Here is a 188,030-nt window from a genome sequence, read left to right as displayed (position 1 = left end):
AACCAGTATCAGGACTATTTTATTCACCTGTATAGCTATTTTAGGACTAGACAGATTGCGGGTTGTATGCATGATGTCCGGTACATGTCCGGTATATGTCCCGTAGTTGAGGGGTAGATGTCCGGTACCTTATAAGATACCAGACATCTACCCCTCAACTACCCGGCAACTACAGGAAAACCTCCGGTCAACTACGGGTATCCATAAAGAAAGAGCCCGTTCGCCAATCAGCAAACGGGCTCTGTTCAATATTGTTTATCTTGCTTTATGCTTCTTCCCTGATACTTACCTGCTCCATACGCGGTGCAAAGAAATGCATAATTGTCCAGGCCAGGAGGTAGGCAAAACCGCAGATAACAAACAGGATGTTATAGCCGGTATTGATATTGCCCAGCAGTTTATAGTGATCCAGCAGGGAGCCTACAAACAAAGGGAACAACATGCCACCCAGGGATCCCGCCATACCGCCAATTCCTACAACGGAGCTTACCGCGTATTTCGGGAACATATCAGAAACAGTGGTAAATATATTTGCAGACCAGGCCTGGTGAGCGGCGCCTGCCAGACCTACCAGCGCTACAGCCACCCACATGTTGCCTGAATACGGGGCCACTATCACGGGCACTACGCAAAGCGCAAAACCAAGCATGGATGTTTTACGTGCCCTGAACACCGGCCACCCTTTCTTGATCAGGTAGGAGGAGATCCATCCGCCTCCTATACTACCAAAGCTGATCATGGTGTAAATGATAATGATCGGCAAACCATTGTTGGCTTTCATGTCTACATTAAAGGCAGAAGACAGGTAGGAAGGCAGCCAGAAAAGGAAGAACCACCAGATCGGGTCTGTAAGCAGTTTGCCAAATACAAAGGCCCAGGTCTGGCGGATACCAAATAATTTGAACCAGCTGATCTTATGCGTCTCTGCTGCCGGTTCTACCGTATCGCTGTGAATATAGTCATACTCCGGTTGTTTAACCCGTTTGCTTTTGGAAGGTACTTCATAAAAAATGAACCAGAAGATCAGCCATATAAAACCAATGGCGCCGGTCCAGATAAAGGCGCTCTGCCAGCCATGTGTTTTTGCCAGCCAGTATACAATAATGGGCGCCACTACAGGTCCCAGGTTGGCGCCTGCATTAAAGATCCCGGTTGCCAAGGCCCTTTCCTTTTTAGGGAACCATTCAGCTACCGCTTTAATGGCGGCGGGAAAGTTACCTGACTCACCCAGGCCCAATGCCGCACGGGCTACCCCAAAGCCAAATGTGGACTTCGCCATGGCGTGCGCCATTGCCGCCACACTCCACACCACAAGAGAGATGGTATAACCCAATTTGGTGCCTATTTTATCTACAAAACGGCCAAAGGCTAACAGGCCAATAGCATATGCAGCAGAAAAGGCCGCCACTATATAACCGTAATCCTTCTCTGTCCAGCTGAACTGCAGCTGCAGGTCGTCTTTCAACAAGCCAATTACCTGCCTGTCAATATAGTTAATGGTAGTGGCGAAGAAAAGCAGCGCACAGATGGTCCAACGATAATTTCCGGTTTTTGTGGAATTCATTCTGATTATTTTGGAATTTATAAAAGCAAAGGGTTTTAGTTCTGCCTTAAATTTAATGCAATGCTTTCACTAAAGCAAACGTTTGCACAATCTTATCTTTCAACGCGTTCCAATCTTTGCTTTCAATCACTTTTTTAGACAGTAAATTAGACCCCATGCCTACACAGATCACACCTGCGTCAAACCATGACCGGATGCTTTCCTGGGTGGGCTCCACCCCTCCGGTGGGCATAAATTTCATGCCGGGAAACAGCGGCCTGACGGCGTTAACAAAGCCGGGGCCCAGCACATTACCCGGGAACAGCTTTACAAGCTGCGCCTCAAGTTTTTCCGCTACAGCGATCTCGCTGGGCGACATACAACCCGGGATCCAGAGAATATTGGCAGCCTGGCAGTATGCTCCCGTGGAAGTTTCTGTAATAGGGCTCACAATGAAATCAGCGCCCATACCGGTGAAAGTCTCGGCATCTGCAGCATTTTTGATAGTACCTATACCCAGATACATATCCGGCATAGACACCAGTTTCTTATCGCGCATGGCGGCAAAATTTCGCCGCGCATGCTCTCCCCGGTTGGTAAACTCAAATACCCGGATGCCGGCGTCATAGCAGGCCTGCATTACCTGTATACACACTTCTTCGTCATCATGATAGAAGACCGGTATGATGCCGCTGCGTTCAAAGGCAGCTATAATGGTTGCTGGTTGTGGAGGCATAATTGTTTGCAATGGTTACGTTTTCAATGTAAGTTTTCAGGCTGATCTGCTCAGATCAGCTTTTCAATATCCGCTTTATCCGTTTGATTGAAATCGCCTTTTATGAACAGTTTGGAATAAGCGGCGGCGGCGGCAAAAGAGATCGTTCGCTGAGCGTCAAAACCTTCTGCCAGGGAATGGATCAGCCCTGCCATAAAACTATCGCCACTGCCTACACGGTCTATCACTTCATTGGTCTCATACTGACGCGAAACCGTTTGCTGCCCCTGGTGATAGTAAGTGGCATAATACAGGTTGTGTGTAGGCCCATCAGAGAAACGGAACGTGAAGGCCACATGTTTACAACGTGGATAACGCTCCGTTATTTCATGCGCTACCTTAATGGCCTGTTCCAGGTAGATCTCTTTTTGCTGCTTTTCAAGCGCAACGGTATCCAGCGCGGTATCCAGCATCTGATGTGCGGCCCATATATTGCCCATGATCACATCGCAGTACTGCACCAGCTCCGGCATTACCTGGAAAGGTTTGGCGTATTGCCACAGTTTGCTCCGGTAATTAAGATCGGTGGAGATGGTGAGACCTTTACGACGGGCGGCTTCCAGCACTTCCTTACAGACGGTGGCTGCCTGCTGGCTCAGCGCAGGTGTGATAGCGCTCCAGTGGAACCAATCTGCTCCTTCCAGCAGTGCATCCCAGTCTGTTGTGCCGGGCTGTATCTCGCTGAAAGAAGAATACTTGCGGTCATACACTACTTCTGCATGCTTCAGATCACTGCCCTGGGCCAGGTAATAGGTACCTATACGGTCACCGCCCCACAGCATACGGTCTGTAACAATACCGGCTTTTTCAAGTTGCTGTAATACCTGCCTGGAAAGGCCGTTATCAGGCACTTTGCTGATATAGGATACAGGTGTGCCCCATCGCGCCAGGGAGGCCGCCATATTGGCCTCTGCCCCGCCTATATAAAGCGCTGATGTATGCTGATCGAATACCGGCGAAAAACGAAACAGGATCTCCCCGTAAGAAATAACTTTTACTGGCTTCATCAGAAATTAAAATAAGCTTTAGCGTTATTGTAGCAAATGTCCTGCACCATTTTACCGAGCCAGTTAACATCGCCCGGCAGTTCACCATTTTCAACATCATTACCCAGGAGGTTACACAAAATACGCCGGAAATACTCATGACGTGAGTAGGAAAGGAAACTCCTTGAATCGGTCAGCATGCCTACAAAACGGCTGAGCAGTCCCATATTGCTGAGCGTGTTCATCTGTTTTTCCATACCGTCCTTCTGATCCAGGAACCACCAGCCCGAGCCAAACTGCATTTTGCCGGGGATAGTGCCATCCTGGAAATTACCCACCATCGTAGCAAACACTTCGTTATAGGCAGGGTTGAGATTATAGACGATGGTGCGGGCCAGTTTATCTTTTTTATCCAGCGCATCAAAAAAGGCAGACATGTTCTCTGCCACCTGCCAGTCGCCAATGGAATCCACGCCTGCATCCGCGCCTACGCGGCGCAGCAGCCGGCTGCTGTTATTACGGATAGCCCCCACATGAAATTGCTGCGCCCAGCCTTTTTCATGGTTCCATTCGCAGATAGTGTGCAGGGTGGCTGCTTTAAACTGCAGCGCTTCTTCCGGTGTAACGGCATGGCCTGTACGCAGCTGGCTGAAAATACGCTGCACGCCTGCTTCCGTATAGTTTGCAGCATAAAAGGTATTGATACCATGATCTGAAAGACGGCCGCCCGCTGCATGGAAGTAGTCATGCCGGCTGCGCAGGGCATCCATCAGGGCCTGATAGCTGTTGATAGTAATGCCTGCCGCTGCCCCCAGCTTATCAATATAGGCGTTGAAAGCAGGTACATCTTCCACGATCATGGCTTTATCCGGACGGAAAGTAGGCAGCACCCTGATGCCGAAACCTTTTTGCTGCAGCGTCTTATGGTGCTGCAGATCATCTGCAGGATCGTCTGTAGTGCAAAGGGCTTCTACCCTGAAATGCTGCAGCAGCGCGGGAGCAGTCCACTGCGGGAGCTGGTCATTACAATGCTGGTAGATCTCTTCTGCAGTATCTGCATTCAGCAGCTGCTTCACACCGAAAGGGTTCAGCAATTCCATGTGCGTCCAGTGGTAGAGTGGATTACGCATGGTATAGGGCACCGTAGCCGCCCAGTGTCTGAACTTGGTGAGATGATCTGCGTTGCCGGTGATGTACTCTTCTGCCACCCCGTTTGCACGCATGGCGCGCCACTTGTAATGGTCGCCCTGCAGCCACATGGCGCTGAGATGCTCAAACTGCCGGTTGCCCGCAATATCCTCCGGTGGAAGGTGATTGTGATAATCGATCACCGGCATTCCCTTGGCATACTCATGATATAAACGCTTAGCCGTTTCTGTCTGCAGTAAAAAGTCTTCTGTTAAAAATTGCTTCATATCTGTTGCTTCATAAACGTGAAAGTACCATACTATCTAACTGCCTTTTGCAGGCCGGTTGCATAGGCAAGCGCACCTTCCTGCAGCATGCCGGTGAGGTGCCCCGCTACCACTGCTGTAAAGCCTGGCAGCTGGTTAAGATCTGCTTCCCATAGCTTACTGTCGGCACACACCTGCTGCACAAATTCCGTTATCGTTGTAGTGTTCGCCGTATCCACTGCTTTCCAGTAGCCGGCAAATACAGCTGCATTGTCATCGGTAATAAGATAATGCTCCGCACCCCTGGCGCCGTAATATCTGCCTCCCTCCTCCTTAACCGGCCGCAGGAACAGCAGCATGGCTGCGAAACCCAGGCACATAGCTTGTGGCAGGGCTTTATACCGTTCGTAATAGCGCAGGAATGTGCGCAGGTTACGGGCGTTCATCTTGGCGCTTTCCTGGAATGTTATGCTGATCAGCTTGTGTGCAATATAGGGATTGGCAAAGCGATCCAGCACATCCCGGGCAAAGATATCTGCCTGCGGACAAATATCCTGTATCGTTGGTAATATCTCTTCCAGCACTACTGCCCGGAAAAAAGAACGCATATATGTGTGTTCCATACATTCATACACAGTGTTGAGCCCTCCAAGGAAACCCAGCGGTACCGATATGGTATGACTGCCGTTCAGTATGCGCAGTTTCTGTTCACGATAAGGCGTGATGCTGGGCGCGATCAGCATACGGTCATCTGCCTGGTGGAAAGACAGCACCTGCTGTATATAGGCGTCTCCTTCTATTGCCCATAACAGGAAAGGCTCCGCATCGATCCAGAGATTGTCTGTATATCCTGCCTGCTGCTGAAGCGTTTCCAGCTCACGGGGTTTACCCGGTACAATACGGTCTACCAGTGAATTGCAGAAACGGTTCTCTGTCTTCACCCATTGCACAAAAGCTTCCGGCAGCTGGTTAAAGGCGGCGAGCCTTAGCGTGATCTCCTGCAACAGGTGGCCATTATCCACCACCAGCTCTGTAGGCACGATCACGAAACCAGTGCCCGTGCTGCCTTTAAAATGCTGGTACCGCTCCCACAACACCGCCAGCAGTTTGCCCGGATAGGAAGCCGGCACACTATTGTCGATTTTTTCTTCCACATACTGGATGCCCACCTCGGTTGTATTGGATATAATCACCTGCAAACCAGGTTGATGGACAGCCGCTAATACCTCCGCCCAATCTGCATTCGATTGCAAAACACGGCTAATAGAAGCGTTCACCAGGGTTTGATTAACCAGCTCTCCCTGGGCCACTCCCTTGATATGCGTAGTGTAGAGATGATCCTGGCTGGAGAATTCAGTCACCGGCCCGTCTGTAGATTTTACCACTATCACCCTGCCCTTAAAGATGCCCTGTTTGTTGGCTTTGTCTACCAGGTAATCTACCAGGCCTCTTAACAACACGCCCGTACCAAACTGAAGTATCTTCTCGGGATAGCTGAAATATTCGCTGGAAACTGCCAGATCCGGATGCCTGGCCACATAGGCTTTGTCTAGTACAGGTAACATGGAACTAATTTATAATATTTAATGCTTTACCCAATAAATATAAGCTTACCTTTTAAGATTTTATAGTAAATGCAGTAAAAAAAGCGGTTCCTTTTTCTATAGCCCTTCTCTATACCGCTATCAGCAGTATCAATATCCCACCGCAGCCAATGGCAGGATTTTCACTAACTTTGCAGCCTTAATGTATTTAATATGAGCAGACACGGTAAAGTGCTGGTAGCAATGAGCGGTGGCATAGACAGTACGGTAACCGCCCTGATGTTACACGAACAGGGGTATGAAGTGGTGGGGATTACCATGAAGACCTGGGATTATGCTTCCTCCGGCTCCAGCAAAAAAGAGACTGGCTGCTGCAACCTCGATTCTTTCAACGATGCGCGTGCAGCTGCCGTGCATCACGGTTTCCCTCACTTTGTGCTGGACATCCGGGATGAGTTCGGGGATTTTGTGATCAATAATTTTGTAGATGAATACCTGGCCGGCCGCACTCCCAACCCCTGCGTGCTGTGCAATACCCATATAAAATGGAGGGCGCTGCTGAAAAGGGCAGACGCGATGGACTGTGCCTTTATTGCCACCGGGCACTACGGCCAGGTGCGCGAACATAATGGCCGTTATGTAATCAGCAAAGGCATTGACGAGCTGAAAGACCAGAGCTATGTGCTGTGGGGCCTTCAGCAGGACGTGCTGGCGCGTACCCTGCTCCCGCTGGGCCAGTACCGCAAAACGGAAATCCGCCAGATGGCGTTCGACTTCGGTTACCCCGAACTGGCTAAAAAGGCGGAAAGCTACGAGATCTGCTTTGTGCCTGATAACGACTACCGTGGTTTCCTGAAACGCCGGGTCAGCGGCCTGGAAGAAAGCGTGAACGGCGGCAATTTTGTGCTGAAAGACGGCACTATTGTTGGCCAGCATAAAGGTTATCCCTTTTATACCGTAGGGCAGCGTAAAGGGCTGGATATTGCCCTGGGCCGCCCCATCTATGTAACAGGCATCATCCCCGAAACCAATACCGTGGTACTGGGCGAAGAAGAAGACCTGCAGAAGAGTGAAATGACGGTATCCGGCATTAACTACATCAAATACGATCATATTCCGGAAGGCCTGGAAGCCACTACCAAGATCCGTTACAAGGACAAAGGCGCGCTGAGCAACCTGTATAATGAGAACGGGCAGGTAAAAGTGCGTTTTTACGAACAGGTAAAGGGCATTGCCCCCGGTCAGTCTGCCGTATTCTATGAAGGAGACGACGTAATAGGCGGCGGCATTATCCAGCGGATGTGATCATATACATATCAGATTTTTCCTTATTTTTTCCGTAATTGCTCATAGGGGGTGGTACTAAATTTAATTTTGTACGACTACTAGCGTCCTGAAAAGGAAGCATAACCATTATAAATTAAAACCGAAAACCCTCTATGAAGAACCGCGTCACAATGTATGCGCGACATCAGCGATGTCGTGTCAGCAATCTTTTCCCTTTTGCTTTATTGTTCATGCTGCTGGCATTATGCCTGGTCAATACCGCCAGCGCCCAGCTTAGCCGCCTTCGGGCAGACGGTCCGCGTATTGTAAATGCCAGCAACCAGGAGGTGATCCTGAAAGGCGTAGGCCTTGGCGGCTGGCTGCTGCAGGAAGGGTATATGATCAAGCCCTCCTTCAGCGGCGGCGGTACACAGTGGTCTATCAAAAAAAGACTGTATGACCAGGGACAGTCTGACGCTGCGGTAGAAGCCTTTTACCAAAGCTGGAGAGATCATTTCATTACCAGGGCAGATATAGACTACCTGGCCTCCCTGGGCTTCAACTGTGTACGTCTGCCCATGCACTATGAACTGTTCCTCACAGCCAGCCAGCGTGCCGTACGCAACAGCGTTGCCCGCAACTCCGGCAATTACAACAACTATGTGAACTCGCTGACCACCTGGTACAACAACAACCAGCTGTTCAACGATCCCAGCCTCGAAGGTTTCCGCACCATTGACAGCCTGCTGAAATGGACGGCCGCCAACAACATGTACGTCATTCTTGACCTGCACGCCGCCCCCGGTTCACAGGGCACAGACGCCAACATCTCTGATGCACTGGTAGGTAATGACCTGTGGAACAGGAGCATCTACAAAGACATTACCGTCCGCCTGTGGCAACGCCTCTCTGCCCGCTATATCAACAACGACGGTATTGCCTTCTATGACCTGATCAATGAGCCGAACAATGTACCGGACAACCGCTGGATACACGACCTGTTTGAGCGGCTGATCAACGCCATCCGTGCACAGGGAGACAACCACCTGCTGATGATAGAAGGCAACGGGTTTGGCAACAACTACAATTACATGGAACCCTTTACTTTCACCAACCGGTCTAACCTGGTTTATAACGCACACCGCTACTGGCTTACTAATTCTACTACTGAAACAGATGCCGACCCTAACCAGGTCAGCAAGATCGCCAACCTCGTGAATTTCCGCGCCCGGCACAATGTACCTGTATGGGTAGGCGAAACCGGCGAGAATAACAACGCCTGGCTGAGTGAGAACATCCGCGCGCTTAACAGCAAAGGCATCGGCTGGTGCCACTGGACCTACAAACGTACCGACGCACAGGAGAACGCAGCCCTGCTGCGCATCAATCCTCCTTACCTGATGGATGGCGCAGCCAATATGGCCGCTGTACTGAATAACATCAAATTTGTGAACAACGTGAAGAATAACGGTACCATCGCTGCTGTTGCACCGGGCATTACGCCTCCCCCTTCACAGGGCCCTATAGGCCGCACTATCTGGCTGCAGGGATTCAACGGTCAGTTTGTTTCTTCTGAGAACGGCACACAGCCTATGAATTGCAACCGGCCAGCCGTCCAGGGATGGGAACAATTCCTGGTAGTAGACGCAGGCAACGGTAAGATCGCACTGCAGGGCAGTAATGGTATGTACGTTTCCTCAGAGAACGGCGAACAGCCTATGAATTGTAACAGGCCCACAATACAGGACTGGGAAAGATTTGACTGGATGGTAAATGCAGATGGCAAGATCTCCCTGAGAGGCAACAACGGTATGTACGTTTCTTCTGAAAACGGAGAACAACCGATGAACTGCAACAGGCCTTCTATCCAGGGATGGGAAGCTTTCAACTACGGCTTTGCGGACGCTGCGGCCAGGACCACCAGCACTGCGTCTGTCAAAAAAACGGACAACAGTGCAAACGTTTCCATCTCCCTGTACCCGAACCCGGTAGTGAAAGATGGCAGCTTCACCGTTAAGGTGGATCAGTACGACGCCGGCTCACCGGTACAGGTGGTACTCATTGATGTGAACAAGAAAGTAGTGGCTTATCATAAAGCACAAGCAGGTACCATTACGGTGCCCACGCATAATATTGCCAGCGGCTTTTATGTAGTGAGCGTCACGAACGGCCCGCGTACCTGCAACAGGAAAATTATCATCCAATAACTGTCAATCAGCTGCGCAGCCGCACTGCCACGCGGCTGCGCACTCTCTTCCATATCCTATTTCATCATCAAACCATCGTCATCATGAAAAAAACTCTATTGAACAAAGCACTGATGCTGCTTATCCTGGTCCTGGCATCCTGCCAGGCTTTTGCCCAGTTTAAAGTAGTGGGCTATCTGCCTTCGTGGGCTGGTAACGTAAGTGATGTGCAGTACAGCAAACTGACACACATCAATTATGCGTTCCTGTTACCTACTACTACCGGCGGACTGCAGGGTACACCTAACCCTTCCAAGCTGCAAAGCCTGGTGAGCACTGCCCATGCCAGAGGCGTGAAAGTGATGATCTCTGTAGGCGGCTGGAACAACGCCGACGACAGCGGCTTTGAAAGCCTGGCTGCCAACAGCACCTACCGTAACAATTTTGTAAATAACATGGTCAATTTTGTAAACCAGTACAATCTTGACGGTGTGGATATTGACTGGGAATATCCTAATGACGGCGCTTCTGCCAACAACTATGTAGCGCTGATGTCTGCGCTGTCTACCCAGATGCACAACCGCGGCAAACTGCTCACCGCTGCCGTGGTAGCGCATGGCGGCTCCAGTATCCTGAGCAGCGTGTTTCCTTTGGTGGATTTCCTGACCATCATGGCATATGATGGCGATGTAAACGGATCTCATCACTCTACCTATGACTATGCAGTGCAATCCCTCAACTACTGGAGGGGCCGCGGACTGCCCAAAGAGAAGGCTATCCTGGGTGTTCCCTTCTACGGAAAACCCAGCTGGGAATCCTACGCACAGCTTTTGGCCAGAGGCGCCAGCCCGAATGCAGACTGGATCGGCAATGTTGGCTACAATGGCATACCCACCATCAAACGCAAGACCAACCTGGCGTTTGACAATGGCGGCGGTATCATGATATGGGAACTGTCCCAGGACGTAGCTGGCGCCAACTCCCTTTTAACAGCCATTAACCAGGTAGTAGTGGAAAGAGGCGGCACCGGTAACCCGCCCAATCCTCCGGGCCCTGCTCCTGTTGGACAAACCATCTGGCTGAGAGGCAGCAACGGCCTGTATGTTTCTTCTGAAAACGGCGTAGAACCCATGAACTGCGACAGACCTGCCGTACAGGGCTGGGAACAGTTTACCGTAGTAGACGCCGGTAACGGAAAGATCGCCCTGAGAGGCAATAATGGCCAGTACGTTTCCTGCGAAGACGGCCTGGCGCCCATCAATTGTAACCGGCCTACCATCCAGGCATGGGAACAGTTTGACTGGATCAACAATGCAGACGGCACTATTTCGCTGCGCGCATACAATGGCCTGTATGTTTCTTCAGAGAACGGTACCCAACCCATGACCGCCAACAGGCCAACGGCCCAGGGCTGGGAAACCTTCAACTACGGTGTGGTGGGCGCTGCTGCCAGAACAGCTGCCAGCACTACATCCGCTAAAGTAAAAGATCCTGAAAACGCTGCTGCCGGAGCGGCTATCGTCTATCCCAACCCGCTAATAAAAGGAAGTCCCTTTACCGTGAAAGTGGATAAATATGACGCCAGCGCCCCGTTGCAGGTAATGATCCTGGACGTAAATAAGAAAGTGGTAGGTTACCATAAGGCGAACGCCGGTACCCTCACCGTGCCCACCAGCAATATTGCGAGTGGATTCTATGTGGTTACCATTACCAACGGCAGCCACACTTACACCAAAAAGATCATTATCCAATAAAAAACCAATGCAGGTACCAAACGCACTGCCGGCAATACACCGGCAGTGCACCTGCGATGTGCTTTCGAGAGGCCAGTGTTTAAAGGAAGTTATCAATACCGGAAGAGAGTGATACAAATAAAAACAACCGAAAAAGAACAGGGCTGGATCTATATCCGGCCCTTTTTAGTTATATTTAAAACACAAAAGATGGAAATAGTGTGAAAATATCTCTACTGCCCGGATACCTTATTCTTACCTCCCTGTTGCTTTACAGCGGTTTACAGTTATCAGCCCAGGCACCCCGCTACCTGATCTCTTTTACAGATAAACATAACAGCCCTTACCGCCTGGATGCACCCGCTGCTTACCTCTCTGAACGTGCGCTGCAACGCCGCACCAGGCAGCACATTGCCATAGACAGTACAGACCTGCCGGTAAACCCCGCCTATATAGACAGCCTGCTAAAGGCAGGCCATGTGCAGGTATTGTATACTTTGCGCTGGACCAACCAGGCGGTGATACGCAGCAGTGATGATGAAGCCCTCCAAAAGATACAGGCCCTACCTTTTGTGAAGGAGGTGAACAGGAATGCCGCCCGTATATCCGGTGAGGACCTGGAACGATTGCAACCCATTATAAAAGCGCCGGCCCGGCAAACCGGTACCAAAGAGATGGACTACGGCAGTGCTTATACGCAGATCCACCTGCATGAAGGTGAATACCTCCATCACCGCAGCATGAAAGGTGATGGTATGATGATCGCCGTGTTTGACGCAGGCTTTCTTTCTGTCAACAACAGCAGCGCCTTTACCCCCTTGCGCAACCGGCAGCAGATCATTGCCACCCGGAACTTTACTGATAACACGGCGGATGTTTACGCCTATGATGATCATGGCACTCACTGCCTTTCCATACTGGCGGCTAACCTGCCGGGAGAAATGACGGGCACCGCACCGGAAGCGGCCTACGTGCTGCTGCGTACGGAAGAAGAGGGCGGCGAACAACCCATTGAAGAAGTGAACTGGGCCGCCGGCGCTGAATTTGCAGACAGCCTGGGCGTTGATGTGATATCTTCTTCACTGGGTTATAACACTTTTGATGATCCCGGCTTTAACCATAGCTATGCGCAAATGGATGGCCACAGCCTGGCCATTTCCCGGGCGGCAGATATGGCAGCGGCAAAAGGTATGATCGTGGTAAATGCTGCCGGTAATGAAGGCAATATCAGCTGGAGATACCTGTTAGCCCCGGCAGATGGCGATAGTGTTCTCACCGTAGGCGCTGTAAACAGTCAGCGGCAGCCTGCTTCCTTCTCCAGCTATGGACCTGCGGCAGACGGACGTGTAAAACCGGACGTAGCGGGATTAGGCGTAGGCACTTCCTTCATCACCAGCGATGGCAGTGTGGGCACGGGTAATGGCACTTCTTATGCCTGTCCGGTGGTAGCCGGACTGGTAGCCTGTTTATGGCAGGCTTTTCCACGCCGCAGCAACATGGAAATACTGCAGGCAGTAAAAGCATCGTCCAGCCGCTATACCACTCCGGATAACCGTATAGGTTATGGCATTCCCAATTTCCGGGTAGCGTATGATTCCCTGCTGCGACAGGAAATGGCAGATTCTGCCTACATCCGCGAACAGCTGGCAGGTCAGCTGATCAAGGTTTTTCCCAATCCTTTTACTACGCGGCTGAACATTTACTATCAATCTGCTGCTGCTGAACCAGTGCACCTACAGCTGATAGACGGCATGGGCCGTGTAAGCAGGAACCGCACCGCCGCCAGCTACGGCAGCTATGGCTATTTTACCTGGGAAACCGGGCTGGAACAATTGCCCACCGGTATCTATTACCTGCGGATGGTACAGGGTAATAGCACGCAGGTAGTGAAACTGATGAAATGGTAGATGAACTAAGGCTTTATTAATCTTACTGCAAACATGGTATCGGCGCCATGGGTATATCCTGTGATGATGCCTCCCTCCTCCTGCCGCAGGCCTGCTGATGTACAGAGGTGCTGTACTACAGCTTCGTTCTCCTGCTTAAACACAGAACAGGTAATATAGATCAACGCACCGCCTGGTTTCAACAGGGGGATCACATTGGCGGCAATGCTTTTTTGTAATGCATGAAAGCGGCTGATCTTCCCGCGGTCAAAGAAACAGAGCTGCTCCGGTGTTCGGCTCCAGGTACCGGATCCGCTGCAGGGAGCATCCAGGATGATGCCGTCAAACTCGCCATGGGCAAAGGTAGACGGGGAAACAGGATGGGTAAGGTCCAGCATCCTGCTTTCATAATTGCGGATGCCCGCCGTTTCAAAACGTTCGTGCAGGTTATGCAGGATGGATGAACGTATATCACTGACCGTTAGCTTCACACCAGGCTCCTGGTCTACCAGGAGTAGCGACTTACCACCGCTGGCGGCGCAGCTGTCCCACCAGTACTCTCCTGCCTTTGGGCGGAACAGGCGGCCGGTCTGTTGCGAAGATGCATCCTGTATCTCATACCAGTCCCGCTGCGGGATGATGGCTTCTGTTTTAGTACTGTTGGGCAGTGCTACCAGTTCATCTGACAACCACTCATAGGCTACGCCTGCTTTGTCAAACAGCAGGCTGAGCTCCCGTTGTTTTTGCTTACGTGCACGCAGAAACAGGCGGGGCTGCACCAGGAAAGACTGTGCAAAGGCGGCCGGGTCTATACCATCTGACAACTCATCTGCAAAGGGAAAGATAGCGGCAGCAGCAGGCTGATGCCCGTTAAAGGTAACGAGCGCCAGTTTTTCCCTGGTGGGAAGCGTAACCTGCTCATTCCATTCGGGACGAAAGGCGGCCAGCATTTCAGAGGCTTGTGTTTCGCACAGGAAAAGGCCCAGAAGTATCCGGTCTTTTACAGGCATTTCCGATTTCCAGAGGTGCCCCAGTCGGTAGAACGCGTAGCTCAGCTGGGAGATCCATCGCCTGTCGCGGCTGCCCATCTGTGGATGTTGTTTGAAAAATGCTTTCAGGAAATGATGTAACGGCAGGGTACCGTCATAGCCGTTAATAATGCGCTCTGCAGATGATAAGTAATTTTCCCAGCGGGTCATGAGGCAAAGATAAGGCCTGCAAACAAAAAAGGTGGAAAGGCCTGTAATACCTTTCCACCTTTATCTATGAACGTTATACGGTTACAATTTCAGCAATGCTTTCACCGGATCCCTTCCAAACAGCAGCTGCTCTGGGTTTTCCAGCATTTCCTTTACTCTTACCAGGAAGCTTACGGATTCGCGGCCATCGATGATGCGGTGATCATAGCTAAGCGCCAGGTACATCATGGGGCGGATTACTACCTGGCCGTTCACTGCCATAGGACGCTCCTGTATCTTGTGCATACCCAGGATAGCAGACTGCGGTATGTTGATGATCGGCGTACTCATAAGCGAACCGAACACACCACCGTTGGTGATAGTGAAGGTACCGCCGGTCATCTCTTCCATGGAGAGTTTATTGTCACGGGCTTTGGTAGCCAGTTCCACTACTTTCTTTTCAATATCGGCCATGCCCAGGCTTTCTGCGTTGCGGATCACGGGCACAACCAGGCCTTTGGGCGCTGATACGGCGATAGAGATATCGCAGTAATCGTGGTAAACCAGTTCTTCGCCATCAATATAGGCATTCACAGCCGGGAACTCCTGCAGCGCAAAACATACGGCTTTGGTGAAGAAGCTCATAAAGCCCAGGTTCACCTCGTACTGCTTCTTAAACACTTCTTTATACTGCGCGCGGATCTCCATGATACGGGTCATATCTACCTCGTTGAAGGTAGTGAGCATGGCCGTTGTATTCTTGGCTTCTACCAGGCGGCGGGATACTGTTTTACGCAGGTTGCTCATTTTCTCCCTGCGCTCGTTACGGCTGAACAGCTCTTTGCCGATGGCTACGCCCGGGTTCTGCAGGGCTGCGTACACATCGTCTTTCAGTATTTTGCCATGTGCGCCGCTGCCTTTGATGGAAGCGGGATCCACATGTTTGTCTGCAATTACGGCGGCAGCTACGGGAGATGCTTTGATATTATTCGGGATGCTGGTTACCGGGGCCTGCTGCGGCTGCGGGGCAGCCTGCGGAGCGGCGGCTTTAGCCGGCTGTGCGGCCGGTGCAGCCTGGCCTGCGGGGCGTGCAGCATTGGTATCTATCTTGCAGGCAACGTCGCCTATTTTCAGCACATCACCTTCTTTTGCTACGGTCTGTAATATACCTGCTTCTTCGGCGTTCAGCTCAAAGGTGGCCTTTTCAGACTCCATCTCGCAGATCATCTCATCACGCTCTACGTAGTCGCCATCTTTTTTGATCCATTTCACGAGCGTTACTTCGCTGATAGACTCGCCTACGGTAGGTACTTTTACATCAATAGTTCCTTTGTTGGCCGGAGGAGGAGCGGCAGCAGCGGCGGGTGCGGCAGGCGCTGCAGCGGCGGCTGGTTTAGCTTCGGCAGCCGGGGCTGCGGATGCGGGGGCTGCAGCATCTGTATCAATGGTGCAGGCAACAGCGCCGATGTTAAGGGTGGCGCCTTCGGGGGCAGCAATTTTCAATACCCCTGCTTTCTCTGCATTCAATTCAAAGGTGGCCTTTTCAGATTCCATTTCGCATAACACTTCATCCTGCTGCACATAGTCTCCGTCTTTCTTCAACCACTTTGCAATTGTTACCTCGCTTATAGATTCTCCTACCGTAGGAACTTTGATTTCGACAACCATTATTTCAGTTTTCTGTTTGCAATATTACGGGTGAAAGGTGAAAATTTAAATATTGAAAGCCGTCTCGATGATCTCCTGCTGCTCGCGGGTATGCACTTTGGCGTAACCGGTGGCGGTAGCGGCGCTGGGGTTACGGCTGATAACACCGTAGTTCAGCGTTTTCAGGTTCATCTGCAGGTAAGAAGCAGCGCCCATGTTCAGCGGCTCTTCCTGTACCCAGAACCAGGTAGCGCCTTTGTACTTCTGGTTGATGGCTTCCAGCTGTGCTACCGGTAAGGGGTACAGCTGTTCCAGGCGTACAATGGCAACGTCCTTGCGGCCTTCTTTTATTTGTTTTTCACTCAGGTCAAAATAGATCTTACCGGTGCAGAACAATACCTTCTTTACTTTGGTAATATCGTCAATGAACGGATCATCCAGCACTTCCTTAAAGCCGCCTGTGGTAAACTCGTCCTGGGTGGAGTAAGAGCCTGCATGGCGCAGGTTGGCTTTGGGTGAGAAGTTGATCAGCGGTTTACGGAACGGCCATGTGAGCTGACGGCGCAGCGCATGGAAGAAGTTAGCCGCTGTAGTGATGTTGGTCACTACGATATTGTATTCAGCACAAGCCTGTAAGAAGCGCTCGGGGCGGGCGTTGGAGTGATCCGGGCCACCGCCTTCGTAGCCATGGGGCAGTAACAGCACCAGGCCGTTCATGCTGGTCCACTTTTGTTCTGCGCTGGTAATGTACTGGTCAATCACTGTCTGGGCGCCGTTCACAAAGTCGCCATACTGTGCTTCCCACAGTACCAGTGCGTTGGGGTTGGCCATGGCATAACCATATTCAAAGCCCATTACGGCAAATTCGCTCAGCAGTGAGTTATAGATACGGAACTTGCCCTGCTTTTCCTGCAGGTGTGCAAGCCTGTTGTAAGTAGCGTTGGTGTTCTCGTCAGAGAGGATGGCGTGACGGTGGGAGAAGGTACCGCGTTGTACGTCTTCACCGCTCATGCGCACATCTTTCCCTTCTATCAGCAGGCTGGCGTAAGCCAGCAGTTCGCCGGTGGCCCAGTCTACCTTACCTTCGGTTTCAAACAGCCTGATCTTGTCTTTCAGCAGCTTGTCCACTTTACGTAAAGGCACAAAATCCGCAGGCCATTGCATCAGGCTTTTGAACAGGCGGGTAAAATCTTCTGCCTTGATAGCGGTAACCGGCGATGCTTCAAAGTCCTGCGGGGTAGCCTTACGCAGGGCGGCCCACCATTCTTCGGGTTTCTGGCGGCTGTAGGGCAGCGGGTGCTGTTTTACTTCGTCCAGTCTTTCCTGCAGGTCGGCCCAGAAATGCTGCTGCATATCTTTAGCCAGTGTTTGCGCATCTGTTTCACCGTTCTTGAGCAGGAACTGGGTATATACTTCACGCGGATCTGGGTGTTTATCGATCAGCGCATAGAGGCTGGGCTGGGTAAATTTAGGTTCATCACCTTCGTTGTGGCCGTGCCTGCGGTAGCAGAGCAGGTCAATGAAGATGTCGGAGTTAAACTCCTGGCGGTAGCGTACGGCTATTTCGGATACTTTTACCACGGCTTCGGCATCGTCTCCATTTACATGGAACACAGGCGCCTGTACGATGGATGCCACGCTGGTACAGTAATCTGATGAGCGTGCATCATCATAATCAGTGGTGAAGCCGATCTGGTTATTGATCACAAAGTGCATGGTACCACCGGTGTAGTAGCCTTTCAGCTTACTCATCTGCACCAGTTCGTATACCACGCCCTGGCCTGCTACGGCGGCGTCTCCGTGTATGAGTACGGGTAAGATGCGGTCGTAATCGCTGTTATAGATCACATCGGCTTTACTGCGGGCAAAGCCGGTTACCAGCGGGTCTACCACTTCCAGGTGGGAAGGGTTGGGCAACAGCTGGAGGTTTACCTGGTGACCGGAGGGGGTGGTTACCATTGAGCGGAAACCCAGGTGATATTTTACATCACCGCTGCCCATGGTGATATCCGGGGTGGCCAGGCCTTCGAACTCTGTGAAGATCTGTTCGTAGGTTTTACCCAGGATATTGGCCAGTACGTTGAGGCGTCCGCGGTGGGCCATACCGATCACGGTTTCCTGTACACCCAGTCCGGCGGCGGTATTGATCATAGCATCCAGCGCGGGGATGGTATTTTCGCCACCTTCAAGGGAGAAACGTTTCTGCCCGATGTATTTGGTGTGCAGGAATTTTTCAAAGATCACGCCCTGGTTCAGTTTCTCCAGGATGCGTTTTCTTTTTTCCAGGGGAAGCGGTTGCTGGAAAGTGGTTTCCATTTCACGCTGCAGCCATTCCACCTGTTTGGAATCATTAATATAGGTGAATTCCAGCCCTACAGATGATGCGTACACCTGTTTAAGCCTGTTCACGATATTTTCAAGGGAAGTTTTGCCCAGGCCCAATACCTGTCCGGCAAAAAATTCGGTCTTCAGATCAGCTTCGCTAAAGCCATAGAAAGAGATGTCCAGGTTGGCCTGGCGGTCTTTTCTTTCGCGGATGGGATTGGTTTTGGAGATCAGATGTCCTTTTTTGCGATAGGCCTGGATGAGCCTGTATACGGCCAGTTCTTTATTAAGCTGGTCGCTGGATAAAGGTAAAGCACTACTTCCTGCTGTCGCTGCCGCTGCCGTACCTGCTTTGCCATTTACATTGGACACCGCGAAATCAAAACCTTCAAAAAACTTGGCCCAGTCTGGATCTACGGAGTTCGGATCTTTGCGGTAATCCTGGTATAAAGATTCAATGTAAGCAGGATGCGAGTTAGTGACAAATGAGAAGTCCTTCATTTACAACGAGTTTTGCTTGGTCTTCGATTCAAATTACTTTTCACCTGAAATTATTCCTTTCTATTGGCCAGGTGGAACTCCCGGACGCTTTCACCACACTTTAGCAACAGGTAGGATGCTAACATGGTCTTAGCATGGTCGTTTCTGTTGAAATTTGATATCCATTATAATATTGGATTGCAAATATCGCTTGTTTTTTGTTAAAGCGGTAGTAAAATAATGAATAAGTTTGAGGGGGAACGTTTGAGATCTGAAGTTTGAGGTTGGAGGTTCGTTGGAAGTGGCAGGCCAGGTATAAGTTCATTGAAAAACAATTAGTTATCTGTTTTACAGTGCCTCCGTGCCCAACTTTCAACCTCCAACGAACCTCCAACCTCAAACTTCAAACCTGAAACTTGCCTCCCGATTCGGTTTATTTGCATATTTTTTGTTTTGTAAAAAACTAATCTGTACCTTTGCCCTCCTGAAACTGAAAAAAGAAAAATGGCAAACCATAAAGCAACGAAAAAAGACGTACGTCAGAGCAGAAAGCGTAATGAGCGTAACCGTTACTACGGTAAAACCACCCGTAATGCCATCCGTGATTTGAAGGCACTGACTGACAAAGCAGCTGCTCAGAAGGATCTTTCAGAGGTAGTAGCAATGATCGACAAACTGGCTAAACGGAATGTGATCCATAAGAACAAGGCTTCTAACCTGAAGAGCAAACTCACCAAACAGGTGAACGCGCTGGCTTAATTACTACGCCACTACATTACTCAAAGATACATCAGCTCTTCCTGATAAAACGGGAAGGGCTTTTTATTTTGGGCATTTGAGCGTTTAAAATGTCTGAAAGTTTGAAGTGTTTGAGGGCTTAAACGTTTGAAGGTTTGAAGGCCCGCTAAAGTTAGCGGTTGAGGGTAAACGCCTGACAAACAGGAAGGTAACTTTTAGTCAAATGACTTGTGCAAAACCTGTAATTTTCTGACAAACTTACAAACGAAAAACGTTCAAACCTTTAAAGTCTGAAAACACGGATGAGAACACTAATCATTGCTGCCACACTATGCCTGGGACTACAACTGCCAGCTTCCGCACAGGAATTAAGTACCCGTTTTGAACGCAGCCAGGGCAGGGAAACTGCCACCTACACAGAAGTCATCTCCTACTACCAGCTGCTGGACAAACGCTTTCCGCAGATCAAACTGCAGGAAATGGGCCTCACAGACGCCGGCTACCCATTACACCTGGCCATCTACTCTCCCGGCGGCGACTTTGATTTTGCCAGCCTCCGGAAAAAGAATAAACGCATTATACTGATCAATAACGGGATACATCCCGGCGAGCCGGACGGCATAGACGCCAGCATGCAACTGCTGCGCAACCTGGCCCAGGGTAAGCAAAAACTACCAGACAATATTGTGCTGGCGGTGATCCCCGTCTACAACATCGGCGGCGCACTGAACCGCAGCCCCTATTACCGTCCGGATCAGAACGGCCCCGATGCCTTCGGATCCAGGGGCAATGGCCAGAACCTGGACCTGAACCGGGATTTTATCAAGGCAGATTCAAAGAACGCCCGCTCCTTTCAGCAAATCTTCCAGCTCACCGACCCGGATGTACTCATCGACAACCACGTGAGTAACGGGGCTGACTACCAGCATGTTATGACCTTACTAAGCACCCAGTACGGTAAACTGGGCGGCGTAATGGGCGATTACCTGAAAAAGGAATTTGAGCCAGGTATCTATCAGCTGATGAAAGAGCGCGGCTACGATCTTGTTCCCTATGTGAACCACTTCGGCGAAACGCCAGACAGCGGTTGGACGCAGTACAGCGACGGTCCGCGGTATTCCAGCGGCTATGCCGCCCTGTTCCACAGCTTTGGCTTTGTACCGGAAACCCACATGCTGAAGCCCTATCCACAACGGGTAAAGGCCACCTATGCGCTCATGGAAAGTTTTATACAGTTTGTAAGCCAGCACAGTGAGCAGATCAGGCAGTTACGGCAGCAAACCAAACAAACGGTACTCACCCAGTCCTCCTTCCCCCTGGAGTGGAAGCCCGATATGAGCAGGCATAGCACCATTACCTTCAAAGGATATGCCGCCGGCCATAAACCCAGCGACGTGTCCGGTTTACCCAGGCTGTATTACGACCGCAACAAGCCCTATGAGCGGCAGGTACCCTTTTACGACTTCGTTACCCCCGGCAAATTTGTACAGAAGCCCCAGGCTTATATTATCCCGCAAGGCTGGTGGGCCGTGATCGACCTGCTGAAAAACAACCAGGTGATCATGCAGCGGCTGAATAAAGATACCATCATAAGCGTAGAGGTATACCAGATAAAGGATTATAAGACCGCCCAGCGGCCCTATGAAAAACACTACCTGCACAGCCAGGTAAAAACAGAAACCCGCAAAATGGAGCTGGCCTTCCGGAAAGGGGACTACTACATTCCCCTGAACCAGAACGCCAACCGCTTCCTGGTGGAGACCCTGGAGCCCGGCGGTGGGGATTCTTTCTTTGCCTGGAACTTCTTTGATGCCATTTTACAGCCCAAAGAGCATTATTCCAGCTATGTTTTTGAGGATACCGCGGCAGAATACCTGCGGCAGCATCCTGAACTGAAGAAAGAACTGGAAGAACGGAAGGCAAAGGACAGCGCCTTTGCCAACAACGCGGAAGACCAGCTGGAATTTGTTTATGAGCATTCGGAATATGCTGAGCCGGGGTATATGCGCTACCCGGTGTACAGGGTCATGGCACAGCAGGAGGACTAAGCACTTACAGCACTATCACTAAGCTTTCACAGCAATGGTATTAAATTAACCCCAAAGGCATTCGGCGGGTAAACGGCAAGTAAATCCTTTGTAGAACAGAGGATGGGGTGGATGTAAGGTGGACATGAGGTGGACTTGATGAGGGTTTAAATTGTATTGGTTTTGCAGGTCCGCCAGGGAAGTCCGGGGGGTACGGTGGAAGGAAGTCCCGCCTGCCGGTGGGAGTTTACATGGTTGCGCGGCGCGTCTGCCTCCGGTGACAAGGCTGGGGGCTACCGCTCCAGCAATACAAACGTATGCTGTTCTCCAAAGAAATGATTATAGATCAGTATACGCTGGAAACCTGCTGCAGGAAAGTCTGCCTGCATCGGGAACCACTGCTGCGGCAGCTGCTGCGCCTTCATGATATGTGCCGCCAGCCATACGGCAAAAGCGCCGGAAGTTTCATACTCACCACAAAGATGTTTAAATGGTAGCTGGGGGACAGTCCCCAGCACCTTATCCAGCTCTGTATAAAAATGCTCGAAATTACTATCGCCATTACGCCCGGTGATCACCAGGCTGATGTCTTCAACAGCTAACTGCTGCTCCTGCAGAAAGGCGGATAATCCCGCAGAAATTCCCGCAACAGCAGGCTTGTATAGCAGTTTAAGTCCCGTTATATGGGCATAGGTATGCGCTGTTGGCGTTGCAGACAGTGAAAAGAACACGGCCCCCTCTCCTGCTATTGTCCCGGGCGACAGCGTATTGTATAACTGCACATTATCCACCGGCTCCTTTTTCCAGTACCCGATACGTGACTTTATATAGAAATGCTCTTCCGACATTTCATCTAGCGCACCGGTGAGCGTATGGGGAGCGCCTTCCTGTAACTGCAGGATACTATCCAGCAGGGCATGCTCAAATGAAAAGCCGCGGTGCACAAACGTATTGTTATAGGTGGTACACTGCTGTGCCACGGCAATCATCCCGTTCACCGCATTGTAGGTGGATTGGATAAAAGGCGTTGGGTTCAGGGCCTTCTCACCGTACTGGCGGATATCTTTCAGGAAACGTTCTGTGTCCTGCAGGCTGCCTTTACCCGTACCTGTAATGATGGCGCCCGGAACACCCAGGCTACTGTCCCGCAAACACTGCTGTGCAGCGGTAAGGCCCATTTTCAGCAGACGGCTCATGCGGCGCAGGCTGTTAGGCGGAATAAAGGCCTTATAATCCGGCTCAGTTACCTGGAGCAGGTTGCCGGTATTACTGCGCAGCGGCTGTGCAAAAAGGTCTCCCTCAAATGAATGCTGGGGAGTGATAGCCGCCATACCTTGTATGTAACAATTAGCCTTCATATTTGCTGATCACCAGGGAGGCGTTGTTGCCGCCAAAGCCAAAAGAGTTAGAGATAACCGTTGTGACGGCCTGTTCTTCCAGCAGCCGTGTTTCCGGCACAATTGACAGCTCTTCCATCTTCTCGGCAAAATTAAGATTCGGGAATATGAGCCGGTGCTGAATAGCCAGAACGGAATAAATAGCTTCAATAGCCCCTGCTGCGGCCAGGGCATGGCCCGTAAAAGGTTTGGTAGAACTGAAGGGCGGTACCTCGCTGCCAAAGAGGCGTTCCAGTGCGCGGCCTTCCGAAAGATCATTGGGCCAGGTGGCCGTACCATGTACGTTTACATACTGTACCTGGTCTATGCTGCGGCCGCTCATGGCCAGGGCCTCTTTCATAGCGGTGTAGGCGCCATCGCCTTCCGGCGACGGAGCGGTAGGATGGAATGCCTCATTGCTGTTGCAGTATCCGCTCAGCTCTGCCAGTACCCGGCTGCCGTGCTGCTTTACCAGGCTTTCGCTTTCCAGCACCAGGTAAGCAGCCCCTTCGCCCAGGTTCAAACCGTTACGGTTGTGGTCAAAGGGCCGGCAGGCTTGTTTGTCAATATTCTTCAGGGAGTTGAACCCGTTGATGGTAAAACTGGTAAGGGCTTCTGTTCCCCCGCAGATCACGCGCCGGGCCAGGCCCTGTTTAATGAGGCGGGCGCCATACATCAATGCATTGGCGGATGAGGAGCAGGCTGTACTGATGGTGGTGACAAAGCCGTTGATCCCTGTTCTGTCTGCAATGCGCTGGGTGCAGTCGGCACAATCCAGGGTATCAATATAGCGGAGGAAGTCGCCTTCCTTCTCCGGGTCTATAATATCAAAGTAGACTTTTTCCGTATCGCACATGCCTCCTACGGTAGAGGCGTTGATAAAGCCGGTGGGCTCCTGCTGCATATCCCGGATACCGGCCTGTTGCAGGGCTTCCTGTATGGCGATGAGCCCCAGCAGGGAGGTGCGGGTATATCCGGGTTGGCCTGGTACACCGGCCATTCGGGCCAGTTCCTCGTTGCTGTATTTTACTTCGGCCACGGGCAGCACCTCTTTATAGATGGTATCAATGAACCGTGTAAAACCCAGGCCGCTGTGTTGATGGGTAAGACTGTGAAGGTTGGCAGTTACTGTTTCACCAATGGCAGTGATCATTCCCATTCCCGTTATTAGCACGCGTTCCGCCATGATCTGCCCTTATCTTATGCAGGTTGTTTAGATTGTATGAACTCCGCCATGGATTGTACAGACTGTAATATCTTTCTTCCTTCACGGGGGTCTTCCACCTTGATCTGGTAATGTCTTTCCAGCAGCACCATCAGTTCCAGGGAATCGATGCTGTCCAATCCCAGCCCTTCACCAAATAAAGGAGCTTTGTCGTCTATATCTTCCGGTTTGGTATCCTGGAGATTTAATGCTTCTATGATTTGTTGTTTGAGCGTTTGTTTTAATGCTTCCATAATTAGGTGGGGGTAAAAATACAGTTTTACAATTGATTAGAAAATATTTGAATTGGTTACCGCCTGCGGTTACCCCATCCGTTTTTTCTCTACCCGCGCTGCTACCAGCAGCATGGCGGCGCAAAGCAGCAGCAGTTTAAGCGCATTGTCCCATATATGTGCGATGCCCGCATTCCGCAGGTAGATGTTATTAATGGCTTCCAGTCCCCAGTTCAGCGGTGATAAATGACCAACGAACTGCATGTGCGGCGGCATTACTTCCAGTGGAACCCATATACCGCCAATGGCAGAAAGGATCACAATGGAGATGGCGCCAAAATTCAACGCCTGGTTGGGCGTTTTAAAAACAGTGCCAATAAGTATGCCATAGGATGTGGCTGCCAGTCCAATGGCCACGGCAATAACAAAGGCGGAAATTTGACTGGGCCCCAGCACCAGGCGGGGCAGATCCAGCAAAGGCATCAGGTAAATGCCTACCAGTGTCATCAGGTAGAACTGCAGCACGCACACGGCCACAAAGAACAGCATCTTTCCCGCCAGTACGGCCAGGTAAGAGCCGGGTATAAGCTTCATGCGCTCCAGGCTGCCATCGCCTCTTTCACGGATCATGTTACCGGCAATGGGAATCACGATGAAGAACATGGCGAAGATAGTCCAGGCGGGAACATTGTGCTGTACGGAGCTGTAAATGCCTTTGAACTCCTTGGTAGGGCCGCTGGCCTTTTCTTCCAGTCCAACTGCCTTCAGCTGTATGGGCAATGAATCTGCCGCAGCTGTGGAATCTTTGCTACGAAGCTGCCGTTGTACCCGCTCCATCAGCATACCGGCTTCCACCTGGGTCAGGAAATTATCCAGGGCCTGGTGTATGCCGCTTTTGAAGGCTTTCTTTACAGCAGGGTCAAAATAGATCACCACATTCACCGTATCATCCCGCTGTTTCACCGGCAGCGTGGCAGGCATGCCTACGCGGCTGGAAATTTCATTCACCACCTTGTTGGCATTGCTTACAATGGCCGCGGTGGCACCCTTCGGGATGAGGATACATATTTTATAGTCGCCATCATTCACCAGGCGCTGCGCCTGTTCCAGCGTTACCGGCTTGCCATCCAGCGAATCAACAATGTTGAACTGCCCCGTGCGTTCCAGTCCTTCTTTCACATAACGGGCAAGACGGCCCTGGTCATTATCCACCGTCAGCACATCAAATTTCAGTTCCTGGAAATCACGGAAGGGCGCGTCTTCTACCAGCGCCATCACGGTGATCAATACCAGGGGCATAAAAAATAAGAGCGCCAGCCCGGTTCTGTCCCTTTTGAGCAACAGCCATTCTTTCTTTATGGTAGCCAGTAGTCGTAACATAATGTAATTAATCTCTCACCGCATGACCTGTGTAATGCAGGAATACATCTTCCAGGTTGCGGCAATCCGGATGCTGTTGTATCAATGCGCCTGGTTGTCCCTGTAACACCAGTTTCCCTTCGTCTATCACGGCCACTACCGAGCAGAGGCTTTGCGCTTCCTCCAGCAGGTGGGAGGTATAAAGGATACTTACCCCCTGGCTGTTATAATCGCGCAGAAAGTCCAGGATCATGCTGCGGGACTGAACGTCCACACCGGCGGTGGGCTCGTCCAGTATCAGCAGTTTCGGGTCATGCAGCAGGGCGGCAATGATATTGGTACGCCTTTTCATGCCGCCTGAAAATTTATGGATCTCTTTATTGCCGTTCTTCTCCAGGCCGAATCGTTCCAGGTATCGTTCTATTTTATCCCGCAGGGGCTTTCCTTTCAGGCCATAGAGATTGCCGAAGTATACCAAGTTCTCACGGGCGGTAAGCTGTGGAAAGAGAGCGATCTGCTGCGGCACGATACCGATCATTCTTTTGATGGTTTCGCGATGGGCGGCGTCCTGCGGCAGGTTGAACACTTTTACCAGTCCGCCGTCAGCCTTCACCAGGCCGCAGATAACAGAAATGGTAGTGGTTTTACCCGCGCCATTCGGGCCCAGCAAGCCTGCAATACTGCCTTCCGGAAAACTGAATGACAGTCCGCTGAGCGATGGTTCCCAGGCGCCTTTAAAGGTTTTATGCAGGTCTTGTACGGCGATCATGTTGCGTTTAGTCCTCTTATATTTTAACTCTTGACAATTCCTTAAAAAATATCTCTTCTGCAGCGGCACATTGCATCAGCATTTCGCTCAGTTCGTGGTAGGATACATTATTCACTGCACGGTTCTTGCACACCCGGCCTGCGTTGAAGGCAAAGTTGCGCCAGAGATCACCAATGCGGGTGAGTTCCTGCGAAAGCCTGGCCAGCTCACGGTTGTTGAGCAGTTCTGCCGCCTCCTGCAGGAAGGCCGCGTAGATAAAACGGAAACCTGCGCCGCCGGTACCTATCTCCTCCTGCATCCGGATGATGTTGCCCAGGTAGAGCACCGATCTTCTCTCTCCTACTTTCTCAGGGTAGTGCGCCAGGCGTTTGGCCAGGAAGCGGATGCCCTTTACGCCGAAGGGTGAGAACGGGATCTTGAGCATATAATGACAGGCCTGATCTATGCCCTGGCGGATGGGCTTTTCCCATGACACCGATTGGGGCACCTGCAGGGGATAGTACATTTTCCCTTTCGGCTCCGGGAAGCCTTTTGCAAAACGTGCTGCTGCCAGGCTTACCGGGTCTATTTCGGTAACGGTATCCATTACGGGATCGCTGACAAGATAGTTGCCTTCGTGCTTGCCATAGATCACCAGGTTATGTGCATTAAAATGAAAACGGTAGGACGGTGGAAAATAAGGCAGGTAGTACACGCTGGACAATACCCCAACGGGGATGCCGCGGCCAATCACGTTATCCAGCTCCTGCATGGCTTTTTCAGGACTGGAAAACCGCTGCCACTGCATGCTGGCGCCCAGGCGTTTGCATACGCGCTGAAAAATGGCGCCGGGCCATATGCGGTAGGTGGTACCGGGCACGCCGTGCACCTTCAGAAAAGGCAGGTGCCCGAAGAAAATGCCTGCGCCGATGCCAAAAGCCATCGGTTCACTTATAGAAAGACCATAATGCCGGAACAGGTTGGATATAACGCCACTCTCACAATGTGCTGTCTGGACATGGTTAAATTGTATCTCGCTCATTACAACAATTACTTTACTTGCTTCAGCTCCTGCACTGATATTTTGAAGGCGGCTGCATAACGGTGCAGCATCCTTTCACTTAAGCGGTTAAACACCGCGGGTTTCATGTGGCGTTTCACCTGCCACTGGAACTTGCCTACATAGCGGGCCAGCAGCGAAACGTTCATGAGCTGTTTTTCCATATAATAGGCTATGGGACTGGTTTCACCGGCCAATACCCGCTGGCGGGCCTTTTCCACTTTCTCATTCACATCCTCCCAGGCCTGGGCCATGGCAATATTCTCGGGCTCCCAGCCAACGCTGGGCACCTGGGTGTATTTACCACTATCGTCTACCGCGTAGAAGAGTTGTTTTACAACCCCGTTATGCATGTTATTGCCATCCTGCGGCACTTCATCTTTCTTCATCCGGATGTTTTATAATATGCAAGTTAAAGAAATCATACTACGGTCAGATGGGCATAGGCGTACGAGAAGCGGGCGCTTTCGGGCACCATCATCATGATCTGCTGGCCCTTTTTCAGCCTGCCGGTATTCATCAGCTCTTCCAGCATGAGGTAGGGAGAAGCGGTGCCCACATTGCCTACCCAGGTAAGATTGGTGAACCATTTTTCCTGCGGGATAGGCACTCCCAGCCGTGCAATCTCCTCATCTATCCTGGGCCGGAAGAATTCTGAGGACAGATGCGGCAGAAAATAATCCAGCTCATCAATATTGAGCTGGTAGCGCTCTACCAGTTGTTTCCACATCCTGGCGCCGGAAGGCACAATATTTTTCGCCAGTATGCGGGTATCCTGCTTCAGGGCAAAAACGCTCTGCTGTATCCACTCTTCCGGCAGCATATCCCACCAGCCTTTGGTATCTCCATGCTCGTCTTTCACGGCGCCGGCATACATGCAGGTTTCCAGCTCATGTGCAAAGGAGGCGATCTCCACCCAGTTCACCCGCAGGGAAAGACCGTTCTCATTGGGCTTGTCCTGCAGCAGGGCCGCACAGGCGCCGTCTGAGAGCATCCAGCGGAGAAAGTCCTTTTCAAAAGCCAGTATCGGGTTCTCGCTCAGACTTTTCAGGTTCTCTGTTTCGGGCTCAAATTTGGTGGCCAGCATGGCGCCGGAGATCCTTTCAGACCCTGAGCAGACCGCATTGCTGGTATTGCCGCATTTGATAGACATGTAAGCGTACTTGAGCGCCTGCATACCTGCGGCGCAGGCGCCGGAGGTAGAGACCAGCTCTACCGGCTGACACTTCAGCAAACCGTGTACCATGGCAGCGTGGTTGGGCAGCAGCTGGTCGGGAGAACTAGTGCCGCAAGCCAGCAGCTGCAGCTGGCTGATGGGAAAGGTATCGTTGAACAGCCCTTTGATGGCTGCAGCAGTCAGTTGAGCATTTGTATGGGTGGGGTTACCGTTCTTATCCAGTGCATAATAGCGGGTCTTGATCTTGTTACTACCCAAGACCATGTGCCTTGCACGGGATGGCTTTCCATTGACCATACCCAGTATACCTTCAATTTCGTCGTTTCCAACCGGTTCGTTGGGCAGGAATTTAGATAGCCTTGTGATGTAAACTTCGTTCATCTGTAATCAATAATACACTTTATGTTGTGGCGCGACCCAGCGCTCGGCATGATCATGTCCCTCGACCATGCCAGGTCCAGCGCGTAAATATATAATTATTAAAGGATACCCTCCCTCTCAACGCAGGCTTACACCTTTAAAGTATGCCACTTCCTCCTGCAGTTTATTCCGCTTCAGCCTTAATGTGATCATGGAGCTGATCGCGGTAAGGGGGGATAGTGCGATAATCCCCAGCAGCAGAAGGGTACGGTACATGAACAATCGAGGCTGACGTTCCGGGGCGCCGGGGCCTCCTTTAGCGCTGATATATGCTGACCAGAAGCGGAAGGCTTTCATGCCCCTGTTCTCCAGCAGCACCAGGTTAGGCTTCAGTGTAACGGCATCCAGTGCTAACAGCTGTTGGTGCACCTGCTGATAGTTGCCGCGCTGCAATGCTTCCCTGATGGGTACTGCAAAGCGGGCTGCGGCCTGTATATCTTTTTCCTGTACGCCGGCCGGCGGCAAGAACCTGGTGGCTTCCTTCTTTCCTTTGAACTGCCAGCGTACAATAGTGATCACTGACACAAGATTGGGAGCGGTATCTACCAGTGCAATGTTTCCTACCAGGCAGGCGCCCAGTTGGTACAGGTATTTCTTTACGGTTTCCAGTGCGTTGAGCCACATGTTACGTGCGCCTATGAGCGTGATTACGTTCCGGCCTTTCAGCAGGCGGGCGGCTTCCTGGCTTTGCAGAAAAGCGGCAACGGGCTGTGAGGGAGACAGGAACCAGGGCTGGAAGGCCAGTATCACCAGGTCGAACGGCGTATCCGGATCCACTTTAAGGGGCTGGATACCGCGAGGCCTGCCCAGCACCGTTTCAGGCATGGTATCAAAAAATTCCTGCTTATTCCAGGGAAAGGGGAAAGGCTGTACAGGGATGATCTCTTCGTACACAATATTTGCCTGCTGCTGCAAGGGCCCTGTTATCACATCTGCAATCCGTTTTAACTGCCCTGTCTGGGAATAGTAAATTACCAGGATCTTTTGTCTAGTCATACAAGAAACCGGAGCTCAACAATCGGAACTGTAAACATACAAATTATTTTTAGATATATGTTAGTCCATGGCCGATAGTCTATAGTCCATGGTATGGCCGGAAACGGAAATGATATGCTTAAAGTAACCTGAAGTAACGTAATGGGATGAGGGGGTAGAAGAAAGATTGGTGGATTATTATCCCGGGGCATTTACTATGGACCATGGACCATCGGCCATGGACTCTCTTGTGCCTCAGCCGAGTACTGAAGTAACACGTGATCGTTTACAACAGTACCCAGGCTAAAGGACTTTAAAAAGTTGAAGCTTAATTAAAGCGTTTGCAATAATTAAAGCGCTAAAGTCAGCAAAATATGATAAACGAAATGTTAAATAAAACTTAAGAAACAATGAGTTAACACCATTCGTTTGTTCCAGGCTGTTAGCGTTAGTCTTTTTTCACGGAACCGGAACCCGCTATCTTGGAGTTTACCTGGGGACTGCCCTTGTAGTGCACATCACCGCTGCCGGCTATTTTGGCCTCAAGGTTTACGCTGGCGTGTACACTGGCATCACCGCTACCGGCGATGGTTACTTCGGCTTTTTCGGAAAGCAGCTGCTGTCCTCTGAAATTGCCGCTGCCTGCAATATCAACTTCCAGATCGCGGCTCTCGCCTTCTACCGTGATATTTCCTGAACCGGCAATATTGGCGTCTACCTCAGGTGAGTTAATGGCGCCGCTCAGATTACCACTGCCGGAAACATTCAGTTTCATGTGGGTATTGTTGGAGAATTTGTTTTCCAGCTTAATGTTACCGGATCCGGCCAGTCCGATGCTCTCCAGTTCGGGCGTGGTAAGATAGATCTTAATGGCACGGGTGGCCCTGATGTTGGTGTTCCTTCTTTCACGTATGATCAGCTTATCACCATCGCGATCAAATTCAATATACGGGATAAGATTGTCTTCCGCCTCAATAACGGCGGCCTTGGATGGTCCCTGGGTTAAGTATACATCCATACTACCCCTTACAGACAACTCGCTGAACGCGTCAACGCTGCGCTCTTCTTTTGTTACATTCCCGCTGCCTTTTACGCGGTTCTGGCCGGTAACATTACAGCTGGTAAGGGAAATAGCAGAAATAGTGATCAGGGATGCTAGCAGGCAGATTGTTTTCATGTGAGGAATATTTAATAATGAAGGTAAAAGATTTTGATTGTAAAATGCCCCTTGTACCGGTGGTCTGCAATACTATGATCGAATTTTCCTAATTGTTCATTAGAAATTGGCCTTTATCTTTGCACCACCATGACTGAAAAGATTCTTATTCTCGATTTCGGCTCCCAATATACGCAACTAATTGCACGAAGCATCAGGGAGCTGAATATTTACTGTGAGATCAAGCCTTGCTTACAGCCCATCGCCTGGGACCCTTCCATCAAAGGTATTATCCTCTCCGGCAGCCCGTTCTCTGTGAATGAAGCCAACGCCCCCAACGTTGACATTGCCGCCATGGCCGATAAGGTACCTGTACTGGGCATCTGCTACGGGGCCCAGCTGATGGCCAGGAACTTTGGCGGGGAAGTGGCCAAAAGCAACATCCGCGAGTACGGCAGGGCTTTTATGGAGCACAGTAACCGGGAAGAGTCCTTATTATATGACATATCTGCCAAAAGCCAGGTATGGATGAGCCATTCTGATACCATTGTACGCATGCCCGAGGGTTTTGAGATCATCGCACGTACAGAAAATATACCGGTGGCAGCTTTCAAGAGCCATTCCACCACCGCACGCCCCATCCTGGGACTGCAGTTCCACCCGGAAGTAACACACTCCCTGGAGGGCAAGCTGATACTGCGCAATTTCCTGGTGCACATCTGCGGATGTAAGCAGGACTGGACCCCGGCGGCCTTTGTACAGGAGACCGTGGCCCGTATCAGGGAACAGGTAGGCAACAAAAGGGTGGTAATGGCCCTGAGCGGCGGGGTAGACTCTACCGTGGCCGCAGAACTGATCCACAAAGCCATTGGCCAGCACCTGTTCTGCATATTTGTAGATAACGGCCTGCTGCGTAAGGATGAATTTGAGACCGTGCTGGAATCCTACAAGCACATGGGCCTTAATGTGAAGGGGGTGAACGCCAAACAATTGTTCTACAACGAATTAAACGGCGTCAGCGATCCTGAAAAGAAACGCAAGATCATTGGCCGCCTGTTCATAGAGGTATTCCAGCAGGAAGCCACTGAACTGACCGATATTTCTTTCCTCGGACAGGGCACCATCTACCCGGACGTGATCGAGTCTGTATCGGTGAACGGCCCTTCCGTCACCATCAAATCACACCATAATGTGGGCGGCCTGCCGGAGAAAATGAACATGCAGCTGGTAGAGCCCTTACGTTTCCTCTTTAAAGACGAAGTTCGCCGGGTAGGCCGCGAGATCGGGATCAGTGAGCTGTTCCTGGGACGCCACCCCTTCCCGGGACCCGGACTGGCCATCCGCATATTGGGCGCCATCACGCCCGAGAAAGTGGCCATGCTCCAGGAAGCAGATGCCATCTATATTGAAGGACTGCGTGAAGCAGGCCTCTATGACAAAGTATGGCAGGCAGGCACCATCCTGCTGCCCGTACAAAGCGTAGGGGTAATGGGAGATGAAAGGACCTATGAATTCACGGTAGCGCTCCGCGCCGTTACCTCCGTAGACGGGATGACGGCAGACTGGGCGCATTTGCCATACGACTTCCTGGCTAAAATGTCTAACGACATCATCAACAGGGTAAAAGGTATCAACCGCGTTGTGTACGATATCAGTTCCAAACCACCCGCAACTATTGAATGGGAATAACAGTCGTAAGCCGTTAATAATTAACTTATGACCGTCCACGCTTATCCGGGAATGATTTTTGTAATTCAAAGAACGCTATGAGCCGAAAAACCATCAACAAAAAACTATTAGCTGTTTCCGTAATGGCCACGTTCCTGAGTGCCTGTTCGCTGTTTAAAGGCAGTACCGGCACCACCACCAACGTACCGAAAACAGAAACAACCAAACCGAAGACCGAAGAAAAAAAGAAAGAAGAGGAAAAGAAAGCAGAAGCCAAACCGGCGCCCTTCAATGTGCCTGCATTTGCTAAGGAAGTAAAAAGATCCTCTTACAACATTGCTTTATTTGCTCCTTTATACCTTGATTCCGTATTTGCCAGCTCCATGGAGATCCCCGGACGTACCATGCCACGCTACGTGCTGCCGGGCCTGGACTTCTACGAAGGCGCACAACTGGCGCTGGACACCTTACGCCAGCAGGGCCTGAACCTGAACGTAATTGTGTACGACAGCAAATCCCGCCTGAACAGTGTGCCCAACCTGATCCGTAACCGCAACCTGGATGCTGTAGACCTGATCATCGCATCTGTATCCAACCCGGAACTGAGAGAACTGGGAGATTTTGCAAAAAGCAAGGAAGTGAACCTGATATCTGCCACCTACCCGCAGGACGGCGGCATCAGCAACAACCCCTTCCTGCTGATCACCAACAGCACCCTGAAAACACACTGCGAAGCATTACAGAATTATGTGCAGACCGGCTTTGCCACCAAGAACATTGTACTGCTGCGCCGCAATAACAATATTGAAGCCCGCATAGCCAGTGATATCAAGGCGGCATACGACAAGCTGCAGAGCAACCGCAAGGTACGTATCAAAGAAGTGATATGGAACGAAGGCACAACCGATATGGAACTGTCTCAAAACCTGCTGACCGACCGCCCCAACATCTGCATTGTTACCGCGCTGGACGAATCGGGCGCCAAAGCCATCCTGCAGAAGCTGAGCATACAAAGCGCCACCTATCCCCTGCATATCTTCGGTATGCCCACCTGGGATGTAATGAAGTTCAAAGAGCCGGAGCTGAAAGGCCTGCAGCTGTACTACTCCACTCCCTACTTCAACGACAAAATGGACGCTTACAGCCGCTATATCAGCGACTATTTCAAGCGCGTATACAGGGCACGCCCTTCAGATATGGCCTTCAAAGGGTTTGAATCTACCTACTACTTTATCAAACTGCTGAACGATAAAGGCGTATACTTTAATGCCGCTGTAAACGATCCTTCCAAGAAAGTGTTCACCAGCTATAACTATCAGCCGGTCTACCTGAATGAGAATGATACACAGCCCGATTATTTCGAGAACAAGAATATCTACATCATACAAAAAAGCGACAGCGCAGATGTGAGACTGAATAACTAGCTGTTGGCTGTTAGCTATTGGCTTTTAGCTATATTGCCGGAAGAGGAATCATCCTCTTCCGGCATTTTTTTTGACGACTACTATTAGCTTTTAGCCACGGCTAACCGGCAACAGTTAAAAGCCAACAGCTTTTCCATGTCTCTGCTTCAATTTACCGATAAGGGCATTTACTGTGCTGCGGGCGACTTCTACATTGATCCCTGGCGGCCGGTTCAACGTGCGGTCATCACGCATGCGCATTCAGATCATGCGCGCTGGGGGCATCAGCATTATCTCTGTCAGCAGGACAGTGTTCCGCTACTAAAACTACGGCTGGGCGATATCAGCGTACAAGGGGTGCAGTATGGGGAAACGATCGCTTATAACGGTGTGCGGGTATCCCTGCATCCCGCGGGGCATATTATTGGCAGCGCACAGGTACGTATACAGCAGGGCGGCGAAGTATGGGTAGTGAGCGGCGATTACAAGCTGGAGAACGATGGTCTCTCCGGGCAATTTGAGCCCCTGCCCTGCCAGGTGTTCATTACTGAATGCACCTTCGGACTGCCTATCTATAACTGGCAGCCGCAGGGCATTATCTTCAGCCAGATCAGGGACTGGATCAGCGAAAACCGGGAAGCAGGAAAAAGCAGCGTACTGCTGGCCTACAGCCTGGGCAAAGCACAACGGCTGATGTATAACCTGGCGGACAGTGTAGACCGCTTTATGGTGCATGGTGCCATCGATGTTGCCCACCAGGTATTGCTGGCCAACGGGCATGCATTACCACCGGCAACTCGCATCACACCAGACACGCCAAAGGCAGACCTCAAGGGCAGTGTGATCATTGCCCCTCCCTCCGCCGCGGGCAGTGTGTGGATGCGCAAATTCAACCCTTATGCGCTGGGCATCTGCAGCGGATGGATGCAGGTACGGGGCCATATGCGCCGCCGCAATGCCGACGCGGGCTTTGCCTTATCGGATCATGCAGACTGGACAGGATTGCTGCAGGCCGTAAAGGCCACCGGCGCAGAACAGGTGTTCACCACACACGGCTTCAGCAGCGCATTTGCAAGGTATTTGCAGGAGAACGGTATAGCAGCCGCAGAAGTAAAGACCGAGTTTGGAACAGAAGAGGAGGAAGAAGGAACCAGTGTTGAGGCGTGATGTGGCTTTCGTCGCCTCGCAATCCGCCGTCCAACAAAACCTGTCCATCAAACAACATGAAAACATTCACCCATTTAGTCCGCATCCTGAGCAACAGCACCAAAACCAATGAAAAACTGGATGCCTTACGCCGTTATTTCGCCACCGCGGATGACCGGGATAAACCATGGGTACTGGCCCTCTTCAGCGGCAGACGCCCCAAACGAACCGTGAACAGCACCCAGCTAAAAAACTGGTGTATACAGGCCGCAAGCCTGCCGGAATGGCTCTTTGAAGAATGTTATCACAGCGTAGGCGACCTCGCAGAAACCATCGCCTTACTGCTACCTGAAACAGACCAGCGGCTATCCACCCACCCGTTACACTACTGGCTGGAGCAGCTCATCGCCATAGAAAAAGCCCCCGAACCCCAAAAACAGCAATTCATCCTGCAGGCCTGGCAGGAGCTGGATACCAATGAACGCTTTGTGTTTAATAAACTGATCACGGGTGGTTTCCGCATTGGCGTATCACAACAGATGATGGTGAATGCCCTGGCGCAAACCTATGATATCCCTCCTGCTACACTCTCTCACATGATCAGTGGTAACTGGGACCCGCGGCAAACCAGTCTGGATGCATTACTGCACGAAAACCACAGCGCTGCCGATGCTTCCAAGCCCTACCCTTTCTACCTGGCCTATGCCCTGGAAGGCACGCCGGATACACTGGGCGCACCGGAAGAATGGATCGCAGAATGGAAATGGGATGGCATCCGCGGACAACTCATCAAACGCAACGATCAGCTCTTTGTATGGTCGCGCGGGGAAGAGCTGATCACGGAGAAGTTCCCCGAATATGCACCACTGCTGAATATACTCCCCGAAGGCACCGTGATTGACGGCGAAATACTTACCTACAGCAATAATTTTCCGCTTCCCTTCCAGTTCCTGCAAACACGTATCGGCCGCAAAAACGTGACCCGTAAACAACTGCAGGAAGCGCCCGTAGTGTTCCTCTCCTACGACCTGCTGGAATGGGAAGGCAAAGATATCCGCGATACTCCCCTGCAGGAAAGACGGCAGCTCCTGGAACAACTGGTAGAACAGGTAAACCATCCTGCCCTGCGACTGTCTCCCGTCATTACCTTCCACCATTGGGAACGGCTTACGGAACTGCGGCAGCAGGCCCGTGACCAGGGCAGTGAAGGACTGATGCTCAAGAGAAGCAATTCCAGCTACCAGGTAGGCCGTAAACGGGGCGACTGGTGGAAGTGGAAGATAGATCCCTTCACTATCGACGCCGTGATGATCTACGCCCAGAAAGGACACGGACGCCGGGCCGACCTTTACACCGATTACACTTTTGCCGTAAAGGATGGCGATCAGCTGGTGCCCTTCACCAAAGCGTATTCCGGCCTTACAGACAAAGAGATCGGCGAGGTGGACTATTGGGTCAAAAGGAACTCACTGGAGAAATTTGGCCCCGTAAGAACCGTAAAACCGGAGCTGGTGTTCGAGATCGCCTTTGAAGGCATTGCCGCCAGCAAACGTCATAAATCAGGCGTTGCCCTGCGTTTCCCCCGCATCCACCGCTGGAGAAAGGATAAATCACCCGCGGAGATCAATACCCTCGAAGATCTCCAACAGCTGCTTAAAGAATACAAGGGCTAATGTGAACACTGTACCATTGTGGATATTTAGTATATTGTACAGGTAATCTAAGCTTTAACCAGCACAATATTCTGATGGAATTGAATGATATAGTATTGGATGAAAAAGACATGGGCATCCTCAAGCTGCTGCAGGAAGATGCCAAGATGACCATACGGGATATTGCCTCCCGTATGAACCTGAGCGCCACCCCTGTTTATGAACGCATCCGCAAAATGGAACAGGCAGGAGTGATCCGCCAGTATGCGGCTATTGTAGACGCGGCCAAGATCAATAAGGGGCTCACCGTACTGTGCTACATCTCCCTGAAGGAACATGGTAAAAAAGCCGGCGGTAAATTCATCCGCGAAGTAACCGGGTTTTCTGAAGTAACAGAATGCCTGAACATCTCCGGGCAATTCGACTTTATGCTCAAAGTGCAGGTAAAGGATATGAACGCTTATTACGAATTCAATGTAAACAAGCTGGGCGAACTGGATAATATCGGGCACATGGAAAGCGTGTTCGTTATGTCTGTGATCAAGGCCACACACAAAATTGTGTAGGAATCCATTTACTTTTGCAGTATGCTACAGCGCTTTCCGCAAATGCTGACTACCGTAACCGATGATGTGCTGCAAACAGCCACCATGCCTGTTGCCAGGCACAAACTGACGGTATCCAGTTCCAGGCGCACCAACTTCATCACAACACATACATTGCTGTTTGTAATAGACGGACATAAACTCCTGCATTTCGGTGATCATACGCATGTAGCAGAAGCCGGACATGTGATGCTGATCAAACGCGGCGTCTACACCATGTCCGAATACATACCGGAAGGCCTGAATTATGAGGCCTTACTGCTGTTCTTCACAGACGAGTTCCTGAAAAAATTCCTGCACAGCTACCAGCTGTCTGCCACTGCCGCATCAACATCCGCCTCTTACCTGGTGATCCCCACCAATGAACTGCTGGATAATTTCAAGAACCAGTTCCTGGGCTACTTCGGAAAAAAAATAGACGGTCTTGACAACATCCTCCAGCTGAAACTGCAGGAACTGCTGCTGCTCTTACTGGCAGGCCCGCAGCAACAACAGGTGCTGGCTTTCCTGCAGGGCATTGCTTTTGGCGGCCCCCTGGATATAGACTACATTGTTCGTACCCACCTGTTCCAGCCGCTGTCGCTGGAAGAGCTGGCCAAACTCTCCGGTCGCAGCCTGGCCTCTTTTAAACGTGATTTCCAGCAAAAGTTCCGGTGCTCTCCCAAGAAATGGATCAACGAACAACGCCTGGCGCATGCACGAATGCTCCTGCAGCATACTGATAAACAGGTGTCTGAAATAGCGATAGAATGCGGCTTTGAGAACATTCCCCACTTTATCAGGATATTCAAACAGGAGTACGGTATCACCCCCAATACCGACAGAGCCAAAAGAGCAATTGTTTGAGCTTTTAGCGTTACCGCCAGGCCACTGTCCTGCAATACCTTTGTGTAAATATTTTTCCGGCAAGCATATCGTATTACTGCCTGCGGTCCTGACAGACTGCAACCACTGCAAACTGCTGCCTGGATGTAAAACAGCAAGGCCTGTTTATCCATGATGCCGGAAAGTAAAGTACGGATCCATTCACTGTAAAAAAATCAACGATGACCGAACAGGAAAAGAACAAAGCGGTGGTAACCCGCTTTAACAAAGACTTTATTGAGAAAGGCGATCTGCAGGCATTTGACGAGATCGTGGCAACTGATTTTGTGAACCGCAGCGCTTTTGCCATAGGCGCATCACCCGGAAGAGAAGGCGTAAGGGATTATATCACCGATGTGCTGCACAAAGCGCTTTCAGACATTAACGTAGAGATCTTTGAACAAATAGCAGAAGGTGATACAGTGGTTAGCCGTAAAGCCATTACCGGCGTACAGACCGGGGAATTCATGGGGCAGCCCGCCAGCGGTAAGAAGATAGCCATGCACATGATAGATATCGTGAAGCTGAAGAACGGCCAGTATACAGAACACTGGCGTTACGGGCAGGTGATCAGCAACGCTGAATAAGCGCCTGTTGAAAATTTATTGTTACATTAACCCTATGAACCGTAAGCATTTTCTTTCTGCATTGCTGGGCACGGGTATGAGTATACCGGTGCTCAGCACTTTCTCCCGCGCAGCCAGCCGCTCTCCTGCCGAAGCTTATCCTTTCATACCGCCCTATTTAAAACCGGGCGATACCATCGGTATCACCTGTCCCGCAGGTCATATCAGCGCAGAAGAGATACAGCCTGCCATACGCATCCTGGAGAGCTGGGGTTTTAAAATCCGTATTGGCAGCACCGTAGGCAAACGCGATTTCACCTTCGGCGGCAGCGATGCAGAACGGTTACAGGATCTGCAGGCGATGATGGACAGTACGGATATACAGGCCATCCTCTGCGGACGCGGCGGATACGGCTGCGCCAGGATAGTAGATCAGCTGGACTTCTCAAAGTTCCGTGCACAGCCCAAATGGGTCATTGGCTTCAGCGATATTACGGTGCTGCATTGCCACATTAACCGGCATTACGGTATTGCCACCCTGCATTCCAAAATGTGCAACAGCTTCCCTGATGATCTTCAAAGCGCTGATCCGGAAGTACAGCAAACCATCCTCTCCATCCGCCAGGCATTGACAGGTGTTCCAATGCAGTACACTGCTTTACCGGATACCCGTAACCGTTACGGTGAAGGCAGGGGACTGCTTATAGGCGGTAACCTCTCCATGATACAAAGCGTATCCGGCACTGATTCAGCAATTGACACCAACGGTAAAATACTTTTCCTGGAAGATGCAGGCGAATACCTGTACAGCCTGGACCGTATGCTGGGCAACCTGCAGCGCTCGCATAAACTGGATAACCTGACAGCACTGATCATCGGGGGCTTTAACCGTATTAAACCCGATGATCCCGGAGAAGATTTTGGACGCACGGTTTATGATATGGTACTGGAGCGGGTAAAAGATCTTCCCTATCCTGTTTGCTTCAATTTCCCTGTAGGACACCAACGTAATAACTACGCGCTGAAATGCGGCGTAATGCACCGCTTATACGTAGCAAATGATAAAGTAACATTAACAGAAGAGCGATAAGCATCAGGCCATTACCAATGCTATCACAAACAGGATCGCCAGTACATACATCACCGGGCTGATTACTTTATACTGCCCTGTTAACAGCTTCAGGAGTACATAAGACAGCATACCGAATACGATCCCCTCTGCAATGCTGTAACTGTAAGGCATCATCACAATGGCCAGGAAAGCGGGCAGGGCTTCTGTTACATCATTGAAATCTATCTTCATCACAGCCCCCATCATCAGCATGCCTACAATGATCAAAGCGGGCGCCGTAGCCGCCTGCGGGATCATCGCAAATACCGGTGCAAAGAACAGCGCCAGGAGGAACATACAGGCTACCGTAAGCGCCGTCAGCCCCGTGCGGCCACCGGCGGCAATACCGCTGGCGCTTTCCACATAGGCAGTAACCACGCTGGTGCCTAACAATCCGGCAGCCGTAGTGCCCACCGCATCTGCCAACAACGCCTGTTTTGCGCGGGGTATGCGCCCCCGGCTGTCTAAAAGACCCGCTTTATTGCAAAGGCCTATCAGTGTGCCCACGGTATCAAACAGGTTCACCATCAGCAGGGTAAAAAGTATCAGCACCATGTCCATACTGAAGATCCTGTCAAACTGCAGCTTAAAAGCGATGGGCGCCAGCGAAGGCGGAAGACTTAACAGCTGCCCGTTTGCAGGCAGGTGTGTCAGACCCGATGGAATACCCGCCACCGTAGCGGCCAGTATACCAATGAGCAGTGCGGCGTTCACCTTGCGGTACATCAGCACGGCGCTCACGATCAGTCCTGTTAATGCGATCAAAGGTCCTCCACTGGTGATGTCGCCTATCTTCAGCACTACACCTGCCAGGCGGTCATTCCCCACATGACGCATACCGGTTTCAATAATGCCCGCATTTGCCATGCCGATCAATGCTATCAACAACCCGATACCCGCTGAGATGGCATGCTTCAGGTTATCAGGGATGCTGTTGATAATGGCTTCGCGTATATGGAGCAGGGAGAGTGCAATGAAGATAATGCCTTCCAGGAAAACGGCCGTCAACGCAAATTGCCAGCTGTAGCCCATTCCCGCTACAATGGTGTAGGCAAAGAATGCGTTGAGCCCCATACCCGGCGCCACGCCAATAGGCAGCTTTGCATAGAACGCCATCACCAGGGTGCCAATGGCCGCTGAAAGGGCCGTAGCCGTGATCAGCGCATTGAAATCCATACCGGTGCTGGAGAGGATACCGGGGTTCACAGCCAATATATACGCCATGGTAGAGAAGGTAGTAAGGCCGGCGAGGATCTCTTTTTTTACCGTGGTTTGATGGGCTGATAACCGAAAGAATGTTGATAGCATGCACAAAAATAGATTTTATCCTAATTTCATAGTATGACCGAAGGATGGAAAGTGATCACAGATTGGCTGGCTGCAAAAGAGCTGCAGCCTTTTGCATTTCAGGAAGCGGCCTGGCGTGCCTACCAGGAGGGGAGATCAGGACTGGTGAACGCCCCTACAGGATACGGCAAAACCTTTTCACTGTTCCTGGGGGTTGTAATAGACTGGATAGACCGTCATCCCCGCGACTACCGCAGGCAAACAAAGAACGGCCTGCAGCTGTTATGGATCACCCCCTTACGCGCCCTGGCAAAAGATATTGGCCGGGCCATGGAAGAAGTGCTGCAGGAACTGGATATTCCCTGGAAAGTGGGCATCCGCAGCGGCGATACGCCAACGGCTGTACGGCAGCAGCAGAAAAAACAGATGCCGGAGATCATGATCATTACGCCGGAAAGCATCCATGTGCTGCTGGCGCAGAAAGATTATGCACGCGTGTTCAGCGGCCTGCACACCATTGTAGCAGATGAATGGCACGAACTCCTGGGCAGCAAACGCGGCGTGATGGTAGAGCTGGCCATGAGCCGCCTGAAAGGCCTGGCGCGTAAAGAAGGGCGCCCGCCCCTGAGGATCTGGGGCATCTCTGCCACCATCGGCAACCTGGATGAAGCCCTGGAAGTGCTGCTGGGACGCCCCAACCCCGAGGCGGTGATCATCCGTGCACAGCTTAAGAAACAGATTGCCCTGGAAAGCGTATTGCCAGACGAGATCGAGAAATATCCCTGGGCCGGGCACCTGGGTACCCGCATGCTGCCCAAAGCCCTGCCCATTATACTGGAAAGCCGTACCACCCTCATATTTACCAATACCCGCTCCCAGTCTGAAATATGGTACCAGGAAATACTCCGGCAGTGCCCCGATTTGGCGGGGGCCATCGCCCTGCACCACGGCTCTATTGATATGGAGCTGCGCACCTGGGTGGAAGAATCGCTGCACACCGGTGTGCTCAAAGCCGTGGTATGTACCGCCAGCCTGGACCTGGGCGTTGATTTCCGCCCGGTAGACACGGTAATACAGGTGGGCAGCCCAAAGGGTGTAGCCCGCTTCCTGCAAAGGGCCGGACGTAGCGGTCACCAGCCGGGGGCCATGAGCCGCATCTACTTTTTACCCACCCACTCCCTTGAACTGGTGGAAGCCGCCGCCCTCAAAGCCGCCCTCCACGAAGAGCTGGTAGAAAGCCGTATGCCGGTACTGCTGGCTTATGATGTGCTGCTGCAATACCTGATGACCCTGGGCGTTTCAGACGGCTTCTATGCCGATGAGGTCCTGGAAGAGATCAGCGGCACTTTCTGCTATGCCGATATTACGGCGGAAGACTGGCAATGGATCCTCTCCTTCCTCACCACAGGTGGCGAGGCGCTGCAAAGCTATGATGAGTTCCGCAAGCTGGAGCGGGAAGGCGATCTGTACATCTGCCGCAGCCGGATGATTGCCATGCGCCACCGCCTGCATATCGGCGTGATCGTAAGCGATGCCATGCTCAAGGTGAAGTTTATGTCCGGCGGCTACATCGGCATGATAGAAGAATGGTTCGTCGCCCGCCTGCAGCCCGGCGATACCTTCAACACTGGCGGTTACATCCTGGAGTTCGTGATGATAAAGGATATGACCGTACTGGTACGCCGGTCTAAAGCCAAGCGGGGCATTGTTCCCAGCTGGGGCGGCGGACGAATGCCCTTATCGGCCAACCTGGGAAAGATACTGCGGCACACTTTCAACGAAGCGCTCTCCGGTACCTCGCGGGAGCCCGAGCTCCTAATATTACGGCCATTGTTTGACCTGCAGAAAGAACTTTCGCACATACCCTCGGAAGATGAGCTGCTGATAGAGAAGATAGAAACGGAAGATGGCCATCATCTTTTTGTTTACCCCTTTGAAGGACGCCTGGTGCATGAAGTGATGGCCGCGCTGCTGGCCTATCGTATCAGTCAGCGAACACCCATCACCTTCTCCATTGCCATGACCGATTACGGCTTTGAGCTGCTGAGTGATCAGCCCATCCCGGTAGACCCTACCAATGTACAGGAACTGTTCACTACTGAAAACCTCACGGTAGAACTGCAGGCCAGCGTCAATTCAACCGAGATGGCCCGGCGCAAGTTCCGCGACATTGCGGTGATAGCCGGACTGGTATTCCAGGGCTATCCCGGTAAACACAAAACCAGCAGGCATCTGCAATCATCCGCTTCGCTGCTGTTCAATGTGTTCAAAGATTATGATGCGCATAACCTGCTGCTGCGACAGGCCTTCAACGAAGCTTTCTTTTACCAGATGGAAGAAGCCCGCTTACGCGAAGCCATGGAGCGCATTTACAACAGCAGGATCGTGATCACAGACCCTCACCGGCTTACCCCCTTCTGCTTCCCGATTAAGGTAGACAGCCTCCGGGAACAGCTGACCAGCGAGCGCCTGGAAGACCGGATCAAAAAAATGCTGAAGCACCAGTAAGCCAATCAGTTCCTGCGCACTATTGAAAATAATGCTGCCATGACTGATTTAATGGGCGGTGTTTCCTAATTTCGTAGCCTGTAATTTGTAATTGAACAATTTGTATGGACATCGTGGAGGAAGCGGTATTTAATTTTCAACAACAAACATGGCATTTATCGGCAGGCAAAGCGCTCTATTGGGCGGAAGAGAAAGCCCTGATACTGTCTGACCTGCACCTCGGTAAATCTGCCCATTTCCGCAAGGCAGGCATTGCCGTACCAACAGGCATTATTGAAGAAGACCTGTACCGTTTGCAGCAGCTGATCACCCGCTACCACCCGGAACAGATCATTGTGGTGGGCGACCTGTTTCACAGCAGCGCCAATAACGAGGTGCAGTACTTTCGCCTGTGGCGGCAGCAGTTTGCGCATATCCGTTTTATACTGGTAAAAGGTAACCATGATATACTGGATGCATCGCTGTATGACAGCCTGCAGATCAACGTACAGGACACGCTTATTCTCCGCAACATACATTTTATGCATGAGCCCTGCGAGGATAAGGAGAACGGGCACTATACCTTCTCCGGTCACCTGCACCCGGGCGTGATCATTGCAGGAGGCGGCAGACAACATCTACGCCTGCCCTGTTTTTATTTCGGAAAACATTGCGGCATACTGCCTGCATTCGGCCGATTTACGGGCCTCGCCATGCTGAAGCCGGATACAGGAGAACCGGTATTTGCCATTGCCAACAAAAGCATCTTCCAGGTGCAGTAATGCTTATGAAAATTGCTTACAACCACATCTATGTGCATCCCTTACCGGAAGGCCATCGCTTCCCGATGGAGAAGTATGAGCTCATTCCTTTGCAGCTGCTGCGGGAAGGGGTGATCACAGCGGCAAATATCTTCTCGCCCGCACCCCTGGAAGAGGAGATCATCCTGCTCACGCATGATAAAAACTACTGGCACAAGCTCAAACAACAGACACTCAGTGAACGCGAGCAGCGCAAAATAGGCTTTACACAATCCCCTGCATTGACACAACGCGAGATCACCATCTGCCGGGGTACCATCGATTGTGCGCTGCATGCACTGCATCATGGCATTGCGCTGAATGTAGCCGGCGGCACGCACCATGCTTATGCCGACCGCGGAGAAGGCTTTTGCCTGCTGAATGACTTTGCCGTAGCTGCCAACTACCTCCTGGATCAGCAACTGGTAAAACAGGCGCTGGTCATAGACCTGGATGTGCACCAGGGCAATGGCACCGCTGCCCTGTTTGCGGGTAATGAAAAGGTGTTCACCTTCAGCATGCATGGCGCCGGTAATTATCCCTTTCATAAAGAAACATCTGACTGGGATATTCCCTTAAAAGACGGTACCGATAATGGTACTTACCTGCAGCTGTTGGAACAGGCCCTGCCCACATTGATCGATCGTGTAAAACCGGATATGGTATTCTATCTTTCAGGTGTGGATATACTGGAAACAGATAAGTTCGGGAAGCTGAAAGTTACACAGGAAGGCTGCAGGGAGCGGGATGAAATGGTATTCTCGTATTTACATAAGCACCAGATACCATGTACAGTTGCTATGGGCGGCGGGTACTCTGCAAATATCAGGGACATTGTGAATGCACATTGCAACACGTTTAAAGCAGCGGCTGCGCTGTGGAATTAAGCGCTTAAACTATATTAACAGGCTGCTCAAAATAAAAAGCCGCTCCGTTTGATAACGGTGCGGCATCATTGATGGGCTTTAGAAAAGCGGGGATTAACAAAACTTATGTATTAATCAGCGTCTTTTTCCATCGACATAATTCTGTATGTCAATGCGTATATACGAGTTATAATTTTATTGTTCTCTGCTGCTGTTATCAGCGCTTAATCCTTGATCTTTTTCTTCAGTAAACTTACCTGGTCCTGCAAATGGCTCACCATATCCGCCAGGTGGTTTACGCTCAGGCGGCTCTGCTGCCCTGTTTTGCTGATCACTGCATCTGACTGCCAGAGTTCGATCACGTCTTCCATGGCAACGGAATAGGGCTCAAACTGCGGATTGTCTGAAACCATGGTGATCTTGCCTTTGGAGCGGTTGCTTTTCAGGAGGCGTTTGTAAACAATGCCTTCGCGGTTGGTTACCACCACATAGGTTTCATTGTTCCTGATCTCTTCCCAGCCGTCTACTTTGTGACATACGATCACAGAGCCGGATGGCGTAGGCAGCATGGAATCTCCGGCTATCTCAAAAGCACGGTAATTACCAGCGCCCAGCATGGGAAGGGTAAAGGTGTTCAGCTCTTCAATGAACTCATCGTCATTATAACCGGCCAGGTAACCTGCTGCCGCTTTCACCGGCACAAATTCTATGTGCTGGCGGCTGTTGCCCAGCTTCTGCTGACGCCTTTTTTCCAAAAAGTTCTCTTTCTGTGAACCAAGGTCCCGGCGCAACAGGTCGTCAATGGATACACGGAACATGTCGCTGACCAGCTCCAGTACTTCCGTACGCGGTTCAGCCCGTTCTTCTTCATAAGCTCCCAGCAGGGAACGTTTGATTCCTAATTTATCTGCAAACTCCTGCTGGGTCCAGCCTTTCTGCTTGCGCAGGAACTTGAGGTTTTGACACGCTATAGACATACCCTAATATATTTAGTACATTGCTAACAAATTTAGTAATTAATTTTTGTAATCACCAAATATATTTCCAGTTATTCTGACGGCTTCACTTATTTTTGCCCGGGAAATCGGAACTATAAAACCACACATATGCATAGCACTTTGGTTCACATTCACTCGATCTTGAGATGGGTAATTTTACTGACTGGTATCTGGGCTTTCGTACGGGCGTTACAAGGAGCTAATGGAAAAACACCCTTTGGTGCTGCTGATAACAAGGCCAGCCTGTTTTTCTCCATCAGCCTGGATATCCAGTTCCTGATAGGTCTGATACTGATGTTTATAAGTCCGTGGGTAACATTCAACATGAAGGAAGCCGCTACCCGCTTTTTTTCAGTAGAGCATCCCACCATGGCGCTGATTGCACTGGTACTGGTGCATATTGGCCGTTCCAAAGTAAAGAAATCGCCTACAGACGCCCTGAAACATAAGCGTTCGCTTATTTTCTACGGACTGGCGCTGCTGATCATACTGGCCATGATCCCCTGGCCCTTCAGAACTGCGTTGGGCAGAGGATGGATATAAATAATTAGCTTTTAGCAGTTAGCCGCTGGCAGTTAGCGTAGCGCGGCTGGCGGTTAGCTGCTGATTAGCCTTTGTCTTCATTAAATAAGCGGAAAGAATAGATGTAAGGCAGGGCGGCCAAAATGGCGCCGGCAAACATCAGGATAAATACCCCGGTGACCAGGGGCAGGAAAAAGCCCGCTATAATGGTCACAATACCTGTCCACAACCAGAGGTTCCCCGCCATGGTATGTGTTTTCTTCCAGATCTCATTGCTCTGCAAAGTCCAGGGCGTTCTTACTCCCACAAAATAGTTAGGCTGCAGCTTCTTCAGGTAACCGCCCAGCAAGGCGATCAGCAAGCCTACCCCTACAAAGGCCCAGCGCTCCATGAAAAAGGTTTTTCCCTGGCTCACCATAAAAATGATCAGCGAGGTAAATATGGCCAGGTAAATATGTATCATAAAACGGATACGGTAATACTCCCGTTGGTGCCCCTCCGTAGCCGGAAGCGTAACATCCTCCTCTCCTGCCGTTGGCAGGTACCTGAAAAGAAAATACAGCAGCAGGTTGGTCAGGAACAGAAAGATCATCACCAGCAGCACATCTGACTTGCTGCCGATGTGTTGCGGTGTGCCATATAGATTAAAATTGGTTGGGATCTCTGCAGGCAGGCTGTTCCAGATAATACCCAGGTAAGCCATCGGGATAAGCAGCAGCAACAGCAATAAGAGTTCTTTAGGAATGTCGGGCTTTTGCATGGGAAACCGATTTAATGGTGTTATAAATCTCTATTCCCTTCTCGTTCTTCCTTTGTCCTATAAATACTACAGCAATCAGGCCAAATATGTTTAGTGAACATCCTGCTAACAAAGTTAGCATTACTAAATTTGTTAGTATATTTGGGTAGAAAATGGCATCATCATGATCACTTTACAACAACGGTCTATTGCGCATTTTGACCTGGATTGCTTCTTCGTATCTGTAGAATGCCTGAAAGACAGCCGGCTGAAAGGTAAACCCCTGCTGGTGGGCGGCCATGGAGACCGGGCCGTTGTTGCCGCCTGCAGCTATGAAGCCAGGCGTTACGGCATCCACTCTGCCATGCCCATGAAAATGGCGCTTAAACTATGCCCCCATGCCATTGTTCGCAGCGGCGATATGGAAATGTACAGCGAACTGTCCAGACAGGTGACCGATATCATTGCCGGCAGCGCTCCCCTCTACGAGAAATCCTCTATTGACGAATTTTACCTGGATCTCACCGGGATGGATAAATACTTCGGCTCACTGAAATGGACCACCGAAATGCGGCAGAAGATCATGCATGAAACCGGGCTGCCCATCTCCCTCGGGCTGGCCTCCAATAAGATGATCTCCAAAGTAGCCACCAATGAGGCCAAACCCAACGGACAGATGGAAGTGCCCTTTGGCGGTGAAAAAACCTTCCTGGCCCCTATGCCGGTTGAAAAACTGCCCATGGTAGGAAAGGAAACCGCCGCCCAGCTGCGCCGTCGTGGTGTAGAGCACGTAAAGACCCTCAGCGAGATACCGGTTACCATGCTGGAAGCCTGGCTGGGCAAAAACGGCATCGCCCTCTGGAATAAGGCTAATGGTATCGACGAATCCCCGGTTGTGCCCTACCATGAACAGAAATCTATCTCCACTGAAAGTACTTTTTCTGCAGATACCATCGATATGCGTTTCCTGCATGCCGAACTGGTACGCATGACGGAAAAGATCGCTTTCGAGCTGCGGCAGGAAGACAAGCTTACCGGCTGCGTAACCGTAAAGATCCGTTATTCCGATTTTGAGACGGTCACCAAACAGATGACCATCCCCTACACCTGCTGCGATCATGTGCTGCTGGAAAAAGTGAAGGAACTGTTCCATAAACTGTACGACCGCCGCCTGCTGGTACGCCTGATCGGCGTGCGCTTCAGCCACCTGGTACAGGGCAATTACCAGATCAGCCTGTTTGATGATACCCGGGAGATGATCGCTTTATACCAGGCCATTGACCATATCAAAAACCGCTTTGGATGGCAATACCTGATGAAAGGTACCAACATAACGGCGCCGGGGCAGCCTGCCCGCAACAGGCGCTATAACATGGTTCCCTATCCCAAACGCTGAGCATGTACCTTAACTGCAAAACCTATTTCAGCCTTCGCTACGGCACTATCAGCACCAGGGACCTGGTAAAGACCGCCCGGCAGATGGGTATTACCAGCCTGGCCCTCACCAACATCAACATGACAGCCGATGTGTGGACCTTTGTAAAGGAATGCCATGAGCAGGATATCAAGCCGATTATCGGACTGGAATGCCGTAACGGCCATGAATTTAAGTATGTGCTGCTGGCCCGCAGCATGGAGGGCTGGTTCCACATCAACCGCTTTCTTTCCACCCACCTGCAGGATGAACTGCCTTTCCCCGACAGGGCGCCTTTGCTGCCAGGCACCTTTGCGATCTACGCCTGCGGCAGCGTGCCACTGCCGCAGCTGCAGACGCATGAGCTGGTGGGCGTTCGTCCCCGGGAAGTGAACAAATTGTTCCGTGTAGACACACTGGCCTATAAGGATAAACTGGTGATCCTCCATCCCGTTACTTTCCAGGATGCCGAACATTACCAGCTGCACCGCGTACTGCGGGCAGCAGACCAGAACATCCTCATCAGCCAGCTACCGCCCGCCACCACCGCCTGGCAGGATGAATGCTGGCTCTCCCCCGCAGACCTGCTGGAACACTACCTGCAGTACCCGCACATCGTGCAGCAAACCCTGCGTGTAATGGAAGCCTGCGAACTGCAGGTGGACCTGAAAGCCCACCGCAATAAGCAATATTTCCTGGGCAGCGCAGCAGCAGATCGTGAGCGGCTCCGGGAACTGGCCTACGAAGGCATGCTGTACCGCTATGGCCCTGACAATGAAGAAGCGAAATTCCGCATTGAAAAAGAGCTGAAGATCATCGAAGACCAGCATTTCAATTCCTACTTCCTGATCACGCATGATATTATTCACTATGCCCTGCATAAAGGATATTTCTATGTAGGACGCGGCAGCGGCGCCAACTCCATCATTGCCTACTGCCTGCGTATTACCGATGTTGATCCTATTGCGCTGAACCTCTACTTTGAACGCTTTTTGAATCCTTACCGCAGCTCGCCGCCAGACTTTGACATTGATTTCTCCTGGCGCGACCGTGATGATGTGATCCGCCACGTGTTCCATACCCATGGTAAGGAGTATACCGCCTTACTGGGCACAGTGGCCACTTTCCAGGACAATGCCATCATCCGCGAGCTGGGCAAGGTATACGGCCTGCCTAAAAAAGAAATAGACCGGGTACTGGAAAACCCTTTTGACCTGAAATTTGAGAAAGACAGCGTACACGCGCAGATCCTGCATTTTAACCGCTTAATGACGCAGGATGGCAAAGCTTTTCCCAACCACCTGAGCATACATGCAGGCGGTATCCTGATCAGCGAAGCGCCCATCCACCAGTACTGTGCCACCCACCTGCCGCCCAAAGGCTTTTATACCGCACAGCTGGACATGCACCAGGCGGAAAGCATCGGCCTCCATAAGTTCGATATCCTGAGCCAGCGCGGCCTGGGGCATATACGCGACTCGCTGGATATTATCAAAGCCAATAAAGGCGTGGATATTGACATCCATGCCATCAAAACCTTTACCACGGATCCGCAGATCAAACAACAGCTCAGAACCGTGAACACCATCGGCTGTTTTTATATTGAATCGCCTGCCATGCGGCAGCTGCTCAAAAAACTGGAATGCGATGATTACCTTACCCTGGTGGCCGCCAGCTCTATCATCCGCCCCGGTGTAGCCCAATCCGGGATGATGCGGCAGTATGTAGAAAATTTCCGGAACCCCGGTAAAGTAACTTACCTGCATCCCATCATTGAAAAAGTGCTGCACGAAACTTTCGGCATCATGGTGTACCAGGAAGACGTGATCAAGGTGATACACGAGTATGCAGACATGGACCTGGCTGATGCCGATATCCTGCGCCGCAGTATGGCGGGTAAATACCGCGGGCCCGGCGCATTTATGCAGCTGCAGGAGCAGTTCTTCAACAACTGCCGCCGGCTGGGCCGCCCCGAAGCCGTTAGCCAGGAGCTCTGGCGGCAGATCTCCAGCTTTACCAGTTTCTCCTTTTCAAAGGCCCACTCTGCCACCTACGCGGTAGAGAGCTACCAGAGCCTGTACCTGAAAACCTATTTTCCCGCAGAATTCATGGTGGCGGTGATCAACAACTTCGGCGGCTTTTACAATCGCGAACTGTATTTCCGCGAGCTGCAGAAAACCGGTGTTACCGTGCACCCTCCCTGCATTAATAACAGCCAGTATCCCACCAGCATAAAAGGAGACGAGGTGTACATGGGCTTCATTCATGTAGACGGACTGGAAGAAGCCTGGATCAAACGCATGCTGGAAGAACGGCAGCGTTACGGCCCTTACACCAGCCTGGAAGATTTTACGGAACGTATGCAGCCGCCTCCCGAACAGCTGGACATCCTGATCCGGACAGGCGCCTTTAACTTCACCGGCCGCACCAAAAAAGAGCTGTTATGGCAAAGCAGCCTGTTGCTGAAAAGCAAAAATCCCCATGCAGACCATGTGCTGCCCCTGTTCCGCGAACCTGCCCCGGATTGCCGCCTTCCCCAGCTGGCTTACCACGCCCATGAAGACGCCTTCGAGGAAATAGCCTTAATGGGATTCCCCGTGGCCTCCCCCTTCAGTGTGCTGGAACACGATCAAAGTCAGTATCTTACAGCGAGGGAGCTGGAGCAGCAGGTGGGCCGTACCGTTCGCTGCCTGGGTTACCTGGTTTGCACCAAGTACGTACGCACCTCCCAGGGCGCCCCCATGTGCTTTGGCACCTTCCTGGACCGCGAAGGCGCTTTCCTGGATACAGTGCATTTCCCGGAAAGCTTCCGCCAATTCCCGCTGCAAAAAGAGGGATTTTATATCCTGGAAGGGATGGTGTCTGAAGAATACGGCGTTATTACCTTGCAAATCAGCTACATGAGGAAGATCGGATATTTTGAGGATAAACATTTGAATACCTGACAAAATTCCGTATATTTGTGACAAATGTCGTTAATATGATTAAACCGCAAAAAGACAGGGGGTACCACGGGCAGGAGCAGGCCCTGATGGTAGTACAAGACAGTGGTGGAGTTTCTTATGTAAGCGGCAGGGGGTACTTTGAATTTATTCAGCTTTCCAGGGACGGTATCATTAAGAAAGCGCTCATGAACCTGAGCCAGCAGCTTTCCTTCTCTCTGACAGAAGTGGCGCGTATACTGCATATTTCAGAACGAACGCTGCAACGCTACGGAGACGATGAAAAGCTGTCTGCAGACACGTCTGAAAGAGCCATATTACTTTCACAGCTGTATCAGCACGGTACACAGGTATTTGGCGACCTGGAAAATTTCAAGGAATGGATGCGTACTCCATTACCCGCCTTTAACTATCAACCACCTATTTCTTTACTGGATACCACCTTTGGTTTCCAACTCATCCAAGATGAACTTGGCAAAATTGCCCACGGCATTTTTGCATAGACCCACCCTATTTGAATGGAAGTTTACCGTATCAGCAAATGCATGTACATTACTGATCTGAATGGTGTTGGCGCCCGTTTATACGGCGGACGCTGGAACAGCAAAGGGCATCCTGTTGTTTATACTGCCGGAAGCCGCGCCCTCTCTGCACTGGAAGTACTGGTGCATGTACCATTGAAGAACATTGTACAGGATTTTTGCATTGCTACTATCATGATCCCGGATTCCCTCCCGGTGAAAACCCTGCAGCGTAAAGAGCTGCCTTCGGGCTGGCAGTCACTGGCCCCTTTTCCTGAACTGCAGCAAGTAGGCGACGCCTGGCTGGAAGAAGGGAAATATTCTGTGTTAAAATTACCCTCCGTTGTAATTCCGGAGGAATTCAACTACCTGATCAATCCCCTGCACCCGGAGGCAGAAGGGATCACGGTACTTAGCCAGCACCCCTTTGTATTTGATCAAAGGCTGAAGGAATCGAAGAAATAACGGGTAGTAAATACAACAAAAAAGAGCATGCGTGATGCGCATGCTCTTTTCATTTATATCCCTGAGGGCATTATAAGTTGAACAGTCCCTTGTTCAGCAGCTGCAGGGTTTTCTCCTTGTACTGGCCGCTGACGAGGATGGATATATTATGCCGGCTGCCTCCGTAAGAGATCATGCGCAGCGGTACTTCATTAAGCGAATCAAACAGTTTCTTCAGGATGGAAGGCGTAGCCGCCACTTCATTCCCTACAATAGATACAATCGCCTGGTGATGGTCCAGCTCCACGGTGCCAAAGGGATGCAGCTCCTTCAGGATCTGGTCTATATGCTGCAGGTTATCGATTGTGAGCGATACTGCTACTTCAGAAGTAGTGATCATATCAATGGGTGTGCGATATTTTTCAAATACCTCGAATATCTTGCGCAGGAAACCGTAAGCCAGCAGCATGCGGCTGGATTTGATCTTGATAGCGATGATGCCGTCCTTGGCAGCGATGGCCTTCACACCGTCGCCGCTGGGCAGTTCGGTGATGATGGTGCCTTTTGCTTCGGGCTGCATGGTGTTCAGCAGCTTTACCGGAATATTGAAATGCTGGGCGGGCCAGATAGATGCCGGGTGCAGTATCTTGGCGCCAAAGTAGGCCAGCTCGGCTGCTTCGTCAAAAGACAGCTGCTCGATGGGGAAGGTTTTATCCACTACCCGGGGATCGTTGTTGTGCATGCCGTCGATGTCTGTCCAGATCTGTATTTCACTGGCCTGGATAGCGGCGCCGATGAGGGATGCAGAATAATCGCTGCCACCGCGTTTCAGGTTGTCTACCTCGCCTTTGGCGTTGCGGCAGATATAACCCTGGGTGATGAACACATGCTGACCTTTATGTTTATCAATCAGGTTACCCAGTTTGATCTTGATCTTGGGTATTTCAGGCTCTTCAAACTCGTCTATGCTCATGAAATCCAGCGCGGGCAGCAATACAGCGTTCACCCCGGCTTCTTCCAGGTAAACGGTGAACAGCTTGGTGCTCAGCAGTTCGCCCTGGGCCAGTATATCTTTATTCAGCGCTTCGTTGAATGATATTTTAAGGATGATGTTCAGGAATTCAAAATGTTCATCTACGATAGCTTTAGCTTTGGCGAGGGGGGCTTCCTGCTTGACGAGCTCTTCACAAAAGGTACGGTAATGCTTTTCCAGCTTGTCTATCTGCTGTTTAGCCTGATCCTTCTTACCTTCTGCCAGCGATTGCCCGATCTCCACCAGTGCATTGGTGGTTCCGGACAGCGCAGATAACACCACTATCTTTGGATCGTTGTCTGCCGTTATCAGCCTGGCTACGGCATGCATACGTTCCGGCTTTCCCACTGAGGTGCCGCCAAATTTTAAAACTTTCATATCAGTTGTTAGTTGTGAATCTTTTATATAGATGACTAAAAGCTTAATTTAAACTTGTTCGCTACTTCCTGCAGGTCTTTTACCACCGGCTCCAGTACGGGGATGCCCTGCTCTCTGCGCACTTTCTCCATTTCCCTTTCCGGATCTCCGGGTATCAGTACCTGTTCGCCGTCTACCGGGCTGGCTTCCCGGAAGCGGCTGATCCATTTGTCCATATTGGCCTTGAACTCATCCGCCGGTCTGAAAGCATCTACCCGCATGGCGCCGAAGAAATGGCCCAGGCCCTGTCCTACCGGGTCAGGGGGCAGCGGTAAAAAGCTTACAAATGGCGGCGCCCAGGGACCATAATTGGCGCCCGAAAGAACGGCCGAAAATATGTCAACAATTGCTCCTAAACAATACCCTTTATGGCTGCCATGCTCACGGTCGCCACCCAGGGGCAGCAAAGCGCCGCCGTTTCTCAGCTCGTGAGGGTCTATGCTGGGAGCGCCTGTTTTATCCTGTATCCAGCCATAAGGCGCCTGCATGTTTTTACGCTGCAATATTTCCAGCTTGCCATTGGCGGCGGTGGTAGTGGCAAAATCCGCCACAAACGCAGGCTGCTGGTTAGCGGGGATGGCCACCGCAATAGGATTGGTGCCCAGCATCCGCTCTTTAGCGAAAGTGGGCGCTACCAGGGGACTGGCGTTGGTCATGGCAATACCGATCATATCCCTTTCAAGGGCCATCATGGCATGATAGCCCGCTATCCCGAAGTGGTTGGAGTGCTTTACGCTTACCCATCCGCTGCCAACGGCCTCCGCTTTCTGCAAGGCTACTTCCATGGCAAAGGGCGCGACTACCAGTCCGAGACCGCCGTCGCCATCCACCACTGCCGTGCTGGGGGTTTCATGTACAATATGAATATCCGGCCTGGGATTGATGCGGCCTGCTTCCCACAAACGTACATAGCCGCTGAGACGGGCCACGCCGTGAGAGTCAACGCCCCGTAGGTCGGCAGACACGAGCACTTCACTGGCTTTATCTGCATGCTCCAGCGAACAGCCCATCCGGACAAATACCTCCTGTGTAAATTCCCTTAAATGCTGGTAGGAAAATTGATGACTCATGCGCTTGTATCAGTAAAATTTATCAGGCCTGTGCGGTGGGACCCCCAAAGTTCATGGGCAGTGATACGGGCTCCTGGTCCTGTATAGGGCCATGTACAGACTCGTACTTCTTGATATTATCTACCAGCGCCTTCATAAACCGCTTTGCGTGCTGGGGCGTTAATATGATACGTGATTTAACCCTTGCCTTCGGCAGACCGGGCATTACATTCACGAAATCCACCACAAATTCGGCGTTGGAATGCGTAATAATGGCCAGGTTGGCATATGTTCCTTCTGCTATCTCCTCACTCAGTTCTATGTTCAACTGGGTCTGCTCTTCGTGCTGATTATCCATGTTTTTCTGGTTTGAGGTACAAAAGTAAAAAAGAGACCTTGGATTCAAGGTCTCTTTTTTTAGTGGGGGGAGCCGTAAAAAAACCGGGTAGTCCTTTAAAACTACCCGGTTAGCTAATATGTCCAGAAAGCTTTTCTTAGAATCTATCCCAGAACATCTTTGTTGTTACCACATCGCCACCAATGTTGGATGCGGCTTTATCATAGTTGATCTTGTTCAGGTTCTGCTCACTTACAGGATAAGTGAAACGCAGCGGGATAGCAGATTGTGCGCGTGAAGCGGGCTGCAGTTGCGGATAATCCAGCCTTCTCCATTCTGTCCAGGCTTCAAAGCCACGGTTGTAGAGGGCCATCCATTTCTGCACACCGATCTTGCCTTTCCAGCCACCGGGACCAGCGTTGGTATAAGCTACCTCGGGCTGAGCCAGGTAAGTGTTTGCTGCATCTTCGCTACCACCCCATGATACGATAGAAGCAGTAACGGCATTGTTATAGTGCTGTGCAGCAGTTCCACCAACAGCATATCCTCTTTCTATTGCTTCCGCACGTAAGAATTCCACTTCTGCGTAGTCTATCCATACAGAGGAAAAGTCTTTTCTGCGCAGCAGTTCGCCGGCATTGGAAAATGAAGAGTAGCTATTGCTGGCGCCGGGTGTACCACCTTTGAAACCGCCACCGGGAGCCTCATTGAAGTAGAAAGGCCTCCTGGGATCGCTCAAAGCATTCATGGTATCAACAAGCGTTCTTGCGCCTACGAAGTCCAGGCGACCGCTCTGCACCAGGTCAACCCACAGGGGGTTGGTGTTCGGCGGAATGGTGGAATAAGAGTAGATGGCATCATCAGCAGCAGAGGTAAACGCGTTGGGTGATGCTTCTTCTACTGCCTGTTTTGCTCTCGCATTATTCGCATCGGCAATGATCATGGCCAACCTCATTTTCAGGGAGTTGGCAAATTTCTGCCAGGATGCAATGGTGCCGGGCGTTAAAGGACGGGCTTCGTACAGCCTTTCGCTGGCTGCAAAACCCTGGGCTGCCGGATCAAGATTGTCAATTGCAGCGTCCAGCCTGTCAAGCAGATCCAGGTAAACAGTTTCTGCTTCTGCATACTCGGGAGACAGGTCATCTATATTCAGTGCCTCTCCATAAGGAATATCTCCAAAAGTATTTACCAGTACTGCGTAAGTGTATACTGTTACGATCTCTATCTGGGCCAGCTGGTTTTTCTTTGTAGCAGCATCCAGTGTGGCATCTGCATTAACCAGTTTTTGCGCTTCCGCCAGATCGTTCAGCACATCGCGATACGCGGTATGCCACCAGTTTTGCGGAATATTACGGGTGCTCAGATCATAACGGCTCTCATCCGTATAAGTGGTTTGAGTCCACTGCTGGGTGATCAGGCGGAAGATATTCAGATTCACATTGGTGCTGGTAAGCAGGTCTGTAATGCCTAATTCAGCATTGGCAAACAAGTTAGCCGCATCCACCGCAAGTGGTTTCTTCGGATTGTTGTTCAGGTTTGTCAGGTCTTTGGTGCAGGACGCAGCCAGTAACACTGAGGAAAGTATGATAGATGATAACTTAAACTTCTTCATGATTGATAGATTTTTTAGAATCTCACTTTTACATTAAATCCAAAAGTCCTGGCAGTAGGATAGGCACCCGCCTGGTAACCTTGTACGTTACCGGAGCTCATACCTTCCTCAGGATCTGCATAGGGCAGATTTTTATGGATGATCCACAGGTTCCTTCCTATCAGGGAGAAGTCAACACCTTTGATCGGGTTGATCCTTGAAATCACGCTTCTTGGTAAAGAGTAGCTCAAAGACACTTCTCTCAGTTTTATGAAGCTGGCGTCGTATACAAAGGCAGCACCCGGGTTGTATACGTAACCAAACAGACCGTACTCAGACGGAACACGGATATCATTTGGTTTACCATCCGTTTTCACGCCGGGCAGTATAACACCACCACCCTGCTCAAGGCTGTTTCTTACCGGGTTGCCCAGGTCATTGTTACCTGCTGTTTCAGGCAGCACACCGGTAGCCAGACCATAGTACATATCCAGTGAGAATACATCGCCGCCTTTGCGCATATCTATCAGGAAGCTCAGGCTCAGATCTTTGTATTTCAGGGTATTTGTAATACCGCCGATCCAGTCGGGATTCACATTACCAATGATCTCGTTGGAAGTTGGTGAGATCAGGTAGTGACCGCTGTCAGAACCACTGTTGCTGATGAGCTTATTTCCATTCTGGTCAAACACGTAGTTGGAACCCCTGATGGTACCATAAGGCTCATTCAGTGCAGCGTTGATGGAAATACTACCCTGCATGGTGGAGGGGTTCAGCTGCAGGTTCTGAATACCTTCAGGCAGTGATTTTACTTTGTTCCTGTTCCTTGACCAGTTCAGGTTAACGGTCCAGGAGAAGTCAGGCGTTTTAACCGGTGTGGCAAAAACGGATACTTCCACACCCTTGTTCTGGATCTCGCCGGCGTTCACCACTTTATAGTCGTAACCGGTAGCCCTTGATACAGGCAGCGCTACGATCTGGTCCAGTGAGCGGGTGTTATAGTAAGTCAGGTCAAAGCCTACACGGTTGTCCAGGAAAGCTGCTTCCAGACCGGTCTCCCAGCTCTTGGTACGTTCCGGTTTCAGCTCAGGATTGTATTTTGTATTGTTGATAGATGCCAGGGGGGTACCATCGATACCGGTGGGCACATCATAATAGTCCAGGGTATACAGTACAGGAGCAGGGGCGCCTACCTCTGCATAGTTGGCCCTTACTTTACCATGAGATAACCAGGGCGCATCTTTCACCAGTTTGGAGAACAGGAAGCCCAGTGATACTGACGGATAGTAGTAAGAGTTGTTGCCTTTGGGCAGTGTGGAAGACTGGTCTCTTCTGGCAGTTACATCCAGGAAGAGGAAGTCTTTATAACCCAGGTTGGCGCTGGCAAAGATACCATCCACTTCTTCAATGGTAGAAACCTCTATAGGCGCTTCCATCGGGTTAGCGGTGTTGAGCAGCGCATACAGGCGCGGGATCAGCAGACCACCGTTGGTCTGGGAGCGGATAGACTGAATACGGGTCCTTCTTACGTTACCGCCGATGAGACCGTTCAGGTTAAAGTTTTCGCTGAGCTTCTTATGGAAGTTGAACATCAGGTCGTAGTTATACTCGCTGAAGCTGCGCTCAAACCTTTGATATTCGGAAGGATCGATACTGGTCATCGCAATCCTTTCTTCCTGCAGTTCATTGTAGGTATCCAGTGATACGCGGCCCATTACATCTACCCAATCAGCTATTTTGTAGTTCAGCATCACGTTACCGAAGTAACGGGTCCTTTTATCATTCTCGTAGTTTTCGTAGCGTGTCCAGTAGGGGTTATCCCAGTAGATAGGATTGGTAGCCCCGATACCGGATTGGTTCCAGGTAGCATTGGTCTTGTTCCTGAAATAAGCATCTTTCTGCTCTTTCACGTCGATGTTGGTTTGCCACCACTGCCTGAAGTTGGTCATCAGGTTCTTGGAGTCATAACCGGTACCATAACGGCCAAGACCACTCAGCAGGGTAGTATTGATTGAGCCGCTGGCAGTTAACCGGGGCGTGATGTTATAGGAAGCGCCAAAATTGATCTGGTCTTTTTTGATCTGGCTGTTGGGTAACAGGCCTTTATCAATGTTCTTGGTGTAACCCAGTTTGAAATATCCCTGGTCTCCGCCACCATCTACCATTACGCTGTTTACAGTAGAAACAGCGGTCTGGAAGAATTTGGAAGGATCATTTACAGCTGCAGTCCAGGGCCTGGCTTTACCGAAGTAAGGGTTACCCGGGTCAAAAGAATACCAGCCATAAACATTTAAGTTCGGATCGAAAGCGCCACCATAGGAAGCATCTTCAGTGGTGGGCACTACGCGGTCAGGAATACCGTCGCCGTTGATATCATCGTAGTTAAAGTAATCATCTTCGTTAGGGCCGTAGTAAGCGCCATAACCGCCGCCGTATCCTTTCTGGAATTTAGCGAAAGTGCTTTTGTCTACTTTACCGATGGTTACGCCGGAGTTCACAGTTACACCCAGGCCTCTTCTGCCTTTTTTGGTGGTGATCATGATCACACCGTTGGCAGCGCGGGAACCATACAATGCGGTAGCCGCAGCGCCTTTCAGCACGTTCAGTGATTCGATATCGTCCGGGTTGATATCCGCAGCGGCATTACCGTAGTCATACCCTAAACGGCCGGAACGTTGATCGTCACTGTTGGTATTGGAGTTATCGATGGGCACTCCATCTACAACGAAAAGCGCCTGGTTATTACCAGACAATGATTTGTTACCACGCAGTACCACGTTGGTAGAACCACCAATACTATTGTTACGGCGGATCTCCAGACCGGATACTTTACCGGAGAGTGAGTTGGATAGGTTGGATTCCCTAACTTTAACCAGGTCTTCTCCTACCACAGTCTGCGCAGAATAGGGTAGTTCGTTCTTCTTTCTCTGAACACCCAGCGCCGTTACCACCACTTCCTGCAGACTTTCGTTGCTGGCCTCCAGCACAATATCTGCAGTGCCGGAAGCGCCAACCGTAATATCTTTGGTAGTAAAGCCTACGCTTCTTACCGTTAAGACCGGGTTGTCTCCGGTTACATTTAGTTTGAAATTACCGTTTTGATCTGTTGTTGTACCAGTTGTAGTCCCCTTAACTTGTACAGTGGCAAATGGTATAGGAGCTCCATCTCCTCCTGTTACCTTACCCGTAACCTGGCGCTGTTGTGCGAAGGCCAGCGTTACAATCACCATGAGCATGGTGAAAAAGAGCAACGTCTTCTTCATTATTAACGATTTAGATTTTGGTTGACACGGGCCAATTTTTTGAGTTGGCACGGGCCACAATTTAGAGAAAATTTTCGCTTCGATCCAAGAAAAAATTAACATATCATTAAGGATATTTTATTTTGTAATTCATATGTTCTAAATCATCAGTCCGTTAACTAGAAAACTTGGGGATGTGTTATTTTAACACCTCTTGCGCTTCCCGGCCCCCTTTCTTGCTAAAGCAATAGTTGCACCTGCAACTGAAGATTTGATCGTCCGGGCCCATCTATAGCATCCCAGCCACTGCCAACAGTTGCTGCATCGCGGTATCGGATCCGGCTCCAGCGCAACCAGCACGACAAACGTTTCCTCATCTTCCATTTAATACCCACATTGTACTGCCAGCCTTCGCCATTAAACTGCTGTACACTATACCCCGCCCCTATCCCGCTTTCCATGGCATATACCGTACTACCGCTGCCACCTGTACCAAACCAGGTAATACGGGCAGATACACTTAGGGGATGATCTGCAAATTTGTATTGCAGCTCATGATAGCACAACCAGCCCTCCTGCTGCACTCCTGCTTTTGCTGTCCGTATTAATTCCAGCCTGCTGCGCAGCTTACATGGCTGACCCAGCGGCATGCTAAGCTGCCAGCGCCACCCGTGTTTAACTACATCAGCAAGCGGCGGTATATAGCTTCCCATGGCAGATGCATTCTCCACACCGTTGCTGTACCTGTAGCGAACAAAAACCTCCGTGTGCTTATCCGGCGTGTAGGTAAGCATCATCTGCAGATCCCTCCCTGCAGTTGGCGCATGTACCCTGTACTTCAGCCAGGGGAAACGGAACAGGTCTGCATAACCCTCCCAGCGTATATGCGGCGTTATACGCAGCGAAAGCGCCGTGTACCACCCGCTTTCATTCTGCGGGCGTGCATTGTTGCCAAATGCATTGCCATTCACAGCCTGGTACGCCCGGCTGTAATGCCGGTACAGCAGGGCTGCATCCACCCGCGGCGCTAAACTGGCCAGTATACCGTTCACCGTAGCGATGTTGCCCGCTGCGTCTGCCGCCGTTTCACCGAAACAATGCAGCTGTTTCCAGTTGCCGCTGTAATCCAGGCTAACGTTGAAGAAACGGTCTCCATCCAATGCAAACATCTGGTACGGTTTTACTCCTTTTCTGAAAGGTGCTGAATAAAGATGTTGTATAACATTCAAACCTATACACCAGTTGCCATTATCATATACTACATTGGCGCCGGCGGATCTTTGCTGCAAAACACCTTTCCTGGCTGCTTCTGCGGCAGTACGGTGATAACCGCCCGTTACCATTGCGCTTACATACTCCAGTGAATCTTCACCTGCGGTGCTGCCATCCAGCTGTCGTAAAGAGGCAAAGCCTGTCAGCTGCCAGCTGCCCTCCTGCAGCGTAATACCCGCCCCTCTGAAGAACAGGAATTCTCCTGCAGACACATAGGGCCGCAACACCTCTCCTTCCCGCTTGATCTGCATCACCATCGCGCTTTTACCAAAAGCAGGCGATTGCCAGTGGATCAGGCCCTGTCCCATGTTCACCGTAAAATCGCCCAGGACCAATGCCCTGATCTTTTTATAATCCCGCAGGAAAAAATGTGCACTGTAAAAATCAAAACCGGTCCGCTGCGCTCCTTTGAAAAACTGTTCTCCCGCATCTTTCTCCATGGTAAGGCCCCAGCTGACATAGCGCGGAAAGCTATAGCGGTAGCGCAGCAGCAACTGATCCGGTGTGCCTGCATAATGCGCTGCTGCAGTATCGCTGCGCTTATAACCACGGGCACGCTCCAGCTGGCGTTCATAACGTAACAACAGCGCATGCTCACCTGCATGCATGTAATCGCGCCAGGTATACGATGGTTGTATGGTACTGCCCGTAGTTACGTAAGGCAGCAGGCGGTATATCAGGGCCGTATCAAAACCAGGCACTGCCTGCAGTTCATAAATACTGGCCAGCGCCCCCAGCAAACGGCGATATGTCAGCAGGCTGTTGATCTGCAGGGGTGTCAACAATCCCAGTGAACGCAACGCTGCCGCATCAGCCGTATTCAGTGAAAGTTTTCTGCGCGAGTAAGTATGCAGCTCTTGCCAGTGCGTATCGTCCGTTGAGGCATGCAGGTTATGCTCCAGCTGTTCTTCGGCGGCTGCAGGCAAAAAGGACGGATCCTGCGCGCAGAGCGGCCTCCAGGCAGCCAGAAACAGGCCGCCTGTCAATATTATAAGGGGATGTTTCATGGCAATGTGGTCCCTTTTTTTAATTGCCAGATAACCGCTGTTGCCGGGGTGATCCCCAGCTGCGGATGATAGTTGCCATACAGGTGGATACGTAACCCCTCCCAGGAAAAGCTGACCCCTGCCCCATTCAATTGTGGATCTGTAGCAAGGCCCAGCTGCAATGACAGCTGGGATATCAGCCGGTATTCACTCATCACGCGGGTGGTAAATGCCTGACCTGTTTCCCTGATCACTTCCACACTTAACAGGAAAGCAGACGACGCTTCATATCCCAGGCCCGCGGTATAGACTACCGGAATTTCCTGCTGGCCTGATTTATCCAGCTGCCGTGCCGGCGGGTTAAATACGTGAAAGCCCGCATACAGCTGCTGGGTAATGTGCAGCAGGCAGCCTGCCTCAAAAGTAAACGTAGCGGCGCTGCCGTATTGCTGCATAGTAAGCGTGAGATAATCAGCCTGCAGGCCGATACTCACCTTATCGCCCAGTGAGCGGCCATATCCAAGTCCCAGCTGCTGCTGATAAAAAAGAGGAGCACCGAAACGTACAAACGTAAGCCCGAAAGCGCCTGGCGGCGCAGGTATCGCCAGCGCCAATGCATAGGTGCTGAGGGCTTTCATCATAAAACGGCGCTCCGTATAGGCGCCTGCCGTGAGAGCGGGTAACTGTGCCAGGGCGGCCTGGTTATGCATGCCTGTAAAAACATGCCTGAACTGCGAGCTGTAGGTACCGCCGGACGGCAGCGGACCTGTGGGTAACCAAACAGGCTGGGCATACAAACAGGATGCAATAGTGGCACAAACAAGGGTTGAAATGATCCTTATCATTATAATGGTTGGTTGGTAACAATATGTCTTTGAGGGAGAAAGCTTGCAGCAGAGAGAGGGGCTAAACTAAGTAAAAAAGTAAAAAGGGAAAAAATTAAAACAGGCCGTATAGCTGGGAATCGATCCTGGAAATGATCTCTCCCAGGTCTTCTTCGCTGTCGGGAAATTTGTTCTTGTCGATATCTACTACCAGCAGCGGCCCTTCCTGGTATTTCTCGATCCAGTTATTGTAATATTCGTTCAGCCTTTTGAGGTAGTCCAGCCGGATGTTCTCTTCATACTCCCTGCCGCGTTTCTGGATCTGGGCCACCAGGGTGGGCACGGAAGCGTGAAGGTAGATGAGCAGGTCTGGCGGCTTTACCATAGACTTCAGCGTTTCAAAGAAGTTGAAATAATTGTCGAAGTCCCTTTTGGTCATCAGGCCCATTTCATACAGGTTAGGCGCAAAAATGTGCGCATCCTCGTAGATGGTGCGGTCCTGGATAACAGTGTCTTTTCCGTTCTGGATCTCCAGCAGCTGTTTCAGACGGCCGTGGAGGAAGTATACCTGGAGGTTAAACGACCAGCGGGGCATATCTTCATAGAAATCATTCAGGTAGGGATTGTGTTCTACATCTTCAAACTGGGGTACCCATTTGTAATGCTTGGCCAATAATTCGGTCAGGGTGGTTTTACCCGCACCAATGTTCCCCGCAATCGCGATGTGCTTGATCTTGTTCTGTTTTGCCATGCTTTTATTGTGGTAAGTAAAAGTCCTATGCTTCAGTAAGTGCAATACAAAAGGATAATTTACGCAATAAATTGCGTTTTTAAGCCTATTTCTTCGCTTACGGCTGTGGTCACCCGTAATACTCGATCCCTATCAGCTTTCTTGCTGCTTGCAAAGTTTGTGCCGCACTTGCACGCGCCTTTTCAGCGCCGGTTTTCATGATACGGTTCAGGTAGGTCTGATCTTGCTGCAGCTCCTTTGCTTTTTCACGGATGGGGGCTATGAAGTTAACCATATCCTCTGCCAGCTGTTTTTTCATATCTCCGTAACGGATAGAACGGTCTTCATAGTCTTTTTTAAACTTATCGGTCACATCCGGTGAAGATACCTGTTGCATTAACAAAAACAGGTTGGCAATGGTTTCGGGCATGGGGGCGCCCTCTTCGGCAGGTCCGCTGTCGGTTTTGGCCTTCATGACCTTCTTACGGATCATATCATCGGTATCGGCCAGGTACAGGGTAGCCATTTCATTTTCACTCTTGCTCATTTTACCGTTTCCATCCAGGCTGGGTATCCTGATCAGGTTGTCGCCAAAGTTAAAGGCTACCGGTTCGGGGAAAAGCTCGCCATAACGGCCATTAAAGCGCTGGGCAAAGTTGCGCGCCATTTCCAGGTGCTGTTCCTGGTCCTTCCCTACCGGTACTTTTACCGCGCGGTGGATCAGGATATCGGCGCTCATCAGCACCGGGTAGGTCAGCAGCCCGGCGTTCACGTTCTGGGGTTGCAGGCGCACCTTATCTTTAAAAGTAGGTACTTTCTCCAGCTCTCCCTTGTAAGCCAGCATATTCAGCAACAGGTACAGCTCGGCAATCTCCGGCACATCGCTCTGGGCGTATAGAGCCACTTTTTCAGGATCCAGCCCCGAGGCGATATTTTCCGCCAATACACGGAACACATTGCCCCGCAGGTCTTTAGGATCAGGATGAGTGGTCAGCGAATGCCAGTCTGCCACAAAAAAGTAGCAGTTAAAATCTTCCTGCATCCGGATGTAATTGCGGATCGCGCCAAAGTAATTGCCTAAATGTAAAAATCCTGTAGAGCGTATACCGCTAACTACTATTTCTTTTCCTGTTGCCATAATGGGCTGCAAAAATAACCAAATTCCAAAGACCATGGGTCAAATTCCAAATACCAAATACCAAATAACAAAGGCTTAGGGCCAAAGCCAGATACCGAAGGGCAAATTCCAAATTCCAGACTATCTTCGTGTAAGCCCACACCTCCATTTGGAATTTGGATTTTGGGATTTGGATTTTGGGATTTGGATTTTTGATTCACTACATTTGAGGAAATATCATTTAATTTGATCATGGAAGTAAATGACGCATTGGTACAACAGCTGGCAGAACTCGCCAGGCTTGATTTCAGCGAAGCAGAAAAAGCCGGTATCCAGCAGGATCTGCAACGGATGATCACTTTTGTGGAGAAGCTGAATGAGCTGGATACTACCCATGTTAAACCCCTGCTGTTCCTTACGGAGAACTATAACGTATTCCGCGAGGATAAGGTCATCCCTTCCATAACCCGGGAAGAAGCGTTGAAGAACGCCCCTTCTGCCAGCGATCAGTATTTCAAAGTGCCGAAAGTTATCAAGAAATAATGCTGTACTATGCGCCCATCTTCTGTCATCCATCTGGAAAACATCCGTAAAAGCTACTTTATCGGCCGTAACGAACTGCCGGTACTGAAAGGCATTTCCCTCGACATCTTCAAAAATGAGTATGTGGCCCTGATGGGACCTTCCGGTTCCGGTAAGTCCACCCTCATGAATATGCTGGGCTGCCTGGATACTCCTACCAGCGGCAAATATGTGCTGAACGGACACGATGTCAGCCAGATGGAAGATAACCAGCTGGCGCATGTACGCAACAAAGAAATTGGCTTTGTATTCCAGCAGTTTAACCTGATGCCGCGCCTTACCGCCCTCGAAAATGTGGCCGTGCCCCTGATCTACGCCGGTATTTCCAAGAAAGACCGGGAAGAGAAAGCACTGGAAATGCTGAAAAAGGTAGGACTGGGAGAGCGCTACAAACATAAGCCCAACGAACTGTCGGGCGGTCAGTGTCAGCGTGTGGCCATTGCCCGCGCCCTGGTGAACGACCCGTCCATGATCCTGGCCGATGAGCCCACCGGTAACCTGGATACCAAAACATCCGTTGAGATCATGGAAATATTCGGTAACATCCATGCTTCCGGCAATACCGTTGTACTGGTTACCCACGAAGAAGACATTGCAGACCATGCACTGCGCATTGTTCGCCTGAGGGACGGCGTGATCGAAACCGACCGCGTAAATGAAAGGCACCTGAAGGCAGAGCAGAACTCCTAAAGCAGCAACCATGGCATTCAGGATCTACACCAGAACAGGCGACAAAGGCAAAACAGCCCTGATAGGCGGCACCCGGGTGCCCAAAAGTCATATTCGTATAGAGACCTACGGTACGGTCGATGAATTGAACTCCTACATTGGCCTGGTGAATGACCACATTACCGACGAAGCCACCAATTCCCTGCTGAAAGAGATACAGGACCGCCTCTTTACCATCGGCTCCTCCCTTGCCTGCGATCCGGATAAAGAGACGAAAATGAGCATCCCCGACCTGCATGCAGAAGATATAACACTCCTGGAAACCAGTATTGATAAGATGAACGGTGAACTGCCGGAAATGAAATCTTTTATCCTGCCGGGCGGACATGTGGCAGTGTCTACCTGTCATATTGCCCGCTGTGTATGCAGGCGCGCAGAACGTTTATGCGTGGGTATGCAGGAAGAAGGACTCCCCGTAGAAGCGCTGGTGTTACAATATTTAAACCGGCTGAGTGATTACCTGTTTGTACTGGCCCGCTGGATTGGCCACCAGCTGGGGGTGGCGGAGATTGCCTGGAAACCAAGGGTTTAAGAACCGCTGATGATCTTCCCATCCTTCATCACCAGCTGCCTGTCGCTCAATGGCGCCAGTTCTTCATTATGTGTCACAATGATAAAAGTCTGGTTCAGCTTATCCCGCAACTCCAGGAACAGCTGATGTAATTCCCGCGCATTCTTTGAATCCAGGTTTCCCGTTGGCTCATCTGCCATCACAATATCCGGGTTATTGATCAGGGCCCGGGCCACCGCCACTCTTTGCTGCTCTCCCCCTGATAGCTGGTTGGGCTTGTGCCCTGCACGGTCTTTCAATCCCAGGGTGTCCAGCAGCTCCTCTGCCCTTTTCTGCACCTTCCCATTGGAGGCGCCCGCAATATACCCGGGGATACAAACATTCTCAAGCGCGGTGAACTCAGGCAGCAGGTGGTGGAACTGGAAAATAAACCCGATATGACGGTTCCGGAAGTCTGCCAGCGCATTTCCCTTCAGGGCAGTCAGGTTGGTATCGCCCAGCCATACCTCGCCGGATGACGGGACGTCCAGGGTTCCCAGCAGGTGCAGCAGGGTGCTTTTCCCTGCCCCGGAAGAACCTACAATGGTTACGATTTCTCCCTTGCTGACAGATACATCCACCCCCTTCAGCACCTGTAAGTTGGAATAATTTTTGGTAAGATTGCGAGCAACTAACATACTCAAAGAAAAGTAATTAACCTTTAAAATAGTAATAGTTGTTTATTTCAAATTAAATAATACTTTTGCCAAAATTTAAAGAAAGTAAAAATTTTATTAACATGTACTGGACATTAGAATTAGCTTCATACCTGGAGGATGCTCCGTGGCCAGCTACGAAAGACGAGCTGATAGATTATGCCATCCGTTCCGGTGCACCCATAGAAGTGATCGAAAATTTACAGGAACTGGAAGATGAGGGAGAAATTTACGAAGGAATAGAGGACATCTGGTCCGACTACCCATCCCAGGATGACTTCTTCTTTAATGAGGATGAATACTAGATAGAGAACCACCCATCCGCCTTATTGCCTTCTCTGGCGTCCTCCTATCCAACAAAAAAATTAAGCCGCCCCGCTTGCTAAACGGGACGGCTCTTTATTTATAGTTGTCAGCTGACAACCTTTATTATTTCTCCATCTGTTCTACCACTGCAGCCGAAACCCCTGTAAAGGAGAAACCGCCGTCATGGAACAGGTTCTGCATCGTTACCATGCGGGTAAGGTCTGAGAACAGGGTCACACAGTAATCAGCGCACTGGTCTGCAGTAGCGTTACCCAGGGGGCTCATTTTCTCTGCATAGGAGATAAAGCCGTCAAACCCTTTCACACCGCTGCCGGCTGTAGTCCTGGTGGGCGACTGTGAAACCGTATTGATACGTACTTTCTTCTTCACGCCATAGTGGTAGCCAAAGCTGCGGGAAATAGATTCCAGCAGGGCTTTTGCATCCGCCATCTCGCTGTAGTCAGGGAATACCCGCTGTGCTGCGATGTAGGTCAGCGCTATTACAGAGCCCCATTCCGCAATGGCGTCCATCTGGTAGGCTGTTTGCAGCACCCGGTGTAATGATATGGCAGAGATATCGAAGGTCTTGTGGTTGAAATCGTAATCAAGATCGGTATAAGGCCTGCCCTTACGCACGTTCATGCCCATTGCTACGGAGTGGAACACGAAGTCTATTTGACCGCCAAAATGCTCCATGGATTTGGTGAACAGGTTCTTAATGTCATCCAGGTTAGTAACATCGGCTGGGATCACGGGCGCTTTGCAGGTTTCCGCCAGCTTCTTGATCTCCCCCATACGCAAAGCAATAGGTGCATTGGTAAGCACGATCTCGGCGCCCTCTTCCACACAGCGGATCGCTGTTTTCCATGCAAGAGACTGCTCGTCCAGCGCTCCGAATATGATACCTTTTTTTCCTTTTAATAAGTTATGAGCCATTGGGTCAAAAATTAATTTCGGCAAAAATAGTATAAATAGTTGTTAGTTGTTAGTCATTAGCCGTTAGTGCCTGAGGCAATTAATTTTCCCTAACAACTAATAACTACCTACCAACGTTCACCAGCAAACAGCTAACCGCCAACAGCTGGCAGCTAATCAATTCATCACCATCTCCCTTGCATTCTCCAGCGCAGCTGCCGTAGGCTTCTCACCGCTCAGCATCTGGGCAATGGCGTTGATGCGTTCTTCCTGTGAGAGCAAACGTACGCCGGTGGTCACTTTGCCACCTCGGCTTTCTTTATATACAAAGTAATGTGCGTTCGCTTTGCCGGCTATCTGCGGCTGGTGCGTAATGCAGATGATCTGGTGCGCACGCGCCAGGTCTTTCAGGATCACGCCTACCTGCCTGGCGGCCTCGCCAGAAATGCCAGTGTCTATCTCATCAAAGATCAGCGTGGGCAGTGCTACAGACTGCGCTACCAGCGATTTGATGCACAGCATCAAACGGCTTAATTCACCGCCCGATGCCACTTTTCGTATAGGCGCAAACTGGCCGCTCTTGTTGGCATCAAACAGGAACTCAATATTATCCTGCCCGTAAGCCTGCAGCTGACCGGCGCTGATATCTACTTTTAAACAGGCATTGGGCATCCCCACCTGCGCCAGCAGTGCGTTTACCTTCTTTTCAAAGGGCGCTGCCTGCTGCCTGCGTTGTGCAGTGATAGCATCTGCCACTTTCCGCAGCGATTGCAGCAGCGTGTCCAGTTCCTTTTCCTGCTGTGCGATCTGCTCATCTGTATTCAGCGCGCTTTCCACCCTCGTTGCAAGGTTCGCCTTTACTTCCAGCAGGTCTGCGGTGGTTTGCACCCCATGCTTCTTCATCAGGCGGTAGCCGGTGGCCAGCCTTTCATTCACCTGCTCTATCCGGGCGGCATCGTGTTGTACGCCGTCGTTGATACGTTCTATTTCATTTGCGATATCCTGTAATTCCAGGTAAGCAGATTGCAGTCTTTCTGCCAGGCCGGGCAGCTCTGCCTGGAAGCCGGACAGCCCCTGCAAAGATGATTGCAGCTGCCTTAGCTGCTGCAGCACCGGCTGTTCATCTTCCTTCAGCTGGAAAACCGCTTTGCTGAGGGTATTCTTGATCTCTTCGGCATGCGACAATGTTTTCAGTTCTGCATCCCGCAACTCGATCTCATTGTCTGTAAATGCTGCATCCTCCAGCTCATCCAGCAGGAATTTGTTATAGTCCAGCTCTTTATTGGCGTTATCGCGCTGCTCCTGCAGCTGTTTCAGGTTGCGCTGCACCTGGGTATAGCGCTGCCATTGCTGCTGGTACTGCTGCAGCTGCTCGGGTTTATTTACCAGAGCATCTATCACCCTGCGCTGGAAATCGCTCTTTTCCAGTTCCAGCGTATCAAACTGCTGGTGAAGGTCTACCAGGTATCCGCTCAGGTCTGCCAGCTGGGAGAGGTTTACCGGCGTATCATTTACAAATGCACGCGACTTACCGGCGGCGCTGATCTCCCGGCGTATGATCAGGCTGTCTTCTTCCTGGTCCAGTTCATGTTGCTGAAAAAATTCAGCCACCTGCGCCTTTTTGATCCTGAACAGCCCTTCTACCACACATTTGCCGGATTTGTCGAATAACACCCCCGGATCTGCCCTTTCCCCCAGTATCAGAGACAATGCCCCCATCAGGATAGATTTACCGGCGCCCGTTTCACCTGTGATGATGTTAAGGCTGCCGGAGAAATCGATCTCCAGGTGGTCAATGATCGCGTAATTCTTAACAGTCAGTTTCTGTAACATATAGGGAGTTTGCGTTACTGGTACGAATTAAAATTAAAAGCCCGAAATTTAAACAATAAGTTATGCACAATCCGCCACGCTGATTCCCCGAACATCACCTGCACAAAATAAATCCGGGGGAACGAAATGTATTTGCGCACCCCCGGATCTGTATGCCGCCGTCCGGCGGATCAGGTTGTCTGGTTATTTGCCGTTCACCCGTTGTATCCCGGCTTTGGCCCGCTGATCAAGCGAGTTCTTATAATCATGGCCCTGCATATCCAGGCAGCTTTGGAAGCATTGCCGGGCTTTAACTTTGTCGTTACGTTTCTCGTAAATATATCCCATCTGCAGGGCCGCCCTTGCCGCAAAATATTCGGGGCGGTTGGCCCCTGCCTTTACAGTGGCCTCATACATCTGGATGGCCTGATCATCCATGCCCATCTCATCATAGATACGGCCCAGGCGATAGGCATATTCCAGTCTTTCTTCTATCAGCGCAAAATCTGCCGCTTTCTTATGCTGCAATAGTTTCAGCGCTTCACTGAACATGCCGCCATCGCTCAGCAGGCGTGCTTTCAGCAGCACGGCATTGGGCCATTTACCGCTTTTCGCTTCCTTCAGTGCCTGCTTATCTTCATCAATATCAGTGCTGCCACGGGTAAGTATCATGGCCCGGTACTTATTGGCCGCATCCATATTGCCATGAATGTAATAGTACCAGCTGAGGCGTTGTAAGGCCTGTTTCAGGTAAAACCTGCCTTTGAAATTATTTACGAATTTCTCCAGGTATACATGGGCGTCATCCTCCATGCGCACCAGCTTCAACATACCCAGCAGATAGTTTTCATAAACTATATCTGCGTATTGCGCACTTTGGTTCCGTTCTGTCAGTATTTTAACGCCCATCTCCGCCTTCTGGTTGTTGAGGGCCAGGTTGGCCACCATGATGGCAAACAGGTAGTTGTTACGGGTATCGAGGTGACGGCTTTGGATGAACTGCCAGAGCTCATCCGGCTTATTCTCCATGGTGAGCTTGAGATAGCAGTAATAATAGCAGGCTTCCGGCCTGAAAAGCTGTGCCTGCGGCGCATTGCTGTCAATGAAATTCTGCAGGGCATGCATACCGTCTTTAATGCTGCCCTTCATGCCCAGCATATTGCTCACCCATTTATAACCATCGGGAATGGTGCCGAACACGGTTTGCATGGTGCCCAGCAGCATCGTATTGGGCAGGAACTGCGGAAACTTGCGCTGGTTGTCTTTCAGGGTCTGGTAAGCCTTGCGTATTTCCCATCCGGCATCCCACCGATCCCCGAATTTAATACGGATCAGTGCCCACTGGAATTTGATGGCCGCCTGTGTGTACAGGTAATAAGGCGAGCTTTCCGGGCCCTCTTCCATCTTTGAAAGGCGGGTGCTGCGTAACCCCTTCCGGGCGTTATACATGGCCGGATCCTCATTAAAATACAAGGGGAAAAAATCAGCGTAATTGTCAAGAAAGTAAGGGATCAGGTTATCAGGATGTTCCCTTTTTTCAGCTTCCAGCAGCGCCTTCCCATCATCAATGCGCAGTTGCATGATGGCCTCATAGGCTTGCTGGCAGCGTGTATTAAAATCATATGCCTTTTGACGGGCAGAAGCGGAGAAAAAGATACTCAACAACGTGAGCGTTAGGAAAATACGCATGGCCAAAGGTAGTCAAATTCCGTTCCAAACGTTTTAACAGGCGGCAGTGACCAGTGCTTACCCGCTGGTACAAAAAAAGCAGTTAACAACCAGGATACCTGACTGTCAACTGCTGATTATTTCTTTGAAAAACGAACTTAGATCGTTACCGTAGCTTCCAGGTCATTGTCTACCACGATACGACCGCAGTGCTCACATACAATGATCTTCTTACGCTGACGGATCTCTGCCTGACGCTGAGGGGGGATAGCGTTAAAACAGCCGCCGCAGGAATCACGCACGATAGATACCACAGCCAGACCGTTACGGTAGTTCTTGCGGATCTTTTCGTAGGCAGCCAGTAAGCGGGGCTCTACCTTGGTACGGGCTTCCTCGCTCTGTTTACGGATCTGCTTTTCTTCCTTGTCAGTTTCACCGATGATCTTTTCCAGCTCGCCTTTCTTGTGCTTCAGGTTCGCTTCTTTATCAACGATCGCCTTCTTGGCAGATTCCAGTAACCTGGTCTTGTCTTTTATTTCTTCGTTAGCGTCCTTGATATGCTTTTCCGCCAGTTTGATCTCCAGCGTCTGCATTTCAATTTCCTTTGTGATAGCTTCAAACTCGCGGTTGTTCTTTACGTTGTCCTGCTGCTTCTCATACTTCTTTACCAATGCCTCGGACTCTTTGATCGCTGCCTTTTTGTTGGCAATAAAGTCCTGGATGCCCCTCAGTTCATCTTCCACATGAGACAGGCGGGTATTCAGCCCTTCCACCTCATCTTCCAGGTCTTTTACTTCTATTGGCAACTCTCCTTTCAGTACCTGGATCTCGTCCAGCTTGGAATCTATCTTCTGCAGCTTGAGTACAGACACCAGTTTTTCCTCTACGGAGTATTCTTTTACAGTAGCCATATATTGTTTTATAAATAATTTACCGGATTTGTACGAATTGTAGATTTAAGAGGCGCGAAATTACGAAATTTTTCGGTCAAAATATTGTAAAATAATTCAACTGTGAACTGCTCGCTTTCAAAATGACCCACATCTGCTATAATAAGCTGGTTCTCAGCATCAAAGAACTCGTGGTACTTGAAGTCGGCAGAGATATAGGCATCCGCCCCGGCGGCAATGGCTTTCTTCAGCAGGAAACTGCCCGCTCCCCCGCAAAGGGCCACCTTTTTTACCGGTTGGCCCCTTAAAGGCGTATAGCGTACACAGCCTGTCTGGAACTGTTCTTTTACCAGCTGCAGAAAGGCGGTCTCCTCCATGGGCTGCGCCAGCGTGCCGATCAGGCCCGAGCCCACCTGCTGATATGCATTATCCAGCCGTACAATATCATAAGCCACCTCTTCATAAGGATGGCTGTTCAGCAGGGCCTGTATCACCCGTCCTTCGAGGTACAGGGGGAAGATCACTTCCAGCCTGGTTTCCGGCTCTGTATGCCGTTGTCCCTGCTGCCCCACAAAAGGATCCGTTCCCGCTCCCGCCTTAAAGGTGCCGCTGCCTTCGGCATTAAAGCTGCATTCGCTGTAGTTGCCGATATGGCCTGCTCCCGCGGCAAACAGGGCCGCCCTCACCTTTTCAGCCTCCGCATGGGGCACAAAGGTAAAGAGCTTCTTCAGTACGTCTTTTTTGGGCGCCAGCACCCGGCACTGCTCCAGGCCAAGGCGTTGCGCCATCATCCCGCATACCCCGTCCCGCACATTATCGAGATTGGTATGGGCGGCATATACCGCGATATCGTGCTTGATGGCTTTGATGGCCACCCGCTCCACGTAATTGCTGCCGGTGATCTTTTTAAGTCCGCCAAATACAATGGGATGGTGGGCCACCACCAGGTTACAGTTACGTGCAATCGCCTCGTCTATCACTGCTTCCGTAGCATCCAGGCTCAGTAATGCATTACTCAGCTCCCAGTCCGGATGGCCAAACAGCAGCCCTGCATTATCATAGCTTTCCTGGTACTGCAGGGGTGCGAATGATTCTATGGCGTTGATGATATCCTTTATCTTCATAGGCGAAAATTAATGGATTTTAAATTATTAATTTGCCGTCATGACGACCGTAACATCATCCAATGAACTTTATAGCCGCTACAAAGAGAAAATGCAGCAGATTGCAGACGTGCGCAATGCCATGGCGGTATTAGGCTGGGACCAGGAAACCTACCTGCCGGAGAAGGGAGCGGCCTTCCGCGGACAACAACTGACCACGCTGTCTACCATTGCCCATGAAATGTTCACCGCCAGTGAGCTGGGCGAGCTGTTAAAGGAGCTGCACCAGCGTACAGACCTGAGCGCTGTACAGCAAAAGAACGTGGCCCTCTCGCTCGAAGATTACGAGAAGAACAAAAAATACCCCTCCACCTTTGTGGCAGCATTGTCTCAGGCCACCAATGCCGCCTACCATGCCTGGATCAAAGCGCGTAAAGCCAACAGCTATGCGGAGTTTGAGCCCCTTTTGTCAAAAATGGCGGAGCTGAAAAAACAGGAAGCCGGCATACTGGGATACGAGGGCCATCCCTACAATGCACTTGTTAACGAATACGAGAAAGGCGCCACCACCGCCATGCTGGATACCATCTTTGACGATGTGAAGAAAGCCCTTACCCCGCTGCTGCGCCGTATAGAACAGCGCCCCCAGGTAAACAAGGACTTCCTGCACAAACACTATGACCGCAACCAGCAATGGCAGCTGGGCATTGCCCTGCTGAAAGATATGGGGTATGATATGGCCGCCGGCCGCCAGGATATTTCTGAACATCCCTTCACCACCAGCTTCAACCCGCAGGACGTAAGGGTTACTACCCGTATTGATGAAAATGATTTCGGCAATATGACCTGGAGCTGCATCCATGAAGGCGGCCACGCCCTATATGAGCAGGGACTTCCGGTAGATGAATACGGCCTTCCCTGCGGAGAGGCCGCCAGCCTGGGCATTCACGAATCACAGTCACGCCTCTGGGAAAACAACGTAGGCCGCAGCCTGGCCTTCTGGCAGCATTACTACCCGCAATTGCAGCAAAGCTTCCCGCAGCACCTGAAAGAGGTGCCGCTGACCGCCTTCTATAAAGGCATCAACCAGGTACAGCCCTCCCTGATACGCACGGAAGCCGATGAGCTGACCTACCACTTTCACGTGATGATCCGCTATGAAATTGAGAAGGGCTTACTGGAAGGCACTTACACCACCAAAGACCTGGACCAGGTATGGAACCGCTACTACCAGGAATACCTGCACGTTACACCCCCCGGCGATAACCAGGGCATCCTGCAGGACATTCACTGGTCGCATGGCAGCTTTGGATACTTCCCTACTTATTCGCTCGGCAGCTTCTACGCGGCACAGCTTTTTGCTGCGGCACAACAGCAACTGCCCGGACTTACAGAACAGGTATCAACAGGGCAGTTTAAGCCATTACTGGACTGGCTGCGTGCAAACGTACACGCCCACGGCCGCTTTTATACTTCAAACGAACTGTGTGAAAAGGTGACCGGCAAACCGCTGGATTTTCAGTATTTCCTGCAATATGCAGAAGAGAAGTTCGGGGAGATCTATAGCTGAAAGCAGTAAAAGTCTGCTCCCAGGATATAGTAGAGATATAGTAGCGATATAGTAGCGATGAAGTACCTCTTAAAGAGATACGACATCTATGCAACATCAATACGCTTCATCCGGATAATGTCCGGGGAATCTATACAGATCTACCCGGTAAACTGCGGGGTAAAGAGGGGGTATACCGGGAATGATACGGAACTGGTACCAACCATCACTGCAGCACGGCTTCCAGTTCCTTCTTTTCCACAATACCTTCTTTCCTCCATGCCTCTTTTCCCGCTTTATAGAAAACAAAGGTGGGTAATTTTTTGGCGCTGATTGCCTGCATCACCTCCTGGTCTTTTCCGCCGTCTACCTTTACCAGCTTCACATCCGGATGTTCTTTCAGGAAGGCCTGCAGCACCGGTTCCATTGCCCGGCAGGGCGGACACCATGCTGCGCCAACATCCACCAGCACCAGGCCATGCTGAACAGACTCCCTGAAATCATTCAGCGCCAGCTGCTTTTCTGCGGCCGCACCTTCCAGGGGTTTGCCGGCTTCCTTCCATGCTCGTATACCGCCATCCATTTCCACTACCTCTTTAAAACCATTTTCACGCATCCATTTAGCCGCTGCCGCACTACGGCCGCCGCTGAGGCAGTAAATGTAAACGGGCTTTTGTTTATCGAGATACTGTACCCGTTCTGCAAACTCCGCAGGATTGGTATAATCCGCCTGCAATGAACCGCTGATATGGCCGGAGCTGAACTCCTGCGCGGTTCTTACATCAAACAGCTGCACGTTCTCCGCGTGCATACCTTTGTCAAAAGTTTCCACATTTACGGTCTGGGCCACTGCATAGGATGTAAACAGCAAATAAGCCGCTACAGCAGGTAATACGTTCAGGCAAAATTTCATATCATTCTTTTTCCAATACAAAGATCATAAAAAACCGGTGACTATCACCTTATTGCTGTTTTCAGCAGTACAAGCTTACTAATATTAGCACATATTGCAATATAAAATGCTTACTTTTATTCCTGTTTTTATGCCTATACTTTATAGCTGACCGGCGGGGACGAAAATCAGAAAAAGTAGACAGGATATACCGATATACCTATTGCCATAACCATGAAATGCCAACTACACCTATGTCGTCATTGGTCTGCCCAATGGAAGCAACTTTTGCGACGCTCCACCTTCCTGGTATCCATCTTATTATGCCACATTTTACCAGCTGTTGCCCAAACCCATCACGTGGATTTTGATGCCGACCGGTGGAACGGCTGCGAACCACTGGCCGTACAATTCACCAACCTCTCTGATCCCGGTTACAGTACCGTGAACTGGAGCTTCAGCGTAGGCGCAGATGTATCTGACCCTAACCCCGGAAGGATCTTTAACAACGCCGGTGTTTACAAAATCACCTTAACCGTTACCTATCCCGATGGCGCGGTTGTAACAAGGGAAAAAGATGTTACCGTGTACCGGAAACCCATTCCCGCCTTCAGCACCTCCGTACCGGGAGGATGTACCCCCCTGGCAGTGACTTTTACCGACCAAAGCGCCCCGGGAGACGGCTCCATTACCAGCATTACCTGGGACTTTGGCGACGGCACTAACGGTACCGGGCCTACGGCTACTCATACCTATACCTTGAGCGGCAACCAGACCACCTCTGTGATCGTTGTTAACAGTCACGGTTGTACGAATGGCACCACCAGGCAGATCAACATCCAGGAACCGCCTGTTGTACGATTTGCTGCCGATGTTCGCAGCAGCTGTACCGCCCCGCTGACCGTCAACTTCTCCAACACCAGCACCTCGCCCAATGGCTCGGCCATGACCTACCTCTGGGATTTTGGGGACGGCGCCACCAGTACCGATGCAACGCCACAGCATACCTATACAACGGAAGGTCAGTTTACCGTACGCCTGACTGCCACCGCAGCAGGCGGATGCAGCCAGACACTGACTGAAACGAATTATATCCAGATCGTGCGGATGGTGCCCGATTTTGCCGCTGTCGGCAACGTTTGTGTAAACCAGCCGCTGACACTGGAGAACAGAACTACTCCTGCGCCACAAACGGCTCGCTGGGATTTCCCGGATGGCAGCACACAATACGGCGTTAACATCACACATACCTTTACGCAGCCCGGCGATTATCCCATCACCATGACGGCTACCGGAACCGGTGGCTGCCAGGAAACCATCACCAGGACCATTCGCGTAAACCCGCTGCCCACCGCTGATTTTACGGGCACTCCCGCCATATCCTGCCGGGTGCCCACCATCGTTAACTTCAACGCACAAACGACAGGCGCTACCACCTGGACCTGGAACTTTGGCGATGGCGCCACCGGCAGCGGGCAAACCGTGAGCCACAGTTATGCTGCCCAGGGTAATTATACCGTGAGCCTTCAGGCATCCAATGCTGCCGGTTGTAGCGTGAACATTACAAAACCGGATTATATACAGATACAGGAACCTACAGTTACCTTTTTTGTAGATACGCCCCGCGGGTGTGTTCCCTTCAGCTCCAATTTCATACCCACCGTTGTGAGCATAGACCCGGTGGTAGGTTATAACTGGAATTTCGGCGATGGCACTACTTCCAACCTGGAAAGACCCAGCCATACCTGGACTACCCAGGGAGACTTTACCGTAACGCTGGAGATCGTCACACAGAGCGGCTGTACTGCTACGGCTACCGCTGTAATAGAAGCCGGTTTCAGATCAGTTGTTGATTTCGAGGTGGATAAAACCAGGGGCTGTCAGCCGGACATCTTCCACTTCATCAACAGGTCTGTTCCGCCGGGCGATGAATGGCTATGGCAGTTCCCGCAGGACGGCTCTACTGAAACGGCAGAGAATCCTGCCCACCAGTTTAACCAGATAGGCCAGCATGATGTAATACTGACTGTGTTCAACAACGGCTGTCCGTCTACCCTGGTTAAACCCATGCTCATTGAAATATACCCGCCGGTGGCCAGGTTCACCGTGCTGCCCGACTGTGTGAACAAATACGACCGCCAGTTCAATGACCAGTCTGACTTTGGCGCCAGCGTATCCAGGAGCTGGCTGTGGGACTTCGGGGATGGCAACACCTCTACCCTGCAGTCGCCTTTACACACGTATGCAGCAGCAGGTACCTATACGGTAAGGCTTACGGTAGACAATGGCAGCTGTACCTCCACCACAACACAGCAGGTACTGATCATCGACGAAAAGGTGGCTATCGCCCCTACAGCGCCCGCCGTTTGCGCCGGCAATGCTATCGGCTTTACCATCACCAATGCAGACACCATCCACAACAACCTGATCCGGTTTTACCGCTGGGACTTCGGGGATGGTACCGTGCAAACCATTGACGCTGCCGATTTTGACCCGGATGCTGTATACAATCACACCTATAATACGCCCGGCAACTTTAACGTTGTAGTGACCATAGAAGACCTGAACGGCTGCCAGACGGTGTCCAACACCGTTGCCGTTACCATCAACGGCATTACGGCCAATTTTACCTTCACCGGTAATTGCAGGGAAACGCCTTTCACCTTTACAGATGCTTCCGTTCCCGCCTTTCCTACCACCGTCATCACTTCCTGGATATGGAACTTTGGCGATGGCAGCCAGCCGGATACACTTACCACGCAGCCGGTGGGTTACCCGCACACTTTCCCGAACATGACGGGTTACCCCGTAAGGCTGACGGTAACAGACCAGTTTGGCTGCACTTCAAGTGTTACCAGGAACGTGAATGTGAATGTGGTAAATGCATCGATCGTGGTACCACAGCAGGAAGCCTGCCTGCAGAAAGCTTTTGGTTTCTCCAACAACTCCATCGGCAACAACCTTACTTTTGACTGGAGCTTCGGCGATGGCGGCGTTAGCACCGAAGCCGCTCCGCAACATACTTACACGGCGCCCGGCGTTTATACCATCAAGCTGACGGTAACCGATAGTGACGGCTGTATGGCCAGCCAGGAGGCTTTGCATTTTATTACCGTACGCAACCCGCAGGCCGCGTTTACTGTGCCCGATGACATTGCGCCTTGTCCGCCCGTACTGGTGCCGTTTACCAACGGCTCTTCAGACTATGACGAAGTGGCCTGGCAATTTGGTGACGGCAGCACCTCTCCGCTGGAATCACCCAGCCATGCTTACAGTCGCCCGGGCACCTATACCGTAACCCTTACCGTTAGCACCGCCGGTGGATGCGCGGTAGATACCACCATGGACATCTTCATAGACGGCCCTGACGGCAGGCAGTCTGCCACTCCTACCAAAGGATGTATGCCCCTGCACATCAGCATGAGCGCTACGAGCACCAACGCCGTAAAATATATCTGGGACTTTGACGATGGTCACCTGGTAACCACCACTACACCGACTACCGATTATACCTATCCGAAAGAAGGCATCTACTACCCCAGGGTGATCCTGGAAGACGCCAAAGGCTGCCAGGTACCTGCGCTGGGTAATGACACCATCGTGGCAGATAAGGTAACGGCCCGCTTTACGATGGATAATGCGGCGGCCTGCGACAGTGGCTTTATCTACTTCATGGATAACAGCAGCAGCGTTACCCTGGATCAGCTGGGCGAAGCCATGACCTACCAGTGGGATTTTGGTGTACCGGGTAGAACAGACGATATTGCCACCGGCCGTAACCCACGCTTCTTTTATACGCAGACAGGGGTTTACCAGGTACACCTGCTGGTAACCAGCTCCCTGGGATGTACGGATACCATTACACTACCGGCTGTGGTGTCGCCCCAGCCAGAGGCGGAGATATTGCCACTGACACCGCTTTGCGCCGGTGGCGAGGTACAACTACAGGGACGTGAGCGTAAACAGCTGGCTGGTACCCAATGGCACTGGAGAGTGGGACAGGATCTGTACGATGTGACTACACCGCCTGCCCTTACTTTTGAAACGCCCGGTGATATTCCTGTGGTGCTGACCATCAGCAATGGCGATGGCACCTGTCCTGATACCGCCGGCAGCACCATCCAGGTACGTCCTTATCCGCTGCTGGACCCAACACCCAAACAGGCGGTTGTGTGCGAAGGGAGCCCGCTGCAACTGCAGGCTAACGTAGACGCAGGCACGCAGGTTACCTGGACCGACTACAATATTTCTGACCCGCGCAGCACCACACCCGAGATTACACCTGACCGGGACACCACCTATCACGTGATAGCGCAGAATGCCTTTGGCTGTATGCGTGAAGCAGATATATCCATCACCGTTAGCCGCCGTTTCGAAGTAAACACCACTGATGTATCTATCTGCCACGGCAACAAGGTACAGCTGAACGCGGGCGGCGCCGTGACCTACAGATGGATACCCGAAACAGGACTGAACCGTGCTGATATTAATAACCCGATTGCCGGTCCGGAAAACACGACCACCTACCAGGTAATAGGCTATGGCAATGATGCCTGCTTTACCGATACCGCCATTGCGGTTGTGACGGTACATCCATCTCCTGAGATCAATGTAGGCCCGGACCTGGTAGTAGCCACCGGGTCTGAAGTACGCCTGCAGCCGGTATTAAGCACAGATGTGACCAGCATACAGTGGAGGCCTGCCGAAGGGCTCAGCTGTATAGACTGTGAAACGCCGCTGGTTTTGCCAAGGTCCAACATCAATTATTTCGCCACCGTTACCAACCAGTACGGCTGTACAGCCACAGATGGTCTGAATATCAGGCTGGTATGCGAATCCAGCTCCATATTCCTGCCTAACACCTTTACGCCCAACGGAGACGGGCAGAACGACATCTTTTACATCCGTGGCCGCGGCGTGCGGAACGTTAAAGTGTTCAGGATATTCAACCGCTGGGGACAACTGGTATTCGAACGCAGCAACCTGAGCACCGATGACCCCACCAGCGGTTGGGACGGTAAGTTCCAGGGCATTCCTGTGAACCCCGATGTGTTCATTTACTATGCAGAGCTGGTGTGCGATTCGAATGAGACGTTTACGATGAAGGGAAATGTGACGGTGCTCAGATAGCAGATAAATAGCAGTTGGCAGTTAGCTGTTAGCCGTTAGTGATGGAGGCGAAAATGATCTTCGCTTTGTTTACTAACGGCTAACAATTAGCCGCCAACTGCTATTTATTAAATTTTCCGTTAATTTGTGGTATAATTATCAGGCCATAACTATACCTATGAAAAGCCGAGTGCCTATAAACCTACTGGCTATACCGCCAATACTGCTTTTATCCGTACTGTTCAGCGCTCCTGTCTGCGGCCAGCAGGCTAATTTCACGTATACCGCTACCCCCTCCAGCCTCTGTACCCCTGCTACCATTGCATTCCAGAACACCAGTACCGGATTCCCGATAGCCTATACCTGGGACCTGGGCAACGGAAGCGTGGCTTATACCGCCAATGCAGAAGCCAGTTATACACAACCGGGTACTTACCGGGTTACCCTGACGGTGCAGTATCCCACCGGTAGCAGTCAGTATTGGAGGGAGATCACCATCAACCCCTCCCCTGCAGTAGATTTTACGGTGGATGCCACCACCAGCTGCAAGCCTTTCAATGCTACCTTTACAGACCTTACAACCGGAGCAGCCGTACGGCAATGGGACTTTGGCGATGGCAGCAGCCTGACCACCAATAACGGCTCCGTACAACATATGTACACCAGGCCGGGTAACTATAGTGTAACACTGACCGTGACCAACGCTTTTGGCTGTACGCAAAGCTTAACAAAATCTTCGCTCATCAACATAGCCGTTCCCGCCATCGAGGTGAGCGGCACCAATATTACCGGTTGCGCGCCTGTCAACGCCTCGCTGACAGCAGCCGTCACCACGCCCAATAGTGACCCGGTGTCTCAGTACAGCTGGAACTTTGGTGATGGCCATACACAAACCACTGCAGCATCCGGCGTAACGCATCTTTATAACGCGCCAGGCGCTTACAACGTAACCGTTACCGTTACCACCCAGCAGGGATGTACGGCCTCCGTTACCGCGGGTCAGTTAGTGCGTGCGGGTACGCCTCCCGCCAATGTAAGCTTTACCGCTACCCCGGGCGCCGCCTGCGCAGGTACTCCCGTAAGGCTGCTGGCTACTGCCACCAATGCGGACAGCTACAGCTGGGATTTTGGGGATGGCACCACACAGGAAGGCCCCTCCAACGATATTACCCACGCCTTTCAAAGCAATGGCAACATCAGCGTACAAATGAGGGCCGGGCGGAATGGCTGCTATACTGCCGCCACACCGGTTAATGTGCAGATCACCGGGCCTGCGGCGCATTTCACTTATACCCGCAGCTGTGGCAACCGTCAGCAGTTCAGCTTTACCAATACATCTGCCACCGCTACAGGGGTAAGTTATGAATGGGACTTTGGCGATGGCAGCCCCCTGGTATATACCCGGGATGCCGTGCATAGCTTCACACAACCAGGTAACTATACCGTACGCCTGACGGTAAGAGAAACCAGTGGCGCCTGCCAGAGCAGCGACTTCCAGACGGTGTCTTACTTTAACCCGGATTTCAGCACCGGTATCAGCGCCATCTGCCGCGGCAGCAATATCGGTTACGGCGTACTGAATGTACCTTCACAACTGGTGCAGCATTACAGCTGGCGCTTTGGCGATGATTCCCGCCAGGATGTCACGGGTACTGATGTGGAGAAAGCCTATCACCAGACGGGCACGTTCACGGATACACTGATCATCTTCTATAAGGATCCCGCTGTTTATTGCAACGATACTGTAGTGAAACAAAATCACATTACCATACTGGCGCCACTGGCGGATTTCAATGTGGGGCATCCCTGCGCGGGACAAGCAGTAAGTTTTACTGACGCCTCTCAGCCCTGGCCCAATATACCGCTTACCAGCTGGCAGTGGTCTATGGGCAACGGCGGAACCGCCGCTGCTCAAACACCCCCGCCCACTACGTATGCAACAGCAGGCGTTTACAATGTAAAACTGGTAGTAACAGATGCACGTAATTGTAAAGATTCCATCAGCACCGCCATTACCGTAAACCCGGTTCCCTACCTGGCAGTGGCTAACCGCAGTTACCGCATCTGTGAAGGTGATGACGTTACCCTGCAAACGCAGACTGACGGCAATTTGCTCTGGACGCCCAATGTCAACCTCAGTTGTCTTACCTGCGCTTCGCCTGCTGCGTCGCCACTGGTGGATACCAAATACTTTGTAACGGCTACCAATGCCGCCGGCTGTGCTGTAAGTGATTCTGTCACAGTAAGGGTGGTACCCCAGGTACAACTGGCCATACAGCCGGATACCGCCATCTGCGCCGGAAGCCCGGTACAGCTGTGGGCCACAGGAGCTGCTAATTACAGCTGGAGCCCGGCCACCCATCTGAGCGCGGTGAACGTTGCCAACCCGGTGAGCACTACGCCACAGGACATTACCTATACTGTTACGGGCACGAATGATGCCAGCTGCCCCGCACAAACAGCGCAGGTGAACATCCGGGTGAAACTACTTCCTACCGTGGATGCAGGTCCGGATCAAACCGTGACCACCGGATCCGTGGTAACCCTGAATGCCACCGGCAGCGCCGATATTGAAAGCGTGTTATGGTCGCCGGCAGAATTTCTGGATTGCGCCACCTGCCCCTATACCCTGGCAACGGTGCGCAGGCCGATGAGCTACAGCGTTACCGCTACCAATACCGACGGCTGTAAGGCGAGCGATATAGTGAATATCAAGCTGGTATGCGACAAGGAAGCCGTGTTTATACCTAATACTTTCAGTCCTAACGGAGACGGGGCAAATGATATATTTTATGTGCGCGGAAAAGGCGTTAGTTTTATCAAATCATTCCGCATCTTTAACCGCTGGGGACAGGAAGTATTCAAACGTGAAAATATAGCGATTGACGACATCAGTTCGGGATGGAACGGCACCTATAAAAACCAGCCGCAGGCGGCAGACGTGTATGTTTATTTCATTGAAGCCTATTGCGACACCAACGAACGTTTCGAACTGAGGGGGAATGTGACATTATTAAGATAATTTAAACCCATACCTTATGAAAAGACTGTTATGCAGCATGCTGCTAATGGTTGTTGCAGGCGCCTGTACCCAACAGGTCCTTGCCCAGGATATACACCTGTCCCAGTTCTATGAAACGCCGATCTTACGGAATCCGGCGCTGATAGGCATTTTTAATGGCGATGTACGTGTGCAGGCGGTATACCGCAACCAGTGGAACAGTGTTACCGTGCCCTACCAGACAGGGGCGGTGAGCGGGGAAATGAAGTTTCCTGTAGGTATGAGCAACAACTTTATAACGGCAGGCCTGCAGCTCACCTACGACAGGGCAGGGACCTCCCGCCTCACATCTGTACAGGTGCTGCCGGCTGTTAATTTTCATAAATCGCTCAGCGCTGATAAAAGCAGCTTCCTTTCTCTTGGGGTAACGGGCGGCCTGGTGCAACGGCAGTTTAACCCTGCCAACCTCACCTTCAACAACCAGTATACCAACGGGCGGTTTGATCCTACCGCCCCCAGCGGGGAAGACCGGCTGGCGCTGCGGGGCTATACTTACCTGGATGCGGGTATCGGTCTTAGCTATAACAGTGTGATCGGCGAGAACGTTAACTACTTCCTGGGCGCTGCCGTATACCATTTCAACAGGCCCAAGGTTTCGTTCTATAAAGACGCGGGTGTGGAGCTGGATATGAAGTTCACCATCAACGCCGGTATTACGGTGCCGCTGTCAGAAAAGGTAAAGGTGATTGGCCAGTATAACGAGCTGCACCAGGGCACCTATTCGGAATTCATAGGCGGCGCACTCATAGGCTACGGTTTGCTGGAGCAGGGCCTGGAATCTGACCGGGGCATCTACGGGGGCATGTTCCTCCGCTGGAACGACGCCATTGTGCCCACCGTTAAGCTGGACATGGGCAGCTGGGAACTGGGCGCCAGCTATGATGCCAACATTTCCAAGCTGCGCACCGCCAGCCAGACCTTTGGCGGCTTTGAGATATCCCTGGTGTTCAAGGATTTTTTGAACAGCCGGAACAGTACACTGGAAATGACCAACTGTCCGAGCTTCTGATCAGCAGTTAGCTGTTAGCTATTTATTGCTGTCAGTATTGCCTGGGTTGCTATTGGGATTTAATAAGCAGATCAGGTATCTTTGGCCTCCGAACAACAGCAGCTGCTGATAGCCGGAAGATGGCTGCCGGCAGCTAATCATCACTCACCACTAACGACTAAATTTATGAGCGCAACAGTAGGCAATCAGGCACCGGCATTCTCATTGTACGATACCGAAAAGAATAAGGTGTCATTAGAAGACTTTAAAGGCCAGAACCTGGTGGTTCTGTTCTTTCCCATGGCTTTCACCAGTGTGTGCACCGCAGAGCTGTGCTCCGTAAGGGATAGCCTGAGCACTTATAACGGATTGAATACGGCCGTGGTAGGCATTTCTGTAGACTCTCCCTTTACACTGGGCAAGTTTAAGGAAGAGCAGGGCCTTAATTTCCCCCTGCTGTCTGACTTCAATAAGGAGGCTTGCCAGGCATTCGGCGCTTATTATGACACATTTGTGTTAGACCTGAAAGGGGTTTCCAAACGCGCGGCTTTTGTGATAGACAAAGAAGGCAAGGTACGTTATGCCGAAGTGCTGGAAAGCGCTAAAGACCTTCCTGATTTCAGTAAGATACAGCAAACTTTGGCTGGATTGCAATAAGCGTTAAAATTTTCAAAAAACAGCCGGCAGACCGCAATAATTGGCCTGCCGTTTGTTATTTTTACAAGGAGTATTGTTGGAAATAAAACGTGAAATATTTGAAAAAATCTTTATCTTTATATTGCTATGTGGAGAACCTCTACCCTACTATTTATCTTCTTACTGAGCCTTTGTAGCCTGAGCACCAGCGCTCAACAAAGTGCAAAGACGCTTCCCGCCACTACTGACAGCGACGGAGGTGTGAAAATCATTAAAGCCTATCCGAACCCAGCCAACAGCAGAATCTTTTTTGAAATTCAACAGCATAATAACGGTAGGGTGTATGATCTTATTGTATACAACTTCCTTGGAAAAAAAGTAGACCAGTTAAAGAACATCAGTGGCAGAACCACCGTTGACCTGGGCGCTTACTACAGTGGAGTATATATCTTCCAGCTGCGCGACCGCGACGGCAACCTGGTGGAATCTGGCAAGTTTAACGTAGTGAAATAATTTCCCGCTGAACGTTTTCAGTAAAGTATCCCTCAATACCGTGTAAGTATATACGCTTTTATCCCGGACCTTTACCTGCTCATCTTTTACCATCCATTTTTTTCGTGGCTTCAGGAAACCTCTACTATCAGGAACTTCAGATAGGTGGTGTTCTCGATGTTCCATAATATCGGGTGATCCTGCGCCTGTGTCTGGAAAGTTACCTGGCGCAGCTTCTTTTTGGCGTCTTTGGCCGCCATATCAATAATTTCCAGGAACAGGGAGGGCGGCACCAGGTTGGTGCACGATGCCGTTACCAGGAAACCGCCCGGTTTCAGCAGCTTCATGCCCCGCAGGTTGATCTCCTTATAACCGGTAATGGCTTTCTGAATATTCTCCCGGCTTTTTGTAAAGGCGGGCGGATCAAGGATCACCACATCAAACTGCCTGTTTTCCCTTGTCCACTGCTTCAGCGCATCAAAAGCATTGACTGCCTGGAACTGGCACACCTGCTCCAGCTTGTTGAGTTCCGCATTGCGGCGGGCGGTATTCACCGCATGTTCGGAAATATCCAGGCCCAGTACGCTTCTGGCCCCGTAGTGCCCTGCATGGCAGGAAAAAGTACCGGTGTAGCAGAAAGCTTCCAGTACATCCGCTCCTTTTACGATATGCTGAATGGCACGGCGGTTATCCTGCTGATCCAGGAAATAGCCCGTTTTCTGGCCGTTTTCAATATCCACATGGAACTGCAGGCCATTTTCCCTTAAAATGATATTGGTATCAAAAGGGGCGCTTAAAAAGCCTTTCTGCTGCTGCAGCCCTTCCAGTTCACGAACGGGTACGTCATTCCGTTCATAAATGCCTTTAGGCGCAAAGATCTTGTTCAGCGCATCCACAATGGCGCCTTTCCAGCGGTCCATGCCCAGGGCCAGGGTCTGGAGTACAAAATAGTCGTTGAATTTATCGATGATAAGGGCAGGCATTTCGTCTGCCTCCCCGAAGATCAGGCGGCAGTTTTCCACATAACCAAGTTTCTGCCTGTACTCCCAGGCTTTCTGCAGGCGACGGTGGAAGAAGGCATCGTTAATGACTTCGTCCTTATCCCTGGTAAGCAGGCGCACCAGTATCTGCGACTGCGGGTTGATATAACCTCTGCCTACAAAGAACCCCTGGTGGGTAAATACATCCACAATATCGCCCGGGTTAACGGGCCCGTCCATCTCGCCCACTTCGTTGCCAAACACCCAGGGATGGCCCTGTAATACGCGGTTCTGTATCTTTTTCTTTAAAAAAACCTTGGTCATAGTTTATATAAAAGCGGGGCAAAGGTAAATTAAATTAGCCTTTGGCTGTTAGCTTTTAGCCACCTGTTGCTAAATGCCAGCGGCTAACGCTCCGGGTGCATGCCAAATTGTCCGCCCATACTACGTTGGCAAAATAATTGTCCGTTGTAAATTTGCAGATTCAAGTCAAATATTAAAACCATTATGACAGATAAAGAAAAAGATTTACAGACAGAGCGTCAGGAAGCCAACGGTCAGAAAGCTCCGGAAGCGAATGCGGGCGAACAAACAGCGGCTGAACAACCAACGGCGGCTGAACAGCCCGTGGAGAATGAAGTAGAGAAAAAGCAGCAGGAGCTGAATGAAATACGTGACAAATACCTCCGTCTGGTTGCAGAATTCGATAACTTTAAAAAGCGCAATGCCAAAGAGCGGATAGAGCTCATGCAAACCGCCAATAAAGAAGTGATTTTGGCCCTGCTGGATGTGGTAGACGACGTGGACCGCGCCACCAAACAGCTGGAAACGGCTACGGATATCAATGTTATCAAAGACGGCGTAATGCTGGTGTTTAACAAACTGAAATCCACCCTGCAATCCAAAGGACTGAAGCCTATGGAAAGTCTGCACAAGGAATTTGATGCCGACCTGCATGAAGCCATTACAGAGATCCCTGCCCCATCAGACGATTTAAAAGGTAAGGTAATAGACGATTTACAGAAAGGATACTACCTGAATGACAAGCTGATCCGTCATGCAAGGGTGGTAGTGGGCAAATAAGATGACGATGTGACATACCTATACCGTACCACAACAAAAACATGCCGGGTAATGTCCGGCTTTAAGTGATAAAGCATGTCTACCAAGCGAGATTATTACGAAATACTGGGCGTTGCCAAATCTGCTTCCCAGGATGAGATAAAAAAAGCCTACCGTAAAGTGGCGATGCAGTTCCATCCTGACAGGAATCCAAATAACAAGGAAGCTGAAGAGAAATTTAAGGAGGCTGCAGAAGCCTATGAAGTGCTGAGTGACCCGGATAAGCGCGCTCAGTATGACCGTTTTGGCCATGCTGCAACAGGCGCAGGCCGCGGTTATGGTGGCGGCAATATGAATATGGAGGATATCTTCTCCAATTTCGGCGACATTTTCGGCGAAGACATCTTCGGCAGCTTCTTTGGCGGTAACCGCGGTGGCGGCGGCCGTCGCGGCCGGGGTACCCGGGGCTCGAACCTGCGGGTAAAGATTCGCCTCACCTATGAGGAGATCGCCAAGGGCGCCAACAAGAAGATCAAAGTGAAGAAGTATGTGCCCTGTCAGCATTGTAACGGACTGGGTGCTAAAGATAAGAACGCCTTCCAGACCTGTAACACCTGTGGAGGCTCCGGCCAGGTAAGAAAGGTGACACAAACCTTCCTGGGGCAAATGCAAACCGTTACTACCTGTCCTACCTGCCAGGGTGAAGGCCAGATCATCACCAGCAAATGCGGCCATTGTAAAGGCGAAGGCCGCGCTTATGGCGAAGAAATGGTGAGCATAGACATCCCCGCGGGTGTAGGTGAAGGCATGCAGCTGAGCATGAGTGGCAAAGGCAACGCCGGCGAAAGAGGCGGCGCCCCCGGCGACCTGCTGATACTGATAGAGGAAGAACCGCATGCAGAACTGCACCGCGATGGTCTGAATGTGGCTTTTGACCTGCACATCTCCTTCCCCGACGCCGTATTTGGCACCCAGGTGGAGGTACCTACCATTGACGGGAAAGCCAAGATCAAGATACCTGCCGGTACCCAAAGCGGCAAGATCTTCCGGCTCAAAGGCAAAGGCTTCCCCTCCGTGAATTCTTACGAAAAAGGCGACCAGCTCATACACGTGAACGTCTGGACGCCGCAGCATGTGACGGCAGATGAGAAAGCCATGCTGGAAAAAATGCAGCAGGCAGAGAACTTCCAGCCCAATCCCGAGAAATCTGAAAAAGGATTTTTCGAGAAAGTAAGGGATATATTCAGTTGAGGATATTGAGTCCATGGTCGATGGTCCATGGTCCATAGCGTGTTCCAGGCATATGGGTAACCAGCCTTAAACGAACGTACTATGGACTGTGGACCATCGGCCATGGACTTTTTACTAACTTGCGGCCCTATGACGGTTCCCACAAAACTTACGATGTTCGAGAACAGGCTGGTGAAGGTTTTTCGCCACCTGCGCAAAACTGCACGCAGGCAGGAGATCACCTGCTACCGTGTGTATGATGATGATATCCCCGAATTCCCTTTCAGCATCGAGATCTACGAACAATGCGTATATGTGGCCGAATACCAGCGCCGCCACGGTATGACGGAAGAAGAACATGAAGAATGGCTGGAAAGCTGTATCACGGTGATATCCCGCGTACTGGAGATCCCTTCAGAAAACATCTTCATCAAACAACGCCAGCGTAAACAAAACCGGCAGGCCCAGTACGAGAAGCTCTCTTTCGAAAAACATGAGATGACGGTGCATGAAGCCGGGCTCAATTTCAAAGTGAACCTCAGCGATTACCTGGATACCGGCCTTTTCCTGGACCACCGCATTACCCGGGGCCTTGTACGGGATGAAGCAAAAGATAAACAGGTGCTCAACCTGTTCTGCTATACCGGGTCGTTCTCAGTATATGCCGCAGCAGGGGGCGCACGCAGCGTTACTTCTGTAGACCTTTCAAAAACATACCTGGCCTGGGCCGAAGACAATATGCGGCTCAATAATTTTGATCTTCGTTCCCATCATTTTGTACATGCCGATGTACTGCAATACCTCGATACCCTCTCTCCCAACACTTTTGACCTGGTGATAGTAGACCCTCCTACCTTTTCCAACAGCAAGCGCATGAAGGACTTCCTGGATATACAAAGGGATCATGTCAGCATGCTGAACAAAGTGTTACACGCTACCAGGCCGGGCGGCGTGATCTATTTCAGCAATAACTACCGCCGTTTTGTGCTGGAGGAAGACCAGATAAAAGCCACCAGCATCAAGGATATTACGGCACAGACGCTGCCTTTTGATTTCCAGCAGAAGATGATCAGGAAGTGTTATAGGATGGTGAAATAAATTTGCGTGATGTTCACTACTTCACGTTATCCGTTTTCCGCAATTCTTTCACCAGTTTCAGGAACTCTTTACGATAGCCGCCTTTATCCGGCCCCAGGGATCTTTTTGCTATCGCGGTTACCATAGCGGCATTGCCCCGGCCTTTGTAATTGGATTTACGCAATAACATGCCCAGCAGCGCTACGGAACCGGCAAAACGGAAATCATCCGAAGCATCTTCAAAAGCAGTTACCTTACCCGGTATCTCATAATCCATTGTAAGCGTGATGCTGTCTGCAGGCTGGCGGTACCATAGCTTTACCTCGCCCAGTACACTGTCTTCTACGGCTGCTGAGCTATCACGCGGAATGATCTCATAGAGCGCTACGGAACAGTGACCCGCGCCGATGATGCCTCCTACTACTTTATCGCCGGAGGTATTGTCTTCTTTCAGCACCTTATTTTCATAACCGATCAGACGGTAGGCCTTTACTACAGAGGGGTTGAACCATACCTGCGCTTTTGTGTCCTGTACAATGGTAAAAAGCGTGCTGCCGAATTCGCGGGCAAAGATTTTATTGGCTTCTTCCAGGTTATCGATGTAGGCAAAATTGCCATTGCCTTTACTGGAAAGCGCTTCCAGCTTGGAGTCTTTATAATCGCCCATGCCGAAGCCAAGACAGGTAAGTAATACACCGCTTTCCTTCTTTTGCATGATCAGCTCTTCCATTTCATGATCGCTGGTCTGCCCTACGTTAAAGTCGCCGTCCGTAGCCAGGATCACGCGGTTATTGCCATTGGGGATGAAGTTCTCTACCGCTATCTGGTAGGCCATTTTAATGGCGGCTTCTCCTGCGGTGGCCCCTCCTGCGCTCAGGTAATCGATCGCGTTCAGGATCTTTTCCTTCTGATCACCTTTGGTAGCCGGCAGTACTATGCCCGGTGTACCCGCATAAGCTACGATAGCTACGCGGTCATTGGCGCGAAGATTATTTACCAGCACGCGGAAGGCAGCCTGCAGCAGGGGCAATTTATTCTGCGTGCCCATAGACCCGGATACATCTATCAGGAATACCAGGTTACTGGCGGGCAGGCTGTCTATATCTACCTGTTTGGCGCGTACGGCTATCTGCAGCAGGTTATGTTCAGGCTCCCATGGACAAACCGCATACTGGCTGTGGATGGCCAGCAGCTGGTTTTTACCGGGCGGAGGATAATTGTAATGAAAGTAATTTACCATCTCCTCGATGCGCACCGCGTCTGCAGGTACACGTTCTTTCAGGCGTACAAAGCGTCGGATATTACTATAGGCGGCGCGGTCTACATCCAATGCAAAGTTGGAGGTAGCGTTTTTCATTGTCTCTACAAACTTGTTTTCGTAAATGGTGCCATAGGTCTCGTCAAAGAAGGTGTTGATCCCCATGCCTGTATTGCCGTAATTGGGATTGGAGCTGTGCGCAAAACGGGCTTTGGCCTTTGCCTTGGCGATGGCGATCTCGCTGGCGGTCTTTTCCTTGTCTTTCGGCACCAGGGCCACCAGCATACGGCTAACGCGGTCTATGGCGATGGTACGGCTTTGATACCCGGGAAGTTCGAACAAAAGATGGGTGCTACCGGAGGGTATGACTATACGAAAAAGGCCATAGGAGTTACTCATTACCTTAACCGTATCATTCACAACGCTCACGGTTACCCCGGGCAAAGGATTATGGGTAATACTGTCTTCTACCGCTCCCGTTACCCATGTTGTTTGTGCGCCCGCTGGTACAGTGGATAATATGCAGAAAAGCAATGCTAGGAGCTTACGCATGACTAAAATTAATAATTAATAATGAATAATTAATAATGCGTGCACCAATACGGTACTACATTCTTATTTATTCATTATTAATTATTTATTCAATGAGCTGATAGATCTCGGGGAGGTTGCGTCCCAGGCCATCGTAATCGAGGCCATAGCCCAGGAGAAACTTATTGGGTACTGAAAAACCCAGGTAATCGATCTTTATGGGATGCTGCAGCGCTTCCGGCTTGGTGAGCAAAGCTGCGATCATCAGCTTTTTGGGCTGCTGATGCTCCAGCTGGGGCAGGAACTGGTAAAGGGTTTTGCCTGTATCAACAATATCCTCCAGGATCACTACGGTACGGCCATAGAGATCTTCATCCAGGCCAATGGAGGTGACCACGTTGCCGGTTGATTTAGTGCCTTTGTAAGATACCAGCTTAATGAAGGAGATCTCTGCCTCGATGGTAAGATACTTGAAAACATCGGCGGCAAACATGAATGAGCCGTTCAGGATGGCAATGAACAGGGGTTTTTCTCCCGCCAGGTCTTTACTGATCTGCTCTGCCATTTCCTTTATGCGAAGCTGTAATTCCTTTGCGCCGATATAAGGCTGGAACTGTTTATCGTGCACGGTTATGATCGACATACGGATAGCTTTTTAAACGTTGCTGATTATTTTCCTACCAGGAGGCGCTGACCAATCTTTATATCAGTGCCTGGCAGGTTATTCCATTGCAGCAGCTGCTCAATGGTGATATTATAGCGTTTGGCAATGCCATAGGCCGTTTCTTTTGGCTGTACATCGTGGTACTGCAGGATGCCACGCACAGGCGCCGGCTGTTGTGCAGCGGGCTTCACCGGTGCGGGCGCCGGGCTGGGTGCGGGCACGGAAGGCCCCTGGGCAGTGCTGCCAGCGGTTTTATTGCCTTCTCCAAGCTTTTTCAGGTCTTCTATCATACCCGCAGGTATGCCACTGTTACTGGATGCGGGAGCGGGAGGCGGCGGTGCAGGAGCTGCCCCCACTCCTTCTTCCGGTACATCCTTTATACCCTGGCCTTCCTTGCTGAGTGAGTAATTCTCTGCTTCTTCATCTTCCTTGGCTTTGGATCCTTTTGCCAGGCGGGGGGTGTTGCTGGCGTAACCGTCGAGGGCCAGCTTTTCACCTGCAGCGGGCTCCTCTCCTTCGCGTAGTTTATTACGCCTGCGCAGCCATTTCATCTGGATACCTTCTGCCTGGGCAACAGCATGCATAGTTTCCCCGGCCGCCACTACGTGGTAGTCATCTTTTCCTTTCTTTGCTTTCTTCTGCAGGAAGATGAGCATATTGGTGGTAAGCGGTGCATCGCTGGACAGATCGTTATACTTCAGCAGCCTGCTGAGGCGGATATGCTGCTCACTGGCCACCTGGATCAGCGACGTGCCGGCGGGCAGATATAGCACCTTACGGCCGTTGATCTCAAACAGGCCCCTGGGATACTGCTTTGCCGCGGCCTGTTTCGCAGGCGTTTGGGCAGCCGCCCCCGGCTTACTGGCAGCGGGACGCTCCTGTACTGCCGTACGGCTATTGCTGTTCTCAGCCGGCGTGCTTTTTGCCAGTCCTAATCCCTCCTGCGTGTACTGGTCCAGTTTATAGTCTTCAATTATTTTAATCAGCTGCTGCGGGTACGTTTTGCTGGTAGCATAACCTGCCTGTTTCAGGCCATAGGCCCAGGATTTATAATCTTCCAGGGCAAACTGGAACAGGAAAGCATAGCGGGGATTGTTCTTCAGAAAAGCAGAATGATCGCGGTAGGAATCTGCGGCGCTGCTGTATTTACGGAAACATTCCTGGCGGGCGTCATCATCATATTTAACAGTTTCTCCCACCCAGTTGTTCTTACACTTGATCCCGAAATGATTATTGGAATTGAGCACCAGCCATCCGTTTCCGCTCTGGGTTTCCAGGATACCCTGGGCCAGCTTGATAGAGGCCGGTATGCCCGAACGGCGCATCTCATCAATAGCAATATCCTTGTACCGGGCAATATATTGCTGGGTGGTGAGGGTTTGTGCTTTCAGCAAAGGCATGCAGCCAATAAGAAAACTAACCACTAAATAAAATTTTCTTAGTTGCATGATGAAAATTTAATGGGAAAGTAAATAGTATGCTGTTGAGTTAGTTGTTTTTTCTGATCACCAATAATCCGTCACGGATGGTGAGCAGCAATTGTGTGGCCCTGTTGTCTGCCTTCACTTTTTCACAGAACCGCACCATGGCTTTGGCATTGCTGCTTTGCTGCTGTTCTTCCTGCAGCACTTCGCCATGATACAGCACATTGTCTGCCAGTATAAAACCGCCCGGGCGCAGCTTATCCCACACCAGGTCGTAATAGCTGTCATAGCCTTGTTTGTCTGCATCGATGAACACCAGGTCAAAAGTTTCCTGTAGCTGAGGAATGATATCGGCGGCCTTGCCTATACGGAGTTGTATCTTTTGTTCAAGCCCGGCTTCCTTAAAATAACGTTTACACATTTCTTCGCGCTCTTCATTGATGTCAATGGTGTATAAAAGGCCGTCGGCTGTTAATCCCTGTGCCAGGCATATTGCAGAATACCCGGTGTAAGTGCCTATTTCCAGTATGCGGCGCGGCTGCAGCATCTGGCTGACCATTGTAAGGTACTGCCCCTGCAGGTGGCCGCTCAGCATGTGTGGCTGCTCCACCTTCAGGTATGTTTCACGGTTCAGGCGGTTCAGTACACTGCCTTCAGGGCTGCTGTACTTTTCCGCGTAGGCATCTACCGCTACAGGAATAACGTCCATATGCAACGAAAAATTTCTGCAAACCTACGGAAAAAAGCTAAAAAGGCTGAACGCAGAACACCTGAAGCAACATGCAATCTGCATGCTGCTTCAGGTGTTCTGCGTTCAGTAACTTATCAGAAGTTGGGTCTTAACTTGTTGGTGGTGTAGAATACGCGGAAGTATTCAACTACTTCATCTGCGGTATCGAACAGTTTGAGCAGACCAAGATCTTCCGGACTGATATTGCTTTCCTTTTCCATCATCACCGTGCGGATCCAGTCCAGCAGCCCGCTCCAGTACTCTTTACCTACGAGCACCATCGGGGTTTCCGTCATCTTCTTGGTTTGGATAAGGGTGGCTACTTCGAAGAATTCATCCATCGTACCAAAGCCGCCGGGCATCATCACAAAGCCCTGGGCATATTTGGTGAACATTACCTTGCGCACAAAAAAGTAGTCAAAGTGCAGGTTCTTGTCGTGATCCACAAAGGCATTGGGATACTGTTCATGCGGAAGGGTGATATTAACGCCCACTGACTTTCCCTTCCCCATCTGTGCGCCTTTATTGGCAGCCTCCATTACACCGGGGCCACCGCCGGATATAATACCAAACCCGTCCTCTGCCAGGCGGCGCGCTATTTCCACGGTAAGGTCGTAATATTTATTACCAGGCCTCGTCCGGGCAGAACCGAATACTGATATACAGGGGCCCATTTTGGCCAATGTTTCAAAGCCTTCTACAAATTCAGCCATGATCTTGAAGATCTGCCAGCTGGAGTGGGCTTTGGTTTCTGTCCAATCTCTCTCTTTCAGGTTTTTTAAAGTACCATTCATCTTTCATTATATTGATCTGTACAGCAATTTAGGTATTTAAGCGGTCTTATAAAAAAAGAGCAGGTAACTTGATAGAAACCTGCTGTACATTTAACACGTTATGAACGTGCAGTCGCTTATGTTCAATAAGCGCTGCATTATCTTTATCTAAAGTCAGCTGTTTATTTTTGCTATAGACGGAAGTCGTAAAACCGGTATATTATGCACATGCCTTCACGTACAGAAAGCTCTTTTTGGTGCGCTTAGAAAGAATTATAACGGGTTAGAAAGCGATGAAACACTGATCTGCCTGATGCATAATAACGTGGTTTTGACAAAAATTAATAATAATGTTCCTTATATCCTAATTTTTTATTAAAAAGTTTTGTTTTCCGTTTTTCAGGAGCCTGGTGCTGCCGTTCCATATAAAACTACCGCTGAGCCCATCGGGCAATGTGATCTCTGCAGACACACCGTCGCTGCCGATACGTTTAAGCTTGACCGTTATATCCCCTTTGGGATGAGGCATGGCGCCTGAAACCTCCTGTAAGGCCCCCATGGCGGGTTGTATCTTCACTGTTTCAAAGCCGGGCTTGTCAGGCATAATGCCACAGATGGTTGCCAGGAAATCATAGTTGGGACTGGCGCTCCATGCATGGCAGTCAGACCGCGTGGGCTCAGGATTCTCTGCAAAGGTGGTTAGTCCTATCTGCAGCATATCCCGCCAGGGCTTTAGCTGACCATAGTATAAAGATGCCATGCCTGCCTTTTTAAGGGCCTGGTTCAGGTAAAACCGGTAATAGAAAGTAGCCTGGCTGAGTGTGCTGTCTGCAAGCACCTGTTGTAAAACGCTCTTCTCTTTCTCCGCAGGTATGGCGCCTGCCAACACGGCAATAATACCGGCATGCTGGCTGAATGTTTTACGTTCAGGTGTATTGGCCATTTCATTGCGGCCCTGATCAAAACAGCTTGCATAAACAGCCTGGTTAATATCGGCCGCCAGCTGCTTATAGTGCTCCGCTTCGTGCGGATGACCATAGTATGCAAACAAGGCCGCGGCCTGCTGCAAGGTGTAGGTATACTGCAGGGAGATCACAGATGAGTTGCCATCCGTAGCGCCATCGGGCGTACCATTGGGGAAGGCCCTGTTCCAGTCAACAAAGTTCCACCAGCTCATTGGTCCCAGCATATGTTTGCTGCTGTCGATATGTTTTTCGTACCAGTCCAGCACACCGCGAACAGCCGTGAGGTATTGCAGTATAAAAGCATCGTCCTTACGGTGCATCCAGTAATCGTATACCATAGATACCCAGTAGAGGGAAAACGGCGGGATCACCTGCAGGCGGTTACTGGGATAGCGGCCTTGTGTAAGGCCTTCCGGTACACGGGAACAATAAAAATCGTGGATCGCCTTTCGCATGAGGCGGTCGTCTCCTGTTACATACAGTGATATGAGCGATTGAATGCGGGTATCTCCTTCATATTGCAGCTGCTCATAGTACGGGCAGTCAAAATAAGTTTCGCCGGCGCATAACCGCGCTGTACGCCATCCCACATCCCATATCGCTTTCAGGGTGGTATCGTTGCTGGAGAAACTGGCTTTCTGCACAAAAGGATAGCCGGTATACATGCCCTGCAGGTCTTCCAATACCAGGGGCTCATTACCGGTGGTAATATCCAGCTGCAGGTAGCGATAGGTGCGGAACCACAATGGGCGGAACAGGCGTTTATTGCCGCCATCCGGCTCAAATATATCGAAGTTACCCCTGATCTCACGGCCTGCTATTTCGTTGCGGTTACCCTTTCCCTGCGCATTGAACAGGGCTTCTGCATAGGTCATTTTAATACTGCTGCCTGCGCCTTTGCTGACGGTTAGTTCGGGATAAGCTACGGTGTTAAAGGTCTGATCCAGCAGGATGCTCACCTGTTTATTGGCAGGTATTGTCAGCGGCCTGGCACCCCGCAGGAAATCATCTTCCGCTGTAACACCGTCTGCCCTTCTCACTTTCAGCAGGCGCTGCGGGGTTTCTTCCATCAGCGGGATGCTGCGGGGCGTGAGGCACCAAAGGTTATCAGAGCCCTGGCCTACGGGTACCGGGGTACTGACACGGACTGCGTCCGGCCACTTTTCATCGTTATAATCCGGCTGCTCCCATCCCCAGGGATAGTTTGCTGCCTTTACCCGGTCGCCGGGTCCGATCACCATGTAACTGTGCAGCCGCGGCCCGTTGTCTATGGAGCAGGGCTGATAAGCTTTATTGATGTATACCTTCCAGCTCTTGTCTGTATTCACTGCTTTTTCATCGCCGGTGTCTCCCTGTACCACCAGGGCTGTCTGGTTGGACACCTGGGCCACCGGTGCGTATACGCCCATGTTCCAGACAAGAGCTGCCAAAACATTACGCCCGGGCCGCAGGTATGGCGCCAGGTCTACTGTTTCAAAATTCCAGTTATAGAGATCTCCGCGGGCAGGGCCGCTGCATACCGGCTTGCCATTTACCCAGAGACGGTAGCGGTTATCTGCGGAGATATGAATAATGTAGTGTTCCGGCTGGTTTACCAGCTCTATTGTTTTACGGAAATGATAAACGCCATAATCGCGTTGTGCGGCCTGCGGAGCAGCTATCCAGGAAGATTTCCAGGGACTTTTCAGTATTGCCGGGTTCACCGGCAGTTCCTGTGCAGACAGCCTGCAGGAGAATAGAATGAACAGACAGAGTACATGCAAGATAGATCGCTGCATACGTGGAATTTGTTCAGTAAGATAAGTAATAATGCAGGGAAATTGTCCCAGGGTGTCCTAGTGGTTTGCGGCTATTTCTTCCGCCAGTCCGAAGGATAAAGTCATTCCTGCGCCGCCAAGACCATTGATGATGGTGACATCTTTTTCGGGATGGAGTAGCAGGTGGGCGTGGCCATTGGTAAGTTTGGGGTAGATACCATGCCAGCGTTCCTGGATGGTAAAGTCCGGGGCCTGGAGAAAACGGTGCATGTATTGCAGGATGAGCTCATTAACGAATTCCCTGTCAAAGGGGACAAAATCGGATCCGTATTCATGAGAGTCGCCGATGGTCAGTTCACCGGCCCCGTTCTGCGATACGAGTACATGTACGCCCCATTGCAGGTGTTGGGGCATTTCATGTGCAATACGCTGCCGCAGCGCAGCTAAACTGCTGCAGGTATTAAAAGCCGCATAGTGCAGGAGTGTTAGCCCTGCGCAGAGCGCGGGACCCAGTTGCCATTTGCCCGGCTGGGGCACTGTACGCATCATCTGCAGCTTGCATTTGGTAAGGCTGGCGGTTGCAAATGCCTGGGGGTATAGTGTTTCGAAATCAGCGCCGCTGCAGAGGAATACCTTACCTGCTTTCCAGAATCCTTCACTGGTTTCGACGAAAGGCATGGAGATACCGTTAACCGGCGTATTGAAACACATGGTTACCTGCAGCTGCTCTTCGAGCCAGGCAGCAATACGTGCGCAGGCTTCCCGCGGGTTCACCGTCATTTCGGTTGGACTGTACATAGCGCCCAGCAGTCCGGCAGTTTTTACGGCGTTGCTGCGGGCGCTCACCTGATGTGGTGTTAATAATTCGCAACTGTACCCATTGCCTGGCGTTTTTTGCACAAACTCCTCCAGCACGGCCAGCTCATCTTTCTCATACGCCAGGTGCAGAGAGCCGGTTTCATTGCATTCCAGGCCAGTGGCATCCGCCAGTTCTTTCCAGATACGGCGGCTGGCCATCGCACGGGCGTAGTGTTCCCCCGCCTGCTGACCAACAGGCCATACCAGCCCGAAGTTACGGATGGAAGCGCCCAGGGCGCGGCTGTTGCGTTCAAATATCACCCCCGCTTTCCCTGCCTGGCAAATTGATAAGCTATCGCGAGACCTGCTATTCCGGCGCCAATGACGGCGACATCTGCTTGTTTCATTCGTACAAGTTAGCACGTTTGAAGGTTTGAGGGCTTGAAAGTTAAGTTTGAAGATGTCTAAATGTTTGTGACACCTTCAAACCTTCAAACTTTCAAACAACTATTCATTGTAGGATTACGTCCATAAAAAAGGGATAAGGCGGTATACTGCCCTATCCCTTTGCATATCTTTCAGGGTGATTATAAGCCTACGTTAAAGCCCGCCGTGATCTGCGGACGGTTCTGGTAGGGAGAACGTACATTCTGCAATACATCATACAGCACCATGATGTAGAAGGCCGAATAACCCGAGCCCAGGGGCTGGGAGTAACCACCGCCCAGCAGCAGGCTGGATACGCCGTAGCTGGTTTTGCTGGTTAACTTCGGATCTACTGTATAGTCGGTATACTTTTCACTTACATGGTTGTACTCAGGCTGTGCATGCAAAAACAGCATTTCCAAAGGATATATGCGGCCCCATACGCCACCGCCAAAAACGGTATACTGATAGCGGTATGCAGTTCGTCCGCCATACTCTTCTTTTTCAGATGCATACTGCGCATTCAGGTTAACGCCTGCGGCAAAGAGGTCAGAAAAACGGTAACCTATTAATGGCGATACATTGATGTTGGTATAATCACCGAATACAAGGCCCAGCGAGCCCCCTATCATCATCCGGGAGGGATCAAAGCCACTGCGGGATGAGGTATCCGTTTTATAATACTGTGCATGCGCCAACCGGATACCACCCAGCAATAACAGGCATAAAAGCAAACGTTTCATAGTTTTCTTGTGTTTATGTGGTATGTAACTATACTAGGGAGTGTGCGTGCACTTCAGAAAGAAGGGCACAAAGTAGCCCGGCGGGCTCCGTTGAAAGCACGGTTGGGATACAACCCGGTATACACAATCCCGATCTCGTAAGCGCCACGGCGGCCGTTGGAATTAGCCAGCTGCGAAGTGGTTACATCATAGCTGAACATCATTCTCACCCTGGATATTTCATAGCCTACCAGGAACACCGCCGCATCACTGAAACGCAGGTAAGCACCGCCAAACACCTGCTTGCTGCCATCGCCTGAAAGGTTATAGGCAACGTTACCACCTGCTACAATCTCCCTGGATCCTGCCTGGCGGGCATAATAAGCGCCGGGGTTAACGATCACGTTATCGCTCACTTTAAAGATACCGTTCAGGAAGCCGATATAACGGCGGTCTATCTGGTTATTGCCTTCATAGAAACTTTCGTGCGGCTTGTTCACGTGCTGTACTGAAAGGCCACCATTAACATAGATGTTATCTGTAGGGAAATAAGCATAGTTCATGCCCACCTGTACATCAAAGTAATTCACTTTTGACTGTGTGATTGGTTCTGCTGTGGGCAGCTGCGAATCAAAAAACTTACCATTCCACTGATCGCCGAAGGTGAGTTTGGCGATATCCACCCGTTTACTGGCGGAGCCCATGTTAAACCCAAGGGAAAGCAGGCTGCTCTGTCCCAGCAACTGGTGATAGGCTACTGATCCATACACTTTGGTAGAGGTAAGGTTACCACTACCTGCCACATCGCGCAGCACTACGCCGCCAACACCTACCCAGCCATATTCCAGCCGGTCGCGGAACAGCTGAAAATCAGCAAAGGCTGACATCGTTTTATACGGCACGGGTATACTGGCCCATTGGTTACGATAGTTCACACCTACCCGGTAATTACCGTCGGGAATAAACCCGGTATTAGCAGGGTTGGTGGTAAGCGGGGAATTGAAGAACTGCGAAAAGTGCAGATCCTGCGCGGTTACCTGTGTTGTTGTGAACAACAATACGATACCGGCTAAATAATATTTTACTTGCTGCTTCATGGCTCATCATCTTAACAAAGTGATATTTCCTGTCTTGTTGGCTGTTGTTCCGTCGCTGAACTCTACATTTACTACGAATGCGTATGCGTCCATGGGTTGCACTGTGCCTTTGAACCGGCCGTCCCAGCCTACGCCTGGATCATTCGATTCAAATACCAGCTGTCCCCAGCGGTTGAATATCTTGAAATTGAACTTCGCAATGCCGAAGCCGCGTACCATCAGCACATCGTTCATACCGTCTCCGTTCGGAGAGAAAGCATTGGGTACGTCAAACAGCGGTATTACAATGGCGGCCACCTGTTTACAGATGGTATCCGTACAGCCGGCGGCGTTAGTAGCCAGCAGGCAAACATCATAGGTACCTGTCTTGTTGTACTGGTGTACCGGGTTTGTTTCTGTAGATACCTCTCCATCGCCAAACTCCCACAGGTAGCTGATGGCGCCGATGGTCTGGTTGACAAAGGAAGTGGGCGTATTTTCCACCGGCTTCACCGGGGTAAAGGAAAATTCTGCAGAAGGCGGCCCAAACACCGTGATCGTAATAGACGTATCGTCTGTTATGTTACACGTGTTATTATCCACCACCTGCAGGCTTACGGTGTAAGTGCCCGGGTTCGGGTAAGTATGTACCGGGTAGGCCTCTGTAGAAGGCTGGCTGCCATCCCCAAAGTTCCAGGTAAAGCTTTCGCCGCCCTTGGTAGTATTGTCAAAGCTGATGGTAGAAGGTGCACAGGAACTATCCGGCGCTATGAAACTGGCAACCACGTTGGCGGCCACACGCAGTACCAGCGTATCTGTATGCGGCGCGTTACAATAGTTGGTGTCTATCAGTGTAAGCAGTACCCTGTAAATACCATCCTGCGCGTAACGGTGTGCATACGGGAAATCGTCCATACCCACGGTATCTACCGGTGTGCCGTCGCCCAGGTCGAGCAGGAAGGAATTACGCTGGAATGGCTTGCCTTGCGGCGCAACAGAATTGTTGGTGAACAGGTAGCGCAGCTCTTCACAGGGCGGCTGCCTGTCTGCAGTGATATCTACCGTTGCCTGGTCTGCACGGATGCGCACATCTGTGTATGCGGTATCGCAACCATTACAGCTGGCGGGATCGCATTTGATCAGGCGTACCTGGTAATCGCCGATCTGTGAATAGGTATGGGTAACGGTATCCTGTGTGCCGCTAACCTCCGGACTGCCGTCACCAAAGTTCCATGTCCAGGTTTGCGCGGGTATACCGGTCGTATCTACAAAGGTGATGGTAGCAGGTACGCAGTAGTTACGTTTCCTGTCCAGCGTTTTAACGCCTGCTTTCACACCGTCCAGGTTGAAGGCGATCTTTAACGCGCCCAGGTTACAGAAAGGCGGCGGCGCTGTAGCGTAAGCACCCGGCGTGGTGGGATAACGCGGTTTGGCCTGCGTATTGGCAGACACATTACACCAGGCGCAAAGCCCCTGGTAGATCACACCGTTACGGTCAAAACGGCTGGTACCGCCATCTACGTGCTCATACAAACCATTGCCGCCAAAGAAGCTGGCAAACAGCACATCCGTAGCATCACGCTGCAGCACAAAGAAGTAGAAGTCCTGATCGTCTGTGGTACGCTGTAAAGGATTCTTGGTGATCAGACCGCTGGTGCCTGAGTTAGGATAACGAAGTGATTTATTGATACCACCGCCCCAGCCAGACACATACACATTCTCACACCTGTCTACCAGGAAAGCTACAGGCGACAGGCTTGGATCTGCGGCCTGCTTACCAAAGGTGGTGGAATAAACAAAGTCTGAAAGGTTGGGCTGCAGTTTGGCGATGAACTGTTTGGAATTGTCGTTATAAAAAGTACCTGTACCCGGCGGTTGCCGGGTAGGCCAGGCGCCGTCTGTAGTGCCCATTACATATACAAAACCGCGTGCATCCAGTTGTATGCCGTAGATCTGGTCTGCCGCTACATTATTGGCGCCCAGGAAAGTGCTCTGCAGTATTGTGCCGCCATCGCTGGTGATGTGCGTGATAAATCCATCACAGATACCGCCGCGGTAGCCGCCATAGACCACCCCGCCGGTAGTACGAAAATCTGAACTGGCCGTGCCGCCTGCTACATACAGGCTGCTTCCGTTCAGTGCAAGCACATAGGCTGCGTCTTCTTTCGAACCGCCTATAAAACTGGCCCATACCAGGTTGGTACAATCAGGATTGATCCTCATCACTACCCCATCCTGTATGCCGCCGAAACCACCCTGGAAAACATTGCCCGTAGCGGGGAAGTCCGCAGAGCGGGTACAGCTGGCAACAAATACATTACCCGCGCCATCCAGCACTACTTCACTGCGGGCATCGTCTCCATAATTGCGTAGTAATACCCAGCTGCCTGCCTGGCGGTTCTCGCGCATATTCACACCATCATCACCGGTGCCCCCGATAATGATGGAACCGATGCGGGCAGTACCCGTGGCATTCAGCTTTACAATAGCAATATCCCATCCGCCGCGCGTGCCTACCACCGTGTTAACAGGAAAATTGCCGGAAGTGGTTCTTCCGCTGATCACCAGGTTGCCGGCCGCATCTGCAAAAAGGCTGTGCGGCTGTTCATCACCACTGCCGCCAATATAAGTGGCGTACACCAGGTTACGGCCATTCGGCGTAAACTTGCTGATACCGATATCAAACTGGCCGCCTGCAAAAGCGTTCTGTACAGCGCCGGTAGTTACAGGGTATCCCTGCGCCCACACAATACCACCGCCATAAAAGTATCCCTGGTTATCATACGTAGCGGTAAAGCCCCAGTTATCTGAACGGGAGCCGGATACGCTGGAAAACACATAGGTGGGATCTATCACAAGCGGGTATTGCGGATCATAAGACCCGGACACTTTAAAACCAACTTTGCTGCCGCTTAAACGGTAGCTAACTTTTACGGGCACACGCTGGTTGTTTACATACTGGTATGCATAAGGCATCAGTTCGGTCGTGGTGCCAACAGAGGTAGTGATTTCAAGTTGTTCTTTCTTTATTTCAAGCTTTGTGGCGCCGTTATACTGCAGCTGTATCCTGGATGGATCGGCTCCAGGTTGCACAATAAGATCATACTTCAGCTGGGACGCTTCTGAGTATACCTGCATGTCGATACCTGCGTACAGGTCTTTGTACATTACGCGCTGGTAAGACTTTACATTAGACTTCCAGCGGGAGGAATCGTTTCCAATGATATAGTTGCTGTACCCATCAACCGGTTTATCCGGTAATACCTGCGGGTTGACGGCTGCGTTCAGAAAAGTAACCTCATAAGCATGCCCCCTTACCACTGGTTTCTGCGGTTTTTCAACACCGGGCACTTCTTTGCCATTGCTCTTGGAGAGATCAGGGTTTGCTACGCCTGTAGCTTTTTTTGCGTCATAGTCCACGGTAGGAGTACTATTTGGCTCGGCATGGCCGTGCAGGTATTCTGTCAGCCGTACATAGTCATCCTTATTTAACAGATAAAAGGTGAAGCCATTTTTTTTCAGAAAGATGGTTCCGCCGCCCAGATCCGTTTTATATAAGAAGTCTCCCTCCCACTGGCCTTTGTTCTCAACAAACTGCAAAGGCGTGAAATTACTGTTCTCCTGTGCCTGAGCCGGGGCTAAGATGAGCCAAAGAGCAACACTCAAAAAACCGGCAAGGAAAGTAAATTTCAACGGAATAGATTTTACGTTTTTTTCCTTAACTAATATACTACAATTAACGGGGAAAGCGGTTGTTTTGTTACCAGATCCCAGGTTGGAATTTATACTCAACCAGTTAAGTTATACGAAAAAACGGATAAACAGGTTGCGTTTTTCATACACAAAAGATTAGGAGGTTTCCGGCTGGATAGCCAGGCAATAATACAACGTTTTCACCGTTGCAAAAATTGTTTATCCTCCCCTCTCTTTATTTTACCGCAACAAGGTGATACTGCCCGTTCTATTGGCTTTTGTGCCATCGCTGAACTCAACGTAGATGGAGTAAGCATACGCATCCATTGGCTGCAGGTTGCCTTTAAAGCGGCCATCCCAGCCTACGGAAGGATCATTAGACTCAAATACCAGCTGCCCCCAACGGTTAAAGATCTTCAGGTTAAGCCGTGCTACCCCGAAGCCTCTTACCAGCAGTACGTCATTCTTGCCGTCCTGGTTGGGAGAAAAGGCGCTGGGCACATCAAACAGCGGCGATACAATAGCGGCTACTTCCTGGCAAAGGGTGTCCGTACAGCCAAACTGGTTAGTGGCGTACAGGCATGCATTGTAGGTGCCGGTGGTATTGTACTGATGAACCGGGTTGGTCTCTGAAGACGTTTCGCCGTCCCCGAAATCCCAATGGTAACTGGTGGCGCCAACTGATTCATTTACAAACCTGACAGGTGTATTTTCCTCCGGCTTGGAAGGCGTAAAGGAAAAACCGGCTGATGGCGATCCGCTGATGACGATGGTCCGGGTAGTTTCATCCCGGATATTACAGGTATTGTTATCCACTGCCTGGAGGGTAACGGTGTAGGTACCCGGGTTCTGATACACGTGTGTGGGATAGATCTCGTCAGACAGCGGGCTGCCGTCGCCAAAGTTCCAGGTGAAGGTTTCCCCGCCGCTGGTAGTATTGTTGAACTGGATGGTAGCCGGTGCGCAACCGCTTGCAGGCGCTTCAAAGCTGGCTACTACGTTGGCGGCCACACGCAGGGTGATGCTGTCTGTCTGCGGGGCGTTACAGTAGTTGGTATCCACCAGGGTAAGCGTTGCCCGGTAGATCCCTTCTGCCGCGTAGGCGTGCGTCCAGGTGCCCAGGCCTACGGTAGCGGTGGGCGTACCATCGCCAAAATCCAGTATAAAGGACTGATTGGTAAAGGGCTTGCCGGCCGGCGGCTGAGAGTTATTAGTGAACCGGTAGTTCAGGTCCTGGCAGGGCTCCAAGCGGGTAGCTGTGAGGTCTACCGTAGCCTGGTCGTCCTGGATCCGGATATCTGCATAAGCAGTATCGCAGCCGTTACAGCTGGCGGGATCGCACTTGATCAGGCGTACCCGGTAATTGCCTACCTGTGTAAAAGTATGGGTAACGGTATCCAGGTTGCCGGTAACATCGCCGGAGCCATCGCCAAAGTTCCAGGTACGGCTTTGGGCAGCAATACCGGTTGTATCTACAAAAGTAATGGTAGCCGGTACACAGTATCTTGTTCTCCTGTCAAGCGTTTTAATACCTGCCTTCACACCATCCAGGTTAAAGGCGATCTTCAATGCCCCATAGTTACACATGGGCGGTGAAGATGCAGGAACCGTCAACGGGTAGCGGGGCTTCGGCGCCGGACCGTCATAACACCAGGCACAGATGCCCTGGTAAATGACGCCATTGCGGTCAAAACGGCTGGTACCGCCATCCACGTGCTCTGCCAGCTGCTGGCCGCCAAAATAACTGGCAAACAGTACGTTGGTAGCATCCCGCTGCAGCACGAAGAAATAAAAATCCGCACCATCCGTGCTGCCCTGCAGCGGGTTCCTGGTGGGCAGCCCCCTGGTGTCTGAGTTGGGATAACCCAGGCTCGGGTTGATACCGCCACCCCAGCCGGAAACATATACATTCTCGCATTTGTCTACCAGAAATGCAACCGGCGATATACTCGGAGTGGAAGCGTTTTTACCAAAGGTGGTGGAATAGACAAAGTTAGACAGGTTAGGCTGCAGCTTGGCGATGAACTGTTTGGAATTGTTATTGTAGAAGCTCCCTGTTCCCGCGGGCTGCCGGATGGGCCAGTTGCCCTCCGTAGTGCCCATGATATACACAAAGCCACTTGCATCCAGTTGCACACCGTATATCTGGTCTGCCGCTACATTATCCGCACCCATGAAAGTACTTTGCAGTATACTGGTCCCGTCTGCCGTAATATGGGTGAGGAAACCATCGCAGATACCGCCGCGATAGCCGGGATACACCACCCCGCCAGTAGTACGGAAATCCGGGCTGGCGGTGCCGCCCGCCACGTACACGGTATTGCCGTTAATGGCAAGTACATAGGCGGCATCTTCTTTTGAGCCGCCGATAAAACTGGCCCAATCCAGGCTGCGGCAATCGGGACTCAGCCGCATAACCACCCCATCCTGCACCCCGCCAAAACTGCGCTGAAAAGCGCCCGCTGTTACGGGGAAATTGGGAGAGCGGGTACAGCTGGCCACATAAATGTTATCCGCCGCATCCACCACTACCTCACTACGGGCGTCGTCGCCATAGTTACGGAGCAGGACAGAAGCCCCCAAACGGCGGTCTTCACGTATGTTCACACCATCGTCCTGCGAACCGGCCACACAAAGGGCGCCAATGATGGCTGAGCCGGTGGCATTCAGTTTCACAATGGCTATATCCCAGCCGCCGGGGTTACCTACCCGGTTGGTAAAGGGAAAATCTGAAGAATTGGTGGTACGGCCGCTAACGATCAGGTTACCCTTGGAATCCACGATCAGGCTATGCGGCTGCTCATCGCCATTACTGCCAAGATAGGTGCTGTAGATCTGTGTGCGGCCATTAGGCGAGAACTTGGTAATGGCCATGTCGAACTCACCGCCCTGGAAAGAACCCTGTGCAGCACCCGGTGTAATAGGGTAATTTCCCGGGTTGAAGGAAATGCTGCCGCCATAAAAATTGCCCTGCCCGTCATAGGTGGCGGTAAAACCCCAGTTATCCGCCCTGGCGCCTGAGATGGCAGAAAACACATAAGAAGGATCTATTACCAGCGGATACTGCGGATCATAGGAACCGGCCACCTTAAAGCCTACCTTGTTGCCATTCAGCCGGTAACTCACTTTTACGGGCACACGTTCATTATTCACATACTGGTAGGCAAAAGGCATCTGCTCGGTCACCGTGCCCACAGAGGTAGTTACCACCAGCTGTCCCTGCCTTATCTCCATCCTGTCGGTTCCTTCATATTGCAGCTGCACATCCGAAGGATTACCACCGGGATGTACGATGAGGTCATACTTCAGTTGGGACGCTTCCGAATATACCTGCATGTCAATGTTCTTATACAATGACCTGTAGGTGACCGACTGGTAAGACCGCACATTGGACTGCCACCTGGTGGAGTCACTGCCCAGGAAATAGTTGCTGTAGCCTTCAACCGGCTTATCAGGTACGATTTCCGGGTGCTGCACGGCGCCCAGGAAATTCACCATATAGGCGTGGGCTTTCACTTTGGGCCGCTGCCCCGGTTTATCATTACCCGGCTGCGTTGGCTTGCCAGCTGGAACTGCACCCGCTGTATTTCCGGCAGACCGCACATCGGGATTCACATAAGGCGGTTGCCCTTCTACACGGGCATGGCCATGCAGGTACTCATGCAGCTTATCCAGGTCGCCCGGGTCAAACAGTTGAAAAGTGAAGCCGTTCTTCCTGAGATAGATATAAGAGCTGCCAACATCTGTTTTATATAGAAAATCGCCCTTCCACTGGCCTTTGTTCTCTACGAACCGCAGGGGAGTAAAATTGGTGCTGGCTGAAGAAGACTGACCTTTCAGCTGCCCGCAATGGAGCACAACCAGCGAAATACTCAAAAGAAGGGCAAGGGAAATGATTCTCATAGCTTTAAATCCATAGTCCATAATCCATAGCAAGCGCTTGTTCAATGGGTGTAACGAAACAAGCTACAGAAATGTCACAGGTGAAAGAAATTTTAGTTGGCCAATGACCGATAGTCCATAGACCATCGACTCTATTAACGTATAACCGCTCAGGAAATTTTGCTCCACTGGGATTTGCCCCGTTGAGAAGCTAAAAATTCCCGCAGGGGATGATTGTCGGGTAGTGCCAGGTCGGGATCTTCCTGCAGCAGCTTCTCTGCGCAGCTGCGTGCTGCATCCAGGATGGGACGGTCTTCCAGGATGTCTGCCAGCTTGAAGTCCAGCACCCCGCTCTGCCGGGTGCCTTCCATATCGCCCGGACCGCGGAGTTCCATATCTTTCTCTGAGATGATAAAACCGTTGTTGGTCTGCACCATTACGTTGATCCTTTCCTTTGAATCCACGCCCAGCTTATAGCCGGTCATCAGTATACAATAGGATTGTTCCGCACCGCGCCCTACCCTGCCGCGCAGCTGGTGCAGCTGCGAAAGCCCGAAACGTTCGGTACTTTCTATTACCATCACCGAAGCATTGGGCACGTTCACGCCTACTTCAATTACGGTGGTGGCTACCATGATCTGCGTTTCATTACGCGCAAAGCGCTGCATGTTGGTTTCCCGCATTTCCACCGGCTGGCGCCCATGCACCATGCTGATATAATACTGTGGTTCGGGGAAAAAGGCTTTCACCTCTTCGTAGCCCTTCATCAGGTTCTCATAGTCCATCTTTTCAGAATCCTCTATCAGGGGGTATACGATGTAAGCCTGCCTTCCCTTCCTGATCTCTTCCTTGATGAAATCCATCACCTGCGGCCGCTGGTACTCGGTACGGTGCACGGTGGTAATGGGTTTACGCCCGGGAGGCATTTCATCTATAACAGACACGTCCAGGTCGCCGTAAATAGTCATGGCCAGTGTACGGGGAATGGGCGTGGCCGTCATCACCAATATATGCGGAGGAATGGTATTTTTTTGCCACAGGCGTGCCCGTTGGGCCACACCGAAACGGTGCTGCTCATCTACAATGGCCATGCCCAGGTTACGGAACACCACTTCATTTTCCAGCAGGGCATGGGTACCGATCAGGATGTGCAGGCTGCCTGCTGCAGCCGCCGCCAGTATCTCTTTGCGGGCCTTGCCTTTTACGCTGCCGGTGAGCAGCGCTACCTTTAAGTCCATTGCCTGCAGCAGTTCGGAAATGCCTTTAAAGTGCTGCTGCGCCAGTATTTCCGTGGGGGCCATCAGGCATGCCTGGAAGCCGTTATCTACCGCCAGCAGCATGGTGAGCAGGGCTACCATGGTTTTGCCGCTGCCTACATCGCCCTGCAGCAGGCGGTTCATCTGGCGGCCGTTCATGGTATCCAGCCTGATCTCCTTCAATACACGCTTCTGTGCGCCCGTAAGGGGAAAAGGCAGGTGATTGTTATAAAACTCGTTGAAATAATTACCTACCGCCTCAAACACGAAACCCTGCGACTGCTTATGCCGCCTGATCTTGATGCGGCAGATCCTTACCTGGGAAATGAACAGCTCCTCGAATTTAAGCCGGCGCCTGGCCTGCTGCGCCTCTTCTTCCGTAGCTGGCAGGTGGATCTTAAAAAAGGCCATGGCCCGCGGCATGAGGCGGTATTGCTGTATAACCGGCTCGGGCAGGTTCTCCGGTATCTCCAGGGGAGACAACTGCTCCAGCAGGTTGAAGGTCAGCTTTCCGATAGCCTTTGCCGTTAGCCCTTTGGCTTTCAGCTTTTCAGTGGTATAATATACCGGTTCGAGGAACTGTTTACCGGTGGCGATATGCTCTGTGAGCAGGTCCATTTCCGGATGCGCCATCTGCAGCACACCGTTGAAAACGGAGAGGCGGCCAAATACCAGGTAGGCCACCTGTTCACGCAGGGCTTTCTGCATCCATTGCCAACCCTGGAACCATACCAGCGCTATCTCCCCGGTTTCGTCCCGCAGGGTGGCCACCAGCCTTTTACCACGCTTTTCGCCCACAACCTCCAGCGAGGTAATGCGGCCACGTATCTGCACATAATCCAAACCGCCATGCAGCTGCGCTATTTTTTCCACCTTGGTACGGTCTACATAACGGAAGGGGAAATAATTGAGCAGGTCTCCAAAGGTGTGCAGGTTCAATTCTTTGCGCAGGAGCTCTCCCCGCTGCGGGCCAACACCCTTCAGGTATTCTATGGGATTGGATAATATGGCTACTTGTGTTGCGATGGGAATTGATTTTTAAATACATGGCCCATGGTTGATGGTCCATGGCGTATACAGCTATTCAGGCCGCAAAGTAAAAACTAAATAAAATAAAAAGTCCATGGAAGATGACCCCATGGACTTTTTTTCACAACAATATTTTAATCAGACGGTCCATTGGCCATGGATTATGGACCATGGACTTCCCGGATCAATCAGCTATTGCTTCCACTTTACCGGATACAAACAGTTTCATCCACTCGGTGGTCACAGATTTGGGACGCTCGATAGAGAGGCCCAGGGCCCTGTCCCAGCAAAGGGAAGCCAGTACGCCCAATGCACGGGAAACGCCGAACAGCACCGTGTAGAATTCATACTCTACCATGCCGTAGTGTACCAGCAGTGCGCCGGAGTGTGCATCCACATTGGGCCAGGGGTTCTTTACCTTACCCAGCTCCTGTAAAATGGGGGGCACGGTTTCATAAACCATCCATACAATGCGTACCAGCTCATCATCAGGCAGGTGATTTTTGGCAAATTCCATCTGTGCAGTGAAACGCGGATCGGTTTTACGCAGTACTGCGTGGCCGTAACCAGGCACTACCTTACCGTCTGCCAGCGTTTTGCGCACATACTGCTCGATCTGTTCTTTGGTAGGCATACCGCCCCCCAGCTCTTCGCGCATGCTCATGATCCAGCGGATCACTTCCTGGTTGGCCAGACCATGCAGGGGACCTGCCAGGCCGTTCATACCTGCGGCAAAAGACAGGTAGGCATCGCTCAGGGCAGAACCTACCAGGTGAGTCGTGTGGGCGCTTACGTTACCACCCTCATGATCAGAGTGGATGGTCATGTAAAGACGCATCAGCTCTTTAAAGCCTTCATCGTCATAACCCAGCATGTGGGCAAAGTTGGCCGCCCAATCCAGCATGCCATTAGGTTGTATATGATCGCCATTCTTGTACTTGCGGCGGTAAATGTAAGCAGCGATGCGGGGCAGGCGTGCAATGAGGTTCATGGTATCCTCATACATGTGGCTCCAGTAATCCTTTTTGCTCATGCCTTCTGCATAAGCTTTGGCAAAAGCAGATTCTGTCTGCAGTGCCATGATACCCACCGTGAACATAGTCATGGGGTGTGTGGTCAGCGGCAGCGCCTCAATAGCGGCAAACACGTAATTGGGTACATGCGAACGGCGGGCCCACATGCTGGACAGGTATTGCACATCTGCCTCAGTGGGTAATTCGCCTATCAGCATCAGATAAAACAAACCTTCAGGTAAAGGCTCCCTTCCACCCTGCGCTTTAGGCAGTTGCTCCTGCAGCTCAGGAATGGAATAACCTCTGAAACGGATCCCTTCGTTCGCATCCAGCAATGATGTTTCTGTTACCAGACCGGTTATACCACGCATACCCTGATACGCCTGCGCAATAGTAACATCATCAATCTTTTTTGTGCCATGGTTCTTTAACAGGTCCTTGACTTCTGCGCTAAGCTCATCAGCCTTTACCTTGAACTTTTCTTTTATATACCCCATTTTAATACGATAGTTTGGTAGTTAAAACAAAATCGATCAATTGTCAAAAGTAATGATTTGTTAACTAAGATACTACGTTTTTAGCAGCCGATAGTCGTTAGCCATTAGCGGATAGCTATTGTAAGCACTTACAATACAATCATTTACAATACACTTTGCAAGAAGAAATATAAATATTAAAGAAATGTGAATTTTTAGCTGACGGCTGACAGCTAATGACTAACGGCTTAATTATTTAGGCGCTCTCATGTACAGCCAGATAGCCAGGCCGCCGAAGATAAAGTTCGGGATCCACACCGCCAGCAGGGGGTCCAGGTTAGCCTTGGTAGAGAATACCGTAGAGAACTGCAGGAAGATTATATAGGATGCGCTGATCACGATGCCCAGGGCCAGGTGCAGACCACTGCCTCCCCTGATCTTACGGGAAGCAATGATAGCGCCTATCAGGCTCAGGATCACCACGGCCGCTGCCGACGAGGTACGGCGGTATTTTTCTACGTAATAGATGTTCAGGCCTTCTGCTCCGCGCAGCTCTTCACGGGCAATAAATCTATCCAGCTCTGGTGTGGTCATGGCTTCCTGGATATTGCGCTCTTCCACCAGTTCCTTGGGGGTAAGCGCCATCTTCAGCACGGTATCCTGCTTGTTCCACCAGGTTTCGTGCAGGTGATCGATCCGGCGCATGGAAACATAGTCCAGTTTCCAACTGCTGCTCACCGAATCCCAGAGGATACGGTCAGCCCGCAGCTTGAAGGTCATATCCAGCCCTTCTACCTTTTCCATTACAAAGCCGCTGCCGCTTTTGTAATTAGGGTCATAGGTGGCAAAGGTCACATAGGTAAAACTGTCTATCCGGGTAGTGCGGTCATACTGGGTTTGCCCTACCCCGCGCGACCTGATATAGGTATTTTCAAAGGCGGTACGGATGCGGTTGGCATTTGGTACCACCCAGCGGTTGCCCATCCAGAGGATGCCGCCAAAGAGCAAAGCCCCTATCACGTAAGGACGCATAAAACGCCGGAAGCTTACGCCGGCGGTCAGGATGGCGATGATCTCCGTACGGTACGCCATCTTGGAGGTGAAGAAAATAACGGATATAAAGATGAACAAAGGGAACAACAGCGCCGCAATATGGGGAATGAAGCCGAAATAGTAGTCTACCACGATGGTCCTCAGGGAGAGATTATTATTCATGAAGTCGTCCACCTTTTCCGTAATATCGATCACTACTGAGATGATCAGCAGCACCATGAGGGAATAAATGAAGGTACCTATGAACTTACGTAGTATATACCAGTCGATCTTTGTCATCAATATTTTTTTGCGCAGGCAATATAGTAATTAGTTGTCAGTTGTCAGATCCAGCGCTTATCCGTTAGCCATGGTCATGCATTAACGGCTGATCTACAATCTTGTCTGCAGCTGTTTTACCATGCCCGTTTTCCAGGCGGCAAAGGTGCCTGCCATGATATGCTCCCGGGCGGCTTTTACCAGCTGCAGGTAAAACGCAAGATTATGGATGCTGGCCAGCTGCATGCCCAGTATTTCGCCGGCGGCAAACAAGTGCCGCAGGTAGGCCCTGGTGTAATGGTTACTGGCAAAGCATTGGGTTTCTTCATCCACCGGGGAGAAATCGGTAGCCCATTTCTTATTCTTGATATTGATCACGCCCTGCCAGGTAAACAGCATGCCGTTACGCCCGTTACGGGTAGGCATTACGCAATCAAACATATCTACCCCGAGCGAGATATTTTCCAGGATGTTCCAGGGGGTGCCTACGCCCATAAGGTAGCGGGGCTTATCAGCAGGAAGAATGTCACAAACCAGTCCGCACATATCATACATCTCCTGTTCCGGCTCTCCTACGCTAAGTCCGCCGATGGCATTACCGGCGCATCCGCGGGCTGCTATCTCGGTAGCAGAAATGGTCCGGAGATCCTTATAGGTACTGCCCTGCACTATGGGGAACAGTGTCTGTTCATGACCGTAAGCCGGCTGCGTTTCCTGCATCCGTTGGATACAGCGGTCCAGCCAGCGATGGGTCAGCTCCATTGATTTACGGGCGTAGTGATATTCTGAGGGGTAAGGCGGGCATTCGTCAAAAGCCATAATGATATCAGCCCCGATGGTGCGCTGAATATCCATCACACTTTCTGGTGTGAACAAGTGACGGCTGCCATCAATATGCGACTGAAATACCACCCCTTCTTCCTTTATTTTACGGTTGGCGGCCAGTGAGAACACCTGGTAGCCGCCGCTGTCTGTCAATATCGGGCGGTTCCAGCCGTTAAAACGGTGCAATCCCCCCGCAGCCGACAATACTTCCAGGCCGGGGCGCAGGTACAGGTGATAAGTATTTCCCAGGATGATCTGCGCCTGTACATCGGCACGCAACTGCTCCTGTGTAACGGCTTTTACGCTGCCCACCGTGCCTACGGGCATAAAAATAGGCGTCTCTATAGCGCCATGGGCCGTGGTCAGCACCCCTGCACGGGCACGGCTGTTCGTATCTGTTGAAAGAAGGTCAAATTTCATGTTAAATGCCAAATACCAAATACCAAATCCCAGAATCCAAAATGGGAAATGAGCTGCAAAAGTAACGGAAATGATCTTATGTGCCCTTCACCCTTTGGAATTTGGGTTTTGGGATTTGATTCTGGGATTTGGGATTTCATATTTGGAATTTAGGAATTTGGGTTTTGGTATTTAAACATATATATTTGTCCTCATATGTCGGAAAGCCTGGGTTTAATAACCTTCTATGTTTTTGCTACTATTGCCGGTATACAGGTGCTGTACTACCTGGTATTCTTTTCCAGAGTAGCATTTTACCGCCGCAAGTTCGAGAGCGACGGTACACCGGAAAATCCCTTTTCCCTGATCATTTGCGCCAAGAATGAGGAACTGAACCTGCAGAAGAACCTGCCCACGGTGCTGCAGCAGCGTTATGGCTCCATTCAGCAGCCAGACTATGAAGTGATCGTGGTAAACGATAATTCTGAAGATGATACCAAGTATTACCTGCGTTCTATCGAAACAGGATACCCGCATTACCGTCATATTGAGCTGAAACAGGCGGCCAAGTTCATCCCGGGTAAAAAATACCCGCTGTCTATCGGCATCAAAGGCGCACAGCATGAGCATGTGCTGCTGACAGATGCAGACTGCCGCCCTGCCAGCGTTAACTGGTTGTCTATCATGAGCCAGGGTTTCCGCGACGGAAAGGAGATCGTACTGGGCTATGGCCCCTACCATAAAAAGCCCGGCTTCCTGAATAAGGTGATCCGGTATGAAACGGCTTTCAGCGCCCTGCAATACCTGTCTTTTGCGATGGCGGGTATTCCCTATATGGGTGTAGGCCGTAACCTGGCCTATAAAAAAGACCTGTTCTTCCGGAACAAGGGCTTCACCAATCACCAACACCTGGCGTCCGGAGATGACGACCTGTTTGTGAACAGCGCGGGTAACGCCCGCAATGTAGCCGTTGTGATAGACAAACAGGCCTTTACCTACTCTGAGCCAAAAACCAACTGGAGCAGGTGGTTCCGCCAGAAAACCCGGCACATGAGCACCGGCAAACATTATCGCTTTGGCCATAAAGTGCTGCTGGGCCTGTTCTCCCTCACGCATTTCCTTTTTTATCCTGCTTTTATTGTAAGCCTGTTCTACCAGCCGCTGATGCAATACGTGCTGGCAGTTTTCGGCGCCAAAATGCTCATCCAGTCCGTCATCTTCTTTTTTGCCCTGCGCAAGCTTGATGAGGCAGACCTCTTCAAGTTCTCCTGGCTGATGGACATCTTTATGTGCCTGTATTACATTATCTTCACGCCGGCTTTATTTTTCAAGACTAAAAACCATTGGTAGGAAGCAGCAGCTGTTAGCTACTGGCTGCCGGCTGTTAGCTCAGACCCTGGTTCAGAATATCATAGCTATTGGATCATTAGCGAAGTGCTAAAGGCCAATAGCTAACTGTTTTTACACCATGGACATCATTCTTAAATACTTCTCTGATTTTACGCCCGCGCAGCTGGACCAGCTGCAGGCGCTGGATGCTTTGTACCGCGAATGGAATGAAAAGATCAACGTCATCTCCCGCAAGGACATAGACAGCCTGTACGAAAAACATGTGCTGCATTCCCTGGCCATAGCCGCAGCCGTAGTGCTTCCAGACAACCTGCAGGTGTTAGACCTGGGTACGGGCGGGGGCTTCCCCGGCATTCCACTGGCCATATTGTTCCCGGAAGTGAAGTTTCACCTGGTAGATTCCATTGGTAAAAAGATCAAAGTGGTGCAGGCGGTAGCCGAAGGCCTGGGACTGCAAAACGTGACTACCGCACACAGCCGGGTGGAAGATATCAAAAACCGTAAGTTTGACCTGGTTGTTTCCAGGGCGGTGGCCCCACTGGGCGACCTCTGGAGATGGAGCAGGCCCTTGCTGAAGAAAGGGCCCGAAGGCCGCCCCGGCGGGTTGATATGCCTGAAGGGGGGAGATCTGACACAAGAGATCTCCGAGAGCGGATGCCGCCCTACTATGGTGGAGATCTATAAATTATTCCAGGAAGAATATTTTAAGGAGAAGTATGTGGTGGCGGTGAAATTATAGCAAACAATTCGCCGCTAATATACTGGTGTCTACCCCGCCGCCCAGCACAAACAAATACGTTTTCAGGGAATGATAACACTCCAGTGAACGGCGCACCGCCTTATAATTCTTTGAGTCAATCTCATACCCGCCGGCTACCTGCACAAAAGGATCAAAAATGTCAAAGTCTATGGGTACGTGGGGTACAATATCCGGCTTGTTGTAGATCCGGTAATTCTGCGGGACCGTCTTGTTGTACATCGCCGCAAAAGTACCATCGCCTACCTTGGGCGATGCATAGGTGTATACTGAAAGCCCTTGTCCATTCGGACCGGAATTAGCCATATACGCGGCATACATGGTAGCCAGGGCGGCGCCCAGGCTATGACCTGCCACTACCACGGGCACCTTGCCCGTATCGCCCCCGAATGTAAGCGATGGCTCAATGGCCGCGTCTACCAGGCGAAGATTGGCAGGACCCTGGTTGGGCACATTCAGTGTAAGCGACTGGAAAATGGTGTAAAAGCCGCTGGCAACATAACCGCCATTGGGGGCACGGTCAAAAGCAGTGCGGAAATCATCAAAATCATCATACCATTCTTCCCAGGTAAGGGTACCGCGAAGCGCTACTACGTAGTTGTAGGGCGCAGCCAGGCTTTTGGCAATAAAGCCGTAGTAGCTGGGCGTCTGGTTAAACCAGAAAAAGTCCGTCATCTGGATGTTGAATACCAGCTGGTAATTTTCCTGGAAAGATTTGGGATAGGCCGACAGCGGCGGGTTCAGATTGTTGCCGGTACTTTGGTAAACGTCATAGGCAGTTTCCACACAGTTACCATACTGGATAGCCTGCGTAACAGGTACCTGGATACTTGTAAGGGAGTCCATAAGAAAGGATTTTGAGGGTGATTGAATAAGGCCTTTTTGAAGAGACCAGCGTGAATGTACAACAAATCCTGACGCTGGTCTCTTCTTCGCGCATTATTATTTGTTTATTTTGACAGGCATCCGCATCCATCCGCATTCAGCATATCCTGGACCGGATTCAAACCGGCCATTTGCTCAGGCACATAGGAAGTAAAATCCCCCGTGTTTCCAAGCTACAATGGAATATTCTCTTCCTTCTCACCGCTGTCTGTTTCCAGGGTAATATGGTTGATACCCAGGTGCTCCAGCTCATGCCGCAGGGTTTTCTTGAGCCGGGATACCTCCTCTCTTTTCAGTTGTTCATTTACCAGTACCTGTGCTGTAAGGGCCGTTTCTGTAGTGCTCATAGCCCAGATATGAATGTGATAGATGTCTTTAATACCAGGTATCTGCAGGGCCAGTTCCCTGACGCGGTTAATGTCAATACCCGGCGGCACGGCATCCAGGGATAGCCGCAGGCTGTCACGCAGCAGGTTCCAGGTGCCTGCAATGATCACCACCATAATGAGCAGGCTTACCACCGGGTCTATCCAATACCAACCGGTACCTATTATCAGCAGGCCGGCTATCACTGTGCCCAGCGATACCAGCGCATCGGCCAGAAGGTGGAGATAGGCCCCTTTTACATTCAGGTCGCTCTCCTTATCCCGGAAAAACAGGAAGGCGGAGGCCGCATTAACTCCTATACCGACGGCGGCTACAATGGCCATGGTGCCACCGGGCACCGGCGCAGGGAGGGAAAAACGCCGTATGGCCTCATAACCAATGGCGCCAACCGCCACCAGCAGGATAAGGGCATTCAATAACGAGATCAAAATGGTACTTTTACGGTAGCCGTAGGTATAACGTGAATTAGGCCTGATGCGCGCCAGGCGGAAAGCCAGCAGCGAAAGCACCAGGCTGGCCACATCGCTGAGATTATGCCCTGCGTCTGAGATAAGTGCCAGGGAATCAGTGATAATTCCTATTACAAACTCTATGACCACAAAGCCCAGGTTCATCACAATTCCCCAGATAAAGGCCCTGTTCAGGTTAGCACTGCCGGAAGGCAGGCCGTGCGAATGATCATGTGACATACGTAAATTTAGGAAAGTTTAAAGGTTTGAAGGTTTGACCCTTTGAAGGACGTCCTACCTGTTTGGACACCTTCAAACACTTAAACGCTCGAACTTTCAAACTTTTTTTCTGTTCGATAAAATATCAGGCCAATTCCTTCGTCTTCCTAACTAAGATGAAAGAGTTGCTCCTTACAAAAACATCTATGGCCTTAGAACAAAACGAGCGCATACAGCAGACCGTTCAGAAGGAGCGCAAGCGTTTGTTACATTTTATCAGGCAACGGGTAAATAATGTAGCGGATGCGGAAGATATCTTACAGGATGTGTTCTACCAGTTCACCGAGTATTTAAGGTTGGGCAGCCAGATAGATTCCATTACCGGATGGCTGTTTGCCGTAACACGGAACAAGATCACCGACTGGTTCCGTAAAAAACGGGAAACTACCTTTTCTGACAACACCATGGAGTTTGAAGGAGAAGAAACGCTGTTCCTGTCGGAAATATTAGCCGATCCTTCCGCCAAAGCAGATTCGCCCATGCTGCGGAAAATGCTGTCTGAAACCATTATGGAGGCCATAGACGAACTACCGGCCGAACAAAGGGAAGTATTCCTGCAGCACGAAATAGCAGGCAAATCATTCAAGGAAATGTCTGCCGAAACCGGGCTGTCCATTAACACCCTGTTGTCACGTAAACGCTATGCCGTATTATACCTGCGGGAAAGGCTGGCGGAACTGTACCAGGAACTATTAAATAACTAACTAAAGTAAACTGTCGATATCATGAGACGTAAACCAGGATTAGGTGTGCTTAAATTCATTGTCTTAGGCATACTCTTCCTCACCCTGATTGGATTTGTTGTAATGAGCCTCTGGAATTGGCTGATACCCTGCCTGTTCCATGGCCCCTATATTAACTTCTGGCAGGCATTGGGCCTGTTACTGCTCGGCAAATTACTATTCGGCTGGCACGGCCACCACGGCGGATGGAAAAGAGACTGGAAAGAAAAGATGCGCCGCCGCATGGAGGCGATGACGCCTGAAGAGCGTGAAAGAATGAAAGAAATGAGAGAACGCTGCCGCCAGCGCTTTGGCGGCGGTTTCTGGGAAGACAGAAAAGAAACACCCGGTACAACAAGCGAAGAACAGTAAAAAACATATTACTATGCTACACGCCATTCTTAAACACACTGAACCTTTTGCTATGACAGGTATCTTCAAGACCAATATAGCTACCCGTGAGGACAGGCAGTACATGATCAATGTAATAAAGCATCATTTTGATGTAGACAGCTGCTATGTAGACCTGGAAGATTGCGATAAAGTGCTGCGCATCACCGGTATGACAGTAGACGAGTACACGATGATCTCGTTTGTACGGCAGCATGGATTTCTGTGTGAAATACTGGAATAACACACAGCCGCCCTATTCCACCCTCAAACTTTTTACAGGGTTCATCAGCGCCGCTTTCACGCTTTGATAGCTTACTGTCAGCATGGCAATGATAATCGCCAGTAACCCGGCCACCGCAAACATCCACCACTCCAGGCTGATCTTATAGGCAAACTGCTGCAGCCAGCGATCCGTTGCATACCAGGCCAGGGGAAATGCCAGGAACATGGCGATGGCAACGGGTTTCAGGAAACTGGCAGACAACAATGTGAAGATATTGCTTACAGTTGCGCCCATTACTTTACGCACACCAATCTCACGTGTACGTTGTTCTGCAGAGAAAGCGGCCAACCCAAACAATCCCAGGCATGAAATGAAAATAGCCAGAGCAGCAAAGATGTTAGACAATTTGCTGACCACCTGCTCGCTGTGATATAGCCTGGCATATTCCTCATCAGAGAACTGGTAGGTAAATGTAAATTTTGGGTTCAGCGTTTTGAAAAGCTTTTCAAGTCCGGCGAGCACCTCCCTGGTTTTACCTGCGCGGGTGCGCACCAGGATATTCCCCCAGGATTCCTGTTCACTCAGCCGGATAAGGAGCGGCTCTATTTCCTTGTACATGGAGTTGATGTGAAAATCTTTCAGCACGCCAATGATCTGACCGCGGCGATTGCCCCACAACATGGTTCTGCCGATGGGATCTGTGTAACCCGTCTTTGCCAGGGCGGTTTCGTTGATCAGGTAGTTGACGGAATCTGTACCATATGCCGGGGAGAAATCACGGCCCTCTTTCAGCTGCAGGCCCATCGTCTTCACAAAATCATAGCCCACTACCGCATCGGCAAAGAACACTGCCTGCGCGGGATCTTTCCCTTCCCATTCCGCATCTCCTATGTGGTGATTGATCTGCGTAGGAGATTCTTTCATTCTCGATATACTGAGCACACCACGCATATTAAGCGCCTCCTGTTTAAACAAGGCGTATTTATTGACCAGTTCTCCTTCCACCGGTATATAGATCAGGTTCTCGCGGTTGTAGCCAAGGTTGGCGGTCTGCGTGTAGTCTATCTGGCGGTAGATCACGATCATTCCTGTGATGAGGACAATGGAAAGCATAAACTGGAAAACCACCAGGCCTTTACGTAAGAAGGAAGCGCTCCAGCTGAACTTTAAACTGCCTTTCAACACACGTACCGGCTGCAGTGACGATAAGAACCATGCAGGATAGCTGCCGGCTATTAATCCCGTTAAGAGCAACAGGCCTGCCAGCAGGGCCCAGAACAAGGGCTGCGTTAGCGGCAGCGATAATTGTTTACCCGTGAGCTGGTTGAATGCCGGTAATAAAGCCGCTGCCATGATCACCGCCAGCACAACTGCAAATGCAGTGATCATTAATGCTTCGCCGGTAAACTGCAGGATCAGTGAAGAGCGGTACGCCCCGATCACCTTGCGCACACCTACTTCTTTGGCGCGCTTGGCAGAACGCGCGGTGGCCAGGTTCATGAAATTGATGCAGGCGATCAGCAGGATAATAAACGCTACTATGCTGAAAAGGCGCACGTATTCAATGCGTCCGCCTTCAATGTGACCATTCTTAAAATTGGAGTGCAGGTAGGTTTCAAGAAAAGGTTGCAGGGCCAGCTCATTGGTAACTGCCGGGTCTTTGCGCTGGTAGCGGTATACAAAATCCTTAATGACGGATTGTACTTTGGCGGGATTGGCATTGGCCCTTAGCTGTACCATGGTAGCCGGACTGGTATTGCTCCAGTTATATACCCAGCGGTTCTCTTTCACATAGTCTACCCATGTCCTTAAGAAATCAAACTGGTGAGATGAATTAGCAGGCAGGTTCTCAAATACAGCCGTTACCGTGAGGTCCTGCTTGTTTTCAAAACGGATGGGTTTACCAATGGCTTTCGCACTGCTGCCAAAGAAGAACTCCGCCATTCTGCGTGATATAGCGATACCGCCCGGTGCATTCAGCGCGGTTTCAGGTGTGCCCTGTAACAGCGGGTAGCTGAACATCTTAAAAAAGTCCTCACCGGCAGAACCGCCATTCATCTTACCGATAGTAGTGCCCGCCTGGAAAGTTTTGCCCCAGATGTGCTCCAGGCTGCTGGCGTGTTCCACTTCCGGTATCACTCTTTTCAGCTCGTCGGCCAGCAGGGCCTGTGTGGTGTAGTTGGCCTCCACTTTACCATCATACAGCCAGCGGCCATACACCTGGTACAATTGCTTACCGTGAACATGAAACCCATCCACGCTACGTTCATCCTGCACCCAGAGCATGATGATCAGGCTGCAGGCCAGACCGAGCGCCAGGCCCAGTATATTGATGGTGCTAAAAGCTTTATTGCGGACCAGGTTGCGCCATGCGATCCTGAAATAATTCTTTATCATAACCGGTGGTACTTGCTTCTTCAGTGGCCTAAAAATATGCCAATAAAAAAATACCGTGATTACCAGTTATTTAAAAGCGCAACGCACCTTAATATGTCCGTTAAAGGACAGTGAGCGTCCGGAATCATAGCATGCATGGTCTTTCACCGGAAAAGAAAAGCATGAGGGCCTGACAGGATGCACTTATCTGCCAGGCCCTCATGCCTGTTGATCTTAAAACTTATGCTTATTGTATCTTGATCATGTTGTTGTAACGGTCTATATCTGCCATACGCTGACTGGGATCGATCTCCAGGAGGCTTAGCTCCCGCAGGGGAACACCCAGTTCTACATCGTAGGTAGGATGCGTCCATGCCCACCATTCGTGTGTGATGCGTTTGGTATTACCTTCCTGCGGTTTTTCACCGAACATCAGTGACAATGGAATATAGTGCAGCACTTTTGATCCGTTTGTGGTGGTTACCATCAGATCAATGGGCATGGGCATATCGCCGATCCTGCGCAGGCGCACTACCGCTTTGCCATTTTTTTCGTACAGGGTATCAATACCGTAGTCAATATGCTTGAGTGTATTTACAAACAGCATACGGTACCAGTCCAGCTGCAGGCCGCTCTCCTTTTCCATTACCCGGATAAAGTCATTGGCGTTGGGATGTTTGAAGCGCCAGGTCCAGTAGTAACGCAACAAGCCTTTGTCGCGATTCTGCGTACCGATGATATACCCCAGCTGTTCCAGGAACACAGCGCCTTTGGCGTAAGCAGTGGTGCTGTAACCAAAATTGGTGTCAAAGAAATCGGAGTGTGTGCTCATGGGTTCTTCCAGCCCGCTTCTTACCAAAGCAAAGTAGCCATTATAAGATCCCGCCTGGGCATTTTCTGCCTGCAGGCTGTCAATGGTATTGTGGATCACATTGTCTTCTGCAAAGGAGGTAAAGCCTTCGTCCATCCAGGGGTAGAGGCTTTCGTTGGTGCCCAGCATCATCTGGTACCAGGTGTGCATCCATTCATGCATGGCCACCCCATAGAGGCCGCTCATTTTACCATTGCCCATAATGAGGGTAGCCATGGGATATTCCATGCCACCATCACCGCCCTGTATGAACGAATATTGTTTATAGGGATAAGGCCCGTAATGCGCTTTGATATATTCATAGGCTTTGGGCACCATTTTAGCGAGCTTCGGCCAGGTTTCTTTCGTCGTTTCATTTTCCAGGTAAAAGAAATGTGCTGTAAAGCTGTCTACCTGCTGGGTAATGTGTTTATAGTCCGGATCTGCGGCCCACACAAAATCGTGCACATTCGGCGCTTTAAAATGCCAGGTAAGGGTATTGCCCGGAGGACGGTTCACCACCGTACCCGGCGCTTCATAACCATGGCCTATCTGGTTGGGATTCTGCAAATACCCGGTACCGCCGATCACATATTTTTTATCGATGGTGATCTTTACATCATAATCACCCCATACACCGTAGAATTCGCGGGCCACATAGAAAGTGGGATGCCATCCTTCATAATCATATTCGCAAAGTTTGGGATACCATTGTGCCATGGAAAAGTCTACCCCTTCTGAGTTATAACGGCCGCTACGGCGTATCTGCACGGGCACCTGGGCTTCAAAGTCCATATCGAACACGGCTTTGGAGTGGGGCAGGATGGGTTTGTCCAGGTTCGCTTCCAGGATAGTCTCCACCACTTTAAACTGCTGGGGGCGGCCATCGCGTTTCAGTGACAGCACTTTCTGGTAGCCTATCTCATCCGGCTGCAGCTTGGAGATGCGGTCACGTACACGGGCATCCCAGTCCTGGCGGCCGTTGGGCAGCGCTTTCTTACCCAGCTCGCGGCTGCGTACATCCATCATGCTGTTAGGCTGAAATGCGTTCCAGTAGAGGTGATAGAATACCTTGTAGAGCGTATCCGGGGAGTTGTTGCTGTACTCCAGCCGTTGTTTACCGTTGAGGCGGTTGGTCTCTACATTCATCTTTACGTCCATGGTATAGTTTACCCGTTGCTGCCAACGGTCGGGCTGTGCATACAGCCCGCTGACTGCCAGTAATAATACAGGCAATGCTGCTCCTGCGATAGATAACTTCATCCAATGCTTGGTTTAATAATGCAAATTAAAAATTCCAGGTTCCAAATCCCAAATTCGAAATGATGGGCGCGCATATCTGCGTATTTCCGGGATGTGGCATACGGGACCGGGCATTTCAGGAACTACTTCCCCCTACTATTACCACGATCTCCCCTTTTACCCCCTTATCTTTGAAATGGGCGTGCACCTCTTCAAGGCTGCCACGTGCATGCTCTTCAAACATTTTGCTGAGCTCACGGCATACACAACAGGGCCGTGCAGCGCCAAAATACTGGATCAGGTCTTCCAGCGTTTTCACCAGGCGTTGTGGAGATTCGTAGAAAACGATGGTACGTTCATCCTGTGACAGTGCTGTTAACAAGGTATGCCTGCCTTTTTTAAGAGGCAGGAAACCTTCAAATGTAAACCGGTTCATGGGAATACCGCTCACCACCAGGGCGGGCACAAAAGCGGTAGCGCCGGGAAGGCATTCTACAGGCACGCCGGCGCGTATACATTCCCGTACAAGGAGAAAACCGGGATCAGAAACACCAGGTGTTCCCGCATCTGTTAGCAGGGCCATGGTTTTACCTGCCTGCAGCTGCTGCAAGAGGTGCTGCAGCACTTTATGTTCATTATGCTGATGATAGGGAGTAAGTGGCTTGTTGATATTATAGTGCTTCAGCAGTACGGCGGAGGTACGTGTATCTTCTGCCAGGATCAGTTCCGATTCTTCCAGCACTTTTACAGCGCGGTAAGTAATGTCGGCGAGGTTGCCGATGGGAGAAGGAACGATGAAGAGCTTGGACATCGGCTGTTAGCTTTTAGCTGCCAGCGGTTAGCGGTCAGCTTTTGTGCGTAGCTAAGAACTAACGGCTAAAAGCTAACAGCTAACAGCCAATAGCTTATTGAATATTTATTTCGAAAAATTCCATTACCTGGTTGGCCAGTAACTTCTGACAGGCGTTTTCAGCCAGCTGCTGGGCCTCTTCTTTGGAAGCGGCATCTATTTGCAGGGTAATGTGTTTGCCGATCCTTACATCGTGTACCTGTCCGAGACCAAGGTTCTTCAAACCGCTCATCACCGCTTTACCCTGTGGGTCGAGCAATTCTTTCAGTGGCATCACATTAATGTGCGCAGTAAATGTCATTGTGCTAAAAATTTTGAGTGCAAACCTAACTAAAATAGTTGAGAGTTGTCAAGTGCTTAGTTCCCTGCAGGAGCGCTGATCTTTCCGGGGGGCGCTACCAGCGAGAGTACCACATAGCAAATGAATGCAAAAGGTACGGCGGCATAATGCAGTACCGGGATGGCCGCCAGCACCAACAATGCCAGCAGCAGTCGCGGCCAGTTCTCTGCAGGGCGCAGGCTTTTGAACTTGAGGCTGATCATTGGTATTTCTGCCACCATCAGGTAACAGAGTACCACAATTGCCACGTACAATACCCAGATGTTCAGCAGCCAGGGCCCCAGGTTAAAGGAATTGTACAACAGGATCAGTGGAAAAGAGGCTACCAGCAGGCCTACCGCAGGTGTAGGTACTCCTATGAAAAAGTCTGATTGCCGCGTATCAAGATTGAACTTGGCCAGGCGGTACGCCGCAAAACAGGGCACCAGCAAGGCCGGGGCCAGGTTGAAATAAGATACATCGAACACATCTGGTTGCTGCATATAGGCGCTGCGCAGGAGGCGGAACAGGATCATGCCCGGTACGACGCCAAAGCTAACCACGTCTGCCAGTGAATCCAGTTCCTTGCCCATGGGCGATTGTATGCCCAGCCAGCGGGCCACGAGGCCGTCAAAAAAATCGAGCACGCCCGCCAGCACTACCAGGCCGGAAGCCCAGTATACCGGCTCCGGATTGGTCACCGTATATTCAATACCGTTAAACTCCGCGATATACTGCGGCGCATGTAATATGAAAATAATGGCGAGAGCGCCACAAAAGAGGTTTCCCAATGTAAGGACGTTAGAAAGCTGCTTCATTTTACAGTCATCGGCCCGCAGTTAAAACATTATTGCGGTGATTTTTACACATAGATAATAAATTATTTGAAACTATTACGGACAACCCTGCTATTTCTTCATCAGACTTTCAATCTCATCTGCGGTAATAGGTATGTTCTTCATCAGGTCTACATTGCCATTGGCGGTAATCCAGATGTTATTTTCTATGCGTATGCCCATTTTCTCCTCTTCTATGTAAATGCCCGGCTCTACCGTTAGCACGGCGCCTTCGGGAATAGATTGCTGGAAAGAGGGGGCCAGGTCATGTACATCCACTCCCAGGTGATGGGAAATACCGTGGTACAGGTACTTGCGATAGGCCGGACTTTCGGGGTCCTGGTTCCTGATGTCTGACTCTGTCAGCAGTCCCAGCCGCACAAATGCCTTCCCGGCTTCCACGCCCACCATTTCATGGTATTTCGCAATGGTGATGCCGGGTTTGAGAATAGATTTTGCGTAGTTGTGGAGATGCAGACAGGCATCATACACCTCGCGCTGGCGGGGAGTAAAGCGTCCGTTCACCGGCACGGTACGGGTAAGATCTGCATTGTAACCGCCATAGGCAGCGCCAAAGTCCATCAGGATCAGCTCTCCGTCCTTACACTCCTGGTTGTTGGCTATATAATGGAGTATACGTGCACGGTCGCCGCTGGCGATAATAGAATTATAGGCTTCCCCGGTAGCCCTGTTGCGAAGGAATTCATGGAAGATCTCTGCGTGGATCTCATACTCCCACACGCCCGGACGGATAAAGCCCAGCAGCCGGCGGAAGGTTTTCTCCGTAATATCGATGGCCTGCTGCATCACCTTTATTTCTTCCGGCGTTTTCACCACGCGGGTGGCCTTCAAGATCGGGGCTGCACGCAGGTAATGATGGAGGGGATACCGTGCCTTCAGCTCTTCGGCATAGCGGTAATCCCGCACAGGTACCAGGCTGGCCTTACGGTTATTTTCATTCGTATTAAGATAAATGTTTTCCGCCTCGTGGATCCACTGCTGCAGCAGGGGGTCCAGGCTGTCCAGCCATACGATGGTGGAGATACCGGAGATAGCTTCGGCCTCCCCTTTGCGCAGGCGGTGACCGTCCCATTTCTCCTTCATTTCATTGGGGCGCACCAGCACCAGTACCTCGCGGTACTTGGGATCAGGATTATCCGGGTAGAGTATCAGCATGGTATCCTCCTGAACAATACCGGTCAGCCAGTAGAGATCCGAATTCTGTTTAAAGGTATAGAGTGCGTCGCCGTTGGAAGGCAGTTCGTCATTCGAATTAAAAATGGCTATAGACTGCGGTTGCATTTTGGCAGTAAAGCGCTGACGGTTTTTCACAAAGAGCTGCGGGTCCAAAGGCAAATACTTCATAATTGTTTAATGTTTAGCGGGTTCAAAGCTACTTTTAAATTCCAAAATCCAAATCCGAGATTCCAAATCCCAGATTCCAAAACCCAAATTCCAAAAAAATGCGGAGATATTAGTGGCTGTTGCCAGGAATTTGTATTGGGGGCAGGAATCTGGTGTGGGAGTTTAGATTTTGGAATTTGTTATCCTGTAATCGAATCCATTTGATAATTTTCAATATAAAGCCTGTAAACACTTCATAATAACTAAATTTAGCCAAAACAGGGGCCGTAAATTTGAAAATATCAAAAATTCCCTAGTTTTGCTATTACACCAAAACAATCTTGCTGTATGCAAATGAGCAGCGTAAGAAATCCTGCAGCTGAACTGCGGGAGTTAGGAATAGCAGATACAGCCAACATTTATCATCAGCTTTCTCCCAGCCAATTGGTTGCACAAACAATAGCCCGCCGGCAAGGCATATTGGCAGATAACGGAGCGTTGGCTGTTAATACCGGAGCGTTTACCGGCAGATCCCCCAAAGACAAATTCATTGTGAAGGACGGGCATACCGCCGCCACTGTTAACTGGAACGAATTTAACCAACCCATTACCCCGGAGTTCTTTGATATGCTGTACCGGAGGATCACCCATTATTTTTCCGGGAAGGATGTATGGATGAGGGACTGCTACGCTTGCGCAGATTCCGAATACCGTACCAATATCCGTGTGATCACAGAAACACCCTGGGCTAATCTGTTTGCCTACAACATGTTCCTTCGCCCCACCGAAGAGGAAGTAGAATACCAGGATAATGACTGGACCATCATCCAGGCTCCGGGATGCCTGGCCGATCCAGCCACAGATGGTACCCGCCAGCACAACTTCTCTGTAGTGAACTTTACAAAGAAGATGATCCTGATCGGCGGCTCTGCCTACACAGGCGAGATCAAGAAAGGTATCTTCACCATTCTTAATTATGAACTGCCTCATTATAAAGGGGTATTGAGCATGCACTGCTCCGCCAACCAGGGCAAAGACGGCGATACCGCAATCTTCTTTGGCCTGAGCGGCACCGGTAAAACCACCCTGAGCGCAGATCCTGATCGTAAGCTGATAGGAGATGACGAACACGGATGGTCTGCAACCAACGTTTTCAATTTTGAAGGCGGCTGTTATGCCAAATGCATTGGCCTGACGGAAGAACATGAGCCGCAGATCTTCCATGCCATCCGCCAGGGAGCGCTGCTGGAAAATATCGGGTTTTACCCAGGCACCACAACAGTGAATTATGCGGATAAGGACATCACAGAGAATACCCGCGTGTCTTATCCTCTATATTATATTGACAACGCACTGGAAACATCCATTGGCAGTATCCCCAAAAATATCTTCTTCCTCACCTGCGATGCTTACGGCGTATTGCCGCCAATATCCCGGCTTACGCCCGAGCAGGCCATGTATCAGTTCATTTCTGGTTACACCGCCCGCGTAGCAGGTACCGAAACGGGGATCACAGAGCCGAAGTCTACTTTCAGTGCCTGCTTCGGGGCGCCGTTCCTACCGCTGCACCCCGCTAAATATGCGCAGATGCTGGGAGAAAAAATGCAGCGCCACCAGGTAAATGTATGGCTGGTGAATACCGGCTGGACCGGCGGTCCTTACCTGGTTGGTGAGCGTATCAAACTACGGTACACCCGCGCGATGATCACAGCGGCTTTAAAGGGAGAACTGGACAAGCTGGCTTACAAGGAGCATAACATATTCGGGTTTGCCGTTCCGGAAATGTGCCCCGGCGTACCAGCAGATATGCTGGACCCGCGCACCACCTGGGCTGATCCCGTTGCGTACGACAGGCAGGCCAGCAACCTGGCGGCTCAGTTTGTACAGAACTTTGAAAAGTATGCCGCCCAGACACCGGCGCATATCCTGGCAGCAGCACCGAAGGTAGCCATATAGCCATCAGGTATTAAAGTGCTGAATAGCAGGCATTACCGTTATAATTGCTTTCAGTTCTGCAGATACCCGTTACAACATAGTTTCGATTGCTTTCAGATTTTTAGCAAAAAGGTTAAAAAAAATTTGTAGAAAATTTAACTATTTAAAAAATATGCCTATATTGTAGGCCTTGTGCTTTTATAATTTCCACTAAACCATCAACTGTAAGTTCACGTATAGCGTATTCCACCGCTTCGCAAAACAAGTTCCAGTAATTCATCGTAATGATTTGACACAGGAACTTGTTTTGCGGAACTTACGCCGAACCCATCCTCCCGCCCCTTTTCCTGCTCATCAGCGTTTCTCCGGTAAGTATTATAAGGTTTAATGATCATTGCTGCCATTTCTTTTACTTCGTCTTTCCTTTTCTTTCATTAAGATTCTTCAGCAGGCTGCTGTTTACCTTATTATTATTTAATCTTACCTTTGCGCATGCAAATTTTAGACGGTAAACTTGTATCAGAGGCGATTAAAGCCCAGCTGGCCACCAAAGTGACTGAATTAAAGCTCACCGGGAAAAAAATACCTCACCTGGCAGCCATCCTGGTTGGCAATAATCCGGCAAGTGAAACTTATGTTGCGTCCAAAGTAAAATCCTGTGCTGAAATAGGATATAACAGCACGTTATTACGCTTTGACGAACAGATCTCAGAGAAACACCTGCTGGACAATATTACCCTCCTGAATGAAAATGCCGATATTGACGGTATCCTCGTACAGCTGCCTCTTCCTAAACATATCAATGAAGAACTGGTGATCAATACCATTGATCCCAGTAAAGATGTGGATGGCTTCCATCCCATGAACGTAGGTAAAATGGTAAGCGGCCTACCTACCTTCATCCCGGCCACGCCCTACGGTATCATGCTCATGCTGGAGCACTATAATATTGCCACCAAAGGCAAACATGCCGTGGTGATAGGGCGCAGCCATATTGTAGGTACGCCCATGAGCATACTGCTGAGCAGGAACACCTATCCGGGTAACTGCACAGTCACCTTATGCCATTCGCAGACGGCCAACCTGAAGGAGATTTGCCTCCAGGCAGATATTATCATAGCCGCTATCGGCAAACCCAACTTTGTAACGGCCGATATGGTAAAAGATGGGGCCGTTGTGGTTGACGTAGGTATTAACCGTATTCCGGACGCCAGCAAGAAGAGCGGCTCCCGCCTGATAGGTGATGTGAAATTTGATGAGGTAGCGCCTAAATGCAGCTACATCACCCCGGTACCCGGCGGCGTTGGCCCCATGACCATCGCAGCCCTGCTGAAAAATACCTACCACGCTTCCCTGGGACAGAAAGTGCTGATGAATTAAGGCCACAGACATAAAAAAATAAGGACCTTTGAGAAAAGTTTGAAAGTTAAAGGGTTTAGAAGTTCGATGGTGTTCATGCGAGTAAGCCACCTTCAAACTATAAATATCAAGAATGACAACGGCAGATACACACATTACTGTTCAGGCAGACATGCTGCCCGTGATGGAACAGTTCTACACCATTCAGGGTGAGGGCTACCACCAGGGGAGAGCAGCATATTTCATACGCCTGGGCGGTTGTGATGTTGGCTGCCACTGGTGCGACGTAAAAGACAGCTGGGACGCTGCCCGGCATCCGCTGCAGCACGTAAACAGCCTGGCAGATGAAGCTGCCCGCTACCCCGGCCGCATCGCCGTTATTACCGGCGGAGAGCCCTTAATGCATAAGCTCGACGACTTATGCAAGGCACTGCATAAACGCGGTTTCCGCACCCATATGGAAACCTCCGGCTCTTCCCCGCTGAGCGGACAATGGGACTGGATCACCCTATCCCCCAAGAAATTCAAAGCTCCCCTGCCGGAGATCTGTGCAAAAGCACATGAACTGAAAGTGGTGATCTTCAACAAATCAGATTTTGCCTGGGCAGAAAAATATGCCGCCATGGCCAATAAGCACTGCAAACTCTACCTGCAGCCAGAATGGGAGAAAGCCGCTGAAATGACCCCGCTGATCATCGATTACATTAAAGATCACCCCCAGTGGGAACTTTCCCTGCAGATCCACAAGTATATCAACGTACCATAAGGGTAACGAACCAATGTGCTGATAAAGGAAAATATTAATGTATATCTTCGCGTTAATCCACTACCAGCACATTGCACATGAGATCTATATTCCTCAGCTATATCCTGTTAAGCTGCCTCTTCGTTCAGGCACAGACCGTAACGTACGAAACCGCCAAGAAAAAAGCACAGGCCAGCTTTGATAAGGCGATCCTGGCCGTCAGGGATTATGACGATGCTGCAGCCGTTGGCTATCTGCAGGAAGCCATCCGCATTGAGCCCAATTTTGCCGATGCTTACGGGCAACTGGGTATCACCTATGTGACGATGAAAAAATACAAAGAGGCCATCAACAGCTTTGAAAAACTGAAACAGCTGGACAGCAACGCCCTGCGCCCCGCACTGGTAGCCTACTCCCGCGCTTTAGCCGGAACCGGGCAATTCCAGGCGGCCCTGCAGCAGATCGAACAGTACATGATGGCTGGTAAAACCAACAACCCAAAAGCCGCCGGCTTAAAGACCAATTACGAATTTGCCGTGCAGGCAGCGGTACAGCAGGTGCCTTTTGAACCGCATAACCTGGGAGACCATATCAACTCAAAAGATCCGGAATATTTTCCCAGCCTTACCATCGACGATAAAACGCTGATCTTTACCCGCCGTGTGAATGGCAAGAATGAAGATTTCTTTATTTCACAACGTGACAGCCTCCAGTGGCAGGCCGCCACTGACATGGGTGAACCGGTGAACAGCGCGTTCAATGAAGGCGCACAGCAGATATCACAGGATGGTGAAATGCTGGTGTTCACGGGTTGCGAGTTCCCCGAGGGTAAAGGCAGCTGCGATATCTACTACTCCATCAAAACGAAAGATGGCTGGCAGGCGCCCCAGAATATAGGCGCTACCGTTAATACACGCGACTGGGAATCACAACCCTGCCTGTCTGCCGATAAACAAACGCTCTACTTTACCAGGGAAACACCAGACGCAGGCACCGATATCTTTATGAGCCGCCGCCTGCCCAACGGACAATGGGCGCCGGCAGAACGCCTGGGTCCCACTATCAATACCAGGGGCCGCGAAACCACTCCCTTTGTACATGCAGATAACCAGACCTTGTTCTTCGCTTCCAACGGCCATCCCGGCTACGGAGGTATGGACATCTTTTACAGCCGCCGCCAGGCAGATGGCAGCTGGGGCCCTGCCACCAACCTGGGTTATCCGATCAATACTATAGATGAAGACGCCAGCCTGATCGTAGCGGCAGATGGTAAAACCGCCTACTTTGCCTCAGACCGCTCAGACAGCCGCGGCGCACTTGATATCTATAGCTTTGAGCTGTACCCTGATGCCAGACCACTGCCCACGCGCTATGTGAGAGGTTATGTTTACGACGCCAAAACACAGCAGCGCCTCAGCGCCGACATGGAGCTTACCGACCTGGAAAGCGGCTTTACCGTAGCCCTGGTAAAAAGCAACGACAGCGGCCAGTACCTGGTGCCTTTACCACTCGGAAGATCTTATGCTTTCAACGTGAACAAACGCGGATACCTGTTCTATTCAGATAATTTTTCACTGCCACAGGAGCAAACCGCCACGCCTCCTGAAAAGAATATTCCGCTGCAGCCCATCGAAGCCAATGCCACGATCGTACTGCACAATATCTTCTTTGAAAGCAAACAATACACGCTTCAACCAGCGTCCCGGATTGAACTGGACAAACTGGTGAAACTACTGCAGGATAACGCCGGACTGGTTACTGAGATCAGCGGACATACAGATAATGTAGGCGCCGATAAAGACAACCTGCTGCTGTCTGAGAACAGGGCAAAAGCCGTAGTGAACTATCTCACACAAAAAGGCATCGCCGCTTCACGCCTGCGCGCCAAAGGTTACGGAGAAACAAAACCCGTAGCAGACAATAACACGGAAGAAGGAAGAGCACAAAACAGAAGAACTGAGTTTAAAGTAATCAGCCTTTGATCAATGTTTTGTGGGCTTTGAGGGAAATCTTAACTTAGTGAAAAGTAAAGAACGTCCATGTTTGAGCCTACAGCATTATTCTACCAGGTAGCCCTTACCTGCATCCCCCAGATCGGCGATGTTACCGCTAAAAAGCTGATCACTCATTTTGAAAGCGCCGGCGATATTTTCAAGGCCCGGCAGCGTGAACTGGAACGCCTGCCGGAAATAGGCGCTGTACGCGCCACCGCCATCAAACAGTTCCGCGATTTTAAGCGTGTAGAACAGGAGCTCCGCTTTATTGAGAAGTTTGACATCCAGCCGCTTTTCTATACAGACCCCGGGTATCCGCATCGGCTCCACCATTGTGCAGACAGCCCCTTACTGCTGTACTTTAAAGGCAATGCCAACCTGAATGCACCCAGGATCGTAAACATCATCGGTACCCGCAACCCCAGCAGGTATGGCAGGGAAATATGCCGGGAGATCGCTGCCGGGCTGGCGGCAGAGGGCATTACAGTGGTGAGCGGACTTGCCTATGGTATCGATATCGTTGCACACCAGGCAGCCCTTGAACACCAGATGTGCACGATAGGCGTACTGGCGCATGGACTTGACCGTATCTACCCAGCGGCACACCGGTCTACCGCCACCGCCATGCTGGAGAACGGCGGCCTGCTTACGGATTTCATGAGCATGACCCTGCCCGATAAACAGAATTTTCCCAAACGGAACAGGATCGTAGCCGGTATGTCTGATGCCACCATTGTAATAGAAAGCGGACTGAAAGGCGGCTCCCTGATCACCGCACAAATCGCCAACAGCTATAGCCGGGATGTGATGGCTGTTCCGGGGCGAACAACAGATCCTTTCTCCGGCGGCTGTAATGAACTCATTAAAACCAACCAGGCAGCGCTTATTACGAGCGCAGAAGATGTACTGTTACTCATGAACTGGCACACCGCTCTTAAACCTAAACCTGCCGTGCGTCAGCCCTCCCTCTTCCTGACGCTGAATGAAGATGAGCAGCAGGTGGTATCTCTTTTCAACGAATCCACTGAACAACATCTCGATGAACTTATGCACAAATGCCCGTGGCCGGGCAGCCGGCTTACCAATACACTGCTGCAGCTGGAAATGCACAATATGATTGAAAGCATGCCGGGGCAGCGATACCGGCTTACGGTGAACGCTTAATGCGGAAAGCAGAACGCGGAACGCTTAATGCGAAATGCATAATATGTTCAGCATTAGCCCTTTATCCTTCAGCTATTGACGTTCCGCGTTCTGCATTCCCCCCGCGTCCTTCAGCATTTTTTTCTAATTCAGTAAATAGCCGTACATTTGCGTGCAATTATTTTTAAACAGACAAATAATTGCACCATGCCTGCAGGGAAAAATAAACCGAAATTTGTAGATGACGGCCTTACATTTGACGATGTCCTCCTGGTCCCGGCCTATTCTGAAGTATTGCCTCGTGAAGTAAACATCTCCACCCAACTTACCAAACAACTTAAGCTAAACATCCCCATGGTATCTGCTGCCATGGATACGGTTACTGAAGCCAACCTGGCTATAGCGCTTGCAAGGGAAGGTGGTATTGGCATACTGCACAAGAATATGAGCATTGAGAAACAGGCAGAACAGGTACGTAGGGTAAAGCGTAGTGAGAACGGCCTGATACTGGACCCGGTAACGCTGGAAGCCAGCGCCACCATCGGGCAGGCATTACAGCTCATGAAAGAGAATGGTATTGGCGGTATTCCGATCGTAGATGAGAACAGGAAACTGGTAGGTATCCTTACCAACCGTGACCTTCGCTTTGAAAGGAACGCCAAACGCCTGGTAAGTGATGTGATGACCAAAGAGAACCTGGTAACCGCTCCTGAAGGCACTGACCTGAAAAAGGCGGAAAAAATATTACAGCAATACAAGATCGAAAAGCTGCCCGTAGTAAGCAAGCAAGGTAAACTGGTCGGTTTGATCACCTACCGCGACATCCTGCAGCTCACCAGCTATCCCAACGCCATTAAGGACGAATATGGCCGCCTCCTGGTAGGCGCCGCCCTCGGCATCACCAGCGATGTACTGGATCGTGCATCGGCATTGATACAGGTGGGTGTGGATGTTGTTTGTCTAGACAGCTCTCATGGTCATGCCATTGCAGTGCTGAACAGCCTGAAGAAACTGAAAAAAGCATTCCCCAAACTGCAGGTGATAGCAGGTAACGTAGCTACCGGAGACGGCGCCAAAGCCCTGGTAGACGCTGGTGCAGACGCTGTTAAAGTAGGCGTAGGCCCCGGTTCCATCTGTACCACCCGTGTAGTGACCGGTGCAGGTTTCCCGCAATTGTCTGCCATCATGAACGCCGCCGGAGCACTAAAGAAAACCGGCGTACCGGTGATCGCAGACGGTGGTATCCGCTATACCGGCGATATGGTGAAAGCCCTGGCAGCAGGCGCTTCCTGTATCATGGCAGGTTCCATCTTTGCAGGTGTGGAAGAAAGCCCCGGCGAAACCATCATTTACGAAGGCCGTAAATTCAAATCATACCGCGGTATGGGATCTGTGGAAGCCATGCTGGAAGGCAGCAAGGACCGCTATTTCCAGGACGAGGACGATATCAAGAAACTGGTGCCGGAAGGCATTGTAGGCCGCGTTCCCTACAAAGGCACCCTGTCTGAAGTGATCACCCAGTTTGTTGGCGGCCTGCGTGCAGGTATGGGCCTCACTGGTTCCAAAGACGTTAAAGCCCTGCAGGAGGCACAGTTCATCAAGATCACTCCGGCAACCGTGAAAGAGAACCACCCGCATGATGTGGTGATCACGAAAGAAGCGCCGAACTACAGCAGGTAGAGTATAGAGCCCATGATCAATGCTCCATGCCAGTAATGTAAGCGAGAAATGTTCAGACTAAATAAAATGTAAAGGAGCTGGGAAATTTCCCGGCTCTTTTCTATTTATTCCATTTATTCCATGCACGATCGACCCGTCGTCTGCTGACTTTCATCCATCGATTTTTCACGCCCTGTTAACATCAATACCTTATTTTTGAAAACTATTGCATGATATATGGCTCAACGTAGATTCCCATCTTTTCTTCCCTGGCTGCTGAGCATCGGCAGCGGCTTGCTGTTGTGGGCGGCCTGGCCCACCTCGCCGCTCACACTGCTGATCTTCTTCGCTTTTATACCATTGCTGTACCTTACAGACCTGGTACAAAACCGCTGGGGTTACTTTGGCTGTATCTACCTGGCCATGCTTATATGGAACGCAGGCACCACCTGGTGGGTTGGCAATACCACTGTTCCTGTGAGCGGCATACTGGCCAATATCACCAATGCGCTGATCATGACCGTTCCCTGGATGGGATTCAAGAGCAGCCGCAAACGCTTTGGTTACGCTCTCAGTTATTTCGCACTCATCGTATACTGGTTAACGTTTGAATACATACATCTCAACTGGGAACTGAGCTGGCCATGGCTCACGCTGGGCAACGCTTTTGCCATGCACCCGGGATGGATACAGTGGTATGAATACACGGGCGCCAGCGGAGGTACCCTGTGGATACTAGGCGTTAATATTGCCTTGTACAGCTGCTGGCAGAAAGGCCGCAATTATCCCGCTCCGCTGTCAGATGCCCTCTGGAAAGAAGGATGGAAACCAGCTGCCGCCATAGTGGTACCCCTGCTGCTAAGCGGCGTGGTGTTTTTTTCCAACACTAACATCCTGAACGTACCCAAAGGCCGCACACTGCCCATTGTGGTGGTACAACCCAATATTGACCCGTACGATAAATTTGCGGACGGCGCAGAAGGAAAGCAGCTGGAAAAATTTATCCGGCTCACAAAGGAACTGGCAGATAGCAATACTGCCTATATCGTATGGCCCGAAACCGCACTGTTCCCGCACGGCGCCTGGGAACATACGCTGAACGAACAGCCTGTGATCCAGGACATACGGGATCTGCTGAAGCAATACCCAAGGGCCAAACTCGTTACCGGCGCCACCACGCTGAAACATTACACCAGTAAGGATGAAGCCCCCTACTCTGCCAGGAAAATGGAAAACGGCGGCTATTTCGATGCGTTCAATACCGCCCTGCAGATCGATACTTCTGCTGCCATACAGATCTATCATAAGTCCCGCCTGGTGCCGGGCGTAGAACTGATCCCCTACTCCCGCTATCTCTCCTTTATGGAAAGCTGGGCCCTGGATATGGGCGGCATCAGCGGCAGCTATGGCCGCAGCCCGGGCGTGGAGATACTGGAAAACCCGGAAGAACAGCTGAAAGCATTTCCCACTATATGTTATGAGTCCATTTATGGCGAATTTGTTGCAAGACATGTAAGACTGGGCGCCAACCTACTGTTCATCATCACCAACGACGGCTGGTGGGGGCGTACGGAGGGGCACCGGCAGCACCTGCAGTATGCGAGGCTGCGGGCCATAGAAACCCGCCGCTGGATAGCGCGCAGCGCCAATACCGGGGTATCCTGCTTTGTTGACCCGATGGGGCAGATACGGCAGGCCCAGCCATACTGGGAGGAGGCCGTGATAAAGGCCAATGTAACACCAGCACACTCTTTTACGTTCTATGTGAAGTATGGTGACCTTCTTTCAAAGGCTGCAGTGATATTTTGTATATTGTTATTAGTTTACTCGACCGTTCTGCGGTTCACTAACAGGAAAGGATATGTGGAAGGAAATTAACCATCAGGATGCCATAGGCGCCTACCAGCTAACAGGAGAAGGCGCCCCCATTGTACTGATTCACGGTTTCCCGGAAAACAGTACTGTATGGGAACGGCAGCAAAAGCATTTGAAGGGGCAGTTTACCGTAATTACGCCCGACCTGCCCGGCAGCGGTAATTCGCCGCTCACCTACCCGCTTAGCATTGAGAGCATGGCAGATTTCGTACACACCATACTGTTAGCAGAAGGGATTGACAAAGCTGTGATAGCGGGCCACTCTATGGGAGGATACATTGCGCTGGCGTTTGCAGAGAAATATCCCGACCTGGTGCAGGGCCTGGGACTGATCCATTCCACCGCCGCAGCAGATACCGAAGAAAAGAAGGAAGCCAGGCGTAAGTCCATTAAACTCATGGAACAATATGGCAGTGAGGCTTTTGTACGCCAGGCAATGCCAGGCATGTTCAGCCCGGCTACCAAAAGAGAACAGCCCGCCCTGGTTGACGCACTGATACAGTTGGGCATGCAGTGCAAAGTGGAGGCGCTTATCGCCTACTATGAAGCAATGATAAAACGGCCGGAACGGAAAACAGTTTTGCAAAAGATCGCCGCACCGGTACTGTTCCAGATAGGAAAAGATGATACCGCTGTGCCTATGGAAAGTGTGTTACCGCAGGTAACCCTGCCCTCCCGCAGCAGCATCCATATTTTTGACAACACAGGGCACATGGGCATGTGGGAAGTGGCGGATGAGTGCTCGCTGGCATTGCAGCACTTTGCTGAATACTGCCAATTGTGACATTTGAAAGTTTGAAGGTGGCACCTAACAAGTGCTCTTTCAAACGCTCAAACCTTAAACTTCTAAACCCTTTTTGACGTTCGTGAAACATCTTTCTCTCCTGATAGTATGCCTTACCTGTGTGTGCATGGCACGGGCGTCTCATATTATTGGAGGTGAAATGTATTACGAGTACCTGGGTTCTCCTCAGAGTGGCGTAAGCCGTTACCAGATCACCCTAAAGCTGTTCCGCGTGTGCGAACATGGCGGCAACATCGCAGAAATGCCTCCCAGTGTGTATTTTGCGGTTTTCAGCAAAGACAATGGCGTGCGTACCGGTCTGCAGCTGGTGAACCGCAGCGGCCCGGTGCAAACCGTTACATCGGGCCAGGTGGATCCCTGTATCGTAAACCCGCCCACGATCTGTTTTGAAATAGGCCTGTACGAAGGAGTGATCGAAGTGAACGACAATAACCTGGGCTATACCGTGGCCTTCCAGAGCTGCTGCCGTGACAACTTCATAGAGAACGTTATAGACACCCATGTGCCCAATAACCCGAACCGTCCGGGTAACGGCGCTACTTACTATACAGAGCTACCCGGCAGAAACAACGGCATCATCGGCAGTTCCAGCCCTGTATTTGCCAATGACCTGGCGGTGGTAGTATGCGCAGGTAAGAAGTTCACGTACGATTTTTCTGCCGCAGATAAAGACGGGGACAGCCTCTCCTACTATTTCTGCGATGCATATGGCGGCGGACAAACTACCAACCAGAGCGGAATACCACCGGCAGCAGCGGGGCCTCCCTATTCTACTGTTCCTTATAAAAATCCATATAACGGTTCTTTCCCTTTAGGCAGCCAGGCCTCTATTGATCCGAAAACCGGGGTGATCTCCGGTATAGCACCACCAGCCGGTAAATACGTGATCACCGTTTGTGTAGGCGAGTATCGCAATGGCACACTGATAGGCACGCACCGTAAAGATTTCCATATTACCGTAACCACCTGTACCCGCCTGGTGACAGCCGCCATGCCCGAAAAGTACGCCGATTGTAACGGCTACACCATCAACTTCGTCAACAACAGTACACCCGGCAAAATCTACTACTGGGATTTTGGCGATGGAACCGACAGCACCACCACCAGCCTGGATACCATTAAACATACGTACCGTAACGACGGCGTTTATACTGTAAAGCTTTATGTAGACCGTAACAGCGCCTGCGGCGACAGCGCCACCGCTACCGTATATGTATTCCCGTTATTACGACCTGATTTTACCTTCAGCGGTTTGTGTACCACGCAGCCTACCCGTTTTCAGAACACGTCCAATACCAGCGGCCGTAATGACGCCATTAACTATTACCGTTGGGACTTTGGCGTTCCCGGCGCCGATAACGATACTTCGCTTGCACGAAACCCGGTGTTCCAGTACAGCACCCCGGGTCAATACAATGTGCAGCTGCTTATCCGCACCCAGCAGGGCTGCGAGCGCACCATCTATGACTCCATTACCATTTACGACAGGCCGCCGCTGACCACCACCAGCGATACGCCACTTTGCCATAAAGATGCCATGCAGCTCCGTGCAGAAAGTATTGTGAACGGCAGCTATGCCTGGACGCCCAGCAATTATTTCATCACCGGCGCCAATACCGCCACCCCCACCGTTAACCCTGATGTTGATACCGCCTACACCGTGACCTTTACGGATGTTACCGGTTGCGTAAACAGTAAACGTGTAGCCATTGATGTGAAAGACACTTTGCTGGTGTATGGTCCGGCAGACAGTACTGTTTGTACCGGTGACACCTTATCGCTCAAAGCGCAGGCAGATGGCGCTTATGCCTTTGCCTGGTATGATCTCAGCAATAACAGCATTATCAGCAACAGCAGTGAAGCGCAGGTAAAGCCTCCGGCGCCCGCTGCTTCCTATGCAGTGCAGGTTACACTGGGCTCCTGCAGCTCACGCGATGCGGTGAATTACCGCGTGGTGGATCCGCCAAATGCTTATGCCGGAGAAGATACCACCATCTGTTATGGAGACCGTGTAACACTCAGCGCCAGCGGCGGCAGCATTTACACCTGGACACCAGCTGAGGCAGTCAGCTCGCCCACGCGTGCTGTTACCACAGCCAGGCCGCTGACCAGCACAGATTTTATTGTAACGGTGAGGGATATACTGGGATGTCCCAAACCTGTAAACGATACCGTTCGCATCAATGTAACGCCACCCGTCCCGGCCTTTGCGGGTAATGATACCATCCTGATAAGGGATCAGCCATTCCAGCTGCACGCCACCGGCGGCGTGCACTATGTATGGTCGCCGGCAGATGGCCTGAACAATACAAATACAGATACGCCCTGGACCAATATCAACCGCGACTTTACCTATACGGTTACCGTATATACCGAAGAAGGTTGCTTTGCCAGTGATGATATACACCTGCGTTTTATCGTGGGGCCCGATATTTATATTCCTACCGGCTTCTCTCCCAACGGTGACGGGCTGAATGATATTTTCCGTCCGCTGCCCGTAGGCATTGTACAGATGGATTTCTTCCGCGTGTTTGACCGCTGGGGTAAAATGATGTATTCCAACACGGAATATATGAAAGGCTGGGATGGTACATTCAACGGGCAGCCGGCGCCCATAGGCACCTATGTATGGCTGGTGCAGGGCAAGGATATCCACGGCAACACCCTCCTGCGCAAAGGCACTGTTACACTTGTACGTTAGTGCATAATTTGATTTTCTGAAGTGCCGGAATTTTAGTAAATTCAGAGGGCATGTGCCAACTTTCATGAGCAAAGTCCTTCTCCTTACACTTGCCTGCTGTCTGATCCACGTTATAGCAGGTGCTTACCACATTATTGGGGGAGAGATCTTTTACGCTACCATCGGCTACAACAACAGCAGTGGCGCCTACCGCTACCTTATTACCCTGAAATTATACCGCGATGCAGACTTTACCTGCGGCGATCGCCAGGGATGTCTGGATCATTTCGAAAATCCCGTACCTATCAATATATACACCGCTTCCGGCACCCGGGCCCTGCCGCCCATACTGCTATATATACAGGAAATACAACCCATGAACGACACGCTGAAGAACCCATGCCTTTCACCACAGACACAGCACCTGGAAGTAGCCTTTTATCGTGACACCATAGAGCTGGAGCCCCGTTACGGCGGGTATTACGTGGCCTACCAGCGCTGCTGCCGCGGCGAAAAGCTGACCAATATCTACAGTTCCGAACAGGAAGGCAGCACGTTTTATACCGTTATACCCGGAACGGAAAGCCGGCCGAATAATAACAGCGCTTATTTTAATAAAGACGTGGCCATTGTGATCTGCGCCGACTTTGCATTCCGTTATGACTATGCTGCTTTTGATCCCGATGGCGACAGCCTGACCTACAGCCTGTGCAGCGCCTTAACCGGCGGCACTGCGCGGAATGAAAGTAATGCCACTACCCCACCGCCTTATGACGATTTTGTAAGCTACATACCACCTTACTCCGGAGAAAATCCTATGGGGGGCAGTCCCGTCATCGCTATAGATAAGCGGGGACTGTTAACCGGCACCCCTACGCGGCCGGGAAAATTTGTGGTATCGGTATGCGTAAATGAATTTGACCGCAGGACCAAACAGTTCATCGGCTCGCACCATAAAGACATTCTGCTGACGGTATACTCATGTAAGGCAGATGTAAGAGCCAACGTGCCGGATGTGATCAATAACTGCGTAGATTCTGTTGATCTGCGCGTACCTATTCCCAATTTCAGCAACGCCGGCTTTACATCTACCTACTACTGGACCTTCAGCGACGGCACGGATACCATTACCCGCGAGAAGACCGTCTTTTTCCACGAGTTTCCTGATACCGGGCAATATACCGTGAAGCTGGTCCTGAACAGGGGGCTGCCCTGTGTAGACAGCAGTACAGGCATCATTAACAACTATCCCGGCCTGCGTGCCGGCTTTACCGTTAGCGGCCTATGCCGCGAGCAGCCCGTGCAGCTGCGGGATACCTCCACCTATGTGTACGGAGAGATCACCAACCGCTACTGGGACCTGGGCATGCCCGGCATTACCGCAGGCACACCCGAGGTAAACATACGTTACCCGCTGGGCGGAATCTATACCATTACGCTTACAGTGGATACTGATAAGGGCTGCAGCAAGCAGGCTACCCATAACCTGCGCTTATTCGAGGTCAATCCCTTTGCAGGCAACGACACCATCCTGGCCAGAGGACAGCCGCTTCCCCTGCACGCCCGGGGCGGCGATTTCTATGAATGGCAGCCGGCCATTGGCCTGAGCAACAACAGCATCCCCGATCCCATTGTGAACTGGAATGAGGATATACAGTACATACTGAAAGTATCCATTGCAGAGGGCTGCCTTGCCTATGACACCATCAACATCAAATATTACCTGGGCCCGGATATTTATGTGCCCAACGCCTTCTCTCCCAATGGCGACGGGATGAATGACCGCTTCCGCTTCATTCCCGTGGGCATCGTTTCCTATGAATTCTTCCGTATCTACAACCGATGGGGACAGGAGATCTACTCCTCCGTAGACTTCCGCAACGGATGGGACGGCACCATCAAAGGCAGACCCGCTCCCGTGGACACCTATACCTGGATACTGCGGGGCAAAGATTTACAAGGGCAGGTGGTTTTACGGAAAGGAACGGTAACTTTGGTGAGGTAAAAAAAAACAAACAGAATGGCTATCATACTTATTACCGGCGCTACTGCCGGCTTTGGAAAGGCCTGCGCTGAAAAGTTTGCCGCCGGCGGATATGACCTGATCATTACCGGCCGCAGGCAGGAACGTTTAACCAGTTTAAAGACCACACTGGAACAGCAGCACGGGGTAAAAGTGCTGCCCCTTACTTTTGATGTAAGAGACGAGCAGGCCGTGTATGCCGCCCTGGATAAGATACCTGAGGAATGGAAACAGGTAAGTGTGCTTATAAATAATGCCGGACTGGCCGCAGGCCTCAGTACCATTGATCAGGGCAACCCGGAAGACTGGAACGAGATGATAGACACCAACGTAAAAGGCCTGTTATATGTGTCAAGGGCAGTGATCCCATGGCTGAAAGCCCGTAAACAGGGCCACATTATCAATATCGGCTCCATTGCCGGCAACCAGGTATACGCCAAAGGCAATGTTTACTGCGCCAGCAAGGCGGCGGTGGCGGCATTATCCCAGGCCATGCGGGTGGATCTGCTGCCCTACCGGATCAAGGTGACCAATATCCGCCCCGGCGCCGCAGAAACAGAATTCTCACTGGTACGCTTTAAGGGAGACGAAGACAAGGCAAAGAACGTTTATACCGGGCTCACCCCCTTAAGCGCTGAAGATGTGGCAGATGTGATCTATTATTGCGCAACCCTGCCCCCTCATGTATGCATCAATGACCTGGAAATAACACCCCTTCAGCAGGCCAGCGCTTATTACTACGATAGAAATTAACATTAACATGTGATTTTATAGGTTAAATATTTTGAATATATTTGAACTAATCATTATATTTGATCAGCGTTAATAAATTGTCAGTTTTACAACCAATGCAATGCTAACTATCCTATAATCTATAACCATATCCCTATGCTAACATTTGTAATAGTATTCATGTTGCGCCTGTACTATCCCAGGTGGAAGCAGGAGTGGCGCTTTTACTCAGAAAGGTCCCGCAGAAATAATTACGGCCGCTGGGCTAAAGGTTACTCTCTTGGCTACAGTTGATGTATGTGATGTAGAAGAAAGAATTTGAAACGGTTCCGGTAACTTCCGGAACCGTTTTAGTTTCCGGTTAAGGTTTCGGTTTGTAAACTTTAGGTATTAATTTTGCAGGCCTAAACAGCTAATACTAAGATATGTCTTCAAAAGCAGCGCCTGATGTTGTGTTAATTGGGGCAGGGATAATGAGCGCGACCCTTGGCATGTTGCTCAAGAAATTGCAACCGGAAACCACCATCGAGATTTACGAAAGGCTGGACGTTATTGCAGGAGAGAGCTCTGACGCCTGGAATAATGCGGGTACCGGCCACTCCGCTTTTTGCGAGCTCAACTATACTCCTGAGCGCCCGGATGGCAGCATTGATATCTCCAAAGCCATCAAAATTGCTGAATCTTTTGAAGTGTCCAAAGAATTCTGGGCTTACCTGGTACAACAGGGCTTTGTTAAAAAGCCAGAAAGCTTTATACGCCAGGTGCCCCATATCAGCTTTGTCTGGGACGCTGCTAATGTGGAATATCTGAAAAAACGCCAGCAGGCGTTGAGAAATAACCCGCTGTTTGCAGACATGCAGTATTCAGAAGATCCTGCACAGCTGGCACAGTGGATGCCCCTGGTGATGGAAGGCAGGGATCCCTCCCAGAAAGTGGCCGCTACCCTGATGGAAGGTGGTACCGATGTTAATTTCGGCGCCCTTACCCGCAGCCTCTGCGAATACCTGCGCAAACAGGATGGGGTAAGCATTTACACCGCCCATGAGGTGAAAGACATAGAAAAAGGCGACGACGGCCGCTGGCAGATCACTGTGAGGAACGCTACCACCAACCGCAAACGCACCGTACATACCAGGTTCGTGTTTGTTGGCGCAGGCGGCGGTTCACTGCCCCTCCTCGAAAAGTCAGGCATCCCCGAAGGAAAAGGCTTTGGCGGTTTCCCGGTGAGCGGTCAGTGGCTGATCTGTAATAACCCCGACGTGATAGAGGAACATGCGGCCAAAGTATATGGCAAAGCCTCTGTAGGTGCGCCGCCCATGTCTGTACCTCACCTGGATACCCGGGTTATTGACGGCAAAAAGGCCCTGCTGTTTGGCCCTTATGCCGGTTTCTCCACTAAATTCCTGAAGTACGGATCCTTCATGGACCTTCCAAAGTCCATCAAATATTACAACATACGCCCCATGCTGGCAGCAGGGATAGACAATATCCCCCTCACCAGGTACCTCATTGAGCAGGTAAGGCAATCGCCGGAAGACCGCCTGGAGGCGCTCAGGGCATTTGTTCCCAACGCCAGAATGGAAGACTGGGACCTGGAAACCGCTGGTCAGCGTGTACAGGTGATCAAAAAAGATCCCGAGCACGGCGGTGTGCTGGAGTTCGGTACCGAAGTGGTTAGCGCCGCCGATGGTTCTATTGCCGCCCTGCTGGGCGCCTCTCCCGGGGCCTCTACCGCCGTATCCATCATGCTGGACCTGCTGAACCGCTGTTTTAACCAGCAGATGGCCACCCCGGAATGGCAGGCCAAACTGAGAGAGATGATCCCCTCCTACGGTAAAAAACTTTCTGACAACCCCGGGCTTTGCAACGAGATCAGGAACTGGTCAAACAGCACACTTAACCTGGAGATAAAGGAAGAGACTTCGGTTCGCATCTGAAGAAACAAATTATAGTTATTGTTATAAAAAGCGGGTGTATCTGATGGATACACCCGCTTGCTTTTTATTCCCCTGCAAAGCTATTTTAGGACTAGACACTCCCCCGGTCTACCTGGCAATAAAGCATCGGCTATGACCTGTAGCGCTTTTTTAGGACTTATGGACTCGGATGTATAACCAGTATCAGGACTATTTTATTCACCTGTATAGCTATTTTAGGACTAGACAGATTGCGGGTTGTATGCATGATGTCCGGTACATGTCCGGTATATGTCCCGTAGTTGAGCGGTAGATGTCCGGTATCTTTATAGGTACCAGACATCTACCGCTCAACTACCTGTGGTATACAGTTAGCAGACCTATCATCATGATATCCTAATGTTACCTGGCATAAAAAAAGACCGTCCGCCAGGCAGGCGGACGGTCTTTTCTATAAAGGAAACGATCTATTGTGCTAACATAAACCGCAGGGTAAGGCCACCCCTGGTATTGATAACCGGGTAGGCCGTGGAAATCACCGGTATGGTTTGCCTGCGGTCATAGAAGAAGCGCAGGTTCAGCCTGTTATTCACTACATAATCTATTGATGGCGCAATACCGATCACCTTCTGGCCGCTGGTAGGTATCACCAGGTCAGCATCCAGCCGGTTATTGACCGTTTTATCGTCGCGGTAACTCAGATCCAGGCGGAAGTTGAGGTCATTTTCCAGCTTCTTGCCGCCATTCTTGCCCACCCGGAAAGGCAGCGGGAAGCCGCGCATACGGTAGCCGCCACCCAGGATGATCTCGGTAGAGCGGATCTCCGTCAGCTGGTAATCTATCAGGCTGAGGCTGAGTGAACGGCTTTTCCTGAATTCAATACGGCAGTTCAGGCTGTTGGTAAAGGTCATATCAAACCCGATCAGCGGCGCAAACTGTTCCGTAATGGTTAGGTTGGGCACCAGGAAGTACGGGATATAGTTACCGGAAACCGTATCGATGAATCCCGGAACTCCAAGTAAGCGCGGATCCTGGTACAGCAGTGCTGTATTATAGGAGTTCATGCTGAGGTTACCAGTGTAGGCATGTGTCACTACAAAGTTCGTAAAGATGTTGCGGAACGGCTCCAGCTTGGTAAGACCGTTATAGGTAAGCCGCCAGTTGGGCTTGGGTATAAAATTGCTGAACGGGTTGCTGCGTACATTGGAATTGCTTTGCTTCAGCAGCCCTATTTTATCAGGATCCTTACCGGTGTAGGCGGCCAGGAAAGCGGGTATCAGCACATCCTGCGCATAACGGCTGTAACCGTAGTAATAATTCGGGTCTTTGCTGTTATTAACAGGTACCGGGTTGTTGGGATCATGGTTATATCCATTCTGTTCATACAACCTTTTAGAGATGGCCAGCCGGTAGTTCTCAAAATTCTTAAAGGTGGTAGACATACCGGTTTCTGAATCGATGCTGCCGAACAGGGTTTTCACAGCTATATAAGTGATCTCGAAGCCACCCGCATCATAGGGACTGAGGTGCTGGTAGTCATAGCCGCCGCCTATTGAATCAAAGGCGTTCTTAAACAGCTCTGTGTGCGTTTTGGTAAATGACTTGGTAATGTTCAGGTCAATACGCAGATCGGGAAAGGGTTCCAGCTGGGCCTGCGCATCCAGGCGCTGTGTGAACTGCTGCTGGTACTGGATGTTGAACAGGGTATCCGGTGTGATGAGGCCCCGTTTGGCAAAATCGTCCAGCCAGGCCTTATTGGGCTGTTTGCCTAATACAAAGCCAATGCCGGGGGCCATGGTAGCCCAGTTCATACCCAGTATCTTGGTACTGTCTATATACCCCGGCAAACGGGTGCCGGCATTTTCAGAATAGTTGATGGCGATACGCTTTATTGACAGCAGCGGTTTCAGGGCAGCTTTTACAAAAGGCGACAATTCATCATCACTATCATCTTTCTTCTGCTGCTGGTTATTCTGCTGCTGATTGCCCTGCATGTTCTGTCCCTGCATATTGCGGTTATTGTTATTACCGCCCTGCGGGCCGTTGCTATTGATCCTTCGCAGGAATTTGGAACGGTTGTACAGTTCGGAGAACTTAAATTCTGCCGTTACTGTTTTGTTCTGCATATTCTCAATAGCGTTACCCAGTTCCAGCGCCAGGCGGGAAGCGCCTGTCCACCGGTATTCCGTGCTATACCCCAGCGCAACGTTGGTCCAGCTCAGCAGGGGGAACTTGGTGGTGGGCAATGCATAGGTCACGTTCAGTGAATGGAAGTAGTTGGTAGTTCTGCCAAACTTAAACAGGTTTTTCCGCACCGTATCCCGCTTCTCTTTCGTATCAAGGCGGCCATAAGGTTCATCAATACGCGCATTGTTTACGGCGTTGAAGTCTATGGTAAGGCTGCGGGTAAGATCCCATTTCAGGCCATAGTAACGGTCAAAGGTAAAGTACTTGTTATACGTTTCAGGCAGTTTATAGGTACCGTCTCCCCCCACGTTGCGGATCCGGGTGGCGCCAAACTGGCGGGTGATGTCTGCCCGGAAACTGATGATGGAAGGTACATAGTTCACGTTAAAGTCGCGGATCAGGTCCAGCCATTTGGACTTGCTCTTGAACATCTTCTTGAATGGCATGAGGAACTTGCTCTGCCCCGCGAAATTGTAACCCAGGCCTCCACGGTGTTTGGTGAGCACGTCATTTTCTATCAGGGGGTTATGGGCATTGATCTGGGAGAACGAGTAACTCAGATCAAAGTTCTCGATACTCCACAGTTTCAGCTTATCCCCGCCCTGGTTCAGTTTGCGGACATTGGTAAAGTTGAGGCTCTTGATAGAGGTAAAGTCCTGCGCGTCCCGTTTGATGGAATCCCGCTCGGCTGCATTGCGGGCCATGCGCAATTTATCTTTCAGCTTAATATCCAGGTCATATGGATCATATTCCGGGTTGCTCACAGATTGCGAGTAACCCGCATACACGGGGATGGAAATGCTGGCCTTTTTGGGCAGCAGTTTACCCAGGTCAAGGTTGGCCGCAATGTCATACTGTGTGTAGTTGTCGCGGAAACGCTCATTTACCCGCTGGTCTATATTACCAAAACCGGCGGTGTGCATATTACCGGAAACGCTCACGGTGCCAAGATCTGCCAGCTGCACATCCATACGGCCCATGGCGGCATAACCGCCTTTTTCGTCAAAGTCGGTCAGGCGCAGCTCATTAAACCATATTTCCGCACATTTGGGCATACCATCATCTTTCGGGTTGTATACACCAATCATTACACTTCTCACATCGCCCAGGTTGGGGTTACCCACCACGGTCATATAGTTGCTGCCGTCCATTTCAGTATAGGGGGTGATGGGCGAACAGTTGTCGCAGAGGTTACGGCGCTGTTTCATCTGGCTCAGCTTTGCCAGCTCCAGGTCAAGATTGTTGGAGTCAGGCCAGATGGCGGAAGCGTCTGTTGAAGCAGACCAGGGTGTTACCCTCAGCGGTATCTGGTATTCGTAGTAGTTGCTTACAAAGTCGCTACCCAGGCGGATGATGGCACGTACATCGCCATCCTTCAGCGCTGATGCATTCTCTGTTGCTTCTGCGTGGATGTACATCTGGATACGCTTGTACTGGCGGATATCCAGGCCCAGGTTCTTGGAGATACCACGGTTGTCATCATCCTTCAGGTTACATACCTGCAGGGAAAGCGATTGTTCGTTGAGCTGCAGGGTGGTATTATTGGTGCTGATGGTATTCTGGCGTACTACTCCGGGGGGCATTACATAAGGGATGGGCCTCCTGGAGGAGTTCTCTTCGATATTAACAGCGGTGGTATTGAATACGGTAGACTGATCGATAGGAACAGGATCGCCGGGTTGCAGTTTATACTGGTAACGGCGCCACTGATTACGCACCAGGTCCAGCTTGGCAAAGCGTACAACGGTAGAATCCTGGAAGCCGGTAAGGAACATACGCATAAAGCGGATGGACTTGAAGTCTGGAATATTACCCACCCGGCGCTCATACTGGCTGACCGGCACTTTGAACTGGTACCATACCTCCTGCGTTTTCTGCCCGTTGGGCAGGTCTACATTGGCCGTGATCTTGTCTACCACATAGTTTTCGCCCACATTCATGTTGGGTTTCAGCTCAACGCGGTACTGGAAGTATTCTTCCGTTTCGTTCATAGTGTTATCCCTGTTCAGGTCTTCTGATTCGGGTATGTTGGTAGCGGCAGAAGAATACTGGGAGCTGCCGGTGGAAACCGGGGAGTTGCCTTCAGGGTTGCTGATCCTTTTATAACGCTGCAGGATGTCGAGCTTGTCCCTGTCGTAGTCATCACCGCGGTAGTGGTGGTAATCATCATTAGCCGGGTCGCGCAGGGCGTCCTGGTAGATCTGTGAGTTAGGACCAAAGCTGGCAAGGAGCTGGTTGAGGTAGTTCCTGTAAAAATTCCTTTCGTCGTCATCCCCGTTATTAGATCGTACGCCATCATACCCTACGTCCTGGTAGCCCCGGATGTTGGGATCATTATCAAATGCCTGGGTAAGCTGCTGCTGGTATTTGGGAATGCGGCCCCAGTGGGAAGAATCCAGCTGGTTGGCGTTCTGGTTCGGATCAGGCAGACCGTTCTCGAAAAACTTGCGTGAGTCTTTCAGCACGTCTTCAGAAACGTTACCCAGGTTGAAGTACAGCTGGCCGCCGGTGCTGTTGGGCTGCCGGATGAATGGATCCTGTATCCAGAACTCAATGAACTCCACGTTGGCCGTTTCGAAGTCGCTGTTATCAATGGCGCGCATGATACCGGCCCACTTACCCTGCGGGTTCCTTAAACGCCCGTCCGGTAAAATGTCGGCAGGGGTATGAGAAAAGTTATAAGGCCCTCTTTCCGTTGGATAGTAAGCCAGGTCAAGGGTACTGAGCTGGCTCTGGCCAAAGTCTGTAGAGCGGTTCGGGAATACTTCCTTCTGGTATACCAGGCGTACCCGTGGGTCAGACTGCATTTCCTTTGTAATATTAGAAGGCAGCCCCGGTGAATTGGGGATCTGCAGGGTAGGCTCGATAATATACCAGGCCAGTTTTGCCCTGTTCTTGCCATAGTCCAGCGAGTCGCTGAGAACGGCTTCCGGGAAAAGAATATTGCCGTTGGCGTCTGTAGCGCCGGCGGGGGTAGACGCCAGTACCCAGCTGGTAGCCGGGAACTTAAGGTCATAACCGCTTTGTGAGCCTTCAAAATCGTCTATGAACACCTGGCCGCTGCTGCTGCCTGCGGCGTTTACCAGCTTGCTGTGACCCGGAAAGAGGCGCGCCACCTCGCCGGTGAACAGGATGTTGGAAGGGGTGGTAGTGCTATAGTTGGGCAGCTTATCCAGCATGCGGGTGAGGCCTTTCCATTCAGAGTTATAGTTCACATCCAGGCCCACCACGGTATTATTAATGGGATCGTCCCCGTAGTTCACTTTCTGGTAATAGGGCCTTTCGCTCATTTTTACCATGGTACCGCCCAGGCTCAGTTTATCGTTCACGTAATAATCCAGGCGGGTGCCCAGGTAGTTACGGACCTGCTGACCGAACAGCGCGTTGTTCTCAAACTGCACATTGATAGGCACACCTGAGTTCAGCACCCCACCGTTGATGATCTTGATACGGCCCAGGTTATAATCTATCACATAGTCCACATTCTCACGCAGCTGCTGACCGCCGGCGGTAACCGTTACAGAGCCGGGCGGGATGTTGTAGCCGCCAAGGGAGATCTCCGAGGAGTTGGCAGATTTATAAGAGCCCTTCAGCACATAGCGGTTCAATTGCGGGAACTGCTGGGCCACCACTTTAATAGAGTCGTACAGTACGTTGTAGAGGTATTGCTTTTCAAGGGCGGCATCGCCGCCAAAGGCTTTTCTCAGGCCATCGGCAAAGGGTTCCAGTTGAGGAAACATTACGCGGCCGTTCATGGAGTTGATAGTATATCCTTCTACATAGTCAAACACCCCATCGGGCTGGGGGTCGTTCTGGTTGTTAAGGCGGTCCAGGTTAAGGATCGTGATGATGGGTGCTCCCTGGAACTCGCCCCTGGCATCGGGGATATAGCGTTTATCACTGGGTGCGCGGTCTTCTGTGCCCGGGTCTTTATAGTAAACATCCAGCTTAAAGTCCTGGCGGTTCAGCTGGAAGGCATTGGTAGAGTAAACGTTCTTCATCATCAGGTCCCATATGGGCAACGTGGGACGGGCGGAAGTCGCTTTCAGCAATTTCAGGAAGAGGATCTGCTGGTTGGCGCTGTTGTTCTGGTCTGGCGGCACATCCTGTGAGAACTCGCCCACCTGGAAGATGCGGCCGTTATAGGAATACTGGTAGGCAACTGCCAGTACTTCGTCTGGCTGCAGCTGCTGGTTCAGTGAGATATAACCCAGCTGCCGGTTAACGGTATACTCCGTAGAGTCCAGCTTGCGGGCAAATGTTTTTTCAAATTCCTGTACCGGCTGCAGGCCTAAAGCCAGCAGGCGGCTTACCACGGTACCGGTATAGCGGGCGGCCGGGTCGCCGGCCAGCTGGCTGTAAAGGTTGTTGGTACCACGGTCTGGCTGCCTTACGCTGGTCATCACCTGGATGTTGGGGTTATAGGGCCGGTATTCGCCCAGGTCCATCAAACCCACTACATCGCGGGTATTGGTGGTAGCCCCGGTTTTATTGGTGACCCATACCTCTATACGATTGATATAAGACAGTGACCGTATAATAGGCAGGTTAGACATGGCATAATTGAAGGTATCGCGGAAAAACTGCGCCAGCAGGAAGTGCCGGTTGTCTTCATATTCATCTGCCCGGATGGTAAAATCCTGTACCTGGGTGCCTCCTTTCAGCATCAGGTTCTGCTTCTGGGAGCGCTGGTTGGACAATACGCTGGTAACGGTAAGGCGGCCAAACTGCAGCTGGGTTTTGATACCAAACAGAGATTGCACCCCGGAAATGAGGGAGCTGCGGAGGGGGAAGCTTACGTTACCGGCTTCGATCTTTTTGATGATCTCATCGTCATAACCTGTGTATTCCAGTTTGATCTGGTTTTCAAAATCGAAGGTAGACTGGGTATTATAGTTGGTAATAAGTTTCAGCTTGTCACCGATCTTCCCGGTAACATTCATGTTGATGTTCATGTCGAAATCGAACCCGCCGTTCTTACGCGCCTGTTCAACGAGCACAGGGTTCTTAATATTCTGGCCCTGGTAGCCGAAGGTGAGGTCCAGGCTACCCTGGGGGCGGATGTCTACCTTGCTGCCCCCAAATACCCGGTCAAAAACGCTGCTTCCGTTGTAGAGGGCGGGGCCGGAGCCCATCTGGTTCAGGCTACCGAGCGTGGAAGCCCTTTTCTGCCAGTAACGCTGTTCACTCTGGGCCGACTGGAGCTTATAGAACTCGTCAAAGCTCATGTAGGTGGGGGCACGATAGTACTGGTCGCCGATCTTCTCGGTGACGGTGTATTGTTTGGTTACCGGATCGTAGTCTACAGTTCTTTTAATGTTAGCGGGATCCTTCAGATCGATTGCGTTCCGGACGGGGTCTGTGATGCCATTTCCATACCTGTCCTTTATCGGATATTTCAGGGTATCGGTCTTGCTGCTCGAATCCTTGCCGGTTGTATCAATTTTCCAATTTTCGTACTGATAATGAGTTCCCGAACGTTCCCTTGCGGCAGTGTCAACAATAAAAAAAGATACGACGCCTATTACTGCAAAAGCACCATAATATGTCTTTCTTGCCAAGCGAAATAGGTTTTTATAGAGGTCAGGGTAATAAATTTATAGACCTTTCAGGGCCTTTTTTATCAGCCCTTCCAAGTCCTGCAATAGTGGTTCTGTTTTCAGTACCTTCTGAATAGCCTGTTCTGCCACGTTACGGGCTATACCCAAGGTTACCAATGCATTTAACGCATCTTCCGACAATGTATTGTTTGCTGCCACAGATAATTGTGGGGTTGCATCCTTGTGTTTTCTTATCTTGTCTTTCAGCTCCAGGATAATACGTTTGGCCGTTTTACCGCCAATCCCCTTGATACTTTCCAGCATTTTTTCATTTTCCATGGCAATGGCGCGCTGAATGTCTTCCGGCTGCAGGGAAGACAGCATCATACGGGCAGTGCTGGCGCCAATGCCAGACACCCCGATCAGGAGCAGGAACATACTCCGTTCTGCCTCGTCAGCAAAACCAAACAGGGTGTGGGCGTCTTCTTTAATATGCAGATAGGTGAGCAGTTTGCAGTTCTCCAAACCCTGGATACGGGAATAGGTATTTAAACTGATCTGTACCTCATATCCTACTCCCTGAACTTCCACATGCACCATGGCAGGCGTTTTGTGGGTTAATTTGCCATTAAGGTAAGCGATCATATAGATTAATAAGTAAACAAACTTACTAAAAAAGTCGTTAGAGATAAATTCATTGCAAAAGGAGAAGAATTATGGCTGACAACTTAAGACTTTTGAAATTCTTTTAATATCGTATTTTTACGCCTTGTTATAAAACAATTAATACCTAATATGAGCAAAATAACGGCTGCTATTACAGCAGTGAGTGGTTATGTTCCTGACTATGTTCTTACCAATAAGGAGTTAGAAACGATCGTAGATACAACTGATGAGTGGATCACCACACGCACAGGTATCAAAGAAAGAAGAATACTAAAGGGAGAAAACATGGGGACTTCCGAGATATGCGCACCGGTAGCCCTGGATATATGCAAAAAAAGGGGGATCAGCCCGGAAGAGATAGACCTGCTGATAGTGGCCACTGTTACACCAGACATGGTTTTCCCCGCTACAGCCAATGTAGTGACAGATAAGATAGGCGCCAAGAACGCATGGGGATTTGACGTCAGCGCTGCCTGTTCTGGTTTCCTGTACGCCCTGGATACCGGCGCCCGTTTCATTGAAAGCGGACGTTATAAGAAAGTAATGGTGATCGGGGCCGATAAAATGAGCTCCATCATTGACTATACTGACCGTACCACCTGCATCATCTTTGGCGATGGCGGCGGCGGCGTGCTGCTGGAGCCCAGTGAAGAAGGCTTTGGTCTTTTGGACAGTGTACTGCGTAGCGACGGCCATGGCCGCGAATACCTGTTCATGAAAGCAGGTGGTTCTGCCCGCCCGGCCACTATAGAAACAGTGACCAACCGCGAGCATTTTGTATACCAGGAAGGCAAGATGGTGTTCAAATACGCAGTGGCCAACATGGCGGAAGCTGCCCACCAGATCATGCAACGCAACCAGCTGACCTCTGAGAGTGTAGCGTGGCTGGTACCTCACCAGGCCAACAAGCGTATCATTGATGCCACCGCACAGCGGATGGGGCTGCCGGAAGAAAAAGTGATGATGAACATACAGCGCTATGGCAATACTACCGCGGGCACTATTCCCTTATGCCTGTGGGATTATGAAAAGCAACTGAAAAAAGGCGATAACCTGGTACTGGCTGCTTTTGGCGGCGGATTTACCTGGGGCGCCAGCTATATTAAGTGGGCGTATGATCCGGAATAGCTGTTAGCTATTAGCTGCTGGCTACCAGTGATTGAGGCGGTTTGATGCAATGATCATTATTAGCTGGCAGCTGTTCAATGAAAAGACGGCAATACGTATTCAAATTTCAGTCCTTCCCCGTCGGGGATAGCGCTGATATGGCCGCTCATTTTATCCATAAAGTCCTTACAGATGATCAGGGTAAGCTCGGCATCGCCGGGTTTATAATCTCTCCCCCTGTAAACAAACAGTGGCAACAGCAAGGTAGTGCTGATGGTGCTTTCTGCCTTTACCCAAACCTTTACCGCTTCATCTTCCTCCAGCGCACCAACACTTAGCTGTTTTCCGGGCATTGAAAACTGCACGGCGCTGTTAAGCAGGCTGCGGTGAACAAACTGCAGCATTTCCCGCTCTGCGGCTACCTGTATGGTGCCGGGTATATCTGTCTTTATTGTTACATTTTTCCCTGCTGCATCTGTCTGCACGCTTAACAATGCTTCCTGCACCATATTCCTGATATTGCAGGGGGCCGGGGCATAGATAAATCCTGACAACTGGGACTTGATCCAGCGGAGGATACTCTCAAAAATATCCAGGGTTTTACCGGAGGCAGCCTGCACCTGGTCAATGGTGCGCATCATCTCTTCGCGGTCCAGTGAATGTGTTTGCAGCATGACCGCCATCCGTATAATATCATCCAGCGGTTTGCGGAAATCATGGGCCACTACGGAAATCAGCTTGTTCTTGAAATCATCGTTGGCGCGCAGTAAGCGGTTCTTTTCTGAAATGGAAAAGTTCATGGCAGCCAGGCGCCGTTCATATTGCCGCGAGCTGAGATAAGACCGGTAATAAACAATGAGAATGATGGCCACCAGTAACAACAGACTGCCCAGCAGCAGGAGGAGCAAACGGCGGTTGGCCTTCTGCAGGTTGTCCTGATCAATGGCCTGTTGCTGCACCTGGTTATCCAGCTGCAGGGCCTTTAGCTCACGCTCTTTAAGAAAATAGCCTGTATAATTGATTTGCTGGCGGTCTTTCCACAGGGACAGCTGGTGTTTTGCCAGTTCAGCGATAGCTTTGCCATAAATGGCGGTCTTACCTGCATCTTTTGCCGCGCTGTAATGCCTGTATAAAGCAGGCAAGGTGTTTATCATCTCGTCATAGAACCCGGCCTTTTGAGAAAGCCTGAATATTTTTTCCAGGTATATTACGCTGTCTGCTTTAAACCCGCCGGGAATAAAATCATCGAGTATGCGGTAGTAGGCGGCAATGGCCAGGTGTACAAAGCCTTTTTGCCGGGCAGTATCTGCCACTTTATTGATCAGCGATTCTCCGGCTTTACCGTTCCCGTTCTTCAGGAGCACCACGGCATCAAACATCCGCGCATAGAACCACTCCCTGGAGTAAGGGTAGCGGTCTGCAATAGCGTGCAGGCGTCCATGCGCCCACTCTACCGAATCCTGGCGGGTGCTGTCTGCGTTATATTCGAGTATGTAATTACTGAGCACAAGGCTGAACATGGAATCGTTGGATAATTGACTGCCCAGGGTCATGGCCTGGTCCAGGTAGTAGTGCTCCATGGCAATATTGCCACTCTCCTCGAAGTCTATGCTCAGATTGTTCAGCATGTGACAGACGTTTGCAGAATCACCTGCTTCGCGATACAGTTGCAGGGCTTCCTGTTCATAGGCAATGGCCTGCGGCAGGTTCAGTTTCTGTGAAGAGACAATACCCAGGTTTCTTAAGGCGCCTGCTTTGCCTCGTTTGTATTTCAGGCGGGTGGCTGTTTCCCTGGCTTTGGTAGCATACCAGAAGCAACTGTCGGTACTGCTCAGGTGGTAATATAAGCCCAGCTGATTCAGCAGGTCGACATAAGTGATGCTGTCCCTTACCTGGGCCAGCTGCCGGCGCAGCGCTGCGATCTCCTCAGACTGGGCGGAAGTCCTGTAGCTGAAGAGCAGAAGCAGTATGTATGTCAGCATCAGTCGCATATGTGCTGTTAGCTGTTAGCAATGGGTAGTGTGTAAGACAACGCAGCCCCTCCGCCTGCCGTGTTGGCGGCGTGCACGGCGCCATTCATCATCTGCATAAAATCTTTACAGATAATGAGCGCCAGGCCTGCACCCTGTTGTTTGCCTCTTCCCGGACGGTCGCTGCTGCGGTATTCAAACAGCTGGGGCAGTATATCTTCCGGTATACCCGGCCCCTGGTCTGTTATGGTTACCGTTACGTTGCGGTCTGTGACAACAGCGGTGATGTCAATAACGCCCGCGCGGGGTGAGAACTTAACTGCGTTGTGAATGAAATTGCGATGTACGAATTGTAACATCTGCCGTTCCGCCATCACCTGCAGCGTTGCCGGGATGTTGATCCTGATCTCCGCTTCCTTTTCAGTGATGATATCGTCCAGGTTATCTGTTGCTTCAGACAGCAGCGTTGCAAGCGTACAGGGTTCAGGTGTATATACGAAGCCAGACAGCTGTGAGCTGATCCAGCGTAGAATATTTTCGAAGGTATGCAGGGTATTGCGGGAGCTGCGTTCCACCTTTACCATCATGCCGGCGGCTTCTTCGAGTGTAAGCGCGTTCTCTTTTACAAAACTGGTGATTTCACTGATGTGTATCAGCGGTGAGCGGAAATCGTGCGCTATCAGGGAGATCAGTTTGTTCTTAAAATCGTCGTGTGTTTTAAGCAGGGCGTTCTTCTCACTGATCTCGCGGTATTTCTCTGTCAGCCGGGCGGTATTCCGCCTGGACCTGTTATACGCGTCCAGCAGGAATACCAGCAGGATGGCCAGCATGAGCAGCAGCAATACCATGCCTCCGAGGAAGTATTGGCGGCGCAGGTTTTCCAGCCTCTTTCTGTCCAGCTGCTGTTGCTGCGATCTGTGTTGCAGCTGTAATTCACGCAGGCGTTGTCCCTGCATGAAATAACCCAGGTACTCCAGTTCGCCCTGTGTTTTGGCATAACGTCCTTTTTCTATGATCTTCAGTAGCAGGTTGCTGTAACCGGTGGCCGACACCGTGTTTTCCCGGCCGGCGTACCAGTAGTACAGGTCTATTGCAACAGGCAGCAGCAGCTCATGATAGCCGCCGGCCATTCCGTAGCCTACCATCTTCTCTTTATAATACAGGGAATCCGGTTCCCCCAGCCATGCTTTGAAAATGGCAAGATAGGCGCAGGCCGACATGGAAATATAAGTGTAGCCGTTACTGTCTGCCTGGCTGATGGTAGCCTGCAGTATCTTTTTGCTGCCGTCTGCATCTCCTTGCTGCAGGCGCTGGTAAGCGTTATACAGGCTTACATTCAGCAGGCTGCGCTCATCATTGGATGTAGTGGCAATGCTGTCTGCTTTGGCGAGGGCCCATTTAAGTGAATCCCGGCGGGTGCTGTCGCCACTATGAACAACGTAGTAATTGGTAAGTACGGAGGCATAGGTAAGCGCTTTAGGCAGCCGGGAAGCTATTTTCAAGGCCCTGCCCATGTAATAGGCAGCAGGCTCCATTTGCCCGTCGTATTTATAGTACACGCCTATATTCATGAGTGATATGCAGATATTGTTGCTGTCGGCCAGTTCCTCATAGGCCTGCAGGGCATCCAGGTAGCAGCGGTAAGAAAGGTAACTGTTAGAGCGCAAAGCATAGTAATTGCCCATGTTCATGGCGGCATCAGCCTCTCCTTTGGCGTACCGGAGGCGTTTGGCCGTTTCCTGGGCTTTTGCGACATATTCAAATGAGGAATCAAGCTGGTGGGACAGGTACATCCCTGCAAGACGATTGAGGGTATCTACGTAACGGGTGCTGTCTTTCAAATGGGGCAAGCGGGCTTTCAGCCCAGTGATCTCACGGTTTTGGGCGTGTAACAAAGCTGCAAGGCTGAGCAGCCAAATACATAATGCTCCGCTTTTAAGTGGTTTACTACATCGAATGCGATCCAATCAATATGCTTTTATTGTGTGGTGGCACCCTCTCTGAATATGATATGTGAAAATAGGTAAAATATGAACATGAAAAGCAAAGCGGGATCATATCTCAAAAACGAATCCCCGTTTGGTGAGCTGCTGGTATTTATGCTTATCAAAGCGATAGAGGTGGGCGCCCTTCTTTGACGTGGTCTTATCTTTTTCTTCCAGTTTCTCCAGGATACCCATGGAGAGGATCTTTTTACGGAAATTACGTTTATCCAGCTCATGCTGGTATATCTCCTCATAAAGGCTACGGAGCTGGGATAGGGTAAATTTCTCAGGCAACAGTTCAAAACCGATGGGATGGAAGTGCGCATTGTCGCGCAGTTTTTTCAGGGCATCGGTGATCATTTCTCCGTGGTCAAAGATAAGCGCGGGTATCTGGTGCAGCTCCAGCCAGTGTGCACCATGTTCTTCGGCCAGGATATGATCATGCTCCTTGACTCTTATGAGCGCGTAGTACGTTACGGAGATCACCCTGGCACCTGTATCCCGCTCTACTTCTCCATAACATCTCAGCTGCTCCATGAAAATATTTTCCAGGCCGGTGGTTTGTCTTAATACCCGGGCTGCAGCTGCGTCTGTACTTTCCTGTTCCTGTACAAAGCCGCCTACCAACGACCATTCTCCCTGTTTAGGATCCACCTTGCGTTGAATGATCAGTAATTTCAGCCTGCTGTCCTCAAATCCGAATATAATACAATCCACTGCCACTAAATGCCGGGGCACCCCGGCGTAAAAGGAGGATGATGTTATCATAACGCTGCCGGGTTTGCCGGCAATAAGCAAATATACCGTTTTAAGCATGGAAGGATATTGTATTTTTGATGACAGTAAACATTTAAATACAGCAATGAGTGTAACCATAAGGGACGCACGAAAAGAAGATTGTGCACGGCTGCTGGAGCTGATCCTGGAGTTGGCCACCTATGAAAAGGCAAGGCAGGAGGTAACTGTGAGCCTGGAGCATTTTACAGAAGCCGGTTTTGGCGCCAGCCCGGTGTGGAAGGCTTTTGTTGCAGTAAGCAATGAGCACGGCCAGGAAACCATTGTAGGTTTTGCACTTTATTATGTGCGCTACTCTACCTGGAAAGGCTGCCGTATGTACCTCGAAGATATCCTGGTAACAGAAAGCTGGCGGGGCAAGGGCATTGGCGGCTTACTGTTTGACAGGCTTATTACCGAAGCAAAAGATAAGCAGTTTCACGGTATCAGCTGGCAGGTACTGGAGTGGAATGAGCCTGCCATTAACTTTTACCGTAAGTACCAGGCCAGGTTTGACCCGGAGTGGTGGAATGCAGGCATTGATATATAGCTGCCCGCTGCGGGTTGTTAGCAGCCTGCTCACGGCGCAAGGGTTAAGTGTGGCAGCTAAAACCTAACAGCTGTTTTTATGATCCGTTTCGAAACACTTGAAAATACTCCGTTGCAGGCGCTTTGCGAGGCCTTTAACCTGGCATTCAGCGATTACATTGTACCTGTGCAATTAACCCTACCGCTGCTGGAACAAAAGATCCAGGGAGAGCATATACAATTGTCTCAAAGCATCGGCGCTTTTTCAGGTCAGCTGCTGACAGGATTAATACTGCATGGTGCAGATACCTGGCCGGGGGCACAGATGCTGTACAACGGCGGTACGGGGGTGATACCAGCCTTCAGGGGCAGGCGCCTGGTGCAGCAGATGTATTCGCAGTTCAAGCCTTTGTACCGGCAACAGGGTATACGGCGTATCATACTGGAAGTGATCACAACCAATATGCCTGCCATTAAAGCTTATACCAGCAGCGGCTTTATGATCAGCCGGTTGTTCCATTGTTATAAAGGGGTACCGATAAGACCGCACGTAAAGAAAGATATTCAGTTTAAGGAAGCGGTTGCTCCGGACTGGACCTTGTTAAACAGTTTTTGCGATCAGCTGCCCAGCTGGTCTAACAGTTCAGACAGCATTCAGCGGGAAGGGCCGGACACCAGTACCTGGATAGCATACGACAAAACAACAGTGATGGGGTTTGTGAGCGTATATACGGGGAATAAACGTATCCGTCAATTAGCAGTGCACCCGCAGTATCGCCGGCAGGGCATTGGCACTGCATTACTGCAGCATATAACAAAAAAGCTGCAGGGGCCGTTTTCCATCACCAATATTACGGATGAAAACAAGGGCCTGCAGCAGTTTTTGCTAAAGGCAGGCTTTACGCCTACCATATCCCAGTATGAAATGGAAATGATCAGCTAACGCCGTTGACGGCAGCCTCTTTATGGATCTTTACAACAAGGCCTTGCAACACTTTACCGGGGCCTACTTCTGTGAACTGTGATGCACCATCGGCTACCATGGCCTGTACGGATTGCGTCCAGCGCACGGCACCAGTCAGCTGGTCTATCAGGTTCTGCCTGATCTGTGCAGGGTCTGTTACTGCTTTGGCAACCACGTTCTGGTACACGGGGCAGGCGGGAGTATTAAAAGTAGTGCTTTCAATGGCAGCCTGCAGCTCTTCTTTGGCGGGGGCCATCAGCGGAGAGTGGAAAGCGCCGCCTACCGGCAATACCAGCGCTCTTTTGGCGCCAGCCGCCTTCATTCTTTCGCAGGCGACGTTCACCGCATTCACGGTACCTGAAATAACCAGCTGGCCGGGGCAGTTATAGTTGGCCGGTACTACTACCTCGCCGGTTTCTGCGGTCACGGCCGCACATATTTCCTCCACCTTTGCATCATCCAGCGCCAGAACAGCCGCCATGGTAGAAGGCTGAATTTCGCAGGCCTTTTGCATGGCCATTGCGCGGATGGAAACCAGGCGCAGGGCATCTTCAAAAGTGAGTACCCCGTTGGCTACCAGTGCAGAGAATTCACCCAGGGAATGACCTGCCACCATATCAGGGCGTGCGTTTTCTATGCCCAGGTAAGCAATAACTGCATGTAAGAAAACCGCGGGCTGCGTAACCCTGGTTTGTTTAAGGTCTTCTTCCGTACCCGTGAACATGGTATCAGATATACGGAAACCCAATATTTCATTGGCCTTCTCAAAAAGATCTTTTGCTTTGGTGCTGGCTTCATACAGGTTCTTGCCCATACCAGGGAACTGTGATCCCTGACCGGGAAATACGTAAGCGTGCTTCATTAATCTGGTTGTTTAGTTGAAATAGCGGTGCAAAGATATGATATTAGTCCATAGTCGATAGTCTATGGTCCATGGCATGGCCGACCGTTAACATGAATGTACATGCTATGGATTATCAGCCATGGACTATTAACTACTTCCCTATGAGATTGGCGCTGATCAACCGCATAAATTCTGAACGGGTGCGGCCATCTTCAAACTGGCCGGAGAAGGCGGAAGTAGTAGTAACAGAGTTCTGTTTCTGCACCCCGCGCATCATCATGCAAAGGTGCTGGGCTTCAATTACCACTGCAACACCCTGGGGTTCCAGGGTTTCCTGTATGGCATCCAGTATCTGGTGCGTCAGGCGCTCCTGTACCTGTAAACGGCGGGCAAAAACATCCACCACACGCGCAATTTTGCTCAGCCCTGTGATATAACCGTTAGGGATATAGGCTACATGGGCTTTTCCAAAGAAGGGCAGCATATGATGCTCACAAAGGGAATAGAGCTCTATATCCTTTACGATCACCATTTCACTGTATGCCTCTGTAAATTTTGCCGCACGCAGGATTGCCTTGGCATCCAGCCCGTAGCCCTGGGTCAGGTACTGCATGGCTTTCGCCATACGTTCGGGGGTTTTGAGCAGTCCTTCCCTGTCCGCGTTCTCTCCTATCAGCTGCAAGCACTCCCTGTAATTCTTCATCAGGTCTGAGGTGACCTTTTCGTCAAATTGTTCGATCTTTTTATATGCCATTTTATTTACCCCCGTAATATTCCACGTAGATCCGTGGTGTTTCATATAATTTGATACAATGCAGCTGTACTTCGGGCGGCAGGTTTTTGGCCAGCTCGTCCCATATGGCGATTGCCAGGTTTTCGGCAGACGTGAACTTGCCTGCCATGAATTCAACATCCAGGTTCAGATTACGGTGATCCACTTTCTCCACGATCTCGTTCTTTATTATATCGCCTAGTGTTTTAGCATTGAAGACAAACCCTGTTTCCTTGTCGGGCGTGCCTTTGATGGTTACGTGCAGTTCATAGTTATGACCATGCCAATTGTCGTTGGCACATTTACCGAATACTTCCTGGTTCTTTTCCTTACTCCATGCGGGATTGGACAATTTGTGCGCGGCATTGAAATTCTCCACACGCGTTAAATAGATCATTACTTTAACAAAATTTTCCGCAAAAATACCATTAATCCGCGAGTCGGGCGTAAGTTTACAGGATGAATCTACTGATCACCGCCGCAACAGCACTGGAAATCAAGCCGTTCCAGGAATATCTGGCTCAAAATGGCTCGCCGGAAGGCTGCCATGTGAATATCCTGATAGGCGGCATCGGTCTCATGCATACCGCCTGGCACCTGGGAAGGGAATTAGCCCGGAAAAAGCCCGACCTCGCTATACAAGCCGGTATAGCAGGCAGTTTCCGCCGCAGCTGGCCCCTGGGGCAGGTGGTGATGATCGGCAGCGAACAGCTGGGCGACCTGGGCGTAGACGACAACGGCAGTTTCAACGATCTTTTTGATACGGGGCTTTGGCCCGAAGGAACATCACCTTTTACAGGCCGGCAGCTTGTAAATACTTTTTCAGGACTGCCTTTTGTACCTGAGCTGCCCGTGGCCAGGGGCATCAGCATTAATATGGTGAGCGGCAGCCCGGCCTCCATCGCACGCCTGGAACACCAATATGCACCGGATATAGAAAGTATGGAAGGCGCTGCTTTTCATTTTGCCTGCCTGCAGGAAGCTGTGCCGTTTCTGCAACTGCGCAGCATCTCCAACTACGTGGAGCCAAGAGACAAAAGTAAATGGAACATACCGCTGGCGGTAAGACAGCTAAATGAAGCACTTATAAATTATGTGGAACGTTGCCAAAAGTTTGAGGTTTGATGTTTGAGGTTTGTTGGAAGTGGGATGGTCAAGATAGTCCGACACCATTTAAACTTCTAACTTTTAACAAATATCAAACGTCAAACTTTAAAATATTCAGACTATAAAATTCAGAGCTATATGCATTTATCGTTAGGCTTTTCACCCTGCCCGAATGATACATTCATTTTCGATGCTATGGTGAATAATAAGATTGGAACAGGAGATCTGCGGTTTGATACCGCACTGGAAGATGTGGAGACACTTAATAAATGGGCGCTGGAAGGCAAGCTGGACATCACCAAATTAAGCTTTGCCGTATACCTGAAAGTGAAAGAGAAATACCGCCTGCTGGACAGCGGCAGCGCACTGGGCCGCGGTTGCGGGCCGTTGCTCATCGCTAAAAGGCTCATCCCGCAGGAGGAGATCAAAAACTGCCGCATTGCGATACCCGGTGAGCACACCACTGCCAACCTGCTGTTCTCCATCGCCTTCCCGGAAGCGAAAAACAAGCAGGTGATGCTCTTTTCTGATATTGAAAATGCGGTGCTGGATGGCCGGGCCGATGTTGGCGTGATCATTCATGAGAACCGCTTTACTTACCAGCAGAAAGGACTGGTGAAGATCATTGACCTGGGCGAGTATTGGGAACAAACAACTGGCAGCCCTATTCCCTTAGGCGGTATTTTCATACGTAAAGACGTTCCCGAAGCAGTACAGCAACAGGTAGACGACCTGATCCGTCAGAGCCTGCAGCACGCTTATGAACATTATCCACAGCTATCCGATTACGTAAAGCAGCACGCGCAGGAGATGGATGAAAAGGTCATGCGTCAGCATATTGACCTGTATGTAAACGATTTCAGCCTGGGCCTTGGAGAGGAAGGGCATGCAGCAGTAAACAGGCTGATGGAAGCGGGCAGTAAGCAGTTAGCTCTTGGCAGCTAACAGTTGTTCAAAAAGCACTTCATGCAGGATAGCGGCTGTGGCGTTGCCATAGCTGCTGTCCCTGAAAAGGCCCACCCATCGGATGCCGTAGATGGCATTGGTAAGAAAGATCTCATCTGCCATTTCGAGATCCGCTATTGTCAGCGGATGCTCTTCTATTTTGAACGGCAGATCTGCTTTTAGCAGGTACCTGCGCATTACCCCGCAAACCCCGCCTTCAGATAAGGGCGGTGTAATGATCTGCTGACCTCGTACAATGAAGATATTGGCATTGGTAGTATCTGCCACGCGGTTGTGGTGGTTCAGCAATATTGCTTCGTTCAGCATCTGCTGCCGGGCAAACATGGCTGCCATTACATAAGCAAGACAGTTATTGGATTTTATGCTGGAGAGCTTGTCGCTGCTCTTCCGTGCATCAGGAAATACATCTATGGTCAGCCCATCCTCGTTCAACTCGAAGATCCTCCGGCTTAGTTCTCCGCATTGTATCACAAAGCAGGGAGTGTTATCAGCAGGTTCATAGAGACCGCCGTTGGAACGGAAAACAGTCAGACGCACCCTGGCCAAACGGGAAACGCCGTTCTTGTTACACAGCTCGATGATCAGCCTGGTAAAATATTCTTTTGTAAAATGAAGCGGCAGGTCAAAATGGAGGCGGTTCATGCTCGTTATGAGCCTTTCAAAATGGAGATCGGCCAGTAACACCTGGCTCTGATAGACCTTCATGGTTTCAAAACAACCGTCCCCATAGCGGAATGAACGGTTATCTGCCGTAAAAATGGGTTCTGTTGCGGGGATAAATCTCCCGTTGTAACAAATATATCCAACTTGCACTTCGAACGCTTTTTGGGTGACAGATTACGGGTCTGTTAAGTTACGAAAAATTGATACAGGAACCACTACCGCAGCCGCTTTTATCATATTTTCATTTCCTGTATATGATCGCCAATGATCAGGCGACCGGCCGTTTTTGCCCGGATCTCCTCAACGCTGACACCTGGCGCGCGCTCCAGCAGTTTAAATCCCTGGGGAGTGATATCCAGCACGGCCAGGTCTGTTACCACTTTCTTTACACAATTAACTCCGGTAAGGGGCAATGTGCATTGGGGCAGCAGCTTACTTTCTCCCTTGGGGTTGGTGTGCATCATGGCCACAATGATGTTACGGGCTGCAGCTACCAGGTCCATGGCGCCTCCCATGCCCTTCACCATTTTACCGGGTATTTTCCAGTTGGCGATATCGCCGTTGTCGGACACTTCCATGGCGCCCAAAACGGTAAGGTCTACCTTACCTGCGCGTATCATGCCGAAGCTTTCTGCAGAATCGAAATAAGCGCCGCCAGGCAGGAGGGTAACGGTTTCCTTACCGGCATTGATCAGGTCAGGATCTATTTCATCTTCTGCCGGATAAGGGCCCATGCCCAGCATCCCGTTCTCAGATTGTAACATGATGGAGATACCGGCCGGGATATAGTTGGATACCAGTGTAGGGATACCGATCCCCAGGTTTACATACATCCCGTCTTCCAGCTCCTGCGCGATCCTTTTGGCGATACCATATTTATCTAAAGGCATGTTGGAAAAATTAAAAAGTAAAAAGAAAAAGAGGGGCTTACATTTTTACGGTTCTGCGCTCTATACGCTTTTCATAGTTGCTGCCCTGGAAGATGCGGTGCACATAGATTCCGGGAACATGTATCTGGTCCGGGTCCAGTTCACCAGGGGCTACCAGCTGCTCTACTTCTGCAACCGTAATATTACCGGCTTTCGCCATAGAGGTACTGAAATTGCGGGTAGTTTTACGGAACACGAGGTTGCCCATGGTGTCTCCTTTCCAGGCTTTCACAATGGCGAAATCCGCGTGCAGGGCTAGTTCCATCAGGTATTGTTTGCCGTTGAACTCGCGGGTTTCTTTTCCATTGGCTATTTCGGTACCATAACCGGCAGGCGTGAAAAAGGCGGGAATACCCATGCCTGCCATTTGTATGCGGGTGGCCAGCGTACCCTGGGGAATGAGGTCAACCTCCAGTTCGCCGCTCAATAGCTGTCTTTCAAATTCGGCATTCTCTCCTACATAGGAAGAAAGCATTTTTTTGATCTGCCGTGTTTTCAGGAGAAGGCCCAGGCCAAAATCGTCCACACCGGCGTTATTAGATATACAGGTGAGTCCTTTAACTCCTTTGCGCACCAGCGCGGCAATACTGTTCTCCGGGATACCGCATAAACCGAAACCTCCCAACATCAATACAGCGCCATCCGGAACATCTTGCAGGGCCTCATCGGCATTCGCTACAACCTTGTTCATGTTTTGGTGTTTATGTTTTGTGCAGAACGCTTATTGCGGAACGCTTTCTACATGTTTGGCGTTTTGCGTTGAGCCATGGGCGTTTTGCGGTTTTTTCAGGAAAGGCAGAATGGTATCCTGCTTTTTTGAAATTACAGCATTATTCGGATATGGAAAAAACATTGAAGGGTCAGCAGCATATTGCCGCCGTCTTTCTTCGCCTTCCAGTATGCTGCGCTTCTGAGCAGCGGCGGCCTGCATCATGATATATACCTCTTTCAGCCTGTCCGGATGAGATTCATAATAGCTGTAGCTTTTCATGAAATCTTTTACTGACACCTGGTGCAGGTCTAAGATCTGGCGATAGTATTCTTTCACTTTCAGCTGGCGGATAGAATCGGGCAGGGGCATATTATCTGCCGGCCGTATATCATAGCTGTGCGCATCGGCGATATTCATATCCAGCAGCACATCCCGCATTTTTTCTTTAGACAGTACATCGGCAGGCACCTTACCGGCCTGGCCGCAGCCGCCTGCTATAAAGCTTATCAGTATAATAAATTTCAACAATCTTCTGCACATAGCTATTTCATCTGCTGGTATTTGTTCGCGTTTGTTATGTCCATCTGAGCCAGCATCTGAGCTGCGCGAGATTTATCCTGTGGGGGCGCTTTGGAAAATATTTTCTGCAACTCGTCTGCCTTTGCGGTAAAGAACACCTGCAGCAGCATGGAGTTGGGAATATCCTGGTGGATGGCGTACAGCATATTCAGGCAATTCATGATGGAAGAGCGGCCTTTGTTCATATTATCATACATCACATCAAGGCCCTGGCGGTGATACTGGTACATTACATCATGAAAGCGGCTGAATTTGGCGTTCAGCAGGTTATCCTGCAGCCAGTAACGGTTACGGTTACCCTCAAATGCTTTCCAGCCGGCAATATCTTTTCCATCGGGGGCATTGCTTACAATATTGAGCGCCTTCTTGAAAAAGTCGTCTCCTCCTCTTGGTGAAAAAGAATCATAGTCCAGTCCCAGTATAATGTATACATAATAGGCCAGTGTAGCCGTGAGGTTAGACACCAGCGGATCATTGGCCACCACGCGGTTATCGCTGAATTCCAGCGGCTGGAACTCTACATAGCGGAAGGCCACATTGTTATCCTGTGTGTTAAGCAGGCTGGTGACGTAGCCGGAATTATATACCGGGCGGGTGGCCTGTATGGTAAGTGCCGCCCTATATGCGTTGGTACCTATCTCCTGCTGGATGTTCAGCATGAAGTTGCATTCTATCCTTTCTGCGGGTGTATAGGAGTCTCCCGTCCAGCGACGGTTATTCAGGAATTCCTTGATAGCGTTCTGCAGGGTGGTGAACACTTTCTTATCTACGCCGGTGATCTGCTGGGCCACTACGGTTACATTGGCCCTGATCTCCTGCGCGGTAGTGGTAAAGCCATTGCAAAAGCAAAAAGAAAAAAGAAAAAGGAAAAACTTACCGTAGTATATAACGGTGTTCCTGCCGGGTAACGAGGGTCTTTTCTGGTTTTTAAGCATTTTGCAATTCAATTATAGCCGATACAATATCCTTAGCAACTTCCTGCTTTGATTTGAGCGGAAACGCGGTTTCCTTGCCGTTGCGATCAAACAGGGTTACTTTATTGGTGTCATGGTTAAATCCGGCGCCTTCATCGTTAAGGGTGTTCAGTACGATCATATCCAGGTTCTTCTCATGAAGCTTTTTCAGTGCGTATTCCTTTTCGTTGTTGGTTTCCAGTGAGAAACCTACCAGGAGCTGATCTGTTCCTTTGTTGTTGCCGAGGGTGCGCAGGATATCATGTGTTTTTTCGAGCTCCAGTGTCATACCTTCATCCTCCTTCTTGATCTTCCTGTCTACAATGACCTTGGGCCGGTAATCGGCTACAGCGGCTGCCATGACCACTATATCGGCCATAGGATAGTTGGCGATACAGCTATTGAACATATCTGCCGCCGTTTTCACAGGTATTGTTTCTACGTTGGGAGCAGTGGGACCGAAACGGGTGGGGCCCAGTACCAGTTTTACCGTGGCGCCTGCTGCGGCCAGTGCATCTGCTATTGCAATGCCCATTTTACCGCTGGAGTAATTGCTGATAAAGCGTACCGGGTCTATTGGTTCTACGGTGGGGCCTGCTGTAACCAGCGCCAGTTTACCTTTGAGGGGCTGCGAGGTTTGTCCCCCGCTCCTGGGAGCTGCAAAATGCCGGTGCAGAAAATCGATAATATGCTCCGGCTCTGCCATACGTCCCTCTCCCACCAGACCGCTGGCCAGTTCGCCGCTTTCAACGGGGATCTGCCGGTGACCATAGGACAGGAGCTTTTCTATATTGTTGCGGGTAGCGGGATGATGCCACATATCCTCATCCATAGCCGGTGCAAAACAAACCGGGCAGGTGGCAGAGAGATATACCGCTTGAAGCAGGTTATCGCAAAGGCCCTGCGCCATTTTGGCCAGGGTATTGGCAGAAGCGGGCGCAATCAGCATTACATCGGCCCAGCGGCCCAGCATTACATGATTGTTCCAGCTCTGGTTATTGTTAATAGAAACAAGCACCTCATTTTTCGATAAGGTGGATAATGTCAGCGGGGTAATAAAATCACAGGCAGCGGCGGTCATCACCACTTTTACCTGGGCGCCTTCCTTCACCAACAGGCGGATAAGATGCGCTGCTTTGTAAGCAGCGATGCTGCCGGATACGCCTAATAAGATCTTTTTTCCTTGCAACATGCGAATTCATTAGGAAAATTCAGAAAGTAAATCGCCACCCTTTCAACACAGATCATCTTACGGTGCAATCCCTGGGGGCTGGCTTATAGCAAGCTACAAAACAAAAGCGGCAGAAAAAAATTGTCCTGCCGCTCTGCCATCAAACCGAAGCCTGAATGCTGAAAGGTTTAAAAGTCTGAAAGATGATGGCAGAACGCCAGGCTCTTTCAGACTTTCAAACCTTTGAACATATAGTTATAAGATCTTTATCAGCTGTACAGATCATCATCATTCCGGCGGAAGTAGATCTTGTCTTCCAGGAACTCCTGCGTAGCCTGGATAGCCGGGTTGGCCATTCTTTCATAGAAGCGGGATATCTCTATCTGCTCCTTGTTTTCATGCACTTCCTCCAGGTTATCGGTGTGGCTGGCAAATTCTTCCAGCTTGGAGTGCAGCTCTTCCTTCACAGATATATTGATCTGGTTGGCGCGCTTGGCTATAACGGCAATAGATTCATATAAATTGCCTGTTTTGCCTTTGATCTCCGTGGTATTTTTGGTTTCTACCCAGGGATTGATACTACTGGTTAGACTTCTCTTTATTTTGCTCATTCTCCAAGGGTTTATTATTGTTATCGGAATTATTGAGTTTCAGTTTGTCAATGGTGCTGTTGATAGTGCCGGGAGTGGCGTTGGTGCTGTCTCCCTTGCCCTTCATCATCCTCAGCCTTCGGGCGCGTTCCTTTTCGATCTTTTCTATCTCATTGTCCAGCGTTTTGATATTATCCTGGGCCATAGCGTAATACTTTTCGGCGTCAGGCTTGATCTTGCTGGTGGGATAATGGTCGGCAAAGTCCATGTATTCTGTCAGCACCTCTTCATAGCGTTCCTTCTGCCTTTCCAGGATACTGTTCTTTGCGTATTGATAGTACGCCTTGATAGCCATGTATTTATAGGCATCGCTTTTATCAGAATCCGGGTAATTGCGCATCAGGTTCTTGAACGAGATGGCGGCGGACTTATAATAGCCAAGGTTATAATACAGTTCTGCGGCGTTATACTCTTTCTTTTCCAGTTTGCGGCGGCACAGTTCTATCACCAGATTGGCTTCAGACAGCTTGTCTGAGGTGGGATAGTTATTGATGAAGGTTTGCATGGCAGCAATGGCCTTTACGGTATTGGTCTGGTCCAGCGTAACCTTGGGGGATTGTTTATAGTAACAATAAGCCTGCATATAATCTACCTCCAGGGCATGTGGGCTGTTCGGGAACGCGTCCAGGTAGTTCTTGAAGTGAAAAGCTGCCTGTACGTAGTCCTTTACATAATAAGAACAGTAGGCGTATTTGTAATAGATAGGCTCAAATTTATCGGTTCCCTTATAAACAGGGAATAATTCTTCATACAGCAACTGGGCCTGGGTATATTTCTTTTTTGAATACAGCTTGTCGGCATAAGCCAGCTTTTTGGTAAAGTCCTTGCTTTTCTCGATCCTACGCAGTTCCGAATTACAAGCGGCGGCTGTTACCAGGACAAAAAGGCTGATGTATATAAAAATTTTCCGCATAAAAGAAGGGCAAAGTTACGAATTAAATGTAAATGTAAGGCTGGACAATATTGAGAGGTGTTAAAATTTTGCAAAAGACTGGAGGATAAGCTTTAGCAGCGGGGATTTACTGCCTGATGGAATGTCTTTTTCACTCCATCCCTCTACACCAGCGCACGCACCGAGGCTTATCCACACCTATACACAGGTTACCCACAGGTTATTAACATATCCACATCAACAATCCACACTCCCACTTTCCCTCCCTGGCCTTAACACGCATAGTTTGGGCAATTAGCTTCTGTGGAAAAAATTTATAATTCATTTTTTCGTTAAAAAGTGGGAAAAAGTGTTATTTTGTGTTAGAAAATGGATTTCAAGGACTTTCGCCCCACAGTATGACAGGTTTTCTGGGAGAATATGAGGCTACGCTGGATGCAAAAGGGCGCTTCCTCCTACCTGCTGGCTTTAAAAAGCAGCTGGCGGAAGGCGCAGGAGAGCAGTTTGTACTGAACCGAGGCTTTGAGAAGTGCTTAACCTTGTATCCGATGAATGAATGGCAGCCCATATTTGAGCGAATCAGCAAGTTGAACGATTTTGATCCGAAAGTTAGAGAATTCCGCCGCTATTTTCTGAATGGCGCTACCATTCTGGAGCTGGACACTGCGGGGAGGTTATTGATCCCCAAGAACCTGATGTCGTACGCCAGCCTTGAGAAAGACATTGTACTGGCAGCGGCAACCAATAAAATCGAGATCTGGGATAAAAGTAAGTACCAGGAGTTCTTTGAAAATTTCTCACCAGGGGCCTTCAGTGATCTGGCGCAACAGGTGATGACCGGGGACAATATATAAACAGTTTGAGGCGTCAAACACCTAAAGAGGACATGGAAGAAGCATCGCAATATCATCTACCCGTACTGCTGCAGGAAGTGATCGACAACATGGCGATCCGGCCCGACGGCACCTATGTGGACGCTACCTTTGGCGGCGGCGGCCACTCCAGGGCCATTCTTTCCAAACTGGGCGAAAGCGGCAGATTACTGGTATTTGACCAGGATGAGGATGCTTACCGTAACCGTATCGAGGATAACCGGGTAACTTTTGTTCAGCAGAACTTCAGGCACCTGCAACGCTTTCTCAGGCTGCACAAAGCCGGCGAAGTAGATGGCATACTGGCAGACCTCGGGGTTTCCAGCTACCAGTTTGACACTGCAGAAAGAGGTTTCAGCACCCGTTTTGAAGGGAATATGGACATGCGCATGGATACACGTTCACCCCTGACGGCGGCGCAGATCCTGCAAACCTATTCAGAACCGCAGCTGCACCTGCTCTTCCAGGACTACGGGGAAGTGACCAATGCCCGCACACTGGCAAAAACCATTGTACAGCAACGCAAGCTGCACCCCCTGCGTACCATTGGCGAATTCAAGTCCCTGATACAGCCCATCGTAAAAGGCAACCCGCAAAAATACCTGGCTCAGGTGTTCCAGGCCCTGCGGATAGCCGTAAACGACGAGCTGGGCGCGCTGAAAGATCTGTTACAGCAATCAGCCCAGGTATTAAAGCCAGGAGGCAGACTGGCCATCATCACCTTCCATTCCCTGGAAGACCGGCTGGTGAAAAATTTCATGAAAACTGGAAGTTTTGAGGTCCAGGATCCAACTTACACTTTCACCACCGAAACTCCCCCTAAGACCTTCAAGTTGATTACCAAAAAGCCAATTATTGCAGGCGCTGCAGAACTGAAAGTAAATTCCAGATCCAGGAGCGCCAAACTAAGAATAGCAGAAAAGATCTAACAAATGATGTGCGGGTGTGCTGATATGCTGATGTGATTATCTAACGGACAGTTTCAGTTGTGATTCACTTTCACAAATTATCATCGGCATATTAGCCCGTCCGCACTTCATTATTGTTGTAGTATATAATTAATAATGATGATGGAGGAAGCAACAATCGATACCAGCAACCAGGATCCGGAAAGCCTGGATATACCGGTGCTTCCGGAGGAGAAAAGAGAATGGCGTCTGCGGATCAACTACCGCGCACTGGTAGGAAATATGCCTTTCATCCTCTTTTTGAGCGCACTGGCCCTGGTATATATCGCGAACAGTCACATGGCAGAAAAAAAGATCCGCCGTATCAATAAACTGAGCAGGGAGATCAAAGAGCTGCGCTGGGAATACCTGAACGTAAAAAGTGAACTGATGTTCCGCAGCAAACTGAGTGAGGTAAGCAAGGCCGTAGAACCACTGGGGTTAAAGGAACTGAGTAATCCTCCCCAGAAAATAGTAGTGAAAAAAGAAGAAAAGTAACACCATTGGAAGTAAAGAAAGACATACTATGGAGGGCGTACATATGCTTTATTGGCATGGTACTGTTTGGCGTGATCATACTTGTCAAGGTGTTCATCCTGCAGAACGTAGAGGGCGCATACTGGCGCGGTATGGCAGACAGCCTGCACACCAGCTATGTATCCCTGGATGCTGAGAGAGGCACCATCTATTCTGAGGAAGGAAGAATGCTGTCTACTTCAATTCCCTACTTCGACCTGCGTATAGATTTCGCGGCAGACGGCCTCCGGGCTAAAGATGGTAAAGTATTTACGGACAATGTTGATTCATTGTCCATTCGTCTTTCCCAGCTATTCGGCGACCGTACCGCAAGGGAATACAAACAGCTGCTGCGGGAAGGCTACAAAAGCAAAGACCGCTACTTCCTGCTGAAAAGGGATGTTCCCTTTAACCAGTACCGCGAAGTACGCCGCTTTCCCATGTTCCGGCTGGGTGCCAACAAAGGCGGACTGATCGCAGAGACTAAGAACAAACGTATCAATCCGTTCAAGCTACTGGCCAACAGAACTATAGGCCTGGCCCGTCAGAATGCGCAGAATGTAGGATTGGAAAGAACATACGACGATTACCTGAAAGGGGTAACCGGTAAACGACTGATGCGGCGAATAGCCGGCGGCACCTTCGTTCCTGTAGAAGGTTATGATATAGAACCTGAAAATGGCAGGGATATCATCACCACCCTGGATGTAAACATGCAGGACATTGTGGAAACCGCCCTCATGAATATGATGGAAAAGAACGAGGCGGAATTTGGTTCCTGTATACTGATGGAAGTAAAGACCGGTAAGATAAAAGCTATTGCCAACCTTGGCAGACAGCCCGACGGCAGCTACTGGGAAGACATGAACCACGCCCTGCAGGTAGGTGAGCCAGGATCGACTTTTAAACTGGCTACCATGATCGCTGTGCTGGAAGACCGCTTTACTACCATGAACGGTATGGTAGACCTGAACTACGGTCGCTGGCAGGTAGGACGCAGAACCGTGTATGATTCTGAGCCGCATCACCGCACCAACGTTACCATCAAACAGGCATTTGAACTGAGCTCTAATGTGGGTATGGCCAAACTGGCCTACCAGTATTATTATAAAAAACCTAATGATTTTGTAGCGCGGCTTAAACAGCTGAAGCTCGATCAAAAGACCGGGATAGACCTGATCGGCGAGGGAGATCCGGTTATCAAGACCACTGCCTCCCGTACCTGGAGCGCCACCAGTCTTCCCTGGATGGCCTTCGGCTACGAAGTGCTGATAAGTCCTCTGCAAACCTGTATGCTGTATAATGCAGTGGCCAACAACGGTAAAATGATGAGGCCTTACCTGGTGAACAGTATCATGGAATACGGCAAGCCGGTAAAAACGATCGAGCCGATAGTAGTAATGGACAGTATCTGCTCACAGAATACGCTGCGGCAGGTGAGAAAAATGCTGGAAGGCGTAGTGCTGGAAGGCACTGCAAAAAAGCTGTGGACACCGTACTATTCCTTCGCCGGTAAAACAGGTACCGCGCTGGTGGCGAATGGTAAACGTGGTTACGCAGATAAGATCTATCAGTCATCATTTGCCGGTTATTTTCCGGCTAATGATCCGCAATACACCTGTGTAGTGGTGATCAAGAACAAGCCGCATGCGGCCCGCTTCTATGGCGCCTCTGTAGCAGGTCCGGTGTTCCGCGAAGTGGCAGACAAGCTCTACGCCATTGCCGTGGAAAAGCAAAGGCCTATGCAGAGCCGTATGCAGGTAGATACCCTGCTGGCGCTTAAAAACGGTAAAGGCAGCGAGCTGAAAGAGATTTTGAACACCCTGCATCTGCCCTGGGACGGCGCTGTAAGCAGTACCAACTGGGTAAGCGCCAAAGTGAATGAGCGCCACAAAGTAGCGCTGGAGCCGGTTGATCAGACCAAAGGGGCCGTTCCCGATGTAACGGGAATGGGACTGAAAGACGCATTATACCTGCTGGAGAATGCAGGACTCCGGGTAGAGATCAGGGGAAGCGGTAAAGTAAGCGCCCAGTCTATACCTGGAGGATCGAAAATTGGAAAAGATCAAAAGATCATCATAGAACTAAGTTAATGCTGAGGGATATATTATATAGTGTAAGCATTCAGGCCGTTCACGGAAATAGTGATATTACCGTGAACGAATTGCGCATTGATTCCAGGACAGTACGTCCCGGCGATGTGTTCATTGCCATCAGCGGAGTGCATACCAATGGCCATGAGTTTATCGACAAAGCTGTTGAACAGGGAGCTGCCGCCGTTATCTGCGAACGCCTGCCAGATACGCTGCAGGAGCAGGTATGCTATGTGATGGTGGCCGACAGTACAGTCGCCTGTGGCATAATGGCCGACAACTACTATAAACATCCCTCCCACCATTTACAACTGGTAGGTGTTACCGGTACCAACGGTAAAACCACCATTGCCACGCTGCTGTTCCGGTTGTACACACAGCTGGGCTTTAAATGTGGCCTGCTGTCTACCGTTCAGAACCAGGTAGGCGATACCGTTATACCCGCCACTCACACCACCCCCGATGCTGTCAGCCTGAATGCGCTGCTGGCCAGGATGGTGGAAGAAGGTTGCCAGTATGCATTTATGGAAGTGAGCTCGCATGCCATTCACCAGCAAAGGATCGCGGGACTGAAATTTGCCGGCGGCATCTTCAGCAATATCACGCATGACCACCTGGATTATCACAAGACCTTTGATGAATACATCCGGGTGAAAAAATCGTTCTTTGACGGCCTTCCCAACACCGCCTTTGCGATCACCAATATCGATGACAAGCGCGGTAATGTGATGCTGCAGAACACCAAAGCGCGCAAAGCTGCCTACAGCCTGCGTAGCATGGCCGACTTCAAAGGCAAGATACTGGAGAACAACCTTACGGGCCTGATCATGCAGATAGGTGAGCAGGAAGTGCACTTCCGGCTGATTGGCGAGTTCAATGCCTATAACCTCCTGGCAGTATATGGCGCTGCCGTATTGCTGGGACAGGATAAACACGCGGTGCTGCAGGCTCTCAGCAACCTGCAGGGCGCCGAAGGCCGTTTTGATTACATTCTTTCCGCAAAGGAAAGGGTAATGGGCATTATAGACTATGCCCACACACCGGATGCGCTGCTGAATGTACTGGCTACCATCAAAAACCTGCGCAAAGGCAACGAACAGGTTATTACCGTGGTAGGTTGTGGCGGCGACCGGGACCGGGCCAAACGCCCTGTAATGGCGCAGGTAGCTGCAGAGCACAGCGACCGGGTGATCCTTACATCCGATAACCCGCGCTCTGAGGCGCCTGAAACCATTATACACGAAATGGAAGCAGGCGTACCAGTACACCAGCGAAAAAAAGTGTTGTCTATTACCGACAGGAAAGAAGCCATAAAAACGGCTATCAGCCTGGCCAACCCGGAAGATATCATCCTGGTGGCCGGTAAAGGGCACGAAAAATACCAGGAGATCAAAGGCGTGAAACATCCTTTTGACGACAAAGCAGTGCTGCAGGAAATGATGAAGCTGATGGACAAGTAAATGTATCGAGGACTAACTAACTTATGCTATATTATTTATTCAATTATCTGAAAACTGAATTTAACATCAGCGGTAGCGGGATGTTCCAGTACATCACGTTCCGTGTGACCATGGCATTGCTATTATCTCTGGTAATATCACTGCTCCTGGGCAAAAGCATTGTAAAATACCTGCAACGCAAACAGATCGGAGAAACTATCCGTGAGCTGGGCCTGCAGGGCGAAAACACAAAAAAAGGAACGCCTACCATGGGCGGGCTCATTATATTATCCGCGATTGTTATCCCCACCCTCCTTTTTGCACGCGTACTGAACGTGTATATTCTGCTGATACTGCTCTCCACTGTCTGGCTGGGCCTGATCGGCTTTATAGATGACTACATCAAGGTATTCAAAAAGAACAAGGAAGGCCTGGCTGGCAGATTTAAGATCCTTGGACAGGTTGGTCTGGGCCTGATCATTGGCATGACCCTGTATTTTAACGATAACGTGGTGATCTCCCGTGAGGTGCTGGGCGCAAAAACCGTAGCTCCCTATGAAAGAGTGATCAGTGAATCTGAAAGGGTAACCAAAGACGGGCACCGTTTTGTGGATGTTAAAACGCCTATCACCACGATCCCCTTTGTTAAAACACATGAGTTCAACTACTCCAAGCTGATCTCATGGATACCGGGTGCAGAGAAATACACTTATGTGTTATATGTGCTGATCGTGATCTTTATTATTACCGCAGTATCTAACGGAGCCAATCTCACAGACGGACTGGACGGGCTTGCCACCGGTGTATCTGCCGTAATAGGTGTTGGCCTGGGCATCTTTGCCTATGTGTCCGGTAACATACAATTTGCTGAATACCTGAACATCATGTACATCCCCAACCTGGGTGAGCTGTCTATATTCATTGCTGCCCTGGTAGGTGCCTGTGTAGGTTTCCTCTGGTACAATGCCTATCCGGCGCAGGTGTTCATGGGTGATACGGGCAGTCTTGCATTGGGGGGCATCATTGCCTCGCTGGCCATTATCGTACGCAAGGAATTACTGCTGCCCATCATCTGCGGTGTATTCTTTGTGGAAAGCCTGAGCGTAATGATACAGGTGAGCTACTTCAAATATACCAAAAAGAAATACGGTGAAGGCAGGCGCATCTTCAGAATGTCGCCTTTACATCACCACTATCAGAAGCTGGGATATCATGAAAGTAAGATCGCAGTGCGCTTCTGGGTAGTTACCATTATGTGCGTGGCAGTAGCAATAGCAACATTGAAAATGAGATAAAATGCAAAAAGTGAAACTGGTCATACTCGGAGCCGGAGAAAGCGGTATAGGTGCGGCACTGCTGGGAAAGAAGCAGGGGTATGACGTATTTGTTTCAGACGGCGGCGCTATAAAGGACATATACAAACAGGAACTGGCGGTGAATCATATTCCCTTTGAGGAAGGCCATCATTCCTGGGACCTGATACTGGCAGCTGATGAGATCGTGAAAAGTCCCGGCATACCTGAAAAGTCGGAACTGATGAAGAAGATACGCGAAAAACAGGTACCGGTTATTTCTGAAATAGAATTTGCTTACCGTTTCAGCAAAGATCAGAAGATCATTGCGATAACGGGTAGCAACGGTAAAAGCACTACCACCGCTCTTACCTACCACATTTTTGAAACAGCCGGCCTTAACGTAGCCATGGTAGGCAACATCGGCCTTAGCTACGCCAGACAGGTAGCCACCGCACCGGCTGATTATTATGTGATTGAAGTAAGCAGCTTCCAGCTGGATGATATAAAGACATTTAAACCAAACGTAGCCATTCTGCTGAACATTACGCCAGACCACCTGGATCGTTATGACTACAAAATGGAGAACTACATAAAATCAAAGTTCAGGATCACGCTCAACCAGACCAGGGAGGATTATTTCATCTACTGTATGGATGATCCGGAGATCATGGGTTATTTAAACAAGCAAACTATTTATTCAACACCAATACCATTTACTATCATGGAACCATTGAAGAAAGAAGGCGGATTTATAGCAAACGATCAAGTGAACATTCGGTTGAATGATGATCCGGTGATTGTGTCTATTTATGACCTTGCCCTTAAAGGCAAACATAATTTGTATAACTCAATGGCAGCAGGTATTGCAGGGAGAACAATGGATATCAGGAAAGAGAAGATACGCGAAAGCCTCACCTCTTTCAAGAGCCTCGAACATCGTATGGAGTATGTAACTACCGTACGGGGTGTAGACTTTATTAATGACAGCAAGGCTACCAACGTAAACTCGCTGTGGTTTGCGCTGGAAAGCATGGAGCAACCGGTGATACTGATCATGGGTGGTGTAGACAAAGGCAATGATTACAGTGCCATTAAAGACCTGGTAAAGGAAAAAGTAAAAGCGATCATATGCCTGGGCGTAGACAATCAGCCGATCCATGATGCGCTGACTGAGGCTACTCCTGCCATGGTAGATACGGCCAATATGAAAGATGCCGTACAGGCAGCTTTCCAGGCAGCCACCAAAGGAGATGTTATTTTACTCTCCCCCGCATGCGCCAGCTTTGACCTGTTCAAGAACTATGAGGACAGGGGAAAGCAGTTCAAGGATGCGGTGAGAGAACTATAAGTTGGGCAGTTTAAGGGTTTAATGGTTGAAGGCCATATGCCTCAAATTCTTAAACTTTCAAACACTCAAACGCTTAAACTAAAAATATGAGTGACTTACTATATAGGACTAAAGGCGATAAAGTGATCTGGGCGATCGTGATCTTCCTGTCATTAGTGAGTTTACTTGCAGTGTACAGTGCAACAGGATCACTTGCCTACCGTGAGCAGGGCGGCCACACGGAATATTACCTGCTAAAGCAGTTAACCGTGCTGATAATGGGTTTACTGATCATCTGGTTTGCCCACCGGGTAAATTACACCATTTACTCCCGGGTCGCGCAGATAGGGTTCATGATATCGATACCGCTGCTGATCTATACGCTTGCATTCGGTTCCAATATCAATGATGCCAGTCGCTGGATCAGGCTGCCGATCATCAACCTGACCTTCCAGACATCGGATGTGGCTAAACTGGCCATATTCATGTATGTAAGCCGGCAGTTGTCAAGGCGGCAGACGGTGATCACCGACTTTAAAAAAGGATTTCTACCCATCATCATACCGGTGGGCGTTATCTGCGTTCTGATCATGCCTGCTAACATGAGTACGGCTTTATTGCTGGGCGCCAGCTGTATGCTGTTGTGCTTTATAGGCCGCGTACCTGTAAAGTTTCTGGTTTCCATGGTGGGCGTAGGGATAGGTCTTGTGTTGTTTATGTTTGTAGTGGCGGAGGTGTTTGATCTGCCAATGCGTACCGAAACATGGAAGAAAAGAGCGGAGCATTTTTTTAACAAGGAAGACTCCGAAACGCCCTACCAGGTGCAGCAGGCCAATATCGCAATTGCAGGTGGCGGTTTGCTGGGTAAAGGTCCGGGAAACAGTACGCAGCGGAACTTTTTACCGCACGCATATTCTGATTATATATATGCAACAATTATAGAAGAGTATGGTATCTTTGGCGGCTTTTTGATATTGATGGCCTATCTGTTATTGTTGCTGCGCTGTATACGCATCTTTCGGAAATGCCCATACGCTTTTGGGGCATTCCTTGCATTAGGGCTGAGTGTGACGTTGGTAATACAGGCAATGACCAATATGGCAGTGAATGTAGGAGTGTTCCCTGTTACAGGTGTTACGCTGCCCATGATCAGTATGGGTGGGTCTTCTGTAATTTTTACCAGTCTGGCCATCGGTATTATACTGAGTGTGGCACGCAATGTAGAAGAGATGGAAGGTAAGAAAGCAGAACAGGAAAGGATAGCGAGGGCGATGGAAAATGCGCCGGCAGCATAAGTTATTCATTATACATTCTTAATTAATAATTAACTGAAATGCAACGCAAAGTAATTATAGCAGGTGGCGGTACGGGAGGACATATCTTCCCGGCTATAGCCATTGCAAATGCGTTGAAAAAGCTTGGTACCGACATTGATATCCTTTTTGTTGGAGCAAAGGGAAAGATGGAAATGGAGAAGGTGCCGCAGGCCGGTTACCAGATCGAGGGACTTGATATTGCCGCCTTTAACCGCAGCAATATGCTCAAAAACCTGCTGCTCCCTTTTAAGATCATTAAAAGTTTAAATCAGGCAAGCAATATACTGAAACGCTTCCAGCCCGACGTTGTAGTGGGCGTTGGCGGTTACGCCAGCTTCCCGGTATTGTGGAAAGCGCAACGCAAAGGCATCCCTACCCTGATCCAGGAGCAGAATTCCTTTGCAGGCAAAGCCAACAAAATGTTGGGTAAACGGGCCAAAAGAATTTGTGTGGCCTACGATGGTATGGAAAAATTCTTTCCTGCCGGCAAACTGCTTCTCACCGGCAACCCTGTAAGAAGCAGCATTACACAATCTGCTGTTACCCGCACGGAAGCGTTGCAGCATTTTGGATTGCAGGATGGGAAAAAAACAGTGTTCGCCTTCGGCGGCAGCCTGGGCGCCAGGTCTATCAGTGAAGCGTTGAGCGCTTTACTGCCCCGGTTTGTACAGGAAGATGTGCAGCTGATTTGGCAAACCGGTAAGCTGTATTACGAAATCGCACAAAAAGCTACGGCGGCTTACACCTCGCACGTTAAGGTGCATGAGTTCATCAACCTCATGGACTTTGCGTATAAGGCTTCAGACGTAGTGATCTCCCGCGCCGGGGCTATGACCATTGCAGAAGAATGCCTTGTAAAAAAGCCGGTCATATTTGTGCCTTATCCTTTTGCCGCCGAAGATCACCAGACCTTCAACGCACAGAGCCTGGTGAATAAACAGGCGGGCCTGCTGATCAGGGACAGCGACGTAGGAAAAGAATTAGGTAACACCCTGTTCAGCCTACTGCAGAACAAAGCCCTCATGGAACAACTGGAACAAAATATCTCAGTGCTTGGCAAAAGCAATGCGGATGTGGTAATAGCAAATGAAGTAATAAGACTGATATAATGGATCTGAAAAAAATACAACGCGTTTATTTCGTCGGCATCGGCGGCATCGGCATGAGTGCCATCGCGCGGTTCTTTAACGAGAACGGCGTAAAGGTGAGCGGTTATGACCGTACGGAAACAGCCCTTACCCGCCAGTTGTCCGCAGAAGGAATGCAGATCCATTATACGGACGATGCGAACCTGGTAGACCCGCAAGCCAGCCTGGTGGTGTACACACCTGCCATACCGCCTACGCACGCAGAACTGAAATGGTACCGTGAAAAAGGGTATGAAGTAGTGAAACGCAGCGATGTGCTGCAGGAGATCACCCGTGAGTTGTTTGCCATTACTGTGGCAGGCACCCACGGCAAAACCACCATCTCCACCATGATCTCGCATATCCTGCGGCATAGTGGTTATGGTTGCAATGCTTTCCTGGGCGGCATCAGCGTGAACTACGACCGTAATTTCTGGAGCAGCGAAAAACAGGTAGCCGTTATTGAAGCAGATGAATATGACCGCTCTTTCCTGAAACTCAGCCCGGACATTGCCGTGCTGACTGCCATGGATGCAGATCACTTGGACATCTACGGTACGGAAAAAGACATGCAGGAAGCGTTCATTCAGTATACGAAGAACATCAAGCCTAACGGTACCCTCATTGCCCGGGAAGGACTGCAGCGTGCAAAAGATCTGCAGGGCGATAATAAACTGTGGTACAGCCTGCAAAGCTTTACCGCCAATGCTTATGCCACCAACATACGTATACAACAGGGCGGTTATGTCTATGATGTTGTACAACAAAACTGGAGCCTGAAAGATGTAGTGCTGCCCATCGGCGGTATGCATAATATAGAGAACAGTGTGGCCGCCATTACCGTGGCACAGCTGCTGGGCATCAGTGATGATGCCATCAAAGCAGCCGTAGCCGATTTCAAAGGTATACGCCGCCGCTTTGAATATGTGATCAACAATGACCACCAGGTATTTATCGACGACTATGCACACCATCCCGAGGAGCTGCGCGCACTGATCAGCAGTGCCCTTGCACTGTTTCCCGGTAAAAAGTGCACGGTAGTGTTCCAGCCGCATCTGTATACCCGTACCCGCGACCTGGCAGACGGCTTTGCTGAAAGCCTGGCCCTGGCAGACGAGGTGATCCTGCTACCCATCTACCCCGCCCGTGAACTGCCCATTGAGGGCGTGAACAGCGAGATGATCGCAAACAGGATCAAAGGCAAACCGGTACAGATACTGCAACCGGCAGAGGTGCTGGACTGGCTTAAATCAAACACTGCTCCCCTGTTTATCACAGCCGGAGCGGGCGACATTGATCAGTTGAAAGAACCGGCTAAAAAGATATTAGAGGCCATTTAATTAATAATGAATAATTAAAAATGAAGAATCATAATGCTAATGAAATATCGAGGCGCTGATATACTATCATTTTAATTATGGCACCAGTAAACAAACATACTTGTGCAAGTAGTTATTAATAATTAAGTGTTAATTATTAACTGTAACGGATGGAACTAAAAACACGCAAAGCATTGAAACGTTTAGGCAGCGCCACATTTTGGATGGCGGTGCTGATCGGCTTTGCCGTGCTGGTAGTATCCGCCGCCAAAGTAAAGGATGCCGTTCAATGCAAAGGCATTGTGGTAAAGATCAGTGGCAGCGATAACAATTACTTTATAGAGGAGA

The 188,030-nt window shown here is 50.5% G+C and carries 148 protein-coding genes (1 of these 148 running past the window's edge); 69 read left to right on the top strand and 79 right to left on the bottom strand.

What is annotated here, in order from left to right; all coding sequences use genetic code 11:
- Positions 1 to 265: 265 nt before the first annotated feature.
- From Q0577_RS01860 to Q0577_RS01840, 5 genes are read right to left on the bottom strand one after another with little or no spacing between them, the layout of a single operon-like run.
- The gene (locus Q0577_RS01860; RefSeq protein ID WP_298732214.1) at positions 266 to 1,564 is read right to left on the bottom strand and encodes an MFS transporter; all 1,299 of its coding nucleotides are present in this window, start codon (positions 1,562 to 1,564) and stop codon (positions 266 to 268) included.
- 52 nt (positions 1,565 to 1,616) lie between these two features.
- The gene (locus Q0577_RS01855) at positions 1,617 to 2,279 is read right to left on the bottom strand and encodes a bifunctional 4-hydroxy-2-oxoglutarate aldolase/2-dehydro-3-deoxy-phosphogluconate aldolase (RefSeq protein WP_298732212.1); all 663 of its coding nucleotides are present in this window, start codon (positions 2,277 to 2,279) and stop codon (positions 1,617 to 1,619) included.
- A gap of 50 nt (positions 2,280 to 2,329) precedes the next feature.
- The gene (locus Q0577_RS01850; RefSeq protein WP_298732210.1) at positions 2,330 to 3,325 is read right to left on the bottom strand and encodes a sugar kinase; all 996 of its coding nucleotides are present in this window, start codon (positions 3,323 to 3,325) and stop codon (positions 2,330 to 2,332) included.
- Complete coding sequence (gene uxaC / locus Q0577_RS01845; RefSeq protein WP_298732208.1) at positions 3,325 to 4,719, bottom strand: glucuronate isomerase; 1,395 nt, start codon at positions 4,717 to 4,719, stop codon at positions 3,325 to 3,327. The genes Q0577_RS01850 and uxaC overlap by 1 nt, the downstream gene beginning before the upstream one ends.
- 32 nt (positions 4,720 to 4,751) lie before the next feature.
- A complete protein-coding gene (locus tag Q0577_RS01840; RefSeq protein ID WP_298732206.1) occupies positions 4,752 to 6,263 on the bottom strand; it encodes a tagaturonate reductase in 1,512 nt (503 codons plus the stop codon).
- A gap of 192 nt (positions 6,264 to 6,455) precedes the next feature.
- Between Q0577_RS01840 and mnmA the strand changes: the two genes are divergently transcribed.
- The 4 genes from mnmA (at position 6,456) to Q0577_RS01820 (ending at position 13,334) form a co-directional block, all read left to right on the top strand.
- Positions 6,456 to 7,547 (top strand): tRNA 2-thiouridine(34) synthase MnmA, encoded by a 1,092-nt coding sequence (gene mnmA, locus Q0577_RS01835; protein ID WP_298732205.1) that lies wholly within the window; start codon positions 6,456 to 6,458, stop codon positions 7,545 to 7,547.
- A gap of 134 nt (positions 7,548 to 7,681) precedes the next feature.
- Positions 7,682 to 9,715, top strand: coding sequence for a cellulase family glycosylhydrolase (locus Q0577_RS01830; protein WP_298732203.1), 2,034 nt, complete (start codon positions 7,682 to 7,684; stop codon positions 9,713 to 9,715).
- 83 nt (positions 9,716 to 9,798) lie between these two features.
- Positions 9,799 to 11,448: a glycosyl hydrolase family 18 protein gene (locus Q0577_RS01825; protein ID WP_298732201.1), complete on the top strand. Its 1,650-nt coding sequence runs from the start codon at positions 9,799 to 9,801 to the stop codon at positions 11,446 to 11,448.
- Positions 11,449 to 11,648: 200 nt separating this feature from the next.
- On the top strand, positions 11,649 to 13,334 hold the full coding sequence (locus tag Q0577_RS01820; protein WP_298732199.1) for a S8 family serine peptidase: 1,686 nt from the start codon (positions 11,649 to 11,651) through the stop codon (positions 13,332 to 13,334).
- Positions 13,335 to 13,339: 5 nt separating this feature from the next.
- On the opposite strand, the gene Q0577_RS01815 is transcribed toward Q0577_RS01820, so the two are convergent.
- The 3 genes from Q0577_RS01815 to Q0577_RS01805 all read right to left on the bottom strand — a co-directional run bounded on the left by Q0577_RS01815 (position 13,340) and on the right by Q0577_RS01805 (position 18,964).
- Positions 13,340 to 14,512: an Fmu (Sun) domain-containing protein gene (locus Q0577_RS01815; RefSeq protein ID WP_298732197.1), complete on the bottom strand. Its 1,173-nt coding sequence runs from the start codon at positions 14,510 to 14,512 to the stop codon at positions 13,340 to 13,342.
- An 81-nt stretch (positions 14,513 to 14,593) separates the two neighbouring features.
- Positions 14,594 to 16,159, bottom strand: coding sequence for a 2-oxoglutarate dehydrogenase complex dihydrolipoyllysine-residue succinyltransferase (gene odhB / locus Q0577_RS01810; protein ID WP_298732195.1), 1,566 nt, complete (start codon positions 16,157 to 16,159; stop codon positions 14,594 to 14,596).
- Between the two features lie 45 nt (positions 16,160 to 16,204).
- Complete coding sequence (locus Q0577_RS01805) at positions 16,205 to 18,964, bottom strand: 2-oxoglutarate dehydrogenase E1 component (RefSeq protein ID WP_298732193.1); 2,760 nt, start codon at positions 18,962 to 18,964, stop codon at positions 16,205 to 16,207.
- A gap of 483 nt (positions 18,965 to 19,447) precedes the next feature.
- On the opposite strand from Q0577_RS01805, the gene rpsT reads away from it, so the two are divergent.
- Positions 19,448 to 19,702 (top strand): 30S ribosomal protein S20, encoded by a 255-nt coding sequence (gene rpsT, locus Q0577_RS01800; RefSeq protein WP_298732191.1) that lies wholly within the window; start codon positions 19,448 to 19,450, stop codon positions 19,700 to 19,702.
- 281 nt (positions 19,703 to 19,983) lie between these two features.
- The gene (locus tag Q0577_RS01795) at positions 19,984 to 21,729 is read left to right on the top strand and encodes a M14 family metallopeptidase (RefSeq protein WP_298732189.1); all 1,746 of its coding nucleotides are present in this window, start codon (positions 19,984 to 19,986) and stop codon (positions 21,727 to 21,729) included.
- Between the two features lie 272 nt (positions 21,730 to 22,001).
- Here the strand turns inward: Q0577_RS01795 and Q0577_RS01790 are convergent, their stop codons facing one another.
- The 10 genes from Q0577_RS01790 to Q0577_RS01745 all read right to left on the bottom strand — a co-directional run bounded on the left by Q0577_RS01790 (position 22,002) and on the right by Q0577_RS01745 (position 31,437).
- Positions 22,002 to 23,039, bottom strand: coding sequence for a beta-ketoacyl synthase chain length factor (locus Q0577_RS01790; RefSeq protein ID WP_298732187.1), 1,038 nt, complete (start codon positions 23,037 to 23,039; stop codon positions 22,002 to 22,004).
- Positions 23,040 to 23,055: 16 nt separating this feature from the next.
- The gene (locus Q0577_RS01785; protein WP_298732185.1) at positions 23,056 to 24,270 is read right to left on the bottom strand and encodes a beta-ketoacyl-[acyl-carrier-protein] synthase family protein; all 1,215 of its coding nucleotides are present in this window, start codon (positions 24,268 to 24,270) and stop codon (positions 23,056 to 23,058) included.
- A 14-nt stretch (positions 24,271 to 24,284) separates the two neighbouring features.
- Positions 24,285 to 24,542: a phosphopantetheine-binding protein gene (locus tag Q0577_RS01780; RefSeq protein WP_298732183.1), complete on the bottom strand. Its 258-nt coding sequence runs from the start codon at positions 24,540 to 24,542 to the stop codon at positions 24,285 to 24,287.
- Between the two features lie 69 nt (positions 24,543 to 24,611).
- Positions 24,612 to 25,901, bottom strand: coding sequence for an ABC transporter permease (locus Q0577_RS01775; RefSeq protein WP_298732181.1), 1,290 nt, complete (start codon positions 25,899 to 25,901; stop codon positions 24,612 to 24,614).
- A gap of 7 nt (positions 25,902 to 25,908) precedes the next feature.
- On the bottom strand, positions 25,909 to 26,649 hold the full coding sequence (locus Q0577_RS01770; protein ID WP_298732179.1) for an ABC transporter ATP-binding protein: 741 nt from the start codon (positions 26,647 to 26,649) through the stop codon (positions 25,909 to 25,911).
- A 16-nt stretch (positions 26,650 to 26,665) separates the two neighbouring features.
- The gene (locus Q0577_RS01765; protein ID WP_298732177.1) at positions 26,666 to 27,670 is read right to left on the bottom strand and encodes a BtrH N-terminal domain-containing protein; all 1,005 of its coding nucleotides are present in this window, start codon (positions 27,668 to 27,670) and stop codon (positions 26,666 to 26,668) included.
- Between the two features lie 8 nt (positions 27,671 to 27,678).
- Entirely contained in the window at positions 27,679 to 28,077 is a 399-nt protein-coding gene (locus Q0577_RS01760; RefSeq protein WP_298732175.1) for a hypothetical protein, read from the bottom strand.
- A 32-nt stretch (positions 28,078 to 28,109) separates the two neighbouring features.
- The gene (locus Q0577_RS01755; protein ID WP_298732173.1) at positions 28,110 to 29,246 is read right to left on the bottom strand and encodes a beta-ketoacyl-ACP synthase III; all 1,137 of its coding nucleotides are present in this window, start codon (positions 29,244 to 29,246) and stop codon (positions 28,110 to 28,112) included.
- Between the two features lie 117 nt (positions 29,247 to 29,363).
- Positions 29,364 to 30,281 (bottom strand): hypothetical protein, encoded by a 918-nt coding sequence (locus Q0577_RS01750; protein ID WP_298732171.1) that lies wholly within the window; start codon positions 30,279 to 30,281, stop codon positions 29,364 to 29,366.
- 427 nt (positions 30,282 to 30,708) lie between these two features.
- Positions 30,709 to 31,437: a head GIN domain-containing protein gene (locus tag Q0577_RS01745; RefSeq protein WP_298732169.1), complete on the bottom strand. Its 729-nt coding sequence runs from the start codon at positions 31,435 to 31,437 to the stop codon at positions 30,709 to 30,711.
- A gap of 129 nt (positions 31,438 to 31,566) precedes the next feature.
- On the opposite strand from Q0577_RS01745, the gene guaA reads away from it, so the two are divergent.
- The 8 genes from guaA (at position 31,567) to Q0577_RS01705 (ending at position 40,410) form a co-directional block, all read left to right on the top strand.
- Entirely contained in the window at positions 31,567 to 33,105 is a 1,539-nt protein-coding gene (gene guaA, locus Q0577_RS01740; protein WP_298732167.1) for a glutamine-hydrolyzing GMP synthase, read from the top strand.
- Positions 33,106 to 33,182: 77 nt separating this feature from the next.
- A complete protein-coding gene (locus Q0577_RS01735; RefSeq protein ID WP_298732165.1) occupies positions 33,183 to 34,508 on the top strand; it encodes an ABC transporter substrate-binding protein in 1,326 nt (441 codons plus the stop codon).
- Between the two features lie 135 nt (positions 34,509 to 34,643).
- Positions 34,644 to 35,654 carry a ligase-associated DNA damage response exonuclease gene (locus Q0577_RS01730; RefSeq protein ID WP_298732163.1) on the top strand — a complete coding sequence of 337 codons (1,011 nt, stop codon included), beginning with the start codon at positions 34,644 to 34,646 and terminating at the stop codon, positions 35,652 to 35,654.
- A gap of 56 nt (positions 35,655 to 35,710) precedes the next feature.
- The gene (locus tag Q0577_RS01725; RefSeq protein WP_298732161.1) at positions 35,711 to 37,306 is read left to right on the top strand and encodes an ATP-dependent DNA ligase; all 1,596 of its coding nucleotides are present in this window, start codon (positions 35,711 to 35,713) and stop codon (positions 37,304 to 37,306) included.
- Positions 37,307 to 37,380: 74 nt separating this feature from the next.
- Complete coding sequence (locus Q0577_RS01720) at positions 37,381 to 37,851, top strand: Lrp/AsnC family transcriptional regulator (protein WP_298732159.1); 471 nt, start codon at positions 37,381 to 37,383, stop codon at positions 37,849 to 37,851.
- A 21-nt stretch (positions 37,852 to 37,872) separates the two neighbouring features.
- Entirely contained in the window at positions 37,873 to 38,736 is an 864-nt protein-coding gene (locus Q0577_RS01715; protein WP_298732157.1) for an AraC family transcriptional regulator, read from the top strand.
- Between the two features lie 200 nt (positions 38,737 to 38,936).
- The gene (locus Q0577_RS01710) at positions 38,937 to 39,341 is read left to right on the top strand and encodes an ester cyclase (protein ID WP_298732155.1); all 405 of its coding nucleotides are present in this window, start codon (positions 38,937 to 38,939) and stop codon (positions 39,339 to 39,341) included.
- Positions 39,342 to 39,375: 34 nt separating this feature from the next.
- Positions 39,376 to 40,410 (top strand): LD-carboxypeptidase, encoded by a 1,035-nt coding sequence (locus Q0577_RS01705; protein WP_298732154.1) that lies wholly within the window; start codon positions 39,376 to 39,378, stop codon positions 40,408 to 40,410.
- A 3-nt stretch (positions 40,411 to 40,413) separates the two neighbouring features.
- On the opposite strand, the gene Q0577_RS01700 is transcribed toward Q0577_RS01705, so the two are convergent.
- A complete protein-coding gene (locus Q0577_RS01700; RefSeq protein WP_298732152.1) occupies positions 40,414 to 41,739 on the bottom strand; it encodes an NCS2 family permease in 1,326 nt (441 codons plus the stop codon).
- Positions 41,740 to 41,772: 33 nt separating this feature from the next.
- Between Q0577_RS01700 and Q0577_RS01695 the strand changes: the two genes are divergently transcribed.
- The 3 genes from Q0577_RS01695 (at position 41,773) to Q0577_RS01685 (ending at position 45,892) form a co-directional block, all read left to right on the top strand.
- Complete coding sequence (locus tag Q0577_RS01695) at positions 41,773 to 44,226, top strand: ligase-associated DNA damage response DEXH box helicase (protein WP_298732150.1); 2,454 nt, start codon at positions 41,773 to 41,775, stop codon at positions 44,224 to 44,226.
- Positions 44,227 to 44,330: 104 nt separating this feature from the next.
- Complete coding sequence (pdeM, locus tag Q0577_RS01690) at positions 44,331 to 44,987, top strand: ligase-associated DNA damage response endonuclease PdeM (RefSeq protein ID WP_298732148.1); 657 nt, start codon at positions 44,331 to 44,333, stop codon at positions 44,985 to 44,987.
- A gap of 5 nt (positions 44,988 to 44,992) precedes the next feature.
- Positions 44,993 to 45,892: a histone deacetylase gene (locus tag Q0577_RS01685; RefSeq protein ID WP_298732146.1), complete on the top strand. Its 900-nt coding sequence runs from the start codon at positions 44,993 to 44,995 to the stop codon at positions 45,890 to 45,892.
- Between the two features lie 203 nt (positions 45,893 to 46,095).
- Here Q0577_RS01685 and Q0577_RS01680 read toward each other — a convergent pair whose 3' ends face one another.
- Positions 46,096 to 46,848 (bottom strand): LexA family transcriptional regulator, encoded by a 753-nt coding sequence (locus Q0577_RS01680; protein WP_298732145.1) that lies wholly within the window; start codon positions 46,846 to 46,848, stop codon positions 46,096 to 46,098.
- A gap of 162 nt (positions 46,849 to 47,010) precedes the next feature.
- On the opposite strand from Q0577_RS01680, the gene Q0577_RS01675 reads away from it, so the two are divergent.
- Entirely contained in the window at positions 47,011 to 47,412 is a 402-nt protein-coding gene (locus Q0577_RS01675; protein ID WP_298732143.1) for a hypothetical protein, read from the top strand.
- Positions 47,413 to 47,476: 64 nt separating this feature from the next.
- On the opposite strand, the gene Q0577_RS01670 is transcribed toward Q0577_RS01675, so the two are convergent.
- The gene (locus Q0577_RS01670; RefSeq protein WP_298732142.1) at positions 47,477 to 48,151 is read right to left on the bottom strand and encodes an SdpI family protein; all 675 of its coding nucleotides are present in this window, start codon (positions 48,149 to 48,151) and stop codon (positions 47,477 to 47,479) included.
- A gap of 163 nt (positions 48,152 to 48,314) precedes the next feature.
- Here Q0577_RS01670 and dinB point away from each other — a divergent pair, with 163 nt between their 5' ends.
- From dinB to Q0577_RS01650, 4 genes are read left to right on the top strand one after another with little or no spacing between them, the layout of a single operon-like run.
- The gene (gene dinB / locus Q0577_RS01665) at positions 48,315 to 49,526 is read left to right on the top strand and encodes a DNA polymerase IV (protein WP_298732140.1); all 1,212 of its coding nucleotides are present in this window, start codon (positions 48,315 to 48,317) and stop codon (positions 49,524 to 49,526) included.
- 2 nt (positions 49,527 to 49,528) lie between these two features.
- Positions 49,529 to 52,489 (top strand): DNA polymerase III subunit alpha, encoded by a 2,961-nt coding sequence (dnaE, locus tag Q0577_RS01660; RefSeq protein WP_298732138.1) that lies wholly within the window; start codon positions 49,529 to 49,531, stop codon positions 52,487 to 52,489.
- 35 nt (positions 52,490 to 52,524) lie between these two features.
- Complete coding sequence (locus tag Q0577_RS01655) at positions 52,525 to 52,989, top strand: antitoxin Xre/MbcA/ParS toxin-binding domain-containing protein (protein WP_298732136.1); 465 nt, start codon at positions 52,525 to 52,527, stop codon at positions 52,987 to 52,989.
- Positions 52,990 to 53,004: 15 nt separating this feature from the next.
- Positions 53,005 to 53,472, top strand: a complete 468-nt coding sequence (locus tag Q0577_RS01650; RefSeq protein WP_298732134.1) for an RES family NAD+ phosphorylase — start codon at positions 53,005 to 53,007, stop codon at positions 53,470 to 53,472.
- 70 nt (positions 53,473 to 53,542) lie between these two features.
- Here the strand turns inward: Q0577_RS01650 and Q0577_RS01645 are convergent, their stop codons facing one another.
- The 10 genes from Q0577_RS01645 to Q0577_RS01600 all read right to left on the bottom strand — a co-directional run bounded on the left by Q0577_RS01645 (position 53,543) and on the right by Q0577_RS01600 (position 66,303).
- A complete protein-coding gene (locus Q0577_RS01645) occupies positions 53,543 to 54,862 on the bottom strand; it encodes an aspartate kinase (protein ID WP_298732133.1) in 1,320 nt (439 codons plus the stop codon).
- A gap of 35 nt (positions 54,863 to 54,897) precedes the next feature.
- Positions 54,898 to 55,971 (bottom strand): Ldh family oxidoreductase, encoded by a 1,074-nt coding sequence (locus Q0577_RS01640; RefSeq protein WP_298732132.1) that lies wholly within the window; start codon positions 55,969 to 55,971, stop codon positions 54,898 to 54,900.
- Between the two features lie 22 nt (positions 55,972 to 55,993).
- The gene (locus tag Q0577_RS01635) at positions 55,994 to 56,308 is read right to left on the bottom strand and encodes a DUF3467 domain-containing protein (protein WP_298732130.1); all 315 of its coding nucleotides are present in this window, start codon (positions 56,306 to 56,308) and stop codon (positions 55,994 to 55,996) included.
- Between the two features lie 136 nt (positions 56,309 to 56,444).
- The gene (locus Q0577_RS01630; protein ID WP_298732128.1) at positions 56,445 to 57,899 is read right to left on the bottom strand and encodes a SusD/RagB family nutrient-binding outer membrane lipoprotein; all 1,455 of its coding nucleotides are present in this window, start codon (positions 57,897 to 57,899) and stop codon (positions 56,445 to 56,447) included.
- Positions 57,900 to 57,913: 14 nt separating this feature from the next.
- On the bottom strand, positions 57,914 to 61,141 hold the full coding sequence (locus tag Q0577_RS01625) for a SusC/RagA family TonB-linked outer membrane protein (RefSeq protein WP_298732126.1): 3,228 nt from the start codon (positions 61,139 to 61,141) through the stop codon (positions 57,914 to 57,916).
- 218 nt (positions 61,142 to 61,359) lie between these two features.
- A complete protein-coding gene (locus tag Q0577_RS01620; protein WP_298732125.1) occupies positions 61,360 to 63,399 on the bottom strand; it encodes a helix-hairpin-helix domain-containing protein in 2,040 nt (679 codons plus the stop codon).
- Positions 63,396 to 64,223, bottom strand: coding sequence for a hypothetical protein (locus Q0577_RS01615; protein WP_298732124.1), 828 nt, complete (start codon positions 64,221 to 64,223; stop codon positions 63,396 to 63,398). Before Q0577_RS01615 ends, Q0577_RS01620 begins: the two co-directional genes overlap by 4 nt.
- 94 nt (positions 64,224 to 64,317) lie before the next feature.
- Positions 64,318 to 64,953 carry a deoxynucleoside kinase gene (locus Q0577_RS01610; RefSeq protein ID WP_298732123.1) on the bottom strand — a complete coding sequence of 212 codons (636 nt, stop codon included), beginning with the start codon at positions 64,951 to 64,953 and terminating at the stop codon, positions 64,318 to 64,320.
- A gap of 109 nt (positions 64,954 to 65,062) precedes the next feature.
- A complete protein-coding gene (gene trpS, locus Q0577_RS01605) occupies positions 65,063 to 66,070 on the bottom strand; it encodes a tryptophan--tRNA ligase (RefSeq protein ID WP_298732121.1) in 1,008 nt (335 codons plus the stop codon).
- Positions 66,049 to 66,303, bottom strand: a complete 255-nt coding sequence (locus Q0577_RS01600) for a hypothetical protein (RefSeq protein WP_298732119.1) — start codon at positions 66,301 to 66,303, stop codon at positions 66,049 to 66,051. Before Q0577_RS01600 ends, trpS begins: the two co-directional genes overlap by 22 nt.
- On the opposite strand from Q0577_RS01600, the gene gatC reads away from it, so the two are divergent.
- From gatC to Q0577_RS01585, 3 genes are read left to right on the top strand one after another with little or no spacing between them, the layout of a single operon-like run.
- The gene (gene gatC, locus Q0577_RS01595) at positions 66,302 to 66,592 is read left to right on the top strand and encodes an Asp-tRNA(Asn)/Glu-tRNA(Gln) amidotransferase subunit GatC (RefSeq protein WP_298732117.1); all 291 of its coding nucleotides are present in this window, start codon (positions 66,302 to 66,304) and stop codon (positions 66,590 to 66,592) included. The two genes, Q0577_RS01600 and gatC, sit on opposite strands and share 2 nt — an antisense overlap.
- Positions 66,593 to 66,601: 9 nt before the next feature.
- Positions 66,602 to 67,321 carry an ABC transporter ATP-binding protein gene (locus Q0577_RS01590; RefSeq protein WP_298732115.1) on the top strand — a complete coding sequence of 240 codons (720 nt, stop codon included), beginning with the start codon at positions 66,602 to 66,604 and terminating at the stop codon, positions 67,319 to 67,321.
- 10 nt (positions 67,322 to 67,331) lie between these two features.
- Positions 67,332 to 67,892: a cob(I)yrinic acid a,c-diamide adenosyltransferase gene (locus tag Q0577_RS01585; RefSeq protein WP_298732114.1), complete on the top strand. Its 561-nt coding sequence runs from the start codon at positions 67,332 to 67,334 to the stop codon at positions 67,890 to 67,892.
- Here the strand turns inward: Q0577_RS01585 and Q0577_RS01580 are convergent.
- Positions 67,889 to 68,548: an ABC transporter ATP-binding protein gene (locus Q0577_RS01580; protein ID WP_298732111.1), complete on the bottom strand. Its 660-nt coding sequence runs from the start codon at positions 68,546 to 68,548 to the stop codon at positions 67,889 to 67,891. The genes Q0577_RS01585 and Q0577_RS01580 overlap by 4 nt on opposite strands.
- A 101-nt stretch (positions 68,549 to 68,649) precedes the next feature.
- Here Q0577_RS01580 and Q0577_RS01575 point away from each other — a divergent pair, with 101 nt between their 5' ends.
- On the top strand, positions 68,650 to 68,871 hold the full coding sequence (locus tag Q0577_RS01575) for a DUF2795 domain-containing protein (protein WP_012794455.1): 222 nt from the start codon (positions 68,650 to 68,652) through the stop codon (positions 68,869 to 68,871).
- 124 nt (positions 68,872 to 68,995) lie between these two features.
- Here the strand turns inward: Q0577_RS01575 and Q0577_RS01570 are convergent, their stop codons facing one another.
- From Q0577_RS01570 to Q0577_RS01550, 5 genes are all read right to left on the bottom strand, one after another.
- Positions 68,996 to 69,808: an SDR family oxidoreductase gene (locus Q0577_RS01570; RefSeq protein WP_298732109.1), complete on the bottom strand. Its 813-nt coding sequence runs from the start codon at positions 69,806 to 69,808 to the stop codon at positions 68,996 to 68,998.
- Between the two features lie 156 nt (positions 69,809 to 69,964).
- Positions 69,965 to 71,620: a DNA repair protein RecN gene (recN, locus tag Q0577_RS01565; protein WP_298732107.1), complete on the bottom strand. Its 1,656-nt coding sequence runs from the start codon at positions 71,618 to 71,620 to the stop codon at positions 69,965 to 69,967.
- A gap of 183 nt (positions 71,621 to 71,803) precedes the next feature.
- Positions 71,804 to 73,288, bottom strand: coding sequence for a hypothetical protein (locus Q0577_RS01560; protein ID WP_298732106.1), 1,485 nt, complete (start codon positions 73,286 to 73,288; stop codon positions 71,804 to 71,806).
- Between the two features lie 137 nt (positions 73,289 to 73,425).
- Complete coding sequence (locus tag Q0577_RS01555) at positions 73,426 to 74,178, bottom strand: C4-type zinc ribbon domain-containing protein (protein WP_298732104.1); 753 nt, start codon at positions 74,176 to 74,178, stop codon at positions 73,426 to 73,428.
- A gap of 8 nt (positions 74,179 to 74,186) precedes the next feature.
- Positions 74,187 to 75,281, bottom strand: a complete 1,095-nt coding sequence (locus Q0577_RS01550) for a Nif3-like dinuclear metal center hexameric protein (RefSeq protein WP_298732102.1) — start codon at positions 75,279 to 75,281, stop codon at positions 74,187 to 74,189.
- A gap of 40 nt (positions 75,282 to 75,321) precedes the next feature.
- Here Q0577_RS01550 and Q0577_RS01545 point away from each other — a divergent pair, with 40 nt between their 5' ends.
- The gene (locus tag Q0577_RS01545) at positions 75,322 to 76,830 is read left to right on the top strand and encodes a carboxypeptidase M32 (RefSeq protein WP_298732100.1); all 1,509 of its coding nucleotides are present in this window, start codon (positions 75,322 to 75,324) and stop codon (positions 76,828 to 76,830) included.
- A 205-nt stretch (positions 76,831 to 77,035) separates the two neighbouring features.
- Here the strand turns inward: Q0577_RS01545 and Q0577_RS01540 are convergent, their stop codons facing one another.
- Positions 77,036 to 77,722: a rhodanese-like domain-containing protein gene (locus Q0577_RS01540; protein WP_298732098.1), complete on the bottom strand. Its 687-nt coding sequence runs from the start codon at positions 77,720 to 77,722 to the stop codon at positions 77,036 to 77,038.
- 267 nt (positions 77,723 to 77,989) lie between these two features.
- On the opposite strand from Q0577_RS01540, the gene Q0577_RS01535 reads away from it, so the two are divergent.
- From Q0577_RS01535 to Q0577_RS01515, 5 genes are all read left to right on the top strand, one after another.
- Positions 77,990 to 82,831, top strand: a complete 4,842-nt coding sequence (locus Q0577_RS01535) for a PKD domain-containing protein (protein ID WP_298732096.1) — start codon at positions 77,990 to 77,992, stop codon at positions 82,829 to 82,831.
- 157 nt (positions 82,832 to 82,988) lie between these two features.
- Positions 82,989 to 85,832, top strand: a complete 2,844-nt coding sequence (locus tag Q0577_RS01530; protein ID WP_298732095.1) for a PKD domain-containing protein — start codon at positions 82,989 to 82,991, stop codon at positions 85,830 to 85,832.
- A gap of 16 nt (positions 85,833 to 85,848) precedes the next feature.
- Positions 85,849 to 86,880 carry a PorP/SprF family type IX secretion system membrane protein gene (locus Q0577_RS01525; RefSeq protein ID WP_298732093.1) on the top strand — a complete coding sequence of 344 codons (1,032 nt, stop codon included), beginning with the start codon at positions 85,849 to 85,851 and terminating at the stop codon, positions 86,878 to 86,880.
- Between the two features lie 165 nt (positions 86,881 to 87,045).
- Complete coding sequence (locus Q0577_RS01520) at positions 87,046 to 87,516, top strand: redoxin domain-containing protein (protein ID WP_298732091.1); 471 nt, start codon at positions 87,046 to 87,048, stop codon at positions 87,514 to 87,516.
- Between the two features lie 126 nt (positions 87,517 to 87,642).
- Positions 87,643 to 88,008, top strand: coding sequence for a T9SS type A sorting domain-containing protein (locus Q0577_RS01515; protein ID WP_298732089.1), 366 nt, complete (start codon positions 87,643 to 87,645; stop codon positions 88,006 to 88,008).
- 110 nt (positions 88,009 to 88,118) lie between these two features.
- Here the strand turns inward: Q0577_RS01515 and Q0577_RS01510 are convergent, their stop codons facing one another.
- Positions 88,119 to 89,291, bottom strand: coding sequence for a class I SAM-dependent rRNA methyltransferase (locus Q0577_RS01510; RefSeq protein ID WP_298732087.1), 1,173 nt, complete (start codon positions 89,289 to 89,291; stop codon positions 88,119 to 88,121).
- A 183-nt stretch (positions 89,292 to 89,474) separates the two neighbouring features.
- Here Q0577_RS01510 and Q0577_RS01505 point away from each other — a divergent pair, with 183 nt between their 5' ends.
- The 3 genes from Q0577_RS01505 (at position 89,475) to Q0577_RS01495 (ending at position 92,357) form a co-directional block, all read left to right on the top strand.
- Entirely contained in the window at positions 89,475 to 90,050 is a 576-nt protein-coding gene (locus tag Q0577_RS01505) for a nucleotide exchange factor GrpE (RefSeq protein ID WP_298732085.1), read from the top strand.
- Positions 90,051 to 90,125: 75 nt separating this feature from the next.
- Positions 90,126 to 91,280 (top strand): molecular chaperone DnaJ, encoded by a 1,155-nt coding sequence (gene dnaJ / locus Q0577_RS01500; protein WP_298732083.1) that lies wholly within the window; start codon positions 90,126 to 90,128, stop codon positions 91,278 to 91,280.
- A 129-nt stretch (positions 91,281 to 91,409) separates the two neighbouring features.
- A complete protein-coding gene (locus Q0577_RS01495) occupies positions 91,410 to 92,357 on the top strand; it encodes a class I SAM-dependent methyltransferase (protein ID WP_298732081.1) in 948 nt (315 codons plus the stop codon).
- 16 nt (positions 92,358 to 92,373) lie between these two features.
- On the opposite strand, the gene Q0577_RS01490 is transcribed toward Q0577_RS01495, so the two are convergent.
- The 16 genes from Q0577_RS01490 to tgt form a co-directional block, all read right to left on the bottom strand.
- Positions 92,374 to 94,146: a von Willebrand factor type A domain-containing protein gene (locus Q0577_RS01490; protein ID WP_298732079.1), complete on the bottom strand. Its 1,773-nt coding sequence runs from the start codon at positions 94,144 to 94,146 to the stop codon at positions 92,374 to 92,376.
- A gap of 85 nt (positions 94,147 to 94,231) precedes the next feature.
- A complete protein-coding gene (gene hpt / locus Q0577_RS01485; protein WP_298732077.1) occupies positions 94,232 to 94,768 on the bottom strand; it encodes a hypoxanthine phosphoribosyltransferase in 537 nt (178 codons plus the stop codon).
- A gap of 26 nt (positions 94,769 to 94,794) precedes the next feature.
- On the bottom strand, positions 94,795 to 96,237 hold the full coding sequence (locus Q0577_RS01480) for a glucosaminidase domain-containing protein (RefSeq protein ID WP_298732075.1): 1,443 nt from the start codon (positions 96,235 to 96,237) through the stop codon (positions 94,795 to 94,797).
- 40 nt (positions 96,238 to 96,277) lie between these two features.
- Entirely contained in the window at positions 96,278 to 96,922 is a 645-nt protein-coding gene (locus tag Q0577_RS01475; protein WP_298732073.1) for an O-methyltransferase, read from the bottom strand.
- A 116-nt stretch (positions 96,923 to 97,038) separates the two neighbouring features.
- Positions 97,039 to 97,737, bottom strand: a complete 699-nt coding sequence (locus tag Q0577_RS01470) for a TIGR00730 family Rossman fold protein (protein ID WP_298732071.1) — start codon at positions 97,735 to 97,737, stop codon at positions 97,039 to 97,041.
- A 343-nt stretch (positions 97,738 to 98,080) separates the two neighbouring features.
- Positions 98,081 to 100,459 carry an alpha-L-rhamnosidase C-terminal domain-containing protein gene (locus Q0577_RS01465; protein WP_298732070.1) on the bottom strand — a complete coding sequence of 793 codons (2,379 nt, stop codon included), beginning with the start codon at positions 100,457 to 100,459 and terminating at the stop codon, positions 98,081 to 98,083.
- Positions 100,460 to 100,516: 57 nt separating this feature from the next.
- Entirely contained in the window at positions 100,517 to 101,581 is a 1,065-nt protein-coding gene (locus Q0577_RS01460) for a TIGR03364 family FAD-dependent oxidoreductase (RefSeq protein WP_366883699.1), read from the bottom strand.
- Complete coding sequence (locus Q0577_RS27185; RefSeq protein WP_366883697.1) at positions 101,554 to 101,643, bottom strand: FAD-dependent oxidoreductase; 90 nt, start codon at positions 101,641 to 101,643, stop codon at positions 101,554 to 101,556. Before Q0577_RS27185 ends, Q0577_RS01460 begins: the two co-directional genes overlap by 28 nt.
- 180 nt (positions 101,644 to 101,823) lie before the next feature.
- Positions 101,824 to 102,405 carry a hypothetical protein gene (locus tag Q0577_RS01455; protein WP_298732066.1) on the bottom strand — a complete coding sequence of 194 codons (582 nt, stop codon included), beginning with the start codon at positions 102,403 to 102,405 and terminating at the stop codon, positions 101,824 to 101,826.
- A gap of 53 nt (positions 102,406 to 102,458) precedes the next feature.
- Positions 102,459 to 103,481 carry a PorP/SprF family type IX secretion system membrane protein gene (locus Q0577_RS01450; protein ID WP_298732064.1) on the bottom strand — a complete coding sequence of 341 codons (1,023 nt, stop codon included), beginning with the start codon at positions 103,479 to 103,481 and terminating at the stop codon, positions 102,459 to 102,461.
- A 6-nt stretch (positions 103,482 to 103,487) separates the two neighbouring features.
- Complete coding sequence (locus tag Q0577_RS01445) at positions 103,488 to 107,126, bottom strand: PKD domain-containing protein (RefSeq protein WP_298732062.1); 3,639 nt, start codon at positions 107,124 to 107,126, stop codon at positions 103,488 to 103,490.
- A gap of 267 nt (positions 107,127 to 107,393) precedes the next feature.
- Entirely contained in the window at positions 107,394 to 111,056 is a 3,663-nt protein-coding gene (locus Q0577_RS01440; RefSeq protein ID WP_298732060.1) for a PKD domain-containing protein, read from the bottom strand.
- A 149-nt stretch (positions 111,057 to 111,205) separates the two neighbouring features.
- Positions 111,206 to 113,299, bottom strand: a complete 2,094-nt coding sequence (recG, locus tag Q0577_RS01435; protein WP_298732224.1) for an ATP-dependent DNA helicase RecG — start codon at positions 113,297 to 113,299, stop codon at positions 111,206 to 111,208.
- A gap of 205 nt (positions 113,300 to 113,504) precedes the next feature.
- On the bottom strand, positions 113,505 to 114,830 hold the full coding sequence (locus Q0577_RS01430) for a citrate (Si)-synthase, eukaryotic (protein ID WP_298732058.1): 1,326 nt from the start codon (positions 114,828 to 114,830) through the stop codon (positions 113,505 to 113,507).
- 231 nt (positions 114,831 to 115,061) lie between these two features.
- The gene (locus Q0577_RS01425; protein WP_298732055.1) at positions 115,062 to 116,141 is read right to left on the bottom strand and encodes an LptF/LptG family permease; all 1,080 of its coding nucleotides are present in this window, start codon (positions 116,139 to 116,141) and stop codon (positions 115,062 to 115,064) included.
- Between the two features lie 93 nt (positions 116,142 to 116,234).
- Positions 116,235 to 117,365: a tRNA guanosine(34) transglycosylase Tgt gene (gene tgt, locus Q0577_RS01420; RefSeq protein ID WP_298732053.1), complete on the bottom strand. Its 1,131-nt coding sequence runs from the start codon at positions 117,363 to 117,365 to the stop codon at positions 116,235 to 116,237.
- A 195-nt stretch (positions 117,366 to 117,560) separates the two neighbouring features.
- Here tgt and Q0577_RS01415 point away from each other — a divergent pair, with 195 nt between their 5' ends.
- Positions 117,561 to 118,694, top strand: coding sequence for a glycosyltransferase (locus Q0577_RS01415; RefSeq protein ID WP_298732051.1), 1,134 nt, complete (start codon positions 117,561 to 117,563; stop codon positions 118,692 to 118,694).
- A gap of 118 nt (positions 118,695 to 118,812) precedes the next feature.
- A complete protein-coding gene (gene rsmG / locus Q0577_RS01410) occupies positions 118,813 to 119,433 on the top strand; it encodes a 16S rRNA (guanine(527)-N(7))-methyltransferase RsmG (RefSeq protein ID WP_298732049.1) in 621 nt (206 codons plus the stop codon).
- Here rsmG and Q0577_RS01405 read toward each other — a convergent pair.
- Together Q0577_RS01405 and Q0577_RS01400 are read right to left on the bottom strand one after the other, a co-directional pair.
- The gene (locus Q0577_RS01405; protein WP_298732046.1) at positions 119,428 to 120,297 is read right to left on the bottom strand and encodes a lipase family protein; all 870 of its coding nucleotides are present in this window, start codon (positions 120,295 to 120,297) and stop codon (positions 119,428 to 119,430) included. The genes rsmG and Q0577_RS01405 overlap by 6 nt on opposite strands.
- A 212-nt stretch (positions 120,298 to 120,509) precedes the next feature.
- Positions 120,510 to 121,412 (bottom strand): cation diffusion facilitator family transporter, encoded by a 903-nt coding sequence (locus Q0577_RS01400; RefSeq protein ID WP_298732044.1) that lies wholly within the window; start codon positions 121,410 to 121,412, stop codon positions 120,510 to 120,512.
- Positions 121,413 to 121,597: 185 nt separating this feature from the next.
- Here Q0577_RS01400 and Q0577_RS01395 point away from each other — a divergent pair, with 185 nt between their 5' ends.
- From Q0577_RS01395 to Q0577_RS01385, 3 genes are read left to right on the top strand one after another with little or no spacing between them, the layout of a single operon-like run.
- Positions 121,598 to 122,155 carry an RNA polymerase sigma factor gene (locus Q0577_RS01395; RefSeq protein WP_298732042.1) on the top strand — a complete coding sequence of 186 codons (558 nt, stop codon included), beginning with the start codon at positions 121,598 to 121,600 and terminating at the stop codon, positions 122,153 to 122,155.
- Between the two features lie 21 nt (positions 122,156 to 122,176).
- The gene (locus Q0577_RS01390; protein WP_298732040.1) at positions 122,177 to 122,545 is read left to right on the top strand and encodes a hypothetical protein; all 369 of its coding nucleotides are present in this window, start codon (positions 122,177 to 122,179) and stop codon (positions 122,543 to 122,545) included.
- A gap of 13 nt (positions 122,546 to 122,558) precedes the next feature.
- Positions 122,559 to 122,807, top strand: a complete 249-nt coding sequence (locus Q0577_RS01385; RefSeq protein WP_298732038.1) for a hypothetical protein — start codon at positions 122,559 to 122,561, stop codon at positions 122,805 to 122,807.
- A gap of 12 nt (positions 122,808 to 122,819) precedes the next feature.
- Here Q0577_RS01385 and Q0577_RS01380 read toward each other — a convergent pair whose 3' ends face one another.
- From Q0577_RS01380 to Q0577_RS01355, 6 genes are all read right to left on the bottom strand, one after another.
- Positions 122,820 to 125,186, bottom strand: a complete 2,367-nt coding sequence (locus tag Q0577_RS01380) for an ABC transporter permease (protein WP_298732036.1) — start codon at positions 125,184 to 125,186, stop codon at positions 122,820 to 122,822.
- 226 nt (positions 125,187 to 125,412) lie between these two features.
- A complete protein-coding gene (locus tag Q0577_RS01375) occupies positions 125,413 to 127,278 on the bottom strand; it encodes a M1 family metallopeptidase (RefSeq protein WP_298732034.1) in 1,866 nt (621 codons plus the stop codon).
- 115 nt (positions 127,279 to 127,393) lie between these two features.
- The gene (rsmI, locus tag Q0577_RS01370) at positions 127,394 to 128,068 is read right to left on the bottom strand and encodes a 16S rRNA (cytidine(1402)-2'-O)-methyltransferase (RefSeq protein ID WP_298732032.1); all 675 of its coding nucleotides are present in this window, start codon (positions 128,066 to 128,068) and stop codon (positions 127,394 to 127,396) included.
- Positions 128,069 to 128,162: 94 nt separating this feature from the next.
- Entirely contained in the window at positions 128,163 to 128,408 is a 246-nt protein-coding gene (gene purS / locus Q0577_RS01365; protein WP_298732030.1) for a phosphoribosylformylglycinamidine synthase subunit PurS, read from the bottom strand.
- A gap of 56 nt (positions 128,409 to 128,464) precedes the next feature.
- On the bottom strand, positions 128,465 to 129,244 hold the full coding sequence (locus tag Q0577_RS01360; RefSeq protein WP_298732028.1) for a CDP-alcohol phosphatidyltransferase family protein: 780 nt from the start codon (positions 129,242 to 129,244) through the stop codon (positions 128,465 to 128,467).
- Between the two features lie 90 nt (positions 129,245 to 129,334).
- Positions 129,335 to 130,627: an aminopeptidase P N-terminal domain-containing protein gene (locus Q0577_RS01355; RefSeq protein ID WP_298732026.1), complete on the bottom strand. Its 1,293-nt coding sequence runs from the start codon at positions 130,625 to 130,627 to the stop codon at positions 129,335 to 129,337.
- A 327-nt stretch (positions 130,628 to 130,954) separates the two neighbouring features.
- On the opposite strand from Q0577_RS01355, the gene pckA reads away from it, so the two are divergent.
- The 13 genes from pckA (at position 130,955) to Q0577_RS01290 (ending at position 149,493) form a co-directional block, all read left to right on the top strand.
- A complete protein-coding gene (gene pckA, locus Q0577_RS01350; RefSeq protein ID WP_298732023.1) occupies positions 130,955 to 132,562 on the top strand; it encodes a phosphoenolpyruvate carboxykinase (ATP) in 1,608 nt (535 codons plus the stop codon).
- 471 nt (positions 132,563 to 133,033) lie between these two features.
- Complete coding sequence (gene folD / locus Q0577_RS01345) at positions 133,034 to 133,921, top strand: bifunctional methylenetetrahydrofolate dehydrogenase/methenyltetrahydrofolate cyclohydrolase FolD (RefSeq protein WP_298732021.1); 888 nt, start codon at positions 133,034 to 133,036, stop codon at positions 133,919 to 133,921.
- A gap of 112 nt (positions 133,922 to 134,033) precedes the next feature.
- Complete coding sequence (locus Q0577_RS01340) at positions 134,034 to 134,666, top strand: 7-carboxy-7-deazaguanine synthase QueE (protein WP_298732019.1); 633 nt, start codon at positions 134,034 to 134,036, stop codon at positions 134,664 to 134,666.
- A 77-nt stretch (positions 134,667 to 134,743) separates the two neighbouring features.
- On the top strand, positions 134,744 to 136,627 hold the full coding sequence (locus Q0577_RS01335; protein WP_298732017.1) for an OmpA family protein: 1,884 nt from the start codon (positions 134,744 to 134,746) through the stop codon (positions 136,625 to 136,627).
- Between the two features lie 57 nt (positions 136,628 to 136,684).
- On the top strand, positions 136,685 to 137,803 hold the full coding sequence (gene dprA, locus Q0577_RS01330; protein ID WP_298732015.1) for a DNA-processing protein DprA: 1,119 nt from the start codon (positions 136,685 to 136,687) through the stop codon (positions 137,801 to 137,803).
- A gap of 186 nt (positions 137,804 to 137,989) precedes the next feature.
- Entirely contained in the window at positions 137,990 to 139,462 is a 1,473-nt protein-coding gene (gene guaB / locus Q0577_RS01325; RefSeq protein ID WP_298732013.1) for an IMP dehydrogenase, read from the top strand.
- Between the two features lie 216 nt (positions 139,463 to 139,678).
- Entirely contained in the window at positions 139,679 to 141,319 is a 1,641-nt protein-coding gene (gene lnt, locus Q0577_RS01320) for an apolipoprotein N-acyltransferase (protein ID WP_298732011.1), read from the top strand.
- Positions 141,303 to 142,100, top strand: a complete 798-nt coding sequence (locus Q0577_RS01315; protein ID WP_298732009.1) for an alpha/beta hydrolase — start codon at positions 141,303 to 141,305, stop codon at positions 142,098 to 142,100. The genes lnt and Q0577_RS01315 overlap by 17 nt, the downstream gene beginning before the upstream one ends.
- A gap of 127 nt (positions 142,101 to 142,227) precedes the next feature.
- On the top strand, positions 142,228 to 144,822 hold the full coding sequence (locus Q0577_RS01310) for a PKD domain-containing protein (protein ID WP_298732008.1): 2,595 nt from the start codon (positions 142,228 to 142,230) through the stop codon (positions 144,820 to 144,822).
- A 64-nt stretch (positions 144,823 to 144,886) separates the two neighbouring features.
- Positions 144,887 to 146,806: a gliding motility-associated C-terminal domain-containing protein gene (locus Q0577_RS01305; protein WP_298732006.1), complete on the top strand. Its 1,920-nt coding sequence runs from the start codon at positions 144,887 to 144,889 to the stop codon at positions 146,804 to 146,806.
- Positions 146,807 to 146,821: 15 nt separating this feature from the next.
- The gene (locus Q0577_RS01300; RefSeq protein WP_298732004.1) at positions 146,822 to 147,577 is read left to right on the top strand and encodes an SDR family oxidoreductase; all 756 of its coding nucleotides are present in this window, start codon (positions 146,822 to 146,824) and stop codon (positions 147,575 to 147,577) included.
- A gap of 135 nt (positions 147,578 to 147,712) precedes the next feature.
- On the top strand, positions 147,713 to 147,850 hold the full coding sequence (locus tag Q0577_RS01295; protein WP_298732000.1) for a hypothetical protein: 138 nt from the start codon (positions 147,713 to 147,715) through the stop codon (positions 147,848 to 147,850).
- 131 nt (positions 147,851 to 147,981) lie between these two features.
- A complete protein-coding gene (locus Q0577_RS01290) occupies positions 147,982 to 149,493 on the top strand; it encodes a malate:quinone oxidoreductase (protein ID WP_298731998.1) in 1,512 nt (503 codons plus the stop codon).
- 446 nt (positions 149,494 to 149,939) lie between these two features.
- Here the strand turns inward: Q0577_RS01290 and sprA are convergent, their stop codons facing one another.
- Both sprA and ruvA read right to left on the bottom strand, forming a co-directional pair.
- Positions 149,940 to 157,220 (bottom strand): cell surface protein SprA, encoded by a 7,281-nt coding sequence (gene sprA, locus Q0577_RS01285; RefSeq protein ID WP_298731996.1) that lies wholly within the window; start codon positions 157,218 to 157,220, stop codon positions 149,940 to 149,942.
- A 36-nt stretch (positions 157,221 to 157,256) separates the two neighbouring features.
- Positions 157,257 to 157,844, bottom strand: coding sequence for a Holliday junction branch migration protein RuvA (ruvA, locus tag Q0577_RS01280; protein WP_298731994.1), 588 nt, complete (start codon positions 157,842 to 157,844; stop codon positions 157,257 to 157,259).
- Between the two features lie 150 nt (positions 157,845 to 157,994).
- Between ruvA and Q0577_RS01275 the strand changes: the two genes are divergently transcribed.
- Positions 157,995 to 158,993, top strand: a complete 999-nt coding sequence (locus Q0577_RS01275) for a beta-ketoacyl-ACP synthase III (RefSeq protein ID WP_298731992.1) — start codon at positions 157,995 to 157,997, stop codon at positions 158,991 to 158,993.
- A 74-nt stretch (positions 158,994 to 159,067) separates the two neighbouring features.
- On the opposite strand, the gene Q0577_RS01270 is transcribed toward Q0577_RS01275, so the two are convergent.
- From Q0577_RS01270 to Q0577_RS01260, 3 genes are all read right to left on the bottom strand, one after another.
- On the bottom strand, positions 159,068 to 160,963 hold the full coding sequence (locus tag Q0577_RS01270; RefSeq protein WP_298731990.1) for a tetratricopeptide repeat-containing sensor histidine kinase: 1,896 nt from the start codon (positions 160,961 to 160,963) through the stop codon (positions 159,068 to 159,070).
- Positions 160,964 to 160,971: 8 nt separating this feature from the next.
- Complete coding sequence (locus Q0577_RS01265; RefSeq protein ID WP_298731989.1) at positions 160,972 to 162,837, bottom strand: tetratricopeptide repeat-containing sensor histidine kinase; 1,866 nt, start codon at positions 162,835 to 162,837, stop codon at positions 160,972 to 160,974.
- Positions 162,838 to 162,996: 159 nt separating this feature from the next.
- Entirely contained in the window at positions 162,997 to 163,695 is a 699-nt protein-coding gene (locus Q0577_RS01260) for an NUDIX domain-containing protein (RefSeq protein WP_298731987.1), read from the bottom strand.
- A 94-nt stretch (positions 163,696 to 163,789) separates the two neighbouring features.
- On the opposite strand from Q0577_RS01260, the gene Q0577_RS01255 reads away from it, so the two are divergent.
- Together Q0577_RS01255 and Q0577_RS01250 are read left to right on the top strand one after the other, a co-directional pair.
- Positions 163,790 to 164,251, top strand: coding sequence for a GNAT family N-acetyltransferase (locus Q0577_RS01255; RefSeq protein WP_298731986.1), 462 nt, complete (start codon positions 163,790 to 163,792; stop codon positions 164,249 to 164,251).
- Positions 164,252 to 164,329: 78 nt separating this feature from the next.
- Complete coding sequence (locus tag Q0577_RS01250) at positions 164,330 to 165,172, top strand: GNAT family N-acetyltransferase (RefSeq protein ID WP_298731984.1); 843 nt, start codon at positions 164,330 to 164,332, stop codon at positions 165,170 to 165,172.
- Here the strand turns inward: Q0577_RS01250 and fabD are convergent.
- The 3 genes from fabD to Q0577_RS01235 form a co-directional block, all read right to left on the bottom strand.
- Complete coding sequence (gene fabD / locus Q0577_RS01245; RefSeq protein ID WP_298731982.1) at positions 165,165 to 166,055, bottom strand: ACP S-malonyltransferase; 891 nt, start codon at positions 166,053 to 166,055, stop codon at positions 165,165 to 165,167. The two genes, Q0577_RS01250 and fabD, sit on opposite strands and share 8 nt — an antisense overlap.
- Positions 166,056 to 166,188: 133 nt before the next feature.
- Positions 166,189 to 166,740 carry a GTP cyclohydrolase I FolE gene (gene folE, locus Q0577_RS01240; RefSeq protein WP_298732222.1) on the bottom strand — a complete coding sequence of 184 codons (552 nt, stop codon included), beginning with the start codon at positions 166,738 to 166,740 and terminating at the stop codon, positions 166,189 to 166,191.
- Between the two features lie 52 nt (positions 166,741 to 166,792).
- On the bottom strand, positions 166,793 to 167,206 hold the full coding sequence (locus tag Q0577_RS01235) for a 6-carboxytetrahydropterin synthase (RefSeq protein ID WP_298731981.1): 414 nt from the start codon (positions 167,204 to 167,206) through the stop codon (positions 166,793 to 166,795).
- 62 nt (positions 167,207 to 167,268) lie between these two features.
- Between Q0577_RS01235 and mqnB the strand changes: the two genes are divergently transcribed.
- A complete protein-coding gene (gene mqnB / locus Q0577_RS01230; protein ID WP_298731979.1) occupies positions 167,269 to 167,934 on the top strand; it encodes a futalosine hydrolase in 666 nt (221 codons plus the stop codon).
- A gap of 120 nt (positions 167,935 to 168,054) precedes the next feature.
- Positions 168,055 to 168,861, top strand: coding sequence for a 1,4-dihydroxy-6-naphthoate synthase (locus Q0577_RS01225; protein ID WP_298731977.1), 807 nt, complete (start codon positions 168,055 to 168,057; stop codon positions 168,859 to 168,861).
- Here the strand turns inward: Q0577_RS01225 and Q0577_RS01220 are convergent.
- The 8 genes from Q0577_RS01220 to bamD form a co-directional block, all read right to left on the bottom strand.
- Complete coding sequence (locus tag Q0577_RS01220; protein WP_298731975.1) at positions 168,844 to 169,695, bottom strand: aminotransferase class IV; 852 nt, start codon at positions 169,693 to 169,695, stop codon at positions 168,844 to 168,846. The two genes, Q0577_RS01225 and Q0577_RS01220, sit on opposite strands and share 18 nt — an antisense overlap.
- Positions 169,696 to 169,778: 83 nt before the next feature.
- A complete protein-coding gene (locus tag Q0577_RS01215; RefSeq protein WP_298731973.1) occupies positions 169,779 to 170,435 on the bottom strand; it encodes a CoA transferase subunit B in 657 nt (218 codons plus the stop codon).
- 37 nt (positions 170,436 to 170,472) lie between these two features.
- On the bottom strand, positions 170,473 to 171,165 hold the full coding sequence (locus tag Q0577_RS01210; protein WP_298731971.1) for a CoA transferase subunit A: 693 nt from the start codon (positions 171,163 to 171,165) through the stop codon (positions 170,473 to 170,475).
- A gap of 30 nt (positions 171,166 to 171,195) precedes the next feature.
- Positions 171,196 to 171,726, bottom strand: coding sequence for a DUF4296 domain-containing protein (locus Q0577_RS01205; RefSeq protein ID WP_298731969.1), 531 nt, complete (start codon positions 171,724 to 171,726; stop codon positions 171,196 to 171,198).
- Positions 171,727 to 171,728: 2 nt separating this feature from the next.
- Positions 171,729 to 172,700, bottom strand: coding sequence for a DUF4835 family protein (locus tag Q0577_RS01200; RefSeq protein WP_298731967.1), 972 nt, complete (start codon positions 172,698 to 172,700; stop codon positions 171,729 to 171,731).
- Positions 172,693 to 173,910 (bottom strand): bifunctional phosphopantothenoylcysteine decarboxylase/phosphopantothenate--cysteine ligase CoaBC, encoded by a 1,218-nt coding sequence (gene coaBC / locus Q0577_RS01195; protein WP_298731965.1) that lies wholly within the window; start codon positions 173,908 to 173,910, stop codon positions 172,693 to 172,695. The genes Q0577_RS01200 and coaBC overlap by 8 nt, the downstream gene beginning before the upstream one ends.
- Before the next feature lie 248 nt (positions 173,911 to 174,158).
- Positions 174,159 to 174,500 (bottom strand): DNA-directed RNA polymerase subunit omega, encoded by a 342-nt coding sequence (locus tag Q0577_RS01190; RefSeq protein WP_298731963.1) that lies wholly within the window; start codon positions 174,498 to 174,500, stop codon positions 174,159 to 174,161.
- Complete coding sequence (bamD, locus tag Q0577_RS01185) at positions 174,469 to 175,452, bottom strand: outer membrane protein assembly factor BamD (RefSeq protein WP_298731960.1); 984 nt, start codon at positions 175,450 to 175,452, stop codon at positions 174,469 to 174,471. The genes Q0577_RS01190 and bamD overlap by 32 nt, the downstream gene beginning before the upstream one ends.
- Positions 175,453 to 175,829: 377 nt before the next feature.
- Between bamD and mraZ the strand changes: the two genes are divergently transcribed.
- The 11 genes from mraZ to Q0577_RS01130 form a co-directional block, all read left to right on the top strand.
- Entirely contained in the window at positions 175,830 to 176,285 is a 456-nt protein-coding gene (gene mraZ / locus Q0577_RS01180) for a division/cell wall cluster transcriptional repressor MraZ (RefSeq protein ID WP_298731958.1), read from the top strand.
- A 5-nt stretch (positions 176,286 to 176,290) separates the two neighbouring features.
- The gene (rsmH, locus tag Q0577_RS01175) at positions 176,291 to 177,232 is read left to right on the top strand and encodes a 16S rRNA (cytosine(1402)-N(4))-methyltransferase RsmH (RefSeq protein ID WP_298731955.1); all 942 of its coding nucleotides are present in this window, start codon (positions 176,291 to 176,293) and stop codon (positions 177,230 to 177,232) included.
- 141 nt (positions 177,233 to 177,373) lie between these two features.
- Positions 177,374 to 177,748 (top strand): FtsL-like putative cell division protein, encoded by a 375-nt coding sequence (locus Q0577_RS01170; RefSeq protein ID WP_298731953.1) that lies wholly within the window; start codon positions 177,374 to 177,376, stop codon positions 177,746 to 177,748.
- A gap of 5 nt (positions 177,749 to 177,753) precedes the next feature.
- Positions 177,754 to 179,859: a penicillin-binding protein gene (locus Q0577_RS01165; protein ID WP_298731951.1), complete on the top strand. Its 2,106-nt coding sequence runs from the start codon at positions 177,754 to 177,756 to the stop codon at positions 179,857 to 179,859.
- Positions 179,859 to 181,319: a UDP-N-acetylmuramoyl-L-alanyl-D-glutamate--2,6-diaminopimelate ligase gene (locus tag Q0577_RS01160; RefSeq protein WP_298731949.1), complete on the top strand. Its 1,461-nt coding sequence runs from the start codon at positions 179,859 to 179,861 to the stop codon at positions 181,317 to 181,319. Before Q0577_RS01165 ends, Q0577_RS01160 begins: the two co-directional genes overlap by 1 nt.
- 23 nt (positions 181,320 to 181,342) lie before the next feature.
- Positions 181,343 to 182,593, top strand: coding sequence for a phospho-N-acetylmuramoyl-pentapeptide-transferase (gene mraY / locus Q0577_RS01155; protein ID WP_298731947.1), 1,251 nt, complete (start codon positions 181,343 to 181,345; stop codon positions 182,591 to 182,593).
- Between the two features lies 1 nt (position 182,594).
- Positions 182,595 to 183,941 carry a UDP-N-acetylmuramoyl-L-alanine--D-glutamate ligase gene (gene murD, locus Q0577_RS01150; RefSeq protein WP_298731945.1) on the top strand — a complete coding sequence of 449 codons (1,347 nt, stop codon included), beginning with the start codon at positions 182,595 to 182,597 and terminating at the stop codon, positions 183,939 to 183,941.
- An 86-nt stretch (positions 183,942 to 184,027) separates the two neighbouring features.
- Positions 184,028 to 185,215, top strand: coding sequence for an FtsW/RodA/SpoVE family cell cycle protein (locus Q0577_RS01145; protein WP_298731943.1), 1,188 nt, complete (start codon positions 184,028 to 184,030; stop codon positions 185,213 to 185,215).
- Positions 185,216 to 185,253: 38 nt separating this feature from the next.
- Entirely contained in the window at positions 185,254 to 186,345 is a 1,092-nt protein-coding gene (gene murG, locus Q0577_RS01140; RefSeq protein ID WP_298731941.1) for an undecaprenyldiphospho-muramoylpentapeptide beta-N-acetylglucosaminyltransferase, read from the top strand.
- On the top strand, positions 186,345 to 187,703 hold the full coding sequence (gene murC / locus Q0577_RS01135) for a UDP-N-acetylmuramate--L-alanine ligase (protein WP_298731939.1): 1,359 nt from the start codon (positions 186,345 to 186,347) through the stop codon (positions 187,701 to 187,703). The genes murG and murC overlap by 1 nt, the downstream gene beginning before the upstream one ends.
- A 149-nt stretch (positions 187,704 to 187,852) precedes the next feature.
- On the top strand, positions 187,853 to 188,030 hold the beginning of the coding sequence (locus tag Q0577_RS01130; RefSeq protein WP_298731937.1) for a hypothetical protein. The gene runs 893 nt beyond the window's last position; the window shows 178 of its 1,071 coding nt (coding positions 1-178); it begins with the start codon at positions 187,853 to 187,855; the stop codon falls past the right edge of the window.

Source organism: uncultured Chitinophaga sp. (genome assembly GCF_937898475.1).
Taxonomy (GTDB): domain Bacteria; phylum Bacteroidota; class Bacteroidia; order Chitinophagales; family Chitinophagaceae; genus Chitinophaga.
The sequence above is the reverse complement of the archived record's forward strand: the minus strand, read 5'-3'. Positions and strand labels throughout refer to the sequence as shown.

Excerpts from the sequence above, each read along its gene's own strand:
- Q0577_RS01615 (WP_298732124.1), bottom strand. The coding sequence starts at position 64,223 with ATGATAAGGATCATTTCAACCCTTGTTTGTGCCACTATTGCATCCTGT.
- Q0577_RS01685 (WP_298732146.1), top strand. The coding sequence starts at position 44,993 with ATGAAAATTGCTTACAACCACATCTATGTGCATCCCTTACCGGAAGGC.
- Q0577_RS01710 (WP_298732155.1), top strand. The coding sequence starts at position 38,937 with ATGACCGAACAGGAAAAGAACAAAGCGGTGGTAACCCGCTTTAACAAA.
- recN (WP_298732107.1), bottom strand. The coding sequence starts at position 71,620 with ATGTTACAGAAACTGACTGTTAAGAATTACGCGATCATTGACCACCTG.
- pckA (WP_298732023.1), top strand. The coding sequence starts at position 130,955 with ATGCAAATGAGCAGCGTAAGAAATCCTGCAGCTGAACTGCGGGAGTTA.
- Q0577_RS01465 (WP_298732070.1), bottom strand. The coding sequence starts at position 100,459 with ATGCAGCGATCTATCTTGCATGTACTCTGTCTGTTCATTCTATTCTCC.
- Q0577_RS01405 (WP_298732046.1), bottom strand. The coding sequence starts at position 120,297 with ATGGACTCCCTTACAAGTATCCAGGTACCTGTTACGCAGGCTATCCAG.
- Q0577_RS01750 (WP_298732171.1), bottom strand. The coding sequence starts at position 30,281 with ATGACTAGACAAAAGATCCTGGTAATTTACTATTCCCAGACAGGGCAG.
- Q0577_RS01495 (WP_298732081.1), top strand. The coding sequence starts at position 91,410 with ATGACGGTTCCCACAAAACTTACGATGTTCGAGAACAGGCTGGTGAAG.
- folE (WP_298732222.1), bottom strand. The coding sequence starts at position 166,740 with ATGAAGAATTACAGGGAGTGCTTGCAGCTGATAGGAGAGAACGCGGAC.
- Q0577_RS01275 (WP_298731992.1), top strand. The coding sequence starts at position 157,995 with ATGAGCAAAATAACGGCTGCTATTACAGCAGTGAGTGGTTATGTTCCT.
- Q0577_RS01765 (WP_298732177.1), bottom strand. The coding sequence starts at position 27,670 with ATGAGCGAGATACAATTTAACCATGTCCAGACAGCACATTGTGAGAGT.
- Q0577_RS01470 (WP_298732071.1), bottom strand. The coding sequence starts at position 97,737 with ATGAATGGTACTTTAAAAAACCTGAAAGAGAGAGATTGGACAGAAACC.
- Q0577_RS01815 (WP_298732197.1), bottom strand. The coding sequence starts at position 14,512 with ATGACCCGCTGGGAAAATTACTTATCATCTGCAGAGCGCATTATTAAC.
- Q0577_RS01530 (WP_298732095.1), top strand. The coding sequence starts at position 82,989 with ATGAAAAGCCGAGTGCCTATAAACCTACTGGCTATACCGCCAATACTG.
- Q0577_RS01200 (WP_298731967.1), bottom strand. The coding sequence starts at position 172,700 with ATGCTTAAAAACCAGAAAAGACCCTCGTTACCCGGCAGGAACACCGTT.
- fabD (WP_298731982.1), bottom strand. The coding sequence starts at position 166,055 with ATGAAGCACGCTTACGTATTTCCCGGTCAGGGATCACAGTTCCCTGGT.
- Q0577_RS01340 (WP_298732019.1), top strand. The coding sequence starts at position 134,034 with ATGACAACGGCAGATACACACATTACTGTTCAGGCAGACATGCTGCCC.
- coaBC (WP_298731965.1), bottom strand. The coding sequence starts at position 173,910 with ATGTTGCAAGGAAAAAAGATCTTATTAGGCGTATCCGGCAGCATCGCT.
- Q0577_RS01440 (WP_298732060.1), bottom strand. The coding sequence starts at position 111,056 with ATGAGAATCATTTCCCTTGCCCTTCTTTTGAGTATTTCGCTGGTTGTG.
- murG (WP_298731941.1), top strand. The coding sequence starts at position 185,254 with ATGCAACGCAAAGTAATTATAGCAGGTGGCGGTACGGGAGGACATATC.
- Q0577_RS01190 (WP_298731963.1), bottom strand. The coding sequence starts at position 174,500 with ATGAGCAAAATAAAGAGAAGTCTAACCAGTAGTATCAATCCCTGGGTA.
- bamD (WP_298731960.1), bottom strand. The coding sequence starts at position 175,452 with ATGCGGAAAATTTTTATATACATCAGCCTTTTTGTCCTGGTAACAGCC.
- Q0577_RS01145 (WP_298731943.1), top strand. The coding sequence starts at position 184,028 with ATGAGTGACTTACTATATAGGACTAAAGGCGATAAAGTGATCTGGGCG.
- Q0577_RS01825 (WP_298732201.1), top strand. The coding sequence starts at position 9,799 with ATGAAAAAAACTCTATTGAACAAAGCACTGATGCTGCTTATCCTGGTC.
- Q0577_RS01855 (WP_298732212.1), bottom strand. The coding sequence starts at position 2,279 with ATGCCTCCACAACCAGCAACCATTATAGCTGCCTTTGAACGCAGCGGC.
- Q0577_RS01650 (WP_298732134.1), top strand. The coding sequence starts at position 53,005 with ATGGAAGTTTACCGTATCAGCAAATGCATGTACATTACTGATCTGAAT.
- Q0577_RS01610 (WP_298732123.1), bottom strand. The coding sequence starts at position 64,953 with ATGGCAAAACAGAACAAGATCAAGCACATCGCGATTGCGGGGAACATT.
- Q0577_RS01620 (WP_298732125.1), bottom strand. The coding sequence starts at position 63,399 with ATGAAACATCCCCTTATAATATTGACAGGCGGCCTGTTTCTGGCTGCC.
- mraY (WP_298731947.1), top strand. The coding sequence starts at position 181,343 with ATGCTATATTATTTATTCAATTATCTGAAAACTGAATTTAACATCAGC.
- pdeM (WP_298732148.1), top strand. The coding sequence starts at position 44,331 with ATGGACATCGTGGAGGAAGCGGTATTTAATTTTCAACAACAAACATGG.
- Q0577_RS01290 (WP_298731998.1), top strand. The coding sequence starts at position 147,982 with ATGTCTTCAAAAGCAGCGCCTGATGTTGTGTTAATTGGGGCAGGGATA.
- Q0577_RS01250 (WP_298731984.1), top strand. The coding sequence starts at position 164,330 with ATGATCCGTTTCGAAACACTTGAAAATACTCCGTTGCAGGCGCTTTGC.
- Q0577_RS01170 (WP_298731953.1), top strand. The coding sequence starts at position 177,374 with ATGGAGGAAGCAACAATCGATACCAGCAACCAGGATCCGGAAAGCCTG.
- Q0577_RS01520 (WP_298732091.1), top strand. The coding sequence starts at position 87,046 with ATGAGCGCAACAGTAGGCAATCAGGCACCGGCATTCTCATTGTACGAT.
- Q0577_RS01205 (WP_298731969.1), bottom strand. The coding sequence starts at position 171,726 with ATGTGCAGAAGATTGTTGAAATTTATTATACTGATAAGCTTTATAGCA.
- Q0577_RS01730 (WP_298732163.1), top strand. The coding sequence starts at position 34,644 with ATGTCTCTGCTTCAATTTACCGATAAGGGCATTTACTGTGCTGCGGGC.
- Q0577_RS01455 (WP_298732066.1), bottom strand. The coding sequence starts at position 102,405 with ATGAAACGTTTGCTTTTATGCCTGTTATTGCTGGGTGGTATCCGGTTG.
- Q0577_RS01755 (WP_298732173.1), bottom strand. The coding sequence starts at position 29,246 with ATGAACGAAGTTTACATCACAAGGCTATCTAAATTCCTGCCCAACGAA.
- mnmA (WP_298732205.1), top strand. The coding sequence starts at position 6,456 with ATGAGCAGACACGGTAAAGTGCTGGTAGCAATGAGCGGTGGCATAGAC.
- rsmI (WP_298732032.1), bottom strand. The coding sequence starts at position 128,068 with ATGTCCAAGCTCTTCATCGTTCCTTCTCCCATCGGCAACCTCGCCGAC.
- Q0577_RS01270 (WP_298731990.1), bottom strand. The coding sequence starts at position 160,963 with ATGCGACTGATGCTGACATACATACTGCTTCTGCTCTTCAGCTACAGG.
- Q0577_RS01715 (WP_298732157.1), top strand. The coding sequence starts at position 37,873 with ATGCTACAGCGCTTTCCGCAAATGCTGACTACCGTAACCGATGATGTG.
- uxaC (WP_298732208.1), bottom strand. The coding sequence starts at position 4,719 with ATGAAGCAATTTTTAACAGAAGACTTTTTACTGCAGACAGAAACGGCT.
- Q0577_RS01380 (WP_298732036.1), bottom strand. The coding sequence starts at position 125,186 with ATGATAAAGAATTATTTCAGGATCGCATGGCGCAACCTGGTCCGCAAT.
- Q0577_RS01805 (WP_298732193.1), bottom strand. The coding sequence starts at position 18,964 with ATGAAGGACTTCTCATTTGTCACTAACTCGCATCCTGCTTACATTGAA.
- mqnB (WP_298731979.1), top strand. The coding sequence starts at position 167,269 with ATGAATCTACTGATCACCGCCGCAACAGCACTGGAAATCAAGCCGTTC.
- Q0577_RS01695 (WP_298732150.1), top strand. The coding sequence starts at position 41,773 with ATGACCGAAGGATGGAAAGTGATCACAGATTGGCTGGCTGCAAAAGAG.
- Q0577_RS01390 (WP_298732040.1), top strand. The coding sequence starts at position 122,177 with ATGAGACGTAAACCAGGATTAGGTGTGCTTAAATTCATTGTCTTAGGC.
- purS (WP_298732030.1), bottom strand. The coding sequence starts at position 128,408 with ATGACATTTACTGCGCACATTAATGTGATGCCACTGAAAGAATTGCTC.
- Q0577_RS01580 (WP_298732111.1), bottom strand. The coding sequence starts at position 68,548 with ATGTTAGTTGCTCGCAATCTTACCAAAAATTATTCCAACTTACAGGTG.
- Q0577_RS01850 (WP_298732210.1), bottom strand. The coding sequence starts at position 3,325 with ATGAAGCCAGTAAAAGTTATTTCTTACGGGGAGATCCTGTTTCGTTTT.
- Q0577_RS01840 (WP_298732206.1), bottom strand. The coding sequence starts at position 6,263 with ATGTTACCTGTACTAGACAAAGCCTATGTGGCCAGGCATCCGGATCTG.
- Q0577_RS01515 (WP_298732089.1), top strand. The coding sequence starts at position 87,643 with ATGTGGAGAACCTCTACCCTACTATTTATCTTCTTACTGAGCCTTTGT.
- Q0577_RS01225 (WP_298731977.1), top strand. The coding sequence starts at position 168,055 with ATGCATTTATCGTTAGGCTTTTCACCCTGCCCGAATGATACATTCATT.
- Q0577_RS01560 (WP_298732106.1), bottom strand. The coding sequence starts at position 73,288 with ATGCGTATTTTCCTAACGCTCACGTTGTTGAGTATCTTTTTCTCCGCT.
- Q0577_RS01775 (WP_298732181.1), bottom strand. The coding sequence starts at position 25,901 with ATGTTACGACTACTGGCTACCATAAAGAAAGAATGGCTGTTGCTCAAA.
- Q0577_RS01235 (WP_298731981.1), bottom strand. The coding sequence starts at position 167,206 with ATGATCTATTTAACGCGTGTGGAGAATTTCAATGCCGCGCACAAATTG.
- Q0577_RS01295 (WP_298732000.1), top strand. The coding sequence starts at position 147,713 with ATGCTAACATTTGTAATAGTATTCATGTTGCGCCTGTACTATCCCAGG.
- Q0577_RS01260 (WP_298731987.1), bottom strand. The coding sequence starts at position 163,695 with ATGATAACATCATCCTCCTTTTACGCCGGGGTGCCCCGGCATTTAGTG.
- Q0577_RS01590 (WP_298732115.1), top strand. The coding sequence starts at position 66,602 with ATGCGCCCATCTTCTGTCATCCATCTGGAAAACATCCGTAAAAGCTAC.
- Q0577_RS01630 (WP_298732128.1), bottom strand. The coding sequence starts at position 57,899 with ATGAAGAAGTTTAAGTTATCATCTATCATACTTTCCTCAGTGTTACTG.
- Q0577_RS01570 (WP_298732109.1), bottom strand. The coding sequence starts at position 69,808 with ATGGCTCATAACTTATTAAAAGGAAAAAAAGGTATCATATTCGGAGCG.
- Q0577_RS01480 (WP_298732075.1), bottom strand. The coding sequence starts at position 96,237 with ATGCAACTAAGAAAATTTTATTTAGTGGTTAGTTTTCTTATTGGCTGC.
- murC (WP_298731939.1), top strand. The coding sequence starts at position 186,345 with ATGGATCTGAAAAAAATACAACGCGTTTATTTCGTCGGCATCGGCGGC.
- Q0577_RS01540 (WP_298732098.1), bottom strand. The coding sequence starts at position 77,722 with ATGAAATTTTGCCTGAACGTATTACCTGCTGTAGCGGCTTATTTGCTG.
- rpsT (WP_298732191.1), top strand. The coding sequence starts at position 19,448 with ATGGCAAACCATAAAGCAACGAAAAAAGACGTACGTCAGAGCAGAAAG.
- Q0577_RS01210 (WP_298731971.1), bottom strand. The coding sequence starts at position 171,165 with ATGAACAAGGTTGTAGCGAATGCCGATGAGGCCCTGCAAGATGTTCCG.
- Q0577_RS01450 (WP_298732064.1), bottom strand. The coding sequence starts at position 103,481 with ATGAAGCAGCAAGTAAAATATTATTTAGCCGGTATCGTATTGTTGTTC.
- Q0577_RS01705 (WP_298732154.1), top strand. The coding sequence starts at position 39,376 with ATGAACCGTAAGCATTTTCTTTCTGCATTGCTGGGCACGGGTATGAGT.
- mraZ (WP_298731958.1), top strand. The coding sequence starts at position 175,830 with ATGACAGGTTTTCTGGGAGAATATGAGGCTACGCTGGATGCAAAAGGG.
- Q0577_RS01635 (WP_298732130.1), bottom strand. The coding sequence starts at position 56,308 with ATGGATAATCAGCACGAAGAGCAGACCCAGTTGAACATAGAACTGAGT.
- Q0577_RS01300 (WP_298732004.1), top strand. The coding sequence starts at position 146,822 with ATGGCTATCATACTTATTACCGGCGCTACTGCCGGCTTTGGAAAGGCC.
- Q0577_RS01555 (WP_298732104.1), bottom strand. The coding sequence starts at position 74,178 with ATGGCTACTGTAAAAGAATACTCCGTAGAGGAAAAACTGGTGTCTGTA.
- trpS (WP_298732121.1), bottom strand. The coding sequence starts at position 66,070 with ATGGCAACAGGAAAAGAAATAGTAGTTAGCGGTATACGCTCTACAGGA.
- Q0577_RS01790 (WP_298732187.1), bottom strand. The coding sequence starts at position 23,039 with ATGGCGGCTATCACTCCCCAGCATTCATTTGAGGGAGACCTTTTTGCA.
- Q0577_RS01375 (WP_298732034.1), bottom strand. The coding sequence starts at position 127,278 with ATGAAGTTATCTATCGCAGGAGCAGCATTGCCTGTATTATTACTGGCA.
- Q0577_RS01550 (WP_298732102.1), bottom strand. The coding sequence starts at position 75,281 with ATGAAGATAAAGGATATCATCAACGCCATAGAATCATTCGCACCCCTG.
- folD (WP_298732021.1), top strand. The coding sequence starts at position 133,034 with ATGCAAATTTTAGACGGTAAACTTGTATCAGAGGCGATTAAAGCCCAG.
- Q0577_RS01310 (WP_298732008.1), top strand. The coding sequence starts at position 142,228 with ATGGCACGGGCGTCTCATATTATTGGAGGTGAAATGTATTACGAGTAC.
- Q0577_RS01430 (WP_298732058.1), bottom strand. The coding sequence starts at position 114,830 with ATGGGGTATATAAAAGAAAAGTTCAAGGTAAAGGCTGATGAGCTTAGC.
- Q0577_RS01415 (WP_298732051.1), top strand. The coding sequence starts at position 117,561 with ATGTCGGAAAGCCTGGGTTTAATAACCTTCTATGTTTTTGCTACTATT.
- Q0577_RS01255 (WP_298731986.1), top strand. The coding sequence starts at position 163,790 with ATGAGTGTAACCATAAGGGACGCACGAAAAGAAGATTGTGCACGGCTG.
- murD (WP_298731945.1), top strand. The coding sequence starts at position 182,595 with ATGCAAAAAGTGAAACTGGTCATACTCGGAGCCGGAGAAAGCGGTATA.
- Q0577_RS01725 (WP_298732161.1), top strand. The coding sequence starts at position 35,711 with ATGAAAACATTCACCCATTTAGTCCGCATCCTGAGCAACAGCACCAAA.
- Q0577_RS01720 (WP_298732159.1), top strand. The coding sequence starts at position 37,381 with ATGGAATTGAATGATATAGTATTGGATGAAAAAGACATGGGCATCCTC.
- Q0577_RS01795 (WP_298732189.1), top strand. The coding sequence starts at position 19,984 with ATGAGAACACTAATCATTGCTGCCACACTATGCCTGGGACTACAACTG.
- Q0577_RS01490 (WP_298732079.1), bottom strand. The coding sequence starts at position 94,146 with ATGCGTAAGCTCCTAGCATTGCTTTTCTGCATATTATCCACTGTACCA.
- dnaJ (WP_298732083.1), top strand. The coding sequence starts at position 90,126 with ATGTCTACCAAGCGAGATTATTACGAAATACTGGGCGTTGCCAAATCT.
- Q0577_RS01510 (WP_298732087.1), bottom strand. The coding sequence starts at position 89,291 with ATGACCAAGGTTTTTTTAAAGAAAAAGATACAGAACCGCGTATTACAG.
- Q0577_RS01640 (WP_298732132.1), bottom strand. The coding sequence starts at position 55,971 with ATGAGTCATCAATTTTCCTACCAGCATTTAAGGGAATTTACACAGGAG.
- Q0577_RS01680 (WP_298732145.1), bottom strand. The coding sequence starts at position 46,848 with ATGTCTATAGCGTGTCAAAACCTCAAGTTCCTGCGCAAGCAGAAAGGC.
- Q0577_RS01585 (WP_298732114.1), top strand. The coding sequence starts at position 67,332 with ATGGCATTCAGGATCTACACCAGAACAGGCGACAAAGGCAAAACAGCC.
- Q0577_RS01770 (WP_298732179.1), bottom strand. The coding sequence starts at position 26,649 with ATGATCGCCGTACAAGACCTGCATAAAACCTTTAAAGGCGCCTGGGAA.
- Q0577_RS01335 (WP_298732017.1), top strand. The coding sequence starts at position 134,744 with ATGAGATCTATATTCCTCAGCTATATCCTGTTAAGCTGCCTCTTCGTT.
- Q0577_RS01160 (WP_298731949.1), top strand. The coding sequence starts at position 179,859 with ATGCTGAGGGATATATTATATAGTGTAAGCATTCAGGCCGTTCACGGA.
- dprA (WP_298732015.1), top strand. The coding sequence starts at position 136,685 with ATGTTTGAGCCTACAGCATTATTCTACCAGGTAGCCCTTACCTGCATC.
- Q0577_RS01505 (WP_298732085.1), top strand. The coding sequence starts at position 89,475 with ATGACAGATAAAGAAAAAGATTTACAGACAGAGCGTCAGGAAGCCAAC.
- tgt (WP_298732053.1), bottom strand. The coding sequence starts at position 117,365 with ATGAAATTTGACCTTCTTTCAACAGATACGAACAGCCGTGCCCGTGCA.
- Q0577_RS01545 (WP_298732100.1), top strand. The coding sequence starts at position 75,322 with ATGACGACCGTAACATCATCCAATGAACTTTATAGCCGCTACAAAGAG.
- guaB (WP_298732013.1), top strand. The coding sequence starts at position 137,990 with ATGCCTGCAGGGAAAAATAAACCGAAATTTGTAGATGACGGCCTTACA.
- Q0577_RS01860 (WP_298732214.1), bottom strand. The coding sequence starts at position 1,564 with ATGAATTCCACAAAAACCGGAAATTATCGTTGGACCATCTGTGCGCTG.
- Q0577_RS01355 (WP_298732026.1), bottom strand. The coding sequence starts at position 130,627 with ATGAAGTATTTGCCTTTGGACCCGCAGCTCTTTGTGAAAAACCGTCAG.
- Q0577_RS01475 (WP_298732073.1), bottom strand. The coding sequence starts at position 96,922 with ATGGACGTTATTCCTGTAGCGGTAGATGCCTACGCGGAAAAGTACAGC.
- Q0577_RS01305 (WP_298732006.1), top strand. The coding sequence starts at position 144,887 with ATGAGCAAAGTCCTTCTCCTTACACTTGCCTGCTGTCTGATCCACGTT.
- Q0577_RS01385 (WP_298732038.1), top strand. The coding sequence starts at position 122,559 with ATGCTACACGCCATTCTTAAACACACTGAACCTTTTGCTATGACAGGT.
- Q0577_RS01575 (WP_012794455.1), top strand. The coding sequence starts at position 68,650 with ATGTACTGGACATTAGAATTAGCTTCATACCTGGAGGATGCTCCGTGG.
- Q0577_RS01745 (WP_298732169.1), bottom strand. The coding sequence starts at position 31,437 with ATGAAAACAATCTGCCTGCTAGCATCCCTGATCACTATTTCTGCTATT.
- Q0577_RS01735 (WP_298732165.1), top strand. The coding sequence starts at position 33,183 with ATGAGCCGAAAAACCATCAACAAAAAACTATTAGCTGTTTCCGTAATG.
- gatC (WP_298732117.1), top strand. The coding sequence starts at position 66,302 with ATGGAAGTAAATGACGCATTGGTACAACAGCTGGCAGAACTCGCCAGG.
- lnt (WP_298732011.1), top strand. The coding sequence starts at position 139,679 with ATGGCTCAACGTAGATTCCCATCTTTTCTTCCCTGGCTGCTGAGCATC.
- Q0577_RS01760 (WP_298732175.1), bottom strand. The coding sequence starts at position 28,077 with ATGAAGAAAGATGAAGTGCCGCAGGATGGCAATAACATGCATAACGGG.
- Q0577_RS01525 (WP_298732093.1), top strand. The coding sequence starts at position 85,849 with ATGAAAAGACTGTTATGCAGCATGCTGCTAATGGTTGTTGCAGGCGCC.
- Q0577_RS01645 (WP_298732133.1), bottom strand. The coding sequence starts at position 54,862 with ATGAAAGTTTTAAAATTTGGCGGCACCTCAGTGGGAAAGCCGGAACGT.
- odhB (WP_298732195.1), bottom strand. The coding sequence starts at position 16,159 with ATGGTTGTCGAAATCAAAGTTCCTACGGTAGGAGAATCTATAAGCGAG.
- Q0577_RS01315 (WP_298732009.1), top strand. The coding sequence starts at position 141,303 with ATGTGGAAGGAAATTAACCATCAGGATGCCATAGGCGCCTACCAGCTA.
- Q0577_RS01215 (WP_298731973.1), bottom strand. The coding sequence starts at position 170,435 with ATGCCTTTAGATAAATATGGTATCGCCAAAAGGATCGCGCAGGAGCTG.
- Q0577_RS01625 (WP_298732126.1), bottom strand. The coding sequence starts at position 61,141 with ATGAAGAAGACGTTGCTCTTTTTCACCATGCTCATGGTGATTGTAACG.
- Q0577_RS01395 (WP_298732042.1), top strand. The coding sequence starts at position 121,598 with ATGGCCTTAGAACAAAACGAGCGCATACAGCAGACCGTTCAGAAGGAG.
- ruvA (WP_298731994.1), bottom strand. The coding sequence starts at position 157,844 with ATGATCGCTTACCTTAATGGCAAATTAACCCACAAAACGCCTGCCATG.
- Q0577_RS01360 (WP_298732028.1), bottom strand. The coding sequence starts at position 129,244 with ATGAAGCAGCTTTCTAACGTCCTTACATTGGGAAACCTCTTTTGTGGC.
- Q0577_RS01780 (WP_298732183.1), bottom strand. The coding sequence starts at position 24,542 with ATGGAAGCATTAAAACAAACGCTCAAACAACAAATCATAGAAGCATTA.
- guaA (WP_298732167.1), top strand. The coding sequence starts at position 31,567 with ATGACTGAAAAGATTCTTATTCTCGATTTCGGCTCCCAATATACGCAA.
- Q0577_RS01785 (WP_298732185.1), bottom strand. The coding sequence starts at position 24,270 with ATGGCGGAACGCGTGCTAATAACGGGAATGGGAATGATCACTGCCATT.
- Q0577_RS27185 (WP_366883697.1), bottom strand. The coding sequence starts at position 101,643 with ATGAAACAAGCAGATGTCGCCGTCATTGGCGCCGGAATAGCAGGTCTC.
- Q0577_RS01655 (WP_298732136.1), top strand. The coding sequence starts at position 52,525 with ATGATTAAACCGCAAAAAGACAGGGGGTACCACGGGCAGGAGCAGGCC.
- Q0577_RS01830 (WP_298732203.1), top strand. The coding sequence starts at position 7,682 with ATGAAGAACCGCGTCACAATGTATGCGCGACATCAGCGATGTCGTGTC.
- hpt (WP_298732077.1), bottom strand. The coding sequence starts at position 94,768 with ATGTCGATCATAACCGTGCACGATAAACAGTTCCAGCCTTATATCGGC.
- Q0577_RS01425 (WP_298732055.1), bottom strand. The coding sequence starts at position 116,141 with ATGACAAAGATCGACTGGTATATACTACGTAAGTTCATAGGTACCTTC.
- dinB (WP_298732140.1), top strand. The coding sequence starts at position 48,315 with ATGATCACTTTACAACAACGGTCTATTGCGCATTTTGACCTGGATTGC.
- Q0577_RS01670 (WP_298732142.1), bottom strand. The coding sequence starts at position 48,151 with ATGCAAAAGCCCGACATTCCTAAAGAACTCTTATTGCTGTTGCTGCTG.
- Q0577_RS01600 (WP_298732119.1), bottom strand. The coding sequence starts at position 66,303 with ATGATCAAATTAAATGATATTTCCTCAAATGTAGTGAATCAAAAATCC.
- dnaE (WP_298732138.1), top strand. The coding sequence starts at position 49,529 with ATGTACCTTAACTGCAAAACCTATTTCAGCCTTCGCTACGGCACTATC.
- Q0577_RS01700 (WP_298732152.1), bottom strand. The coding sequence starts at position 41,739 with ATGCTATCAACATTCTTTCGGTTATCAGCCCATCAAACCACGGTAAAA.
- rsmG (WP_298732049.1), top strand. The coding sequence starts at position 118,813 with ATGGACATCATTCTTAAATACTTCTCTGATTTTACGCCCGCGCAGCTG.
- Q0577_RS01400 (WP_298732044.1), bottom strand. The coding sequence starts at position 121,412 with ATGTCACATGATCATTCGCACGGCCTGCCTTCCGGCAGTGCTAACCTG.